This is a genomic window from Fructobacillus cardui, from assembly GCF_963580785.1.
Lineage (GTDB): Bacteria > Bacillota > Bacilli > Lactobacillales > Lactobacillaceae > Fructobacillus > Fructobacillus cardui.
The window spans coordinates 57,672-288,357 of record NZ_CAUZLS010000001.1 but is presented as its reverse complement, the minus strand read 5'-3'; the positions used below and the strand labels follow the sequence as shown (position 1 = coordinate 288,357).

225 protein-coding genes, 2 tRNA genes, 1 other RNA gene, 2 pseudogenes, 1 riboswitch and 2 other annotated features (2 of these 233 only partly in view) are annotated in these 230,686 nt (G+C 43.1%); of the genes and pseudogenes, 193 read left to right on the top strand and 37 right to left on the bottom strand.

Annotation, left to right across the window (positions count from 1 at the left end; translation table 11 throughout):
• The 10 genes from rsmA to AABI20_RS01365 form a co-directional block, all read left to right on the top strand.
• A protein-coding gene (gene rsmA, locus AABI20_RS01410; RefSeq protein WP_338346564.1) for a 16S rRNA (adenine(1518)-N(6)/adenine(1519)-N(6))-dimethyltransferase RsmA crosses the window boundary here: on the top strand, positions 1 to 633 show its 3' portion. The gene continues 258 nt to the left of window position 1, outside the view; 633 of the gene's 891 nt are visible here — the last part of the coding sequence; the start codon falls outside the window, past its left edge; its stop codon occupies positions 631 to 633.
• A 94-nt stretch (positions 634 to 727) separates the two neighbouring features.
• A complete protein-coding gene (locus tag AABI20_RS01405; protein ID WP_047975277.1) occupies positions 728 to 958 on the top strand; it encodes a Veg family protein in 231 nt (76 codons plus the stop codon).
• 69 nt (positions 959 to 1,027) lie between these two features.
• Entirely contained in the window at positions 1,028 to 1,750 is a 723-nt protein-coding gene (locus AABI20_RS01400) for a metal ABC transporter ATP-binding protein (protein WP_248660863.1), read from the top strand.
• A complete protein-coding gene (locus AABI20_RS01395) occupies positions 1,743 to 2,528 on the top strand; it encodes a metal ABC transporter permease (protein ID WP_288845942.1) in 786 nt (261 codons plus the stop codon). Before AABI20_RS01400 ends, AABI20_RS01395 begins: the two co-directional genes overlap by 8 nt.
• A 155-nt stretch (positions 2,529 to 2,683) precedes the next feature.
• Positions 2,684 to 3,517: a pur operon repressor gene (purR, locus tag AABI20_RS01390; RefSeq protein WP_047975274.1), complete on the top strand. Its 834-nt coding sequence runs from the start codon at positions 2,684 to 2,686 to the stop codon at positions 3,515 to 3,517.
• Positions 3,518 to 3,523: 6 nt separating this feature from the next.
• The gene (gene glmU / locus AABI20_RS01385) at positions 3,524 to 4,900 is read left to right on the top strand and encodes a bifunctional UDP-N-acetylglucosamine diphosphorylase/glucosamine-1-phosphate N-acetyltransferase GlmU (RefSeq protein WP_082131925.1); all 1,377 of its coding nucleotides are present in this window, start codon (positions 3,524 to 3,526) and stop codon (positions 4,898 to 4,900) included.
• A 123-nt stretch (positions 4,901 to 5,023) separates the two neighbouring features.
• Positions 5,024 to 5,629 (top strand): YdhK family protein, encoded by a 606-nt coding sequence (locus tag AABI20_RS01380; RefSeq protein ID WP_288845944.1) that lies wholly within the window; start codon positions 5,024 to 5,026, stop codon positions 5,627 to 5,629.
• 27 nt (positions 5,630 to 5,656) lie between these two features.
• On the top strand, positions 5,657 to 7,000 hold the full coding sequence (locus AABI20_RS01375; RefSeq protein WP_288845945.1) for a dihydrolipoyl dehydrogenase family protein: 1,344 nt from the start codon (positions 5,657 to 5,659) through the stop codon (positions 6,998 to 7,000).
• Between the two features lie 76 nt (positions 7,001 to 7,076).
• Positions 7,077 to 7,595 (top strand): hypothetical protein, encoded by a 519-nt coding sequence (locus tag AABI20_RS01370; RefSeq protein WP_338346563.1) that lies wholly within the window; start codon positions 7,077 to 7,079, stop codon positions 7,593 to 7,595.
• The gene (locus AABI20_RS01365) at positions 7,592 to 7,780 is read left to right on the top strand and encodes a hypothetical protein (protein WP_047975271.1); all 189 of its coding nucleotides are present in this window, start codon (positions 7,592 to 7,594) and stop codon (positions 7,778 to 7,780) included. The genes AABI20_RS01370 and AABI20_RS01365 overlap by 4 nt, the downstream gene beginning before the upstream one ends.
• A 28-nt stretch (positions 7,781 to 7,808) precedes the next feature.
• Here the strand turns inward: AABI20_RS01365 and AABI20_RS01360 are convergent, their stop codons facing one another.
• Positions 7,809 to 8,060 (bottom strand): hypothetical protein, encoded by a 252-nt coding sequence (locus AABI20_RS01360; RefSeq protein ID WP_338346562.1) that lies wholly within the window; start codon positions 8,058 to 8,060, stop codon positions 7,809 to 7,811.
• Between the two features lie 375 nt (positions 8,061 to 8,435).
• Between AABI20_RS01360 and xseA the strand changes: the two genes are divergently transcribed.
• From xseA to recN, 5 genes are read left to right on the top strand one after another with little or no spacing between them, the layout of a single operon-like run.
• The gene (xseA, locus tag AABI20_RS01355) at positions 8,436 to 9,704 is read left to right on the top strand and encodes an exodeoxyribonuclease VII large subunit (RefSeq protein WP_338345545.1); all 1,269 of its coding nucleotides are present in this window, start codon (positions 8,436 to 8,438) and stop codon (positions 9,702 to 9,704) included.
• Between the two features lies 1 nt (position 9,705).
• Positions 9,706 to 9,933 (top strand): exodeoxyribonuclease VII small subunit, encoded by a 228-nt coding sequence (locus AABI20_RS01350; RefSeq protein WP_338346561.1) that lies wholly within the window; start codon positions 9,706 to 9,708, stop codon positions 9,931 to 9,933.
• The gene (locus AABI20_RS01345; protein ID WP_338346560.1) at positions 9,926 to 10,804 is read left to right on the top strand and encodes a polyprenyl synthetase family protein; all 879 of its coding nucleotides are present in this window, start codon (positions 9,926 to 9,928) and stop codon (positions 10,802 to 10,804) included. The genes AABI20_RS01350 and AABI20_RS01345 overlap by 8 nt, the downstream gene beginning before the upstream one ends.
• Complete coding sequence (locus AABI20_RS01340; protein ID WP_047975266.1) at positions 10,805 to 11,635, top strand: TlyA family RNA methyltransferase; 831 nt, start codon at positions 10,805 to 10,807, stop codon at positions 11,633 to 11,635. It abuts the gene before it with no gap.
• A 25-nt stretch (positions 11,636 to 11,660) separates the two neighbouring features.
• Positions 11,661 to 13,343 carry a DNA repair protein RecN gene (gene recN, locus AABI20_RS01335; RefSeq protein WP_338346559.1) on the top strand — a complete coding sequence of 561 codons (1,683 nt, stop codon included), beginning with the start codon at positions 11,661 to 11,663 and terminating at the stop codon, positions 13,341 to 13,343.
• A 67-nt stretch (positions 13,344 to 13,410) separates the two neighbouring features.
• Here the strand turns inward: recN and AABI20_RS01330 are convergent, their stop codons facing one another.
• Both AABI20_RS01330 and AABI20_RS01325 read right to left on the bottom strand, forming a co-directional pair.
• Complete coding sequence (locus tag AABI20_RS01330; protein WP_047975264.1) at positions 13,411 to 14,718, bottom strand: NCS2 family permease; 1,308 nt, start codon at positions 14,716 to 14,718, stop codon at positions 13,411 to 13,413.
• 262 nt (positions 14,719 to 14,980) lie between these two features.
• Complete coding sequence (locus AABI20_RS01325) at positions 14,981 to 15,502, bottom strand: HdeD family acid-resistance protein (RefSeq protein WP_288845952.1); 522 nt, start codon at positions 15,500 to 15,502, stop codon at positions 14,981 to 14,983.
• A gap of 272 nt (positions 15,503 to 15,774) precedes the next feature.
• Between AABI20_RS01325 and AABI20_RS01320 the strand changes: the two genes are divergently transcribed.
• The 9 genes from AABI20_RS01320 to holA all read left to right on the top strand — a co-directional run bounded on the left by AABI20_RS01320 (position 15,775) and on the right by holA (position 25,085).
• Positions 15,775 to 17,067 (top strand): collagen binding domain-containing protein, encoded by a 1,293-nt coding sequence (locus AABI20_RS01320; protein ID WP_288845953.1) that lies wholly within the window; start codon positions 15,775 to 15,777, stop codon positions 17,065 to 17,067.
• A gap of 177 nt (positions 17,068 to 17,244) precedes the next feature.
• Entirely contained in the window at positions 17,245 to 18,318 is a 1,074-nt protein-coding gene (pepA, locus tag AABI20_RS01315) for a glutamyl aminopeptidase (RefSeq protein ID WP_248660847.1), read from the top strand.
• Complete coding sequence (locus AABI20_RS01310; RefSeq protein ID WP_047975260.1) at positions 18,318 to 19,502, top strand: FtsW/RodA/SpoVE family cell cycle protein; 1,185 nt, start codon at positions 18,318 to 18,320, stop codon at positions 19,500 to 19,502. The genes pepA and AABI20_RS01310 overlap by 1 nt, the downstream gene beginning before the upstream one ends.
• A 1-nt stretch (position 19,503) precedes the next feature.
• Entirely contained in the window at positions 19,504 to 19,986 is a 483-nt protein-coding gene (locus tag AABI20_RS01305; protein ID WP_082131923.1) for a YlbG family protein, read from the top strand.
• Positions 19,986 to 20,552 carry a 16S rRNA (guanine(966)-N(2))-methyltransferase RsmD gene (gene rsmD / locus AABI20_RS01300; RefSeq protein WP_288845955.1) on the top strand — a complete coding sequence of 189 codons (567 nt, stop codon included), beginning with the start codon at positions 19,986 to 19,988 and terminating at the stop codon, positions 20,550 to 20,552. Before AABI20_RS01305 ends, rsmD begins: the two co-directional genes overlap by 1 nt.
• Positions 20,553 to 20,560: 8 nt before the next feature.
• Positions 20,561 to 21,037 carry a pantetheine-phosphate adenylyltransferase gene (gene coaD / locus AABI20_RS01295; protein WP_338346557.1) on the top strand — a complete coding sequence of 159 codons (477 nt, stop codon included), beginning with the start codon at positions 20,561 to 20,563 and terminating at the stop codon, positions 21,035 to 21,037.
• Between the two features lie 109 nt (positions 21,038 to 21,146).
• Positions 21,147 to 21,863: a helix-hairpin-helix domain-containing protein gene (locus AABI20_RS01290; protein ID WP_288845957.1), complete on the top strand. Its 717-nt coding sequence runs from the start codon at positions 21,147 to 21,149 to the stop codon at positions 21,861 to 21,863.
• Positions 21,863 to 24,118 (top strand): ComEC/Rec2 family competence protein, encoded by a 2,256-nt coding sequence (locus AABI20_RS01285; protein WP_338346556.1) that lies wholly within the window; start codon positions 21,863 to 21,865, stop codon positions 24,116 to 24,118. Before AABI20_RS01290 ends, AABI20_RS01285 begins: the two co-directional genes overlap by 1 nt.
• The gene (gene holA / locus AABI20_RS01280; RefSeq protein WP_047975113.1) at positions 24,087 to 25,085 is read left to right on the top strand and encodes a DNA polymerase III subunit delta; all 999 of its coding nucleotides are present in this window, start codon (positions 24,087 to 24,089) and stop codon (positions 25,083 to 25,085) included. The genes AABI20_RS01285 and holA overlap by 32 nt, the downstream gene beginning before the upstream one ends.
• A gap of 52 nt (positions 25,086 to 25,137) precedes the next feature.
• On the opposite strand, the gene AABI20_RS01275 is transcribed toward holA, so the two are convergent.
• A complete protein-coding gene (locus tag AABI20_RS01275) occupies positions 25,138 to 26,097 on the bottom strand; it encodes a Dyp-type peroxidase (protein ID WP_338346554.1) in 960 nt (319 codons plus the stop codon).
• Between the two features lie 217 nt (positions 26,098 to 26,314).
• Here AABI20_RS01275 and AABI20_RS01270 point away from each other — a divergent pair, with 217 nt between their 5' ends.
• From AABI20_RS01270 to AABI20_RS01120, 31 genes are all read left to right on the top strand, one after another.
• A complete protein-coding gene (locus AABI20_RS01270) occupies positions 26,315 to 27,115 on the top strand; it encodes a RecX family transcriptional regulator (RefSeq protein ID WP_338346553.1) in 801 nt (266 codons plus the stop codon).
• Between the two features lie 247 nt (positions 27,116 to 27,362).
• Positions 27,363 to 27,932, top strand: a complete 570-nt coding sequence (gene ntdP, locus AABI20_RS01265; protein ID WP_047975116.1) for a nucleoside tri-diphosphate phosphatase — start codon at positions 27,363 to 27,365, stop codon at positions 27,930 to 27,932.
• Positions 27,933 to 28,005: 73 nt separating this feature from the next.
• Complete coding sequence (locus AABI20_RS01260; protein WP_338346552.1) at positions 28,006 to 31,593, top strand: PD-(D/E)XK nuclease family protein; 3,588 nt, start codon at positions 28,006 to 28,008, stop codon at positions 31,591 to 31,593.
• The gene (gene addA / locus AABI20_RS01255; protein WP_338346550.1) at positions 31,586 to 35,644 is read left to right on the top strand and encodes a helicase-exonuclease AddAB subunit AddA; all 4,059 of its coding nucleotides are present in this window, start codon (positions 31,586 to 31,588) and stop codon (positions 35,642 to 35,644) included. The genes AABI20_RS01260 and addA overlap by 8 nt, the downstream gene beginning before the upstream one ends.
• A 97-nt stretch (positions 35,645 to 35,741) precedes the next feature.
• Positions 35,742 to 35,987 (top strand): YqgQ family protein, encoded by a 246-nt coding sequence (locus tag AABI20_RS01250; protein WP_047975119.1) that lies wholly within the window; start codon positions 35,742 to 35,744, stop codon positions 35,985 to 35,987.
• Between the two features lie 189 nt (positions 35,988 to 36,176).
• On the top strand, positions 36,177 to 37,157 hold the full coding sequence (locus tag AABI20_RS01245; RefSeq protein WP_047975120.1) for an ROK family glucokinase: 981 nt from the start codon (positions 36,177 to 36,179) through the stop codon (positions 37,155 to 37,157).
• A gap of 140 nt (positions 37,158 to 37,297) precedes the next feature.
• Positions 37,298 to 37,873 (top strand): GTP pyrophosphokinase, encoded by a 576-nt coding sequence (locus tag AABI20_RS01240; RefSeq protein WP_288845966.1) that lies wholly within the window; start codon positions 37,298 to 37,300, stop codon positions 37,871 to 37,873.
• Positions 37,874 to 37,936: 63 nt separating this feature from the next.
• On the top strand, positions 37,937 to 38,746 hold the full coding sequence (locus AABI20_RS01235; RefSeq protein WP_338346549.1) for an NAD kinase: 810 nt from the start codon (positions 37,937 to 37,939) through the stop codon (positions 38,744 to 38,746).
• Between the two features lie 89 nt (positions 38,747 to 38,835).
• Positions 38,836 to 39,741 carry an RluA family pseudouridine synthase gene (locus AABI20_RS01230; RefSeq protein ID WP_288845969.1) on the top strand — a complete coding sequence of 302 codons (906 nt, stop codon included), beginning with the start codon at positions 38,836 to 38,838 and terminating at the stop codon, positions 39,739 to 39,741.
• An 82-nt stretch (positions 39,742 to 39,823) separates the two neighbouring features.
• On the top strand, positions 39,824 to 41,191 hold the full coding sequence (gene mgtE / locus AABI20_RS01225; protein WP_288845970.1) for a magnesium transporter: 1,368 nt from the start codon (positions 39,824 to 39,826) through the stop codon (positions 41,189 to 41,191).
• Positions 41,192 to 41,379: 188 nt separating this feature from the next.
• Complete coding sequence (locus AABI20_RS01220) at positions 41,380 to 41,832, top strand: hypothetical protein (RefSeq protein WP_288845971.1); 453 nt, start codon at positions 41,380 to 41,382, stop codon at positions 41,830 to 41,832.
• Positions 41,833 to 41,847: 15 nt separating this feature from the next.
• Positions 41,848 to 43,437: a GH25 family lysozyme gene (locus tag AABI20_RS01215; RefSeq protein WP_288845973.1), complete on the top strand. Its 1,590-nt coding sequence runs from the start codon at positions 41,848 to 41,850 to the stop codon at positions 43,435 to 43,437.
• A 150-nt stretch (positions 43,438 to 43,587) separates the two neighbouring features.
• Positions 43,588 to 45,030 carry a flippase gene (locus AABI20_RS01210; protein WP_338346548.1) on the top strand — a complete coding sequence of 481 codons (1,443 nt, stop codon included), beginning with the start codon at positions 43,588 to 43,590 and terminating at the stop codon, positions 45,028 to 45,030.
• A 64-nt stretch (positions 45,031 to 45,094) separates the two neighbouring features.
• A complete protein-coding gene (locus AABI20_RS01205) occupies positions 45,095 to 45,727 on the top strand; it encodes a sugar transferase (protein ID WP_288845976.1) in 633 nt (210 codons plus the stop codon).
• Positions 45,728 to 45,757: 30 nt separating this feature from the next.
• Positions 45,758 to 46,384 (top strand): YveK family protein, encoded by a 627-nt coding sequence (locus AABI20_RS01200; RefSeq protein ID WP_288845978.1) that lies wholly within the window; start codon positions 45,758 to 45,760, stop codon positions 46,382 to 46,384.
• A gap of 10 nt (positions 46,385 to 46,394) precedes the next feature.
• Positions 46,395 to 47,774, top strand: coding sequence for an O-antigen ligase family protein (locus AABI20_RS01195; RefSeq protein ID WP_338346547.1), 1,380 nt, complete (start codon positions 46,395 to 46,397; stop codon positions 47,772 to 47,774).
• Positions 47,771 to 48,541: a DUF4422 domain-containing protein gene (locus AABI20_RS01190; RefSeq protein WP_288845980.1), complete on the top strand. Its 771-nt coding sequence runs from the start codon at positions 47,771 to 47,773 to the stop codon at positions 48,539 to 48,541. The genes AABI20_RS01195 and AABI20_RS01190 overlap by 4 nt, the downstream gene beginning before the upstream one ends.
• On the top strand, positions 48,541 to 49,731 hold the full coding sequence (glf, locus tag AABI20_RS01185) for a UDP-galactopyranose mutase (protein WP_288845981.1): 1,191 nt from the start codon (positions 48,541 to 48,543) through the stop codon (positions 49,729 to 49,731). The genes AABI20_RS01190 and glf overlap by 1 nt, the downstream gene beginning before the upstream one ends.
• Positions 49,732 to 49,792: 61 nt before the next feature.
• On the top strand, positions 49,793 to 50,734 hold the full coding sequence (locus AABI20_RS01180) for a glycosyltransferase family 2 protein (RefSeq protein ID WP_421825113.1): 942 nt from the start codon (positions 49,793 to 49,795) through the stop codon (positions 50,732 to 50,734).
• Between the two features lie 17 nt (positions 50,735 to 50,751).
• Entirely contained in the window at positions 50,752 to 52,320 is a 1,569-nt protein-coding gene (locus AABI20_RS01175; RefSeq protein WP_338346545.1) for a glycosyltransferase family protein, read from the top strand.
• 48 nt (positions 52,321 to 52,368) lie between these two features.
• Positions 52,369 to 54,030: a glycosyltransferase family protein gene (locus AABI20_RS01170; RefSeq protein WP_338346544.1), complete on the top strand. Its 1,662-nt coding sequence runs from the start codon at positions 52,369 to 52,371 to the stop codon at positions 54,028 to 54,030.
• 515 nt (positions 54,031 to 54,545) lie between these two features.
• A complete protein-coding gene (locus tag AABI20_RS01165; protein WP_288845986.1) occupies positions 54,546 to 56,648 on the top strand; it encodes a glycosyltransferase family protein in 2,103 nt (700 codons plus the stop codon).
• A gap of 96 nt (positions 56,649 to 56,744) precedes the next feature.
• On the top strand, positions 56,745 to 57,650 hold the full coding sequence (locus tag AABI20_RS01160; RefSeq protein ID WP_288845987.1) for a glycosyltransferase family 2 protein: 906 nt from the start codon (positions 56,745 to 56,747) through the stop codon (positions 57,648 to 57,650).
• A gap of 173 nt (positions 57,651 to 57,823) precedes the next feature.
• Positions 57,824 to 59,890 carry a C39 family peptidase gene (locus tag AABI20_RS01155; protein WP_288845988.1) on the top strand — a complete coding sequence of 689 codons (2,067 nt, stop codon included), beginning with the start codon at positions 57,824 to 57,826 and terminating at the stop codon, positions 59,888 to 59,890.
• 419 nt (positions 59,891 to 60,309) lie between these two features.
• Entirely contained in the window at positions 60,310 to 61,260 is a 951-nt protein-coding gene (locus AABI20_RS01150; RefSeq protein WP_288845989.1) for a glycosyltransferase family 2 protein, read from the top strand.
• Positions 61,261 to 61,282: 22 nt separating this feature from the next.
• Positions 61,283 to 62,488, top strand: a complete 1,206-nt coding sequence (locus AABI20_RS01145; RefSeq protein WP_338346543.1) for a hypothetical protein — start codon at positions 61,283 to 61,285, stop codon at positions 62,486 to 62,488.
• The gene (locus AABI20_RS01140) at positions 62,481 to 62,897 is read left to right on the top strand and encodes a GtrA family protein (RefSeq protein WP_288845991.1); all 417 of its coding nucleotides are present in this window, start codon (positions 62,481 to 62,483) and stop codon (positions 62,895 to 62,897) included. The genes AABI20_RS01145 and AABI20_RS01140 overlap by 8 nt, the downstream gene beginning before the upstream one ends.
• A 283-nt stretch (positions 62,898 to 63,180) precedes the next feature.
• Positions 63,181 to 67,377: a glycosyl hydrolase 53 family protein gene (locus tag AABI20_RS01135; RefSeq protein ID WP_338346542.1), complete on the top strand. Its 4,197-nt coding sequence runs from the start codon at positions 63,181 to 63,183 to the stop codon at positions 67,375 to 67,377.
• A gap of 388 nt (positions 67,378 to 67,765) precedes the next feature.
• A complete protein-coding gene (locus tag AABI20_RS01130) occupies positions 67,766 to 68,710 on the top strand; it encodes an acyltransferase family protein (RefSeq protein ID WP_338346541.1) in 945 nt (314 codons plus the stop codon).
• A gap of 201 nt (positions 68,711 to 68,911) precedes the next feature.
• Positions 68,912 to 69,640 carry a hypothetical protein gene (locus AABI20_RS01125; protein ID WP_288845995.1) on the top strand — a complete coding sequence of 243 codons (729 nt, stop codon included), beginning with the start codon at positions 68,912 to 68,914 and terminating at the stop codon, positions 69,638 to 69,640.
• A gap of 832 nt (positions 69,641 to 70,472) precedes the next feature.
• Positions 70,473 to 71,396 (top strand): aldo/keto reductase, encoded by a 924-nt coding sequence (locus AABI20_RS01120; protein WP_338346540.1) that lies wholly within the window; start codon positions 70,473 to 70,475, stop codon positions 71,394 to 71,396.
• 126 nt (positions 71,397 to 71,522) lie between these two features.
• On the opposite strand, the gene rpsT is transcribed toward AABI20_RS01120, so the two are convergent.
• Entirely contained in the window at positions 71,523 to 71,774 is a 252-nt protein-coding gene (gene rpsT / locus AABI20_RS01115; protein ID WP_047974211.1) for a 30S ribosomal protein S20, read from the bottom strand.
• Between the two features lie 46 nt (positions 71,775 to 71,820).
• Positions 71,821 to 72,090: a 30S ribosomal protein S15 gene (gene rpsO / locus AABI20_RS01110; RefSeq protein WP_047974261.1), complete on the bottom strand. Its 270-nt coding sequence runs from the start codon at positions 72,088 to 72,090 to the stop codon at positions 71,821 to 71,823.
• A 298-nt stretch (positions 72,091 to 72,388) separates the two neighbouring features.
• On the opposite strand from rpsO, the gene gatC reads away from it, so the two are divergent.
• The 23 genes from gatC (at position 72,389) to AABI20_RS00995 (ending at position 101,723) form a co-directional block, all read left to right on the top strand.
• Positions 72,389 to 72,697, top strand: a complete 309-nt coding sequence (gene gatC, locus AABI20_RS01105; protein WP_047974212.1) for an Asp-tRNA(Asn)/Glu-tRNA(Gln) amidotransferase subunit GatC — start codon at positions 72,389 to 72,391, stop codon at positions 72,695 to 72,697.
• Entirely contained in the window at positions 72,697 to 74,160 is a 1,464-nt protein-coding gene (gene gatA, locus AABI20_RS01100; protein ID WP_338346539.1) for an Asp-tRNA(Asn)/Glu-tRNA(Gln) amidotransferase subunit GatA, read from the top strand. Before gatC ends, gatA begins: the two co-directional genes overlap by 1 nt.
• Before the next feature lie 11 nt (positions 74,161 to 74,171).
• Complete coding sequence (gatB, locus tag AABI20_RS01095) at positions 74,172 to 75,623, top strand: Asp-tRNA(Asn)/Glu-tRNA(Gln) amidotransferase subunit GatB (protein ID WP_288846005.1); 1,452 nt, start codon at positions 74,172 to 74,174, stop codon at positions 75,621 to 75,623.
• A 153-nt stretch (positions 75,624 to 75,776) separates the two neighbouring features.
• Entirely contained in the window at positions 75,777 to 76,841 is a 1,065-nt protein-coding gene (locus AABI20_RS01090) for a diacylglycerol kinase family lipid kinase (protein ID WP_288846007.1), read from the top strand.
• 2 nt (positions 76,842 to 76,843) lie between these two features.
• A complete protein-coding gene (rlmD, locus tag AABI20_RS01085; RefSeq protein WP_047974216.1) occupies positions 76,844 to 78,229 on the top strand; it encodes a 23S rRNA (uracil(1939)-C(5))-methyltransferase RlmD in 1,386 nt (461 codons plus the stop codon).
• A 66-nt stretch (positions 78,230 to 78,295) separates the two neighbouring features.
• Entirely contained in the window at positions 78,296 to 78,892 is a 597-nt protein-coding gene (locus tag AABI20_RS01080) for a GNAT family N-acetyltransferase (RefSeq protein WP_338346538.1), read from the top strand.
• A 93-nt stretch (positions 78,893 to 78,985) separates the two neighbouring features.
• On the top strand, positions 78,986 to 81,721 hold the full coding sequence (gene mutS / locus AABI20_RS01075; RefSeq protein ID WP_338346537.1) for a DNA mismatch repair protein MutS: 2,736 nt from the start codon (positions 78,986 to 78,988) through the stop codon (positions 81,719 to 81,721).
• The gene (gene mutL, locus AABI20_RS01070) at positions 81,714 to 83,837 is read left to right on the top strand and encodes a DNA mismatch repair endonuclease MutL (RefSeq protein WP_288846013.1); all 2,124 of its coding nucleotides are present in this window, start codon (positions 81,714 to 81,716) and stop codon (positions 83,835 to 83,837) included. The genes mutS and mutL overlap by 8 nt, the downstream gene beginning before the upstream one ends.
• A gap of 85 nt (positions 83,838 to 83,922) precedes the next feature.
• Positions 83,923 to 84,408, top strand: coding sequence for a YehS family protein (locus AABI20_RS01065; protein ID WP_338345677.1), 486 nt, complete (start codon positions 83,923 to 83,925; stop codon positions 84,406 to 84,408).
• Between the two features lie 127 nt (positions 84,409 to 84,535).
• On the top strand, positions 84,536 to 85,414 hold the full coding sequence (murB, locus tag AABI20_RS01060; RefSeq protein WP_338346657.1) for a UDP-N-acetylmuramate dehydrogenase: 879 nt from the start codon (positions 84,536 to 84,538) through the stop codon (positions 85,412 to 85,414).
• 3 nt (positions 85,415 to 85,417) lie between these two features.
• Complete coding sequence (locus tag AABI20_RS01055; protein ID WP_288846016.1) at positions 85,418 to 87,517, top strand: cation:proton antiporter; 2,100 nt, start codon at positions 85,418 to 85,420, stop codon at positions 87,515 to 87,517.
• Between the two features lie 2 nt (positions 87,518 to 87,519).
• A complete protein-coding gene (cdaA, locus tag AABI20_RS01050) occupies positions 87,520 to 88,344 on the top strand; it encodes a diadenylate cyclase CdaA (protein WP_047974223.1) in 825 nt (274 codons plus the stop codon).
• The gene (locus AABI20_RS01045) at positions 88,341 to 89,363 is read left to right on the top strand and encodes a CdaR family protein (RefSeq protein ID WP_047974224.1); all 1,023 of its coding nucleotides are present in this window, start codon (positions 88,341 to 88,343) and stop codon (positions 89,361 to 89,363) included. Before cdaA ends, AABI20_RS01045 begins: the two co-directional genes overlap by 4 nt.
• 57 nt (positions 89,364 to 89,420) lie before the next feature.
• On the top strand, positions 89,421 to 90,785 hold the full coding sequence (glmM, locus tag AABI20_RS01040; RefSeq protein ID WP_047974225.1) for a phosphoglucosamine mutase: 1,365 nt from the start codon (positions 89,421 to 89,423) through the stop codon (positions 90,783 to 90,785).
• 120 nt (positions 90,786 to 90,905) lie between these two features.
• The gene (gene rnc, locus AABI20_RS01035; RefSeq protein ID WP_203617555.1) at positions 90,906 to 91,607 is read left to right on the top strand and encodes a ribonuclease III; all 702 of its coding nucleotides are present in this window, start codon (positions 90,906 to 90,908) and stop codon (positions 91,605 to 91,607) included.
• Positions 91,608 to 91,631: 24 nt separating this feature from the next.
• Complete coding sequence (gene smc, locus AABI20_RS01030; RefSeq protein WP_338346536.1) at positions 91,632 to 95,189, top strand: chromosome segregation protein SMC; 3,558 nt, start codon at positions 91,632 to 91,634, stop codon at positions 95,187 to 95,189.
• A 19-nt stretch (positions 95,190 to 95,208) separates the two neighbouring features.
• The gene (gene ftsY / locus AABI20_RS01025; protein WP_338345679.1) at positions 95,209 to 96,519 is read left to right on the top strand and encodes a signal recognition particle-docking protein FtsY; all 1,311 of its coding nucleotides are present in this window, start codon (positions 95,209 to 95,211) and stop codon (positions 96,517 to 96,519) included.
• A 3-nt stretch (positions 96,520 to 96,522) separates the two neighbouring features.
• Positions 96,523 to 96,864, top strand: coding sequence for a YlxM family DNA-binding protein (ylxM, locus tag AABI20_RS01020; RefSeq protein ID WP_047974229.1), 342 nt, complete (start codon positions 96,523 to 96,525; stop codon positions 96,862 to 96,864).
• A gap of 39 nt (positions 96,865 to 96,903) precedes the next feature.
• A complete protein-coding gene (gene ffh / locus AABI20_RS01015) occupies positions 96,904 to 98,379 on the top strand; it encodes a signal recognition particle protein (protein WP_338346535.1) in 1,476 nt (491 codons plus the stop codon).
• A 112-nt stretch (positions 98,380 to 98,491) separates the two neighbouring features.
• Positions 98,492 to 99,298 (top strand): HAD-IIB family hydrolase, encoded by an 807-nt coding sequence (locus tag AABI20_RS01010; protein ID WP_338346534.1) that lies wholly within the window; start codon positions 98,492 to 98,494, stop codon positions 99,296 to 99,298.
• A gap of 263 nt (positions 99,299 to 99,561) precedes the next feature.
• Entirely contained in the window at positions 99,562 to 100,323 is a 762-nt protein-coding gene (locus AABI20_RS01005) for a class A sortase (RefSeq protein WP_338346533.1), read from the top strand.
• Positions 100,324 to 100,359: 36 nt separating this feature from the next.
• Positions 100,360 to 100,983 (top strand): Holliday junction branch migration protein RuvA, encoded by a 624-nt coding sequence (ruvA, locus tag AABI20_RS01000; protein WP_047974232.1) that lies wholly within the window; start codon positions 100,360 to 100,362, stop codon positions 100,981 to 100,983.
• Positions 100,984 to 101,090: 107 nt separating this feature from the next.
• The gene (locus tag AABI20_RS00995; protein ID WP_047974233.1) at positions 101,091 to 101,723 is read left to right on the top strand and encodes a deoxynucleoside kinase; all 633 of its coding nucleotides are present in this window, start codon (positions 101,091 to 101,093) and stop codon (positions 101,721 to 101,723) included.
• 49 nt (positions 101,724 to 101,772) lie between these two features.
• On the opposite strand, the gene mscL is transcribed toward AABI20_RS00995, so the two are convergent.
• The 3 genes from mscL to rpmF all read right to left on the bottom strand — a co-directional run bounded on the left by mscL (position 101,773) and on the right by rpmF (position 104,289).
• Positions 101,773 to 102,228, bottom strand: coding sequence for a large conductance mechanosensitive channel protein MscL (gene mscL, locus AABI20_RS00990; protein WP_338346532.1), 456 nt, complete (start codon positions 102,226 to 102,228; stop codon positions 101,773 to 101,775).
• 40 nt (positions 102,229 to 102,268) lie between these two features.
• On the bottom strand, positions 102,269 to 103,981 hold the full coding sequence (locus AABI20_RS00985) for an Rqc2 family fibronectin-binding protein (protein ID WP_338346531.1): 1,713 nt from the start codon (positions 103,979 to 103,981) through the stop codon (positions 102,269 to 102,271).
• Positions 103,982 to 104,115: 134 nt separating this feature from the next.
• On the bottom strand, positions 104,116 to 104,289 hold the full coding sequence (gene rpmF / locus AABI20_RS00980; RefSeq protein ID WP_047974236.1) for a 50S ribosomal protein L32: 174 nt from the start codon (positions 104,287 to 104,289) through the stop codon (positions 104,116 to 104,118).
• Between the two features lie 205 nt (positions 104,290 to 104,494).
• On the opposite strand from rpmF, the gene AABI20_RS00975 reads away from it, so the two are divergent.
• The 7 genes from AABI20_RS00975 to tuf all read left to right on the top strand — a co-directional run bounded on the left by AABI20_RS00975 (position 104,495) and on the right by tuf (position 111,225).
• On the top strand, positions 104,495 to 105,163 hold the full coding sequence (locus AABI20_RS00975; RefSeq protein WP_235271941.1) for a DUF1361 domain-containing protein: 669 nt from the start codon (positions 104,495 to 104,497) through the stop codon (positions 105,161 to 105,163).
• Positions 105,164 to 105,225: 62 nt separating this feature from the next.
• Positions 105,226 to 105,350: a sequence feature (ribosomal protein L20 leader region), on the top strand.
• Between the two features lie 33 nt (positions 105,351 to 105,383).
• Positions 105,384 to 105,902 carry a translation initiation factor IF-3 gene (gene infC / locus AABI20_RS00970; RefSeq protein ID WP_047974237.1) on the top strand — a complete coding sequence of 173 codons (519 nt, stop codon included), beginning with the start codon at positions 105,384 to 105,386 and terminating at the stop codon, positions 105,900 to 105,902.
• A gap of 59 nt (positions 105,903 to 105,961) precedes the next feature.
• A complete protein-coding gene (rpmI, locus tag AABI20_RS00965) occupies positions 105,962 to 106,159 on the top strand; it encodes a 50S ribosomal protein L35 (RefSeq protein WP_047974238.1) in 198 nt (65 codons plus the stop codon).
• Positions 106,160 to 106,202: 43 nt separating this feature from the next.
• Positions 106,203 to 106,622 carry a 50S ribosomal protein L20 gene (gene rplT, locus AABI20_RS00960; RefSeq protein ID WP_047974239.1) on the top strand — a complete coding sequence of 140 codons (420 nt, stop codon included), beginning with the start codon at positions 106,203 to 106,205 and terminating at the stop codon, positions 106,620 to 106,622.
• Between the two features lie 273 nt (positions 106,623 to 106,895).
• Positions 106,896 to 108,797, top strand: coding sequence for a ribonuclease J (locus tag AABI20_RS00955; RefSeq protein WP_338346530.1), 1,902 nt, complete (start codon positions 106,896 to 106,898; stop codon positions 108,795 to 108,797).
• Positions 108,798 to 108,952: 155 nt separating this feature from the next.
• Positions 108,953 to 109,861 carry a type I restriction endonuclease subunit R gene (locus AABI20_RS00950; protein ID WP_338346529.1) on the top strand — a complete coding sequence of 303 codons (909 nt, stop codon included), beginning with the start codon at positions 108,953 to 108,955 and terminating at the stop codon, positions 109,859 to 109,861.
• Positions 109,862 to 110,037: 176 nt separating this feature from the next.
• A complete protein-coding gene (gene tuf, locus AABI20_RS00945; RefSeq protein WP_047974241.1) occupies positions 110,038 to 111,225 on the top strand; it encodes an elongation factor Tu in 1,188 nt (395 codons plus the stop codon).
• A 124-nt stretch (positions 111,226 to 111,349) separates the two neighbouring features.
• Here tuf and AABI20_RS00940 read toward each other — a convergent pair whose 3' ends face one another.
• Entirely contained in the window at positions 111,350 to 111,481 is a 132-nt protein-coding gene (locus tag AABI20_RS00940; protein WP_255360177.1) for a hypothetical protein, read from the bottom strand.
• A gap of 64 nt (positions 111,482 to 111,545) precedes the next feature.
• The gene (locus tag AABI20_RS00935; protein ID WP_053068884.1) at positions 111,546 to 112,070 is read right to left on the bottom strand and encodes a hypothetical protein; all 525 of its coding nucleotides are present in this window, start codon (positions 112,068 to 112,070) and stop codon (positions 111,546 to 111,548) included.
• A 317-nt stretch (positions 112,071 to 112,387) separates the two neighbouring features.
• Between AABI20_RS00935 and leuS the strand changes: the two genes are divergently transcribed.
• The 7 genes from leuS (at position 112,388) to AABI20_RS00900 (ending at position 123,007) form a co-directional block, all read left to right on the top strand.
• Positions 112,388 to 114,820 carry a leucine--tRNA ligase gene (leuS, locus tag AABI20_RS00930; protein ID WP_338346528.1) on the top strand — a complete coding sequence of 811 codons (2,433 nt, stop codon included), beginning with the start codon at positions 112,388 to 112,390 and terminating at the stop codon, positions 114,818 to 114,820.
• A 114-nt stretch (positions 114,821 to 114,934) separates the two neighbouring features.
• Positions 114,935 to 117,094 carry a putative polysaccharide biosynthesis protein gene (locus tag AABI20_RS00925; protein ID WP_338346527.1) on the top strand — a complete coding sequence of 720 codons (2,160 nt, stop codon included), beginning with the start codon at positions 114,935 to 114,937 and terminating at the stop codon, positions 117,092 to 117,094.
• 176 nt (positions 117,095 to 117,270) lie between these two features.
• On the top strand, positions 117,271 to 118,245 hold the full coding sequence (locus tag AABI20_RS00920) for a YitT family protein (RefSeq protein ID WP_047974244.1): 975 nt from the start codon (positions 117,271 to 117,273) through the stop codon (positions 118,243 to 118,245).
• Between the two features lie 76 nt (positions 118,246 to 118,321).
• Positions 118,322 to 118,418, top strand: a riboswitch (purine riboswitch).
• Between the two features lie 88 nt (positions 118,419 to 118,506).
• Positions 118,507 to 119,619 (top strand): IMP dehydrogenase, encoded by a 1,113-nt coding sequence (gene guaB / locus AABI20_RS00915; protein ID WP_152666205.1) that lies wholly within the window; start codon positions 118,507 to 118,509, stop codon positions 119,617 to 119,619.
• 35 nt (positions 119,620 to 119,654) lie between these two features.
• The gene (locus tag AABI20_RS00910) at positions 119,655 to 120,614 is read left to right on the top strand and encodes an IMP dehydrogenase (RefSeq protein ID WP_047974246.1); all 960 of its coding nucleotides are present in this window, start codon (positions 119,655 to 119,657) and stop codon (positions 120,612 to 120,614) included.
• Positions 120,615 to 120,617: 3 nt separating this feature from the next.
• A complete protein-coding gene (gene guaA, locus AABI20_RS00905; RefSeq protein ID WP_288846038.1) occupies positions 120,618 to 122,159 on the top strand; it encodes a glutamine-hydrolyzing GMP synthase in 1,542 nt (513 codons plus the stop codon).
• 569 nt (positions 122,160 to 122,728) lie between these two features.
• Positions 122,729 to 123,007, top strand: a complete 279-nt coding sequence (locus tag AABI20_RS00900) for a helix-turn-helix domain-containing protein (protein WP_338346526.1) — start codon at positions 122,729 to 122,731, stop codon at positions 123,005 to 123,007.
• Positions 123,008 to 123,229: 222 nt separating this feature from the next.
• Here AABI20_RS00900 and AABI20_RS00895 read toward each other — a convergent pair whose 3' ends face one another.
• The 5 genes from AABI20_RS00895 to AABI20_RS00875 form a co-directional block, all read right to left on the bottom strand.
• Complete coding sequence (locus tag AABI20_RS00895; RefSeq protein ID WP_338346525.1) at positions 123,230 to 123,493, bottom strand: hypothetical protein; 264 nt, start codon at positions 123,491 to 123,493, stop codon at positions 123,230 to 123,232.
• An 18-nt stretch (positions 123,494 to 123,511) separates the two neighbouring features.
• Complete coding sequence (locus AABI20_RS00890; RefSeq protein WP_053068886.1) at positions 123,512 to 124,030, bottom strand: hypothetical protein; 519 nt, start codon at positions 124,028 to 124,030, stop codon at positions 123,512 to 123,514.
• 992 nt (positions 124,031 to 125,022) lie between these two features.
• Entirely contained in the window at positions 125,023 to 125,691 is a 669-nt protein-coding gene (locus tag AABI20_RS00885; RefSeq protein WP_338346524.1) for a phosphatase PAP2 family protein, read from the bottom strand.
• Positions 125,692 to 125,979: 288 nt separating this feature from the next.
• Complete coding sequence (locus tag AABI20_RS00880; RefSeq protein ID WP_338346523.1) at positions 125,980 to 127,314, bottom strand: sensor histidine kinase; 1,335 nt, start codon at positions 127,312 to 127,314, stop codon at positions 125,980 to 125,982.
• 184 nt (positions 127,315 to 127,498) lie between these two features.
• Positions 127,499 to 128,200 (bottom strand): response regulator transcription factor, encoded by a 702-nt coding sequence (locus tag AABI20_RS00875; RefSeq protein ID WP_338346522.1) that lies wholly within the window; start codon positions 128,198 to 128,200, stop codon positions 127,499 to 127,501.
• A 223-nt stretch (positions 128,201 to 128,423) separates the two neighbouring features.
• On the opposite strand from AABI20_RS00875, the gene AABI20_RS00870 reads away from it, so the two are divergent.
• Positions 128,424 to 128,774: a hypothetical protein gene (locus tag AABI20_RS00870; protein WP_047974252.1), complete on the top strand. Its 351-nt coding sequence runs from the start codon at positions 128,424 to 128,426 to the stop codon at positions 128,772 to 128,774.
• A gap of 137 nt (positions 128,775 to 128,911) precedes the next feature.
• On the opposite strand, the gene AABI20_RS00865 is transcribed toward AABI20_RS00870, so the two are convergent.
• Positions 128,912 to 129,946 (bottom strand): branched-chain amino acid aminotransferase, encoded by a 1,035-nt coding sequence (locus AABI20_RS00865; protein WP_047974253.1) that lies wholly within the window; start codon positions 129,944 to 129,946, stop codon positions 128,912 to 128,914.
• 146 nt (positions 129,947 to 130,092) lie between these two features.
• On the opposite strand from AABI20_RS00865, the pseudogene recU reads away from it, so the two are divergent.
• The 5 genes and pseudogenes from recU to AABI20_RS00840 form a co-directional block, all read left to right on the top strand.
• Positions 130,093 to 130,701, top strand: a pseudogene (gene recU / locus AABI20_RS00860) (Holliday junction resolvase RecU); the annotation flags it as partial.
• A gap of 191 nt (positions 130,702 to 130,892) precedes the next feature.
• Complete coding sequence (locus AABI20_RS00855) at positions 130,893 to 131,450, top strand: SLOG family protein (protein WP_047974254.1); 558 nt, start codon at positions 130,893 to 130,895, stop codon at positions 131,448 to 131,450.
• Between the two features lie 258 nt (positions 131,451 to 131,708).
• Complete coding sequence (locus AABI20_RS00850) at positions 131,709 to 132,092, top strand: DivIVA domain-containing protein (protein ID WP_248660779.1); 384 nt, start codon at positions 131,709 to 131,711, stop codon at positions 132,090 to 132,092.
• Positions 132,093 to 132,149: 57 nt separating this feature from the next.
• Positions 132,150 to 132,518: RNase P RNA component class B (gene rnpB, locus AABI20_RS00845), an RNA gene on the top strand.
• A 182-nt stretch (positions 132,519 to 132,700) separates the two neighbouring features.
• Positions 132,701 to 134,188: an ABC transporter substrate-binding protein/permease gene (locus tag AABI20_RS00840; protein ID WP_338346521.1), complete on the top strand. Its 1,488-nt coding sequence runs from the start codon at positions 132,701 to 132,703 to the stop codon at positions 134,186 to 134,188.
• A gap of 117 nt (positions 134,189 to 134,305) precedes the next feature.
• Here the strand turns inward: AABI20_RS00840 and AABI20_RS00835 are convergent, their stop codons facing one another.
• A complete protein-coding gene (locus AABI20_RS00835; RefSeq protein WP_047974257.1) occupies positions 134,306 to 135,337 on the bottom strand; it encodes a lactonase family protein in 1,032 nt (343 codons plus the stop codon).
• A gap of 229 nt (positions 135,338 to 135,566) precedes the next feature.
• On the opposite strand from AABI20_RS00835, the gene AABI20_RS00830 reads away from it, so the two are divergent.
• The 3 genes from AABI20_RS00830 (at position 135,567) to AABI20_RS00820 (ending at position 137,394) form a co-directional block, all read left to right on the top strand.
• Positions 135,567 to 136,727 carry an AI-2E family transporter gene (locus AABI20_RS00830; protein ID WP_288846053.1) on the top strand — a complete coding sequence of 387 codons (1,161 nt, stop codon included), beginning with the start codon at positions 135,567 to 135,569 and terminating at the stop codon, positions 136,725 to 136,727.
• Positions 136,724 to 137,236, top strand: a complete 513-nt coding sequence (locus AABI20_RS00825; RefSeq protein ID WP_248660775.1) for a tRNA (cytidine(34)-2'-O)-methyltransferase — start codon at positions 136,724 to 136,726, stop codon at positions 137,234 to 137,236. The genes AABI20_RS00830 and AABI20_RS00825 overlap by 4 nt, the downstream gene beginning before the upstream one ends.
• An 86-nt stretch (positions 137,237 to 137,322) precedes the next feature.
• Positions 137,323 to 137,394 (top strand) — tRNA-Glu (locus AABI20_RS00820).
• 303 nt (positions 137,395 to 137,697) lie between these two features.
• Here the strand turns inward: AABI20_RS00820 and AABI20_RS00815 are convergent.
• Positions 137,698 to 138,279 carry a TetR/AcrR family transcriptional regulator gene (locus tag AABI20_RS00815; protein ID WP_288846055.1) on the bottom strand — a complete coding sequence of 194 codons (582 nt, stop codon included), beginning with the start codon at positions 138,277 to 138,279 and terminating at the stop codon, positions 137,698 to 137,700.
• Between the two features lie 144 nt (positions 138,280 to 138,423).
• On the opposite strand from AABI20_RS00815, the gene AABI20_RS00810 reads away from it, so the two are divergent.
• Together AABI20_RS00810 and AABI20_RS00805 are read left to right on the top strand one after the other, a co-directional pair.
• On the top strand, positions 138,424 to 139,425 hold the full coding sequence (locus AABI20_RS00810) for an NADP-dependent oxidoreductase (protein WP_288846056.1): 1,002 nt from the start codon (positions 138,424 to 138,426) through the stop codon (positions 139,423 to 139,425).
• A gap of 62 nt (positions 139,426 to 139,487) precedes the next feature.
• The gene (locus AABI20_RS00805; protein WP_338346520.1) at positions 139,488 to 140,234 is read left to right on the top strand and encodes an SDR family NAD(P)-dependent oxidoreductase; all 747 of its coding nucleotides are present in this window, start codon (positions 139,488 to 139,490) and stop codon (positions 140,232 to 140,234) included.
• Between the two features lie 150 nt (positions 140,235 to 140,384).
• Here AABI20_RS00805 and AABI20_RS00800 read toward each other — a convergent pair whose 3' ends face one another.
• Positions 140,385 to 141,185 carry a manganese catalase gene (locus AABI20_RS00800; protein WP_047975232.1) on the bottom strand — a complete coding sequence of 267 codons (801 nt, stop codon included), beginning with the start codon at positions 141,183 to 141,185 and terminating at the stop codon, positions 140,385 to 140,387.
• A 356-nt stretch (positions 141,186 to 141,541) separates the two neighbouring features.
• Between AABI20_RS00800 and AABI20_RS00795 the strand changes: the two genes are divergently transcribed.
• Positions 141,542 to 143,920, top strand: a complete 2,379-nt coding sequence (locus AABI20_RS00795; protein ID WP_338346519.1) for an FtsK/SpoIIIE family DNA translocase — start codon at positions 141,542 to 141,544, stop codon at positions 143,918 to 143,920.
• Between the two features lie 158 nt (positions 143,921 to 144,078).
• Here AABI20_RS00795 and AABI20_RS00790 read toward each other — a convergent pair whose 3' ends face one another.
• Positions 144,079 to 144,579, bottom strand: coding sequence for a hypothetical protein (locus AABI20_RS00790; protein ID WP_338346518.1), 501 nt, complete (start codon positions 144,577 to 144,579; stop codon positions 144,079 to 144,081).
• A gap of 10 nt (positions 144,580 to 144,589) precedes the next feature.
• Positions 144,590 to 146,248, bottom strand: coding sequence for an adenine deaminase (gene ade / locus AABI20_RS00785; RefSeq protein ID WP_047975235.1), 1,659 nt, complete (start codon positions 146,246 to 146,248; stop codon positions 144,590 to 144,592).
• Positions 146,249 to 146,485: 237 nt separating this feature from the next.
• Here ade and glmS point away from each other — a divergent pair, with 237 nt between their 5' ends.
• From glmS to AABI20_RS00660, 25 genes and pseudogenes are all read left to right on the top strand, one after another.
• The gene (gene glmS / locus AABI20_RS00780; protein ID WP_338345687.1) at positions 146,486 to 148,291 is read left to right on the top strand and encodes a glutamine--fructose-6-phosphate transaminase (isomerizing); all 1,806 of its coding nucleotides are present in this window, start codon (positions 146,486 to 146,488) and stop codon (positions 148,289 to 148,291) included.
• A gap of 146 nt (positions 148,292 to 148,437) precedes the next feature.
• Positions 148,438 to 149,223: an isoprenyl transferase gene (locus AABI20_RS00775; RefSeq protein WP_338346517.1), complete on the top strand. Its 786-nt coding sequence runs from the start codon at positions 148,438 to 148,440 to the stop codon at positions 149,221 to 149,223.
• Between the two features lie 93 nt (positions 149,224 to 149,316).
• Entirely contained in the window at positions 149,317 to 150,114 is a 798-nt protein-coding gene (locus AABI20_RS00770; protein ID WP_047975237.1) for a phosphatidate cytidylyltransferase, read from the top strand.
• An 81-nt stretch (positions 150,115 to 150,195) separates the two neighbouring features.
• On the top strand, positions 150,196 to 151,449 hold the full coding sequence (gene rseP / locus AABI20_RS00765; protein ID WP_288846066.1) for an RIP metalloprotease RseP: 1,254 nt from the start codon (positions 150,196 to 150,198) through the stop codon (positions 151,447 to 151,449).
• A gap of 78 nt (positions 151,450 to 151,527) precedes the next feature.
• Positions 151,528 to 153,264, top strand: coding sequence for a proline--tRNA ligase (locus AABI20_RS00760; RefSeq protein ID WP_338346516.1), 1,737 nt, complete (start codon positions 151,528 to 151,530; stop codon positions 153,262 to 153,264).
• Positions 153,265 to 153,319: 55 nt separating this feature from the next.
• Positions 153,320 to 157,633 carry a PolC-type DNA polymerase III gene (locus AABI20_RS00755; protein ID WP_338345691.1) on the top strand — a complete coding sequence of 1,438 codons (4,314 nt, stop codon included), beginning with the start codon at positions 153,320 to 153,322 and terminating at the stop codon, positions 157,631 to 157,633.
• A 280-nt stretch (positions 157,634 to 157,913) separates the two neighbouring features.
• Positions 157,914 to 159,365 (top strand): NCS2 family permease, encoded by a 1,452-nt coding sequence (locus tag AABI20_RS00750; RefSeq protein WP_047975241.1) that lies wholly within the window; start codon positions 157,914 to 157,916, stop codon positions 159,363 to 159,365.
• A gap of 121 nt (positions 159,366 to 159,486) precedes the next feature.
• Positions 159,487 to 159,702 (top strand): cold-shock protein, encoded by a 216-nt coding sequence (locus AABI20_RS00745; RefSeq protein WP_288846071.1) that lies wholly within the window; start codon positions 159,487 to 159,489, stop codon positions 159,700 to 159,702.
• Between the two features lie 2 nt (positions 159,703 to 159,704).
• A complete protein-coding gene (locus AABI20_RS00740; protein ID WP_047975242.1) occupies positions 159,705 to 160,280 on the top strand; it encodes an NUDIX hydrolase in 576 nt (191 codons plus the stop codon).
• Positions 160,270 to 160,578, top strand: coding sequence for a hypothetical protein (locus AABI20_RS00735; protein WP_047975243.1), 309 nt, complete (start codon positions 160,270 to 160,272; stop codon positions 160,576 to 160,578). The genes AABI20_RS00740 and AABI20_RS00735 overlap by 11 nt, the downstream gene beginning before the upstream one ends.
• A 21-nt stretch (positions 160,579 to 160,599) precedes the next feature.
• Positions 160,600 to 161,277 (top strand): 5'-methylthioadenosine/adenosylhomocysteine nucleosidase, encoded by a 678-nt coding sequence (locus AABI20_RS00730; protein ID WP_338346515.1) that lies wholly within the window; start codon positions 160,600 to 160,602, stop codon positions 161,275 to 161,277.
• Positions 161,278 to 161,328: 51 nt separating this feature from the next.
• Complete coding sequence (ytpR, locus tag AABI20_RS00725; protein ID WP_338346514.1) at positions 161,329 to 161,985, top strand: YtpR family tRNA-binding protein; 657 nt, start codon at positions 161,329 to 161,331, stop codon at positions 161,983 to 161,985.
• Between the two features lie 14 nt (positions 161,986 to 161,999).
• Complete coding sequence (gene murC, locus AABI20_RS00720) at positions 162,000 to 163,334, top strand: UDP-N-acetylmuramate--L-alanine ligase (RefSeq protein WP_338346512.1); 1,335 nt, start codon at positions 162,000 to 162,002, stop codon at positions 163,332 to 163,334.
• An 82-nt stretch (positions 163,335 to 163,416) separates the two neighbouring features.
• Positions 163,417 to 164,142, top strand: coding sequence for a Bax inhibitor-1/YccA family protein (locus tag AABI20_RS00715; protein ID WP_047975247.1), 726 nt, complete (start codon positions 163,417 to 163,419; stop codon positions 164,140 to 164,142).
• Positions 164,143 to 164,223: 81 nt separating this feature from the next.
• The gene (gene polA / locus AABI20_RS00710; RefSeq protein ID WP_288846077.1) at positions 164,224 to 166,914 is read left to right on the top strand and encodes a DNA polymerase I; all 2,691 of its coding nucleotides are present in this window, start codon (positions 164,224 to 164,226) and stop codon (positions 166,912 to 166,914) included.
• Positions 166,915 to 166,945: 31 nt separating this feature from the next.
• Positions 166,946 to 167,284: a MerR family transcriptional regulator gene (locus AABI20_RS00705; protein WP_047975249.1), complete on the top strand. Its 339-nt coding sequence runs from the start codon at positions 166,946 to 166,948 to the stop codon at positions 167,282 to 167,284.
• Positions 167,285 to 167,430: 146 nt separating this feature from the next.
• Positions 167,431 to 168,783, top strand: a complete 1,353-nt coding sequence (gene glnA / locus AABI20_RS00700) for a type I glutamate--ammonia ligase (protein ID WP_047975250.1) — start codon at positions 167,431 to 167,433, stop codon at positions 168,781 to 168,783.
• Between the two features lie 199 nt (positions 168,784 to 168,982).
• Positions 168,983 to 169,282 (top strand): hypothetical protein, encoded by a 300-nt coding sequence (locus tag AABI20_RS00695; RefSeq protein WP_338346511.1) that lies wholly within the window; start codon positions 168,983 to 168,985, stop codon positions 169,280 to 169,282.
• A gap of 184 nt (positions 169,283 to 169,466) precedes the next feature.
• Positions 169,467 to 170,798, top strand: coding sequence for an SLC45 family MFS transporter (locus tag AABI20_RS00690; protein WP_338346509.1), 1,332 nt, complete (start codon positions 169,467 to 169,469; stop codon positions 170,796 to 170,798).
• 18 nt (positions 170,799 to 170,816) lie between these two features.
• On the top strand, positions 170,817 to 173,009 hold the full coding sequence (locus tag AABI20_RS00685) for a glycoside hydrolase family 65 protein (protein ID WP_288846079.1): 2,193 nt from the start codon (positions 170,817 to 170,819) through the stop codon (positions 173,007 to 173,009).
• A gap of 11 nt (positions 173,010 to 173,020) precedes the next feature.
• Positions 173,021 to 173,695 carry a beta-phosphoglucomutase gene (gene pgmB / locus AABI20_RS00680; protein WP_047975254.1) on the top strand — a complete coding sequence of 225 codons (675 nt, stop codon included), beginning with the start codon at positions 173,021 to 173,023 and terminating at the stop codon, positions 173,693 to 173,695.
• Between the two features lie 534 nt (positions 173,696 to 174,229).
• A pseudogene (locus tag AABI20_RS00675) lies at positions 174,230 to 174,412 on the top strand (mucin-binding protein); the annotation flags it as partial.
• Positions 174,413 to 175,122: 710 nt separating this feature from the next.
• Complete coding sequence (locus tag AABI20_RS00670; protein ID WP_338346508.1) at positions 175,123 to 176,307, top strand: metallophosphoesterase family protein; 1,185 nt, start codon at positions 175,123 to 175,125, stop codon at positions 176,305 to 176,307.
• Positions 176,297 to 178,708 carry an AAA family ATPase gene (locus AABI20_RS00665; protein ID WP_338346507.1) on the top strand — a complete coding sequence of 804 codons (2,412 nt, stop codon included), beginning with the start codon at positions 176,297 to 176,299 and terminating at the stop codon, positions 178,706 to 178,708. The genes AABI20_RS00670 and AABI20_RS00665 overlap by 11 nt, the downstream gene beginning before the upstream one ends.
• Positions 178,701 to 179,741 carry a 3'-5' exoribonuclease YhaM family protein gene (locus tag AABI20_RS00660; protein ID WP_338346506.1) on the top strand — a complete coding sequence of 347 codons (1,041 nt, stop codon included), beginning with the start codon at positions 178,701 to 178,703 and terminating at the stop codon, positions 179,739 to 179,741. The genes AABI20_RS00665 and AABI20_RS00660 overlap by 8 nt, the downstream gene beginning before the upstream one ends.
• Positions 179,742 to 179,931: 190 nt before the next feature.
• On the opposite strand, the gene AABI20_RS00655 is transcribed toward AABI20_RS00660, so the two are convergent.
• The 3 genes from AABI20_RS00655 to AABI20_RS00645 are packed head-to-tail and all read right to left on the bottom strand — an operon-like array spanning position 179,932 to position 181,552.
• Entirely contained in the window at positions 179,932 to 180,831 is a 900-nt protein-coding gene (locus tag AABI20_RS00655; protein ID WP_338345705.1) for a peptidylprolyl isomerase, read from the bottom strand.
• A 49-nt stretch (positions 180,832 to 180,880) separates the two neighbouring features.
• Positions 180,881 to 181,120 (bottom strand): hypothetical protein, encoded by a 240-nt coding sequence (locus tag AABI20_RS00650; RefSeq protein WP_047975225.1) that lies wholly within the window; start codon positions 181,118 to 181,120, stop codon positions 180,881 to 180,883.
• Positions 181,121 to 181,123: 3 nt separating this feature from the next.
• Positions 181,124 to 181,552: an HIT family protein gene (locus AABI20_RS00645; RefSeq protein ID WP_047975224.1), complete on the bottom strand. Its 429-nt coding sequence runs from the start codon at positions 181,550 to 181,552 to the stop codon at positions 181,124 to 181,126.
• 96 nt (positions 181,553 to 181,648) lie between these two features.
• Between AABI20_RS00645 and AABI20_RS00640 the strand changes: the two genes are divergently transcribed.
• Genes AABI20_RS00640 through trmB form a run of 3 tightly spaced genes read left to right on the top strand, consistent with a single transcriptional unit; the run spans position 181,649 to position 184,314 of the window.
• A complete protein-coding gene (locus tag AABI20_RS00640) occupies positions 181,649 to 182,359 on the top strand; it encodes an ABC transporter ATP-binding protein (RefSeq protein ID WP_047975229.1) in 711 nt (236 codons plus the stop codon).
• Positions 182,356 to 183,642, top strand: a complete 1,287-nt coding sequence (locus AABI20_RS00635; protein WP_338346505.1) for an ABC transporter permease — start codon at positions 182,356 to 182,358, stop codon at positions 183,640 to 183,642. The genes AABI20_RS00640 and AABI20_RS00635 overlap by 4 nt, the downstream gene beginning before the upstream one ends.
• Before the next feature lie 12 nt (positions 183,643 to 183,654).
• Positions 183,655 to 184,314 carry a tRNA (guanosine(46)-N7)-methyltransferase TrmB gene (gene trmB / locus AABI20_RS00630; protein WP_047975222.1) on the top strand — a complete coding sequence of 220 codons (660 nt, stop codon included), beginning with the start codon at positions 183,655 to 183,657 and terminating at the stop codon, positions 184,312 to 184,314.
• 371 nt (positions 184,315 to 184,685) lie between these two features.
• Here the strand turns inward: trmB and AABI20_RS00625 are convergent, their stop codons facing one another.
• The 10 genes from AABI20_RS00625 to AABI20_RS00580 all read right to left on the bottom strand — a co-directional run bounded on the left by AABI20_RS00625 (position 184,686) and on the right by AABI20_RS00580 (position 191,864).
• The gene (locus AABI20_RS00625; RefSeq protein ID WP_047975221.1) at positions 184,686 to 184,931 is read right to left on the bottom strand and encodes a hypothetical protein; all 246 of its coding nucleotides are present in this window, start codon (positions 184,929 to 184,931) and stop codon (positions 184,686 to 184,688) included.
• A 293-nt stretch (positions 184,932 to 185,224) separates the two neighbouring features.
• The gene (locus tag AABI20_RS00620; RefSeq protein WP_338346504.1) at positions 185,225 to 186,229 is read right to left on the bottom strand and encodes a trypsin-like serine peptidase; all 1,005 of its coding nucleotides are present in this window, start codon (positions 186,227 to 186,229) and stop codon (positions 185,225 to 185,227) included.
• A 684-nt stretch (positions 186,230 to 186,913) separates the two neighbouring features.
• On the bottom strand, positions 186,914 to 187,987 hold the full coding sequence (locus AABI20_RS00615; RefSeq protein ID WP_338346503.1) for a site-specific integrase: 1,074 nt from the start codon (positions 187,985 to 187,987) through the stop codon (positions 186,914 to 186,916).
• Positions 187,988 to 188,038: 51 nt separating this feature from the next.
• Complete coding sequence (locus AABI20_RS00610; protein ID WP_338346502.1) at positions 188,039 to 188,308, bottom strand: hypothetical protein; 270 nt, start codon at positions 188,306 to 188,308, stop codon at positions 188,039 to 188,041.
• A complete protein-coding gene (locus tag AABI20_RS00605; RefSeq protein WP_338346501.1) occupies positions 188,308 to 189,006 on the bottom strand; it encodes a potassium channel family protein in 699 nt (232 codons plus the stop codon). The genes AABI20_RS00610 and AABI20_RS00605 overlap by 1 nt, the downstream gene beginning before the upstream one ends.
• A gap of 34 nt (positions 189,007 to 189,040) precedes the next feature.
• On the bottom strand, positions 189,041 to 189,604 hold the full coding sequence (locus AABI20_RS00600; protein ID WP_338346500.1) for an Ltp family lipoprotein: 564 nt from the start codon (positions 189,602 to 189,604) through the stop codon (positions 189,041 to 189,043).
• Between the two features lie 68 nt (positions 189,605 to 189,672).
• Entirely contained in the window at positions 189,673 to 190,329 is a 657-nt protein-coding gene (locus tag AABI20_RS00595; RefSeq protein WP_338346499.1) for a hypothetical protein, read from the bottom strand.
• Between the two features lie 254 nt (positions 190,330 to 190,583).
• On the bottom strand, positions 190,584 to 190,973 hold the full coding sequence (locus AABI20_RS00590) for an ImmA/IrrE family metallo-endopeptidase (protein WP_338346498.1): 390 nt from the start codon (positions 190,971 to 190,973) through the stop codon (positions 190,584 to 190,586).
• Entirely contained in the window at positions 190,974 to 191,318 is a 345-nt protein-coding gene (locus tag AABI20_RS00585; RefSeq protein WP_338346496.1) for a helix-turn-helix domain-containing protein, read from the bottom strand.
• 318 nt (positions 191,319 to 191,636) lie between these two features.
• Positions 191,637 to 191,864 (bottom strand): hypothetical protein, encoded by a 228-nt coding sequence (locus tag AABI20_RS00580; RefSeq protein WP_338346495.1) that lies wholly within the window; start codon positions 191,862 to 191,864, stop codon positions 191,637 to 191,639.
• A 77-nt stretch (positions 191,865 to 191,941) separates the two neighbouring features.
• On the opposite strand from AABI20_RS00580, the gene AABI20_RS00575 reads away from it, so the two are divergent.
• Both AABI20_RS00575 and AABI20_RS00570 read left to right on the top strand, forming a co-directional pair.
• A complete protein-coding gene (locus tag AABI20_RS00575) occupies positions 191,942 to 192,118 on the top strand; it encodes a hypothetical protein (protein ID WP_248660731.1) in 177 nt (58 codons plus the stop codon).
• Between the two features lie 12 nt (positions 192,119 to 192,130).
• Positions 192,131 to 192,286 carry a hypothetical protein gene (locus AABI20_RS00570; protein WP_338346494.1) on the top strand — a complete coding sequence of 52 codons (156 nt, stop codon included), beginning with the start codon at positions 192,131 to 192,133 and terminating at the stop codon, positions 192,284 to 192,286.
• Here the strand turns inward: AABI20_RS00570 and AABI20_RS00565 are convergent.
• Entirely contained in the window at positions 192,270 to 193,043 is a 774-nt protein-coding gene (locus AABI20_RS00565) for a DUF4145 domain-containing protein (RefSeq protein ID WP_338346492.1), read from the bottom strand. The two genes, AABI20_RS00570 and AABI20_RS00565, sit on opposite strands and share 17 nt — an antisense overlap.
• Positions 193,044 to 193,139: 96 nt before the next feature.
• Between AABI20_RS00565 and AABI20_RS00560 the strand changes: the two genes are divergently transcribed.
• The 53 genes from AABI20_RS00560 to AABI20_RS00300 all read left to right on the top strand — a co-directional run bounded on the left by AABI20_RS00560 (position 193,140) and on the right by AABI20_RS00300 (position 227,155).
• Positions 193,140 to 193,364, top strand: coding sequence for a helix-turn-helix domain-containing protein (locus AABI20_RS00560; RefSeq protein ID WP_338346491.1), 225 nt, complete (start codon positions 193,140 to 193,142; stop codon positions 193,362 to 193,364).
• A 16-nt stretch (positions 193,365 to 193,380) separates the two neighbouring features.
• Positions 193,381 to 194,091, top strand: coding sequence for a phage antirepressor KilAC domain-containing protein (locus tag AABI20_RS00555; protein WP_338346490.1), 711 nt, complete (start codon positions 193,381 to 193,383; stop codon positions 194,089 to 194,091).
• Between the two features lie 32 nt (positions 194,092 to 194,123).
• Positions 194,124 to 194,330 (top strand): hypothetical protein, encoded by a 207-nt coding sequence (locus AABI20_RS00550; protein ID WP_338346489.1) that lies wholly within the window; start codon positions 194,124 to 194,126, stop codon positions 194,328 to 194,330.
• A 13-nt stretch (positions 194,331 to 194,343) separates the two neighbouring features.
• Entirely contained in the window at positions 194,344 to 194,562 is a 219-nt protein-coding gene (locus AABI20_RS00545; RefSeq protein ID WP_338346487.1) for a hypothetical protein, read from the top strand.
• Between the two features lie 54 nt (positions 194,563 to 194,616).
• Entirely contained in the window at positions 194,617 to 194,814 is a 198-nt protein-coding gene (locus AABI20_RS00540; protein WP_338346486.1) for a helix-turn-helix domain-containing protein, read from the top strand.
• Between the two features lie 2 nt (positions 194,815 to 194,816).
• Positions 194,817 to 194,939 carry a hypothetical protein gene (locus tag AABI20_RS00535; protein WP_338346485.1) on the top strand — a complete coding sequence of 41 codons (123 nt, stop codon included), beginning with the start codon at positions 194,817 to 194,819 and terminating at the stop codon, positions 194,937 to 194,939.
• Positions 194,929 to 195,228 (top strand): PDDEXK family nuclease, encoded by a 300-nt coding sequence (locus AABI20_RS00530; protein ID WP_338346484.1) that lies wholly within the window; start codon positions 194,929 to 194,931, stop codon positions 195,226 to 195,228. Before AABI20_RS00535 ends, AABI20_RS00530 begins: the two co-directional genes overlap by 11 nt.
• A complete protein-coding gene (locus tag AABI20_RS00525; protein ID WP_338346483.1) occupies positions 195,206 to 196,366 on the top strand; it encodes a DEAD/DEAH box helicase in 1,161 nt (386 codons plus the stop codon). Before AABI20_RS00530 ends, AABI20_RS00525 begins: the two co-directional genes overlap by 23 nt.
• 2 nt (positions 196,367 to 196,368) lie before the next feature.
• Positions 196,369 to 196,518 carry a hypothetical protein gene (locus AABI20_RS00520; protein WP_338346482.1) on the top strand — a complete coding sequence of 50 codons (150 nt, stop codon included), beginning with the start codon at positions 196,369 to 196,371 and terminating at the stop codon, positions 196,516 to 196,518.
• Between the two features lie 154 nt (positions 196,519 to 196,672).
• Complete coding sequence (locus tag AABI20_RS00515) at positions 196,673 to 197,410, top strand: PD-(D/E)XK nuclease family protein (protein WP_338346481.1); 738 nt, start codon at positions 196,673 to 196,675, stop codon at positions 197,408 to 197,410.
• Positions 197,403 to 197,588: a hypothetical protein gene (locus AABI20_RS00510; protein ID WP_203617259.1), complete on the top strand. Its 186-nt coding sequence runs from the start codon at positions 197,403 to 197,405 to the stop codon at positions 197,586 to 197,588. Before AABI20_RS00515 ends, AABI20_RS00510 begins: the two co-directional genes overlap by 8 nt.
• A complete protein-coding gene (locus AABI20_RS00505) occupies positions 197,581 to 197,775 on the top strand; it encodes a hypothetical protein (RefSeq protein WP_338346480.1) in 195 nt (64 codons plus the stop codon). The genes AABI20_RS00510 and AABI20_RS00505 overlap by 8 nt, the downstream gene beginning before the upstream one ends.
• Complete coding sequence (locus AABI20_RS00500) at positions 197,775 to 198,422, top strand: AAA family ATPase (RefSeq protein WP_338346479.1); 648 nt, start codon at positions 197,775 to 197,777, stop codon at positions 198,420 to 198,422. Before AABI20_RS00505 ends, AABI20_RS00500 begins: the two co-directional genes overlap by 1 nt.
• A 27-nt stretch (positions 198,423 to 198,449) precedes the next feature.
• Complete coding sequence (locus AABI20_RS00495) at positions 198,450 to 198,944, top strand: hypothetical protein (protein WP_338346478.1); 495 nt, start codon at positions 198,450 to 198,452, stop codon at positions 198,942 to 198,944.
• Entirely contained in the window at positions 198,944 to 199,684 is a 741-nt protein-coding gene (locus tag AABI20_RS00490) for a bifunctional DNA primase/polymerase (protein WP_338346477.1), read from the top strand. The genes AABI20_RS00495 and AABI20_RS00490 overlap by 1 nt, the downstream gene beginning before the upstream one ends.
• On the top strand, positions 199,674 to 200,894 hold the full coding sequence (locus AABI20_RS00485) for a VapE domain-containing protein (protein WP_338346476.1): 1,221 nt from the start codon (positions 199,674 to 199,676) through the stop codon (positions 200,892 to 200,894). Before AABI20_RS00490 ends, AABI20_RS00485 begins: the two co-directional genes overlap by 11 nt.
• A 225-nt stretch (positions 200,895 to 201,119) precedes the next feature.
• The gene (locus AABI20_RS00480; RefSeq protein WP_338346474.1) at positions 201,120 to 201,296 is read left to right on the top strand and encodes a hypothetical protein; all 177 of its coding nucleotides are present in this window, start codon (positions 201,120 to 201,122) and stop codon (positions 201,294 to 201,296) included.
• A gap of 2 nt (positions 201,297 to 201,298) precedes the next feature.
• Positions 201,299 to 201,721: a hypothetical protein gene (locus AABI20_RS00475; protein ID WP_338346473.1), complete on the top strand. Its 423-nt coding sequence runs from the start codon at positions 201,299 to 201,301 to the stop codon at positions 201,719 to 201,721.
• Complete coding sequence (locus tag AABI20_RS00470) at positions 201,721 to 202,053, top strand: hypothetical protein (RefSeq protein ID WP_338346472.1); 333 nt, start codon at positions 201,721 to 201,723, stop codon at positions 202,051 to 202,053. The genes AABI20_RS00475 and AABI20_RS00470 overlap by 1 nt, the downstream gene beginning before the upstream one ends.
• 14 nt (positions 202,054 to 202,067) lie before the next feature.
• Positions 202,068 to 202,454 (top strand): YopX family protein, encoded by a 387-nt coding sequence (locus AABI20_RS00465; protein ID WP_338346471.1) that lies wholly within the window; start codon positions 202,068 to 202,070, stop codon positions 202,452 to 202,454.
• Positions 202,444 to 203,211: a DNA-methyltransferase gene (locus AABI20_RS00460; protein WP_338346470.1), complete on the top strand. Its 768-nt coding sequence runs from the start codon at positions 202,444 to 202,446 to the stop codon at positions 203,209 to 203,211. The genes AABI20_RS00465 and AABI20_RS00460 overlap by 11 nt, the downstream gene beginning before the upstream one ends.
• 12 nt (positions 203,212 to 203,223) lie before the next feature.
• A complete protein-coding gene (pnuC, locus tag AABI20_RS00455) occupies positions 203,224 to 203,916 on the top strand; it encodes a nicotinamide riboside transporter PnuC (RefSeq protein ID WP_338346469.1) in 693 nt (230 codons plus the stop codon).
• Positions 203,916 to 204,209, top strand: a complete 294-nt coding sequence (locus tag AABI20_RS00450; RefSeq protein ID WP_338346468.1) for a DUF3850 domain-containing protein — start codon at positions 203,916 to 203,918, stop codon at positions 204,207 to 204,209. Before pnuC (AABI20_RS00455) ends, AABI20_RS00450 begins: the two co-directional genes overlap by 1 nt.
• 16 nt (positions 204,210 to 204,225) lie before the next feature.
• The gene (locus AABI20_RS00445; RefSeq protein WP_338346467.1) at positions 204,226 to 204,453 is read left to right on the top strand and encodes a DUF3310 domain-containing protein; all 228 of its coding nucleotides are present in this window, start codon (positions 204,226 to 204,228) and stop codon (positions 204,451 to 204,453) included.
• The gene (locus tag AABI20_RS00440) at positions 204,453 to 204,623 is read left to right on the top strand and encodes a hypothetical protein (RefSeq protein ID WP_338346466.1); all 171 of its coding nucleotides are present in this window, start codon (positions 204,453 to 204,455) and stop codon (positions 204,621 to 204,623) included. Before AABI20_RS00445 ends, AABI20_RS00440 begins: the two co-directional genes overlap by 1 nt.
• Positions 204,624 to 205,041: 418 nt before the next feature.
• Entirely contained in the window at positions 205,042 to 205,452 is a 411-nt protein-coding gene (locus AABI20_RS00435) for a hypothetical protein (RefSeq protein ID WP_338346465.1), read from the top strand.
• 613 nt (positions 205,453 to 206,065) lie between these two features.
• On the top strand, positions 206,066 to 206,230 hold the full coding sequence (locus AABI20_RS00430) for a hypothetical protein (protein ID WP_338346464.1): 165 nt from the start codon (positions 206,066 to 206,068) through the stop codon (positions 206,228 to 206,230).
• Positions 206,220 to 206,420 (top strand): hypothetical protein, encoded by a 201-nt coding sequence (locus AABI20_RS00425; RefSeq protein WP_338346463.1) that lies wholly within the window; start codon positions 206,220 to 206,222, stop codon positions 206,418 to 206,420. Before AABI20_RS00430 ends, AABI20_RS00425 begins: the two co-directional genes overlap by 11 nt.
• 312 nt (positions 206,421 to 206,732) lie before the next feature.
• On the top strand, positions 206,733 to 207,128 hold the full coding sequence (locus AABI20_RS00420; RefSeq protein ID WP_338346462.1) for an HNH endonuclease: 396 nt from the start codon (positions 206,733 to 206,735) through the stop codon (positions 207,126 to 207,128).
• Between the two features lie 193 nt (positions 207,129 to 207,321).
• Positions 207,322 to 207,774, top strand: a complete 453-nt coding sequence (locus tag AABI20_RS00415) for a phage terminase small subunit P27 family (protein ID WP_338346461.1) — start codon at positions 207,322 to 207,324, stop codon at positions 207,772 to 207,774.
• On the top strand, positions 207,774 to 209,633 hold the full coding sequence (locus AABI20_RS00410) for a terminase large subunit (protein WP_338346460.1): 1,860 nt from the start codon (positions 207,774 to 207,776) through the stop codon (positions 209,631 to 209,633). Before AABI20_RS00415 ends, AABI20_RS00410 begins: the two co-directional genes overlap by 1 nt.
• A gap of 12 nt (positions 209,634 to 209,645) precedes the next feature.
• Positions 209,646 to 209,840, top strand: a complete 195-nt coding sequence (locus AABI20_RS00405; protein ID WP_047975444.1) for a DUF1056 family protein — start codon at positions 209,646 to 209,648, stop codon at positions 209,838 to 209,840.
• On the top strand, positions 209,840 to 211,009 hold the full coding sequence (locus AABI20_RS00400) for a phage portal protein (protein ID WP_338346459.1): 1,170 nt from the start codon (positions 209,840 to 209,842) through the stop codon (positions 211,007 to 211,009). Before AABI20_RS00405 ends, AABI20_RS00400 begins: the two co-directional genes overlap by 1 nt.
• Positions 211,009 to 211,776 carry a head maturation protease, ClpP-related gene (locus AABI20_RS00395; protein WP_338346458.1) on the top strand — a complete coding sequence of 256 codons (768 nt, stop codon included), beginning with the start codon at positions 211,009 to 211,011 and terminating at the stop codon, positions 211,774 to 211,776. The genes AABI20_RS00400 and AABI20_RS00395 overlap by 1 nt, the downstream gene beginning before the upstream one ends.
• 11 nt (positions 211,777 to 211,787) lie before the next feature.
• A complete protein-coding gene (locus AABI20_RS00390; RefSeq protein ID WP_203617188.1) occupies positions 211,788 to 212,990 on the top strand; it encodes a phage major capsid protein in 1,203 nt (400 codons plus the stop codon).
• Positions 212,991 to 213,056: 66 nt separating this feature from the next.
• The gene (locus AABI20_RS00385) at positions 213,057 to 213,386 is read left to right on the top strand and encodes a head-tail connector protein (protein ID WP_338346457.1); all 330 of its coding nucleotides are present in this window, start codon (positions 213,057 to 213,059) and stop codon (positions 213,384 to 213,386) included.
• A complete protein-coding gene (locus AABI20_RS00380; RefSeq protein ID WP_338346456.1) occupies positions 213,367 to 213,705 on the top strand; it encodes a phage head closure protein in 339 nt (112 codons plus the stop codon). Before AABI20_RS00385 ends, AABI20_RS00380 begins: the two co-directional genes overlap by 20 nt.
• Positions 213,702 to 214,124: an HK97-gp10 family putative phage morphogenesis protein gene (locus AABI20_RS00375; protein ID WP_338346455.1), complete on the top strand. Its 423-nt coding sequence runs from the start codon at positions 213,702 to 213,704 to the stop codon at positions 214,122 to 214,124. Before AABI20_RS00380 ends, AABI20_RS00375 begins: the two co-directional genes overlap by 4 nt.
• A complete protein-coding gene (locus AABI20_RS00370) occupies positions 214,121 to 214,486 on the top strand; it encodes a DUF806 family protein (RefSeq protein ID WP_338346453.1) in 366 nt (121 codons plus the stop codon). The genes AABI20_RS00375 and AABI20_RS00370 overlap by 4 nt, the downstream gene beginning before the upstream one ends.
• Positions 214,487 to 215,146, top strand: a complete 660-nt coding sequence (locus AABI20_RS00365; RefSeq protein ID WP_203617173.1) for a major tail protein — start codon at positions 214,487 to 214,489, stop codon at positions 215,144 to 215,146.
• Between the two features lie 81 nt (positions 215,147 to 215,227).
• Positions 215,228 to 215,629, top strand: a complete 402-nt coding sequence (locus AABI20_RS00360; protein WP_338346452.1) for a phage tail tube assembly chaperone — start codon at positions 215,228 to 215,230, stop codon at positions 215,627 to 215,629.
• Positions 215,630 to 215,691: 62 nt separating this feature from the next.
• On the top strand, positions 215,692 to 215,868 hold the full coding sequence (locus tag AABI20_RS00355; RefSeq protein ID WP_338346450.1) for a hypothetical protein: 177 nt from the start codon (positions 215,692 to 215,694) through the stop codon (positions 215,866 to 215,868).
• Positions 215,869 to 220,659, top strand: a complete 4,791-nt coding sequence (locus AABI20_RS00350; RefSeq protein WP_338346449.1) for a tape measure protein — start codon at positions 215,869 to 215,871, stop codon at positions 220,657 to 220,659. It begins immediately after the preceding gene.
• Positions 220,660 to 220,668: 9 nt separating this feature from the next.
• Positions 220,669 to 221,496, top strand: coding sequence for a phage tail domain-containing protein (locus tag AABI20_RS00345; protein ID WP_338346447.1), 828 nt, complete (start codon positions 220,669 to 220,671; stop codon positions 221,494 to 221,496).
• A gap of 21 nt (positions 221,497 to 221,517) precedes the next feature.
• Positions 221,518 to 222,579: a prophage endopeptidase tail family protein gene (locus AABI20_RS00340; RefSeq protein WP_338346446.1), complete on the top strand. Its 1,062-nt coding sequence runs from the start codon at positions 221,518 to 221,520 to the stop codon at positions 222,577 to 222,579.
• The gene (locus tag AABI20_RS00335) at positions 222,572 to 222,916 is read left to right on the top strand and encodes a hypothetical protein (RefSeq protein WP_338346445.1); all 345 of its coding nucleotides are present in this window, start codon (positions 222,572 to 222,574) and stop codon (positions 222,914 to 222,916) included. Before AABI20_RS00340 ends, AABI20_RS00335 begins: the two co-directional genes overlap by 8 nt.
• Positions 222,913 to 223,305 carry a hypothetical protein gene (locus AABI20_RS00330; RefSeq protein WP_338346444.1) on the top strand — a complete coding sequence of 131 codons (393 nt, stop codon included), beginning with the start codon at positions 222,913 to 222,915 and terminating at the stop codon, positions 223,303 to 223,305. The genes AABI20_RS00335 and AABI20_RS00330 overlap by 4 nt, the downstream gene beginning before the upstream one ends.
• A 9-nt stretch (positions 223,306 to 223,314) precedes the next feature.
• A complete protein-coding gene (locus AABI20_RS00325) occupies positions 223,315 to 224,472 on the top strand; it encodes a BppU family phage baseplate upper protein (RefSeq protein ID WP_338346443.1) in 1,158 nt (385 codons plus the stop codon).
• Positions 224,473 to 224,481: 9 nt separating this feature from the next.
• Entirely contained in the window at positions 224,482 to 224,952 is a 471-nt protein-coding gene (locus tag AABI20_RS00320; protein WP_338346441.1) for a hypothetical protein, read from the top strand.
• A gap of 131 nt (positions 224,953 to 225,083) precedes the next feature.
• Positions 225,084 to 225,341: a hypothetical protein gene (locus AABI20_RS00315; protein ID WP_338346440.1), complete on the top strand. Its 258-nt coding sequence runs from the start codon at positions 225,084 to 225,086 to the stop codon at positions 225,339 to 225,341.
• Positions 225,342 to 225,374: 33 nt separating this feature from the next.
• Positions 225,375 to 225,686: a phage holin, LLH family gene (locus AABI20_RS00310; protein WP_338346437.1), complete on the top strand. Its 312-nt coding sequence runs from the start codon at positions 225,375 to 225,377 to the stop codon at positions 225,684 to 225,686.
• Between the two features lie 11 nt (positions 225,687 to 225,697).
• Positions 225,698 to 226,591, top strand: coding sequence for an N-acetylmuramoyl-L-alanine amidase (locus tag AABI20_RS00305; RefSeq protein ID WP_338346435.1), 894 nt, complete (start codon positions 225,698 to 225,700; stop codon positions 226,589 to 226,591).
• A 12-nt stretch (positions 226,592 to 226,603) separates the two neighbouring features.
• Positions 226,604 to 227,155 carry a DUF1003 domain-containing protein gene (locus AABI20_RS00300; protein ID WP_338346433.1) on the top strand — a complete coding sequence of 184 codons (552 nt, stop codon included), beginning with the start codon at positions 226,604 to 226,606 and terminating at the stop codon, positions 227,153 to 227,155.
• A gap of 135 nt (positions 227,156 to 227,290) precedes the next feature.
• Here the strand turns inward: AABI20_RS00300 and AABI20_RS00295 are convergent.
• Positions 227,291 to 227,364, bottom strand: a tRNA-Arg gene (locus AABI20_RS00295).
• Positions 227,365 to 227,536: 172 nt separating this feature from the next.
• Between AABI20_RS00295 and AABI20_RS00290 the strand changes: the two genes are divergently transcribed.
• The 6 genes from AABI20_RS00290 to AABI20_RS00265 all read left to right on the top strand — a co-directional run.
• A complete protein-coding gene (locus AABI20_RS00290; RefSeq protein ID WP_047975139.1) occupies positions 227,537 to 227,863 on the top strand; it encodes a DMT family transporter in 327 nt (108 codons plus the stop codon).
• Positions 227,864 to 227,905: 42 nt separating this feature from the next.
• On the top strand, positions 227,906 to 228,670 hold the full coding sequence (pnuC, locus tag AABI20_RS00285) for a nicotinamide riboside transporter PnuC (protein WP_047975140.1): 765 nt from the start codon (positions 227,906 to 227,908) through the stop codon (positions 228,668 to 228,670).
• Between the two features lie 171 nt (positions 228,671 to 228,841).
• A complete protein-coding gene (locus AABI20_RS00280) occupies positions 228,842 to 229,414 on the top strand; it encodes a TetR/AcrR family transcriptional regulator (RefSeq protein ID WP_047975141.1) in 573 nt (190 codons plus the stop codon).
• A 140-nt stretch (positions 229,415 to 229,554) separates the two neighbouring features.
• Positions 229,555 to 229,630: a sequence feature (ribosomal protein L21 leader region), on the top strand.
• A 13-nt stretch (positions 229,631 to 229,643) separates the two neighbouring features.
• Positions 229,644 to 229,943, top strand: coding sequence for a 50S ribosomal protein L21 (gene rplU / locus AABI20_RS00275; protein WP_047975142.1), 300 nt, complete (start codon positions 229,644 to 229,646; stop codon positions 229,941 to 229,943).
• Between the two features lie 27 nt (positions 229,944 to 229,970).
• Positions 229,971 to 230,285, top strand: a complete 315-nt coding sequence (gene rpmA / locus AABI20_RS00270) for a 50S ribosomal protein L27 (protein WP_047975143.1) — start codon at positions 229,971 to 229,973, stop codon at positions 230,283 to 230,285.
• Positions 230,286 to 230,465: 180 nt separating this feature from the next.
• Positions 230,466 to 230,686: the start of a M24 family metallopeptidase gene (locus AABI20_RS00265; RefSeq protein ID WP_338346431.1), read on the top strand. 874 nt of this gene lie beyond the right edge of the window; only the first 221 of its 1,095 coding nucleotides appear in the window; its start codon is at positions 230,466 to 230,468; its stop codon lies off the right edge, out of view.

The window sequence follows — 230,686 nt, the reverse complement described above, 5'->3', positions numbered from 1 at the left end:
GTCTTAAGTGAAACCTTGGCGCCGTATGATAATGTTACGGTTCAAACCGATGATGTCTTAGAGGTTAACCTAAAGCAAACGTTAGCTGAACATTTTGGGTCGGAGCGTTCGGTCAAGGTTGTCGCTAATTTGCCATACTACATCACGACACCAATTCTTTTAGGCTTATTGCAGGCACAGATTAACTGGTCCCGCCTAGTGGTGATGATGCAAAAGGAAGTGGCTGACCGGCTAACGGCTGAACCAGGGACGAAGGAATATGGTGTTTTGTCCATTACCCTGTCTTACTACGCTAATGTTCAGACTGCGTTGAAAGTGCCACGAACTGCCTTTAATCCGGCACCAAATGTGGATTCGGCTGTGGTTTCACTCACACCAAGAGAGCCTGACCAACCGGTTGATCACCCTGATCAGCTGTTCTCACTGGTTAAGACAACCTTTGCCCATCGACGGAAGTCACTTTGGAATAACCTCTTGCAACGTTTCGGCAAAGAGGAAGAAATTAAGGAGCGGTTAACAAAAGCTCTAGACCAATCGAATATTCAACCGGGGGTTCGAGCTGAAAAACTAACCCTCAATCAATTAACGGACTTGTATTTAGCCCTGATGGAACAGGGATTCTACGCAGGTTAACTGTTAACGCTGAAAACCGCATTTTTTGCTAATATTGAACTTTTGTTACTAATGTGTTATAATAGTTCTTGTTTAATGAGAAAGGCGGTCGAAAATGTCAACTTTGGAAGATATTAAGTCGCGCTTGGACGCGCACATAGGCGAAACAGTCACTGTAGTTTCTCAGGCAGGTCGTAAGAAGTTTACGGAGCGTTCCGGAATCTTGCGTTCTACTTTCCCATCGCTGTTTGTGGTTGAATTGGATGAAGAAGCTGATTTTGAGCGTGCTTCATACAGTTACACAGACGTCTTAACGAATAACGTGGACATCACGTTTGCCGATTAAGGAAATACATAAAAAGCCCGTCAGGGCTTTTTTTGTTGGCCTGGTTTTAAAATGAAAGAGGAGAATGCCATGAGTGCGCAGATTGTTGTTAAAAACTTTACCGCTGCCTTTGGTGATCGCGTGATTTTAAGGGACGTTTCCTTTAAAATTGAGGAACACCGTTTTACTGTCATTGTTGGTGAAAATGGGACCGGCAAGACAACTTTAATTAAGGCCTTAATCCAAGAGGTCATTGGTCAAAAACATCCTGGCCATGAAAACAAGAAACAGAAGGGGACGATTGAGGTCAACAGTAAGAGCTTAGCCTACGTACCACAGTTTCGTGACCTGGGAGACGATTACCCGCTGACGATTCGGTCCTTTATTGCTTTAGGGTTGAAGTCGGGCTTGCGTCCCTGGCTGAATACCCATGAAAAATCAGCTATCGACCAGGCCTTGAAGCAAGTTGACTTAGCTGATTTAGCCGATTTACGGCTATCGGATGCCTCTGGTGGGCAGAAGCAACGGGCTTATATTGCCCAGGCGCTAGTCCAAGAACCAGATTTGCTGATTTTAGATGAACCAACGGCTGCTTTGGATGCTAATCACGCTTTGGCACTCGTTAAGAGCGTCCGCGCTCTACAACAAAGTCGGCAAATTGGTGTTTTGTGGATTTCGCATGATACTTCTTGGGTTAAAGAGTATGCTGATGGTTACCTTTGGCTACATGATGGGCAGATTCAGGGCGGCCAGGCAGCTGATTTGCCAGACGCGGCTGCTTCACAACACCGCCAGGAGGTAAATCATGTTTGATCAAGTTTTTATGCAAAATGCTTTTATTGCCGGCACAGTGATTTCAATTGTTGCTGGAATAGTGGGAACTTTCGTGGTGGCTCGGTCGTATAACTTCTTGAGCCATTCTTTAAGTGAAATTGCTTTTGCTGGGGCGGCCTTTGGTTTCTTTATTGGCTGGCCACCACTTTTGGGGATGGTTATTTTTACAATCCTTGCTGCGCTATCAATCGGGGGATTGGAGAATGCCAAGGTTCGCCAGGATAACGTGACTTCTGCCGTATCAGCCTTTGCCATTGCCTTAGGAATTCTTTTCTTGGCGCTGGGGCACACTGCCAATTCGGCAGCAACCGGCATTTTATTCGGTTCCGTTCTTGGTATTTCACATACTGATTTGTTAATCTTGGCGGGGATGGCCCTGGGTGTCTTCATCGTGATTTTCTTGTTTTACAAGCCATTACGCTTACTGGCTTTTGATGAGGCGGGACTATTACTTTCACGAGGGAAAAAGACCTGGTTGAAAATCCTTTTCTTGGTGGTGATGGCATTGTCTGTGGCCATTTCATCACAACTAGTTGGCTCCTTGTTAATCTTTGTCTTGGTCACTTTGCCGGCAGCATCTGCCCGCTATTATCAGGGTTCTGTGGGCCGTTTGATGACTCTATCGGTCTTCTTCGCTTTGTTCGGAACTTGGACAGGACTGGTTTTGGCTTATGTCACAAATCTGCCAACCTCTGCCTTTATTGCTGGGATTGAAGTGCTGATTTATCTGCTGTCAATATGGTTATCTAAGGAATAAAGTGCATTAGGTCAGCCATTTTGTAACAAATATTAAAAAACGCCGGAGTTAAAAACGAATGTTCGTTTTTAACTCCGGTTTTATGCTATAATAATCGGGATGGAAATTATTACTTTGAGGAGGAAAGGGCAGTATTTTTGCCCACAAAAATACCTATGAAAACACGTCGAGCTGACCGTTTGGTCGATATGTCGCACTATCTATTGGACCACCCGCGCCAACTGATTTCACTGAACTTTTTTGCTGATCGTTATGAAGCGGCAAAATCGTCAATTTCCGAAGATTTGTCAATTATTCGTCGGACCTATAAAGCCCGTGGTACGGGTGAGGTGAAAACCTATCCAGGTGCAGCCGGTGGGGTTTATTACACGCCATTGATGGCGGCTGGTGAGGCTAAAGACTTTGTGGATGGCATTTGCCAAATTGTGAACGATGAATCCCGCGTTTTGCCTGGCGGCTATGTTTACTTATCTGATTTGTTAGGACAGCCAAATGTCCTACGCCAAACCGGACGGTTGATTACGACTCAGTACGTTGGAGAAGAAATCGATGCCGTGATGACCGCTGCAACCAAGGGGATTCCCTTGGCCCAAGCAGTTGCTGATCAATTAAATGTGCCTTTTGTGATCGTTCGTGATGACGCAAAGGTGACGGAAGGTTCAATGATTTCGGTTAATTACTTAACTGGATCATCAAAGCGCGTTGAAAAGATGGCCTTGTCAAAGCGGTCTTTGAAGGCCGGCGCCCGCGTCTTGATTGTCGATGACTTTATGAAGGCTGGCGGAACCATCCAGGGAATGCAAACGCTGGTTCGTGAATTCGGTGGTACTGTTGTTGGGACTGCCGTCTTTGCTGAAGGTCGGTCAAATGTCCGTTTGTTAGAGGACTATACTTCCTTGTTGCACGTTGAAACAAACTTGGACTCTGGCCAGTCTATTAATGTGCAACCAGGAAACTATTTTGAAGAAATTTATCAAGGTAAGGAATAAGAAACGATGCAAGCCACAAACGTTGTCATTTTGGCGGCCGGGAACGGTTCGCGGATGAAATCAGACCTACCAAAGGTCTTACACCAAGTTGCCGGTCGGGCAATGGTTGATTGGGTGGTTGCCGCCGTGGCACCATTAAAGCCAAATAAAATTTTAACGGTTACCGGTGTTGGAGCTAAGCAGGTTCAAGACCACTTAGCTGGGAAGTCCGACTTCGTTGTTCAGGAACAACAATTAGGAACAGGTCACGCTGTCTTGCAGACCAAGCAGGCATTAGCTGATAGTGAAGGTGCGACGCTGATTTTATCAGGGGATACGCCCCTCTTTACAACGGAAACACTTCAGGCGCTCTTGGATGAGCATGCTCGAACAAAGAATGCTGTCACGGTTTTGACGGCCTTTGCCGAAAACCCAACGGGTTATGGCCGAATTGTCCGTGGTGAGGACGAAATGGTCTTGAAGATTGTTGAGGAAAAGGATGCGTCCGTTACGGAACGCCGGATCCAAGAAATCAATACTGGTGTGTATATTTTTGATAACCAGTTTTTGTTTGAGGCTCTTTCACAGGTCGGTAATGATAACGTGCAAGCTGAATATTACCTGCCTGATACGCTCGATATTTTGCGGGAGATGGGGCAACAGATTGGTGCCTACCAGACGATGGACTTTTCCGAGTCAATGGGGGTTAACGATCGTGTTGCTCTGGCTGCGGCCAACAAGATTATGCGGACGCGGATTAACCGTGGGCACATGCAAAATGGTGTTGAATTAATCGATCCTGATAATACCTATATCGATGCTGGTGTTCAAATTGGCAAAGATACGGTGATTGAAGGCAACGTGACGTTGAAGGGAAAGACGGTGATTGGTCAAGACAACGTTTTGACGGCCGGTACTCGAATTGAGGATTCAACCATTGGGGATGAAAACGTGATCACTTCTTCACACCTTGAAGAAGCGCTGGTTGAGAACCAAACAACAATTGGTCCCTATGCCCATCTGCGGCCACTGGCTGAAATCAAAGATCGAGCACATTTGGGAAACTTTGTGGAAGTCAAAAAGGCAACGGTTGGCCTTGGCTCTAAGGTTGGTCACCTTTCTTATGTTGGTAATGCCACATTAGGAGCAGATGTGAACGTTGGGGCTGGAACGATCTTCGTCAACTATGATGGCGTGAACAAGTTTGATACGACGGTTGGTGACCGGGTCTTTATCGGTTCGAATACGAAGATTGTCGCCCCCGTAACTTTGGCCGATGAAAGCATCACGGCAGCGGGGTCAACGATTACGGATGATGTTGACTTTCATCAAATGGGCATCGCTCGTAGCCGTCAAACAAATAAAGATGATTTTTGGGACAGAATGCCCCATAAAAAAGGATAGGGAAACCTATTCTTTTTTATTTTGACCAAAAAGAGATGGCTTGCCTATCTAATCGACTTTGTTTATAATAAAAATATGGTTATTTAAACTATACCAATATAAAAATAAGAGAAGGAGAAGAAAATGAAGAAGAAAACAATCGGTTGGTTACTGGCCCTTTTACTAGTATTCATCTTGGGTGTGGTACTGGTTTTGGGATTAAAGGATCAGGATAAACACCATTCTAAGAAGATGACCATGTCCAGTAGTCAAATGCAGATGTCTTCGTCCTCATCATCGATGACCATGTCGTCTTCGATGTCTGGCATGGATATGGATGAAAGCTTGCCAACTGATTTACCAAATGCTACTCAACCAAAGTATCCGGTTGGCTCAAAGATTACCTTAGAGGCTGATCATATGACCGGAATGAAGGGCGCCAAGGGAACGGTTGCGGCCGCTTACGACGTCAAACTATATGAGGTCGATTACCAGCCAACTAATGGCGGTAAAAAAGTCAGTGGTCACAAGTGGTTAACCAAAGAAGATTTTTCTGACATGATGGATCACAACGAAGGTGATACAGTTACGCTAACAAGTACTCATATGGCCGGCATGAAAGGCGCAAACGCAATCATTACGAAGGTGGTTAATGGTCCTGCTTATGCGGTTAGCTATCAGCCAACCAATGGTGGTAAGATGGTCATGAATCACAAGTACTTGGTTGAAAGTGAAATCAAGTCTCGATAATGGAGAGAAATGAAAGGATGGAACGCGATGGATTTTTCAGTACTATACATTGGTAGCGGCCAGGCAAGTTGGAACGGGGCGGTCCCACTGGCTAAGTCTGGCGTTAAGGTGGCCGTGATTGAAGAAAGCCAATACGGTGGTGTTTGTTCGAATAAAGGTTGCAATGCCAAAATTATCTTGGATAAGCCTTTGGAATTGATTAACCGAGTCAAAGATCTTCAGGGACGTGGCATTGATGGTGTCCCAACTGTTAACTGGGAAGATTTGATGGCCCACAAGCACGAATTGATTGTTCCACAGGATGCCCACGGTAAGGAACGCTTGGATAATGTTGGCATCACAACAATCACTGGCCATGCTGAGTTCGTCGATACCCATACGGTTGCCGTTGATGGCAAAACCTACACAGCCGATAAGATTGTAATTGCGACCGGCTTACGTCCCCATGTTTTGGACGTTCCAGGTCACGAACTTTTTGAGAATTCGACTGACTTTCTTTCATTGCCACACATGCCCAAGCATGTAACGATTTTGGGTGGTGGCTTCGTGGCTATTGAATTTGCAACGATTGCCAATGCCGTTGGAGCCCAAGTTGATGTGGTTACCCGGTCAAACCGCCTGTTGCGTCAGTTCCCAGCTAAGTATGTGGCAGAGGTCCAGGCTGATTTGAAGGCCCGTGGTGTTCGTTTTATTCCCGATATGAACATCAAGAGTGCTGAAAAGACTGCGGCTGGTCAGATTGCCTTGACCGGCGACCATGAATTCCACTTGACGACAGATTATGTTTTGGATGCGACTGGCCGTGTCCCAAACCATGATCAGTTGAACCTGGAGGCCATCGGGGTCGAAGCCAACCAGCGTGGGATTGTGGTTAATGAATACTTGCAGACGTCCGTTGAAAACATTTATGCAGCCGGTGACGCCATTGACAAACAGGTGCCAAAGTTGACGCCAACCGCAGCCTTTGAATCGCGTTATTTGACAGCCCGTTTTAAAGGTGATAATGATGGACCAATCGTCTATCCAGCCATTTCGGAAGTTGTTTTTACTTCGCCACGGATTGCCCAGGTTGGGGTACACCTTGACCAGGCCTTGGCAGAACCTGACCGTTATGAGGTCACGGAAGCCTCTTATGATGGTGACTGGTATCGTCAGGTTGAAAATGAGCAGGGGGCTAAGCTCTCACTGATTTTTGATAAGAATAGCAAGGCTTTGGTTGGTGCAGCGGAAAAGTCGAATAACGCTGACAATACCATTAATACAATTGTGCCTTACATCCAAATGAAGATGACCAAGGAACAATTGAACGACTTAGTCTATGTTTTCCCATCAATCGAGTACACTTTGCAGCGACGGTTGCCACTCGTCTGATTTTGATAAAAGTGTTTAATGAGTATAGCGGATTATGCTATACTTTTTTTATTAGAAACAAGGGGAGTGACAGACTATGTCAATCAATGGCCAAGCCATTATCGATCAAATTGAAGAGCAAAATTATGCTCAAGAAACCTTAGCGGTCAAGGATGGCCAGAGCATTGATCTTGATGCCCTTTTTTCGGCCTTTTTGCCTTTAGCCCACAAGGAAAACCTAGCATTGACCAAGGCGGATATTGACGGTGGCATCGAAGAAGGGGGCACAACTTTCTCTTTGGAAGTTAACGTGATTAACTTACCGTTGCGCTATGCCAATCAGGAGAAAAAGTTGGTTTATGCCGACCAAGATTATGACCTGCAGGTTTATACAATTGTTGATAACCCAAATGTCTCCAAGTCTTGTTTAAAGATTGCCAAATTGTCTTCGTTAGCAGCGCTGCTAGATGACAGTGATGGGGTCTTTGCTAAGGCTGCCGCTTGGTTCGATGACCAGCTGCAGGTTATCTTGGAAAATCAGCAGCAAGCCGAACAGGAAGCTGCGGAGGCTGACCAAAAAGCTGATGAAGAATCAGCTGAAGGGAAGAAAAAATGACCTTACCAAAACCAGCTAAAGCGGCCATTAATGGTTTAATTTGGGTGATAATTGTGTTGACATTTCAAGTACTGCATTGGACGTCTTTACCAATGCAGATAGTATTGATTGTGATATTGATTGTGGAAATGCAAGCCTTACAGGCACTCTTTACGCATCTGGAAAAGGGTAAAAATCGTCAGTAAAAAAAGCAGCCGAGTATGGCTGCTTTTTTTAGTCGAACCTGATTTTAGCTGACAAGTGATAGGAAGTATGATCCTTTTCTACGGTAGCCCTTAAGACCTTTGGGGTGGCGGTATGGGCTTGAGCGATGAGCTCGCCGAGGTCATAAGCCTCAATGACAGCCTTGACTAGTTCTTTTGTACTTTGCCCCATGTCGGGTAGGGCCAGGTCCTCCCAGTCACGGTCTTTTGCTGGGCCCATTTGGACCAGTTCTTTTGTTTTAATCTGTTCAATGATAATCATGTGCCTATTATACGGTCTGCCACTTTGGCTGTAAAGGTTGGTTTCGTGAGGCATGCTTGCTTTTTACAGGAAAATCTGGCATAATAAAGGTATGCGATGAGTCGAATGCGTTTTTAGAACGCACACGCGGCCTACTGTATTAAATTACCAGCCACGGATTTGGCGTAGGTGGTAATGGTATTGTGGAATTCCATTACCTCACCATGACTATCAGTCTTTGACTGAGGTGACGTAGACTTACTTGAACTTTGTTCAAGTCGCCCGTCAGAGCGTATCTGGCATGCCAAACTAAGCAGCTAACTTCGGTTAGCTGTTTTTTTATTGGCTGATTTCTCTGGTATAATATGTACTAAGAATGCGTTCTAGGAGGCCTTAATGGCAGATTCGTCACAGTACCTGACAGTCGGTGCGTTAACCGGCTATTTGAAAGCAAAATTTGACCGCGATCCATACTTGGCAAAGGTCTATCTAACGGGGGAAATTTCGAACTTAGGTAATCGAAAGGGCCGTCACTTATATTTTTCTTTGAAGGATCCAGATGGTAAATCAGTCATTCGCGCCACGATGTTTTCCTATGCATCACGGCTGAAATTTGAACCCAAGGAAGGAATGAAAGTCCTCGCCATTGGTCGCGTGCAGGTTTATGAACCCTCTGGTTCGTACTCGATTATTTTAGACCAAATGACACCCGATGGTATCGGGGACCTCTTCTTAGCCTTAAATCAGTTAAAGGAAAAGCTGAGCCAAGAGGGACTCTTTGCCCAAGAAAAGAAGGCTCTGCCACTCCTTCCCAAAAAGATTGCCGTGATTACTTCACCAACGGGGGCTGTCGTGGAAGACGTTGCCAAAACGGTTGAGCGGCGCTTGCCAGATGCTCAGGTAATCTTGTTACCGGCCGTTGTTCAGGGTGAGGGCGCAGTACCGTCGTTACTAAAACAGCTGAACCGAATTGATAACCTTGACTTTGATACAGTCATTATTGGCCGAGGTGGTGGGTCGATTGAGGACCTCTGGGCCTTTAACGATGAAGCCCTCGTGCGCAAGGTGGCAGCTTTAAAGACGCCAGTAATTGCTTCCGTTGGTCATGAAACGGACAATACCTTGGTCGACTTGGTGGCTGACCGCCGAGCAGCGACACCAACGGCTGCCGCTGAACTCGCGACGCCAGTTACTCGGCAAAACATCCTTGACCGATTGTTCGAATTGAAGACACGCTTGGTAGTTGCTGGCCGACAAACCGTTGCCCAACGCCAGCAGGTCTTAGATCAAATTATCAATCGACCAATTATGCAACAGCCAGACCGACTATACGCTGCCTACCAGCAGGAAGTTGACCAATTGGCAAGTCGGCTTGGCCGCGGTTTTAGCCGTCAGCTCGAGCAAAAACAATACCGCTTTCAACAGGCCCAAGATAGTCTAGTCAAGGAACAGCAGCAGCTGCTACGACCGTACCAAGAAGCCCTCGCTTTGGCCAGTACGAAGCTGGATTTAGTGTCACCGCTGAAAATCTTATCGGCTGGCTACACGATTGTGAAGGGACCAAGAAATCAGGTCATCAAGCAAAAAGCTGATTTACAAGTTGGGGACCAGGTCCACTTAACCTTTGCGGACGGCGAAGTGCCCGCTCAAATTACAGGAGAATAAAATGGCTGAAAAAGTATCATTTGAAGACAAGTTAAAACAACTCGAAGTCATCGTGTCGGCTTTGGAAAAGGGCGACCGTCCCTTGGAAACGGCCTTAACGGACTTTCAGACGGGGGTCGCATTGGCTAAGGATTTGCAGAAGACCTTGCAGGATACCGAAAAAACCTTGGCTAAGGTCATGGATGACGATGGCAATTTGACGGATTTGGAATTAACCAACAATGACTAAATTTAACGATTTTTCAGAAAAATATCAGCCACAAGTTAACGCGGCTTTAAAAGCTGAGGTGGCTCAGCAAGTCCCTAATCAGTCCTCTAGTGACTGGGGACAGATGCTGACCTATGCACTCTTAACGCCCGGCAAGCGTCTGCGGCCACTGTTAGCCTTGGCCGTTATCGACTCCTTTGGTCAAGAAATCACGGCTGATGCTATTCAAGCAGCGACGGCCCTCGAGTGGGTCCATGCCTATTCTTTGGTCCACGATGACTTGCCAGAAATGGATAACGATGCTTACCGTCGGGGACAGCTTTCCGTTCATGCGCTTTATGGACAAGCGAGTGCCGTTTTGGTTGGGGATGCGTTGCAGGCGGGTGCCTTTTCTCTCTTGGCTGCATTGACGGATGTTAATGCCGAGCAAAAGGTCGCTATGGTCGCGACGCTGGCCGAAAAGGCGGGTGCCAATGGCATGGTTTTAGGTCAGGTCTTAGACATGCAAAATCATGACATCAATGAGGACCAGGTAGCCTTGGCTGCCGTTTTGGACCAGGTTTATCAAAAGAAGACGGCTGATTTGTTGCAAGCGGCCGCTTTGATTGGTGGCCATTACGCCAACCTTGCAAATAAAGATTTAGACCGTTTGGCTGATTTTGCTGGTGCTTTTGGCCTACTCTTCCAAATCCAAGATGACTTGGACGACTATGACCAAGATCAAGAAGAAGGCGTTGTCTCATTGGTTCACTTGGTTGGGCTCGATCAGGCACATGACTTGGTCGTGCAGCTGACAAAGCGGGCAAATCAGGCCCTTGATGATTTGACCCAGGAAAATGAAAACTTTGATTCAGAATTATTAACGAGCCTTTTGGCTAAAATTGGAGCGTAAATCGTGGCAGTAGCAAAAGAACGTGTGGACGTCTTACTCGTCCAACAGGGACTCTTTACCTCTCGAGAACAGGCAAAGCGAGCCATTATGGCCGGGCAAATTCTTGGCGAAAATGAGCAACGCCTGGACAAGGCGGGTGAAAAAATTCCGGTCACAACTGAATTACACTTTAAGGGCGAACCATTGCCCTTTGTTTCGCGTGGTGGCTATAAACTGGTAAAGGCCATCGAGACTTTTGGTTTGGCCCTGGCCGACCAGATTGTCTTGGATATTGGTTCTTCCACGGGTGGCTTTACCGACGTGTCATTACAAAATGGTGCTGCCCATGTCTATGCCTTGGATGTGGGGACCAACCAGTTAGCCTGGAAACTGCGGATTGATGACCGCGTGACGGTGATGGAAAACACTAATTTCCGTTATGCCAAGTTAGCCGACTTTATGGAAGGCCAGCCCACGCGAGCAACCATTGACGTTTCCTTTATTTCGCTATCGTTGATTTTACCAACCTTAAAGGACATTATTGCCCAGGATGGTGAAGTGGCAGCATTGATCAAGCCTCAATTTGAGGCGGGGCGGGAAGCTGTTGGTAAGCACGGCATCATCAAAGACCCGGCTATTCACCGCCAGGTCTTGGCTGCAACTTTGCCAATGATGGTGGAAAATGGCTTTACCGTGGCTGGCTTAACCTACTCACCAATTAAGGGTGGCCAGGGAAATATTGAATTTTTGGCCTGGCTTAAGCGGTCTGATGAGGCCCAAATTGATCCAAGTGTCGCAATTGACGAAGTGGTTGATGCGGCACACGGTCAGTTAGACCAGGCTGGCAACTAAAACTGACTGGTAGAAAGGATGCAGGATGCTTGAACAATTAACCATACAAAATTTTGCGATTATTGACCAAGTGGACTTGTCATTTGACGACCAATTAACTGTTTTAACGGGTGAGACTGGTGCCGGAAAATCAATCATTATTGATGCTTTGGCCATGGTCACCGGTGGACGGGCCAGTACGGAAATGATTCGTAAGGGGGCTGACAAGGCTGTCTTGCAGGCTGTTTTTTCCCTTGTGGGCGACCGAGCTGCCGGCTTGCGGGAACAATTGAGTGCTGCCGGAATTGAGCTTAGTGACGATCAGGTGGTTATTTACCGCGAGTTTAATCATAAAGGTCGGTCAATCGTCCGCATCAATGGGGTGATTGTCCCCCTTAAGGTGCTGTCTGAATTCGGGTCGCAGCTGGTTGAAATTCAGGGCCAGCATGATACCTCCTTGCTGTTAAATCAGGACCATCATTTAGACCTGTTGGACCAGTTTGCTGAGGCTGATTTAAGTCAGGCTAAGGACGAGTATCAGCAGCTTTTTTACCGCTACCGTGATATTACCCGCCAAATTGATCAATTGAAAAATCGGCGACAGGATATTAACCAGCGGTTGGACTTGCTTTCCTTCCAGCAAGAGGAGCTGAAGGAGGCCAGCCTGCAACCAGGAGAAGAAGACCAGCTTTTGGCTGATCGGAGCAAGCTAGCGAACCACAAAAAGATTGCGGATGCTTTGGACCAGGCGCAGCAGGCCTTGAATCCAGGTCTGGATGGTGGTGCGATTGATCTTTTGGCTGCCGCTCATCAGGCGATGACTCAGGCTGCTGCTTATGACTCAGACTTTGAAAACTTGGCTCAATCGTTGTCGGAGGCTTACTACGCCGCCCAGGACGCGGGTCGTGATTTGGATGAAGCGGTTTCTGATTTGACCTTTGATGAGGGGGCCTTAGTTGAAATCGACGACCGCTTGCAGGTAATCCATAATCTGAAGCGGAAGTACGGTGACTCCGTTGATGAAATTTTAGCCTTCCAGCAAAAGGTTGACCGCGAGTTGGCCGACTTGGACGGCGGTTCTTTCGATTTGGAATCACTGACGAAAGAAAAAGAAACCATTAAGGGGAAGATTGTGACTGCTGCCCAAGCGCTGACACAAAGTCGACAAACAGTGGCTAAGAAGTTGGAGAAGGCGGTTAACCGCGAATTGGCGGACTTGTTGATGGAACAGGCCTACTTTGAAGTTCAATTTACGCCCGTGACGGGCTTTTTGCCTAGTGGGGCGGATAAGGTTGCCTTCTTTGTTCAAACCAACCAGGGTGAGGGCACTAAGCCCCTAGAAAAGGCCGCATCTGGTGGGGAGGCCTCCCGATTGATGTTGGCCTTGAAAACAATTTTTATTGCCCAACATGGTCTACCAACGGTTGTCTTTGACGAAATCGATACCGGTGTTTCCGGTCGGGTTGGTTCCGCTATTGCCAAGAAGATGCAAACAATTGCTGAGAAGACGCAGGTCATGGCCATTACCCATTTGCCTCAAGTGGCCGCTGCGGCCACTCACTATTTCTTGATTGAGAAGTTTAATCAAAATGATCGAACGGTGACGCAGGTTAAGGACCTGCCAGAAAATCAGCGTGATGAAGCGATTGCGATGATGCTGTCCGGCAATCAGGTAACCGATGCCGCTTTGGCAAACGCCAAGGATTTGCGGGCAAAGGCACAGGGATAAAAATAAACACTAAAAAAGCGTTGGAATTAATTTCCAACGCTTTTTGTGTAGTAATCATCAAGCTGATTTAGCTATGGGTTGAGTACAAGAACAAGATGAAGATAACGGCTAAGAGGTACATCAACCAGTTCACTTCCTTTGCACGCTTTGTAGCAATCATCGTGATTGGGTAAACGATAAAGCCAAGGGCGATACCGTCAGAAATTGAATAAGTTAATGGCATACCAACAACAACCAAGAAGGCAGGTGCGGCAACAGCCAAATCGTCCCACTGAATCTTTTGCAAGTTCTTGGCCATCATGATTCCAACGATTACCAAGGCAGGAGCGGTCACGGCATCCGTGACCACTGACAACAATGGTGAGAAGATCAAGGCAGCGAAGAAGAGCAAACCAGTCACAACAGAAGTCAAACCAGAACGGCCACCAACGGCGATTCCTGATGATGATTCAACGTAAGCTGAAGTTGGTGAAGTTCCCAAAACGGCTCCGGCAGTCATTCCAACGGCATCGGCCATCAAGGCCTTACCGGCACGAGGCATCTTGTTGTTTTCCATGAAGCCAGCTTGTTCGGCCAAACCAATCAAAGTACCAGCCGTATCGAAGAAAGTGACAATCAAGAAGGTCAAAACAACAACCCACATTTGGAAGGTATCAATATGACCAAGATAGTTGATTGATTCTCCAAAGGTTGGCTTCAAAGAAGGAACGGAACCGATGAGTGAGCTTGGCATCTTAATCAAGCCGAAGATAAAGCCAACGATTGTTGTGCCAATCATCCCAACGAAGATGGCAGCTGGTGTGTTCACGGCCAACAAAACCAAAGTCAAGACGATACCGAAAATAGCTAAGAGCGTGTTGGCGTTTGTCAATGAGCCCATGGCAACCATTGTATCTTTGTTTGCGACAACCAAACCGGCGTTGTGCAAACCAATAAAGGCGATGAAAAGGCCGATTCCAGCAGCGATAGCAATCTTCAAATCAGAAGGAATCGCATCGATGATTTTTTCACGAATCTTAAACATTGTTAAGAGCAAAAAGATAACGGCGGCAACCAAGATACCAGCCATTGCAGTTTGCCACTTGACGCCCATACCGATAACAACGGAATAGGCGAAGAAGGCGTTGACACCCAAACCTGGGGCAATCGCGATTGGGTAACGAGCAACCAGACCCATGAAGATTGTAGCAATTCCAGAGGCTAAGGCAGTGGCTGTAAAGACAGCCCCCTTGTCCATGCCGGCATCACCAAGGACGGTCGGGTTCAAGAACAAGATGTATGACATGGCTACGAAAGTAGTCAAGCCAGCAACCACTTCTTTTCTAAAAGAAGTGCCCAGTTTTTCAAACTGGAAATATGATGAGAGAAAGGACATAAGTGACTCCTTATAATATTTTTCCTACCTGAATATTTTAGCAAGAAATGTTTGCTTTGTCTGAGTGAAATGCACAAAATGGCTTAATAAAGACGAACATTAAATAAAAGTAAAACAAATTGTTCACTTTTTATAATTTTAAATTTTAATGATAATCATTTAAATCTCAGAAAATGTAGCACATCGCTTATATATGGCACTTTCTTTTTTAAAGCGGAATCAAAGCTGATTTTTCATTGCACCTCGTGATGCAGTAAAAGATTTAAAAACGGAAAAACATTAAGAGGCGGTAGACACCAAGAACGATAAGACTAACTCCTAACCACATCCAAAGTAAGGCCCCACCAAAGAGGGGACTAGCCATCAACAAAATGCCGGCAACAATATGCAGGACGGCTGAAAAGGTTAGCCAAGCTTGGTGATCAGTGAGACGGCTAACGACCGAAAGTTGGATAACTCCCTCAAACAACCAGACAATTCCCACCATTAGACCAACAACCATAAAGAGCGAAACTGAGGCAATGTGCATATTAATAAAGATGATTAAACCAGCCAAAATATAAATAAAGCCCAGCAGGCTAGCACCTGTCCTGTTCCAACCAGTTAGTGCGGTGTTTTTGATGGCATGAACAATCTTAAATAAACCAGAAGCAACCATCATGACACCAATGATAGCCGCGGCAATGGCTGCCGTGTCGATGGGTAGAATCACAACTAAAAGACCAAAGACGATGGCTAGAAGACCATCAATCCCCATAAAATAGCGCAATGAATGACTCGACATAATTTTCTCCTTTTTTTGTTTCTTATATGACTATTATAACGTATTGTGTAGTATTTGAAATCAAAAAAAGTTTGTTAGTAAAAAAGCTGGTTCTAGGATAAAAATGATGACAATAGGTATTTAGCATAAAATAGTAAAGTCAATATTTAATTCCGAAAACAAACTTATTTGGATTAAAAGTATCATATTTTGAGGTTCTAGCGTTACAATATTGTTGGTTGTTGTTGCTTATATGACAAATAAGTCGTGAGATAACTGAAATGAGGAGAGCTATGAAAACGAATGATTTTAAAAATCGCCCGTTGCTAGTCTTTTTTGCCAGTTTCTTTTTAATGCTAGGAATTGGAGCTGGGACAGTAATGTCGAAAGTTTCCGCTGGGGATGTTTCTTCGGCCTACATTACCAGTGCTTCTGTTTATAAAACCAGTAATCATCAAACAGATAATTTTAACCCTTATGATGATTTGACGGTTCGATGGAATTTTGCAATTCCTAAGGGGGCTGGCATTGCCGTCGCTCAACCAATTGCGGTAGTGGTTCCTGATGTTTTTCAGGTACCAAATTCGCTTGATTTTCAAATTCATGAGCAAAATGGTGATGTGATTGCTAATGCTCATCTGGATAAAAATACCCGAGAAATTACGGTCCATTTTACCAGTGATAGTGCTGCCACTGATGTTAACCGCGCCTTATCTGGCTATTTTGAAATTAACTCTAACTGGGATTTGTCTAAGATTTCCTTTAATACGAAAAATATGATTAACTGGCAATTGGACCACAGTATCATTCCCGGAGCTAGCACCGATGTTTATATTAATCAGGGAAATGCGCCTGATAAAACTGAAGTTCTATCAAAATTTGGTTGGTTTGATTTGAAAGATCCAACATTGCTACATTGGAAAGTCCGAATTAACTATCGCAAGCAAAACATTCAAAACGCGGTGGTTGTTGATCAGTTGGATGGCAACTCAACCTTTGTTCCGGATAGCTTTGGTTCGACGATTGACTCATCTGATGGCGAGGCGGTGCCCGTTGACTTGTCTAAGTTAACGATAGATTCTGATTCTAAGTTCCACATTGATTTTGGAGATATCAATCAAACCTATGTATTGACGTACGAGAGCCGTGTGAAATCTGGATCTCAGGCCAGTTCGTATGGCAATGCCGTTAATTTGACTGGTGATAATTTATCAACACAATCTAAGACCATGATGGTTGAAAAGATTGATGGTGGTGGTAATGCTTCTGTTGGACCAAGTGCAACACCAAGCACGCCGTCAAAGCCAAGTACGCCAAATACAACGCCAGGCACTGAAACAGTGGCTCCTACTCCAGTAGTCAACATGGCGCAACCGGTAGCAACTGCTCAACCAAGCGAATCGAAAGCAAATACAACTGTACCTGCTTTTGCACCAGCTGAAATTGCGGCGCAACCGGTTGCCAAGGTTGCATTGCCAAAGGCTGCTCGCTTTGAATCCAGTCGCTGGCAAGTTCTCATTTTGACTGCCATTTCTGTTCTTTTGGCCGGTTTTACGCTGATTTTGAAGAATAAGAAACGTTCATAATTTTGTTAGTTGTATTAATCCTCGATAAGGCTCTTATCGGGGATTTTTGATTGTCCTTGAAAAAGTGATCTGCCGAGTAGATGTCAGCTTTTTCAACGAGCCTGAAGACTTTGCCAGTCCCCCTCAACTAGGCTATAATAAAGTAACTTTTATATTAAAAACCTTGAGGAGGGCGTTATGGATCAACATACTTGGAAACAACTCGTCAAATATACGGAATTGCAGGGGACATCTGGGCAGGAAAATCAGGTGCGTCAAGCATTCAAACAGGACTTAACGCCCTTAGTTGACGAAGTTTACCAAAACAACCTTGGTGGTGTTTTTGGTGTGAAAAATCAGCAGTCAAATGGTCCCCGTGTGATGTTTGCAGCTCACATGGATGAAGTTGGCTTCATGGTTTCTGGTATTTTGCCAACGGGGGCCTTACAAGTGGTTGCCTTGGGAGGTTGGAATCCTATGACCGTTTCTGCTCACCGCTTTACACTCTTTACAAAAGATGGACAATATCCGGTTGTATCATCTTCTGTTTCACCACACCTGTTGCGTGGTAAGACCGGTGGTCAAAGCCAGTTGACCATTGATGATATTCTTTTTGACGCTGGCTTTGAATCTGCTGACCAGGCTCAGACTTTTGGTGTTCGTCCAGGTGACTTTATTGTGCCAGCAACCAAGACAGCCCATCTTGCTAACCCTAATCGAGCTGTTTCCAAGGCCTACGACAACCGCTTTGGGGTGGTGACGATTTTGTCTGCTCTAGAAGAATTGCAAGGAGTAGAAACACCAAACACTTTGATTGCTGGGGCAAACGTTCAAGAAGAAGTCGGTCTCCGGGGATCTAAGCCAGCTGTTAACCAATTGAAGCCAGATGTCTTCTTTGCGGTTGATTCTTCGGCAGCAAATGATGTTGATGGCACAGTTGGTCGTCAGGGAGTCATGGACCAGGGAACGTTGATTCGCGTCTTTGATCCAACGGTTGTGACGTCACCACGCTTGAAGGAATTTATTTTGCAGACAGCAGAGGATAATCACATTCCTTATCAATACTTTGTTTCAAAGGGTGGCACTGATGCTGGTGGCGTTCAAGGCCAAGGATTTGGCCTTCCTGCTGTCGCCTTGGGTGTGGCATCCCGCTACATTCATACCCATGAAACGGTTTGGTCAATTCCTGATTTTGAAGCGGCACAGGCCCTTGTAGTAGCGATTGCAAAGTCTTTGGATGAAAGCGTTTATCAAGATATTTTGGAGCGGTAATGTTTAAGAAGCTGGAACGTTTGGATTACTGGATTGCGGTGCCTTATGCCGTGCTATCGGCCATCGGGATTGTGATGGTCTTTTCGGCGACCCAAAATGCTTATTTATCACCCATTATGTCCTTTTCAAAGCAGGCTATTTTCGTGATGGTTGGTTGGACGGTTGCCTTTGTTGCCTTTCGATTGAATCGCTCCATTTTGCGATCACAAAGTGTGCTCAATTTTTTAATGGTTGGGACCACCGGTTTACTGATTGTCGCTCGCTTAGCGCCGGCCATTAACGGGGCTCACGGGTGGATTAACCTGGGGCCGGTGACTTTACAACCGGTTGAACTATCAAAAATCGTGTTGATTTTGTATTTTGCCCACTGGTTCGATAAAAAGCCCTGGTTACCTCGAGCAGGCCTCAGGCGCCAAATTCGTCAATGGACGGCGCCGGGTATGTTGCAAAAACTCTTTTTACCTGCTGTGATGTTGTCGATGAACCTCTTGATGCCCGATTTGGGAAACTTGTTTATTACCTTGGCCGTTCTGTTAATGATGATGATGGCGGCGGGAATGTCATCTCGAGCTTGCGCCTTTTGGTTGCTTTTGTTCTTTATCGTTTTGGTTTTTTTGCCAGATATTATTGGCTTTTTCCATTTAGGAAACTCGTCTTCTTACGCTATCAGACGATTGACGAACTTTGTCAATCCTTGGCATAATGTTGACCAAAGTCGGCAGCTATTGTACTCTTACTACGCCATTTCCCATGGTGGTTTGTTTGGCGTTGGACTGGGAAATTCGTTGCTGAAACCTTACCTGCCAGAATCAAACACTGATTTTATTATGGCTGTTGCAGCGGAAGAATTAGGCGCCTTGGCCATCTGCCTTGTTTTGCTGATGGTGTTGATGTTAATTGGTCGCTTGGTCTACTTAGGAATCAAGCAAAAGGGACAGTACAACCGCCTCTTTTTGTATGGGCTGGCTAGTCTTTTATTGATGCAGTCCTTTGTTAATTTGGGAGGTGTCTTGGGCTTGCTGCCAATTACTGGGGTTGTTTTCCCCTTTATCTCAGGTGGTGGTTCATCATTTGTCTTTTTCTCGGCAGCCATTGGCCTTGCCTTGAACGTTTCAGCCAAAGACAAGGAATTGATCCAACCAAATCCGCAAGATTATGCGGCACGAAGGGAATTAAAACGCTAAGATGTTTACTATAAAAAAACGCCGAGCCGTGTATGTTTTCTTACGCGGTTTGAAGCATGTTGAACAATTAAAGAAATTCGGTGATATTAGCTATATTTCTAAGAGAATGGGCTATGTCGAACTTTATCTGAATGAAGATGATGTTGAAAAAACAGTTAATAAGCTGAACCAGTACCGGTTTGTGAAGACTGTGAAAATATCGCCACGGCCTGACATTGACCCTGATTTGGATGATGTTCATGATGATGTCTTTTTTGAGGCCTACGATCAGGCACAAGAAGATGCTGAAAAGGACCAATCTGACGAAAAATCAGCGGAGCAAACTGGCCAATCAAAAGGACAATCTGAAGCAAAATTAGCGGAACCAACTAATCAGGGTCAAAATCAGCCGACGAAAAAGAATAATCGTCAGGATGATGGACAACAAGACTTGCAAACTGATGATAAGGTCCACGTGCCGGCTGAAAAGGGAGGAAAGTCCTAATGCGTGTGATTGCAGGAAGATTTGGTGGTCTTCGCTTGGATGCCGTCAAGGGACGAGAAACGCGGCCGACAACAGATAAAATTAAGGAAGCTATTTTTTCAATGTTGATGCCCTATATCAATGGTGGCCAGGTTCTCGACCTGTACGCCGGAACTGGTGGCCTTGGAATTGAGGCAGTTTCGCGGGGGATGGATCAGGCGGTCTTAGTCGACCGACAGAGAGCTGCCATTGCAGTCATCGAGAAAAATATCGAAAAGACCCATGCTGAAGATGCCTTTATGGTCTTGAAGGTCCCAGCTAGTGCTGCGCTAACTCGTTTAGCTAGTCAGGGGAAGTCCTTTGATTTGATTTTGCTTGATCCACCGTATGCCAAGGAAAAGCTAAAGGCTGATTTAACGGCAATGGAAGAGGGCGGACTGCTGGCAACGGACGCCATTATCATGATTGAATCCGACCAGGTCGCTGATTTACCGGAACCAGGTCCTAACCTAAATTTATTGAAGCAAAAGGACTACGGTATTACGCGAGTGAGCCTTTATAGGTACGAACCTCAACAGGAAAAGTGAGTGGGAAAATGAAAAAAGCAGTCTTTCCAGGGTCTTTTGACCCGTTGACCAATGGCCACTTGGATATTATTCAACGCGCTTCTGAAATTTTTGATGAAGTTGTCGTGGCTGTGGGAATTAATACGAATAAAAAAGGATTGTTCACACCGGCCGAACGATTGGAGTTGGTGGAAGAAACCGTAGCTGATTTACCAAATGTTCAGGTTGGACAAGTCGGTGGCTTGACCGTTGACTATATGAACGAAATTGGTGCGAAATACTTGGTCCGTGGTCTACGGAATGCCAAGGATTTCGAGTACGAACGCGATATTGCGGAAGTCAATTCTGTCTTGGCTGATGTTGAAACGGTCTTGCTTTTGGCCAAGCCGGAAAATCAGAATGTTTCATCATCGATGGTCAAAGAAATTGCTAAATTTGGTGCCGACAAGCTCGACGCTTTCGTCCCAGCGGTGGTTGTAACCGCCTTACAAAAACATTTTCAATAAAAAATAGCCGACAGCTCGTTGGTACGTATCCAAAAATTAGGATATTTGTACCAAAAAGTGTGTTGGCTTTTTGTTTGCACTTCGTCTGATTTACCAGGAGGTTGAGCAGATGACGTACAAAAAATTATTGACTTGGATGAAGGAACATTTGATTGAATACTGGCGTTATTGGGTTGTGGCCGGCCTAGGTTTGCTGGCGGCAATCATTGTGTTTTGGCGATTAAACCCCTTGGGTACTGAACAGGGAGCGAAACAAGATGCCCCCGTGCCGAGGCTATCCTCTGCCTTAAATGAAAAGCAGGAAAAGGTAGCGGATAAGGGTGTAAAGAGAAAGCCGGGCGCTAGCGGTCGAGTGGTGATTGATCTCAAGGGGGCGGTTAACCACCAAGGAGTGGTCGACTTGCCTATAGGTAGTCGCCTCCAAGACGCTATCCAACAGGCTGGTGGCCTAACAGATCAAGCCGACCGCAACCGTATTAATCTAGCTCAATTATTAGTGGATGGTCAGGCGCTTTATATTGAAAAAGTTGGCGAAGAGGGGCCTAACCAAACGGTTGGCGTTCCTAGTGGTGCTGGTAATGTTGGTGGTGCTCGAGCAGGCGCAACTTCAGGATCTGGACGAAGTGGCGGGGGAGCGCTCGTTAATTTAAATACGGCTAGCGCCAAGGAGTTGGAGGCACTGGATGGCATTGGCCCCAAAAAAGCGGAGCAAATTGTGGCTTTTCGGGAAGAAAAACACCGATTTCAGTCAGTTGAGGACTTGAAAGAAGTCGGCGGGATTGGTCCCAAACGTTTTGAACAATTAAAAAATCAGGTGACGGTTTAATGGGTCTGCAAGCAACATTGAAGGCAGCTTGGCTGGTGGGCGCCTTATCATTGGCGGTTTATCGGCCGAATTCGGTGACTATCTGTTTGGCACTATTTTTTAGTTTGCTTGCCTTTTTAACGACTCGTGGCAGGGACTTGTTTGTCATACTTGCCTTGTCGCTGGCTTTTTTATTGTATTTTTGGATGGGTCAAAAAGCACTAGTCCGTCAGGCCAACCTGCCTGATAAAAAAGGACAGATCTATACAATGCTGGCCTATCCAGACGAACGGACAATTAACACTGATGGCCTCGTTGCTGGCATTGGTCGCTTAAAAAGTTCAGGTGACCGCGTTTATTACTATTACCAGGCAAAGGCTCCGGAAGATTTGGCTCGGTTTCGCTCGTCACCCGGTCCGACCTTGATTAGCGGTCAGGGTGATTTTACGTCAATTATGCCGGCAACTAACTTTTATCAATTTGATTTTAAAAACTTTGCTAAGACAAAGAAAATTACCCATCAAGTTCGGCTTCAGGAGGTAGGACTGAAGCTGGACCGCCCGTTAACATGGCTAGACCGTTTAAATGCTTATTTTCACCAATTGCATGCGTCCTTATCGGACCGTGCCAAGAAACTACCAAATCCGATCAGTAATTATGCCTTAGCACTCTTACTGGGATCAAAGGATCAGACTTTGTATGACGATAATCCTAAAATTCAGGAATTGGGATTGGTTCATCTTTTTTCATTGTCAGGCTTCCACGTTGCCTTTTTACTTGCTGCCGTCCGTAAGTTAGGAAAGTTGGTTGGCCTGTACCAAGAGCTTACGTTGGCAATAATGGCTCTTTGCTTAGTTGGCTTTTATTGGCTTACGGCTTGTCCACCGATTCTCGTCCGTGCTGTAATTGCCGGTGAAGGTCGGATTTTTGCGCAAGCATTTAATCGGCAGTTTTCTTCGATTCAAATTTGGTCATGGTCGCTATTGTTGACGTTGATTGTTCACCCACAGATTTTATTGACCCTGGGTGGGCAGCTGTCATTTTTCTTAACCTTGGCCTTAGCACTTTTACCCGAAGATTGGTCGACTTGGCAAAAGGGCCTCTTTTTATCAGTTTTGACCTTTCCACTAATCGTGGCGCAGCAGTATACCTGGAATATTTGGCAAAGTTTTGCCAATTTGATTGCTATCCCAGTCTTTTCGCTGGTGATTTTACCCGTTGTGTTGGTTGCATTTTTCGGTCAGGTGGTGCCGGGTTTGGCTCCGGTAGCGAATTGGCTGGTAACGATGTTTGACCAATCTGTCTATTGGTTAGGCAACCTGCCGGGACAAATTGTTATTGGCGCACTGCCTTGGCCAATTTTATTAGTACTGGGGTTTGCGCCCTGGTTTTTATTGGGAGCCGAGAAGGCTGGTCGTCGGTGGGTGGTCGGTACGTGGCTGTTCGCCTTGATAATTGGTTTCTTTTTAGTCCATTTTCCAAGAACGGGCGAGTTTACAACCTTTGATATTGGTCAGGGCGATGCCGCCTTACTTCGTGAGCCATACAATAAGACAATCACCTTAATTGATACAGGTGGCAAGATTTCTTTTCAAAAACCATGTTTCTCTGGCCAGGGGTCAGCTGAAAACAATCCACACGGCAAGCAGGGGTGGCCGAAAAATCAAGAGGGTCAGGCCCGTTCAGTGATTGTGCCTTACTTGCACGCGCGTGGTATTAGTAGAATTAATACGTTGTCACTATCTCACCAGGACCAAGACCATATTGGCGATGCTCGAGTAATTTTAACAACGTTTCAAGTGGACCAGGTTTTGCTGCCTGCTGGGATGACTAAGCAAGCAGCTTTTCGGAAAAGAATTCAGCCTTACCTGGGGCGGACAAAGGTGGTTTCTGTGACTGACCGGGTGCAACCAGCTAACTTGCCATTGCGCGTTTTACACCCGTTTCAACCGGGTATTGGGGAGAAAAAAGTTTTGGCTAGGTACCCAAGTTTTCGCCCGGATTTGATTAAGTTTGGCCATCACGGTTCACGAACATCAACGAATAAAGAGGTGTTGGCTAAGTGGCAGCCGACCTATGGGCTAATTTCTGCTGGCCGCAAAAACCGTTACGGCCATCCAAACCAGGAAGTTTTGGCGATTGCTGCTCAGCAAAAGATGATTGTCTACGATACAAGGCGGCAAGGTATGCTAAGATATGTATATGAGAATCACAATAAAGGACATTTTCAGGTAAAAAGCTTCAATGACCTTACAAACAGTAAAACAACAAATTGATCAGAGAGCGTTGCCAAGCCTGTACCTGGTGACCGGTAACGAGCCCGCTTTAGTTCAAAAAGCTCACCGATTATTTGCGTCGATTATTGACCCGGCCGAGCAAGAAATGAACCAGTCCACATATGATTTCGCCGAGGTTGGCCTGGACCCAATCCTTGACGATTATTTGAGTGCTCCATTTTTCGGCGATCACCGCTTAGTTTTGGTTGAAAATCCAACCTTCTTAACGGCCGGATCGAAGTTAACGGCTAATCAGGAAAAGGCTTTGCAAGAAGCATTGGACCATCCAGTGCCAGGAAACCTCTTGATTTTGTTTGCTAATGAGGCTTCTTTGGACAAACGTAAGAAGGTCACCAAGTCTATTTTGAGTCAAGCAGAGCTTCTCGACTTACCGGCATTGGATGAACGCCAGACACGACAGGCCCTGCACCAGTTCTTAGACCAGCGGCGGGTAGAAATAAGCCAAGAAGCAGAGGCTGAGTTACTTCTGAGAACCCAGGCCTCTTACTCGAAAGTCTTGGCTGAATTACCCAAGCTCTTGGCTTATGCTAGTCAAACGAAAACGATTGATTTGACTGGGGTAACCGGTTTGGTTCCAAAGGAATCAACGGCTCAAGCCTTTGATTTGGCCGATTTGGTTTTGAAACAGAAAAAAGCCGAAGCCTTGCACCTGTACTATGACCTCATTAAAAATGGCGAAGCACCGCTGCGCCTGAATGCTCTTTTGCTCGGCCAATTCCGCTTATTATTACAGGTCGCTGGTTCGGCTGGGAGCGACCAGTCTGTTGGAAGTGCTTTGAAAGTTCACCCTTACCGGGTAAAGCTGGCACGACAATCGTTACGTCACTACCGGTTGGGACAGGTGCGGACCGGATTCTTGCAGATTTTACAAATGGAAATTAAGATGAAGTCCGAAACGGTTGACCCACTCTTCTTGTTTGAAAACTTTATGATTAATTTTCGCTAATAAAAAGGCCCGACACCATTGTGGTGTTGGGCCTGATTTACTATTGCTATATTTAGTCAAAGTCGCCATCGGCAATTTGTGCTAATGTATCGCGGGAAGGGATGAAGAAAAGTTGACCGGACAAAAGTTCTGAGAAGGTCAACAGGAAGTCGGATTTATCAACCATGTTTTGCAGCATGCCCTTGGTCACTTCCCAATGACGGGCGTAACCCATGAAGTAGGTTCCGGTGTTTCCAGTAGCAGGGTCAGAGTAAGGAACGTTCATGCGGATAATCTTCTGCTCAACGCCATTTGGCTCATACTTAGAAGCAACGTTATGGGCATTTTCATACTTCTCGTCGTCTTCCAATTCTAAATCAGAAAACTTTTCGCGGCCAACAGCCTTTTCCTGGTGCTCGGTCTTCATTTTGTTCCAGAAGTCCATGTTGTGGCGCCACTTTTGTGCAAAGGCGTATGAACCATTTTCAAAAGCAGCATCCTCATCACCAATCAGAGCATAGTCGGCTGAATCTTCTGGTGCGGGTGCTTCGGTTCCATCAATAAAGCCGATAATTGCGCGACCTTCGAAGTAGCGGAAGCCCTGGGTTGAATCAACGACTTCAGTAAAGTCCTTCAAAAACTTCATGAATTGGGTTTGAGCTTCGACGACAATGGCTTGATTATTAGCACGAATATGGAAAAAAATGTCTCCTTCGGTGGCGGGCATGCTATATTTTGGCCCTTTCATACCGCCAAAGGTTTCAAGTTCCTTTGGCTTAGCAGACTTTGGGAAAAGGAGTTCCCAGGCATGGTTTGAGAAACCGATAGCAACCTTCAATGTTGAGGGAGAACCATCATTTTGTCCGTCGCGGATCCGTAGCGAGCGGATAATGGCTTGTGACCGGTCTGCAAAATCAACGATTGCATCATGCAGGTCGGCTTGTGGCAGGTCCTTAAATTTTAATACGGTAAACTGGACGCTTTGCCCGATGTCCTTCCAGACATCTTGTGCGATTTTCGGATTAATTGGCACTTCACTAATTCCTCATTTCCTAATTTTACTTTTTTCATTGTACCTCTCTTTTTCTCTAAACGCTATAGATAAGATTGATTATAATTTATTTGGAGATTTTCTAATAAAAAAACAGCTAAAAATACTTGGCATTGTGCTGTTATTATTCATATTAAAGTAGATGGCAGTTGTTTTTACACAACTGGCGTTTTTAGCTGAAAATTCGTAAAATAGGCCTATGAAAACAATTACGAAAATTGCGACACAAAAGCGGGATGGCCGCTATAATATCGAATTGGACGGGCACTTTGCCTTTGGGCTGTCCGAAAACGTTTTGGCAAAGTTTGGTCTTTTGAAGGGCCGCCAACTTGATGACGCCATGATTGAAGAACTAAAGCAGGCGGAGAAGGTTGATCAAGGTCTCAAAATTGCGCTGAACTATTTAAGCCCCGCCTTACGCACCGTTCGTCAGGTCAAAGATCGCCTGAAGCAAAAGAAGGTGGAAGAGGGGGTTATTGACCAGGTTATCAGTCATCTACTTCAGCATGGCCTGTTAGATGATGCTGTCTATGCTAAACACTATGTCGCCACGAAACAAGTATTTAATCCCAAGGGACCTAGGGGGATTGCGCAGGACTTGAAGCAGGCCGGTGTCCAAGAAGAAATCATCGAAAATGCTATTTTAGGCTTTGCAGAAGAGGACCAGGTCTTAGTTGCCACAAAAATGGCGGAAAAATTAGCACGGGCTCATCGACGCGATTCAACGGTGATTCGCCAACAAAAGGTTGCGCAGGCCTTGGTGCAAAAGGGCTTTTCCTATGACCTGGCCAGTCAGGTCATCAATGACCTAGATATCGCAAATGATGAAGACGATGAGCAAGAGAATGCTAACAAGCAGGCAGAAAAACTTGCTCGCCATCATCAGCGTCTGGCTGCCAAAGACCGATTTTATAAGGTGAAACAGGGCCTTTATGCAAAAGGTTATCGTGGTGAAGTCATCGACCAGGCTCTGGCAACAATCGACTTTGAAGAGGAATGAAAGGTTAGCTATGGACTTTGCGATTGATTCTGAGGCAAACAAGCTGGGTGCTCTAGCATTGTTTTATAGAGTAAGGTTAGGTCGGCTGCTCGGCTTCGTGCTTCTTAATTGTTTTTCAGTGCAATAATACGCCAGTAGTCCGTCCAAAAACTCCCCCTTTTCTAGAGAAAATTGACCATATTAGCCAACTGATTTTAAAATTATGGTATAATTGAAAAGGAATTTTTGTCAGAAAAGTGGGACGAGCATGATTGTTGATAAGCCAAGTCGCGGACCGCGCGAAGGGGATGTCATCACGATCAAAAGCTATAAGCATGACGGCTCGCTGCATCGAACCTGGCGTGACACGATGGTGTTGAAAACCAGTGAAAATGCCATTATTGGTCTAAACGACCATACTTTGGTAACAGAAGATAACGGTCGGCGCTGGGTGACTCGCGAACCGGCTATCTTGTACTTCCATAAGAAGTACTGGTTTAACATCGTCGCGATGATTCGCGATAATGGGATATCTTACTACTGTAATTTAGCCTCACCATACACTTTGGATAAAGAAGCGCTCAAGTATATCGATTATGATTTGGACGTTAAGGTTTTCCCGGATGGGGAAAAACATCTCTTAGATGCGGATGAGTATGCGGCCCACAGTAAACAATGGCATTACCCTAAAGAAGTTGATCAAATTTTAAAGGCACACGTTAAAATTTTGGTTGACTGGATTAATAACGAAAAAGGACCTTTTTCGCAGGGGTACGTCGATGTTTGGTATTCTCGTTACCAATATTTGATGCAACAGCGGTTAAAAGATCGTCGTTGACTAAGTTAGAAGGACACGGAAACGTGTTCTTTTTTTGTATAATAAACATAACTAAAAAAGACTAGGGGATGACATGGCGGTTACGATTTTATTAACACCGGGTGAAGTAGACAGCCGGCAACAACTGGTTGAACAAATTCACAACCAGCTGGTCCATGAGGACCGGCGTGATATTTATTACGTGGTTCCTAATCACGTGAAGTTTGATGCGGAAGTCGACGTCTTAAAGCGCTTAGCACGGGCCCAAGGCTATTCGGCAGACCAAGTTTTTGCCCAGTCCCAGGTTCAGGTTTATTCGTTGACCCGGTTAGCCTGGCGGTTCTTACAGGCTGAAGGAAAGGTCCAGCCCCCCGTTATGGGGGAAGCTGGACTCTTTGTGCTGGTTTCTCAAATTTTAAAAGAGAATGCGAGTCTCTTGCCGACTTTTGCACGAATGCAAGCCAAGAAGGGCTTTGTTCAAAACTTAGTAAGTCAGTTAGCTGAATTGCGCGGCGCAGAAATCAGCCCCCAGGACTTGTTGGCTATCTTGGACCAGGTTCAGGAAAGTGGGCAAAAAAATCCCCTGCAGACCAAGACTTTAAGTCAGAAGCTCCGGGATTTGGCAGTCGTAGCGGACGCCTTCAATGAGGCCTTGGCGAAACGCTATTTGTTGGCCCAAGAAGCCCTACCTTATTTTGTTGAGCAAAGCGAGAACTTGGACTTAAGTAATACTGTCATCTACCTTGAAGGGTTTACAGGCTTTACGGCTGGTGAATGGTCGGTCGTGAACTTTTTGATTGAAAAAACTGATTTGACCTTGGCTATCTTGGGTGACAAAGACCAGTTGACCACTTTTGAATCGGGGGATGTTTACGCTAAACCATTGACAACGGCCTTAACCATTATCAAACGGGCCCGATACAAGGAAACTGATGTTACTGTTTTGGACGGCCGACAAGATCACCCGTTCGAGACCATTAGTGCGACGGCTGACAAAAATGAGCTTGCTACTGATTTAAAACAACAAAATAAAACCACAAAGGAAATTCTATTACCGGCTTGGGCCAAGTTAGGTTCCTACCAAGAGCCAAAAGGCCAACAGGTAGAACCTGATTTACAAGCCTTTGTGGCGGATAATACCGTGACGGAATTAGAAGAGGTAGCCCGGCGAATTCGTCAAGACTTACAAGACCAACCTGACCTACACCTACGGGACATCTTGGTCCTAGCGCGTGACCTGGGTCCTTATAGTAAGCACCTACCAGCAGTGATGAATCAGTTCGACTTGGCTTACTTCTTGGATAATGACATTAAGATGGGCAACCATCCCTTGGTGGAATTGGTAACGAAGCTGCTTGGTCCTGCTAATCAGGCCTTTTACCCGGAAAATATCCTGACAATTTTGAAAACTGGTTTCTTACGGCCTAGCCAAGACGGTCAGTTAATTAGTGATGATATTTATTTTGAAACCGTGGCCTACCTTGATAATTACTTGGCTGGCCACCGCCCTTCTGCACGGAAATGGCATGATCGGCAAGCGCAGTTTATCCTGTTTGAGGATAACGGTGAACCAGACCGGCCTGGCTTCGACCAAGATCAGCGGGTTAACCGCCGCCTGAACCTTCTGAAGGGTTTTGTGGTGGAAGCCCTTGATGCCATGAACCAGGGGTTAAAGCAGGCGAAAACGTTAAGCGACGGTGCCCGGTTTTTGATGGCTTACCTGGACCAGTTTCAGGTTAAAAAAGCGATTATCAACCACCGAGATGCCCTGGTGGAAGCTGGTGACCTGGTGAAGGCACAACAGGTCATGGAAGTTTGGCAACTCTTTATTAATATTTTGGACCAGGTGGTCCAAGTGGCCGGTGATCAAGACTTTGACCGCCAGGTCTTTTTGGCGGCCCTGCAATCAGGGTTTGCCGGAGGTAAGTTTACGGGTATTCCTAACCAGTTGGACCAGTTGACCATTTCAGAAGCTGGAATCGTGCAAAGTCAAAAGTACCGAGTTTTGTACTTTATCGGGGGAACCCGGTCGGCCTTGCCAGCGCAGGTTAAGAATAAGACCGTTTTGACGGACCAAGACCGCCTGCTCGTGCAGCCGGCATTGGCCGATCAAGAAACGCCACGCTATTTGCGACAAACCGCAGCGGCCCAGATGGCCGAAGAAAACTTGGTCTTTTACGGGGCTTTGCAGGCTGCTTCATCAAAGGTTGTTTTGTCCTATCCACTGTTAAATCAGGAAGGCAAGCAAAACGAGATGTCGCCTTACTACAGTCGTTTGTTGAATTTCTTCTTGGTACCGGTTCAACCGGTGGCAGGACAGGCCAAAAACTTGGCTGATTTAACGGCGCATTACTTGGGAACACCGGCGGCAACGCTATCGCAATTGGCTAAAATGGCCGACTTAGCTGGTCAGGAAACTGATTTTCAAACGGTCCGAGATGCTTTGACGGATGCCGGCTTAGACGGCCAGGTGGACCGAGTGCTGTCGAGCCGCCATTACCAAAACCAGGCCCGGATTTTGGCTCCTGCTTTGGCCAAGGAGTTGTTCCAGCGGCCATTGCGGGTCTCAATTTCACAAATTGAAGCTTTTTATCGAAATCCCTATGAGTACTTCTTGAAGTATGGTTTACGCCTACAGGAACGGCCAAGCGCCGAGCTGGATGCCGCTTCGACGGGAATTATCTATCATGATCTCTTTGAAAAGGCTGTTGGTAACCTGATTAAAAAGAAGGAAACCCTTCGCGACCTCACGCCAGCAGAGATTAAGACCGTTGTTCAAGATGAATTGGCTCGGTTGGTCCAGGAACCACAATTTGCTGAATTAAATGAGGATGGTCAAGGCAAGACGGTGGCCCAGTATTTGGACCAGGTTGCCCAGGAATTGCTCAAACACCTAAGGCAGGCGGCTCAAACGAACCAGTCTGCCCCAGACCGGGTTGAAACGCTCTTTGGTTTTCCTCAGGGCGACCTGATGCCCTTGAGTTTGGGTGAGGGTGACCGGGAAGTCATCGTCCGTGGAAAGATTGATCGGTTAGACCGGCAGGACCCAGCAGGGGTCTTTGCCACTCTGGTCGATTACAAGACATCCGGGAAAACTTTTAGTTATCGCGATGCGGCCAATGGCCTGCAATTGCAGTTGCTGACTTACTGGCAGGCTGTTCAGGAAAACGCCAAGCAATTGGGCATCCAAGGCGTCGGTGGGGCTTTCTTTGCCCCCATCCAGCAGGAGGTGATTCCACTGGCAAAATTCCGTGGTGACGTGGATGAGCTGTTGGCTGGTAAAGCCACTAGTCAGAGTTTCCAGTACCGAGGCTTGGCCCTAGATAATCCCGATTACCTAGATGAGTTGGAACGACTAGCACCAAAGGAAAAGGCGCGCTACTATCAGTTAACGATGTCAAAGGATGGGCAGCCAACGGCAACGTCGGAAACGATTACCGATGCTGATTTTGCCCTATTGGCCAAGAAAAATCAGGAACTACTGCAGGAAGCGGCCGAAAAGATTCAAGCCGGTCAATTCCCAATTCGACCGGTTGAAAGTGCCCTGCAATATTCCGCCTATAAGGACATCATGCGCTTTGACAAGGTCTTGGGCGACCGTTATCAGGTGCCAAAGTATACCGGCCGAAAGAAAGAAGTCATCAAACAGTTACAAGCAGAAGAGGAAGGTGAAAATGGCTAGACAGTATACCGAAAATCAGGAGAAGGCAATTAGCCATAGCGGTCACAATATCCTAGTGGCGGCTTCGGCCGGTTCCGGGAAGACGACGGTCCTGATTGAGCGCTTGGTCCGCAAAATTTTAGCTGGTGCCAGTGTCGATGAATTTCTAATCGTGACCTTTACCAACGCCGCTGCTGCGGAAATGAAGGAACGGCTGGAAGTGGCGATTACGGAGCAGATTGGCCAGGTGACAGATGACAAGCAAAAGCGCTTCTTGCTGGACCAGTTGGCACTCTTACCCGTTGCGAATGTCTCGACCATCGACTCCTTTGCGTTGAAATTAATTGATACGTACTACTATAAAATTGGTCTCGATCCCAGTTACCGGTTGCTAGCCGACCAGGCGGAATTAAACCTATTAAAGAATCGGGTGATTGGGGCGGTCTTTGCTGACTTTTATGATCAAAATCATCCCGACCATGAGGGTTTTCTTGCCTTAGTCAATAACTTTGCTAATCCAAATCAGGATCAGAATCTGAAGGAAAAAGTCTTAAAACTGGCTGATTTTGCCCTAGCCCGGCCTGATGGTCCGGAGTGGCTGGCTTCTTTGGCGGGTGATTTGGCTGAACAAGTGCCAGCCTCGATGACTGATACAGCTCAGGAAACGGTGGCTGCGCCAGCGACTGACACAGACTCGAAAGCGATGGCCACGTCAGCCCTAGTTGACCAGAATCTTTTTCAAAAGTTTTTAGCACCAAAAATTTTGGCGACCTTCAACCAGGCGGACCAGGTTTTTACTGGCATCCTACAAGATATCGAGGGGATTAGTGAGTTAAACAAGACTGCTAACTTTGTTCAGGAAACTTTGGACAAGGTCCATCAAGTTCAGCAGGCGTTAACCGATCACCAATCCTTTGATACATTGCGGGGGCTGATTACCTCCAACTGGGGCAAAATTCCACAAACAAAGACGGCCAAAGTCTTTAAGGAAGACCCGGATTTGGCGGCGCTCTTAGATGCCGCTCGGGCTAGCTTTAGCACCTTCTTTGCCAAGTCTGGTCGGATTGGAGCGGTCGTCAACTTGAATCAAACCATTTTTGCTTTGGCAGAGAACCAGTGGCAGCAGGTTAATGCGGCCGGTAATCAGTTGGTAGGCACGCTGGTAAGGGTAACGCAGGCTTTCTTGGATGCTTTCGCAGCCAAGAAGCGGGAAGAAAATTTGTTGGACTTTTCAGATGCTGAGCAGTTGTCCTTGCTGATTTTGCAGCAGGAGGACGTGTTAAACTTGATACAGAGCCAATTTCAAGAAATTCTGGTCGATGAATATCAGGATATTAACCGCCTCCAGGAAACTTTTTTGAAAAGCCTATCAAACGGCGAAAATATGTACATGGTGGGAGATGTCAAGCAGAGCATTTATGGGTTCCGTCAGGCGGACCCGTCGCTCTTTACCGGCAAGTACTTTGACTTTGCCAGGGAGGACAGCCCTGATGAACGAATTGAATTGGCTGAAAATTTCCGGTCAGAAAATAACGTGACGACGGTGATTAACCAGATTTTTACCCAATTAATGGATGAAGAACTGGGGGATATTCCATACCAGGATTCCGCCAAGTTGATTGCGGCGGCGTCCTATCCGGAGATGGTGCCAGCGGTCTTTCACCTGGATATTATCGAACAGGCAAATCAGGAAAAGGCAGCTTTTTCTACTGGTGAGGACGGTGAAAATCAGGCGGGGTCAGAGGCCGATAATAGCGAAAAGCGGGCCAGCCAGTACCGCTACTTAGCACAAAAAATTCAAGGGCTGATTCAAAGGGGGGAAGTCTATGACCAAAAAGCGGGTTTGATGCGCCCGGTCAAGTTTTCCGATATTGCCATTCTCACCCGATCCAAGACTGGTTATGTCGAATTGCTCCGCACGCTCAATCAGGCCGGCATCCCAGTCCAATCGGACGGGGTCGGAAACTATTACCAGGTCATGGAAGTGTACTTAGTCCTTGACCTCTTGCGAATTGTCGACAATCCCCATCAGGACATACCACTTGCGGCCGTCTTGCGGTCACCGATTTTTGCCTTTGATGAAAATGATTTGGCGGAAATCCGCTTGGCCGACCGCCGTCATGACTTCTATACCGCTGTGGTAGCGGATGCCAAGGACCATGTCCGTAGCCAAAGATTTTTGGAAATGCTTGGTGCTTGGCAATCGTTGGCCCGTCAAAATGATTTGGTTGGCTTGGTCTTGGCAATTTATCAGGATACCGGTTGGCTGGATTATGTTGGCGGCCTACCTGGCGGCAATCAGCGGCAGGCTAATTTGCACGCCCTGTATGAAAAGGCCGATGTCTTCCAGGAGAATGGCCAATCTGGGTTGTATGCTTTCATCCAATACATTGAAGAAATTCAGAAGAATGGTCAGGAAGTGGGTGAAGTGGCTCAGGAATCGGCCGAGGAAAGCGTGGCCTTGATGACCATCCACGCTTCCAAGGGGCTGGAATTTCCAATCGTCATCTTGCCGGAGTTGGAAAAAGATTTGAATGCCCGTGATATGCAGGGCGATTTCTTAGTGCAAAAGGACGCCGGCGTTGGTGTTGATTACTTGGAGCCGAATGCTAAAGTCAAGGTCGCGACAATGGCAAAGTATGCCGTCAAGGAAGCCTTGCAGCGGCAGGCTTGGTCGGAAGAAATGCGCCTTTACTACGTGGCCTTGACCCGGGCCAAGCAGCAACTCTACCTGGTCGGTACCGTTGCCAAGCAAGAGGATGAAAGTGCTCGGCCACGGGCGCTTTATCTTGAGGCGCGGTCAACAACCGGGCAGTTTTTAGGACGCGATTTACGTCTCCGTTCCAAGTCATACTTGGATTGGACGTTGATTACTCTCGCTCGGTTGAAGGTGCCGGCACTGACCGAGTGGTTGGGCGAGGTTCAAACGCCACGGGTGCCATCGACTCAGACGCCACAGACTGGCGTGATTCAAGTCACAGTTATTCCGGAAGAAGAAGTTGGTCCCTTGACGGTGAAATCAGCTGGATCATCTGCTAATGAACCAGTGGCCGGCGCCGTCACGCCAAAGCAGTCAATTGACACCGACCGACTGCGTGCCCGCTTGAATTATCAATATCCAAACTGGCCAGCGACCCAAACCGCCGCCTATCAATCAGTATCCGAAATCAAGAGCCTCTTTGAGGATCCGGACCAAAGTCAATTGGCGAAGTTAACCCTGGACCAGGCTGGCCATCAAATGTCGTGGTCGGGTCATTCTGTTGAAACTGAGGGTAGAGAAGATTCGCACCAGCCTGCTGCTGATAGTAGGCAACAAGCTCAAGACGGTGCTGGCTCGAACAATAACAGCAGTCAGGGCAAGTCATACTCCTCGGCTCACCCAGCAACCAAGGCTAGCGCCAGCCACCGTCCTGACCAGCGTGTCCTGGACCCGACGGCTCATGTGCTCACGACCGATACCTTGCCGGTACCAGCCTTTCAGGAAGACGGTCAAGCCAAGCCGGCACCAACTGCTGTTGGGACGGCGACTCACCTGATTTTACAGTTGATTGACTTTAATCAGCCGTATACGTTGGCTGACCTGGAAGACCTCTTGGCTAGCTTGGTGGCCGATGGAAAGGTTTTGGACCAAGTGGCGACCCTGGTTGACCTGGACCAGATTTTAGATTTCTTACAAACAGACATGGCGCAAACGATTGCCCACCATTCTAAGACATTGCACCGGGAAAATCCGTTTTCAATGCTGGTGCCTGCCAACCAGGTCTATCCTGATTTAACCGAGACGGAGCCAATTTTGATTCACGGAATTATTGACGGTTACTTTATCGATGACCAGCAAAAAACGATTACGCTCTTTGATTACAAGACGGATTATGTGACGAAGACGCCAGGGCCAAAGCAAAATGAGGGGTTGGCCAAAATTCGTCACCAGTATACCGGGCAAATCCGCCTCTACCAAACGGCTTTGCAGCAGGAATATCCGGGCTACCAGGTAAAAAATGGACTTTTGATTCTTTTGGCTGGTCATAGAACGCTTGAAATTTCGGCTAGTCGGCCGGCGGGACTTTCGTAATCGGCTTTGCCAGCGTATAATGGCAGGCAAGTCAGGTGGGTTTCGCCGACTGTTTGTTAGGGTCAAAAATCAGGTCTGCATGAAACGGGGAATTTTGATGAAAAATTTTTACGATATTTTACAGTACTTAAAAACTTATGACGTCTTTATTCATTTAGGGAAGCGCCTTTGGGACATTGAAATGGCCGCCTTGGAAGTCGATAACCTCTACAAGGCCGATGTGATTTCAAAAGAGGACTATAAAAAAATGAAAGTCATCTTGGCCAAGGAGCATGACCAAGAGGCAAAGTTGACCGGTGATTATTCCGGTCCAGACTTTTTAGCCGCAAGTAGCGTGCAATAAGCTTTGGACCGTCTAATTTTTTTTAGTTGGATTGATTGGACAATCAGAATAATATTGTTTAAGAAATAACTTATGCTGTTTTTTTGTAAACGCTTGCATAAAGTAGACAATCTTTGTTAAAATAACTGAGTAATCTAAGACACAGGAGGAATGTTCTGTCAGGCCACTGCGGCAGAGCTACAGTAAATCATGGCAAAAGATAAATTAATCGGGGTTGACCTCGGTGGAACTACTATTAAGTTTGCGATTTTGACTGATGAAGGTGAAGTTCAACAAAAGTGGTCCATTCAGACCAACATTTTGGAAGACGGTAAGCATATCGTCCCTGATATTATTGAATCAATTAACCATCACTTGGACTTGTACCAATTGGACAAGAGTCGCGTGATTGGGATTGGTATGGGAACTCCTGGAACAGTTAACCGTGAAGAAGGAACTGTTAAGGGTGCCTACAACTTGAACTGGGCACAAGAGCAAGCTGTTAAGGACCCAATCCAAGCTGGAACTGGTTTTGACTTAACAATCGATAATGATGCCAACGTTGCTGCCTTAGGTGAAGCCTGGAAGGGTGCTGGTAACAACGATGCCGATGTTTCCTTCATTACTTTGGGAACTGGTGTTGGTGGTGGCTTGGTTGCTAATCATGAATTGATTCATGGGATTGCCGGTGCTGGTGGTGAAGTTGGCCACATCATCGTTGAACCAAATGGTTACTTGTGTACTTGTGGTAACCATGGTTGCTTGGAGCAATATGCTTCTGCAACCGGTGTTGTTCATTTGGCACAGGACTTTGCTGAACAATATGCTGGTGAATCAAAGTTGAACCGCATGATTGACAACGGTGAAGAAGTTACTTCAAAAATTATCTTTGACTTGGCCAAAGAAGGCGACTATTTGGCTAACGAAACGGTTGATAAGTTGGCTTACTACTTGGGCTACGCAGCCGCTACAATTTCAAACATCTTGAACCCATCAGCCATCGTTATCGGTGGTGGTGTCGCTGCTGCAGGTGAATTCTTGCGCGAACGTGTTGAAAAGAACTGGACAAAGTTTGCTTTCCCAACCGTACGGACTTCAACAGTTGTTAAGTTGGCTGAATTAGGTAATGATGCTGGTGTTATTGGCGCTGCTTCATTGGCTAACAAGAACAGACAAGATGTTTTGCTTTAATTAATGATTAAATATCCAACAGAAAACAAACAACTGACCGGTTGTTTGTTTTTTATTATCTCAAGGGTCCGTGAAACTTATGGTAGAATAGGAAGTGATCTTGGCAAGTAAATTGCCAACGTTTCAAGGAGGACCGAGTAGTGGAGTGGGAAAGTTTTTTTGAACCATACACCCAGGCCGTCGCAGAGCTAAAAGTGAAGTTGAATTATCTCAGCGCACAGTACCAAAAGGCCGGGCAGCCAACGCCGGTTGAATATGTTACGGGCCGGGTAAAGTCCCAGGCGTCAATTGAAGAAAAAATTGTGCGTCGGCACTTGCATGAAGACCGTCTGGCCCTTGATTTGCAAGATATTGCTGGTTTGCGGATTATGACCAAATATATTGAAGATATTTATGCGGTTGTGGAACTCTTACGCAAGCGGACTGATTTTACCATTTTGGAAGAACGTGATTATGTAATGAACGCTAAGCCTTCGGGCTACCGATCGTACCATATGGTGATTGAGTACCCCGTTTCCTTATTGGATGGGGAACACAAGGTCTTAGCAGAAATTCAAATCAGGACCTTGGCCATGAACTTCTGGGCAACAATCGAACACGATTTGCGCTATAAGCATGGTGAAATTTCACCGGAGATGGCTGAAGAATTAACGGAAATTTCCAATCAGACCTTTTCACTGGAACAAGAATTTTCAGAGATTAAGGCAAAGGATTAAGAAGTGCCGGCTTAGGCCGGCCTTTTGATTAGCAAGCAGAAAAAAGATCTTAGAGGAGTAGGCATGAAAGTCGCCTTATACAATAATGATCAGGCCCAGTCGCTTGCCATTGTGGCCGACCTGAAGAAAGAATTGAAAGCCCAGGGAATTGCCTTAGACCGGGAAAATCCCGACCTGGTGATTTCTGTCGGTGGGGATGGTACCCTCTTGGGAGCCTTTCATGAATATATCGATGGTAATGATGATTTGCGTTTCGTTGGTTTACATACCGGCCATTTGGGCTTTTATACCGACTGGCTGGGCAGTGAGGTCAAGGAACTGGTGAACAGTTTAGTTCATGACAAAGGTCAGCGCGTTTCGTACCCTTTGCTGAAGATGACGACTGTCACTTCTGATGGCGCTAGGCAGGAGTACTTGGCCTTGAATGAGGGAACGATTAAGCAGCCGGTTGGCACAATGGTCGCCGATATTTGTTTAAGTGGTCGGCGCTTTGAAGGCTTTCGGGGTGATGGTTTGGCGATTGCAACGCCGACTGGATCGACTGCCTATAATAAGGCCAATGGCGGGGCGATCTTACACCCGTCATTAAAGGCAATCCAAATGTCTGAAATTGCGTCGATTAATAACCGGGTCTTTCGAACGTTGGGCTCGCCATTAATTGTTCCAGCCGGGCAGAAGATTACCATTCGGCCAAAAACCAAGGCCTTTTTGTTGACCTGCGACCAGTTAGAGATATTGGCTGAGGGTATTGAGGCCGTTGAATTTGAAGTGGCCGAAAAGGAAGTTCATTTTGCCTCCTTCCGTCATTTAGACTTTTGGAGTCGGGTGAAGCAGGCCTTTATCGCTGACAGCAGCGAAGAAGACGTTGAATAAGTGGCAGGGCGGTGTCTGGTCGAACAAAGGCACCGCTTTTGCATGGAATTGAAAGGAACCGGTCATTCAGCCGGCACAGATAAATCAATATGAAATTTTCTTGGACGTATCAGGGAACAGAAGAACGGAAGGTCCGTTCTTTCTTACAAGGTCACGGTGTTTCACACCGGATGTTCTCACAAATGAAGCATAATGGGGGCGCCATTTTGGTTAATGACCAACAGGTTTACACCTCCGATTATATTAAGGATGGGGATCTCGTGACAATCGTGATGCCGGTTGAAACGGGGAATGACTTGGTTGTTCCTGATTTCACCCCATTGGACGTGATTTATGAAGACGAACACTTTTTGGCCGTTGATAAGCCATACGGGGTCACCACTGTCCCAGGGCATGCCGATCGACTCCATACGCTGGTCAACCAGGTCAAGGGCCATTTGATCGATGAAGGGGCTGAAGACTTGGTGCCCCACGTTGTGACCCGTCTTGACCGGGACACTTCCGGAATCGTCTTGTTGGCCAAGCATCGCTTTGCCCATGCCGTTTTGGACCAGCAATTGCAGAAACATTCGGTGGAAAAATTCTACACGGCCTATGTCTCTGGGCACTTGCCAGAGGATCATGGCATGATTGAGGAGCCAATTGGCCGCTTGCCGGGTGACTTTATCAAGCGCACGGTGACGCCAGATGGCAAACTGTCAAAGACGGAATATTGGGTGGAACACCGGTACACCAATGATAACAATCGGCCGATGACCCGAGTCAAGGTGCAGTTGCATACCGGCCGGACACATCAAATCCGCGTTCATTTTGCCCACATCGGTTTCCCGTTGGTGGGGGATGACCTGTACGGTGGACCATTGTGGTATGGATTGAAGCGACAGGCCTTGCACGCCTACCAGATGACCTTCTATGATCCTTTTATTGAACAAAACCGTCATCTGCAAACGGATTTACCGGCTGATTTGCAGGCGTTAAAGGACATTCAAGGGTAAAAACGTTTGCGACTGAGGTTGAAGACAATCTGATTTTGTAGTATTTTCAAGAATGATAAACGAAGTGGAAAGGAATCCTTTCATGGAATTAGACAATGAGCAGCAAGTCCGACAAGCTGTCCATGCCTTAACGGACTTGCTCGAAAACGGACAAGACGATGATTTTATGACCAAATTTACCAACCTGCACGATTTTGAAAAGGGGCAGGTTTACGCCAGCTTTTCGAAGAATATTCGAGAGGTTGCCTGGCGGGTCATGGATGATGAAACGCTCGCGACAGTTTTTGATAACTTGGAAATCGATGCCGAAGAGGTCGTTGACCTTTTGCAGGAGATGCCACCACAAAAGGGGGCCAACATCCTGGTTGAAATGTTTGCTGATAACGAAGCTGATTTGTTCCAGGCCATGCCAGCCCGGTTAGCTTCAACTTATTTGGCATTGATGCCTCATCGAGAAGCTCAAGAAATCAGAAATTTGATTAAGTACGAGGACCAGACGGCCGGGGCTTTGATGGCCACGGAATACTTGGCAGTAGCTGCAGGCTCAGTAGTGAAGGACGTTCTAGCCCAAGTGAAGAAACAGGCCGAAGAAGCCGAGTCAATCATCTATGTCTATGTGGTTGATGAAAACCATCGTCTGGTGGGAATTGTTTCCTTGCGGGACTTGCTGACCCATCCGGATGAGATGACGATTGAGTCAATTACCAATACTCGGGTTATTTCGGTGAAGGCGGGGGATGACCAAAAAGAAGTCGCCCAAGTCGTTGCCGATTACAATTTTTTTGCCATTCCGGTTACCGATGATGATCAACATTTGTTGGGAATCATTACAGTTGATGATATTGTTGACGTAATTGATGAAGAAGCGGTCGAGGAGTACTCTGGTTTGGCTGCCGTCGATGTTTCTGATACCGATGACAGTCCCTGGCATTCCGCACTGAAGCGGATGCCTTGGTTCTTGGCTCTGCTAGTGTTGGGACTTGTTTCCGTTGCCCTAGTCGCTAGCTTTGAGCATACTATTCGTCAGGCACCGATTTTGGCTGCCTTTATTACGGTTATTGCCGGCGTTGCCGGAAATGCCGGCACACAATCCTTGGCACTGGCCGTCCGTCACTTTGGATCCAGCACGGACCGGTCTTTTTGGAAAAATCTGATTTCTGAGTTGCTGTCTTCCTTTGTACTAGCCATCTTAGCGGGCGTGGTTCTTTTTGTCGTCGTTTCCCTTTGGCAAGATAATGAAGGGCTTGCTTTGGCAGTTGCTTTGTCTGCAATCGTTGCGATTCTGCTTTCATCATTGCTGGCGTACTTAGTGCCGGCAGTATTGAGTAAAGTGAATTTGGATCCAGCATTGATGAATGGGCCGTTGGTGCAGACAGTGGTTGATTGGGCGGCTATCCTGATTTACTTTGGGATTGCCACGGGCATGTTGAATGAATTTATTGGGAAATAGCGTATAAGCGATGTCATTATTTAATGGCATTGCTTTTTCATTTTGAGTCACTTTTGTCTGATGAAATCAAAAGTAACCTTGACTTGGGGCCTGCAAAAGTAGGTCAGATAGTGTAAAATGAACAATGATAGGCTTGACCGAGTTTTGCAGGTCACCTTTGAGAGAGTGATTAATCAAGGAGAATTTTTGTGAAAAAAATTGGGACAATTATCGGGGTCGTTGTGGTGGCAGCGGTTGTTGCCGGCGGTGGTTATGCTATTGGCACTAATCACACCTCAAAAGAGTCGACGACTTCATCCAGTTCGGTTTCAACCTCTTCGGCGGTGTCGTCAACGACTAAAAGTACTAGTGACAGCACTAGTTCAAGTAGTTCGGTGGCATCATCAGCAACATCGTCTGCAACAAGTGCAACGAGTCAAAAGGGTGCTAATCCACAAACATCAGCTAGCTATGACCCTAATAAAACATTGAACGGTCAAACAGTTGATTCATCAATGATTCAACAGGTGACGGCTCAATTGAAGGCTGCTGGTTTGCCTGCTGATCAGTGGGCACCGAGCGATATTAAGCAAATTATCACGCAAGCATCACAACAGGGGGTATCGCCTGTGACTTATGCCAAGCAGAATTTTCACCAGTAAGGATTAAAAGAAACCATGAATATAAAAAATACTTTTCTAACGTTGGCAGCAGCAACCGCTTTTGGTGCCGTTGTAGATGTTAGCCATCACCTAGTTGCTCAGGCTGATAGTATTGCGTCTGTCACTGCCGGTCAAACGGGGTTACCGCGGATGGATGTCGTTGATGTGTCATCTTATCAAGGCTATTTGACGGCCCAAGATTATGTAACGATGCGCAATAATGGTGTTAAGGGCATTATCGTCAAGTTGACTGAAGGAACTACTTATAAAAATCCGTATGCCCAAGCCCAAGTTAATAATGCACGCGCTGCTGGATTGACTGTTTCTGCCTACCACTATTCTGATTTTAATACCCCAGATGGCGGTCGCACGGAGGCGAATTATTTTGCAGATTTTGCAACGCAACTTGGTTTTAAGAGTACTGATTTGTTAGTTGACGACTTGGAAGATAGTAGTACGGTTGGCGGAAACGTTTCGGATAACGCTCGGGCCTTTAATGATCAATTACATGCTCGTGGTTTTACTAATACAACCTTGTATACCTATGTATCGTATAAGAAGACTAACAATCTTGATACTTCAATTTTTGGTGGCGACAGTAAGGTCTGGATTGCACAGTATCCTTATAATCCATCTGGTAGTGATCTTTGGAACACTGGGTTTGGCATGTGGCAATGGTCATCTAATGCTTCTTTTAATGGCATTAGTGGTAAGTTTGACGTTTCCATGGATTATACGGGAATGGCGACTAATCAAACAAATAATTATGAACAACAATACATTGATGGTAAGTGGTATCTGATTGATCCGTTAACAGGTAAAAAGCTATACGGTCGCCAATACTTAGCTAATCAAAAGAAGTGGGTTTTATATGATCGGAAGACGGGGGAAATGCTCTACGGTCAACAATATGACCAAGGAAACTGGTATTACTTTGATTCTCAAACGGGAGCTATGCAGTATGGTCGCCAATATCTTGCCGATCAAAACAAGTGGGTTTTGTATGACCGTAATGATGGAACTATGAAGTATGGTCAACAGTATGATCAAGGACATTGGTATCTATTTGATTCGCAGACTGGTGCTATGCAATATGGATGGCAGCAATTACCACAAGGTAAAGTTTATTATGATACCAATGATGGCACTATTCAGTACGGGCTTAAGTGGATTAATAGTAAGCAGTATATTTTTAATGCTGACACAGGATCTCTTGGAAATGGTGAGGTTTACTTTAGTGGAAATTGGTATCTCGCGGATGCAATCACAGGCATTTTAAAAACGGGGTACCAACAGTTAGGCACTCGCAGAGTGTTTTATGACCAAAATGGTGTGATGGTTCATGGTGAAAAGTATATCGATGGTAAATGGTATTACTTTGACACGGGCGATGGTTCAATGAAATATGGCCGTCAATATATTGCAGCTGCTTCCAAATGGGTACTATATAATCGTTCTACTGGTGAGATACTTTACGGCCCACAATATGATCAAGGCAATTGGTACCTGTTTGACAGCATGACCGGTGCTATGAAGTATGGATGGCAACTGACTTCACAAGGCTGGACTTATTATGACTTAAATACGGGTATCAAGCAGTCATAGTGAGATTGATATTAAAAAATAAATTGTATTTTAAAAAGGCTGATTGCGATAAAATCAGCCTTTTTATTTAAATTCAGTGTCTAGAATAGAAATTTGTAGTACACTGGTATAATTAGTGGGAAGATAAACATTAATTTTACGGGAAAAAATATGCAAGTTGCAAAAAATTATTTATATAACGCGGCCTATCAACTGCTCAACATCATTGCTCCAATTATTACATTGCCGTATTTAGCACGAGTGTTAGGCAAAAATGGTGTGGGGGTTGCCTCCTGGACTAATTCCTTAGTTACTTACTTCCTACTGATCGCCAGTCTGGGAATTGTGACTTATGGATCGAGAGAAATCGCTTATGTCCATAAAAATGAGGCTGCTCGGCAGAAAAAATTTTGGGAAATTCAAACTATTCATTTTATGGCGGGGATTGTCGCGCTGTTGCTCTATGTGATTTTTATTTATGCGGGTGGTGCTTTTAATCATCGCATTCATCAAAATGAATTATTTCTTTGGTATCAAATTTGGGTAATCTTTTCAGGTATTTTTGATATCTCCTGGTACTTTATCGGCTTGGAAGATTTCAAAAAAACTGTTTTACGCAATATGATGATTAAGTTAGCAATGACTGTTTTGATTTTTGTTTTGGTGAAAAAGCCGACTGATATCGGTGCTTATATTCTGTTGTTGGCATTGTCACAAGTTTTTGGTAATCTTTCGATGTGGTTTTATTTGATTGGAAAGTTCCATTGGCCAAAATTGAAAGAACTTGATTTGAAGTCGCATTGGCACCCGGTCTTTATGATGTTTTTGCCAACAATCGCCACACAGATTTATTTGCAGCTAAATAAAACGATGTTGCCATTTATCACTGGTGCAACTTCTTCATCTGGAATTTATGATAACGCCGATAAAATTATTAAGGTCTGCTTAGCCTTAGTTACTTCTGTTGGAATGGTGATGTTACCCCGAATGTCTGCACACTACGCTGCAGGTGAACATGCCAAAATGAAAAAGGCAATTCATGCTTCAATGGACTTTGTATCAGCGATTGCTGTGCCATTGGCTTTTGGAATCGCTGCTGTTGGGCCAACGGCGATGCTTTGGTTTTTGGGAAAATCCTGGGGTGATGTTGGATCTGCCTTGGTTCTATTAACACCAATCATTGTGTTCATCGGTTGGTCTAATGTTATTGGTAACCAGTTCTTAATTCCTACGAAACGCTTGAGCGAGTATACTTGGTCGGTAACCTTTGGCGCTATTTTAAACATCTTCTTGAACTTCTTTTTGATTTTTATTTGGGGTGTTGAAGGGGCAGCATTGGCGACAGCCATTTCGGAATTTGCTGTTATCGCTTATCAGTTATTTGTGACCAGAAATGATATGAAGGTTCAGGCTCATTTTGTCGGTCTTTGGCGTTATTTGTTGGCCGGATTGGCCATGTATTTTGCGGTGCTATACTTTGTTGATAATCACGGCATTGGTATCAAGAGTACATTGGTTGAAACGGTAATAGGTGGTTTTGTCTACTTATTAGTCCTCGTTATTCTTCGAGCACCCATTTTAAAGCGGTTATTGAATTGGCGTTCCTTCCGCTGATAGGGTGATTCTGGTATAATATGTATTGTTGTGCATTAAATTATAAATATTGGAGGATGAGGTTTTGAAACAGTTCCTGTTTTATCGCCTTCCCAAACGAATTTTAGATATTGTTGTTTCCTTTGTGGCTTTGATTGTTTTTTCACCGATTTTTTTGGTGATTGCAATAATTATTAAGTTTAGCAAAGGAACGAGTCATGTTTTTTATGCCCAAGATCGTGTAGGTCAGGGTGGTAAGCATTTTAAAATTTATAAATTCCAGTCCATGGTTGATAATGCTGACCAGATTCTTAAATCAGATGATCGGCTATATCAAAAATTTGTTGATAACGGCTACAAATTGCCGACCAAAGAGGACCCCCGAATTACAAAAATCGGGGCAATCTTACGCAAAACGTCACTCGATGAATTGCCACAATTCTGGAACACTTTAATTGGGAATATGTCGATCATCGGGCCAAGGCCTGTGGTTGAGAGCGAATTGGTTGAATATGGCGATGCAAAACGAATTCAAAAATTTTTGTCTGTAAAGCCTGGTGTTTTCGGTTTATGGCAGGCTTCGGGACGGTCAAATATTGGTTATCCAGAACGTGCGGAAATCGAACTTGATTATGTTGATCGAGCAAATTTAACTTTAGATTTTAAAATCATGTTTCAAACGGTCATCGCTATTTTAAAAGGCGATGGCGCCTTTTAAAATAGCCCTTTTGAAATGAGGAGAAGAAAAATGGAATTTTCATTAACTGATTTGGCAAAACGTTTTTGGCATTTTGCTTGGTTAATTATATTATTAGTTATTGTGTTTGCCGGTGCTGGTTTTGTATATGCCAAGTCCGGAAAAGTAATTACGAATTATTCCGCTAGTCGGACTGTCTTGATTGCTAAGAATAATACAGACGTACGCGACCCCAATGCTCGATTTTTAGCTGATAAGTCATTAGTACCAACTTATGAAACGGTTGCTCAAGATGATGCAATCGTTTCTGCTGTACAAAAGGCATTACCATTTAAAATGAGTAAGAATGATATCAATGAGGCAGTCAAGGTTCAAAATCCAACAGACACACTTGCTTTGTCATTCCAAGCTTCTGGTTCAACAACGTATCGTGCTAAAACGTTAGCGAATATTTATGCTGATACATTTACAGAAATTGGCCCAACATTGTACCCAGATATGGGAAAGCCTGAACCATTGTCGAAGGCAACAGGTTCTGATGTAACTAAATCTGCTTTAAAGAATGCTAAAAAGTTGACAGTATTTGGTGCGGCATTTGGTTTTGTCATTTCAGCTTTTGGCATTATGATTTCTGGAATACACAAAAATTACAAAACTGCTGCCAGTAATAAGGACTAATTTTTGAACTATGGTTAATTTTTTATTACCGTTAACATTCTTTTCAAAAACATATTCTAATTCAATAGCTGAACCGGTTGCATCAATCTCTTTTTGGATTTTTATTATTATTATTATTATCCAGTTGTTTCGCCACCCAATGTGGTATAAAAGGATTATTCCTAGCTGGAAGAGTATTATTTTGGGTATGCTTTTTTGGATTATTCAGTTAGTGGCCATGTTTTTATCTTACAGAATTACTGGCGATACTAAACAAACCTCAGGTATTATTCATTCGGGAATAATACTATTTGGTTGGACGGCTGCTTTTTATGTTGCTTGGGCAGTGATACAAGTTACTGTTGTGAATAAGGATGCTGAGAAAAAATTTTTTAAAGCAGGCATAATTGGGTTATTACTTTATTTATCTTTGGTAATTATTCCACAAATATTAGTTCTTTCAAAAATGCATGGTTTAAGTGGTTATGTTAACCTGATTGCTAGCGCTTTTGAAAAAAGATGGCAGTCATTTGGAAATTATAATTTTAATGCAAACGGTGCATATGTTTTATCTCAAAAGCGAGTTAATGGGTTTGAGCCTGAAGCTTCGTATTTAGCTAACCTTTTGTCGATTACTTATTTGCCGATGCTGATTGGTTTGACTGTATCCGGTGAAAAAATTTGGAATAAAATTAAGTCCCCGAGGCTTCAGCAATTAGCTAATGTTTGCATCACATTCTTTTTGTTTTTTGTATTGATCTTTGCCAAAACGACAACTGGTATTATTACTGGTGCTCTGGGCTTTATTCTTTGGATTCTTTTTTCGAGAAAAGCTCTTAAAAAGTTTTTAATAGTCTGTTTAATTGCTGGTCCAATTGTTTTATATTTCTTATATAGTTTTGTACCCATGGTACATGAAACATTAAATCAATTTTTGTTTGCTAAACAAGGGACTGATAACCGATTGGGCGGAGCAATTGGATTATTTTTGACATTTTTAACCCATCCCATTATTGGTGTGGGGTATGGATTTACGTCGTTTTTTAACATACAAAATGTTCCGATTGGATTGACGCATAATTATGAATTTCAAGAAATTTTCAAAAATCACGGATTTCCAATCTTGTCTGAATTTTTAGGTTGGCTCGCTTCTTACGGATTGATAATTATGATTCCTGCTTTGTATATGATGTTCGGCTTTTTTATGAAAGCTCTTTTGATCTTTAAAAAATCACATAGTGTATGGGGTATGGATAAATGGAATGATTTAATGCGTGTTAGTTTTGTAGTTACTTTCATTCTCTTTTTCTGGTCATCTTTTATTGTCCGACTATATATCTGGCCATGTTTGCTTATGTTCTTTTTTTATCGGAAACATATTATGCGTTTGGAGGAGGAACTGAAGCAATGAAAGTTTATATTGCAACACACAAACCATATGAAATGCCCCAAGATAAGCTTTATCAACCATTGATGGTTGGTTCATCTTTGAGAGATGAAGTTCCAACTGGTTATCAACGCGATGATCAGGGTGAAAATATTTCGACTAAAAATCCCAACTTCAATGAATTAACTGGAATTTATTGGATGTGGAAAAATTCTAAAGAAGATGCGGTGGGTCTGGTTCATTATCGTCGCTATTTGGGACAAAAAGGTGGACACGACTATGCTGAACGGTTAAGTCAACAGGACATTGAGAACTTATTGCGTCAGCATGATGTGATTTTACCCAAAGAGCGAAATTACTACATTGAAAATCAGCGTAATCATTATCTTCATGCCCATGCAAATGAGCCTTATGAGATAATGGAGAAGGTAATTCGAGAGAATTATGCAGACTTCTATCCAGGATTCCAACGAATGGAGCAATCGACGAAAGCCCACCTATTCAACATGTTTATCATGAAAAAAGAAGCTTTTGATGATTATGCGGAATTTGTTTTTGGTGTTTTGGAAAAAGTGCAAGAAAAAGTGGACTTATCCACTTTGCATGGTCAAGATGCTCGCGTTTTTGGTTTCTTGTCAGAACGGTTAATGGATACTTGGCTTAATACTCGGGACTATTCCTTTACGGAAGTTCCCGTGATTAGTCTGGAAAAGACAAATTGGCTTGATAAGGGCACACAGTTTTTGAAACGGAAATTTCTTCCAAATTCTAAGAAAAAGGTACATTTCTAATGGCAAATAAGTTTAATACAAAGAACTATGATTACTTAATCGTTGGTGCTGGTCCCTTCGGGATGACTTTCGCTTACGAAGCAGCAAAGCGTGGCAAGCGTTCTTTAGTTGTCGAAAAGCGTTCATTTATTGGTGGAAACACGCATACACACGTTGAAAACGGCATCACAGTTCATGATTTTGGCGCTCATATCTTCCATACGGATAACAAGGAAGTTTGGGATTACGTTCAAAACTTTGCGGAATTTAACAACTTCCAAAACCAAGTTGTTGCCAACTATAACGGTAAGCTCTTTAACTTGCCATTTAACATGAATACTTTCTACCAGATGTGGGGAACAAAGACACCTGATGAAGCGAAGGCTAAGATTGAAGAACAAAAGTCTGCTGCTTTGAAGGAATTGGGCGATCGTCAACCACGTAACTTGGAAGAACAAGCTATTTCATTGATTGGAACAGACATTTACCAAGCTTTGATTAAGGGTTATACCGAAAAGCAGTGGGGTCGTAAGGCAACCGAATTACCAGCGTTCATTATCAAGCGTTTGCCAGTTCGCTTTATTTACGATAACAACTACTTTAACCACCGTTACCAAGGAATTCCTGTTGGTGGTTATACTCAAATTTTTGAGAACATGGTTGAACGTTCAAACGGCTTGATTGATGTTTTGACTGATACTGATTTCTTCGATCACAAGGATGAATTTATGGCAGAATTCCCACGTGTTCTTTACACGGGAATGATTGATCAGTTCTTCGATTACAAGTTTGGTGAATTGGAATACCGTTCATTGCGCTTTGAAAGCGAAACAATTGACTCTGACAATTATCAAGGAAATGCTGTTATTAACTATACGGATGCTGAAACGCCATATACGCGTCAAATGGAATGGCGCCACTTTGATGGTTTGGCAGATGAAGGCAAGACGATTATTACTCGTGAATACCCACAAGACTGGGATCGCACGAAGGAAGCTTACTACCCAGTTAACGATGATAAGAACACTGAATTGTACAAGCAATACGTGAAGGCTGCTCGTGAAGAAGCACCTGAAGTACTCTTTGGTGGTCGTTTGGGTAAGTATCGTTACTTTGATATGGACCAGGTCTTCAATGATGCCTTTAACACTGTTCGTCAAGAATTCGGTGTGGCAGATGACTTTAACTTTGCGCATGATGATGTGAAGTGAAGATTTTAAGACACCCATCTTGGAGTGTCATACATATTGATTGGATTAGGAGAAGTGTTTGGTGAGTATTAAAGACAAATCGGCAGTTTTATCCTTAATTGTACCAGTTCACAATGAAGAAGCGACTGTGAATATTTTTTATGATACACTGCAAAATATTAAAAAAGAATTGCCTGTTGCCATAAATTTTTATTTTATTGATGATGGTTCGGATGATAAAACCCTGTCAATTGTAAAGTCGCTAAACAAAAAAGATGAGAGCGTTCATTACTTATCTTTTTCTCGAAATTTTGGTAAGGAAGCAGCTTTATATGCTGGGTTGCAGCATGCGGATGGTGATTACGTTGCTGTTATGGATGTTGACTTGCAAGATCCTCCCGAACTATTACCAGAAATGCTAAGTGAAGTAATGACTGGTCCATATGATGCCGTTGGAACTCGACGTGTGGATCGTCGCAAAACAAAAATTATTAGAACGTGGTTTTCGACCCGTTTTTATAAATGGATGAATCGTGTTTCTCAAATGCATCTAGTCGAAGGAGCACGGGATTATCGGGTAATGAAGAGGCAAATGGTTGATGCTATTCTTTCTTTACCCGAAAATCAACGCTTTTCCAAGGGGATTTTTACATGGGTTGGATTCAATACGAAGTATATACCTTTTGAGGACCGTGACCGTGTGGCTGGAAAATCATCGTGGACTTTTTGGAACTTGACTAAATATGGTATTGAAGGTATTGTTTCTTTTTCAACGTTACCTTTAACTATTGTTACGTTCTTGGGTTTATTTTCATTTGGCCTCGCTGTCGTAGCGGGTATTTTCATCGTCGCTAGGGCATTGATTGATAATACCTCGGTGGCAGGTTGGCCATCAATGGCAACAATTATTTTGTTTATTGGTGGAATTCAACTACTTAGTTTAGGAGTTATTGGCAGATATCTTTCTGCTGTTTTTTTAGAAACAAAAAAACGACCTATTTATATTTCCAAAGAGAAAAGATAATTAGGGTGGGCTTATTTTTGAAAGTTTATAAATCAATTAACTTTATAACAAATCTAGTACTAGTATTTTTAGTGGTAACTAGTCTAATTGGTGCCATTGCCATATTAGAGGACAGTTTATTAAAGTCTAACAGTTCATTATTTGTATTTTTTGACATTCTGCTTATTTTTTTTGTTATTACTTTTTTGTTTAAGTTTATATTTTCCAGACAATTTAAAGTTGTTATTAGTTGGTTAAATCAATTTTTTTATAACAAGTTTTTTTTATTTAGCCTTGCTATATTAATAATTATTTGGCAATTGCAAACTGTCGGTTTGCTAACAGGATCTTCTGGGTGGGATTTCACGATAATTTCTACTCAAGTTTTGGTTGATGGAGGAAAGCATGGCTTACTTGGCTGGTCAGATTACTTTTCCTTTTATCCAAATAATTTGATGTTGTTACGGTTAGAAACAATATATTGGCATATTACCGGACAGGTAGACTTGAACACGTTTATTTATTATTTAAACCTTTTAAATGTCGTAATTGTTGACGTGGCAACTATATTGTTAGTAAAAATGGCTAATAGTATTTTAAACAAATTTGGAAAAAATGTGGTTATTCTATTAACAGTCTTTTTATTTACTGTTGTCCCATTTTTTGTAATTCCTTATTCTGATACCATTTCTTTTTTAGTAACAACTATCTTTATCTACGTTTTAAATCTATTCCGCCACCAACAGACGCTTAAGAGGTTAATGATTAATGCACCGATACTTGCCCTGGTACTATGTTTTGGATATTTTATTAAACCATCATTAATAGTTCTTTTGGTGTCTACTTTTATTATGGCACTCCTCTATCTGTTTATTAATAATCATTTGTGGTTAACAAAAAAAAATTTGTTTTTTGTTACGGTTACTTTTGGAGTATTCTTTTTAATACCTGCAGTAATCATAACCTCAAGTTTGAATAATTATGATTATTCTTTTAAAGTTAATAGAAATTTAGCATTTCCTGCTACACATTTTATAGCGATGGGATTGACTAACAAGGGTGGTTTTAATACTGAGGATTCGAAAATGACAGCTCATATTAAAAATCCAAATGAAAGAAACCAAGTTGCTATTGCTAAAATAAAACAGAGATTAGGTGATTATGGTGTGCTGGGCTATGAAAAATTTTTAATTCAAAAGCAAATGAATAACAGTTCTGACGGAACTCTTGGATGGGGACAAGAAGGAAATTTCTTAACAGTATACAATAAAAATAATATTGGTATGAATAAATCATTCCAAAGAAAATATTTTTTAAACAAAAATGGGTTAGCTGATAATCAAAAATTTGAATTTAAAACGATACAGCAACTGATTTGGATACTTACTTTAATTTTAATTCTTTTTTCAACTTTAGAATATTCACAATATTCACTATTTTTAAAAATTAGTGCTATAGGATTTTTTACGTTTTTGTTGATATTTGAAGGAGGCCGAAGTAGATATCTTCTTCAATTTTTACCAGTTTTACTTCTAATAGCTGGTTTTGGTTTTCAACAGTTTGTGCTGATTTTTAAAAAAATTCATATGAACATGTCTAAATTATAAAATATAGTTTGTTTGAAATTGAGTATTTAAACGATAAAGGAGTAATTTATGAATGCAGTTCGTATTCACAAGTTTATGCAAATAATGTTGTTATTGGTACTATCATTGATTTTTATTAGTGCCATGTTAATGAACCCATTAGGGCTTAAAACAGGGTCGACGCCGTATCTTTCACCAATTTTTCGTTTTGGAGGATTAATTGCAATATTTGTTTTTGTATACCAGATTGCTAAAAAGAGAAATAACCGTTCGCTCAAATGGTTAGAAATTGTACTAATTTTTTTAGCTTTAAGTATTCAGGTTGTTTTCTTATTAACATTTTTTAGACCTGTTTATACTGATACTGGTATCATTACTTCAATGATTGGCCGGCTTATTGAAGGAAATCATAATTGGTTTGAATATTATAGTTTGTACCCAAATAATGTTAATATTACAATTTTCTGGTCAATAATTTTGAAACCATTACGGTGGTTTGGTGTCACAAGCTTTCAAAGTTGGATACATTGGATTCAAATGCTTTTACTAGACTTTGGGATTTTTTATCTAGCTCGAGCATTTAAAATTGTTAATCAAAAGTTAGGAACAATATTTTTTTATTTAGCTCTTTTCTATATGCCTTGGTATATGTATTCCATATTCCCATATAATGATCTTTTGGCAATATCAATTTTTATGGTTATTATTGGGACTATTATTAGGTTATTTAGTGTGGCAGAAGATGAAACACGAAAAAGAGTAGCATACACTGTTTTCATTAGTATCTTATTTGCGTTTTCTGTAACTATAAGACAAAATTCAATAATAATTTTGATAGCATTTATTTTAGCAATTTTGTTTAATAAAACGATAGATAGATATTTAAAATCATTTTTATTAGTATTAGTAATTCTTTTAACTGTTGTGATGACTGTTGTGTCTAATCAAATTGCTCGGTCCGATGGGTTTGAAGCAAATGCCGATAGAGCGACACCAGCTGTGCGTTGGATAAATATGTCGTGGAACCCTAATACCTCTGGTGAAATTGACGGTAGAGATTCTTCCGTCTATGATAATCTTTTAAAAAAGGACCGTGCAAAAAAATTAAATGTGGAATTAAGGAAACGTTTGGAAGTATTGGGAATAAAGGGGATTTTGCATCATACAATTAAAAAAATTGCTTTTATGTGTTCTTTTGGTTTTTCCAATCAGGATATGGACGGTTTGCAAATCAATAAACCGATTTTACAAAATTATGGGCAAACTAGTTCCTTTATGAACATGTTAAGTAATCTTTTTCAACCTTTTTATTTACTTTTACTAGCGTTTGCTGGATATAGTTGTTGGAATATTTTGACGAAAAAACTTCAGTTAGCAAAGTCATTGGAATTTTTAGTATTATTCTCGTCGTTTAGTATTGTTGGCATTTGTACTTTTCACATTATTTTATGGGAAGTTCGTGATCGTTATGTATTACCAATTATTCCATTTTTCTTATTTTTATCGGCATTTGGAATATATACTTTTTTTGAAAAAAGAAGGCAAAATGATGTAAAAAAAACGCCATTCAAAACAATTGATTTTTATATGCCATATCTTCAAGCTGCCTCAATATTTCTTTTAATTATAAGTTTTATCCAGGGATTTTCTAAAACAGAAAAAAAGTTTCAAATAATTCAAACACGTATTTTTCAAGTTATATATTTTATAATGAGCACAATAAAGAATTGACGCCTGTTCAACCACATTCCGCGTATATCACTAATGTTTTTAAGTTGAAATCGTTTGCTAATAATTTTAGTATGTTTATTGGTAATCTAAATCAGAAGCAAACTAGTGCTTTGAAAATTTCGATACTTAAGGTTGATGAAAAAAAAGTGTGGGACGTCCCTATTGAATCTCCACAGATAAGTCTGAAAAATAAATTTCCCACAGGCAATTACCGTCTAATTGTTGAAAATAATAGTTCCAATGATATTACGATAACGGCACTAAAACAATTGGAAACTAAAAATATTCAAGGTCCGGTTATTCAAAAGAATGGGAAAATGGTTCCTGGCTTGAATTTAGCTTTTAATTTTAATGAAATTAGAGGTATCGCGCTGATTCCTATGTCAACGTATCTTGTAATATATCTGTTCTTTTTCTTTTTACTCATACTTTCATGGTTTTTGGATAGAAGAAAAAAGTTGAATGTTGTACGTACTTAGAATAATAAGTATTATCTGATGGAAAGACGAGTAGTAATGAAGAAATTAGTAGTTAACCGTTTTTTACTAATATTATCGTTTATGATTTTAACAGTAATCGCAGCAAGTGCTCTCACTATGTCCCCTGTTGACGGATTTGGTCCGTATTTTTCTTTTTCTTATCGGCTTGGAGCAACGGTAGGCCTTTTTCTATTAATTAAGCACTTAATGAGAAGGAAACTAAAATTTAATGGAATTATTTTAACAATACTTGTTTTTATTGCTATTTTAATTCAAGTAATCTTTTTAACGGTGTCTTTTAGGCCTTACTACACGGATACTGGATATGTGATGACAATGGCTGGACGATTAATTCAAGGAAACCATAATTGGCTTGAATATTTTTCATATTATCCAAATAATGTAAATATCACACTCTTTTGGTCATATGCTTTGAAACCATTCAGTTGGCTTGGAATTACTAATTATTCTATTTTTGTTCCATGGATTCAAATGGTATTACTTGATCTTAGTATCTTTTTTTTAAGCTGGTCTTTAAGGTTAATAAATAAGGCCCTCGCTAAAATATTTTTATTAATGTCAATGTATTACATACCTTGGTTCATGTATACATTGATGCCTTACAATGATATAATCGCAATTTCAATAATTATGATTATAATCGCATTGATTCTGCAATTGTTAAAAGCTGATGATTTAAAAAAGAAAGTTTTGGTTGGATGTATTCTTGCAGTATTAATGTTTGTTTCGGTTGCATTGCGACAGAACACGGTAATTATTTTAATTGCGTTTATCGGTTTTGTTATTTTTACACAAAAATTTAAAATTAAATTTAAAACATTTTTGATAAGTATTACTTTATTAGTGACTTTTTTAGGAATGCAAGGAATTCACTATGTTCAACAGCGGGAAGGGTATATTCAGAATACGAGTTTGACAACCCCGGCTATTAGTTGGGTCAATATGTCTTGGAATCCTAAAAACCAAGGACAAATTGATGGTTCTGATTCTTTTGCATACAGCTATTTACCTGCCAAAGAGCGGTCGAATGCATTAAAGCATGAGCTTAAAACCCGTTTAAAGTCACTAGGATTCAGTGGCATAGTTCATCATCTTCAATTGAAAATTGCATATATGTTTTCTATAGGGGATTCTAACCAAGATATAGCTGGAATTCAGGTCAAACGTCCTATATTAAAACGCGAGTCATTGGTTCCGCCCTTAATCAATATTTTAGGTAATTTTTTTCAACCATTCTATTTATTGATTTTATTTATGGCAGTGTATGCTACTTGGCAAATGTTGACTAAATCAGTTCAAATGAATTCTTCAATTTTTGCGATATCAATTTTTTCGAGTTTAAGTATTATTGGTATTTTTACATTTCATATTCTTTTTTGGGAAGTGCGAGATCGATATGCTCTACCAGTTTTACCATTCTTAGTACTTCTTGCTACGCTTGGTATTAATTTGTATAGGGAACAAGAAAAGAAGAAAAATGATAAACCTGTTCAGAATATGTTCACATTTTTGATAGCTAGTATAGCCTTGGTACTGTTGGCTATTAGCTTTGTTTCCGATTGGCAGTATACAAAACAAAATAATATTTCGTATGGTAATGTATATCGCTCTGGTTTTTCTATGTATACTGAAAATAACGTTGAAAAAATTGGTTTAAACTCAAGGACGATGTACAGAACAAATACTTTTGAATTGAATCAAAAAGCCAACATGTTAAGCTTTGAATTGGGAAATATATCACCACAAGACTTAAAAAATATAGTTTTGAAAGTAAAACAATTAAATTCAAATCAAATTTGGAATTTAAGTCCTACAGTTAAAACAACGGACTATATAGGTAATTTCCCTGAGGGACAGTATCAGATATTTGTTGAAAATAAATCTAATCATATTATTCAAACGTCAATTTTACAACAACTTAAAACAAAAACACTCAGTGGTCCTACTATTTATGAAAATGGGAAAGAGATTTCTGGTTTAAATCTTTTGTTTAGTTTTACTGATGCAAACTCAACTAAGAAAATAAATCAAAGGGGAATGATACTAATCTATATCTTTTTCGTTGTGGTGATAGCCTTAGCTGTTAGTATTAAATTAGTAAATAATAAATATAACTAAACCATTATAAGATTTTTTATTGATGAAAAATTATGATATAATTTGATGTTGGAGTATTTCAAAAATAATTTTAAAATATTTAGAGGAAAATTCTTGATGGATAATCAGAAAAAAGTAAGTGCGGTTATTGTTACGTATAATCGATTGGAATTGTTGAAGAAAAGTATTGATGCTTTATTGAATCAGGAATATAAATTGTCTCATATTATTATCGTCGATAATAATAGTGAGGAAGACACAAAAAACTATTTAGAGTCACTTGGAGATCAGATTGATTATTTGCGGCTTCCTGAAAATATTGGTGGAGCTGGTGGCTTTAATCGCGGAATTCGTTATTTTGTTGAAGAAACAGAAGATGATTTTTTGTGGATTATGGATGATGATACGATTGCTCATCCAGATTCATTACAAGCTTTTATGGAATATCAGCAACAACAGCCTAACTTCTCTTTTTTGGCATCTAAAGTCTTATGGAAAGACGGCTCTTTAGCAAAAATGAATTTGATGGGTTATATGAACGGCCGTCGAATACCAGATTCTGAAAATCGTGTCGTGGAAACGCGCAATGCGACGTTCGTTTCGTTACTTTTGGCACGAGATGTGGTTGTTAAAATTGGGTTACCTATTGTTGATTTCTTTATTTGGGGAGATGATATTGAGTATACTGAACGTGCTGCTCGAATTCGTCCAGGATACTTTGTACCAACGTCTCAGGTGACACACGCAACGAAAGCTAATGTAGGTTCATCACTGTTGGAAGATTCCTCAGATAGGACCCCACGTTATTTCTACCATTATCGAAATAAGATGTACTACGCTCGTCAACGTAAAATGTATCGAAAATTGCGTGCGGAAGTACGTCCATGGTTAGATTATATTAGAATTTTGTTTTCGAATACGGAAAACAAGAAAGGAAAGTTAGCCATTATTCGTAAGGGAGTTAAGGCAGGCTTGAAATTTAATCCTAGCGTTGAATACGCACAAGATAAAAAGAATAGATAGTACTTTTATAGGGAATTCATAATGAATTCCCTTTTTTATTTGAATTAAAATTTAAAAACATCGTTTTTTGTATCAGATTTAATTGATACCAGTAGAAATCGAAACTAAAATGAATTATAATTAAAATAAATATGTAATGGATATTCAAATTAGAGAGAAATTAGAGTAAAGGTATGAAAAATAGAAAAAATTATTTATGGGGACCGAAAGCGTTACTCGTAGGATCCTTGTTTTTTGGATTTACGCTTGGTTATGATGCAGTTTCAGCTGATACTGTAAATACAAGTAATCAGCCAACTAGTGGACAAGTGGCGACAAAAAATGATGCTTCTACTTTAAGTAGCAATGAGAAAAGCGTTAATAATCAAGGTACTAGCAACCAAAATACCAGTAGTCAAGGCACTAGCAACCGAAATTCTAGTGGTCAAGATATTAGTAACCAAAACAGTAGTAAGCAGGGTGTTGATGATAATCAAGATTCAGTTCCGACGAATAATTCAAATTTGACGTCTAACACTCAAACATCCGATAGCTCCAATCAAAAAGTGGATAGCACTCAATCATCGGCTAATGGTTGGCAGAAGGATACTAATGGACGGTATTATATTGATGATAATGGACATAAGGTTCAGGGCCTCCAGACAATAAATAGTCAAAAATATTTATTCTCTTCAGATGGTTATCTTGAAACAGGTGAACAGCAAGTTAATGGTTCATGGCATTTATTTGACCAACAGACTGGGCAGATGAAATTTGGAATGCAATTCATTTCATCATCTAATAAGTGGGCCTATTATGATTTAGATTCTGGATCAATGGCTTATGGATTGCAAAATATTAATGGGTCATATTATTTATTTGATCAAAATTCTGGTGAACGGTTATCTGGTCAGCAACTATATCAGGACCATTGGTATTATTTTGATGCGCAAACAGGACAAGCGGTTACTGGTCAATTTTATTTGACTGATGACAAGAAATCTGTTTACTATGATCATCAAAATGGGCAAATGCTGTATGGGGAACAACAGGATCAAGGTAATTGGTACCTGTTCAATATGAATGATGGATCAAGGCAGTATGGTCGTCAATTCATTGCTGGTGGGGATAAATGGGTTCTTTATGACCGCAACAACGGTCAAATGCTTTACGGGCAACAATATGATGAGGGTAATTGGTATCTTTTTGATTCTAGCACTGGGGCGATGCAGTATGGTCGACAATACATTAATGATCAAAATAAATGGGTCCTATATGATCGAAATGATGGAACAATGCGCTATGGTCAACAATATGACCAAAATGATTGGTATTTGTTCAACTCTATGACTGGAGCAATGCAATATGGTCGTCAGTATATTGGTGATCAGAATAAGTGGGTACTGTATAACCGAGTAGATGGAATGATGCAATATGGTGAACAGTACGATGAAGGGAATTGGTACTTTTTCAATATTTCTGATGGGTCAATGGGGTATGGTTTTATAACTATACCTACGACTGGAAAATTAATTTTTGCTAATAGAAATGACGGAACCTATGTTAGCGGATATCATTACTTCGTAGATGGATATAGTATTTATTTTGCTGGTTGGCAAGCAGAAATTTATAAAGGATGGCAAAATATTTATGGCCAGTCGGTTCATTTTTATGATGATGGACGCTTAGATACATCGATTTTGAACATTGATTTCCCTCATCAGAGCATCAATCAGACCTCAGAAGGTGCACCCGAAGGATGTGAAGGTGCCTCGTTGCAAATGGCATTGTCAATAAAAGGAAAGAGAGTCGCTAGTCTACAGGAAATTTATAACCAGATTGGTTATGGTGATGGTGTTTCACCATATGATGGATTTAATGGAAATCCATTTGGTTATGGTCGCTCATACACAACAACTGTTTTGGCGGCACCACTAGCTAGTCATTTAAACAATGCCTTTGGTGTACAAACAAGAGATATGACAGGTGCAGGAATAAATGAAGTATTGATTTCTTTGCTTTCTAACAATCCTGTAATTTCATATATTCCATGGGATTTTCAGGTAGGACCTGGTCGCGATCATTTTCATGTTCAATTAATTTACGGTTATCGAAATGACGGTTTTCTGGTAGCAGACCCCTTACAGTATGCTAGGGGAGCAAACTATTGGATTTCTGTTGGAGAATGGAATTATCTAAATCACAACTTACAGCCTGTTGGTTTTGGAGCACCAGCATCAATGAATGTTGCTGTTATCTAAGTAAGTTTAATTTAATGAAATAAAGATTTTGTACCCTGAAAGTCTATAAACTTTCAGGGTTTTCTTATGTTTAAATCCCCTATTATTAATGCATGCTCCATCATGAGTAATTATAAAATTTCAATCTGACTAGTTCTCTATACAATTTTAAGCAACAAATATAGCTTATAGAGATGTTGAACAAAGAAATTTCGGCGATCAGTAGATAATATCTATAGAATAGTGATCATAAGCAGAGAATCGAATAAAATGTTTCTAATAAATAGTATAAAAGGATCTCAAGTAAATTTAACAAATGATAAAGATTATTTTGTGCTAAATTTATTGAATTAAATAGAAATTTAGCACTATGAATCACTAATTTGTTACAATATAATAGTGTTTATTCTGGAAAATAATAAATCAGGAGGCCTGGTGTTTTGAATAGGTTAGTAATCGTGGTTCCCGCTTATAATGAAGAGGAATCATTGCCAAAATCATTAGGGGTTTTAGGTAATATACTGCAAGGGTTAGTGAAGCAAAAGAAGGTTTCAGATTTAAGTAAAATCGTTGTGGTTAATGATGGATCAAAAGATAAAACTTGGAACATTATTGAAGAATTTTCAAAAAAATATTCTTATATTTCTGGCATTAATTTTAGCCGTAATTTTGGTCATCAAAATGCGGTAATTGGTGGACTGACAGCCTCTCGAAATTATGGTGATGTTTTTATTACGATTGATGCTGATCTGCAAGATGATGTTAATGTTATTCCTAAGATGATTGATGCATTTGACCAGGGGTATGATGTCGTTTATGGTGCACGTAATGAACGTAAAACAGATACCCGCTTTAAAAGATGGACTGCCGAGTTATTTTATAAATTAATGAATAAAATTGGTGTTGAAATGGTTCCAGATGCAGCCGATTTTCGCCTTACATCTGGAAGAGTAGTTGATCAACTATTAAGCTATAAAGAACGTAATTTATTCTTGCGTGGCATTGTTCCTAAAATTGGTTTTCCAAGTAAAGTAATTTACTATGAACGTAAAGAGAGAGAATTAGGGGAATCAAAGTATCCGCTAAAAAAAATGCTTGGTCTAGCTTGGGATGGCATCACATCATTTTCGGTGGCTCCCATGCATTTTGTACTAACTCTTGGGCTGCTAACAACTCTTATTTCTTTTTTGATGCTAATTTACACAGCCTATCAGTATTTTATTGGTCATACTATTCAAGGATGGTCGTCAATCATGGTTTCGATTTGGTTTATTGGCGGTATTCAACTAATCGGTTTGTCAATTATTGGTGAATATCTTGGAAAAGTATTTAACGAAACCAAAGCCCGTCCACGCTTTATCATTCAAGATAATTTATTAGATAAAAAATAGCAGTAGGAGCATATTATAAATAATGATATTGAGTGGCGAAAAAAAAGTAATTGATTACTTAATAAAAAATAAATATGGATTGTTGTTTATTGCAGTCAATTTAGTAGCGGTGTTTATTCGAATTAGTGGCTATCACTTTGTTAGTGGTGATATGAACGTTTATTTAATAAACTGGTATAACCAAATTGATAACCTTGGGGGAGCTAATGCATTAAAGAATCAAGTGGGTGATTACAATATTCTTTATCAAGAATTAATAGCGTTGGCTGTTTTTTTTCGCATTCCCGCTTTGATGACATTCAAAATGCTATCAATCTTTTTTGATTTTTTATTATCTGTTGTCGTTGGATTGGTTGCATCTAGTTTTAATGTTAAAAATAAATTTCGAAATTTTTTATTTGGCTATTCCTTTTCGATACTTTCACCATTAGTCGTTTTAAATTCGTCTTTTTGGGGGCAAGCAGATTCTATTTATGCTTTTTTTGTCTTGTTTTCAATTTTTTTAATAATAAAAGATAAGTTTATGTTGTCTTTTATTATGCTTGGTTTGGCACTAGCTTTTAAATTGCAAACAGTATTTATTTTGCCCTTTTTCTTTTTAATTTATGCATTAAAAAAGAACTTTTCCATTTTGTATTTTGTTTTTTTGCCTCTCATGTTGTACGTTGTGGCGATTCCTAGTTTTTTCTTTGGAAGAGACTTGTTATCACCACTTACAATATATGCAAATCAGACAGAAGGGTACCCGTTGTTGACATTAAATATGCCAAATATCTGGACTTTTTTTGGTGGAAGTCAGTATGACTTACTTCATAAATTTGCCTTTTTTCTTTTTTCGGGTGTTATAATAATTGGCTTTGTTGTCTTATTAGATAAATTTACTGAATTTGATAAAGTTAGTTACGAACAACTGCTTCTAAGTGCATTATGGTTTGTGTGGACGGCAGTGATGTTTTTGCCGGCAATGCATGAGAGATATGGCTTTGTGATAGAAATGTTAATAATTGCTTTGGCTGTTGTGAATATAAGAAAATATTTCTCTATTTGCTTACTTATGTTAATACCAATATTAATTGAGTATTCTAAGTATTTATTTCTTACTAATAATGTTCCGGATTTTGTATTGTCGTTATTATATATAACTGGATATATTATAACAACGTATTTACTTTTTTTGACTAGTAAGCAAAAGAATGCAGTTGAGGGAGATAGTGTAATTGATGTTTAGAAAATTAATCCAAAATGTTAAAAAGTATTTTGAAACGATTTTATATTTATTTTTTGGTGTTGCCACAACTATCGTTTCCATCATTACCTATTTTATATTTTCTAAGGTAATTAATTTTGACTATACGGTATCATATATTTTTTCTTGGTTCTTATCGGTTTTGTTTGCCTATATAACTAATAGAATTTGGGTTTTTCATTCTGAAAATTCAGATTTTAAAGATCTATTCCGTGAAATTTGGCAATTTTATTTTGCTAGAATTGCGACTGGCGTAGTAGGTTGGTTAATAATGGCTTTTGGTGTTTCAGTGCTGCATCAAAATGATTTAATATGGAATTTAATTCAAAATATATTTGTGATAATTTCAAATTATGTATTAAGTAAGCTTTTTATTTTTAGAAAAAAATGACCTAAATGAAAATAAATAATTTTAAAATTTAGTGGTGTACTGATAAGGTTAAGCTTTTGTGATTGTCAAAATTAGTAAATACTGGTTTCAGTTGTTGTACAGTTGATTTTGGTTCAGAATTAGCTGTAAAAAATACTTGTTTAAGAACAATTATACGTATTTCCTTTCTATGTCTTATTGATAAATCCATGAAATTACGATAAAATAGGCGTTGTTTAATCTTCATTTAAACAATGCCTTTTTTGGGAGTTAAATTAGTACAGTAGTCAGGAGAGAATTGATTGTGCGATTTAAAATGTATAAAAATGGTAAGCATTGGGCTATTGGAGCTGCAACGATTGCCGGTATTTTCGGATCAGTAATGTTGCAATCTAATATTGTACGAGCAAGTGCTTCTGATGTTTCTACAGTAAATAATTCACAAACTGTAATTGGAATACAGAAAAGTGACCAAGGATTAGTTGATTATTCTGATACAAATGGAACTAAAGTTGTTAATAACTGGGCTACTCAAGAAAATAAAACCTATTATTTTGGTGCTGATGGTCTTGCTGTAACTGGTCTCCAAACTATTAATCAGCAACAGTATTACTTTAATGCTGATCAAACTTTACTGGTAAACAACTCGGTAACTGTTGATGGACAGGTTTATCAAGCTGATAGTAAAGGCGTACTAACTAAACAAGTAACATCATCGGATGCAACTTCTACCAAATCAGACGTCACAGATGCTAAGTCTACAAACACTAATTTTCAAGCGGCCAACATTACTCAAAGCAATAATTCAGGTTCAACTAGTACCGATGCCAATGCAGTAGCTGATGCTTATAAGAATGGAACAGACACTGGTGCTAGTAAGCTCCCAGCTCAAGTTGGGAAAGTTGATACTGTAACATCAGATACGATTAAAGGTGTTGATTTAACTTCTTATCAGGCTGAAAAATCTGCAGGTGTTACTTATTATGATTTTAATGGTCAAAAAGTCGATGACACTCAGTTAATGAATTTGTTAAAGGCAAATGGCGTTAACTACATTTCTTTAAAAGTTGCTGTGGATCCGTTTGATGCACAGGGACATCCATACGGTGAAGGTGTGCCAAGTCTTCAAAATGCCATGAAGACTGCTGCAATTGCAAAAGCAGCAGGTTTAAAGGTAAATATTACTTTCTTATATTCTGATGCACAGACCTATGATACAACGCAAAAGGCACCTAAAAATTGGCCAACGGATACTGATGCACTCAATAAAAAAGTGCAAGATTACACTACGGATTCTTTGTCTCAGTTAAAGGCTGCTGGTGTAACACCAGATATGGTGACACTGGGTAATCAGATTAATTGGTTATTTATGGATAAGACAGACATGCCAACTATTGCTGGTTTGTTAAAAACAGCAGCGGATGCTGTTAAAAGTCAAGATCCAAGTGCCGAAGTTGCTATCGGCCTTGGAAAGCCAAATCAATGGTGGTCAAGTGTATTATGGCAGCTTGATCAATCAAATGTTAATTATGATGTAATTTCAGCAAATATTAATCCCGCATGGAATAGTTTAGATGATATCAAAGCAGCTAAGGCAGCTGTGTTAGCTGTTCACAAAAAGTTCACTGTTGGTTCAGTGACTTATCCATTTACTGATCAGGATAGTGATGGAAAGGTCAATGATTCCCTTGCTTCCGATATATTGGCAAACAAGACAGGCACTATTAGTCCTCAAGGACAAGCTACTTATTTGCAGCAATTGTTCTCTTTAGTCACATCAGATGGCAATAATAATGGCGTTGGAGTTGCATACGGCGATGCTACCTGGATTGCTGTAAAGCCGGGTAATTCTGCTGGATGGGCAGCTAACAATGCTGCTGCTAATCAATATGGAACTGGCTGGGCTTCAAAATATGCAGCAGGATATATTAGTGGAGCTGATCAATATTGGGGTGGCAACACACAGGATAATCAAGCACTTTTTGATGATCAGGGCAAGCCGCTACAATCACTGACTGTTTTTAAACAAATTTCAGATGATAATAACCAGCAGACAACGCCGACTGTTGATCCTAATGCTGCTAAACAGGACCCTTATGAATTTGGTGGTGACACCGGTTTGAAGGAACAAAATGTTAATATCACCAAAATTGATAGCATGACTAATCAGGCAATTCGTGGTGTTGATATTTCTTCGTACCAGTCATTAAAGGATGCTGGTGTAAAGTTTTATGATTATAATGGCAATGAAGTTAGCTTGCTAAAAATCTTACATGATGAAGGAGTCAACTATATCCGTCTTCGAGTATGGAACGATCCTAAAAATGCTCAAGGACAAGGGTATGGTGGTGGTGATAATGATGCTGACCAAGATTTGAAAATTGCTCAAGAGGCAAGTCAGTATGGCATGAAAGTGTTATTAGATTTCCACTATTCTGATTTTTGGGCAGATCCTGCTCAGCAGATTCTTCCGAAAGCATGGGCTGGCCATTCGCAAGAGCAGTTAGTTCAAGATGTTTATGATTATACTAGTCAAACAATTAAGAAGTTCCAGGATGCTGGTGTAAATGTTGGAATGGTTCAAATTGGAAATGAAATCACAAACGGAATGATGGGCCAAACGACTAATCGTGATGCCGGCGGTTCTTATACTGGCGCTTGGCTTGATCCTGAAAAGAGTCAAAAAATTGTTGCCTATCTAAATTCTGCTTCAAAAGCCGTTCGTGATAGTGATTCAAATGCATTAATCACTATTCAATTGGAAACTCCTGATTTGACAAAATATGATAACATTATGTCAGTTTTGAAGGCTGGTAATGTTGATTACGATGTACTTGGATCATCTTACTATCCATATTGGTCAGTTACTGCCAAGTCAAATACACCTGAAACATTGGCAAGCGTCCAAAAGATGGCGATGGATAAGTATGGCAAACTTTTCGCAGTTATGGAAACTGCCTGGGTTAATTCATTAAAGAATGCTGATTCAACTCCAAATTCGATTGGTGAGGATCAAAGCGATTGGCAAAATACGAATGCCTTCCCAGTTGGCCCACAGGGTCAAGTCGACGAGCTGACTCAGCTTTATCAAACGGTGATGTCACAGGCCAATGGCTTGGGTGCCTTTTATTGGGAACCAGCTTGGATTCCAACTGTTGCTGGTTGGCGTTATGGTGACCAGGATAAAGGGAATGCTGAAAAGTATGGAACTGGTTGGGCTTCCTCCGCTGCTGTTGGATATTTCCCTAATAGCAAGATGTATTGGCAAGGAAAGCCAGCATGGGGGGGATCTTCATGGGATAATCAAGGCCTGTTTGATATCCAAGGTCATCCTCTGCAATCACTGAAGTTCTACAAAGATGCTAAAAATTCAAATCAAGAACAATTGACAAAAATTAATTTTGTAGATTCTGATAATAAGGTTGTTAAAACTATTTATTCTAAAGATTTGGTAGGAAAAAGTATTAATGTTGCATATCCAGATTTGTTAGGTTACACCACTGTTGATGGTAGCTCCGCATACACTGGTACTGCTAGTGTAGACGGAATTAAGACTGTTAATATTCAAGTAGATAGGGCTAATCAGGAAGTCTTTGAAAATGGTCAATGGAATTTAATCAATAAAAAAACAGGACAAAAACAGACTGGTTTCCAGCAATTGTATGATGGCCGTAATGTTTATTATGACCAGAATGGTGATATGCAATACGGGCAACAGTATGTTGATGGTCATTGGTACTTGTTCGATCAGAATACAGGGGCCATGCAGTATGGTCGCCAGTACATTGCTGATGAAAACAAATGGGTATTGTATGACCGTATTAATGGAACCATGCAGTACGGTGAGCAGAATGATCAAGGACACTGGTACTTATTTGATACGATAACTGGAGCTATGCAGTATGGCCGTCAGTATGTTGCAGGTGGTAATAAGTGGGCATTATATGACCGCAACGATGGAACTATGCAGTATGGCGAACAGAATGATCAAGGACACTGGTACCTATTTGATACTGAAACTGGAGCCATGCAGTATGGCCGTCAGTATATCGCAGATGGAAACAAGTGGGTGTTATACGATCGCAATGATGGAACCATGAAGTATGGTGAACAGGAAGATCAGGGACATTGGTACCTCTTTGATACGATAACCGGAGCCATGCAGTATGGTCGTCAATATATCGCAGATGGAAATAAGTGGGTGTTGTATGATCGAAACAGTGGTGCAATGCAATACGGCCAACAATATGATCAAGGACACTGGTACTTATTTGATTCATTGACTGGTGCCATGCAATATGGTCGTCAGTATATTCCAGAAAAAAACAAGTGGGTGCTGTACAACCGCCAGGATGGAACGATGCAGTACGGTGAACAATATGATGAAAATCATTGGTATCTATTTGACACTATTACTGGTGCTATGAAATATGGAGCACAATATTTAGATGATCAGAAAAAATGGGTCAATTATAACCCAGTTACAGGTGTGTTAGACTAATCAATAATATTTGATTAGTTAATTCGGTTTTCAAACCGTAATGCAAAAATTAGGGCTTAAATGGCCAGTTGCTGAAATTTTATCAGTGACTGGCTTTTTAGTTTACATTGACAATAATCGATATTGGTATTAATTTTTATGTATTTAGAGACATGTCAACTATAAAATATAACAAAATTTTTTTTAGAATAACCTATCAGCACAAATTCTTATAGTGAATAAAGTGTTATCCATTGAATTTGAATAATTTATTCTTATGTAAACGCTAATGGTTGATTTGTCGTCTTTTCTTTTTTAAGTGGTTTAAATTTATGGTATAGTTATGAATGGAAAATATTCATTTGGTCGCTTTTAAGCGGCTAATTTTTTTGATTAATGGAGAATAATAATGAATAAACGAATCGAATGGGTGGATGTTGCTAAGGCCATCGGAATCCTGCTAGTGGTTTATGGACACGTCATTTTAGGCGTTCACGATGCAGGTGTCTGGGGCAATACCCTTAGTTATCGTTTGCAGCACAGTGTTATTTATGCAACACACATGCCTCTTTTCTTCTTTTTGAGTGGTATCTTTGCCATTAAGTGGGTACAACGTGTCGCTAAAACAGCGATTTGGCAAAAAGCAAAGACGTTGCTAATTCCTTACTTTGTCTGGGGAATTGTTCAAGCCGTTGTTATGCAAATCTTTTCCAAGAGTACGAATAATGGTCAAGGATTGGGAAATGCTGTTCAGCTGCCATTTATGCCTTATGCTCAGTTCTGGTTCTTATATGACTTGTTTTGGATTTTTATGGTTTATTACTTGTTTTTGCATGTCTTTAAACTGTCTACTAAGTGGTACATCGGCTTTGCAGCTATCATGTTCTTGATATCACCATTTATGGGTGTGTGGGAATTTTGGCGAATCTTTTACTACATGATTTTCTTTGCATTGGGTACATTAGTGTTAAATCATGCTGATTTACTCGATAAAGTAAACATTTGGTTGAATTTGATATTGGTTATCATTTTGTACCTTATCTATTTCTTTGTTTCAATGCCAACTGCTTTGCACAATGCATTTTCATTTTTTGTTGCAATGAGCGGTGTTGTCTTGTTAATCAATTTATCAAAACATATTAAAAGTAGTGTGATTGATTATGTAGGACGAAACTCAATGGCTATTTTTCTTTTGCACATTATCTTCACAGCAGGAACACGAATTGTCTTTACTAAGTTAGGGTTGGATAATTTATATATACAGTTAATTGCTGGGCTGTTTATGGGGATGGCCGCGCCATTAGTTATTTTGGAAATTACAAGGAAAATGAAAATTAATCAGTATCTATTCTGAAAATGGATGAAAAATTTTATTCTAATTTTGTTTAGGATTTTTTAAGCTATCGATTTTTATTTAAAATAAGAATATTCTAATGTGAAAAAAAGTATATTGACGTTACGTAATATTGAATATATAATTGAAATGTCAGATTACGTTAGTGTTGAATTTCTGTGCTAGGGTACGAGGATAATACGAATTTAAGGAGTCTGCAAGATGTTTAGAAAGAAAAAAATCTTGCTAACTATGACGGCGGTGGCTGTCGTTTTAACACTGGGGGCCACTACTTTTATTGTTAATGCAGTTACGAATCCAACTGATCAAGAACAAGGATTTATAACTAAAAAGAAAAGTAGTTTGGCCCAGTCTTCTAGTCAAAAAAGTGTTGCTTCTACTAATCAAAAAGAGCCGTCTGTTACTAGCGGTGGTAGCAATCAAAATGCTGCTACTACTAGTTCTAATACTAATAAACAGGATGCTAATTCTAGCGCAGGTACTAGTTCAAGTACAGGCACGAATTCAACTTCGTCTACCTCGACCCCAATGGTAAGTAATACTCTTACTCAAGATGACTTTCGTTCTAGTGATGATTTAGCTTATCGTATGATTGCCCTCTATGGCTTAGCTCATGGTGACGATCAATGGCAAAAATTGAGTTTGATGCAGTCAAAAGGGATTGTTTTGACAAAGGTTGCCAATCAGTCGAATCCAACTTTTATTGCTAAGGTTGTTGGCGATACTGGTAATGATGGTGCTTATTATAAGTATTTAATGAGTGATACTAGTACGGCAAGTCAAAGCGGGACAAAGCCAATGTCCTTTAGCCAAAATAATACCACTGATTATCGAGCATCAATTACTGATGTTTTGAACTATGCGAACTCAATTGGTGGCCGTTCAGTAGTACAGAAAATGAAGTTTCAATTGGTTGAAACTTCGAACTAAATTTGATTGAACTATTAAACTGGTAATATGAATCATGAACAGCTTAGATACTAGCGCGTTTGACCAAAAATAATTGATTAAGTGCTGTTTTATTTATGCAGAAAGCACGCGACATTTTTGTCGCGTGCTTTTTAGTTTATTTGGGGTGCATCCTCAGTTCTGTGATAATGACTTTGACTAGTAATGCTGTGGGCTACTCTTTGAATTAAAAGTTCTATCGAAAAGCCAGTGGCAACAGTCGGTGATTGATTGTAATGTTAGAAAAAATTTTTTAGGAACTATCTTTAATAAAGACGTAAAATACCATTTAGGTGGCCTTCAGTGCAGTACCGGCCGATATTTAAGAGAAAACGACACCACAAAGGGGAGAGAGAATCATGCTATTACCGATAATGATACTGGTTTTTGCAATTGGGATTTTTATGTATGTAACGCTTGTGGTAGGATACTTCGCATTGACAGTTATTTTCTTAATTTTGAAATTAATCGTGAATGTCATTAGTGATCATCTGTCGATGAGACGGACAAAAGGTAGCCAAAAAAATCGGCAGAGGAGGCCGAATTCGTAAATCTTAACAGCGAGATGGGATACTCGAATTTAATTGAAAAATCAGAATATCTGATTTGAAAATTGGGCCATGTATTGTCAGTAAAAAATCGATGCCCTTGTTGATTTAAAAATTCAATTTTTTCTACAAAAAATCGGCTATTTTTCTGATTTTAAAATAGGTATTTTCAATCTTACCTTTTCAACAACCGGTCTGTTAGTTTACAATACTTATGAACGATTTTTTAAAACAACACACGTAACGGATTCAGGAGGAACAAACGCATGGCAAAAGAAGTAACAATTGGCAAGACTGATGTGAAGACAACCAAGCTTGGTTTGGGGACCAACAAGGTCGGTGGCCACAACCTTTTTCCTGGTTTGAAGGATGAAGACGGCTATGCCTTGGTCAAAGAAGCCTTGGACGCAGGAGTGGTCTTGATTGATACTGCCTATATGTACGGGGAAGGCCGATCTGAGGAAATTATCGGTGATGCCATCCAAGATTATGACCGATCAAAGATTGTGATTGCGACCAAGGGTGCTCAGGATGCCAGTAACGGCAATAAGCCAAACAATAGTCCAGCATTCTTGAAGCAGGCCGTCGAGGACTCCTTGAAGCGTTTGAAGACTGATTATATCGATATTTTCTACATCCACTTCCCAGATGAAGCAACACCAAAGGACGAGGCCGTTGCAGCATTGAACGAATTGAAGGAAGCTGGTAAGATTCGTGCAATTGGGGTGTCAAACTTTAGCCTTGATCAAATCAAAGAAGCGAATAAGAATAACCAGGTTGATATTGTCGAAGACCACTACAGCTTGGTTTACCGTGGCGCTGAAAAGGATGAGTGGACTTACTTGAAGGAAAATCAGATTTCCTTTGTTCCATACTTCCCATTGGCATCGGGCCTTTTGACGGGTAAGTACACGAAGGACGATTACGCTAAGTTTGAAAAGCAATATAGCCAGGACCAATTTAATACCATTTTGTCTGCCTTGGACAAGGTGAAGGCGATTGCTGATAGCCATGGTGTCACTGTTGCCCAAACAATCTTGGCTTGGTACATTGCTAACCCTGCTATTGGCGCCGTGATTCCTGGTGCACGTAATGCTGACCAGGTGGAAGCAAACGTTAAGGCCTTGGATGTTGATTTAACGCAAGACGAATATGAGCAAATTGATCAGGCGTTTGCTGCTTTTAAGTAAGTACGACTAGAAGGTTAGCGGCTGGTCATGAGTGACAGTTGACAACTTGCTAGCAAATAAATAATCTCAATAAAAAATCCCCCAACTCATTCGTGTTGGGGGATTTCGTTTATCAATATTAATTGATTACTTTACGTACTTAGCCAAACGTGACTTTTGACGTGAAGCCTTGTTCTTCTTGATCAATCCCTTTGATTGGGCGTGATCGATAGCTGATGATACTTGCTTGTACATTTCAGCAGTATCAGCAGATCCGGCCTTGGCAGCCTTCAAGAAGCGCTTAACGGCAGTACGGTAAGCTGACTTTTGTGGTTCGTTACGATCGTGCTGCTTAGCACTCAAACGAACTCGTTGAATTGATGATTCAATAATTGGCATATGTCCGTCTCCTTAAATTTGATTCTGGTTATTTGTAAGCAAAAGCTTAACGACGCAAACCTAAGCGCTTGATCAATTCACGGTAACGCGTAACGTCAGTACCACGGAGGTAACGGAGCAAGTTACGACGGCGACCGATCTTCTTCAAAAGACCACGTTGTGAATGAAAATCATGCTTGTGCGTTTCCATGTGACCGTTCAATTCGTTGATGTCAGCAGTCAAAACTGCAACTTGAACTTCCACTGAACCAGTATCGCCTTCATGGCGGGCATATTCCTTCATGATTTCGTTCTTACGTTCTTGTGTAAGGGCCATAATCATTTCCACCTTTCTTAAATGTCTCCAAGTGCTGAGAGAAACGACGGTGAGACGTTAATCTAAGGACTTGGACAGTTGTTTTGACAACATGACTAATTATACGGTTTTTTCAAAAAAAATCAAGGATAGCTTGACATTCAAGGAAAAATCAGCTTCACCCTTTTCTTAATTTGCAAGCATTCTGCCATTTAGCAGGGGCAACTATGGGCTTTTATGGTAGAATAGAACAGTAATTACATCAGAAAGGATAGCCTTGAAAAAGACGAAGAAATCCGCTTTTTCAGGCAGGTGACCCATGGCAACATCAATTTCAAAAGAAGAAGTCGCTCACGTTGCTGACTTGGCCAAGCTGAGCTTTTCCGACCAGGAACTTGAGCACTTCACTGGACAACTCCAGGAAATCGTAGCAATGTGCGAGAAGATGGCAGAGGTAGATACAACCAATGTCGAGCCAACTTTCTCAGTAACACCGAATGTGAACCATTTACGAGAAGATGTTGCGGACAATTGGCATGAAAAGAAGGCCTTGTTGGCCCAAGCACCAGACGAGGCAGCCGACTTAATTAAGGTGCCCGCTATTTTGAACGGGGAGGACGAAGCTTAATGACTTTTAATTATTTTGACAAGACCTTAGCCGACTTGAATGCTGATTTGAAAGCTGGCAAAATCACGGCCGAAGAATTGACCAAGGAAACTTTGGCCAACATTCAGGCAACCGATGAAGACTTGCAAGCTTTCGTCCGGATGCACGAAGACGAAGCCTTAATCAAGGCTCGTGCCGTTGATGAAAAGGGTGACTTTTCAAATCCTTTGGCTGGTATTCCAATGGCCATCAAGGACAATATCGCCACAAATGGTTTGGAAACAACGGGTGCTTCCCATATTTTGTCAGGGTTCAAGCCAGTTTATGATGCAACGGTCACGACCAAGTTGAACGATGCCGGTGCCGTTATCGTTGGAAAGGCCAACATGGATGAATTTGCCATGGGTGGGTCAACCGAAACTTCTTACTACAAGAAGACGAAGAACGCCTGGGATCACACGAAGGTTCCTGGTGGTTCATCTGGTGGATCGGCTGCTGCCGTTGCTGCTGGCCAGGTCCCTTATGCGCTTGGTTCTGATACTGGTGGATCAATCCGTCAGCCAGCCGCCTTCAACGGTTTGGTAGGGATGAAGCCAACTTATGGTCGAGTATCGCGTTTTGGACTCTTTGCCATGGCCTCATCTTTGGACCAAATCGGTCCATTGACCCGGACGGTCAAGGACAACGCCTTAGTTTTGAATGCTATTTCTGGTTTTGACAAGAAGGACTCAACTTCTGTTGAATTGGAAGTCCCTGATTTTGCCGAAAAGATTGGTCAAGACATCAAGGGCATGAAGATTGCCGTACCTGAAGAATACTTCCAAGAAGGAATTTCAGATGAAGTGGCCACACAGGTTAAGGCTGCCATTGTCCAATTAGAAGCCATGGGAGCAACCGTTGATAAGGTCTCATTGCCCCACACCCAATACGGGGTTGCTGCTTACTACATCTTGATGTCATCAGAAGCTTCTTCAAACTTGCAGCGTTACGATGGTATCCGTTACGGTTTCCGTGCACCAGACGCCAAGTCATTGGAAGAAGTTTACAAGAACACTCGAACGGAAGGTTTCGGAGATGAAGTTAAGCGCCGGATTATGTTGGGAACGTTCTCCCTTTCAGCTGGTGCCTACGATGCCTTCTTCAAGAAGGCCGCTCAAATTCGAACATTGATTATTGAGGACTTTAATAAGGTCTTTGCTGACTATGATTTGATTGTTGGCCCAACGACACCAACCCAACCTTACGGTATTGGTGAAGAAATTGGTGATCCAAAGACCATGTACTTGGGCGACGTTTTGACGATTCCAGTGAACTTGGCTGGTTTGCCAGGGTTGTCCATCAATGCTGGCTTCAATGGTGGCATGCCAGTCGGTATGCAGTTGATTGGTAAGCCATTTGATGAAGCAACCCTTTACCAAGTTGCTTATGCCTTTGAACAAGTAAACCACTTCTACGACCAACATCCGGTTGTCGAAGGGAAATAAGGAGGGGACAAATGGCAAACGAAAACTTTGAAACAACCATTGGACTTGAAGTCCACGTTGAAATGCAGACAAATTCTAAGCTGCTGTCACCTTCACCCGTTCACTATGGCGATGCGCCTAACGAAAACACCAACGTGATTGACTGGGGTTACCCAGGGGTCTTGCCGGTTGCCAACAAGGGTGCTATCGAATACGGTATGCGTGTAGCTTTGGCTTTGCATGCCGAAATCTCAGAAGACATTCGTTGGGACCGGAAGAACTATGTTTACCCGGATAACCCAAAGTCATACCAGACAACTCAAATGCGAACACCATTGGGTCGTCATGGTTACTTAGACGTTAACATGCCTGATGGTAGCGTAAAGCGAATTGGGATTGAAGAACTTCACGTCGAAGAAGATGCTGGAAAGAACACTCACGGTACCGATGGTTATTCATACGTTGATTTGAACCGTCAGGGAACACCGTTGGTTGAAATCGTGTCCAAGCCTGATTTGTCTTCACCAGAAGAAGCCTACGCTTACCTGGAACAATTGCGTCGAGTTGTCTTGTTTACGGGTGTTTCGGAAGCCAAGATGCAAGAAGGACAGATGCGAGCTGATGTCAACGTGTCATTGCGTCCACGAGGGTCAAAGACTTATGGAACACGAGTGGAAATGAAGAACATTAACTCCTTCCACTATGTCCAATCTGCTTTGGAATTCGAAGAACGCCGTCAGGCACAGGTGATTCGTTCTGGTGGCAAGGTCCGCCAGGAAACTCGTCGTTACGATGAGCCAACCAAGTCAACGCTCTTGATGCGGGTCAAGGAAGTGGCGGATGATTACCGTTACTTCCCAGAACCTGATTTGTCACCAATCCACATTGATCAAGCCTGGATTGACCGTGTTCAAGCTGAATTGCCAAAGTCAGCTGGGGACCGACAGGTGGCCTATGTACAAGACCTTGGTTTGGAGCAATATGATGCCGAAGTTTTGACACAAACCTTGGCAATGGCGAACTTCTTTGATGCCGCTGTCAATGCTGGAGCCGATTCAAAACCAGCTGCAAAGCGTGTTGCCAACTACTTAATCGGTGACGTGAACGCTTACTTGAACAAGAACCAGGTTGAATTGCAGGATACCGATTTGACTCCTGAAAACTTGGCCGGTATGGTGAAGTTGATTGAAGACGGCACCATCTCAACTAAGCAAGCCAAGAAGGTCTTTGAGGCCATCATGGAAGGTGAAGAGCCAGAAGCCTATGCTAAGGCACAAGGTTTGGTTCAGATTTCTGACCCAGCCGTTTTGACACCAATGATCACCGAAGTCTTGGATGACAACCCACAGTCAATTGAAGACTTTAAGGGTGGTAAGGACCGGGCAACTGGTTTTTTGATTGGCCAATTGATGAAAAAGTCCAAGGGTCAGGCCAACCCTGGTGTCTTGAACAAGCTTTTGTTAGCCGAGTTGAACAAGCGCTAACCAATAATCAAGCAGTAATTGTCGGTTGACCAAAGTAGTTGGCCTTGTTACTGTCATAAAAGCACCGCTTTGCGGGCTTTTGTACATATATTTTAGGAGGAAGTCGAGGCTTTACTGATTGTATGAATGATTGGGAAGCTTTGCAGGTGAGTCATGAAACGAGCACGAATTATCTATAACCCTAGTTCGGGTCGGGAAACAGCGAAACGGGAAATGTTAGACATTATCCGAGTGTATGAAGAAGCAGGGTACGAAACATCGACATATGCCACCACCCCGGAACCTTTTTCAGCACAAAAGGAAGCGACCCGAGCCGCCTTCGAGGGCTTTGATTTAATCGTAGCTGCTGGTGGTGACGGGACAATCAACGAGGTTGTCAACGGGATTGCGCCCTTGAAGCGTCGGCCTAAAATGGCGATTATTCCGGCTGGAACAACTAACGATTACGCCCGAGCTTTGAAGGTCTCTCGTGATGATCCATTGGAAGCTGCCAAGGTGATTTTGAAAGGGCAGACGATTAAGATGGATATCGGTCGTATTTCGACTCGAGGTGGCTTAGTGGAAGCGGAAGGGCAAATTTTGGCCCCTGCCGATGCCCGCTACTTCATGAATATTGCTGCTTTAGGGACGCTTTCCGAAGTGACGTATGCCGTACCGTCTGTGATGAAGTCACTTTATGGTTACTTGGCCTACCTGGTTAAGGGTGCCGAGCTACTAACACGATTGGAACCGGTGAAGGCCAAGGTTGTTTATGACGACGGCGAGTATGATGGCGACATCTCAATGATTTTCTTGGCCCTAACCAATTCGGTTGGTGGCTTTGAATCGATTGTGCCCGATGCCAAATTAGATGACGGTCAGTTCACGCTATTGATTGTTAAGGCCGCTAACTTGTGGCAGATTACGCAGTTGGCCGCCCAGGTTTTGAATGGTTCTCATGTGAATAACCCACAGCTAATTTATAAGAAGACGTCGAAGGTTGAAATCACACCGCTATCAGATGATCATCCAATCAAGGTGAATCTGGATGGTGAGTATGGTGGGGATGCGCCAATGACCTTTGAGAACTTAAAACAACATATTGAATTCGTTGCTAATTTGTCAGCTATTGACGTAGATGCAACGAATGCTAAGATTCAAGAAGAGTTCATGGAACAGGTTGAAGCCCTTGAGGCGACCCAGCACGAACCCAAAGCAGATGAGAAGGAAAAGTACTAAGCATGGCTAAAGCCAACCGCACAATTAAACAGGCCGCTCCGGTCCATAAAAATGAAGTCATCACTGCTTCAGTGACCGATTTAACTTATCAAGGCCTTGGCGTGGCGAAGGTGGATGGTTTTCCGCTCTTTGTAACTGATGCTCTTCCTGGTGAAAAGGCCGAAATTTTGGTGACAAAGGTCCTAAAAAATTACGGCTTTGCCCGTGTAAAACGTTTGTTGGAAAAATCAGCAGACCGAGTTGAATTAACGGACCAGTTGGCCTTAACGACAGGGATTGCGCCGCTAGCAAACTTGGCTTATCCGGCCCAGTTGGCCTGGAAAAAGTCCCAGGTACAGGAATTATTTAAGAAGGCTCGCCTCGACGTTGAGGTGGCCGATACAATTGGGATGACGGACCCAACCCATTACCGAAATAAGGCGCAAGTACCGGCGCGAATGATTAACGGTCGCCTAGAAACTGGCTTTTTCCGGCGTGGATCGCACAAGTTAATTCCGACCGATTCCTTTTACATCCAAGACCAAGCCGTGGATGAAGCAATCCGCGTGACACGGGATGTCTTACAAGAGTTTGGCATTTTGGCCTATGATGAAAAAGAGGACCGTGGTGTTATCCGCCATGTGATGGCTCGAATTGGTAAAGCAACCGGTGAATTAATGGTCGTTTTGGTGACGAAAACCAAGAAGTTACCAGAAGCAGAGGCAATTGCAGCCGAACTAAAGGCGCGCTTACCAAAGCTCGAATCGGTGATTCAAAATGTCAATAAGGCCCAAACAAATGTGATTATGGGTTATCAAAATCAGGTTTTGTGGGGCAAGCCCGCTATTGAGGATATCTTGCTGGGTAAGAAGTACCTGATTGGCCCTAATTCTTTCTACCAGGTCAATCCCGAAACGACTGCTAAGCTTTACCAGTTGGCGAAGGAAAAGGCTGAATTGAAGAAGACCGATATCGTGATTGATGCCTACTGTGGAATCGGAACGATTGCCTTGACTGTGGCGAACGATGTGGCCGAAGTTTATGGGGTCGAATTGGTCGAAGCGGCCATTGACGATGCCGAGGAAAACGCACGCATTAACCAAGTCACCAATAGCCACTTTGTTGCGGCCGATGCGCCAAGTCAGATGCTCAAGTGGGCTGAAGAAGGCCTCAAGGCGGATGTTGTCTTTGTTGATCCGCCTCGAAAGGGCTTAACAGCTGATTTTATTGAAGCCGTTAGTGAAATCAGTCCAAAGCGCCTGGTTTATGTTTCATGTAACCCAGCGACAATGGTGCGTGATATTAAGGATTTGGTGGACCATGGTTACGCCCTTGAGGGTGCTATCCAACCGGTCGACCAGTTCCCACAAACAACCCATGTGGAAGCAGTGGCAGTGCTGACAAAATAAGCCTAGTTGTCAGTTTGACAAGTAGGCTTTTCTTATTTCAAATACTTTTTAGGATGAGGTATCACCATGGCAACAGATCAAATTATTTTCCGTCCAGCAATAGCAGCCGATGCGGCCGAATTATTAGCGATTTATGCGCCCTACATTCGAGAAACGGCCATTACCTTTGAATACGATGTGCCGACGGTTGCTGAGTTTCAAGCACGGATTGAAACAACGTTAAAGACGCATCCTTACATCGTGGCCGTTTTGGATGGCGTGATTTTGGGTTATGCTTACACGAGCCCGATGGGCTCACGCCAAGCCTACGCCTGGTCGGTTGAAACCTCAATTTATATTCGTCAGGACGAGCGTCACCATGGTTTAGGTAAGCGCCTGTACAAAATTATTGAGCAAATTTCTCGTGATCAAAACATTATCAATGTGAATGCCTGCATCGCCGTGCCAAAGGTCGATGATGAACATCTGACATCAAATAGTCGTGATTTTCATGAGCACATGGGCTACCGCTATGTTGGCGCCTTTGACCGGATTGGCTATAAGTTTGATACTTGGTATGATTTGGTCTGGATGCAAAAGGCGGTTTGGGATTATCCAGCAGAGCCAAAGTCGGTGGTGAACTTTGCTGATTTATTAAAAGATGGTTATCAAATTAGTGAATAAAAGAAGTCTTTTGTCAATCTGACTCGTCAAATGGCAGTGAAAGGCAAGAACAACGGTAACATCGCTTAAAAACTGTTAAGAGGAGGGCCATTTATGGCGATAAAAGAACCAACCCCGATGATGGTGCAATACCATCAAATTAAGGATCAATACCCCGATGCCTTCGTGTTTTACCGAATGGGCGATTTTTATGAGCTCTTTGAAGATGATGCAATTAAGGGGGCCAAAATTCTCGAGTTAACCTTAACCGCACGGAATAAAAATTCGGCTGAACCAATTCCAATGGCCGGGATTCCTCACCACGCCGTGTCAGCCTATATCGATATCTTGGTCGATGCTGGTCATAAGGTGGCCATTGTCGAGCAAATGGAAGATCCAGCAACGGCTAAGGGAATGGTTAAACGAGATGTTGTCCAGTTAATTACGCCGGGAACGAAGCTTTCATCAAAGAACGGGGATGGCAAGGATAATAACTTTTTGGCTGCTGTGGTGGCAACAGGATCACGTCCGGGGTATGCCGACCAGGCAGCTTTTGCCTTGTCTTATATTGACCTTTCAACTGGTGAACTGAAGGCAACGGAATTGACAGATGAGAGCGCCGTTTTAGATGAATTAGGCGCTTTGGAGGTGAAGGAAGTCGTCTTAGCAAAAGAGGGCGATTTTTCAACTCCAGCGTTGGCGGATGCCATTGGCGAAAAGGGACTGGTCGTTTCCTATCAGGGACCCGTGCAGCCTTCCGCTACGATTACTTATTTAACGAAAGATTTAAAAAATACTGCCAAGCAGACGGTTACTGGGCTACTCCTTCAGTATCTATTTGATACGCAAAAGCGGTCTTTGGACCACATTATGCCGGTTCAAACGTATGAGCGCCAGGCCTATTTGGTGTTTAACCAGGTGACACGGGTCAACTTGGATTTGGTTGAAAATGCTCGGACCAAGCAAAAGGCTGGCTCTCTTTTTGCGCTCTTAGACCAAACGAAGACGGCCATGGGTGGTCGGCTGTTGAAGCAGTGGCTGATTAAGCCTTTGAAGGATTTAGAGAAAATCCAGGCCCGCCAGGATGCCGTGGCTGCTTTTAAGAATGACTTTTTCACCCGGGGAACGGTCCAGGACCAGTTAAAGTATGTTTATGACTTGGAGCGTTTAGCCGCTAAGGCTGCTTTGGGGACGATTAATGCCCGTGATTTGGTGCAGTTAAAGCGCTCGCTGCAGGCAGTACCGAACATGCAGGCCGCTTTGAAGGCTGACCATGTTAACCCAATCTTGCAGGCTGCCGGGGAAGAAATCGACCCATTGCTGGATTTGGCCAGCCTGATTGACCAAGCCATTGTCCCTGAACCACCAATTTCGGTTCGTGATGGCGATTTAATCAAGCCGGGTTATGATGACTTGGTTGATTCTTACAACCAGGCGTTGGCCGATAACCAAGATTGGTTAGCAGCTTATCAAAAGCAAGAACAAGAAGCGACTGGCATTTCGACTTTAAAGGTCAAGTACAACAAAAACTTTGGTTACTTTATCGAAGTGACCAAGGTAAACCTCGACAAATTAGAAGAGGGACGCTACCATCGCAAGCAGACATTGACGAATGCTGAGCGGTTTACAACGCCTGAATTGAAAGAACATGAGGACCTAATTTTTGCAGCGCAGACAAAGCGTTTTGACCGTGAATATGATTTGTTCTTGGCTATTCGCGCCAAGGTCAAGGAAGAAATCAGTCGCTTGCAGACATTAGCGCAAAAGATTGCCCGTCTTGATGTTTTAGCTGCCCTGGCTGACGTTGCTGAAAACCGTCATTTTACCAAGCCAGCGTTTAAAATAGATGGCGACCGAGCATTAACGATTAAGCAGGGCCGTCATCCGGTGATTGAATCTCTCTTGGGACCCGGTGAATATGTTGCTAATGATGTCTTCTTTGACGAAAAAACCAAAATTCAACTGGTAACCGGACCGAATATGGCTGGTAAGTCAACGTACATGCGTCAGGTTGCCTTAATCGTGGTGTTGGCCCAAATGGGGGCCTTCGTGCCAGCCGATGAGGCGATTTTACCAATCTTTGATCAAATCTTTACCCGAATCGGGGCCAATGATGACCTTGTTAACGGTCGGTCAACCTTTATGGTTGAAATGGCCGAGGCAAACTTAGCTCTGCAAGGTGCAACCTCACAGTCACTGATTTTATTTGATGAATTAGGACGAGGTACGGCCACTTATGATGGAATGGCCTTGGCACAGGCAATTATTGAGTACTTGGATCAAAATCTTCATGCGACAACGATTTTTGCGACTCACTATCATGAATTAACGGCCTTGGCAGCTAGCCATCCAGCCATTCAAAACGTCCATGTTGGGGCGCAGTTAACCGACGATGGTGCCTTACACTTCCTACACCAGGTTCAGCCAGGAGCGGCCGACCGTTCTTATGGAATCCAGGTAGCCGCCTTGGCAGGATTACCTAAGTCGCTCTTAACGAATGCTGAGTCGATTTTAAAGGCTTTGGAGGCGCAGGGAGCGGGGCAAGTAGAAGGTGTTGAAGAGACGTCTTCTGTGAGCTCAAATTCTGCCGTTACTAGTACTGTTAGTCAGCCGGTGACGAGTGTTTCAACTGGGGCAATGCCAATTGGGGATGGCTTGGCACAAGACATCCCGCTCTTTGAGATTGCACCTGCCAAAGAAGTTCCAGCAGCAGTTGAAGTGGAACCAATTAATCCGGCTGACCAGAAAGCCCTTGATGAACTCGATCGGGTGAACCTTAACCAGTTGACTCCGTTGGCAGCCCTGAACTTGATTGCCAAATTACAGGAAATGAGGCAAGAAAATGACTAAAATTCATGAACTGCCTGAATTATTGGCTAACCAAATTGCGGCTGGTGAGGTGATTGAACGTCCCGCTTCCGTAGTAAAGGAATTGGTTGAAAACGCGATTGATGCTAATGCCACTCAAGTGGAAGTTGTGATTGAAAATAGTGGCTTGGATTTAATTAAAGTAATCGACAACGGCCAGGGAATTGACCAGGAAGAAGTACCACTGGCTTTTGTTCGCCACGCGACTTCGAAAATACAAGACCGGCATGATTTGTTTAATATCATGACTTTAGGTTTCCGCGGTGAAGCCTTGCCATCGATTGCGGCGGTTGCTGATGTCACTTTGCAGACTAGGACGCAGACAGCTGAAACCGGTTTTCTTTATCAGGTTAAAGGTGGCCAGGTGGCCCAAGAAGGCCCAACGGCCGGTCGCTTTGGGACTATTGTTGCCGTCCGTTCGCTGTTTTACAATACACCGGCTCGGTTAAAGTATTTGAAAAAGCCGCAAACTGAGATGTCATTGATGGTGGAAACCATCAACCACCTGGCTATGGCTTATCCAAATGTTGCCTTGACGCTGAGTCATAACGGTAAGACTTTAGTGAGAACGTCTGGTAATGGCGATTTGCGGCAGGTTTTAGCAGTTGTTTATGACCGAAAAACAGCTGAAAAAATGGTTGCTTTTGAGGGCGCTTCTGATCACTTTAAGGTGAACGGCTACTTGTCTTTGCCAGAACAGACTCGGTCTTCCCGGTCTTATTTTGCCGTTTTGGTAAATCACCGTTTTGTCAAAAATTTCTCTGTTTCAAATGCGATTAGTACAGGTTATGGTTCAAAATTGATGGTTGGTCGTTTTCCAATTGGTGCTATCAATATTGAGCTGGACCCACTGTTGGTTGATGTCAATGTTCACCCTCAGAAGGCTGAGATTCGTTTGAGTGAAGAGGGGGAGCTGACGGAGTTGATTACGCAGGTCATTGCCGACCGGTTGCGTGGCGAAAACTTGATTCCTGCAGCGCTTGATAACTTGGGTCAAGGGGAAACGGCCGAAAGTCCGGATTCGGCGGCAGCTGAGCTGACCGTTCCCGTGAAGAAGTCGGCCAAAGAGGTCCTTTCTGTTCCGGTTAAGGCTGACCGGGTGGTTGAGATTGACGATGAAAATCAACTGACCGATGTGAAAGTTGCTGATTTTGCCAGCCGTTATGCCAAAGAAGAATACCGGCCGGCTTTTGCGGACGAAGACCAACCTCAGTCGAAGGTCGCTGAACCGTTAGCAGCTTACCAGCAAGACGCCCCTACTGACCAGCCAACTAGCGATGTCAAAGTGAATGGTGGCCTGTATGCTCATGCCGATACTGGCTTGGCTGCATTAGCCAATCAGGCCATGGGTTTGGATCTTGATTCACAGCAAAACGATGGGCTGAGCGGGCAGCAAAATCAGGACCAGCTTAAAGTGGCTTCTAAGCCCGTTAACCAGGATTTGGATTTAAGTGATGAGGCTAGCAAAAAGACAGGTTTTCCTAGTCTGGATTATATTGGCCAGATGCACGGGACCTTTCTCTTTGCTCAAGACCAAGATCATTTGTACTTAGTTGACCAGCATGCTGCTCAAGAGCGTTTGAATTATGAGTATTATCGACGGGTGGTTGGCCAGGTAGGCGAGGACCAGCAGCAATTGCTGGCTCCGATTACTCTGACTTATTCGACCGCAGATATGTTAAAGATTGCTGATTTTCATGAAATTTTTGAGCAGGTTGGTTTGCACCTGGAAGAATTTGGACCCAATACGATTGCTTTGTATGAGCATCCGGCCTGGATTTTAGCTGATCAGGCTGAAAGTACCATTGAAGAAATGATTGACTGGGTTCTTCATGATGGTAAGCTTACTGTAGCAGCCTTTCGCGAAAAGGCTGCGATTATGATGTCTTGTAAGCGGGCGATTAAGGCCAATTGGCATATTTCAGACGAAGAGGCAAAGACGCTCTTACGCGATTTAGCACAAGCTGAAAATCCGTATAATTGCCCCCATGGTCGGCCAGTATTGACCTCGTTTACTCTAAAGGAAATGGAGCGGATGTTTAAGCGTATTCAGGATTCACATGAATCGTGGCAGACGTACGATACTCATCCATTTTAAGCTGGGTTTAGGCAATATTTATGATGAACTTTTTAAGTCGGGCGCATAAGTTCGCCCGACTACCCGTATTTTCAAAGGAAAATTAATGAACTATAACGATACAATAATTCGGTTGCGCTATGCCCTTGATTTATCGAATCAAGATGTCATTCGACTTTTTGCCATGGGTGGCGTTAAAATTGCGCAAAAGGATTTAGACCGAATTTTGACTAAACAAGAAGATGATAGTCAACCAGATCAGGCACTTTCGGCTCATGATTTGGAGGCTTTTTTGAATGGCTTGGTGATTGATAAGCGTGGTGAACGCTTGGACAAAGATGGACATGTGGTTCCACCTACCTTTGATATGACCAAGGCTGATTTGGTCAATAATGTGACCATCAAGAAAATCAAAATTGCCATGGCCTACACATCAGATGATTTGCAACAATTATTGGCATTGGCAGGGGCGAAGGTCTCAAATGGTGAATTATCGGCGATATTGCGTCGCCCTGACCACCGGAATTACCGACCAGCTGGCGATCGTTATTTACGCAAGCTGCTAGCAGGAATGGGCAAGAAGTACCGTTAAGGCGATTTTTTGTCCGAATAGCTGAAACGAATTCAAGAAAGACGGTGCTCTTGCGCCGTCTTTTTTTTTCTATGAAAAGATTAAAGTTTGGTATGATAGAGAAGATAGGATACTAATGGAGAATACTATGCAAATTGCCCAAGGTTTAATACAAAAAGAGCAAGAAATTGCACCCTACGCCTACACCCAAGCCGGTGGCGTAGCGGATTATTTGGCGATTCCGACTTCAATAGCTGAGTTGACCGCCTTGCTGGATTGGGCCAAGCACGAAAGCCTGCCGATTCATGTTTTTGGTCGGCTGTCTAACTTGGTGGTTCGTTCTGGTGGTCTACGAGGTTTGGTGATTTTGACGACCGAACTCAAGGCCGTTCAGCAAGAAAATAATCAACTGTTAGTCCAGGCTGGCTGTGACATTATTTGGTTGGCTGCCTTAGCCCGTGATAAGTCCTTAACTGGATTGGAATGGTCGGCTGGGATTCCCGGTTCCGTTGGTGGGGCGGTCTTCATGAACGCCGGTGCTTATGGTGGACAAGCCGATATGGTCGTTTCCTCTGTATTAGCGGTGATGCCTGATTTAAGCTTAAAGACTTTTACAAAGGATGAATTAGAGTTTGGCTACCGTCATTCTGTTTTTCAGGAAAACGGCGGGGTTATCGTCCAGGCAACCTTTGATCTGGCACCTGGTGACCAACAGGCTATTCAAGAAAAAATGGATCAGGTTAACCTTGCCCGTGCCAACAAGCAACCCTTGTCATGGCCATCGAATGGTTCCGTCTTTAAGCGACCAACTGGCTATTTCGCTGGTAAGTTGATTATGGATGCCGGATTGCAAGGTACACGTGTCGGTGGGGTTGAAATATCGAAGAAGCATGCCGGTTTTATGGTCAACATGGATCAAGGAACGGGCAATGACTACGAAGACTTAATTCACCTTGTTCAAGAAAAAGTTTTTGAGAAGTACCATGTTCGCCTAGAACCTGAAGTTCGTATTTTAGGAGATCGGTAGCCTATGGATATTATTGAGTTAATGATTGTCTTAGTGATTGGTGTCGCCATCTCAAGCATCATCTCTCACTTTGTTCCAGCCATCCCGATTTCACTGTTTCAAATTGTGATTGGCTTTTTATTGGCCACGGTTGGTGGCACCTATATCGAAGTCGATTCCCACTGGTTTATGATGCTTTTTGTGGCTCCGATTCTGTTTAATGATGCCTGGCGCTTTCCGAAAAGGGAATTGTGGAAATTGCGGGTACCAATTTTAATGAATGCCATTTGGCTTGTCTTGGTGACGACCATTTTTGGGGGCTGGCTAATTCACTTTTTGATTCCAGAATTACCGATTGCTGCTTCGCTCGCCTTGGCAGCTGTGTTATCTCCAACGGATCCAATCGCGGTTCAAGCTATTGCAAAACGGGTTAAACTCCCTGAAAACCTTTTACATGTGGTGACAGGAGAGAGCTTGGTCAACGATGCGACCGGTTTGGTTTCGTTTAATACGGCTATCAAAGCAGTAGTAGCCGGGACTTTCTTATTAACGGATGCTTTGTTAAACTTTGCTTGGATGACCATGGCCGGGATTGTGACCGGCGTTATCATTGGGGCGTTGATTATTTGGCTGCGGGATTCCGTCTCACGCTTTGGCTTAGCTGATGTTGTTTTCTATACAGTGATTACAATTTTGCTACCATTTATTATTTATTGGGTAGCTGAGTATCCCATGCATGCTTCTGGTTTGATTGCCGTTGTGACGGGCGGAATCACTGCTAAAATCTTAAATGACCGCCACGTTGGCCTTTTATCGGCCGAAGCAACGATTGTTTCGGTCCATGCTTGGGAGGTCTTAGTTTACGTCTTAAATGGCCTAATCTTTGTCTTACTTGGCGTCACCTTGCCAAATGCCTTGCACAACATCTTAGAAGATACCAATATTTCCAACTTACAGGCACTGGCTTATGGCTTACTAGTCTGGTTTATTATCTTTTCTTTACGCGTTTTGTGGGCTTTGGCCATTCAAATCGGCCAGAGGTTGCGGCATAAGGCGAAGGTGGTTTCTTTTAAATCAGCCATTGTATCGGGTTTGACAGGGGTTCGAGGTGCTGTTACGATGGCCGCAGTTTTGACTATTCCTGTGGTCACCTACAAAGGCGAGTTGTTTATTGGCCGTGATTTAATGATTTTTATTGCGGCGGTAGTGGTCATCTTTTCTTTGGTAGTGGCTTCTGTCATGCTACCAGTTGTGACCAAGCAGACAACGAAGCACGATTTCACTCAACCGGAAGGCGCAACGGAGGTTGATGACGATTTGCCGGAGGAACACCGGGCTGATTTATCAGAAGATCAGGCACGCCTCTGGATTATGCGAGTTGGTATTCAGGCCTTACGGGATGTGCAAAATAATCAAAATCGGCGAATTGTCCATGAACTAATCACTCGGCGGCAAAAAAAAGTCCGCCAATTACGACGGAAGCTTCATGAGGATGAGGACCAACATGATTTTGCCGCCGAGAAGGACTTGGAGTTACAGGAAGTCGCTTTGAAGGCGGAACGTAATCGCCTCCAACAATTGTTAGTTGATGAAGAAATTACGCCCATTACCTATTCTTTGCAAGATCGGCGTCTTGATCAAATTGAGGCTGATTTGGGAACAACTCGTGATTTTTTTGCTAATAAGCGATTAAAGTGGTTGTTGCGTCGTTTGGCCGTTAAGGTGCGAATTTGGCTGGCTGAAGAAGAAAATGATCGGGTGCAAGAAGAGGCCGACCATGCCACTCGTGAACTACTAAAGGCTGCGATTGCGGCTATCTCAGCATATGTGGAGAAACAAGTTGGTGATACCGTGATGCAGCGCGTTTTACGGCAAGAAGCGTATAATTTAATTGTGATCTACCGTTTTCAAATTGAAAAGACCAAGGCGGTCTCGACATTTGATCAACAAGAAGAAGACGATCGCATGCGATTAGAGCTTGAATTAAAGGCACTAAATGCGGAACGAGATTTCACCCAGCAACTCTATGAGCAAAAACGGATTTCACGGCAAACGAGTATCAATTTAAGACAAGTAATAAACTATGCGGAAACCAGAGTTTTGGTTGGCCGCAATGAGGAGTAAAAATGGGAATTTGGGCATACATGACCAGTAGTAACCTGGTTCACCTATTAGATGTATTGATTATCTGGTTCTTGTTGTATAAGGTAATTACCTTTGTTGAAGGAACCCGTGCATTACAAATCCTTTTTGGAGTTGGTGCCATTATCTTAATCAAGGTCGTCGCTTGGTATACCGGCCTGGTGGTCGTTTCTTGGTTAATGGATCAGTTAATCACCTGGGCACCAATCGCTTTGGTTGTTATTTTCCAACAAGAAATCAGACGTGGCCTTGAAAATTTGGGTCGGCGCTTAACGGTTCGTCGCCATCACATTGATAATGAACAGGCGCGCGAATTGATTAAGGGCTTGGATATGGCTTTGGAGTATATGTCAAAGCGCCGAATTGGTGCTTTGATTACGATTAATGGCAAAGATACTCTAGAAGAGTATATTAAGACAGGGATTACCCTCGATGCCAAGGTGACAGGGCAATTATTGATTAATATCTTTATTCCCAATACGCCTTTGCATGATGGGGCGGTGATTATTAATAATGATCGGGTAGCGGTTGCTGCTGCCTACCTGCCACTATCGGAATCAACGAGAATTCCAAAGGAATTGGGAACTAGGCACCGAGCAGCCGTTGGAATTTCAGAAGCAACAGATGCCGTCACGGTGGTTGTTTCAGAAGAAACTGGTGAAATTTCCATTACCCAGCGGGGAGACTTGCTGCGGAATATGGATCGCGACTCCTACTTAAACTTCTTTGGAAAGCAGTGGATTGAGCCAGTTGGTAAGAAGAGCAAGAAATCCTTGCTGGGGCAATTGTTCCGGGGGAAGAAATCATGAATAAGTGGACTTCATCAAAAATCGTGAACGTGGCTTTTTCATTTTTGTTGGCACTCTTAATTACCGCTTATGTTTTGTCAACAAAGCCGAGCTACTCAGGATCGAATAATAATCAATATACATCGCTGTTGCCCGAAAAAAAGGCAACGATTACGTCACCTTTGACGGTACAATTCAATTCTTCAGATTATGTCATTGTTGGGGCGCCAAGTTCTGTTGGTGTGACCCTTCAGGGTTCATCAGCCTTAGTAACGGCGGCTCAAAGTCATAATGAAATTCAAGCTATGGCTGATTTGCGTGGCTTAGGGGTTGGACAACATACTGTTAACGTTGCTTTGACTGGTGTTAGCTCATCGTTGACAGCGACTGCCAGTCCTCAGACTGTAACAGTCACTTTGGCAGAAAAGGATTCCGCTAAGAAGGATGTTCAAGTTCAGTATGACGATTCAAAGATTGCTTCTGGCTACCAGGTGACCAACACAACTGTTGATCCAAAAACAGTGACAATCACTGGACCAAAGGAAAACGTGGATGCTGTTGATCATGTTGGCGCCGATGTGTCCTTAAACAAAAGCACTAAATCTAACGTGACACAATCGACTAAATTAACGGCTTACGATAAGAATGGCGATGCTGTTCAGGTAACCTTATCGCAGCAAACGGCCCAAGTGTCGATGACGATTTCTAGTTCTGGATCGAGTTCAAGCTCAAGCTCCAGTTCCAGTAGTAGCAGTTCACAATCAAGTACGAGCGCGTCGTCGTCAACTACTAAGAAAGTGAGCTTAGTAGGCCAGGCGAGTGCCGGTTCAACGGACAATTTTAACATTAGTTTCAGCCCGAGTTCCGTGACAATTGCTGGCTCAAGTGATACACTAAGTAGCATTGATTCTTTGCCTGTTAGTCTGGACCTGTCCAATATTACTAGCAAAGTAACCAAGACCGTGAGCCTGACGAAACCGAGTGGCGTTGATAGCCTGTCGGATCAAAGCGTTCAGGTGACGATTAGTCCAAAGTCATAAGGTCTGATTTGTTTGCGCTAAAATTATTGGCCAACCATAAGTGGAGATAAATAAAAAATGACAGAATCGCAGTTAAAATACTTTGGAACAGATGGGGTCCGAGGCATTGCTAATGAAGGCTTAAAGCCTGAATTAGCATTGAAACTCGGTCGTGCTGGTGGGGCAATTTTGACTCGCCACAACGATAATCCTGATCGACGCCCAGTTGTAATCGTTGGTCAAGATACTCGAATTTCTTCTGAAATGTTGCAAGAGGCTTTGATTGCCGGCTTACTTTCTGTGGGCGTTGACGTGTTGAATTTGGGCGTCATTACTACGCCAGCCGTTGCTTACTTGGTTGAAGCTTTGGAAGCGGATGCCGGCATTCAAATTACGGCATCCCATAATCCAGCCGCCGATAACGGTATTAAGTTCTTTGGTCAAGACGGTTTTAAGCTTTCAGATGAGCTTGAGAGCGAAATTGAAGCACTCTTAGACGGCGATGGCTATGAAGACTTACCGCGACCAAGCGCTAAGGGGTTGGGTGTTGTTTCTCATTACCAAGAGGGTGCTCAGAAATACTTGGCCTTCTTACAGAAGACTATCCCTGGTGACTTATCTGGCTTTAAGTTAGCCTTAGATGGAGCCAATGGGGCGACTTTTGACCTTCTGCCACGTCTTTTTGCAGATTTGGGAGTTGATTTTAAAACAATGGGGACAGAACCAGACGGCTTGAATATCAACGACCAGGTTGGTTCGACTCATCCAGAGGCTTTGATTGATATGGTCAAAGAAGGGGAGTTCTCAGCTGGTTTGGCCTTTGATGGGGACGGTGACCGTTTAATCGCTGTTGATGAAAACGGTGATATTGTGGATGGTGATAAGATTATGTATATCATTGCCCGCTTTATGAACAACCAAGGTCGTTTGAAACACCAAACTGTGGTCTCAACTGTGATGTCTAACATTGGTTTCTATAAAGCGTTGGAAGCTCAAGGAATCAAATCTGTCCAGACCCAGGTCGGTGACCGCTACGTCATGGAAAAGATGGTTGAAGATGATGACAACCTTGGTGGTGAACAGTCCGGTCATATTATTTTCCGTGACTGGGCCAAGACTGGGGATGGCTTGTTGACGGCCTTGCAACTGCTCTTTGTGATGAAGGAAACTGGGCAGTCACTGTCAGAATTGGCAGCCGATGTCACGTTATATCCACAAAAATTAGTGAACGTGAAGGTGCCGGATAAGCAAGCAATGATGCAAAATCCAGCCCTGTTGGCTAAGATTGACCAGGTTGAAAAGCAAATGGCCGGTGATGGTCGAGTCCTGGTTCGTCCTTCCGGGACGGAATCAATTGTTCGAGTAATGGCGGAAGCCAAAACCGAAGGGTTGGTTAGCACCTATGTTGATTCAATTGTTCAAGTTGTTGAAGCTGAAAAATAAAAGTTAAAAACCAAGGAAAGCCAAAGTGCTGATCCTTGGTTTTTTTTCCCTGTTTTGCAACAAAAGCTGACCTAAAAATCTGTTATAATAAAAACAACTGAATTTTGAAAGGAAAACACCTTGTCACCATCTGACTTTAGTAACTTTTTAAGAGAAAAGTTTCAAATTAGTTTTAATAACTTAAACCTTTTGCAAGAGGCTTTGACCCAACGCAATTACTTGAATGAGCACCCTAAGGAACAGGGCCGGGATTACCAACGGCTCGAGTTTTTGGGTGATGCTATCATGCAGGCAACGGTGACGGAATACCTCTTTAAGCGCTATCCTGATTGGGATGAAGGCCAATTGACTGAAATGCGAATCACCATGGTTCAAACAAAGTCCTTTGCTCACTTCGCCCAAGTCATCCACCTGAACGAAGCCATTCGTTTGGGGAAGGGTGAGGAAATGAACGGTGCCCGGTCTCGTCCTTCACTTTTGGAGGATATCTGGGAAGCTTTTATCGGGGCCTTGTTCTTAGATCAGGGCCAGGCTGCCGTGGTTTCATTGTTGAACCAAACGGTCTTTGCGGCCATCGATGAAAACTTCTTTGACCAATTTATTGACTTCAAGTCCCGCTTGCAAGAAAAGTTGCAGGCTCAGGGATCTGTTGATATTACTTATCAAATTGAGAATGAAATTCGTAACGAAGACAACAGTCAGATCTTTGAAGTCTTCGTTGCGGTTGATGGCAAGACTTTGGCCCATGGGTCAGGTCAGTCCATCAAAGATGCGGAAAAGGCGGCCGCACAAAAGGCCTATCAAGATTTAACTGCCAAATAACACACAAGAGTACACAAAACGCCCATGAAATTAAAGACACTGGAAATTATTGGCTTTAAGTCTTTTGCCAATAAAACCGTGATTGACTTCCAGCGGGGAATGACTGGGATTGTTGGTCCAAATGGTTCTGGAAAATCAAATATTATTGAAGCCATCCGCTGGGTGATGGGGGAACAGTCGGCTAAAGATTTGCGAGGCAATAAAATGGCCGACGTTATTTTTGGTGGCACAAAAAACCGGAAGCCCTTAAACCGGGCGGAAGTTTCGATTACCTTTAACAATGCTGACCATTATATTGCTTCTGATTTTACCGAAATTCGGATTACGAGACGTCTGTATCGGACGGGGGAATCTTCGTACCAACTAAACGGAACGGAGTGCCGGCTCAAGGATATCCATGAACTCTTTATGGATACTGGTCTTGGTCGGGATGGTTTTTCAATCATTTCCCAGGGGCAGGTCGAAAAGATTTTTTCGGCGAAGCCAGAAGAACGACGGGGCATCATTGAAGAAGTTGCCGGTGTCTACAAGTACAAGCAAAACAAGGACAGGGCCGAAAAGGACTTGGCCGCCACGGAAGATAACTTGGACCGTGTCGACGATATTATTGCCGAAGTGGAAGGCCGATTGACTCCCTTGGCTGACCAGGCTTTAAAGGCCAAGGACTATTTAGCTAAACGCGAAGGCTTTGAAAAATTAGACCAGGTACGATTGACCCGGTCGATTTTGTCGTTGCAGGGACAAGTTGCTGATCAAAGCCAGGAGGCCGGCAAAACCAAGGAGGCTGTTGAAAAGCAGCAAGCCCAGGTAAGTTCAATTCAGGACAACCTTGGTCAAACTCGTGGTCAATTAGAGGCAATCCAACACGACCGTGACACCTTACAGGCAGAGATTGTTGCCAAGGCCCAGGAAAAAGAACGGCTGATTGGCAATCAGAAGCTAGCTTCCCAGGAGCAGGCCACTTTGGTCCGTGATTTAGCTCATTTAGCTGAACAACAAAAAGACGACCAGAATCAAGTCGAAGAAACCCAGGCTGATTTAACACAGGTGCAGGGTCAATTGACGGCTTTAGTCGACCAAGAACGGTCATTAAAACAAACAATCAAGCAAATCGACCAGGACCACGGGGCGACGAAGGTCGACGCGGTTCAAAACGAATTGGCCGAAAATCGCAATGCCTATGTGGCCACGATGCAGGAAATTGCTTCCTTACATAATAAGCTGACTTATCAAGAAAAGGCCCTAGCCCAAACTGAAGCGCAATTAGCCTTGAAAAAGACGGCGATGACGAAGGCGCAGGCCGACTTGGATGCTGCAGAAAGCGCTTTGGCAGCCTATCAAAAAGAACATCCGGACCAAACGACTGGCGAAAATCCTTTCGAGGCCCAGGTGGCGCAAGCAGAGGATGCCTTAGCAGATGCCAAGGTGACGTCTCAGGACCAACAAAGAAGTTGGCAAGAGGCGGCCTATGCCCTAGACCAGCAGCGGTCACGTTATCAGGCGGAAGCTTCTCTAGATGATTATGCTGGCTTTTATCAGGGCGTTAAGAACCTGATGGTACCGGCTGTGCGACGAAACTTTCCAGGTATTAAGGGCGTCGTTGCCGAATTGTTAACGGTGCCAAAATCCTATACTAAGGCAATTGAAACCGTTTTGGGTGGGGCCTTACAGCAAATTGTAGTGGACTCAACTCAAACAGCTAAGTCAATTGTTGCTTACCTGACTAAGAACAAAAAGGGTCGGGTAACCCTTTTGCCAATTGATACGATTCGGCCTCGTCAGGCACGCGATGTTGCTGCCGCTAGCCGTGAAAATGGCTATATTGGTTTAGCTGCCGACTTAGTTTCCGTTCCAGCTGGGATGGAAAATATTCTGTCTTCGCTATTGGGAACAACGCTGGTTGTTGAGAATTTGGATGCAGCAACTCGAGTCGCTCGGGCTTGTCAAAATCGTTTGCGGGTCGTTTCATTAGACGGTCAGTTGGTCAATGCCGGTGGTTCGATTACTGGTGGTGCCAACTTCCGTCAGGGTCCATCTGTTCTGTCACGGCAGGCTGATTTGAAGGAAAAAGAAGCAGCGCTGGTTAAGCAACAGGCACTGGTTGACGACCTAGCTGAAAAGCGCAATCAAAGCCAAAATCAGGTCAACACCTGGCAGGAAAAATTGGCGGACTTGATGCAAAAAAGTCGCGATTTTGTTGCTCAGGGCCAGCAGATTGATTATGAATTAGCCGGCTTAAAAGATACCGTCGACCGCCATCAAACCAGTGTTCAAACGCTATCCTTGGACCTAGTAGATTTGCAGGTTGCCAGAGAGGACGCTGAGCAGGAACAGACGGCGGCCCAAGCGGCATTGACTGAAAACGAGGATAAGAAGGGGCAAATCGAGGGACAAACTGCTGATTTGACCGCCGAGTTGGATCAGTTAACTAAGGACCAACAGGCTTATCAGGACCAAAAAGCCGAATTCCAAGCAGAACTTGCCAAGGTTTCGGCCCAGCGTGCTGCTCAGGAAGAAAATCAGAATCGTTTGACCGAAGCCTTGACAAAGGTGCAAGAGCATTTGTTGTCATTGCAGGAGCAGGCGGGGCAGATGCAAGAAAGCCTCGACCAGGCGAAAAGCGCTGAAGAACTGAGCCAGACTGTGACGGATTTGTCGACCGCCTTAACAGAGGCTCAGGAAAAGGCTGATTTGTTAGCTGAGCAGTGGACTAAGTTATCAACGACGATTAAGGAAGAGGAAGAAAAACTCGCCTTGGCCCAAGAAGAGTTGAATAACGAGGTTGTTGATCAATCAGCCGCTAACCATCGTTTGCAAAGTAGCCAAGAACGCTTGGCCAAGCAAATTGCAACGTTGCGGCAGACTTATGGCTTGACTGTAGAATCAGAGGATGATGTAGTTGCTTCTGATTTGTCTGACCAAGAAATTGACCAAACTTTGGCCGAAACAAAGAAGGCCATCGATGCGTTGGGGCCCGTGAACATCGCGGCCATCCAGGAGTACGATGAAATTAAAGACCGCCACGACTTCTTGACGAACCAAGCAGAAGACCTGAAAGCGGCCAAGCAGACCTTGCAGGATACCATCGATGAGATGGACCAAGAGGTTCAGATTCGCTTTAAGGAAACCTTTGTTGCCATTGCGGCTAATTTCTCAGATGTCTTTACAAAGATGTTTGCGGGTGGCCAGGCTCAAATCGAGTTGACCGACCCGGAGCACTTGTTAACGACTGGAATTGACATTAAGGCGCAGCCGCCTGGCAAGAAATTCCAGCAAATGTCGTTGTTATCCGGTGGCGAAAAGGCTTTGACCGCCATTTCGTTGCTGTTCGCGATTTTGCAGGTTCGCCCGGTACCATTTGCCGTTTTGGATGAAGCCGAAGCAGCCTTGGATGAGGCGAATGTCGACCGCTTTGCGGCCTATTTGAAAAACTTTGCCGGCGATACCCAATTCATCACCATCACGCACCGAAAAGGAACGATGGTTGCCGCTAAAATTCTGTATGGTGTTACAATGCAAGAAGCAGGGGTGTCAAAGATGGTTGCGGTTAACCTGGAAGAGGCGCACCAACAACTCGCTTAATCACATAGGAGAGTAGACTATGGGACTTTTTGATATTTTTAAGAAAAAAAAGGTTGATCAGGAAAATCAGTCAGCCGAAGTTGAACAGCAGACAACGCCTGAGTCAGCACTAAGTGAATCAGAGAAACAGGTAACTGATGCTGACCAAAATCAGCCGGCTGAGAAGAGTGCAAACGTGGCAGCAACGGACCAACAAAACCAGCCTGTTGCGAAAGATGCAGCTGACACCCATGTATCGGCAACCGCTGATCATGACGAAGCCAAGCACGAACCAGCTGAAGTGGTTGCAGAAAATAGCAAGGACGAGCATGACGGCGACCAATCTGTTGCTACTGACCACAATCAGAACCAGGGTCAAAAGCAAGACCAGCACGAAGACCAACACCAAGATAAGCAATCCAACCAGGACGCCTATGACCGTGGCTTGAAGCAGTCACGGAACGGCTTTGCTGAACGGTTTAACCGCTTTTTGGCTAACTTCCGTTCGGTTGATGAAAACTTCTTTGAAGAATTAGAGGATACCTTAATTGGGGCTGATTTAGGCTTCGATTTGGCCATCCAAATTTCTAACCAAGTTCGTGAGGCTGTTAAGGTTCAAAACATCAAAGATAAGGACCAAATCCGTTCTTTAATTATTGAACAAATGGTGTCACAGTATGAGGCTCAAGGTCAAAACGAAGACCAAACGATGCATTTTGCGCCAGCCGGTCAACCAACTGTGATTCTCTTTGTTGGGGTGAACGGTGTCGGTAAGACAACGACCGTTGGAAAATTAGCTTCAACCTATAAGAAGGAGGGCAAAAAGGTTCTTCTGGCGGCAGCGGATACCTTTCGTGCCGGTGCTGTGAAGCAACTCCAGGAATGGGGTAACCGGGCTAATGTGCCAGTTGTGGCTGGTCCCGAAAAGGCTGACCCAGCATCTGTTGTTTATACGGCGGTTGAACGTGCCAAAGAAGAACACTATGACGTCTTGTTCGTTGATACGGCCGGTCGTTTACAAAACAACGTTAACCTGATGCAGGAGCTATCAAAGATTAATCGGGTGGTGAAGAAGGTCTTGCCAGATGCACCACAAGAAGTTTTGCTGGTTTTGGATGCGACGACTGGGCAAAATGCTTTGCAGCAAGCGAAGTTGTTCCAGGACTCTTCTGATGTGACTGGCATCGTCCTAACCAAGATGGACGGGACTGCCAAGGGTGGCATAGTCTTTGCCATCCGTGACAGCCTTCATTTGCCAGTCAAATGGATTGGCTTTGGTGAAAAGGCCACTGATTTACGCGTCTTTTCGGCCGAAGACTTTGTTTATGGCATGTTTAAGGACTTGGTCTAAGAGATGGATTTAGACAAAAAAAATCAGGTGAACGCACTATTACCGTTTTACGGACCGTTGCTGACGGTTAAGCAACAAAACTACTTGCGGGCTTACTTTGAGGATGATTATTCCATCATTGAAATTGCCGAGGCCGAAGTTGTTAGCCGGCAAGCCGTTTCGGATAACTTGAAGCGTGGCGTTGACTCTTTGGAACATTACGAGGCTGTTTTGGGCCTCTACAAAGATTCAGTCCACCGTCAAGTGCAGGAACAGGATTTGTTGGACTATGTTGCCGAGCACTACCAAAACGATCAACACCTAAAGCAAATTTTAGACCAACTGGTCAACCAAGAAATTAATTAAGGGGGAAGCCGGTGCCCAAAGTGGCCCGGCCAAGCAATCATGGCTTTTGAAAACTTGACGCAGCGTCTCTCCAAGACGTTGAAAAACCTAACTGGTCAGGGCAAGATTAGAGAAGAAGACCTGCAGGCCTCTCTTCGTGAAATCCGCTTAGCCTTACTGGAGGCGGATGTTTCTTACTCAACAGTGAAGAAGTTCATCGACCAAATTCGCCAAAAGGCGAAGGGTCAAGAAATTCTGGAAGGTTTGAACGGAGCCCAACAGGTCATCAAGATTGTTAATGATGAATTAACGGCCTTGATGGGAGACGAAGCAGTTCCGCTCAACAAATCAGAAAAGATTCCGACAATCATTATGATGGCCGGTTTGCAAGGGGCTGGTAAGACAACCACCATTGCCAAATTAGCTTATAAGTTAAAGCGCGAAAATAATGCTCGTCCACTTTTGATTGCGGCCGATGTTTATCGTCCAGCCGCCATTGATCAGTTGGAAATCTTGGGAAGAGATTTGGATGTTCCGGTCTTTTCACAGGGGACAGACGTTGACCCACGTGAAATCGTGAAGGCTGGTTTGGCTCAGGCCAAGGAAAATAAGAACGATTATGTCTTGATCGATACGGCGGGTCGTTTGCAAATCGATGCCGAATTGATGGCTGAATTGAAGGACATCGAAACGATTGCTCAGCCGGATGAAGTTCTCTTGACGGTCGATGCGATGACCGGACAGAACGCTACGGAAACAGCGCAAGGCTTTGCCAACGAGTTGAACTTGACTGGTGTCGTTTTGACCAAGTTAGATGGTGACACCCGTGGTGGAGCCGCCTTATCAATCCGTGACGTCACGGGGAAGCCAATCAAGTTCGTTGGTCAAGGTGAAAAGCCGACTGATTTGGACGTTTTCTATCCAGATCGAATGGCTTCAAGAATCTTGGGCATGGGCGATATGCTGACCTTTATCGAAAAGGCTCAGCAAGAAGTTGACGAAAAGAAGCAGGCAGAGCAGCTTGAAAAGATGCGCCTGAACACTTTTGATTTCAACGACTTTATCGACCAACTGCACCAGGTCCAAAACATGGGACCAATGGAAGATTTGTTGAAGATGATTCCTGGAATGGCCGGTAATCCCGCTTTAGCGAACCTGCAAATTGATGACAAGCAGTTTGCCCATATGGAAGCGATTATCTCATCGATGACGAAGGCTGAACGAGAGGATCCCGATTTGTTGAACCCATCTCGCCGCCGTCGTTTGGCAGCCGGTGCTGGGCGACCAATTGTGGAAGTTAACAAGATGATTAAGCAATTCGATCAGATGCGCAAGATGATGAACCAAGCCTCAAAAGGAAACTTCTCCGGTATGGAATCCATGATGGGACAAACCGGGATGGACATGTCTCAAATGATGGGTGGCATGGGCGGTGGTATGCCAAGTGGCAACTTTGGCCAAAAGGTTCAAAATTTTGCTATGAAGCAAGCAGCCCGGAAGATGAAGAAGTTAAAGAAGAAGCGTGGCAAAAAATAATTATTGCCTGTTGTTAGTGAAACGATAGCAGGTGACCGGCGGCAGTCATTGCCTATGGTAGAAAAGGGGCGACATATCCCAGTTTTTGAACGTAGCTACAGATAGGAAAATGATGACGATTAAACTAATTGCAACTGATTTAGACGCCACCTTTTTACGAGCGGACAAAAGTTTTGACCGCCAGGCTTACCAGGTAATGGTCGATTTAGCCAAGAAACAGAATGTAACCTTTGTGGTTGCGACTGGTAATCATCCAGATAAGGTGGCCAAATACTTTGCCGGGGCCAACCAAGACTTTACGTTGATTGCTAACAACGGTGCTGAAGTCGTTGAACAGGGTGAAATCATGAAGACTTACCCAATTGAGACGGCCGCTTTTCAGCCGATTGTGGAAACTGTGTTAGCTAATCGCGACAGAGTCTCAATGGGCCTAGTTTTCACTGGGGTCACTCAAGCATTTATGCTGAAAGAGATGGCCGCATTGGGGTATGGTGATCGCAAGGCGCAACAATATTTCAAGGATTTGAGAATTGTTGACAGTTTAAGCGAGATTAACGAACCGATTTTGAAGATGACGGTCGATCTACCAGACTTTGAGCGTCCCTTCATGGAAGCGGTCAATAACCGTCAACTACCAATCCACGTCACAACTTCGGGTTATGGTGCCGTTGACTTGGTCAACCCAGCTGTTAACAAGGGTGTCGCCTTAAAGGGTTTAGGTGATCAGCTAGGTATCCTGCCAGAGGAGATGGCTGCCTTTGGTGACGGCCTGAATGATTTGGAGATGCTGCAATTGGTTGGTCATCCCTTCGTGATGCCGAATGCCGATCCTGAACTCTTTACCTATGGGTTTGAGGAAGCAGTTGCTGATTCCAACAATGACGGGGTCTTGAAGACGATTTTGGCTGACCTCCTGTAAGCAGAGAAAAAATCAGTTATCGAGTCTAGCTGAGCTATTGGTGTAAAACCTGTTACCATGTATTGATAAACATTTAAAAGCAATCGAATGATTGCTTTTTTAGTGCTAAAAACCATGTTTGTTAGGTCAAACGGGGGCGACTAGACCAATCTGTTTTTAATGCTATAATAGTAGCATTAAGTCAAACATTTTAATGCTGATTTATCCTACAGAAAAAATTAGCATCATGAGACAATGAAAAACTGTCAGGAGGAGAAAGCCAAATGACTGACCGTATGAGGAAGTGGGTTCGACGCCTGCTTTGGTTAATAATTATTGGTATTATCGCTTTTTTGAGTTACAGCTGGGCTGAATCACAGCCTGCATTAAGTCCAGTAAAAACGGTTCCAAAGCAATTGTTTGGTCAAACAAAGATTTATAGCCAAAATGATCGACAACAGATTGCCAGCAAAATTAGTGCTCAAGATCAAAGTGCTAAAGGATTAACAAAGCAAGGCTTTGTGGCTATTCCAAAATTGTCAATCTTACTACCGATTTACGATAATGCCTATTCAGTCGTTGCCTTGAATGTTGGGGCTAATACGGCGCAAAAAGGTACGCCTGTACCAACAATGGGACAGGGAAACTATACGCTGGCTGCTCATAATTGGGATAATGGTTATACGGCTTTTTCCGCTCTGCAACAGAAGCTTAATCAGAATGGACCGTATTACGAAAATGGTCAAGCGGGGAGCTCAAGCTGGTTAAATGGTCAATCAATCTATCTGGCTAATGGTGATGGGGTCTTTACTTATCAGATTACCGGTCAGGTTGGTGTTGATGAAAACGATGGATCCGTTTTGAATCCGGATGACCGTGATGACGATAAGGCAAAAATTACGATTATTACCTGTCTCTTTCCTGATACTACGAAGCGCATCATCACGAATGCCAAGTTCATGAAGTTTGAATCTTGGGCGGATGCTAGCAATGACGAAATTGGCTATTTCGATACGAAAAAGCAAAAAATTAACTTAGTTCCGTAATCTGCTTTACGGTAAAATAGATATCCAGGAGTTATTATGTATGAATACTTGCGGGGTGTGATTACCCAGGTCTGGCCAGGCTATATCGTCTTAGAAAGTAAGGATGGGATTGGCTACAAGATTTTTCCGGCCAATCCCTATCACTACACCGTTGACCAGGAAGCCCAAGTTTTCGTGGAACAAATTGTTCGCGAAACGGAGTTAACCCTTTATGGTTTTGCTTCGATGACTGAAAAGGGACTGTTCAACAAGTTATTAAATGTTTCAGGCATTGGGCCCAAATCAGCCTTGGCTATCCTGGCTGGTGCAGACCCAGCTTCCTTGGTGGCGGCCATTGATCAGGATGAAGTTGGTTATTTGACTCAGTTTCCAGGAGTGGGAAAGAAGACAGCTCAGCAGATTATTCTGGATTTGAAGGGGAAGATGGCGGACTTTGCGAACTTAGCTCAAGGACAAGAGCTTAGCTTAGGTTTAGACTTGTCTGATTCTAATCGCTTGGTTGCCGGCGATAGCCAGAACCTGGCCGATGCCATGGCGGCTTTGGAAGCCTTGGGTTATGCGCCAAAGGATATTAAAAAGGTGAAGAAGGCCTTGGCCGGTGAAAAGGGAAAGACAGAGGAGCTGATTTCAAAAGCTCTGGCCCTGCTAGTTTCAGCATAAAGAACTGGTTAAATGCGGTGTAAGCAACCGTTTGTCACAAGAGCGCAAGCTGAGGGATTCTTTCCAGTGAAAAAGGAAGGCCTTGGCCACAAAACAGAGGAGCATGTATGGTGATTATTACAGCAGGAATGATTGGTGTTGGGAAAACAACGTTGACTGGGTTGATTGCAGACCATTTTGAAACGCAGGCCTTTTTTGAACCGGTGGGGGATAATCCGGTTTTGCCACTGTACTACAAGGATCCAAAGCAATATGGCTTCTTGCTCCAAATTTTCTTCTTGAACCGTCGTTTTGAGATGATTAAAAAGGCCTTGGCTGACGATAACAATGTTTTGGATCGGTCAATTTATGAAGATGAACTCTTTACAGAGGAAAACCATAAGGATGGTAATATTTCCGATATGGAAATGGATGTCTATCATAACTTGTTGACGCGGATGATGGACGAATTGCACGCCTTGCCAAAAAAGGCGCCTGATTTGATGGTCTATGCCGATGCTGATTTTGATACGATTTTGGCCCGCATTAAGAAGCGTGGTCGGGATTATGAACAGTTTGATGGCAATGATGAGTTAAAGGCTTATTACCGCAAGATGTGGGAAGCCTACCAGGGATGGTTCGATTCATATGACCAATCACCAAAGATTAAAGTGGATTTGCAAAAGTACGATTTGGAAGATCCAAATAATCAAGCAATTATCCTGGATCAAATTGATGATGCCTTAAAGGCGATTCGTTAATTGGCCATATAAAAAGCCTGTCTTTAAAAAACAGGCTTTTTATATGACTTTATTTATCACTGGCAGACTGGGATTGTGAGTCAGTTGCATCTGCTGCTGTTGTAGTTTGAGTGCTGGTTGTTTTCTGTTGGTCAGCCAAAATCTTTTTGATGTCTTGTAGCACGAGCAATTCATCACTCGGAGCCGGTGCGGCTTTTTGCTTTGGCTTAATAATGTACGTACTAATGATTTTAATCAGAAGAAAGACAACAAAAGCTGTAATCAAGAAATTGATGACATCATTCAAGAAGGCACCATATCTGAATGTCAGGTGCTTGTAAGGGACCCACTTCAAACTGTCTAAGTCGTTACCGCCACCGGTGAAAAAGCCAACCAAGGGGTTAATCAGGTTTGTTGTCAATGATTTAACTAAACCAGAGAAAGCACCACCAATGATAACCCCAATTGCTAGGTCAATCATGTTGCCACGATTGATGAAATCCTTAAATTCTTTGACGAAATGCATATTACTTACTCCTCACATGATTCAGAATAAGTCTATTCTATCACGAATGTTTCAACTTTTGTACTAAAAGTGGGTCGGGTGTGACGTAAGTGGTCGATTGTCCTTCAAAAATAACGTAACCAGGCTTGGCACCATTTGGCTTCCGCAGTTTTCCTGCTGGTAAGTAATCAACGGGCACATTGGCCGAATCGCGGGCTTTCGAGAAGTAGGCAGCTAATTTGGCCGCTTCTTCGATGGTTTCCTGTGAGGGATTGTCGGAATGGACAATGACGTGGGAACCAGGTAATTTTTGGACGTGCATCCAGATGTTCTGGCGGTTAGCTTTTTTTAGGGATAATTTGTCGTTTTGGAGATTGTTTTTGCCAATTTCAATCAACGTGCCATCACTAGCCGTAAATTGGTCGGGAGCAGACAGAACATGTTTTGGCTTTTTTGTTTGCTTCCCCTTGGTCTTGATTTTGACTTTTTCGCGGAGGTAGCCCTGTTCAATCAATTCGACCTTGATGTCAGCAACGTCCTTGGGCGAAGCCACTGCCAATTGGTTAGCGATTTGATTAAAGTAGTCAATTTCCGTATCGGTGGTTTTCAGCTGTTCTAAGACGTAGTCCTTGGCTGACCGGAGTTTACGGTACTTACGGAAGTAGCGATTGGCATTTTGTAAACCGTCAAAGCGTGGGTCGAGGTCGATAGTCAACAACTGGTTATTGTCATAGTAATTTTCGATTTGAACCGAATGCATGCCCTTATGAACAAGGTGTGGATAGGTAATGAGTAGGTCGCCCTTGACCTTATAGGTCTCGGCATTTTGCGAGTCCGTGAGGGTTTGTTGGAGCTTTTTTTCTTTGGTTTGATTTTTCTTCAATTCATTTTTAACAAGACGAACCAAGGTTCCAGCCTGTTGATTAACACGGTCAGCTTCGGCCTGGCCCTGGAAGTAGGCATCCAATAAATCACCGAGTGTGTCATAAGGCTGGCCTGCTTGTTCAGAATCCCAATTAAAAGCGGCAAAGGTAAACTTTTTGTCTATTTGATAAAGGGTCGGCTGTGGCGAGTCGAAATGAGCCAACCAGTCCTTAGCTGTCTGCATGGCATCTGCCCCAGTTTCCAAATGCTTTGCCAAATTCTTGGCTGAAAGGCTGGCAAATCCCTGGTAGGTCTGCTGAATGGCTTTTGGCCAATCAGCCTTATCCATGTCCAATAAAATTTTAGCCAAAGCCGTCAAATCGTGGCCAAATGGATTGGTCATATTTTGAGCAGGGGGCAACGTATAGACTGCACCGGGGATCAATGACCGAACACGGTTTTGATCGGCAGGGACGTGTTTGATGAGTTCTAAGATGCGCTGATCTTTTTCTCGGACTAAGAAGAGGTTTGAATGCCGTCCCATCATCTCAAGCGTTAAAATCAGTGTTTGATCATCACCTAGTTCATCGTGGGTACTAATCGAAAAGTGAAGGATTCGGTCATTTTCAACTTGTGAAACCGAGCTTAAACGAGCGCCTTCCAGGTTACGACGCAAGAACATCGCAAAATTAGGCGGCGTGGCGGGATTCTGGTAGGGAATTCGAGTCACTTGGGCTCTGGCATAGGCTGGGTTAGCCGAAAGCAGGACCGGATAGTTCTGACTATTATTGCGAACGACCATCACGATTTCGTTCGGGTAGGGTTGGTGAATTTTCGTGATACGACCACCAGCGAGTTGTTCATTTAATTCTTTGGCCAACGAATGGACAAAGAGGCCATCAAGGGGCATTGTCTTTCCTCCTTCAAAGGGGTATCAATTCTATTATAACGGAAATCAGCATTGAAAAAGTGATGAAAGCGGGTGATTGGGTGCTGATTTGGTCACAAAAAAACCTCACTACACAGAGTGAGGTTTTTTAAAACTTACTTATTTTCGGTCACTTGCTTACCGTTGTACATCCCTGATGGAGAGACGCGATGAGCAACGCGGTATTCACCAGTAGTCTTGTCCAAAACAATGTTTGGCACATTCAAACCGATGTGTCCGCGGCGGTTACGCTTGTGAGACTTAGAATTCTTGTTTGATGGGGTAGCCATGCTGGCACCTCCTTTCGGTTCAATTTATCAACCTGTTAAGTTTATCGAATTTATGAGGGAATGTCAACCGGTGGAATCTTTTTCCTTGTAAAATCTTTGAAATAAACGGCTAAAAAGGCTTAACGAACGGGCTTAGTTCTGTTAAAATAGATGATATTAAATTATCTCTTCTCTTTGAGTTAAAAGGGGGAGCTAAACGAATGTAATGGGGTACAAAAACGCGATGACGAAACGAAATGTAATGAATATGCTAGTTGTCCACCTGGTCGTTTTGGTCTTTATTTTGTTCGTCTTAGTGACACCGACCCATTTTGACTTTTTAATGTGGAACGTCTTTTTGGCTTTGTTGCCATTGGACTTTGCCTTGTTGGTGCTGATTTTTAAATCGAAGCTGCTACAAGCATTTTTTTCCCTCCTCTGGTTGCTGTTTTTCCCAAATACCATGTACATGATTACGGATTTTATCCATCTGCAATATATTAGTGACTCTTTGGACGTTCGTTATCAGTACTTTAATTATTCTGTTCTGTCGGCAGGCATTTTTATTGGTGTTTATCTAGGTATTCTTTCATTGGAGTTACTGATTCAAAAGTTCTTTATTAAAAGAGGCGGGATAACTGTCCTGGTGCTTTTGGCCATTGTCTCGCTGGTTTCGTCAATTGGTATTTATTTGGGCCGGTTCTTGCGGTTAAACTCTTGGGATGTCTTCACAAACTTTAAGTTTGTGTTGGCTAATACGCAGGATGCTGTCTCGGCACACATGGTCGCCTTTGTCCTGCTATTTGCTGGTGCTCAATTTGCTATTTTAGTTGTTTATCACTTTGGTGGTCGGTTATTGGCTAATTTGGCAGTAGAGGATAGCCAACGCAATTGATCTTTAAATAAAAATCAGAAAAGTCTTGACTTCAAGACGAAAAGTGCGTATAGTATTGGGTGTTGAACAAGTAGGAGCACCCGCTTCTCGCCTCGTGACGATTGCTGTTGCTAGGCAGATACACGTTGTACTTTTTGTACAGTCAGGTAAAGTGGGTGAACTTCGGTTTGCCCATTTTTTTCTTCGTTGTTCACAACAAAATTTTTGGAGGTACCTAGCCATAGCACGTCAACCACGACAAGTTGATTTAGTCAACGATAATATCCGAGCAAGTCGGGTTCTATTAATTCATGACGGTAAGCAAGAAGAAATGTCAACGCGTGATGCGCAAAACATCGCCGATGACTTGGGACAAGATTTGGTGCTTGTACAGGCCAACGCTGTACCACCTGTTGCCAAAATCATGGATTGGGGAAAGGCCAAGTTCGAGGCGCAAAAGCGTCAAAAGGAACAACGCAAAAACCAAAAGGTTGTCCAGGTGAAGGAAGTCCGGATGTCACCAGTCATTGATTCTGGTGATTTCGAAACGCGGAAGAAGGCTGCCATCAAGTTCCTTGAAAAGGGAAACAAGGTAAAGTTGAACTTGCGTTTCCGTGGCCGGATGATCACTCACCAAGATATTGGACGCGAAGTCTTAGAACGAATGGCCAACGAATTGGACGATATTGCCAAGGTTGAACAACGTGCTAAGATGGACGGTCGCCAAATGTTTTTGGTCTTAGCTCCTAAGAAGGGTTAAGCACGATTCATTTTGACCGGTCGCTAGATACTTGAAAAACGATAGGAGAATATGGACTCATGCCCAAGATGAAGACTCACCGCGCTTCAGCAAAGCGTTTCAAGAAGACAGCTAAGGGTGGCTTTAAGTCAGCCTCAGCTTACACATCACACCGTTTCCACGGTAAGACAAAGAAGCAACGTCGTCAATTACGTGGTACTCGGATGATGAACAAGACAACCATCAAGAAGTACGCTAAGTTGTTGTCTACCCTCTAATTTAAAGGGTCGTTTAATTAATACTATTTAGGAGGAATTACCCATGCGAGTTAAGGGTGGTACAGTTTCACGCGCACGTCGCAAAAAGTTTATCAAGTTGGCTAAGGGTTACCGTGGCCAACGTCGCATCAATTATAAGGTTGCTAAGCAACAAGTTTACAAGTCATACTTGTACGCTTACCGCGATCGTAAGAACCGCAAGCGCGACTTCCGTAAGTTGTGGATTGCTCGGATCAACGCAGCAGCCCGGATGAATGGTTTGTCATACTCAAAGTTGATGCACGGTTTGAACATGGCTGGTATCGAATTGAACCGTAAGATGTTGGCTGATTTGGCCGTATCTGACTTCGATACTTTTGCTAAGTTGGCTGACCAAGCAAAGCAAGCCTTGGAACAAGGTTCTGTCTTGGTTCAGGAACGTACAGCAGCAACAACCGAAACAACTGTTAAGGTTGAACGTTAATTTTAATTAACATCTAAAAAATCAGACTTAGAATAATCTAAGTCTGATTTTTATTTGAAGGCCAAGCCACTCAGGGCTTTGGCTTTTTCTTTTTGATGTGCATTTTCTAATTTTTTGCCAATTTTTGAGCTGAATCGAGTGCCTTTTGCCCAAGCTAGTGGATTTTATGTTAAACTAGATATAATTGAAATCGAGACAAGAAGGGGCTAATAATCCAATATGCCTTTTCAAGATGATTCGCTTTAAAAAGTAGTAACGACAAAAGGATAGAACATGACAGATTTAAGAATAATTCCCTTTGGGGGAGTGCGTGAAAACGGCAAAAACATGTATGCCGTTTCGGTCAACGATGAAATTTTCATCTTAGATGCCGGACTCAAGTACCCCGAAACGGAACAACTCGGGATTGACGTTGTCATCCCTGATTTTGAGTACCTCGTTAATAACCAAGAAAAAATTGCTGGAATCTTTTTAACACACGGCCATGCAGATTCTATTGGTGCTTTGCCATACTTGTTGCAACAGCTTCAAGTGCCAATTTTTGGTTCTGAATTGACCATTGCCTTGGCCAAATTAGCCATCCAAGGCGAAGCCGACTTAAAGGCTTTTGATGATTTTCACCTGGTTAATGAAAATACTGAAATTGATTTTGGGGCCGTTAAGGTGTCATTCTTCAATACCACACATACAATTCCTGAATCTTTAGGGGTTGTTTTGGGAACGGATGAGGGTCAGATTGTTTATACTGGTCACTTTAAGTTTGACCAAACGGCGGAAGCTTCTTACCAAACAAATTACGCTCGTTTGGCTGAAATTGGTGCCAAGCCAGTTTTGGCATTGCTAGCTGATGCGGCTGGAACCGAAGACATCGGTAAGCCGATGGTCAGCGAGAAGAAGATTCACCAGTATGTTGAAGACAGCTTTGTAGCCGCCAAGGGCAAGCGGATTATTGTGGCTGTTGTCGCTTCTAATATTCAGCGTGTTCAGCAGGTGATTGATGCGACGGCAAAGACCCACCGACGCCTGATTTTCTCTGGGCAAGATGTGGAACAAATCGTTCATGCCGCTTTGAATTTGGGTAAGTTGAACTTGCCAATGCCAAAGGAAGAACTGTTTGCTGATTTGAAAGACTTAGAGACGTTGCCGGCTGGTCAAATTGTTGTTTTGGAAACCGGCAAGATGGGGGAACCCGTTAAGAATTTGCACAAGATGGCGAAGGGTGAAAATCCCAATATCAGCTTGGGCGATTCTGATTTGGTCTTTATTGCAACAACACCGTCCTTTGCTGTTGAATCTTATGTGGCACAAACACGAAACTTGCTCTTCCAACAAGGTGCTGATGTCAAGCAGATTTCAACTGATTTACGGTCATCTGGCCACGGATCAGCTGAAGACGTGCAGATGATGATTAATTTCATGAAGCCGGAATTCTTCTTCCCTGTTTCTGGTGAATTTCGTGTGATGGTAACGGCAAAGGCTGCTGCCGAGGAAGTTAATATTCCAGTTAAAAAGATTATTATGGCTAAACGTGGCGACCAGTACGTTTATGATGGCCAAACCTTTGAAAAGAAGGGTGGCTTTACGATTGGCGAAACCATGATTGATGGTGATTCTTTGAATGATATCGGCAATGTGGTCCTTCGCGACCGCCGAATTTTGTCTGAAGATGGTGTCTTTGTGACGGTGGTGACGATTGATCGCAAAAAGCGCAAGGTCGTGTCAAAGCCAAAGATGACGTCTCGTGGTTTTGTCTATGTGAAGGCGAACCGTGACTTGATGAAGGAAGCTGGCAAGCTGACGATTGATGCAATTGAAGACTATTTGAAAAATGCCAAGGCCTTTGACTGGAACGAGTTGAAGAATGGCGTTCGCGAATCATTGTCTCGTTTCTTGTTTAATGAGACTCGTCGCCGGCCAATGGTAATGCCTGTGGTAATGGAAGTTAACCAAAACCGCCGACCACACCACACCAAGGGTCAGGAAACGGCCGGTCAAAAGGGCAAGAAGGCAAACGGAAATAAAGACCAAAAGAAGGGTCAAAAGAATCCGGGCCAAAATAACAACCAAAAGAAGCAAAATAGTCAAGCAAAGCAAAATAAGCCCAAGAGCCAGGGCAACAAGGCTAAAGGTCAAAAGAATCAAAACCAAGCCAAGCAACAAGCAGCAAACCAATAATTAAAACTGAAAGTGGCTCAACGGGTTCGATTCCTGTCATCGGCATTTTTAGTCACTTGCAGTTATAAATCATTTTGAGAAAAGACCCGTCAGGGCCTTTTTTCTTTGTTAGAATAGAGGCGCAAGTTGCCTTATTAGAGTAAAAGGAGTTTCACTTGGAAAAGACATTGATTGAAATCAAAGATCAGGCTGAGGCCGAGTTTAACCAGGAACATTACCACCAGGCAGCTGATTTATTTGTGACAGTTTACCAAGAAGAGCAAAGTTTGGCTGTTAATCGCCAATTGGTGCTGGCTTTAAAAGAGGACCAGCAATACCAACTGGCAAAAGATTACGCCACTGATTTTTTGTCGGATTATGCCCAACATGAAAATCTGTTCTTACTGTATTTTGACCTGCTTTTGCAAATACAAAACTTCGTGTCCGCCCAACAATGGACCTTGCAGAGTCCAAACCAAGCTCTGATAGAAGATTTGTTAGCACAGATTCGGGGCAGCGAAAGGAAGGCCGAAGACCAACAAGGACAGACGCTCAAGACGATTGCTCAGCATTTTTACCATCTGAGCGATGAATCAATGGTTGCCCAGCAGGAACGCTACCAACAAGCCTTTCACTTGCCCGTAGCTACTTTTGTGACGGGGGCGAAATTCTTACTGGTTGATCCCTTTGCAAGTCCATTGATGCGCAGCACGCTTTTGAGTGACTTGCAGGAGCTCGGGGAAACCGGGGGAGTCACTTATCAGTGGCTTGACCAACAGCGCTACCAAATCGATTTGCAGGCAATCTTGCCACTGTTCTCAAATCAGTCCTTTCAAAAACTGGTTGCAGCTTTAGATGACCAGGTTGGCCAAGAAGACCCAATTGCCTACCAGGCTTTGCTTGATCAGCTACGCTTAGAGGCCATGTTATTGTTCCCACGGCTAGAAGAAAGTATCTTGGATGCCACGGCCTGGGTGGATGCTGATTTGTCAGCCTTTTATCAGGAACAAGCACCGGAAGAAGAGGCCAAACAAAAGCAGGCACACGACTTGGTTTTGCAGGCATTGAGTGAACTGGCAGGGTAGTAAACCCCTTAGGAAATGGGTGTTTACAAAGATTCGAGAACTTAGTATAATAAGTGTCGGCTTAAGTGCCAGAAAAACGCAGTTTAATGGTTGCCTTTATGGCCCAGGCGTTGTAAAATATAAACATACGATTTTCTCGGGACAAAAACTGAGAGATAAAATTGGAGGAAACTACATTGGCTAAGGAAACTTACGTTCGCAATAAGCCCCACGTTAACATCGGTACGATCGGACACGTCGATCACGGAAAGACTACTTTGACTGCTGCTATCTCAAAGGTATTGGCAGAAAAAGATGGTGGAACTGCTACTGATTTCGCTGAAATCGATAACGCTCCTGAAGAAAAGGAACGTGGTATCACGATCAACACGTCTCACATCGAATATGAGACTGATACTCGTCACTACGCCCACATTGATGCCCCTGGTCACGCGGATTACGTTAAGAACATGATCACTGGTGCTGCACAAATGGATGGTGCCATCTTAGTTGTTGCCGCAACTGATGGTCCTATGCCACAAACTCGTGAGCACATCTTGTTGGCTCGCCAGGTTGGTGTTGAACATTTGGTTGTCTTCTTGAACAAGACTGACTTGGTTGACGATGAAGAATTGATCGACTTGGTTGAAATGGAAGTTCGTGAATTGCTTTCAGAATATGATTTCCCAGGCGATGACATTCCTGTTATCAAGGGTTCAGCTTTGAAGGCTTTGGAAGGTGATGAAGAACAAGCTAAGGTCATCTTGGAATTGATGGACGCTGTTGATTCATACATCCCAACTCCAGCACGTGAAGATGACAAGCCATTCTTGATGCCTGTCGAAGACGTATTTACGATTACTGGTCGTGGTACTGTTGCTTCTGGTCGTGTTGACCGTGGTGTTTTGACTACTGGTACTGAAGTTGAAATCGTTGGTTTGAAGGATGAAATCCAAAAGACTACGGTTACTGGAATCGAAATGTTCCGTAAGACTTTGGAAGAAGCTCAAGCTGGTGACAACATTGGTGCTTTGCTCCGTGGTGTTGACCGTGACCAGATCGAACGTGGTCAAGTTTTGGCTGCTCCTGGTTCAATCAAGACTCACAAGAAGTTCATGGCCGAAGTTTATGTTTTGACTAAGGACGAAGGTGGTCGTCATACACCATTCTTCACTAACTACCGTCCACAATTCTACTTCCACACCACTGATGTTACTGGTGTTGTTGAATTGCCAGCCGGTGTTGAAATGGTTATGCCTGGTGACCAAGTAACGTTCGACGTTGAATTGATCGCACCAGTTGCCATTGAAAAGGGATTGAAGTTTACTGTTCGTGAAGGTGGCCACACTGTTGGTGCCGGAACTGTTACTGAAATCGAAGAATAATTTATTATCTCTTCAAAAAAGTCCACTTTAGTGGGCTTTTTCTTTTTGCTTAAAATTGCTAGATTTAAACTAAAAACCCGCAACTGTCAGTAATTACTGAACAGCCAGCGGGCTTTTGTAAGTTTTATTTGTCTTTTTTAATACCCAAAGCCTTATCGCGAGCTTCCTTATCTTGCTTCGTATCAAGAATGGGTAGGTCGATGAGGTCTTCTAAGGGTGTATTAATGTGCTCTTCTTGGTTGACAATTCGTCCCATGAATTTTGCCTCCGTTTTTGTTGATTGGCGCTATTATACCATTTTACGAATTGATATGCTGGGACTAATCGTCTTTGCGTTCAATCAAATAGGTTAAGTCAGAATGAGTTTGGTAGCTAGCCTTATCCGTATCGTTTGTAATGGAGACGTCGAAGTTGACTGCCTGTTGGTTACGAGTTAAGTTGACAATCAAGAGACCGTCATCTTTAAGGTGGTCCCAAAGAAGGGTGATTTGTTCGTTAAGCGTTTCTCGGTTAGGAAGGGAAGTGCCAGTGTCAGAGCCATAGTCAAGAATGGCGAGGTCAAGCTTTGAAACTTTACCAATTTGTGCTTGCAGCTTGTCTTGTGTCAAAACACCGTTAATCACGTCAACGCGGTCTTGTAAACCTGCCATAAAAAGAGAAGAAGCGATTTGATTCGCATTTTCTTTCTCTTCGCTAAAGGTCAAAACTTGGCCTTGTGAGCCCACACGGCTCGATAGAAAGCGTGTGTTTAAGCCGATACCAGCAGCACCATCCACAACGAGGTTACCAGGTTCGACCGTTTCTTCAAGTGTACTTTGAATAAAATGTCGATTTGAAATTTGCATCGCGAGCTCCTTTTTCTTTTCTAATCTATAGTATACGAATTTTTACTGATTTATGCTATAATAAAGGTAGTTTTCAACAATAGTAGTGATTGCGGAGCATCAGAAAGTAAGCGGGGCTGGAAGCTTACCAACCAAAATCATGAACTCGGTTGAAACCCCTACCGGTGAAGTGGAGTAGTCGGTACGTCTTGCTGCGTTAAGGCAACTTCGAGGTTCAAGAAATTGAACAAAACGTAGGTGGTACCGCGATGACAATCGCCCTATGTTAGGCCCAAGTGGCTTAACATGGGGCGTTTTTTAGTAGATGGAGGAATAAAATGGGATACGATCACAAAGCAATTGAGAAGAAGTGGCAAAATTTTTGGGATGAGGATCAAACCTTTGTAGCACCAGATAAATCAGATAAGGAAAAGTTTTATGCTTTAGACATGTTTCCGTATCCATCTGGTCAAGGATTACATGTTGGTCACCCAGAAGGGTATACGGCCACGGATATCGTATCGCGTTTTAAGCGTGCTCGTGGCTTTAATGTTTTGCATCCAATGGGTTGGGATGCTTTTGGTTTGCCAGCCGAACAGTATGCTTTGAAGACGGGTCACAACCCCGCAACCTTTACAGACGAAAATATTCAAACCTTTAAGAACCAAGTGAAGTCATTAGGCTTCTCTTATGACTGGAACCGTGAAATTAAGACAACTGACCCTAGCTATTACAAGTGGACGCAATGGATCTTTGAAAAGCTCTATGAAATGGGCTTGGCTTATGAAGATGAAATCATGGTCAACTGGGCTCCTGATTTTCCAGGTGGTGGCTTGGTTGTTGCTAACGAAGAAGTGATTAATGGCAAGACGGAGCGTGGGGGCTACCCTGTTTACCGCAAGCCGATGAAGCAATGGGTTCTGCGGATTACGGCCTATGCGGACCGCTTGATTGATGACTTGGATGATTTGGATTGGCCTGAAGCGATTAAGGAGCAACAGCGTCATTGGATTGGCCGCTCAATCGGTTCTTCCATTCGCTTTGCGGTTGATGGACATGATGGTAAGCAGATTGAAGTCTTCTCAACTCGTCCAGATACGTTGTTTGGTGCTTCTTACCTGGTTTTGTCACCAGAACACGATTTGGTTGATCAAATCACCACTGCTGATCAAAAGGCAGCTGTAGCGACTTATCAAGAAGAAATTGCCACTAAGTCTGACTTGGAGCGAACTGATTTGAATAAAGATAAGTCAGGGGTCTTCACTGGGGCTTATGCAAAGAATCCAGTTAACGGTGAATTGTTGCCAATCTGGATTGCCGACTATGTCTTGGCTTCTTATGGAACCGGAGCCGTGATGGGTGTGCCAGCCCACGATCAGCGTGATTACGACTTTGCTAAGAAATTTGACTTGCGCATTACGCCAGTTATCGAAGGTGGCGACATTGACAAGGAAGCTTATAGTGGCGAGGGCGTTCACATTAACTCAGGCTTCGTAGATGGCTTGGGCAAGCAAGAGGCCATCGACAAGATGATTGCTTGGTTGGAAGAAAATGGTGCCGGTGAAAAGAAGGTCAACTACCGCTTGCGTGATTGGATTTTCTCTCGCCAGCGTTACTGGGGTGAACCAATCCCTGTTATTCACTGGGAAGATGGCACACAGACATTGGTCCCAGAGGATGAGTTGCCACTACGTTTGCCAGAAATGACAGAAGAGCAATTGAAGCCTTCTGGTACTGGTGAATCACCATTGGCCAATGCCAAGGACTGGCTGGAAGTCACTCGTGAAGATGGCATGAAGGGTCGTCGCGAAACCAACACCATGCCACAATGGGCTGGATCATCATGGTATTTCTTACGCTATATCGATGCAAAGAATGGCGAGGCTTTGGCCGACCCTGAAAAATTAGCTTACTGGAAGAACGTCGACTTGTACGTCGGTGGAGCAGAACACGCGGTTTTGCATCTCTTGTATGCCCGTTTCTGGAACAAGGTCTTGTATGATCTTGGCGTGGTGAAGGACAAGGAACCATTCCAAAAGTTGGTTAACCAAGGAATGATTTTGGGTGCTAACCATGAAAAGATGTCAAAGTCGAAGGGCAACGTGGTAAACCCAGATGATATCGTGAACGAATATGGGGCTGACACGCTTCGAATTTATGAAATGTTTATGGGCCCATTGACTCAGAACAAGCCATGGTCTGAAGAAGGGGTGACAGGATCTCGTCGTTGGTTAGACCGTGTTTGGCGCTTGCTCATCAATGAAGATGGTTCCATAACGGACAAGTTGACGGATAAGGCCGATGACACGCTCAAGAAGGAATACAACTTGACGGTCAAGAAGGTCACGGAAGACTTGGAAAACATGCATTTCAACACTGCCATCTCAACGTTGATGGTCTTTGTCAATGATGCTTACAAGGAAGACAAGCTTCCAGCCGCTTACATGGAAGGCTTTGTGCAAATGTTAGCACCGTTTGCACCACACTTGGCCGAAGAATTGTGGCAAAAGTTGACGGGTTCAAAGGAATCCATCACTTATGTTGCCTGGCCAACTTATGATGAAGAAGCCTTGGTCGATGATACAAAGGAAATCATCTTCCAGGTGAACGGCAAGGTCCGTTCAAAGCAGGTCTTACCAGCTGATGCCAGTCAGGACGACTTGATTGCAGCAGCAAAGGCTGATGAAATGGTTCAAAAGAACTTGGATGGCTTGGAAATCAAAAAAATTATTGCCATTCCAGGTAAGTTCGTTAATATTGTTGCGAAGTAAGAGCGAACGTGTTATCTTGGTGTTTAGCTGATTTAATCGAAACAATCCAAGAATGGCCCGTTAGGAAGACGGTTTTTTCTTCCTAATGGGATACATATTAAAGGTGATACAGGTATGACCCAGGATTTTTATAACGAACAAGAGGGTGGTCAAGAAAAAAAAGACCGGGCGCCACTTGATGACCAACATCTAACGGCTGACGAGTTGCTCGCCAAGTTAGAGCGAAATCTTCGCCCTAAAACCAAGCAAGAAAAAATTGTCGCTTTTTGGCCAAAACGGTCGCATCGACGAAAACAGAATTTGAATAATGGCGATTCGAAAGATGATTCAAAACCATTGTCTGAATCCGAAATCGAAGTAGAAGTAGAACAACCAGCAGTAACAACCAAAAAATCAGCCTGCTTTCAGCGCCGGTCAAAGCAGTCGGCCAACCAAAAAGATGGCGATGATGGTCAGCCAGTTGATGACGTAACAGCCTTGGCAGACCAAACAGTGGCTTCGTTGGGCCGGTCTGCTAGTGATGAGCAGGCTCTTGACCAAAGTCAGGGTGGCGGAAATAGTGCCTTGGTCCGCGGGTCCTTTTGGTTATCCATGGGGAACATTGTTTCTCGCCTCTTAGGAGCAGTTTATATCCTGCCATGGTTGGCCATGCTTGGTAAGGCAGCCAACCAGGGGAATGCCCTTTTTTCGCAAGGGTATAATATCTATGCGATTTTACTTTCAATTGCTACCTTTGGTTTTCCATCAGCCATTTCCAAGGTAATGGCCCAACTGATTGCTAAAAAAGATCAGAATGGTTTATGGGCCCTTACCAAACGATCACTACAAATCGGGGTAGTGCTTGGGATTATCTTTTCGACCTTGTTGTATGTTGCAGCGCCGCTCCTATCGAACGGCAATGCCCAGGTCGTCCCAGTTCTGCATTCTTTGGCACCGGCTGTCTTGGTCTTTCCAGTGATGTCGATGGTTCGTGGAATCTTCCAGGGACACCAATTGATGCACATTTCAGCCTTGTCTGATATTTGGGAACAGGTTGGTCGTGTGATTTATTTGTTGTTGGCTACTTGGATTGTCTTAAGTCATGATAGTAGCAACTGGACTGGGGCCGTTGTTCAATCAACCTTTGCCGCCTTTATCGGGGCGCTCTTCTCATTGGCCGTTTTGGGCTATGGCTGGGTGCGCTATGCGCGGTTGATTCACCCAGTTGCCGGCGTGCCGGACGAGCAAGCCGCTTTGGCACAAATGAGTGCTGCCAACCAGCAAGCAGTCGCTGAAAATCAAACAGCTGCTGACCAAACTTTGCACCGTCGTCATCAAAAAGATGATAACCAAGATCAAAAGGATCAACCAACTGGGTCAAAAGCACTATCGATGGTCATCAATATTTTGAAGGAGTCATGGCCCTTTGTCGTTATTGGTTCGTCAACGAATTTGTTCTTGTTCGTTGACCAATACAGCTTTTTCCCATTGATGAAGGCGTTTTTCCATACGAGCCTTAGTCAATTACAGATTGACTTTGCCTTGTTCTCGGCCAATCCAAATAAATTGGTGATGATTGTCATTTCTTTCGCCACAAGTATTGCGGCAACGGCCTTACCAATCTTGGCAGCCAAGAAGGCGGCTAAGCAAATTGGGGCCTTGAAGGAACAGTTAATTGCCGTCTTGCGATTGACCTCTCTAGTCTTGGTGCCATCTGCGCTTGGTATGTACGCCGTTTCAGATCCTTTGTACCGATTCTTTTACCCAATTGATCAAACGGTCCAAGCCGGGATTTACTTGCTCCAATTCTCAGCTGTTTTGACGATTATTATGTCCTTCTTTATGTTGTTGGCCTTTGTCTTACAGGCCTTGTCACACGGTAAAGAAGTGATGCGGGCCTTTGGTTATGGCTTGTTAATTAAGATTGTGATTCAGGCACCATTGATTTACCTCTTCCAGGGGATGGGGGCTTTGATTGCTACCGCGCTTGGTTTAGGTTGGTCGCTATACCTGATGATGAAGTATCTGAAGGAGAATTACCAAGTTTCGATGAGAACCATCCAGGATACCTTGCTAAAGACTTATCTATCAGCGGCCGTAATGGCCATCGTTGCTTTTTTGTTAACTTGGGTCTCAAAGACTTTCTTGCTGACGACGACAACAAAGGCTGGTGCAGGCTTAGCAACTGCTTTAGGGGTGATTGGTGGACTTGCCGTTTTGCTGGTCTTATATCGCCGTTTTGGCCTGTTAAATCAGGTCCTAGACCGTGGCCACGAGCCAGAAAAAGCCAAATAATGATTGAATTTTTAGCCAGACATTTGTCTGGCTTTTTTGTATCAAGAATCAATCTATCGTGGTCTTTGTTTTCTTTTCTTTTGTTTAGGAAATGTTGGCTACCAGGCTGAAGATACAGGCTTTCTATGATATTATGAGAGACAGTGATAAATTCTTTTTTGAAAGAGAGGCTCGCCATGCAAGCTTTAACAAAATCTTGGCGTAAGGCTGCGCTGACAAGCGCTGTTTTCGTAATCTCCGTTGGACTACAGGTTTTTGGATTGAATTATTTCTTAATCCCCAATAGTATTTTTTCTGTTGGAATTAATGGAATTTCGCAATTGCTTTCCCTGTTGGTCTTTGATGCTTGGCATTTACGGATTCCAACCGGACTGTTCTTTCTGATTTTCAATATTCCAATTGGAATTATGGGTTGGAAATTAATTGGTGGTAAGTTTACCATTCTATCCTTTATCAACGCGATGGTGGTAGCATTGGCTTTGATTTTCGTGCCAGTCCATCCTTTCACGACTCAGCCATTGCTGGCCTCACTCTTTGGTGGCCTGCTGGTTGGTTCCTCTGTTGGAATTGCTCTGCGCTATGGTTTTTCAACGGGTGGTTTTGATATTATTTCGATGGTTGTGCAAAAGCGAACTGGAAAATCAATTGGTGCCTTTAATAACGCAGTTAACTTTGTGATTGTGTTGATTGCTGGTTCCTTTATTGGTTGGCAAAATGCTTTGTACACTTTGATTGGGATTTACGCAACCGGACGGGTAATCGATGCGATTTATACTGGTTACCAAAAGCTCACGGCTTTGATTGTCACGAGTCGGGGACCGGAAGTCATCGATGCTTTGCACCGTGACTTGATTCGTGGCATTACCATTTTGCCATCAGAAGGGGCTTATACGAAGCGGGAGTCAACAACGCTGATGATGGTGCTCTCCCGTTTTGAACTGTTTGAAATGCAGGAAACTGTTCGCCAGGTCGACCCAAAGGCCTTTATTAACTTCTTGTCAACGGTTTCCGTTGCGGGTGAGTTTTGGGATGCCGACCGGCAATTACAAATGAAGAAGTCAATGGGACCAAAAGCGGTCACGATTGACGCCCAATTGGAGGCTGAACAACAGTTAGCCGATCAGTTGGATCAACTAAAAGATGAGGACTAAATTCTCATCTTTTTATAATTTAATGTTCGGGAATTTTTATTGCTAAATGAGAAAAAACCGAGTACAATTATCAATAATAATTTAAGAGAAATTTACAGATATATCGCTGGAAAATGGCCAGCAGTCTCTACCGCGCCCCAAAAGTCGTGACTATCCGTGAATGCGAATCAAGGTTTTTTTGAGGGAGCATTTTGCGGAGCTGTGGTAGCTGCAAAGTGCTCTTTTTTGGTCTATATTGTAAGCAGGATGGTGAGGAGAATCATGGCAGAATTTAAGATTAAAAATAAGTTCGTCCCAATGGGTTTGACCTTTGACGATATGAAAATGGTCGCCCCAAAACAAGACGAAATTTCAGTTGATGCCGTTTCTTTGGAAACGGAATTGACGCCTACGCTCAAGCTGAAGATTCCTTTGCTATCAGCCGCAATGGATACTGTCACAGAAGCGAATTTTGCCATTACCCTGGCACAGTTTGGTGGATTGGGCGTTGTTCATAAAAATATGACGATTGCTGACCAAGCAGGTGAAATCAAGAAGGTGAAGGAACACCAAGTTGATTTGAATCAATTCCCTAACGCAGCTTTGGATGCCAAGGGTCACTTGATTGTTGCCGGTGCCGTTGGGGTAACCAATGATACGGTCGACCGTGCTGGTGCAATGGTTGATGCTGGTGCCGATGCCATTATCTTGGATTCTGCTCACGGCCAATCAGAAGGTGTTTTGCGTAAGGTGCGCGAAGTCAAGGATGCCTTCCCTGACGTTAACATCATTGCTGGTAATATTGCCACTGAAGGTGCTGCTTCTGATTTATACGATGCCGGTGCTGATGTCGTGAAAGTTGGAATCGGACCTGGATCAATCTGTACAACACGTGTTGTTGCGGGAATTGGTGTGCCACAGTTGTCTGCCATTCGTGATGCTGCTAAGGAAGCTAAGCGTCGTGGTAAGGCAATCATTGCCGATGGCGGTGCTAAGACACCCGATGACATCATGAAGGCGATTGCCATGGGTGGTAACGCTGTGATGCTCGGATCAATGTTCTCAGGCACAAAGGAAACTCCTGGGGAAGTCTTCGAAGACAACGGCCAGAAGTTTAAGTTCTATCGTGGCATGGGCTCCATTGCTGCCATGGAAAATGGTTCAAAGGACCGCTACTTCCAGGGAGAAGTGAACGAAGCCAAGAAGATGGTGCCAGAAGGAATTGAAGCACGAGTTGCCTACAAGGGCACTTTGGCTGATATTTTGATGCCAATCTTGGACCACTTGCGCAAGGAAATGGCCGAAAGGGGCGTGCACAATGTGCCAGAAGCCATTGACCAAGCCGAAAACGTTGAGAAGACCACTGACGTCTTTGACTACCAGGCTTCTTTGTAATTTTTACGAACACAAACTTTTGATCGGGAGAAATTATGACTGACATGAATACACGACACGGCTTGGGTTACGACGAAACCCTTTTGGTCCCAGCAGCTTCAAATGTTTTGCCACACTTGGTCGACTTGAAGACGCATTTGGGCGCATTGGCTATGAAAAACCCGTTGGCAGCTGCAGCAATTAATCCAGCTGCTGATCAACAAGAAGTCGTTTTGGCTGTGGCTCAATCTGGTGGATTGGGCTTGGTTGCTGCTAGTGAAGCTGTTGCAGACCAGGTGGCTGCCGTTGAAGCTGTGCGTGCCGCAACTGTTGATTTGGACAAGAACCCACAGACTTTGGTAACTGAAGATGGTCACGTGGCCGTTGGTGCTGAAATCTGGTTGGCCGCTGACGTGAAGGAACGTGCATTAGCATTGGTTGGCGCTGGTGTTTCTGCTTTGTTCCTCTACTTAAATGATGATTTGACGGCTGATATTGCCGCTGAAATTAAGGACTTGAAGGCGGCCTTGAGCCACGTTACTTTGGCTGTTGGAACCATTGAAGATCCTGCAGTTGCTAAGGAACTCTTCGACTTGGGTGTCGATGCCGTGATTGCTGGCCGTTCAGTTCATTCTGACTGGCCTGATGACATTCACTACCCATTCTTGACGACTGTGATGGGCATTGCTGAAGTGGCAGACCCAATGGATAAGACGGTTATCGCTCAGGGCGGTATTCATTATTCAGGTGATGTTGTTAAGGCCTTGGCTGGTGGTGCTGATTTGGTCATGGTCTCTGATTACCTTGCCAAAGAAGACGTCGCTGAAGACGCGGTTTTCCAAATTGATGGTGGTTTACGGGCCGGAATGGGGTATACTGGTTCACATACGGTTGCTGATTTAAAAGAGTCCGCACAATTCGTTCAAATCACGGATAACGGCTTGAAGGAATCACATCCTCATGATGTGGAAATCACCAAAAAAGCGCCAAATTACGTTGAACAGGAAAGAGACTAAGCCATGACCACAGGTAATGACAAAATCTTAGTATTGGACTACGGGTCCCAATACAACCAATTGATTACGCGACGCGTTCGAGAACTCGGCGTTTTCTCTGAATTGAAGTCATCAAAGATGACGATTGATGAAATTAAGGAATACAACCCTAAGGCAATTATCCTTTCGGGTGGTCCAAAATCAGTTTATGATGACGATGCTTATCCAATTGACCCTGAAGTATTCAAGTTGGGGATTCCCGTCTTGGGTGTTTGTTACGGGATGCAATTGATGGCCCAACATTTGGGTGGTAAAGTCGAAGCCAACCCAGGTAATGGGGAATTTGGTCAGACTGTTATCAAGCAGACTGCTCCTTCAAAGCTCTTTGCTGGTACGCCAGAAGAGCAAGTTGTCTTGATGTCACACTCAGACAACGTCACAAAGTTGCCTGACAACTTTGTTGTGGCTGCTGGTTCTGAAAAGACGCCAATTGCAGCGATTGCTAATGATGATGACTGTCTGTACGGTGTTCAATTCCACTCCGAAACAACGTTGTCTGAACACGGTAAGGAAATCATTAAAAACTTTGTCATCAACATTGCTGGAGCAGACGCTTCTTGGACAATGGCTGGTTTCATTGATGAACAAATTGAGAAGATTCGCGCCGAAGTTGGTGACAAGAAGGTCTTGCTTGGTTTGTCAGGTGGGGTTGACTCATCTGTTGTTGGTGTCTTGTTACAAAAGGCCATTGGCGACCAATTGACTTGTATCTTTGTTGACCATGGCTTGTTGCGTAAGAACGAAGCACAACAAGTGATGGACATGTTGGGTGGCAAGTTTGGCTTGAACATCATCAAGGTTGATGCACAGGATCGTTTCTTGTCAAAGCTTGCTGGTGTTACTGACCCAGAACAAAAGCGTAAGATTATCGGTAACGAATTTATCGAAGTCTTCAACGATGAAGCGATTAAGTTGAAGGACGTTGACTTCTTGGCCCAGGGAACGTTGTACACGGATGTGATTGAATCTGGCACGGATACAGCCCAAACAATTAAGTCACACCACAACGTTGGTGGTTTGCCTGAAGAAATGAACTTTACTTTGATCGAACCTTTGAACAAGTTGTTCAAGGATGAAGTTCGTGCCTTAGGTGAAGAGCTGCAAATGGACCACGAGTTGGTCTGGCGTCAACCATTCCCAGGACCAGGTCTTGGTATCCGAATCATGGGTGAAATCACTGAGGACCGGTTGGAAACTGTCCGTGAATCCGACTTTATCTTGCGCGATGAAATCGCCAAGGCCGGTTTGGAAGGTGACGTTTGGCAGTACTTCACTGTCTTGACAAACAACAAGTCTGTTGGTGTCATGGGTGATTACCGTACGTACGAATACACGATTGCCGTCCGTGCCATTACTTCTGTTGATGGTATGACAGCGGACTTTGCCCGCTTGCCATGGGATGTGTTGCAAAAGGTTTCTTCACGAATCGTCAACGAAGTGGATCACATCAATCGCGTCGTGTATGACATTACCGCTAAGCCACCTGCAACGGTTGAATGGGAATAAATTACAAGTTATCGCTTAAGGTGAAAAGTTTGAGTTAATGGCATTTTAGGCAAAGCGAAATAAATAAAGTTTACTTGTTTTGTTGCCAATATTCTGTTAAATTTTAAGGCCAGCTCAGAGAAATCTGAACTGGCTTTTGTAGTTGATATAAAAAATATGTTGATAGGGAGCTGAAAGAAATTGGCTATCTAAGAAACAAATAAACAGTATAAGAAATTGTTAATTCAGGAACAGTAAAGGCAAGAGAGGGAACGCAATCAAAAATAGTGTCACCATGTAAAATCAGTTATTAATAATCCGAAGTCTTGTTTATTTCGTGCCCTAGATATTTTGATAGCATATATTGATATTTAAGTTTGTTGATTGTACACTAAAATTTCAGATGGTATCTTTGAGCTACGGACGACAGGATCCAATATTCAGCGTGGTTTGTACTTTCTGCTGATGGTTCGCATTATGTGATTACGCACGGATCTACGAAGAAGACCCAGAAGACACCTGTGCGCCTGATCTTAATCATGCGAAAGAGCTTAGGAAAGAATACTATGATAATTTGGGAAATAAATAACATGGCAAAGAACATTTCTTTTGACGATTATCTCGCCGAACAACTTAAAGACCCTGAATTCAAGGCAGGCTTTGATGCTGAATCTGCCAAACTTGAGAGCGCAGTAGCGTTGATGAACGAACGTGAACGGGCTGGCTTGACTCAACGGGAACTGGCAGAGCGTGCAGATGTACCGCAATCAACGATTGCAAGAATTGAACACGGCCAGAATACTAGCTTTGATACTATGAGCAAAATTGCTTCTGTGCTTGGTAAGAAACTTAAAGTGGAATTTATGTAAGTTTATTCATGATATGAACAGCAAATGTCAGTGCTGACTTTGATTTGCATTTTTGAAAATTTTGACATGTTATTTTAGAGCTGATGATTTTCAGTATTTTCTTATCTGCCCTGCCATGTCCCGTCAACTAAAAACAAAAAGACGAACCATGCTTCACAATCGGTCATGCTGACCAGGTTAGTGTTGACGGGTTCGTCTTTTTTATTAGGGAAATGGCTATTATTAGGACGGCTTCATATTGAGCCATTCAAAGAAGTAAATCAGTGATACGTTCTTATTTTGTAACTGGTTAATCGTTATTGGAAAAGGTGCCAGAGTGTAGTTATTGGTTTGAACTAAATCAATTAACTGGGGAACTAGTCCCTGATTTTGAATGACAATCTGGTAAGAGCCTGCGGGAAGGGGTTGCTTCAGGATAAATTCATCCGCTTTTCCTGTTAAGGTCCAAACATGGGCACTTTGAAGGCTTTGGAGTGTGATAGTCATGGTTTGTTTGGCTTGAATTTAAACCGAGAAAGTATTAGCGGGTTTGGGCAAATTAACTTGCTGTTCAAGCGTTGTACCGGGACTAGTGGTTGTTGCTTGGGCGTGGTATTGGACCGAAAGTTGGCTCCGTTGGGCGGCCACAGCAATGGTGGACAGTGAGTAGGACTGCAGGAAGATAGCATAGATGGTAATGGTTGCCGAAATGAGAAAGGTGACACGAGGCCAGCGCTTTTGTCTTTTAACATCGGTAACCTTTTGTCGACGGGTGACAGGGGCTGGTAAAGCGGCTAGAAGGAGGAAAAGAGCCGGTAGGATAATTTGCCCATAACGTGATTCAGCTTCCCAAAAGATAACATGGAAGGCCAGATAGCCCAAGGCGGTTAAAACAGCTAGCAGAGCTAGTTGGTCTTTTTGACGATGAAAGCGTGGTCGCCAGCATAGCAGAGGGAGGCTAACCGTGAAAAAGAGAATGATCGAAGCGACAACGTAGCCGATTTTAATGGCTTTTTGATAAAGGCAATGTGGTCTTGATACCATTTTGGAGCCGATTCAAAGCCACCGTTATATCAGTCTTGGACGGCGCTGACGTCTAATAAAATCGTTAATTTTTTCAACCAGAGTTCACTGAGACCCAGTGGTCCGAGCGTTTGGATTCGATGAACAATTTGTTGGCTATCATATTGCCGACGGGCAGTGGTGTTAGCTAGGCTGATATCCTTTTCGACGTCTTAGTCATTGTACATGCCATCTTCACTCTTATCGAGCCCCATTAAGACCCAATGGCTAGCACACTATGTGGCTGATAGGAGCTGGCATGGTCAATTAAGAGGGTGGCTGGCATCGCTAGGGCCATCCCCAAGCTGAGAAAAAGAATGAAGCATAACAGTTGTTTTTTTGTCCGTTCTTTCTTGATGGCTAAAATCTCTTGATGGCTAAAATCAGTAGTGTTAAGAATCCAGCAGGTAACAGGACAATCATATTCGGCTTCATCAGCATGCCCAGCAGTGCTGTGGCAGTGAGTCCCAGGCTGATTTTAACTTTGGCCCTGGTAGTGCTAGCTTTTGGCCAGCGCCATAAAAATCTGAAAATAACCAGGACGGCCAACATGGCTGACAAATCAGAATCAGCACCTGGCCGACAACCATTAACGTGAGGGCTAGGTAGGTGATAGTTCTGATTTGGCGGATGCTCAAGCGGTTGGAAAAAGGTCGCAGGTAGTAGCTTGCTATCAGGAACAAGATGGTGGTGTTGACAATGGCGAGCGATGTTTGTGAACTAAAACTACCGGTACTACCAATAATGAGGCAGAGGGCAAGTAGGACAGCCAAAAGGGAATAGGGCCTGTGGCCTTTGGATGTGATTAACATGGTGCTGGCGATACCTTTCGTGTTGACTAAATTGAGATCGATTAGTTATTTGTTTATGTATGGGCAGCGTCTCGCTTGCATCATAAAAAAATGCGAAGGACGCTGACAGAGTTACTGTGGTTCACCGATAAAAAATCAGGAAGTGTACTGTTTGCGTTTAGACTAATTTTTACTTGGTAAAGCGCGCGCTTGTCGTCGGGTTAAAAAGGCAGTCGCAGCTTGGTGGAGGCGGTCGCGATAACCTTCTAGGCACAACCAAAAGCCAGTCGCTAAGAGTAAGCTAGCGACAACGTCTGATGGGTAGTGGTCACGCAGGTAAAAACGTGAAAAGGCAACTATAATAATCCAAGTGCAGGCAGGAATAATCATGTAGTAGCGGTTATCCACTGGAATCTTTGGCAAAACGACCATCAGCAGGCAAATGACAAAAATTGTCGTACAAAATGTGTGGCCACTGGGGAAGCTAAATCCGGTATCGGCAATGATTTGATGGCTGGGCCTAGGCCTAGCGACAGTCATCTTGATGATTTCAGTCAGTGCGGAACCGCCGAACTGGAGTAAAATAATCCAACAAGCTAGGAAGTGGTCTTTTTTGTAGAAAACGTAGCCAGCCAGTAGGACGGTCAGTGTAATCACCACGAGTGGGCTGCCCAGGTCGGCTACGACGGTAAAAAAAGCGGTATTCGTGGGTGTCATTAATTTGGCCGTGCTTTGGCTAATCGTTGAATCGAAATTCGTGATGGCCGTTGAGTCGGTCAAAACTCCGAGCACCAGAATGGCAAAGGCTAGAATAAGGGCGAAACTGAAGAGTGTTTTTTGTTTATTTTTCATCGTATTTCCTCCAAAGCGTATATCAAATAGTTTAGTTGGCATATGCATCTTGAACTACTTATGAAAAATAAGGCCAAGCTTAATTTTTTTCAGAATGGGACAGGCGAGCTGGTCGGTAAACAGTCTGTGAAATGGGGCGATAACTGGTTTAATGGTGACAGTAAGAGATCGTAACATGACGTGAAATCGATTAAATTCCAAATTAGGTCAAGAAAAATCAACCTTTTATTGGACTAAAAAAGCCACCCAAAGGGGTGGCAAAGGAATGATACCAATGTGAATCAATGATTACGAATGGTCGCTTTGGCCGGTAGTATCAATAGCACTCGGCAATAGAAGGGTGAAGATTGTTCCACCAGTCGGATTATCGGCTACGGACAAATGCCCGTGAATCAGGTCAACGAACTGCTTGGTAATGGCCAGGCCAAGGCCGGTTCCGGGGATGGAGCCACGGACATCGTCACTGCGATAAAAATGCTCAAAAATATGTGCCTTATCGGCCTCTGGAATACCCAAGCCCTGGTCCATCACCGTGAGGGACACGGAAGCATTTTCCTTATTCGCAAGCGTAACGACAATTGGGTCTGAGGGTTTTGAATACTTGCTAGCATTTTGAATCAAATTGTGCAGAATCTGCTCGAGGGCCTCCAAGTTGGTCTGCGCCATCAAGTTGGGTTCTAGCTGTAAAATCAGTTTTTGAGGAATTGGTTTTTCTAACGGTTGCATGATTTCGCTGACAGCCGTAGTGACATTCATCCTCGTTAATGCCAATGACAGCGTTTCAACGCGCAGAATGGCCAGTAGGTCTTCGATAATTTGTTGCATTGCTCGTGATTCTTTAGTGATGTAGGTCACTGATTTTTCAATAATTTCTGGATGGTCAGCACCGTGACGGTCGATTAATTGTGCATGACTCTTGATGGTAGCAATCGGCGTGCGCAGTTCATGGGCAGCATTCATGACAAAGAGCTTCTGTTGGTCTTGCCGCTGGTTGAGAAGGGCAAGCAAGTGGTTGAAGTCTTGGGCAAGCTCCGTCACTTCGGTGGGTTGGCTAGGAACAGGAAGTTGAATCAGCCCAGATTGTTCTGCTTGGTGAATCACTTGGGTGCTAGTTGACAGGTCGGTGAGCGGGTCCGTTAATCTGGCGGTTAACCGACGAATGTAGATGGGGGCGAGAACCAGAGTGACGGCGAGCAAAATGGCTGAGACTTCAATTACACGCATTAAGATGGAGAGTTGTGGACCGATATTTTGCCATAGGGTGTAGTAAATGCCATTGGAAGAAACAAAGCGTCGGTAGAGAAAGCCAAAGCCTGGCCGATAATACAAGTTATTGATAAAGGGCACTTTAATCATCTTCTTTTGCAAGAGGTCATCGGCTCGCGGTGAGAAGTAATATCTGGCTTCAGCATCTTGGCGCAGGTTATGGACGTAAATATAACTATGGTTAATGTCCACGGTACTGTTTTTTCGCCAATCATCCCAATCATGGTCGCTATCAATCTCATTTTTCTTCAGACTGGCGGTAATCTGCCAGGTCGAGAGTTTGACATCGTTTAGGAGCTTATGGCCTACGCCAAAAATCATCATCATGCTAAAAGAGATGGTGATGACGATAATCATTTTGATTTGGCTGCGGAGCATGATGCTGGCGCTGGATTGTTTATTTTTCTTTGGTCTTTTAGTTTTGAGCAATGGTGGGATACCTTCCTTGACTTTGTATCTTGGAAAATCAGTTATTGGGAGCCGCGGTTATGGGTAAGCCAAATCAGTTGTCCGCAGCATCGGCTATTGCTGTACCAATTAATCAGCTATTAGAAACGTTGGCCGAAAGCATATAGCCCGTACCACGAATGGTATGGATCAGCTTTGGCTGGTCTTCATTCTGGTCGAGTTTATTGCGGAGATTTTTTATGTAGACATCGAGGATGTTTGGTTGGCCTTCGAAGTCAACCCCCCAGACGGTGTCTAAGAGGTAATCGCGGGTGCAGGGCTCATTTTCATGATTCATCAGCACAACCAAAAGGTCGAACTCCCTTTGAGTGAGGGGGATGATAATGCCGTTTTCCGAGACTCTTTTTTTCTTGATATTGACAATTAAATCAGCAACCCGCAATTCCTGATTTTCCTCAAGAAGTCGTTGGCCGTGGCGCTTGGCGATTTCAATTCGTGCCAGGAGTTCTTCTGTTTCAAAGGGTTTAGTGATATAGTCATCGGCACCGTTGGTCAGGCCGGCCAACTTATCACCAATGTAGTCTCTGGCCGTGAGCATAATAATCTGGACATCGCTTTCCTTGCGGATTTTGCGTAAAACGCTAAAGCCATCTAGGCGTGGAAGCATCCAATCTAAGATGATTACGTCAAATTGATCTGGTTGGTTATTAAAAATTTTCAGGGCTTCCAGGCCATCGTGAGCTTGGGTCACTTGGATGCCTTCTAGCTGAAATTCGGTGGAGAGGGAATCGGCCAAGCCTTCCTCATCTTCGACAAGTAGTAATCTGGTCTCCATTTGTCTCTTTCCTTCATAAAATGGGTTTTGATTTTAGTTCTAGGATACCGCGACTTGGTTCTTTTCGATACTAATCTTAACTAATTGCTTTCTGAAATTTTTTCAGAAAAGAAATGCTGGTTATGAACTAAAATCGGCCAAAAGGCCTACAGGAGTGTGGTAAGATGAACGTAACAGATGAGAAAGGGTTAACTAATTCTGATTTGGCCCTAAGGAGAGTTGGATGAAGCAATTTTTACTTGTTTTGAAAAAAAGGCAAGGAGTTGTCACGGTCGTGGTTGGACTATTAGCAGTCTTGCTGGCTGGACTGGCCTACCAAAAGATTAGGTACCAACAAGCCCACCTATCGGGGAGTTATCGGGATATGAGTGCGCAGGTGACGATGACCTTTAAGGGTGATCAAACAACGATTTATTCAGACGGTCAAAAGACGATGACGGTTAAGTACCGGCTGAAGGGTAATAAATTAACCCTTGAAGGAAACGATGGGGAAACATCGAAAGCCACGGTTACTAAGAACCACCGGATTTTTATTAGCGACGTGACGGGCGCAACCTATCAAAAGCAAAGTTAAATTAATGCCAGCCATTAGGCTGGGATTTTTATTTTTACACATAAAAAATCAGAACCAGCCTCGCGGCTCGTTCTGATTTATCCGACATTAAATGTTTTATTTGGGTAACCTGATTTTATAAGTTGAATAAGCAGGTATTAGACCAAAGGTACGTCTTGCACCCAACCTTCAGGACCTTCTTGGTCGCCATATTGGATACCAATCAAGCGGTCATAGAGAGCCTGGGTCTTTGGGCCAACTTCAGTTTCTGAGAAGAAGACATGCTTCTTGCCTTCGTGGGTAATGGAACCAACGGGCGAAATCACGGCCGCTGTTCCCATGGCTCCGGCTTCAGCAAATTGATCCAAATCATGAATTGAAATGGCTTCTTCAACCGGGTTCATGCCCATTTCTTCGGCCAAGGCCAAGAGTGAGTATTTTGTAACAGAAGGGAGAATTGATGGTGACTTTGGTGTCTTGAACTGGCCATCCTTGGTAATTCCAAAGAAGTTGGCAGAACCGAGCTCCTCGATATACTCGTGTTCGCGTGGGTCCAAGTAAACAACATCGGAATAACCGGCCTTGTGGGCGTTGTCACCAGGCAACATGGAAGCGGCATAGTTACCACCAACCTTGGCTTGTCCTGTTCCACCGTGAGCAGCACGGTCAAATTCAGAAGTCACAAAGGCCGTTGGAGCCAAACCACCAGGATAGTAAGCACCAACTGGCATGGCAAATATGGTGAACAAAAAGTCGTGGCCGGGGTGGACACCGATTTCAGGTGAAGTTGAAATCAACAATGGTCGCAAGTACAAAGAACCACCAGATTCATAAGGAGGGATGAAGTCTTGGTTGGCCTTAACAACTTCCTTCACCGCTTCAACAAACTTATCTTCTGGATAAGGAGCCATCAACAAGCGTTCTGCTGAATTATGCATTCGATGGGCGTTACGGTCGGGGCGGAAGATGTTCACGCCACCATCCTTACGACGGTAGGCCTTCAAACCTTCGAAGACTTCTTGTCCATAATGCAAGGCAACGGCTGACTCGCTCAAATGGATGGTTGAATCAGTCGTCAATTCGCCTGGCTGCCACTGACCATCGTGGTATTCTGCCTTATAGCGGTAGGGCAAGTCATGATAACCAAAACCCAAGTTATTAAAATCGAGGTCGCTTACTTTTGCTTTCGTCATAATAATTCTCCTTCTGTTATTCAATGATTAACCTTATATTAGAATAAAATGAGAAAAAGTCAAGGGATTTTATCAGATTTTCATCAATCCGCCTTATTTATGTAATATGTTAAAATAAGTGTAACTTAGAAATTCGAGGAAACACGATGGTGAATTATCCCAAGGGTGTCCATGGCGATGGGCAGCAAGTGAAAAATCAAATTCAACGCGGCAAGAAGACGCAAAAAGGTCTCCTCTTCGGGCGACGGGGGATGGCTCTTGAAAGCCTGATTAACGATGCCAACGAATACTATTTGGCCAACCATCTTGCGGTTATTTATAAGAAACCAACACCTGTAACGATTGTTAATGTTGATTATCCGGCACGATCAGCAGCTAAAATCACGGAAGCTTATTTTCAACAACCATCAACGACCGATTATAACGGTGTTTATCAGGGGCGTTATGTTGATTTTGATGCTAAGGAAACCAAGAACAAAACCTCGTTTCCAATGAAAAACTTTCATGAACACCAAGTGCGCCACTTATCCGAGGTGGTGGCCCAAGGAGGCATTGGTTTTGTTTTAATCAAATTTACGCTTTTAGATGAAACTTACCTCTATCCAGCACCTGATTTGGTCCGCAATTGGCAGGCCCTTGATGGCCACCGGTCATTGCCGTATACCGATGTTGTGGCAGCAGGCTATTTGGTCAAGCCAAGTCTGATGCCCAATCTGGATTATTTGCAGGCGCTCGACGATTACCTGGCAGATTTGTTAGTTGGCAAACGGGCTGGTCAGCCGGTGGCTGATCAAAGAGCACAGCGGCATCAAAAAAAAATAGCTGGGGATCAGGTAGAACAAATGCCAGCTAAAAATCCACGCGAGGCAACTCAGCCAAACCAGGCCAAATCAGCAGATGGCGATTGTCTATCCGACCAATCTCAATTTGATGGGGGGCACCAGCCATGAGCCGGATTTGGATGACCGGTTATCGAACATATGAATTGGGCGTCTTTAAGGAAAAGGACCCCAAAGTTCAGGTTCTGAAGTATGCTATCAAGAAAACGATGATAGAACAGTTGGACCTAGGTCTGGAATGGGTAATTACGGGCGGTCAACTCGGAGTGGAGACCTGGGTGATTGAAGTAGCGTTGGATTTAAAAGCAGAATATCCGGATTTGCGGGTCGCGATGCTCTTGCCCTTTGGTCATTTTGGTTCGCAGTGGCAGGAGGCGAGCCAGAGGCGGTTAGCGGATTTAAAACAGCAGGTTGATTTCTATGCCGATGTCCATAAGGAGGACTATCAGGGGCCGTATCAATTGCGCCAGTATCAGGACTTTGTCCTAAACCATACGGATGGTGCGGTGCTCCTGTATGATGCCGAATTTCCGGGGAAAGCCCAGTACGATTATCAAGCGATTTTAGATTTTCAGGCACAGTCTCCATACCCACTGGAAACGATTAGTATGGATGACTTACAGGAATTTGCCAACGATTACCAGGAAAATCAGCATGACCAATGAGGAAGTGAAAATCCTTAAAATAAGGGGTGGCTCTAACTGATTGACTGGCTTGAAGGCAGCTTTATCTCAGTGCCGGGCGTTTCTTTTGCCTTGATAAATAAATAATCGACAAAAAGTTGGATAAAATTTAAAAAATTAACGTTTGTTTAATCTGAAACAATTACAGTAGTGTTACTAGCATGACTGTAAAACTTGCTACTGCCAGGTTTTCCTGGTATTATTAGCCTAGTTCAATTAGAATTTAAAGGAGTGTTTCTTGTGGCTCAAGTAAAGTATACTCAAAAAGATATTTACAACCGTGTTTTTAAGGAAAAGCGCGTTGGTGTCGGTTATGACCCCAATGATGTTGATGGTTTCTTGGATGACATCATTTCTGATTACGGCGTTTTCACCAAGCGCATTGAAGAATTGCAGACGCAAGTCGGTCAATTGCAGACCGCTTTGAAGCAGACTCAAGAAGAATTGACTGCTGAAGATCACGTTCGCGAAGCCCAACCGGTTGCACCCGCACCGGTCATTGAAGAGGTGTCAGCACCTGCTCCAGTTGAGACACCAAGCGCAACACCAACTAACTTGGATCTGATTAAGCGTGTTGCTAATTTGGAACGAGCCGTATTCGGTTCAGAAAATGGTGCAAACTAAGTTAAAAAGTGGTAAACTTTTTAGTGCGATTAACGATGGTTTAATTGTTTAATGGCAGGTACTGAGTAATTGCGCATGATATTTCTCATGTGAGGAAGGTCCATGCTCGCACACTCTGCGATGGGTGTAGTGTTTGTGCTGGGATAAAGAATAAACCCAGGCGTGGTGCAAACCACGACGGCGACTGAAATGGCTAAGGCTGTGCTATGTCAAAATAGGTCTGAAAGTGCCATAGAAACGGATTCCTAGGTGAAAGTCTAGGACTTGAGACGAGGTAAACCCCACAAGCGGGCAACCCAAACTTTGGTAGGGGCGGCTGACCTAGTGAAATGAAACGATGGTCGGTATGGCGGCAACGCTTAGATAGATGATTACTGAAGGTGCTTAATCCCTGTTAAGTACTGGAACAAAACATGGCCTACAGGTACCTGTTTCAGGGAGTCCACACTTTGCGTGGGCTTTTTTTTATGGCTCATTATTGGTAGAATAGGTAAGTGCGAAAAGAGCTGGTTACTTTGCGAGCTCTTTTTTGATGTCAGACATTGCAAAATGAATGGTCAGATAACAAAAAATAAAATGTTGGTCTGTGACTGACAAAAGGATTGAATATGTTCAAAAAAATTAGCAAAAAAATGCTGACCTGGATGACCTTGGCCATCTTGGTTTTGCCTCTTGTATTAGCATCTGCGGCAGCCTTCACGACCAAGGCTAGTGCAGATGAAACAGATCCAACTTTGGAGCGGATTCAAAAGAAGGGGACATTGGTCGTTGGCTTGTCAGCCGACTATGCACCTTACGAATTTCATAGCCAAATCGATGGTAAGGATCAAATCGTTGGTTTCGATGTCTCCTTAGCAAAGGCGATTGCTAAGAAATTGGGCGTTAAAATTCAAATTGAAGACATGGGCTTTGATGCCCTTTTGGGGGCTTTGAAAACTGGGAAGATTGATATGATCGCTTCTGGTTTCTCAGCAACACCGGAGCGAGAGACACAAGTTGATTTTTCCCATGTTTACCTGAAGTCACCCCAGACAATGATTGTGTTGAAGACAAATAAGGCCAAGTATGAAAGTGGCGAATTGTCAGCCTTCTCTGGTCAAAAGATTGGGGCACAAACCCAAACCATCCAGGAAGATGCTGCTAAGACGATTCCTGGGGCGACGGTTGTTTCATTGCAAAAGTATCCCAATCTGATTTCTCAGTTGTCACAAGGGGTTGTAGCCGGGGTTGTGGCTGAAAAGACGATTGCCCAAGCTTATGCGGATCAGAATCCGAAGTTTGCGGTGGTTGAGCCAAAGTTCTCAGCGGATTCAACCGGACAGACATCGATTGCTGTTCCTAAGAATTCACCAGCCTTGGTGGCCCAAGTCAACCAGGTCATTGATAAGGTAACGACCAATGGTCAGTTCAATAACTGGAAGAAGCAGGCACAAAAGCAGATGTTTTCCTCAAAGGACAAGTCTTACTGGCAAAAGTACGGTCACTACTTCGTTGAAGGAACTGGCATTACGTTGGCCTTAGCTGTTGTTGGTGTCTTGATTGGAACCACTTTAGGAACTTTCTTTGCCCTCTTGAAGCTTTCATCCGTCTTTATCCTCAAGGCGATTGGAAACATTTACGTTGAATATGTCCGGGGAACGCCTTTGCTGGTTCAGGCCTTTATGGTCTTCTTCGGAACACAGGCGATTGGCTTGCACTTGTCGGCTTTCGTAGCTGGTTCGCTGGCGATGGGCTTGAATTCCGCTGCCTACGTTGCTGAAATCATCCGTTCTGGAATTGAATCGGTTGATAAGGGACAAACGGAAGCTGCTCGGTCTTTGGGACTTTCCCATGCCAGGACGATGCGTTTGGTGATTTTGCCACAGGCTGTCCGCACGATTTTGCCAGCCTTGGGAAATGAGTTTGTTTCGGTTATCAAGGAAGGCTCCGTTATCTCGGTTATCGGTGTCGGCGAGTTGATGTATGAAACTGGCGTTGTTCAGGGAGCTTCGTTTGAACCATTTATGCCACTGGTGATTGCCTCGCTGATTTACTTCGTGTTGACCTTTACCATTTCACGGGTGTTGGGCTATGCCGAGCGGCGCATGGCTCGCTAATTTAACTTTTTTTCTTAAAGGCTCTTGCTCATTGCAAGAGTCTTTTTTGATTACTTTGATGAAAAAGGACGTAAAAAAAGAGCTGCTTGAGCAACTCTTTGAAAAATCAGTTTGGCTTTAGCCTTCGAACTTTACCCGGACACCCTCAGGGATGGCAAAGTCTTTTTGAACCAGTGTTAATTCACCAGTTTCGTGGTCGCGGGAGAAGACGGAAACGTTGTCCGTTTTCTGGTTAGCAACAACCAAGAACTTTTCGGCTGGATCGAAGTTCATGTCGCGAGGGAATGAGCCTTCAGTCGAAATCGTTTGAATCAATTCGATTTCTGCTCCCATGTTGGATGTTTGGAAGACAGAAACGGAATCGTGACCGCGGTTTGACGTATAGATGAAGCGACCGTCTTCTGTCAAGCGGATGGCGGCAGCACCATTGTGTTCGTCCCAGTCAGAAGGGATGGTTGAAATCGTCATCACATGGGCAAATGAACCGTCTTCTGCGTCGTACTTCAAAACGGAAAGTAATGATGACAATTCACCCAAGACGTAAGCGTATTGGCCGTCAGGGGAGAAGCGCAAATGACGTGGTCCAAAACCGTCGTCCGCCTTATAGCGAGCAACATCGGTCAAGAGGCCGTCAGGGTTGACATCTAAGGTAATGACTTCATCGGTTCCCAAATCAACAACAGCCAAACGGTTGTCAGGCGTCAAGTTGACATAGTGAACGTGGGAGCTGTCTTGTTCTGGACGAGGACCAGAACCGCTGTTGTGCCATGTGTCCTTTAAGACCAGGGAACCACCGGGCTGAATAGCGTAAACTTCAACCGTACCACGGTGGTAGTAGCCGGTAAAGACCAATTGACGGTCTTCATCAACGGCGATGTAAGCGGGGGCAGAACCCTCGGTTACATTCAAACCGATTTCAGACATGGGACGGGTGGCATTATCAAGCGAAACAACACCAGCTTCATCGCCACGCTTTTCAACGGCGTAGACGACGTTTTCCTTGGAAATCGCCAAGTAGGTCGGATTCGTGCCAGCAAACACTAAGCGTGCATCGGACAATTGACCGGTTGCTTCGTCAAAATCAGCTTCGTAAATGCCCTTTGAACTTTGGCGGGTATAAGTACCAAATAGTACGTGATGAACAGTCATGTTCAGTGTCACTCCTTTTTTAATATTCTAATCAGAAATATTGTAGCACATTTTTGTCATGGTCTCGACTGAGTAGCTAAAAAAGTAACAACATGTTGGTTTCTGATTTTTAAGGAGAGCGGCTCATTTGCCGCCGAATTGTCACGGGGAAAGCGTTGGTCAAGGCCCTTTTTCCGTTAGTGCTATGGTAAAATATTTAGTAATAGAAGTGTCATGAAAAGGAGCGACTATGCCGAGAGAAAACGGAAAAAAAACGACGGGGTTGACATCGGTTAAGGGACTTAAAACTTTAACTGCGGTGGTCTTAGTCCTGTTAATCATTTGGTTAGCCTATCAAGTACGCTTTATTTTTGGACCGATTGAGTCCTTTGTCGCTGCGGTTGGGGCACCAATTTTGATTGCAGGGGTCTTTTACTACTTATTGAATCCTTTAGTCACAAAGTTGGAAACGAAGTCAGGCTGGAAACGAAATCGAATTGTATTGGTTGTCCTTGTTCTTTTTATCCTCATCTTGGTAGCGGCGATTGCCTTTCTGGCTCGGGTAGTGACGGTCCAAGTAACCGATTTGTTAACCCATTGGCCAAGTTACTTACGTGAGGGCCAGGATTGGATTAAGGAAACATTTGAAGGGAAGCAGTATGATCAGTTGCGGAACATTTTGGTCACGTCGAACGACCAAATTAACCATACGGCGATCGCCTGGGTACAATCTCATCTGGGTGCTAGTATTTCTGGTGTTGGCCACTTTGCGGCCCGCTTAAGTGAAGTCGGTGTTGTTTTGGTTTCAACGCCCTTTATTCTGTATTATTTATTAGTTGACGGTGCTCATTTGCCAGAATTTATTATCGACAAGTTGCCGCCCAAGGCGCGACCATCAACGAAAAATCTTTTGGCAGAATTATCAGGACAGATTTCAAAGTACATTCGGGGTCAATTGGGAGTCGCGATGTCAGTGACGATTATGTTTGCCCTTGGTTATACGATTATCGGCTTGCCTTCTGGAATCCTGTTGGCTATCTTGGCTGGTGTTCTGAACCTGATTCCTTACTTAGGTTCCTTCTTGGCCCAGGTGCCGGTCTTTGCGGTTGCTTTTGTGACTGGGGGAGTGAAGATGGCGGTTTTGGCAGCGATTGTTTTGATTATTGAGCAGCCATTGGAAGGCCATGTGATTACACCGAAAATTTTGGGAGATGCTTTGGATATTCACCCAGTGACGGTGATTGTTGTTTTGTTGGCCTCTGGTCAAATTTTTGGTCTGCTAGGCTTTATCCTAGCAGTCCCTGGTTATGCCGTCTTAAAGGTTTTGGTAGTTCACCTTTATACCTGGTGGCGGACAAACTCAAAGTTATTTAAAGAAGAATTAGACAAAGAATTAGGAGAAACAAAATGACGAATCACGTTGTTTTATTTGAACCGGTTATGCCGGCGAACACGGGTAACATTGCTCGAACAACTGCCGGTACGAATGCCGTCTTGCATTTAATCGAGCCTTTAGGTTTTGATATTTCAGATAAAGCGGTGAAGCGGGCTGGTTTGGACTACTGGGACCATGTTGATTTGGTCAAGCACGACTCTTTGCCTGATTTTTTGGCTACCTTAAAGCCAACGGATCACCTATACCTGGTTTCAAAATTTGCTAACCAGGACTATACGGATCCGGATTATACATTGGATGATGGCGACCATTACTTCCTTTTTGGAAAGGAAACAACCGGTTTGCCTGAAGTCTTTATGCGTCAGAATCCTGAAAAGGCTATTCGGATTCCACAAAACGACGAACATATTCGTTCTTTGAATTTGTCGAACACGGTGGCAATCGTGATCTATGAGGCTCTACGTCAGCAGGATTTTGCTAACTTGGATAAGATTCATACCTACGAACAAGATAAATTAAAATAAATTTCCAAAAAAGGGTTGCAATTTAGAGATATGGTTGATATACTAATATAGTTGTTTGATAGAGATATCAAGCAACAACTGACCATGGCTCGTTGGTCAAGTGGCTAAGACGCTGCCCTTTCACGGCGGAATCGAGAGTTCGATTCTCTCACGAGCTACTATTAAAGTCGCAACTTCGGTTGCGGCTTTTTTGTTATCATTAAAAAAGGCTCTATATCAAAGATATAGGGCCTTTTGGTTTGTATGGGGGTTTTTGGAACTTGCTGAAAAGTTGCGGTAAATGTGTATTTTGGACTATTTTTTGCTGAATTTGCAGAAAATGTGTCGTAAAAAGTATTTTAATCTATTTTTATATGATTCCTAGAATTTTGTTTTAATTCTGGGGCTATATCAGATTAAGTCGTTTTAGTTTTACTCTAAGAATATGGTGGGCAATTGACAAAAAAATGAAGTAGTAGTGATTACTCGTTTGTCGACATTGCTTCAATTCCTGGACAAACCAATTGCCACATACTTTCGAATCGATCATAAAAATCAGGATTGTTCCATGTTTCCCTAAATGTAGGGAGGGTGAAAACACTAAAGGCTGATAGAATCAATTCAGCATTAGCGAAAGAATTATCAGGCCAGTCCATAATAGTATTAATTTTTTGATAGACGCTTTTTAAAATTTCTTGCAGTGCGACTGGATTATTTTCGATATATTCGGTGTTCAGGATGAACATTGCTTCGTCCTGGTTATATGCATTTTTTTTAGCACTGACAAAAGACCAAAGTAATTTGTGCAGTCTTTTGGTTTTAATTTCATCAGCAGTGCCAACGTTAATTTGTTTAACTACGACTTCTTGAAACCATTTTTTGCTAACCGCTTCCCAGAGTTCCTTTTTGTTTTTAAAGTGTTTGTAAATAGTTGCGTGTGTAACACCTAGCTCACTGGCAATTTGATTGAGTGTGATATCGGAACGATGATATTTTGAAATAAGTAATTCTGCAGTTTGAATTATTTTTTGACGGTTAATTTTTTCTTTTTCATTTTTTATCATATTTTTTACCTTGATGTGTAATGGATAGCTTCTATAATCCTAACATAAATTATTTGGTTACAAAAGTTGACAAAAGTAACTTAAGCGATTTTGATTTCTTTTGGTTACAAAATAATATAAAAGTTACCAAAAAGGAGTCATCATATGAAAGCAGCACAACTTGATAAGTATGAAAAAGAATTCAAACTAATTGTGCGGGATATTCCTATTCCCGAAATAAAGGAAGATGAAGTTCTAGTAAAAGTCAAAGCTGCTGCGGTAAACCCTCTTGAAAAATTAGTAGGTACCGGCAGTGTGAAGTTGATTCAAGATTATAATTTGCCGATGACAATGGGTAATGAACTATCAGGGATCATCGAAAAAATCGGTAACAAGGTTACAACGTTTAAAAAGAATGATGCGATTTACACACGATTACCTTTAAACAATATTGGAGCTTTTGCTGAATATGTTGCTGTTCCAGCATCGGCTATTAGTAAGATGCCAGTGAACCTTGATTTTAAATCAGCGGCTGCAGCACCTTTAACTGGATTGACTGCTTACCAGGGGTTGTTCGAAGAACTAAATGGACAAGCTGGGGAAACGGTGTTAATTACTGGTGGATCGGGATCTTTTGGTGAATTAGCAATTCCTGTTGCTAAAAATGCCGGTATGAGAGTCATTGTTAGTGGTAGCGCGAGATTGAAGGAAAAAACGCTGCGGCTTGGTGCCGATCAATATATTTCGTATGAAACTGAAAACTATTGGGAGAGTGTGCGTGATGTTGATTACGTAATCGACACATTAGGGGCCTCTGAATTTGATAGAGAATTATCGGTTATTAAGCCTGGTGGTCGGTTATTGTCTTTACGTACCGGCCCAAATAAACGTTTTGCACGTACGCATCAATTTGGAATGGCAAAAAGAATGCTCTTTTCAATGGTTGGTTCGAAATTTGATCGAAAAGCTTCAAAGAAAAATGTTCAATACCGTTTTATTTTTGTAAGAAGCAACGGTTTTCAGCTATATGAATTATCAAAAATTATTAAAAAAAACAATATTGTTCCAGCGGTGAACAATACAATTTTTAATATTGATGATATTAATGACGCTTTGGATTTAGTATTCAACGGTCATCCAAATGGTAAAGTAGTGATTACATTTTAAAAATAATAACGGTAAATGAGCTGAAGTGCTCTTAAAAATTTAAACAAAGGGAGAAATAAACAATGACTAATCGATTAAAAAATAAAGTTGCAATTGTAACAGGTGGTATTTCCGGAATTGGTAGAGCCATCGCTGAAGATTTTCTGGCAGAAGGGGCTCAAGTAGTTATTACAGGTCGTCGTGAATCTTTAGGTGTTCAGGTAGCTTCTGAACTTGGGAAACAAAATCAAATTATTTATTTGTATCAAGATATTAGTAATGAAGATGATTGGAATACAGTTGTTGAAAAAACTTTGTCTCATTTTGGTCACTGGGATATTTTAGTGAACAATGCAGGGATTGGTGGTGCAGGTAAGCTAATTGTTGATACAAGTCTAGATGAGTGGCAAAAAATAATTGATGTCAATTTGACGGGAACTTTTTTAGGTAACAAGATTGCATTACAAAAGATGGATAGTGGTAGTATTGTCAATGTTTCGTCTGTTTTGGGAATTGCGACACCGATGCCTGGGGTGGGAGCTTATGCTGCCTCGAAGTGCGGTACCAGAGCGCTGACTAAGTCGGCGGCTGTAGAGGCGATTAAAATGGGCAAAAATATTCGAGTTAATTCTATTCATCCTTCTTTAGTTGATACGGATCTTGTTCCTGATAGCTATCGAGAAGGGATTAAAAGTTCAAAAGAACCAATTCCACTTATGGGTAAACCAATCGATATTGCTAAAGCTGTGACCTATGTATCTTCTGATGAAGCTAGTTATACAACTGGTGCTGAATTGGTAATCGATGGTGGTGTTTTGGCCGGCCGTTAAACGATTTGTTGCGTTAACAGCATACTTATTAGATACTGATTTTTATTCAAATAAAAAGTAAAAAGCTGCCTACTTCTTCTCAAATCGAAGAGGTAAGCAGCTTCTTTCATATATAAATATAAGGGAGAGGGCCCAATTGGTGGGCGAAAATTAGCCTTGATTGTTCTTCAGGCGCTTGTCCGCGGGCTTCACCTCAGGAACGCCGCCCATGGCTTCAGGGTGTTCTTGGTAAGTGAACTTGTGTCCGTCCTTGGCTACCTGGCCTTCAAAGGCCTTTGAGCCAGCGCCGTCAGAGAAGCTCATGATGGTGTGGGCGAATTCTGAATGCTCGATATCGCCCATGTCGCCAGGAACGATGACGCCGTACTTTTCTTCGAGTTCTTCTTGGGCCTTCATAAATTGAAGTTGGTGTTGCGTTTCGCGAGCCAACAAGAACTTCAACATATCGCGGATTCCCTTGTCCTCTGTCATGTTGTAGAGACGAGAAACTTGGAGGCGGGCCTGTGATTCACGAACAACGTTAAAACGCATGTCGGCCACCAGGTTACCAGATGAAGTTACATAGCCGGCGTTCCAAGCTGCACCATTTGGGTTTGTTAGACCGGCGTTCAAACCATGAACCAGTGCGTGTTCAGGGTCCATACCGGACAATGTGGCTGCCTTAAGTGGATCGCCGGCAACGTCAGCATCAGAGATTGGCGCACCTTCAAGCAAATAGCCAATCATTGTTGAAATCATTTCCACGTGACCGATTTCTTCGGTTCCAGTGTCTAAAAGTAAGTCTTTGTATTTTTCATCGCCAGTTGATGACCAACCCTGTGAAAGGTATGACATCATGCCGGTTGTTTCACCCCATTGGCCACCCAATGCTTCTTGCAGACGACGGGCCATCAATGGGTCCGGACGATCAGGCTTGGCGTTGTATTGTAACTTCCGAGTGTGCGTGAACATAATTTCCTACTTTCTGTGCTCTTCGTGAGAATATTTGTTAAAAAATAAACAGTACCAATTTATAATTATTTATAAAATAATAACTATTAAACGCCTATTCTCTAGTAATTAACATTAAAATTAGTCGGTATATATCAACCTTTCCAATTTTAATATTTTGCGTTGAAATTAGTTTATCATGGACAATAGGAGCAGGTAAAGGGAAAATCAGGAAAATGGTCTAGACGACCGTCGCTAAAGCTAGTGTTTTCAGTCCTGAAAACACTAGGAGCAAAAGAGGCGACTGTGCTAAGATAGAAGGAGTGAACTAGACATTTTTAGACTATTTAGTTGGTCTTTTGCAAAGGAGAACCCTCATGGCTAAGCAGACGAAACGTCGCAGTCAAAAGAAAAAGAAAGTTAGTCGGGCAGGAGCTGCTGGACAAATTGTTGGCCTACTGGCGATTATCTTATTATCAATTTTTGCGATTTTTCAATTAGGACTTTTTGGTATTTATCTAGCCGATATGGTGCGTTTTTTCTTTGGAAATCTTTACCAAATTACTTTGTTGCCACTGATTGCTTGGGCAACGATTTATTTGGTGATGGATAAAAGTTATCCAATTCCAGGTCGCATCTATGTCGGAGTGGGGATGATCTACTTAGCAACGGTTTTGCTGTCATCGATGCTGTTCTTCACACAGAACGAATTGCCAGGTGGTGGTTATGCTTCCCAGGTAATTCGATTGATTGGCCAGGATATGACCAATCAATCCGCTGGAACACCGGTTGGAGCTGGTATGCTAGGGGCTCTTTTATACCAATTAACCTTCACCCTCTTATCAAACGTTGGTGTAGCGATTATTGTCGTTGTTTTGTATATTGCGGGTGTAATTGTCACTTTTCGTTTGCCCGCTCGTGACTTGGCACAAAAGGGTGTTGTCAAGGCCCATGAAAACTTTACGGAGTTCCAAAAGCAACAAAGTCAAAAGCGCGATCAGCGTCAATTGCTGGCTGAGAAGAAACAACAGGATTTGACAGAATTTGGTGACCACCCATTAGGCTTGAGTAAAACGGAGCCAAGGGCGGATGAACCGGCAGCAGCCCCATTCTTCCCCGACCCTGCCAAAGATATTAACGGTGATGGTGCTGATTTGCCAGTAGAAGAAGGATTGAATTTAGGTGCCGACCCGGTTGAACCAACTATTAACTGGCAGGCGCCGACAACGCCAAGCCCAGCAGCTGCACCAGCCCAACCCGTTACTCCGCAGGGAAATGAGGACGTACACCTTAATGCTAGTGCTGTGGATGACGATGATTACCAGTTGCCACAAACCTCACTCTTAACAAAGACTCAGCCGACTGACCAGACTAAGGAGGCGCAAAGTTTGAATGCGAAGTCTCGTCTGGTCCATGACACGCTACAATCCTTTGGCGTGGACGCGACCGTGTCCTCGGTTTCCTTGGGACCAACGGTTACTCAGTATGAGCTCAAGCCGGGTCAGGGTGTGAAGGTCAACCGGATTGCGAATTTGGCGGATGACTTGGCTTTGGCCTTAGCGGCGAAATCAATTCGAATTGAAGCGCCAATCCCTGGAAAGCCCTACGTCGGCATCGAAGTGCCAAACGATACGCAGGCGGTCGTTGGTTTTCGCTCGATGATTGAGCAGTCCAACACTTTAGACCAGGGCTTGCTAACGGTTCCATTGGGCCGTGATGTGACTGGCAATATCGTGTTAGTGGACTTATCAGCCATGCCGCACTTGCTGATTGCTGGATCCACGGGTTCTGGAAAATCAGTTGGGTTGAACGGCATCATTATTTCCTTGCTCTTAAAGGCCAAGCCTTCCGAAGTAAAGCTGATGATGGTCGATCCTAAGGTGGTCGAGTTATCGATTTACAATGGTATTCCGCACCTGTTGACGCCCGTTGTTTCCGATCCACGTAAGGCAGCCAAGTCGCTGCAAAAGTTAGTAGATGAAATGGAAAACCGCTATGATCTGCTGGCTCAATTTGGCAAGCGCAATATCGGTGAGTATAATGCGGCCGTTGACGACAACAATGCTCATGCCAAGGAAACCGGCAACGCCATCATGACGAAATTGCCCTACATCGTGGCGGTTGTCGATGAATTTGCTGATTTGATGGCAACGGTTGGCTCTGAAATTGAAGTTTCGATTGCCCGCTTGGGAGCCAAGGCGCGAGCTGCCGGAATCCATATGATTCTGGCGACCCAGCGTCCCGACGTGAAGGTGATTAATGGAACGATTAAGTCGAATATTCCCGGTCGAATCGCCTTTCGAACGGCATCGGGAATCGATTCGCGGACAATTTTGGATACGAACGGGGCCGAAAAGTTGCTTGGCCGCGGAGACATGATTTTTGCCCCACCTGGCAAGGCTCATAAGCGACTGCAGGGCGCCTTTATTTCAAATCAGGATGTGACCGCCATTGTTGATTTCGTCAAGGGCGAACAAGATGCCGTTTATGATGAGAAGATGACGGTGACCGATGAGGAAGTCGCCCAGGATGAAAACGGTGGTGGCGGCAATTCGGATGATGAATTGTTCGAGGAAGCACTAGAATTTGTGATTGACCAGCAGAAGGCCTCAACTTCATTGCTCCAACGTCGCTTCCGGATTGGTTATAACCGGGCAGCCCGCCTGGTTGACGACCTCGAAAATGCTGGTTACATTGGACCGGCTGACGGGGCCCGTCCACGTCATGTCAATGTTAGCAAGAAAACCGATGAATAAATAAAGCTAAGAAAAAGCGAAACTGCCGAAGTGAATGGTGGTTTCGCTTTTTAAGTGCTTATTTTTTGAGCATTTGACGGGGGATTTGGCAGGCAGTGTCTAAATTTCCATCAAAAAAGCGCCTTCCCAAATGGGTTGGCGCAAAATTGCTTGATAAATTATTCTTTGAAAAAGGGCACGATTTGTTTAGCGAACGAACCGTCGGGATCGTTGACAAAGGTCTTGTAGGCCGCCCAGTAGGCGTCTTCGATGAGGAGTGGCTCGGCGATGTTCTTTGGAATCGCCGTTCGTGGAATGCCACCACGGTCATCGCGAGGACCTTCGTATTCCTTTGTAAAGTCGTCGAAACGCTTTTCAATCACAATGGCTTCGGGGCCAAACCAGTTATGGGGCTCCTTGGTTAAGAAGCTTTCTTCAATCTGGTAGGGTGTCCAATCGGGTAAGTTGACCGCGATTTTCATGGGGTGGACCAAAGTTTGTAACTGGACTTGGCCGAGTGCGATATCGGCGACGGCACCCGCCATGGCTGACGGCAGGTGGAGGTCCTGATTTTCCTTAGCAACTAGGAGGAACTGGCCGGTCATCTTTTCGTCAGCTGTAACTTCTTGGCCGGCGAGGACGTTAAGTAATTCGGTTGGAGTAATATTAATAGCTTGCATGAGAAATAGTTTAATCCTGAATTTGAATAAAGGCAAATTGTGCGAAGTCAAAGAGTCCTTGGTCGGTAATTTTCAATGAAGGAATCACGGGCAGGGCCATGAAAGAAAGGGTCAAGAACGGATCGAAGGTTAGCGGTGAAATTTTGGCAAAGGCTTCGTTTAGGGTCTGCTGCTTTTGAATTAATCCTTCGTAAGGCAAATCAGACATCAAACCGCCGATAGGTAATGGTAAGGTCGTCACCTGACCGTTTTTGACAACCACTTGGCCACCACCGATTTTCTTGAGGGTTTCAACGGCCAAGACCATATCGTCGTCATTGACACCAGCAACGATCAAGTTGTGGGAATCGTGAGCAATGGTTGAGGCGATAGCGCCATCTTTTAGAGAAAGGCCCTTGATGATACCCAGACCGTGGCCGAGGTCGTGGTAGCGTTCAATCACGGCCACCTTGGCAAAGGTTTCGTTTGGTGCGAATTGACCGTCTGCATCAACTGGCACCATTTCGACCTGGTGCTTCGTGGTGATGTGGTGGGGCTCAATTTCAATCACGTGGGCTGGCTTACTGGCATCTAATGGCAAGGCCAAATCGGCTTTGCTAAAGGTCAAATTGATTTGCTGACCGGGAAGGCGCAAGACGTCTTCTTGCTCATTTTGAAAGAATTGGCCACCGACCATGACCTGGTCAATGGTAACTTGCTTTGGATCAGTCAGTATGACCAAATCGGCCTCGAAACCAGGAGCTAAGGCACCGACATTTTGCAGGTGGTGGGCGGTTGCACCGTTATAAGAAGCCAGGGTGTAGGCCAATTCGGGTGTGAGACCATTCTCGATGGCCAAGGCGATGTTGAAGTTGATGGAGCCTTCTTTTTGGATGTCCGCGGCTGATTTATCATCGGTAGCAAAGGCGAAGTGACCTTCGTTGGCCTTTGTTACGGCCGGTAGGAGGGCGAGCTCGTCGCGTTCAACGGTTCCTTCGCGCAAGAAGACGGCCATGCCGGCGTTAACACGGTCGAGGGCTTCTTTTTTGCTGGTGGCCTCGTGGTCGGTGTCGATACCATAGGCGCGGTAGATGGCTAGTTCAGCCGGACCTAGCCCAGCCCCGTGGCCATCAACGTGACGGTGGGCCTCCTTTGCATCTGCAATCTTTTGCAACATATCGTCCTGGGCGTTAGCGACTGCTGGAAAGTCCATTACTTCGGCTAAACCGGCAATTTCTGGATGTTGGTAGAAGGGACGCAGGGCGTCCGCATCTAAGATGGCACCAGCGTGCTCAAAGGGCGTGGCTGGCACGGAAGATGGCAACATATAGTGGATGTGCAATGGTGTCTTCTTGGCAGAATCGAGCATGTACTGGATACCCGAAATACCGGCCACGGAAGCAATTTCGTGTGGGTCGGCGAAGATTCGGGTAACGCCGTTTTCAAGAGAAAGACGGCCGAATTCAGAAGGGGTTAGCAAAGATGATTCGATGTGAAGGTGCGCATCGATAAAGCCGGGCACGAGCCAGCGATCGTGGCAATCGATAGTGGTCTTGGCCTCCAAGTCCTGGTTATCACCGACAAAGATAATCTTTTTGTCTTTAATCCAGACATCCTTTTCCTCAAATTCCTGATTAAAGACGTTTAAGACTTGACCGCCGGTAAGACGGTAATCGACTTGCTGTACCATTGTGCACTCCTTTTTTCGTTTTGAATTTTATCTAGTTTAGCACATGTCAGCCGGGCTTTGGAACTGATTTAAACGCCTGGAAAATCAGCTGTGTGAAGAAAGTTGACTACTGTTGGTCATTTAGTCTATACCAATTATTAATTTTGGGATTGACTAAGCCATGAATACTGATAGAATAGCAGTTGTTAACTTAAAAAGTATTACCAAACCAATTTTTTTGAAAGCGAGAAATTTTGTATGTGTGGAATTGTTGGAGTAACCGGTGTTGAACAGGCTTTGCCATGTCTTTTGCATGGTTTGCAAAAGTTGGAATACCGTGGTTACGATTCTGCCGGTGTTTATCTGATGGATAATGCAGGCAATGATGCCTATATTCGTGAGAAGGGCCGGGTTGCCAAATTAGCTGAAAAGGCGAAGGCCAACGGCTTTATTGGTACTTCTGGTATTGCGCATACTCGTTGGGCAACCCACGGGAACGTGACGATTGAAAACGCCCACCCACAAAAGTCAGCCGATGACCGTTTTTACTTGGTTCACAACGGTGTCATCGAAAACTACCAAGAGTTGAAGGCTGAATACTTGCCAGGTGTTCACTTTGTTTCTGAAACGGATACGGAAGTTGCTGTTCAATTGGTTGACAAGTTTGCTACTGAAGATGGTTTGTCAAACGTTGAAGCCTTCCGGAAGATGATTTCTTTGTTGGGTGACAACTCAGCTTATGGCTTCTTGTTGATTGATACGAAGGAACCTGGTACTTTGTTTGCCGCTAAGAAGAAGTCACCACTTTTGGTTGGTGTCTCTGACCATGGGAACGTGGTGACGTCTGATGCCGCTGCCATGATTGACGTGACCAAGGAATTTATCGAATTGCGTGATGGAGATATCGCCATTATCAAGCCAGGTTCAGTGGCCGTCTATGACGCTAATGAAGAACCAGTTGACCGTGAACACTTTACATTGGAAATTGACCCAGAAGACACTGATAAGGGTGCTTATCCTTACTACATGTTGAAGGAAATTGATGAACAAGCGGTCGTTGCTCGCAACATTGCTGCTCATTACTTCGATGAAGAGGGACAGTTGCAAGGAATCGGTTGTGCCATCACCGACAAGATGAAGGAAGCGGACCGCCTGTACATTGTGGCAGCTGGAACTTCGTACCACGCCGGTTTGGTTGGAAAGCGTTACTTCGAACAATGGGCGCAGATTCCAACGGAAGTGCACATTGCTTCGGAATTTGCTTATGACCAACCAATGTTGTCAGCTAAGCCATTCTTTATCTTCTTGTCTCAGTCTGGTGAAACGGCTGATTCTCGTGAAGTGTTGGATAACGTCAAGAAGCAGGGCTTCCCAGCCTTGACGTTGGCCAACGTGATGAATTCAACGTTGACCCGCGAAGCTGATTTTGCCTTGCCAGTCTTGGCCGGCCCAGAAATCGCCGTGGCCTCAACCAAGGCCTATACAGCCCAAGTTTTGGTTCAAGCCATCTTAGCTTCAGCCTTGGGGAACCCTGGCTTTGATTTGAAGGCCGAATTGGCTAAGGTTGCTGTTGAAATTTCAGCTATCACGGACGAAAAGGAAACCTTTAAGAAGATTGCCGAAACGGCCTTAAAGGACCAAAAGTCAGCCTTTTATATCGGTCGTGGCTTGGATGCTGCGGTTGCTTTGGAAGCGGCTTTGAAGTTGAAAGAAATCTCTTACGTGCAGACAGAAGGATTTGCAGCCGGGGAATTGAAGCACGGTACGATTTCTTTGATTGAGGATGGCACACCGGTCTTCGCATTGTTGACGCAGAAGAAAACGGCCGGATTACTCCGTGGTGAAGTGGCTCAGGTTGCTGCCCGTGGTGCTAATACGGTTGTGATCGCTTCAAAGAGCTTGACTAAGGATGGCGATGCTTTTGTTTTGCCTGAAGTGGAAGAATTGTTAATGCCAATCTTGGCTGTTATCCCAGCCCAATTGATTGCTTATTATGCAACATTGGACCGCCATTTGGATGTTGATCGTCCTCGTAACCTGGCAAAATCAGTCACGGTTCAATAAAGTGTTTGGCTGCCCAATTATCAAAAAACAACACTAGTAACCAAAATGTCGGCGAATTTTAGCCGGCATTTTTTTGTTTGCCCGCTTTTTTCTGGTAAAATAGTGAGGAATGAATTAAATGACGAAAGTCGGACGGAGACAAAACGATGAGCCTGTTGGCAAAGGTATTTTCACATAAAAAGAAACATTTAGTCGGTCATCACTTGGTCTTAAATGAATTAAAGATTCCAAAGCACTTAGCCATTATTATGGATGGAAATGGTCGTTGGGCCAAAAAACGGCATATGCCCCGGGTTGCGGGTCATAAGCAAGGGATGGAGACGGTCAAGACGGTTACTAAATTAGCCTCTTCTGCTGGTGTCTCGGTTTTGACACTCTATGCCTTTTCAACGGAAAATTGGTCCCGACCCAAGGATGAGGTTTCCTTTTTAATGAAGCTACCGGTCACTTTCTTTGATACCTTTGTGCCAGAGCTAATTGAACAAAACGTTCGGGTGGAAACCATTGGTGATATTAATGCCTTGCCCGAAGCAACCAAAAAGGCGGTTTACGACGCTAAGGAACAAACCAGTCAAAATACTGGGATGGTTTTGAACTTTGCCTTGAACTATGGTGGCCAAAAAGAAATTGTTGATGCCGCAGCTGTACTGGCTAAAAAGGTGCAGGAAGGCGAAATGGCGGCTGAAGACATTAACCCAGCGGCCTTTGCTGCTGAATTAACGACAGGCTTCTTAGGTGACTTGGCCGATCCTGATTTGATTATTCGGACCTCTGGTGAAGAACGACTCTCGAACTTCTTACCTTATCAGGCCGCCTATTCGGAGTTTTACTTTACGCCGGTTCTTTGGCCTGATTTTGACCAAGAACAGTTGGAATTGGCACTGGAGAGTTTTACCAAGCGTGATCGTCGCTTTGGTAAGGTCAGCTCATAAAATCAGTAATCACGACATCTAGTCACTACCCGGATGCAAAAGAGGGTGGCATAAACGAAAAAAAGATTTAAATTTTGAAAGTGAGAAATTCCGATGAAAACGCGGATTATTACGGCCGTTTTGGCCTTGATTGTTTTTATTCCCTTAATTATTATTGGGGACTTACCATTGCTAGTTTTGACCATTGCTTTGGGAATTGTGGCGATGAGTGAAGTTTTGAAGATGACCCACACGCTATTGGTTTCTTTTGAAGCCCTGATTTCTTATATCGGAGTTGTCGCTATCATCCTGCCGAAAGATTTTTGGCAAAGTGGCTTTTGGCCGGCAACGGTTAATAGCCAATCCGTGATTTACGGTCTGGCCTTTTTGTTCCTTGCTCGAACGGTTTTTGCTAAGAAGAGCTTTAATTTCCAGGATGCTGGTACGCTATTTTTGGCCATGGTTTATATTGGAACAGGATTCCACTATTTCTACTTGGCTGATTTCCGTGGTTTATCCGTCTTATTCTTCGGAATGCTTTTGGTTTGGTTGACAGATTCATTTGCTTACTTTGTCGGCAAAGCCTTTGGTAAACACAAGCTGTCACCGAACCTCTCACCTAACAAGACCTGGGAAGGTTCTGTTGGTGGGACAGTGATTGCGGTGGTTGTTGTGGTTACCTTGTATGCTTTGACCAATGCTTTGCCATATGCCGTCTGGGATTTGGTCATCATGGCTGTTTTGCTGTCAATCGCTGGTCAAATCGGCGATTTGATTGAATCTGCTTTGAAGCGTCACTTTGGCGTTAAGGATTCTGGCCGGATTTTGCCAGGCCACGGTGGTATCTTAGACCGCTTTGACTCGATGTTGGTCGTGATGCCCTTGATGGCTGTCTTGGGGATGCTTCAGTAACATCCAAAACCTGTTGTCTGGCTGCTTTTTTTCAGCTAAATTAGAACAAGAACTTTGTAGCTATTTTTAAGGATGAAATAAATGAACATCACTGCGATTATCGCTTTTTTGATTGTTTTTGGCCTGTTGGTCGGTTTCCATGAATTTGGACACTTTATTGTCGCCAAAAAATCAGGTGTCTTGGTTCGTGAATTTGCTATTGGCATGGGCCCAAAAATTTTATCATGGTATAAGAATCAAACGGCTTATACGATTCGTCTTTTACCCGTGGGTGGCTATGTGCGCATGGCGAGCGAGATGGAAAAGGATGAGCTCGAAGCTGGGCAGCGTTTTCGACTGGTCTTAAATCAGGCCGGCGAAGTTGAAAGCATGGATGAGCGGGTTGACCAGGATGGCCCCGGCTTCTTTTTCCAAGTCGATTCAGCTGATTTGGTCCATGACATGACCATGACCGGTTACCGTCAGGATGAAGAAAACTTGCAAACGTTGACGGTTGCCCAAACGGCGATTAAGACCGACCAAGAGGGGATTACTACGCGTATTGCTCCCGCAAGCACGTGGGTTGAATCAGCGCCTGTTTGGAAACGGTTGTTGATTAACTTTGCGGGGCCGGCGATGAACTTTATTTTGGCTATTTTAGCTGCCGGAATCTTAAGTTTTGCCTTGCCTTCAGTTCACTTTAATGAACCAATTATTGGCCAGGTGGTCAAGAGTGAACCAGCCGCTCAGGCTGGTATCCAGCCTGGCGATAAGATTTTGGCAGTCAACGGTCAAAGCGTTCAGAGCTTTACTGATTTTGCTAATGAGGTGACGAAGAAGGCCGACCAATCACTGCAATTGAAAATCAGTCGGTCAGGCAAGACATTGAATAAAACTGTAACGCCTGAATTGATCGAGGTTTCAGGACAAAAACAAATTCGAATCGGGGTTGGGGTGAAAAGTTACCGCGATCCGCTGTCAAGAATTAAGTTTTCTCTCCTCAATACGGGTACATGGTTTACCCAAGTAGGTAACGGAATCAAGGATCTTTTTGTGGGTGGCTTTTCAATCAACAAACTGGGTGGCCCCGTGATGTTAGCCAAGACAACTGCCCAGGCATCGCACCAAGGATTTGTTACGGTGCTAGCCTTGCTGGGACTGCTATCGGTTAACCTGGGCTTAATCAATCTTTTACCAATTCCGCCATTAGATGGTGGTAAAATCTTTTTAGACCTTATTGAAGGAATCTTCAGGCGACCTGCGCCTGCCTGGTTAGCAACAACATTGACTGGTGCTGGAACAGCCTTGCTGGTTGTCTTGATGATCCTAGTGACCATTAAGGACTTGGGTCAATAATGATTTACAAATAATGTTATTCGCTTTTTCATGACAGGCCATTGCCTATTAATTAAAATTAGTCGAAAGAAGGACTTTATGAAACAATCACAGCTTTTCATGCCAACCTTGCGGGAGATTCCCGCTGACGCCGAAGTAAAATCACATCAGTTGCTCTTGAAGGCCGGTTACATTCGACCCGTTACAGCTGGAATGTTTGCTTACTTACCATTGGCAAAGCGTGTGTTGAACAAAATTGAAGCCATCATCCGTGAAGAAATGGATGCGGTGGATGCCAACGAAATGTTGGTGCCTGAAGTTTTGCCAGCTGAATTGTGGGAGCGGTCAGGCCGTTATGCGACTTACGGTCAGGATTTATATAAGTTTAAGAACCGTCAGGACCGTGATTTTATCTTGGGTCCAACGCACGAAGAGACTTTTACGGAACTTTTTGCTAACGATGTGAAGTCTTACAAGAAGTTGCCATTATTGGTTTATCAAATTCAAGCCAAGTTCCGTGATGAAGGTCGTCCACGTTTTGGCCTTTTGCGGACGCGTGAATTTATTATGAAGGATGCCTATTCATTCTCAGCTGATCAAGCTGGTTTGGATGCTGCCTTTACGAAGATGGAAGTAGCTTACGTGAAAATCTTTGATCGAATTGGCATTGATTACCGGGTAATCGTTGGTGATGCTGGTGCCATGGGTGGTTCTGATTCAAAGGAATTCTCAGCACCCGCAGCTGCTGGGGAAGACACGATTGTTTATTCTGATCAAAGCGAATATGCAGCTAACTTGGAAATGGCCAAGGATGCTTATGTTCGCCAGGAAAATCCACAAGAGGGTCAAGAATTAGCTGAATTACAAAAGATTGATACGCCAAATGCAAAAACGATTGCAGAATTGGCAGAACTTTTGGATGAGGATCCAGCTCAGCTAGTGAAGACAATCATGGTTATCACTCCTGACCAAGACTTGGTTGCTGTTGTGACAACTGGTGACTTTGAAGTGAACTTGGTTAAGGTCCAAAATCATTTGGGTTATCCAGAAGTTGAATTGGCCGATGAAGGATTGGTTAAGGAAACTGTTGGGGCATCATTTGGCTCATTAGGACCAGTTGGTTTGCCAGAAAACGTTCAATTACTGGTTGACGAGCGTGCCGCTGATTTGCTCAACTTTGCCGCAGGAGCCAATGAAGATGGCAAGCACCTCTTGAACGTGAACTGGGGTCGCGATGTTGAATTGGCGGATGACCGGGTTGCTGATTTTCGGACGGCAAAGGAAGGTGACCTTTCCGTTGACGGTAAGGGAAAGCTACAATTCACCAAGGGAATCGAAATTGGCCACATTTTCAAACTAGGAACAAAGTATTCAAAGGCCTTGGGTGCCCAAGTACTTGATGAAAATGGCCGGAATACTGACATGATTATGGGTTCTTATGGCATTGGCGTTTCTCGTTTGTTGGCTGCGATTGCAGAACAAAAGAGTGACGACAAGGGATTGGTTTGGCCAGCAAGCGTTGCGCCATTCGATGTTCACCTTGTGCCCATCAACTTGAAGGATGATGACCAGGCCAAGGTCACGGCTGAATTGGAAGCTTCATTGACTGCCCAAGGATTAGAAGTCTTGGTTGATGACCGTAAGGAACGTCCAGGTGTCAAGTTCGCCGATGCTGATTTGATTGGTTTGCCAATTCGCATTACGATTGGTAAGAAGGCTGGTGAAGGGATTGTGGAAGTCACTGTCCGTGGTACCCAATCTGAATTTGAAATGCGTATTTCAGAAGTAAATGAATCGATTGCCGTCTTATTAGATGGGCAAGAAGATGCACAGTAAGTTTGACAAAAAGCCGATGTAGATCGGCTTTTTGCTGTCATAGAAAGGTTTTTGTATGCCGCTGAGCCCAAAAGAACAATTAGAACAATTACTCACCCAAACGAAGCAAGGGGAAGAGAACCGGGCGTATTTTCAAGGTGGGTACTTAAAGGCGGTTGAGGTTAATCCGGTTGAAAAGTCTTGGCGCTTTGTCTTGGCAGTAAATCAGGTTTTGCCATTCCAGGTTTATCTGAGTTTTTCCCAAGGTCTAAAAGGAAACTTCCAACACGTTTCCTCAGTTGATTTGGCCATTGAAGCGGCTGATATAACAGTTAGCGACGAAGTGATTCGCGACTATTTTCACCTCGCCTTGACCAAAACCAGTCTGCCTTTTGCCGTTGGGCAACAGTTAGCGGCTTCTTCTCAAATCAATTTGGCGAAAGACCGTCAGGTATTGATTGCCACGGCAATGCCTAATTTGGCTGCTGCCATGACGAAAAACATTTTGGCTGAATTACAGAGTGTCTATCAAAGTTTTGGCTTGCCTGATTTGGCCTTTGCCATCCAAATCGACGAAAAGATGCAGGAAAAGTTGTCGCAAGATTACCAGTCTCACCATCAGGCTGTTCAAGAAAGTATCAATCAGGCCATTGAAAAGGCCAATGCGGCCAAGCCAAAGAAGTCTGCATCTGGGGTTGCACTGCGCCTTGGCCGCGCTATTAACGCGGATATCCCGGTCACTCGCTTAGAGGAAATTGATGGTGAGGAGTCGCGGGTCGTCGTTGAAGGCTTTGTCTTTGCCGATGAAGTTCGCGAACTGCGGTCTGGTCGTAAATTAATGACCTTAAAGATTACGGACTACTCTTCATCAATTACGGCGAAGAAGTTTTCAAATAATGAGCAGGACGAGGCTGTCTTCGATCAATTAAAGGCGGGTCAGTGGGTGAAGGTCCGAGGAAACGTGCAAGAAGATACCTACGCTCGCGAATTAGCCTTAAACATCTATGACCTTCAAGTCGTTGACCACGAAAAGCGATCCGAACCCTATGAGGGCGAGGAAAAGCGCATCGAACTGCATGCTCACACCAATATGTCTGGGATGGATGCGGTCACTGATTTTAACGGTTTGGCTGGCCTTGCTGAAAATTGGGGCCAGACGACGCTGACGGTCATGGACAACGGCAACGTTCAAGGGTATCCAACGGCGATTGCTGCGGCCAAAAAGCATAATTTGAAAATGATTTATGGTATGGAAGCCAACGTCGTTGAGGATGGTGATCCGATTGCCTATAACACCAAAGACTTAGACCTTTTGGCTAAGGACCAAACCTATGTCGCCTTCGATTTGGAAACGACGGGGTTGTCGGCCGTTTCGGACCGAATTATTGAATTATCGGCCGTGAAGATGGAACTGGGGAACGTGGTTGACAAGTTCTCAGAATATATCAATCCTGGTTTCCCACTGTCCGAATTTACGACGAACCTAACGTCGATTACCGATGCCATGGTGGCTAACGCCAAACCCGAAAAGGATGTGATTAATGCCTTTCGGGAATGGGCCGCTGGGACAATTTTGATTGGCCATAACGTGACTTTTGATGTGGATTTCTTGAATGCTACCTATGACCGATATAATGAAGAAGCGATTTCAAATCCTGTGATCGATACTTTGACCCTAACGCGTTGGCTGTATCCTGACTATAAGTCTTACCGTTTGGGTACTTTAGCCAAGAAATTTAGTATCGAGTTGGAGCAGGCCCACCGAGCCATTTACGATGCCGAAACGACCGGCCACTTGGCTTGGAAGTTACTAAAAGAGGCTAAGGAACGCTTTGACCTATCAAACCTGAATCAGTTAAACGATCATATGCTCGATGGTGGGGCTTGGCGTCATGGCCGGCCATTTCACCTGTCTGTCTTGGTGCAAAACGAGACTGGCCTAAAAAATCTGTATCGCCTGGTTTCGGAATCAAACGTCCTCTACTTTAACAAGGTGCCACGAATTCCGCGGTCAGTTCTGGTTAAATATCGGGAAGGACTGTTGATTGGAACCGGCGATACTGATGGTGATGTGATTGTCACGCTGATTGAAAAGGGTTACCAAGCGGCTAAGAAAAAAGCTGCTTTTTACGATTACTTGGAAATTCAGCCATTGGCGAATTATCAGCCAATGTTGGATAGCCAACTGATTGCCAATAAAAGTAAGCTGGAAAAGCTGATCAAGGAAATGATTCAGCTTGGTCAGGAATTGAATAAGCCGGTTGTGGTAACGGGCGACGTCAAGTATACGAACCCCGAAGACAAAATTTATCGAAGCATTCTGATTGGATCACAACCAGGAAATCCGTTGAACCGAACAAACTTGCCGGATTTGCACTTCCGCACAACCCAAGATTTGCTTGACCAGTTTGATTTCTTGGGTGAGGATGAGGCCAAGCAAGTCGTCATCGCGAACACGCACGCCATTGCAAATCAGGTGGAGGATATTTCACCGTTGAAGGAGGGATCATTTCCACCTAAGATTCCAGAAGCCGGTGATGAATTACGCGAAAAGACCTTTGCTGCTGCCAAGGAAGCTTACGGTGATCCACTGCCCGAGTTGATTCAAGAACGAATCGACCGGGAGTTGAAGTCAATTATCGGTAATGGCTTTGCGCCGCACTACATGATTGCCCAACGTCTGGTGGCTAAGTCCAATAAGGACGGCTACCTGGTTGGTTCTCGTGGATCGGTTGGATCATCCTTCGTGGCCACGATGTCTGGAATTACCGAAGTTAATCCCTTGCCACCACATTATCGGTCGGCTCATGGCGATTACTTTGAGTTAGCCGATGAAAAGAAGTATGGTTCGGGCTATGATTTGCCTGATAAGGAAGACCCAAACCATCCTGGTGAAATGCTGATTGGTGACGGGCAAAATATTCCTTTCGAAACCTTCATGGGCTTCACCGGAAATAAGGTCCCTGATATCGATTTGAACTTCTCGGGTGACTACCAGCCGATTGCCCATAACTATATGAAGGTGATGTTCGGGGAAAAGAAGGTTTACCGTGCCGGCACGATTGCGACCGTGGCTGAAAAGACGGCCTTTGGTTATGTGAAGGCCTACGAACGTGACCATGATAAGCATTACCGTGGTGCCGAAGTAGAACGGTTGGCTTCCGGGATTACCGGGGTCAAGCGAACGACGGGGCAGCACCCCGGTGGTATTCTAATTGTTCCAGCCGACTATGATATTTATGATTTCACGCCGGTGCAATATCCAGCCGATGACCAAACGGCCTTGTGGCAAACGACCCACATGGATTATCATTCCATTCACGATAATCTTTTGAAGATGGATATTCTGGGACATGATGATCCCACGATGGTCCGGACGCTGAAGGATTTGTCCGGGATTGACCCACAGTCAATTCCAGCTAATGACCCCGGCGTTTTGAGCCTCTTTACCTCAACCGAGGCCTTAGGGGTAACACCTGAGCAAATTAATTCGAAGACCGGGACCCTTGGGTTGCCGGAATTTGGAACGAACTTTGTGCGGGGCATGCTGGAAGATACACAACCACACACCTATTCGGAATTGTTACAGATTTCTGGTCTGTCTCACGGAACGGATGTGTGGTTGGGGAATGCTCACGACTTAGTTGAAAACGGAACAGCCACAATCGCGACGGTGATTGGAACCCGTGATAAAATTATGACTGATTTGATTGGTTATGGACTGCCTTCAGAAGATGCCTTTAACATTATGGAAAAGGTTCGAAAGGGTAAGGGCATTACTGATGAGTACCAGGCACTGATGCGCAAGCATGAGGTGCCGGAGTGGTATATCGAATCTTGTTTGAAGATTAAGTATATGTTCCCTCGGGCCCACGCGGCGGCCTACGTGTTGATGGCGCTGCGGATTGCCTACTTTAAGGTTTACTTCCCAGCGGTCTATTACGCGACTTATTTTTCAGTCCGGGCTTCGGCCTTTGATGTAGTTGCCATGGCTCGTGGTAAGGAAGCGGTTAAATCAGCCATCGCCAAGATTCGTGACCTCGGTAATGATGCCACCAAGGGTGACCAAGATTTGCAGACCGTATTAGAGATGGCCAATGAGGCCTTAGAACGGGGAATTTCCTTTAAGATGGTCGATCTTTACCAATCAGAAGCGACGGATTGGGTCATTGATGGTAATGAATTAATCCCACCGTTTTCAACGATTCCTGGTTTGGGTGACAACGTGGCCAAGCAAATTGTGGCAGCCCGTGCCGAAAAGAAGTTTATCAGTAAGGAAGACTTGAAAAAGCGGGGGAAGGTCTCCCAGACCATCATCGAGTTCTTAACGTTGCACTCGGTCATCTCGGACTTGCCGGATGAAAATCAGTTGTCTTTGTTTGACTTTTAGGTCAGGCTATCAGATGGTTCGTGTTTACTTTTTAGATAGGGCTGTCGGGTGGTTGATACTTGATTTTCAAGTAGGGCAGTCAGACAGGTTACGTTTTTTTCTAGGCAAGACCACCAGATAGTCAACGTCTGCTTTTGAAGTAAGACTGTCAGAACGCTAATGTTTGATTTTTCAGCAGGACCGTGAGATAGTTAAGACAAAAGTGCACCACTGCTGTGGCGGATATCAGCAGTTATCAAAAAAATAAGAAAAGGAGCCGGCGCTTTGCCAGCCGGATATCATGCAATCATTTTTTAAACTCAAGGAAAATAACACCACGGTGCGCCGTGAAGTGGTTGCCGGGATTACGACTTTCGTGTCCATGGCTTACATTTTCTTCTTGAACCCACAAATTTTAGGACAAACGGGGATGCCGGCTTTGGCTGTCTTCGTGGCAGCCATTATCGTTGCTGTTTTTGGAACCTTGGCGATGGGCTTGTATGCCAACGTTCCCTTTGCCCTAGCTCCCGGAATCGGGATGCAGGCCTACTTCACTTATACCATTGTCTTTGGCTTTGGCTTTAAATGGCAACAGGCTTTGGCCATCGTCTTCTTGGTTGGAATTTTGGATGTCATTATTACGCTAACCCATGGTCGTCAAGCAATTGTGAAAGCCATTCCAACTGAGTTAAAGGCCGCAATCGGTGGTGGGTTAGGTGTCTTTGTAACCTATATTGGTTTGAAGAATGCCGGCTTCATCAACTTTGTGATTGACGGCAACAACTTGATTACCGTTAACGATAAGGCCTACAATGGTGGGTCAGTTCACGGACCATTGACTTCATTGTTGGCCTCTGGTGGGGTAACGCCAGAATTAACGAAGTTTACGCAATCACCAGCACTTTTGGCCTTGATTGGCTTGCTTTTGTTGACCTTTATGTTGATTAAAAAGGTCCCAGGTGCATTTTTGATTACGTTGGTTGCAACGACTTTGATTGGTATCCCAATGGGTGTGACAGACGTGCATATGTCAGCAGCCACCTCTTTACCACACGCTTTTTCTGAATTTTCATCAACCTTTGGTGCTGCCTTTGGGCCACACGGCATGCAGTCACTCTTTGGTACTTGGCAAAAGACCATTTTGGCGGTCGTTACGATTTTCGCCATGGGCTTGACTGGCTTGTTTGATGCCATTGGAACTTTGATTGGAATTGGTAACCAGACGGGTATCTTCTCCAAGGAAGATCAAGAAGCCTTTGTTGCTGATAACTCCTTCAATTCTAAGATGGATAAGGCTTTGGTCGTTGATACCTTTACGACGACCTTGGCTGGGGCTGTTGGAACTTCGAATACAACAACTTTTATTGAATCAGCGACCGGGGTCGCCGCGGGTGGTCGAACTGGTTTGGCCAACGTAGTGACTTCAGTTGGCTTCCTGTTGATGCTCTTTTTGGCACCATTGGTCTCAATTGTGCCAACGGCCGCCATTGCACCGCTTTTGATTGTAGTTGGAATCATGATGATGGCTGAATTTAAGAAGATTGATTGGGCGGATTTGGCGGTTGCCTTGCCAGCCTTCTTTACGTCAATTTTCATGGCCTTCTCTTATTCAATTTCTTATGGAATTGCCGCCGGCTTTATTTTCTATATTGTGGTTAAGATTGCTCAAAAGCAATTTAAGACGTTGTCACCAATCTTGTTGGTGATTACCGCCTTCTTCTTAATTAATTTTATCCTGATTGCCATTATTTAAAACAAATCAGGATTGAAAGATGACTTTGGTCGTCTTTTTTTGTTGGCAAATTTTGGTCCTGATTTTACAGAAAGAAGACTTTTACCAAGCGATTCAGGCCGTTTTTTGCTATAATAGAGCTATGAAATATGGAACAGTAAAAATTTGGCAAGCCGAACGCGGCTATGGCTATATCACACCCGATCAAAAGGGACCGGACGTTTACGTCCACTTTAACGGCATTGCTGGAGATGGTTTTAAATCTCTCCACCAGGGGCAACGAGTAGCTTATGTCCTGGTTCAAGGCAAGGACGCTTTTCAAGCTGCTCAAGTCCGGGTTATCGACGGAAAGGACTAAGCATGGCGGAAAAAGAACGGTTTTTATCAAAGCAGGACGTTTACCAGGGTAAGATTTTCTCTGTTGAGAAGCGCCAGGTGGAACTTGCTGACGGTAGTCAGGCGCAACGCGATATCGTGCACCATGCCTTGGCCGTTGGTATCTTGCCATTAGTAGATGCCGATCACGCTATTTTAGTTCGTCAATGGCGCGCTGCAGCTGATGACTTTGTCCTAGAAATTCCGGCTGGAAAAGTAGACAATCGCGACCATGGTAACGAAGAGGAATCTGCACGACAGGCAGCTATCCGGGAATTGAACGAAGAGATTCGTTTTCATCCTCGTTCTTTGACTAAGTTTGCGACCGTTTATGAAGCCATTGGCTTTACGGATGCAAGAATTGTCCTTTACCTGGCAACCGATATGACGGCTCTAGCAAATGATGATCAACTGCCACAGGACCACGGGGAATCTTTAGACCTATTGACGGTTTCCCATGATGAAATGACCGTACTGTATCAACGAGGTGAACTCAATGATCAAAAGACATTGACGGCTTATTTCTATTGGACAAATTGGAGATTAACAAATGGCAAATAATCATTTTTTCACCCGGTCACGGCAAAGCCGTGAAGATAAGAAGCGGGCAAAGATGCGTCGACAGGTTGAACGCGAATATGAAAAGGCTCATCCGGATGAAATCACAGTGGTAGAACCAGAAAATCGAGCCGAGATGCGCTTGACGAAAAAAGGCCGCTTTGAACTCGGATCAAATGGTGAATTAACGGAAAAGGGTAAGACGGACCGCCTAGCATACCGCTATAACCGTGGCATGATTTTTGTGGCGGCTTTGATTGTCTTGACTTATCTCTTCTTTTTCTTTGTCAACTTTAATTAAAAATCAGTGAGGACACCTACTTTGAAAGTTGGAATTATTACCCCAATGCCGGAAGAAAAAAAGGCATTGACGAATGCTATTAAAAACCCCGTCGAAAAAAGCTTTGCTGATTTAACAGTTTTGGTCGGTGAATATGCCGGTCAAGAAATCTTTTTAGCGGAATCAGGGATTGGTAAGGTTGCTGCCGCAACGGCAACGACGATTTTGACCCAGGTCTTCCATGTGGACGTGGTCATCAACACCGGTTCTGCCGGTGCATTGCAGCCGAAATTGGCTATTGGTGACTTGGTCATCGGTACGAAGTTGACATACTTTGATGCCGACGTCACAGTCTTCGGCTATGATTTTGGTCAGTTGCCAGCCCAACCAGCCTACTTCGAGGCTGATGCGGATTTGGTTAAAGCATTTGAGGCCTTGACGGATAGCCAGGCTGGTTTGATTGTGTCTGGTGATAGCTTTGTTCAGCAGGACAAAAAAGAAGAAATTAAACAACAATTCCCCAAGGTCCTCTTGGCCGAAATGGAAGGGGCAGCCGTTGCGCAGGTCGCAACGCGCTTTGACGTGCCGTTTATTGTTTTGCGGGGCGTTTCTGATTTGGCCAATGGTGAATCATCTGTGACCTTTGACGAGTTTGTTGTCGAGGCCGGCCAAAAATCAGCCCAGTTATTACTGGCTTACCTGGATTCATTGTCTGCCTAAAGAGCGGACAGCCAGCGATCGAAAATATTTGAAAACAGAGGATAAAAAATCATGATTGCAGTTTATAATCAAGCAGCAGTTGGCGATATTTTGATGTTAACCTTTGCCCCAGCAACGGGGAAGGTTGCCCAAGAAACCAAGGGGCAGGTGACCAAGGTTGTCGATGCCGAAAGTAAGCAAACATTGGGCATCAACATTGAAGGTGTCGGTGCAACTTTGGCATTGACCGACCAAGCTGGTCAAGTCTTTTTGACGGAAAGCCAAGTGGCACAAGTTAACCAGATTTTGCAGGATGCTGGTTTTGACGATGCTATTGCCGTTGAACAATCAAACTTGGTTGTGGGCGAAGTTATTTCAATGACTGCTCACCCTGATTCTGATCACCTGCACGTGACACAGGCAAACGTTGGCAATGGTGAAAGCCTCCAAATCGTTTCTGGTTCCCCGAATATGCAAGAAGGAATCCGTGTCGTGGTTGCTAAACCTGGTTCGATGATGCCTTCAGGTGCCATTATTTGGGATGGTGCTTTGCGCGGTGTACCGTCAGCCGGCATGATTGTTTCTGGCCGCGAATTGAAGTTGCCAGGGGCACCTGATAAGCCAGGAGCCTTGGTTTTGCCAGCTGACTTTGGCCAAATTGGTCAGGCTTTTGATTTTGCTGCTGCCCAAAGTTTGTATGCGGACGGCTTGATTGATACAAACTATTAAGAGGGGCGACTGTCATGTCAGAGAAGTATTATTTTATCGGGATTAAGGGGACTGGGATGGGACCTCTTGCCCAAATTTTACATGACCAAGGCAACGAGGTCTTAGGGTCAGATATTGACCAGTTCACTTATACGCAAGCGCCATTGGAGCAAGCGGGCATTAAGATTTTACCTTTTGACGCAAACAACGTCTTGGATAATCTGGATGCAATTTTTATCCGAGGTAATGCCTTTGAGGATGACCAGGTGGAAGTCCAGGCAGCATTGCAGGCTGGGGTCAAGATGATTTCTTATCCAGAGGCCGTTGCCAAGCAAATTGATCAGGCCACAACCATTGCGGTTGCTGGGGCCCACGGTAAAACTTCAACCACCGGTCTTTTATCACATGTCTTTAAGAATGTTGCGAAGACATCTTACTTGATTGGAGATGGAACCGGTCACGGTGTGGCGGATTCTGATTTCTTTGTTTTGGAAGCCGATGAATACCGGCGCCACTTTGCGCCATACCACCCAGACTATGCCATTTTGACCAACATTGACTTTGACCATCCGGACTATTACCACGATTTGACAGATGTTCGCTCGGCCTTTGTTGATTTTGCTAAGGGCGTTAAAAAGGGCATTGTGGCTTGGGGCGACGATTCGAGCTTGCAAAATTTGGGTGTTGACGTGCCCGTTTATTACTACGGTGATCAGGCCGGTCGTGATGACTTCTTGATTAGTAATGTCAAGAAGACGACCTCTGGTTCAACTTTTTCAGTGAACTTTAAGGGGCAGGACTTGGGCGAGTTCGCGATTCCAATTTTTGGTCAGCATAACGTCTATAATGCGACAGCGGTGATTGCCGTTGCTTACCTGGAGGGGTTGGACTTGGCGATTGTCCGCGCACACTTGTTGACTTATCCTGGGGTGAAACGCCGCTTCTCCGAAAAGAAGGTCCAAGATATTGTTATTATCGATGACTACGCCCACCACCCAACAGAAATTCAGGCAACGATTGATGCCGCCCGGCAGAAGTATCCAACGAAGGAAATTGTGGCGGTTTTCCAGCCGCACACCTTTACCCGGGTAATCGCTTATAAGGACGAATTTGCGCAAGCTTTGCAGGCGGCCGATACTGTTTACTTGACGCCAATCTTTGGTTCTGCCAGAGAAAGCAAGGGGACGGTTTCCGCCCAAGACATCGCCGATGCTTTGCCAAATGGCGCTGTTGTCTTGAAGGAAGACGATGTTTCACCATTGTTGAAGCACCATGATGCTGTCTTGGTCTTCATGGGGGCCGGTGATATTCAAAAGTACGAGTACGCTTATGAAAAATTGCTTGGCCAAACTTTGCCTGATTTGAATTAAGGGCCATCCTTTAATCTAAGATTAAGATTTTTTTGTTATCATATAGATAGAAAAAATTAACAATACCAATGGGAGGTATCTGATGGATAATTTTGATATGAACGCTCGCCGCGATGTGACGGGCGCTGATGAAGGCATGAAGTCCTTCTTCCAGCGTGTTTATGGCTATATGGCAATTGCCTTGGCTGTAACGGCCGTTGCAGGCTACGTCGTTCAACATTTCTTTTTGCAACAAGTTGCCCAACTCTTTTTGGGTAGCTGGATTGGGATGGCGGCGGTTGTTGTCGTTGAATTGGTCATTGTGGCCATGATTCGTAGCGCTTCATTCGCGAATAATCCCTCAAAGGCCTTCGGTCTTTTGATGGCCTTCTCGGCCGTCCAAGGCTTAACGCTTGGTTTGATTTTGGCCGTTTATACGGCCGCTTCAGTTGGCGCTGCCTTTATCTCAACTGCGGCATTGTTTGCCGGAATGGCTGCCTATGGCTACTTCTCAAAGAAGTCGATGGCTTCAATGGGTCCAATCCTTTTTGGTTCATTGATTGGGATTATCGTGGCATCAGTGATTAACATTTTCATCGGTTCTTCAACCATGCATTTGTTGATTTCAGTGGCAACTGTTATCGTGTTCGCTTTGTACACAGCTTACGACAACAATACATTGCGTCAAGTTTATGTTCAATTGTCAGCTAATGGTGCTAGTGAAGCTCAGACAACCGGCTTGGCCGTGTCAGGGGCTCTGATGCTCTATCTTGATTTCATGAACATTTTCTATGCTTTAATCCAACTTTTCGGCGATAACCGAAATTGACACGTCAGAAAAACTAACATTGCTCGCTTCGGCGAGCTTTTTTTGTGCTAAACTACAAACAAGTTAAATAAGGACTAACCAATGACTAAAAAACTACTCTTAATTGATGGGAATTCGCTGGCGTTTCGGGCTTTCTACGCGATGTACCAACAGCTAGACCGAATGGTAACACCGGAAGGATTACACACCAATGCCCTCGTGGCTTTTAATAACTTTTTAGAATCAATCGTCTTACCAATGCAACCTGACTTCGCTCTTGTTGCTTGGGATGCCAAATCAGGTAAGGAAACCTTTCGCGGTGACCTCTATGCCGACTATAAAAGTGGTCGGGATAAGACGCCGGTTGAATTTAAGGAACAATTTCCTTACCTTCGTGAAATGGTCTTGGCCCATGGCCTTCACAATTACGAGCAAAATGGGTTGGAAGCAGACGATATCATTGGAACACTGTCACGGGAAGGAGAAAAAGCGGGTGATGATGTCATCATCATTACTGGAGACCAAGATTTGACGCAGTTGGCCACCGATAAGGTGACTGTAAAAATTACAAAAAAAGGTGTTACTCAGATTGAAGAATACACACCCGCTTATATCCAAGAAAAGTTCGGACTGACACCGGCACAGATTATCGATAAAAAAGCCTTGACTGGTGATACTTCTGATAATTATCCAGGCGTAACAAAGGTTGGTGAAAAGACAGCCTTGAAGTTATTAACTGAATACCATGACTTGGATAACTTATACGCCCACGTTGACGACATGAAGAAATCCAAGATGAAGGAAAACTTGATTGCGGATAAGGAAGTTGCTTACCGGGCGCAGAAGTTGGCCACGATCATTACGGATGCTGATTTATCAATTTCCTTGGATGACCTGGCCTACAATGGTCCAAAAACCAAGGGCTTGGTTGAACTGTTTGAAAGTTTACATTTCAAATCAGCACTGGCCAAGCTGAAGGCGCACCAATTGGTCGGTCAAGATGATGCTTCCGTTGAGGAGGCTGAGTCACAAAGCGCCAACTTCCACCCAGTGAAGGAGTTGGACGAAGCGGCCCTAGCTAATCTTGCCAAGGCAGATACTTTAGCCATCCAAATTGATACAGATGCAGATAATTATCATACGGCCGACATGCTCGCTTTTGCTATTGGTAATGATGATTTGGGGTATTTTGCTAGTCGTGACTTTACCTGGTTTGAAAATCTAACACTACGTGACCTGATTGAAAATCCAGAACAGAAGTTACGTCTCTTCAATGCCAAGGAAGTTTGGGTATTGATGCACCGCTTGGACCTGACGCTTGCTGGGGTCGATTTTGACTTTATGCTCGTCGCCTATCTGCTCGATACGGTTGGCAATGACAACGTCTTATCAACGTTGGCCGCCCGCTTTGGTTTGTATCTACCAGCCGATGAAGATTTTTATGGCAAGGGTGCTAAGTTCTCTGTACCAACCGATGATCAAGAAGTCTTTGATCACCTCGGCCATAAAGCAGAAGCGCTTTATGGCTTACGTGACAAGGCCTTTGAGGAATTGGCTGAGCACAAGCAGACGGATCTCTACCATGATATCGAGTTGCCACTGTCATTCGTTTTGGCCAAGATGGAAGCCCAGGGATTTGCCGTCAAAGAAGACCGTCTGGAAAAGATGGGCCAGGAACTCGACGAAAAAATCAGCCAACTCAAAGAAGGAATTTACCAAATTGCCGGGGAAGAATTTAACATTAATTCAACCAAGCAGTTAGGAACGTTGCTCTTTGAAAAGATGAACTTGCCAGTGATTAAAAAGACAAAAACCGGTTATTCAACCGCCGTTGAAGTCTTGGAGGAACTGGCACCGCAGGCGCCAATCGTTAGCCATATTCTTGAGTACCGGCAACTGGCAAAGATTAAGTCAACTTATGTTGATGGCCTCATGGCCGTTGTTGATCAAGCCGACCAGAAAATCCACACCCGGTTTTTACAGACGTTGACTCAGACCGGCCGACTGTCATCAGTTGATCCGAACCTGCAAAACATTCCGATGCGGACGGAGGAGGGGCGTAAAATTCGCCACGCCTTTGTTCCCAGTCATCCCGATTGGTTGATTTTCGGAGCCGATTACTCGCAGATTGAATTACGAGTTTTGGCCGCCATCACCGGTGATCCAAACATGAAGAAGGCCTTCATGGAGGATGACGATATTCATGCCGAGACGGCTCGCGCCGTCTTTGGTCTGAAGGCAGATGAGCCGGTTGATGCCAACCATCGAAGGACAGCCAAGGCTGTCAACTTCGGAATCGTCTATGGTATTTCTGATTTTGGCTTATCAAAGAACCTTGGCATTTCACGCAAGGATGCCAAGTCCTTTATCGAAACCTATTTCAAAGAGTTTCCTAAGATTCATGGTTGGATGGAACAAATTAAGGAGCAGGCTCATCAAGATGGTTTTGTTGAAACAATTGAACATCGCCGTCGTTACCTGCCCGAGATTAATGCTAAGAACTTCAACCGCCGGTCATTTGCTGAACGAACAGCGATGAATTCGCCAATCCAAGGTTCGGCGGCTGATATTATCAAAATTGCCATGATTAAGGTTGACCAGGCCTTAACCAAGGAGGGCTTGCAAGCTAAAATGCTTTTGCAGGTTCACGATGAACTGGTCTTTGAATGTCCGAAAGAGGAGTTAAAGCAAGTACGAAAGTTAGTAACCTCCGTGATGGATTCCGCCGTTTCTTTGTCCGTACCATTGAAAGTTGAGGACCATGCCGGTCCAACCTGGTACGAAGCCAAGTAAGGTGGTCATCACCAGCTGAAAGGAGTTTTTCATGTCCAGTTCTGAATTGCAACGTAACCGAGCCGTTTTACCGATGTCAACCGTCCGCGAGTTGACCCTGCTAACCGACCGCCAGATTCGTTACTACGAACAGCACGAATTAATCACTCCGAAACGGGGTAAGGGTGGTCAACGCCGTTTTTCTTTAAACGATATTGATCGGCTCCTGCAAATTAAGGACTACCTCGATGCTGGTGACTCTACCGCGGATATTAAAGAACTTTTTGCCAAGGCCGAACGGAAAAATCAGCAACAGGTCAGCGTTGATAGTAGCCTGCGCCGCTCGTTGCAAGATGAATTTGCTCAAATCGCCCGCTTTAATACTCACTGATTGTTCAGTTGATTACCCCAATAAAATATATTTTGAATTAAAATTGTTAATTAAAAAATGATGCCCAGCTGGTCAGCTTGGTTGGAGAAAGCCTTCAGCCAAGAAAAAAATGTACCCACTATAGCAGCCAAGTAAAGGAGTTTCTAATGGCAAAACCTTCTTACACCAAAGCAGACATTAAGCAAATCGTTCAAGACGAACAAGTTGAATTCATTCGCGTGACATTCACTGACGTTTTGGGCGCTATCAAGAACGTTGAAGTGCCAGTTTCACAATTGGACAAGGTCTTAGACAATGACCTGATGTTCGACGGTTCTTCAATTGAAGGATTCGTTCGGATTAACGAATCTGATATGTACCTCTATCCTGATTTGTCAACGTTCATGATTTTCCCATGGGCGACTGACGAACATGGTGGAAAAGTTGCCCGTTTGATTGCGGACGTGTACTCAAAGGATCGGACACCATTTAAGGGTGATCCACGAATTGCCTTGAAGGATGCCGTTGCTCGTGCCGAAGCCGAAGGCTTTACTGCCTTCAACGTTGGTACGGAACCTGAATTTTTCTTGTTCAAATTGGATGAAAAGGGCGAACCAACCATGGAATTAAACGACCATGGAAACTACTTCGACTTGGCCCCATTGGACCGCGGTGAAAACGTTCGTCGTGAAATCGTCTTGACGCTTGAAAAGATGGGCTTTGAAGTTGAAGCAGCCCACCACGAAGTTGCTGCTGGTCAGCACGAAGTTGACTTCAAGTACTCAGATGCCGTTGACATGGCCGACAAGATTCAGACTTTCAAGTTGGTTGTAAAGACAATCGCTCGTAAGAACGGCTACTATGCAACATTCATGCCAAAGCCTGTCTCAGGTATTAACGGTTCAGGAATGCACACGAACATGTCTCTGTTTGACAAGGATGGTAACGTCTTTGATGGCCACGATGCTGACAAGAACTTGGGCTTGTCTGACACAGCCATGCACTTCTTGGGCGGTGTCTTGAAGCACGCTCCTGCCTTGACTGCCTTGGCGAACCCAACGGTTAACTCATACAAGCGTTTGACTCCTGGCTTTGAAGCCCCTGTTTATGTTGCTTGGTCAGCATCAAACCGGTCACCAATGGTTCGAGTGCCAGCCTCACGTGGATTAGCAACTCGTTTGGAATTGCGTTCAGTTGACCCAACAACAAACCCTTACACGGTTTTGGCTGCAATCTTGTCAGCTGGCTTGGATGGTATCGACAACAAGTTGGAGCCATCAGCTGCTGTTGATAAGAATATTTACTTGATGGATGAAAATGAACGTAAGAAGGCTGGTATCGTGAACTTGCCTGATACGTTGTTGGCTGCCCTTGATGAATTGAGTAACGATGATGTTGTGATTGATGCTATCGGTACCCATATTACTGATAAGTTTATCGAAGCAAAGCGCATTGAATATACTTCATACCGCCAATTCGTTTCACAGTGGGAATTGGACAACTACTTTATGAACTACTAAGCAATACTTTTAAACCGGCATTAGCCGGTTTTTTTGATTGTTTTTTTAATAAATCAGTTCTTGGCCTTTCTCATTTTAGGGTTGTGTTTCAAAAAGAGGCTGTCCTGTAAAGAAAAAATAATAGAATCAACGGCTAGGATGCTATTCTCGATCGAAGGTGGCGGCACAGTCCTTAGTCCGTGAACCGAGCAGTGACAATTTGTTAGCAACGGTAATGCTTGTTTGGGGAGAAAAAAGCAAAGAAGGCTTTTTAACATATTTTTTGTTGGTTCCTAGCTGGTTCCTCCTTTGTGAACCTCATTGTGGCTTTTTCCGGTGTGATTTTAAATCACACCGGTTTTTTGATGTCCGAATTGAGTTGGGGTGGAATAACATGCTAAAATTCAAACCCCATTGTCAGTGGGAAAAGCAGGTCCTTGTCACCGATGGTAATTGGCTGGGTACTGCCTGGTTTTTAATCAAAGCCATCAATAGAATTAAGGAATTGATTACACCATAATCATCAGCCAATTAAAAAAGTGGTGCACAGTATTTGTCAGCAAGGGCTAATATAAGAAATTCTTTTGATTTTTGTTTTGAATTTTATTATTTTGATTTAGTATGGTTTTTTTTATTTTATTGAAAATGGAAGCGCTTCCAAAAAGGTGGTATAATGAAGCTACAAAATTTAAGAAGGAGTTATTATGGAAAAAACTAAGTACGAAATCCCTCTTTTAGGCAAAAGGCAAATCTTTAATCTTACATTTGGATATTTTGGGTTGAATATGGCCTTTTTTTTACAGACATCACAAATGAGTAGAATTTTTCAAACGATTGGGACGGATCCCACTAAGTTAGGTTGGTTCTTTATTTTACCGCCACTGGCAGGAATGATTGTCCAACCAATTGTTGGAAGAATGTCGGACAATACTTGGAACAGATTCGGCAGAAGGTTGCCTTATTTAATATTTGGGGCCATTATTTCAGCATTGGTTTTAATCCTCTTACCAAATTCCGGTTCGTTAGGTTTTGGTTATGGGTCTTTAACTGCATTAATATTTGGGGCAGTCATTATCATGATGCTCGATGTCTCTTCGAATATGTGCCAGCAACCATTTAAAATGTTAATTGGCGATATGGTTAATGAAAGCCAAGTGGATCGGGTTTGGTCGTTGCAAAATATTTATTCGAATGCAGGGGGGATGCTAGCCGCAATTTTACCATCCCTAATCACTATAATTGGTTTTTCTAATATAGCACCTAGAGGGGAGGTTCCGGTCAGCGTTAAAATCTCTTTTTACCTAGGTGCAATCATTATCTGTGTAACAACATTGTATACAATCATGAATGTGAAAGAATACAACCCCCAAGACTACCAGCAGTATCATGGATTGAAAAAAAATGATATTGAAAAATCTCCCAGTTTCACTTCATTGTTAAAAAATGCCCCATCAATTTTTTGGGAACTTTTTACGGTGATGCTGTTTAGTTTCATTTCCGTTCAATTTGTTTGGACTTATAGTACGGGTGCATTAGCAGAAAACGTATGGCACACTACGGATCCAGCTAGTGCTGGCTTTCAATCAGCGGGCAATTGGAATGGTATTTTAACTTTTGTACAGTCACTGACCGGGGTGCTTTGGGGTACTTTGGTTTTGGCACATTTGAAGCCTTCTAGACGAAGGATAGTGCTATTTTTTGCTCTGATTTTAGGTGGGATTGGATTGATTATGATGTCTTTTATCTCTAGTAAAATACTAACAATAGTCCCTTTTTCTTTGTTTGGAATTATGTATATAACTATTGGAACAGAGGCTTTTGCAATGATTACTAGTGTAATTAAGGGAGCAAATGAAGGGGCGTACTTAGGTTTGTTTAATTGGCAAATTTGTATTCCTCAAATTGTCGCTTCTGTTGCGAGTTTTGCTATTTTCCCAATGGTGCACAAGTCAATGAGCGCCATGATGTTGATTGCTGGAATTTCTGCTTTAATGGCTGCAGTAATGATGAAATTTGTCAAAAAAGTAGAGAATTAATTGAGGAGCAGAATAATTATGCATAATAGAAAGTTGATTTTAAGCTTAAAGGACATTAATTCCAATAAAAAGGGCAATATTGCTGCCATATTTTCTTTGTCAAACGGGTATATGGGCATACAGGCTAGTGATCCAATTACTGGAGCAAATGACGTCGGAACCCTCGTCAATGGATTCTTTGAGTATAGTCCAATCACATATGGTGAACCAGCAGCGTTTTATCCTAAAAATAACCAAACCATTGTTTCTTTGCCAAGCCTTAGAAAAATAAGGCTACTAGACGAAAATAACCATAGTTTTAATTTTTCCGAATTAAAAAATATTTCACTCGATTTAAGTAATGGACAATTAACGGAGGTCTATGAAGTCAGTAACCAAGGTGGTGAAAAAATTGAAATGACGGTTGCTTCAGCTATTGATCAAAAAAAATTAGCGTTTTATGGAATCAAATTTTCTTTTAAGCCTATATCTTATCAAGGAAAATTAGTAGTTGATAAACATTACAAAATCGAAAGGAAAAATAATGATGGTGTAGGCGAGGTTGAAGATCCAAGAAAAACACGGTTAGTAAAAAGTATTTCTAAGCATATCATTAGTAGTGATGACTTTCGAGAGGTTATCAAAATTGAAACTAAAGAATCTCAGCAATCAGTCACAATTGAAGGTTATTCAACTTCTGAAAAAATGTTAACTAAACGCGCTTTAAAAACTGGCTTTGACATTACTTACATCTATAAGGTTAGTGAAGGGGTTAAAAATAAGGGTGTTTCGATAGAACAAAATAGTTTTGACAAAATAAAAGAGCATAGCCATAAGTTCTGGGAAGATGTTTGGAACCAAAGCGAGGTAACTGTTTCAGGCAATGATGAAATAAACTTAGCTCTCCACTTTAATATTTTTCAATTAAATCAAGCGACAGGAAGAGATGGCAAAACTAATATTGCAGCAAAAGGATTAACAGGTTCTGGCTATGAAGGACATACTTTTTGGGATACTGAAATGTATATGCTGCCTTACTTTATTTATACAAATCCAGAATTTGCTAGGAATCTCTTGATTTATCGCTATCATACTTTAACTTTTGCAAGAAAACGTGCGAAGGAATTAGGCATCAAACATGGTGCGTTGTTTGCTTGGCGGTCAATTAACGGTGAAGAAACATCAGCATACTATCCAGCAAGTACGGCAGCATACCATATTAATGGAGATATAGCTTACGCGATTGGAAAATACTATGAAGCCACGGATGATGATGATTTTATGGAAAAATATGGTTTCGAAATCTTATTAGAAACCGCGCGTTTTTGGAGAGAGTTCGGTTCTTGGACTGAAAAGGGTGGAAAAAAGCAATTTGAATTTTTAACAGTTACTGGTCCAGATGAATACACGGCAATGGTCGATAATAACTACTTTACTAATCGAATGGCTGAAAATAATTTGAAATTAGCTTACACGGTTGGTCTAAGACTAGCCAAGTCAAATCAAAAAGTGTTCGACCGATTAAATTCCTCTGAAAGTGAGCTGCGTGAATTCCATCATATTGCTGATAACATCTATTTCCCAATGAACGCTCAATACCAGATTAACGCACAGGATGATAGCTTCTTTAGTAAGCCGGTTTGGCCCTTTAACAAAACTCCAAAAACTAAATATCCTTTACTCCTTCACTACCATCCACTTAATATTTACCGGTACCAGGTGAATAAGCAAGCAGATACCATTCTTGCTGACTTCTTATTTCCTGAAACAATCACTGACTCACAGCTGAGGAGAGAATTTGAGTATTATGAAACAATCACGACACATGATTCCTCTTTGTCCCGGTCCATATTTAGTGCTGTAGCTGCAAGGATGGGTAAAGTTAATCATGCATACCGTTATTTTACTGACACTGTTCGGCTGGATTTAACTGACCTTCAAGGAAATACAGAAGATGGCTTACATTTAGCAAATTTGGGTGGCAGTTGGCTTGATGTCGTTCAAGGGTTTGCAGGCATGCAAGTAAGTTCCCAGGGTTTACTTAAAATTATTCCACACTTACCAGCAGAATGGGATTCTTTTCAAATTAGGTTAGCGTTTAAAAAAAGGCTACTAGATATTGTCATTGATAAGAGTCAAACACAAATTGTATTGTTAAGCGGTGACCCAATGGAAATCGTTATTAATCAAAGCCAGCAAACGTTAACAAAAATAATCAAAATTAATAATTAAGGAGATTAAAAGTGGAGTTTGAGAATATTAAAGGAGTTATTTTTGACCTAGATGGTGTGATTTCTAACACATCGAGACTGCATAGTGATGCTTGGCACCAGGTGGCAGATAAAGTGGGAACAGAATGGACTGAGAGCCTTTCAAATAAATTAAAGGGGGTTAGTCGGATGGAGTCCCTCGAATTAATTTTACAAGCGAGTTCTCTTGAAAGTCATTATAACGACCAGCAAAAGCAAGAATTAGCACATGACAAGAATAAAGATTATTTAAGGCGGGTTGAAAATATGACTAAAAATGATATTTTACCCGGAATTGAATCTTTTTTAGAAAGTTTAAAACAAAATCATTATGGTCTCGCTTTGGCGTCGGCGTCCAAAAATTCTGCAAGGGTATTAGAAAAAATCGGACTAAGCCATTATTTTTCTGAAATTGTTGACCCAACAAAATTGTCTAAAGGAAAACCAGATCCAGAAATTTTTGCTACAGCAGCAAAATTATTAAGACTGGCACCAGAAAAATGTCTGGGCATTGAAGATGCCGTAATGGGTATCCGGTCAATTAATGCTGCTAATATTTTCTCAATAGGTATTGGAGATAAAAATATTTTAAATGAAGCCGGAATCGTTTTTGAAAACACGGAATTGTTAACGCTGAGCAATATTCGAAGCCATTTTGATAAAAAATAAAATATGGCAATAAATTAAACTAGCCTATTTGATGCAGAAACTGTCGATGGATTGTTATGGCCGATTAAAACCCAATAATGTCCCCAATGACCTTAACAAAAAAACGATTGGAAGCGACAATCCAGTGATCGGAAATTTACGCTAAAATCTGATTTTCGTTTTTTGAGTAGTAAATCAATCCTTTCACGTTGGATTTGCTTGAATGAAGCAATGAAGAAAAGGCATTTTCAAAATATCTATCTATACAATATTAAAAAACGAGTAGGAATTAAGATGGATAATATTCATTTTTTGTTATATTACAATTAAAATGAATTTATTTATTTATTTAAATTTTATAAAAAATAACTTTGATATACAGCGGTATAAATATAAAAAAATAAAATAAATATGGGAAAAAAGACATTTTTGTATTTTATATATTGTAAATACAAAAACCTCTGACTATAGTTTACTTGTAACATAAATAATAGAATAAAAGAGGAATGTTTTATGGGACATAAATTAGAACATTAAACGGTCACAACTGATACGAAGACAGTGAACGAGACCGTTCATTACCAATACGCTGATGGAACCAAGGCAGCTGATGACTATGTAGCAACGCCAATTACCTTTACTCGTAGCGTGTCAACGGATGCAGTAACGGGTGAAAAGACCTATGGTGACTGGACAGCAGATCAGAGCTTTGCAGCAGTAACGAGTCCAACGTTGTAGGGTTACACCGCTAACCAAACCAGCATTGCGGCACAAAAGGTAACGCTAGAATCAAGTGACTTGACTTACATTGTTAAGTACACGAAGAATGTACCAACTGTCACGACCACTACAACTAAAATATATGCTGGCAGTCCGGTTACTGCAAATCAAATTGATTAAGTTCTTAAGTCGCAGGCCGAAAGCAACCACGGTTTGCCAAATACTGGATTGAGGTCCGAACGAAACAAGACTAATTTAAGTCTTTGGTCTGTTTTAGTTATTAGTTTTGTGGGACTTGACATTTTCTCCAACCGTAAAAAGAATAAGTAATGGTTGTTAGACAAAGTAGAAGGCTAGAATTGTAAAAGCAATTCTAGTTTTTTTCGTTGGTTTGAAAAATAAAGGCAAGGAAACCTTATAATATTCTTGCAACAGGAGTTGTTATCATGAAAAAAATATTGACTGCCCACTCCCCACCAGGACACTATAACTTAGGTACTGGGTGCTTTTCATTCCTAATGTTTTCAGCTAACGATTCTCATAAAAAATGAACGTTTTAGGAAGTGACTTTAACCCAGGTGAAATTCTGTGAAGCCAGTGTTTTTTTGGATAAAAATGTGAAATTACCCGCGGATAGTGGCAAAAGGAGGGGTGCATTTTGTATAATAGAGGATACGAACGCCTGTTCTCTTTGGGCGATTTGATACAAGGAAAGTAGAAGGAAGACCATGCTTAGTTTTATTCATGCCGGGGATGTTCACCTGGGCAACCCCTTTACCGGGTTGAACCAAAATTTGAGCCCGGACTTTCAAGGAAATGTTCAATTAGCGACCTTTACGGCACTAGACCGCTTGGTTGAATTCGCGGTTGATCAGGAGGTCGATTTGGTCTTATTTCCAGGTGACCTGTACCATGGTTCTGATAATTCACCACTTATTCAAGAGCGCTTGACAAAGGCTTTGACCCAATTAGACCAGGCAGGAATTTGGTCAGCAATATCTTTTGGAAACCACGATTTCCAGCAGGGGCAGCAAGTCCATCCAGCTTGGCCAGACCGGGTTTTGGTCTTTGGTCCTGCGGTCGAAACGAAGACGATTACGACGGCATCCGGTCTGAAGGTGGCCATTTCGGGCTTTTCTTATGCAGACCGTCAGCACCGTCAGTCAGCCTTGCCGGATTTTCCAGTCAAGCAGGCAGGGGTTGATTACCACTTGGGAATGTATCACGGTGTAGTGGGGCAAGACGGCGAGAAGTATGCGGCCTTTTCTTTACCGGATATGGTGGCAAAGGGCTACGATTACTGGGCCCTTGGCCACATTCACGTCCGCCAAATTCTGCACCGAAACCCTGTAGTTGCTTATTCTGGTAACCTCCAAGGCCTTAACCGCAATGAGGATGGTGAAAAGGGTTTTTTCTTGGTTTCCGACCAGGACGGTCAGGGCCTATTGCCGGAATTTTACCCCGTTGCCCCCGTTTTGTGGCAGCGAATTCAAATGCGAAATTGCCCTGATTTGGCAACTTTGCAGGGTCAGTTAAATGCTTACCACTGGGAACAGCCAACCCTAGTGATATTAGAATTAACGGGGCAGGTTGGTCCTGATATCGAGGCGGTTGCACGCTTTGGGACCTTAGAGGAAAGTTTACAGGCAAGTCGCAAAAGCCAGAGTGATTACTGGCCAGTGAAAGCCCAGATAACCCCGAAGGCTCTTAGTCAAGAACGACCAGCACTGCCCGCTGATGTTGACTTGCAGGCGGCCATTAACCAGGTAGTCCAGCCAGCCAGCGTTGGTCAATGGCTTTCTGACCAGGCACCGACGTTTATCAGAGATTATTTTTATTCAAAAGAGGGTCAGGCCGACCTAGCTGGCCGTATCTACCAGGACCTAGTGGCAGGAGGACAGGATGAGGATTAGAACTATTCATATTTCTGGCTTCGGTCGTTGGTCGAATTTAACCCTGGCTGATTTGGCCGACTTCCAGGCTTTCTTCGGACAAAATGAAGCTGGAAAATCGACCCTCAAGGCCTTCATATTAGGCGTTTTATTTGGTTATAAAGGGCGGTCTAGTCAAAAATACGAACCCCGGTCGGGTGCAGCCTATGGTGGCTACCTCGATATTGAAATCAGCCAGGGTACCTATCGCATTCAACGAATGAACCGAACCCAGTCAGAATTAACGGTGGTCAACTTGGCCGATGGTCAGGCCCTGACCGATGGCGCGGGCTTTTTAAACCAATTATTTGGGCCGCTTGAACGAGTGGACTATGAGCAAATTTTTGCTTTCGATGCCAAAGACCTGCAGCTTGTCAACCAGTTAACGGGGCCTGATTTGGAAAAGCACCTGCTGACCTACACAAAGCCACGGGCGTCGAAGTGGCTAGTTTGGGCGGCAGACCAGCAGAAGGAGGGGAGCCAACTCTTTGCTAAACAAAAAACGGGGAAGCGCCCGCTGAACCTCGCTAGTCAAGCCTACCAGCACCAGCAGGAAAGCCGCTTTAACCAGGCGCAGTCTTTGAACCAGTATCTTGAAAAAGGTAATCAGGTGGAAGCTCTGCAAAATAAGGTTGCGGACCAAGACCAGCAATTGACAGCAATTAAGGAGGAGCTAACAGTCGCTCAGGACCTATTATCCTATTGGGACCTTTACCAAGAGACACTGGTTTTGGCAGCCACGGGGGCCGATGGTGGGCAGCTGGTCAACCATCCCTCACAAAAAATTAGTGTTGAAGACCAAGACAAGTTACAGCAATTGGCCCTGCAACTTGACTGGTTTAACCAGCAGCTTGCGGAAGCAAATGACCGCCGAGCTAAACTCAAAGATGGTCAGTTGGCCAACCTTAATCAAGCCGAAATTATGGACGTTTTACAGGAACTAGCTGAAACAAGTCAGGCCCTCAAGGGTCTGCTTGTACAAATCCAAAGTGCTGACCATCAGGTCACTCAGTTTAACCAACAATTCCGGGGACGGGAACCAAAACCACTTGATACCACTGATTTTCGCCTCCTACAGGAACGAAACTACTGGTTGGTTGGGGCAGTGGTCAGTGGCGCATTAATGGTTGGGGCCTTTTCCCTTAACTTAGGCGTCTCGGTTGAAGGCATTGTTGCCGTTACCACAGCTGTTACAGGTTATTTGGCTAAACGTCACCATGACCGTGTCGCCGCAGTGATGGCACCCTTTGCCCCATGGGATAAGGAAACAATTATAGCCGGCCAGTACGAGGCTCTTTTGGCCCAGGATGCAAAAAAGCGGTCCAGTGACCTAGGCTACCAGGCTCAGACCTTGGCTGGCCATATCAGTCGACGCTTGAACCAAGTTGACTCTAAGCGCTTTGCCCGCTTTCAAGGCCAAGAATCAATGGAGGATAATTATCAAGACCTCCTAGCCGCAGTGGACCAAGCTAGTCAGTTGTATGGTTTGAATCCGGCTGCCGGGTTAAAGCGGCGGGTGGAAAAGGACCATGCGGCAGACCTCGAACACCAGCTCTATCAGGACCGGGACCAGGTCCAGGCCCAGTTGCAAAAAATTCTGCAACAAAACGGTTTAGTTTCGCTTGACCAGCTGTCAGCTGCTTTGGCTAGGCAAAATGACCAAACTAAAAACGAACAGCGGCTGGCAGATTTATACCAGCAGATTGGTACAGAACGTCGAAAACGATTGGTCAAATATCGGAGCCGACCTGCCCTAGAGAAGGCAGTTGCTGCTTTGGTGGCAGAGCAAAAGAGCCTTGAATTTGCTAAGGAACAGGCCATCAAGCAGGTCCAAGCCCTGCAAGTTGACCAGGCCGCCCTGGTTTCCGAAAGCCAGTTCCAGGATTTGACCCAGGAAGTGGCCAACCAGGAGGCACGCTTGACTGAGGACTTTGGTCGATACCTAGAGAAGTCGCTCTTGCCGGCCTTGATTCAAAACATTTTTAATGGGCAGGACCAGGATTTGAGTACTAGTGTCCAAGACCAGGCGGGAACTTACCTTCACCGCTTGACACTAGGTCACTACCAAAAAATGCAAATTACGGAGAAACAGGTGCAGGTCTTTGACCGAGACAACGAATCCTTCACTTTGGCTGAATTGTCGACCGGGGCGGCGGACCAGGCCTATTTGGCCGTTCGCTTGGCCTTGATTACAAGCTTGCAGTTAACAGAAGATCTGCCCATCCTAGTCGATGACGCTTTTGTGAATTTTGATGAGAACCGTCAGGCTGAAGTGCTATCCTTATTACAGGACCTGGCAGGGGAACGGCAAGTCCTTTTCTGGACTTTTACCAATCAGGTAGCAGCAGACCAGGAGATTAATTTAGGAGAAATAAATGGCTAAGTTATTACTGCAGTACCATGAAAATGATGCGGTGGACGCCTTTGCCTTGTTGAAGAAGGCCGACGTTCGCCAAACCAAGACCGGCAAGGATTATCTGGCTTTGACCTTTTCGGATAGGTCGGGTGATATTCCTGGAAACCTTTGGGATGTGACGAAAGAGGGGATTGACCAGTTCCAGGCTGGTCGAGTCGTTAAGGTTACCGGTACCAGGTCAGCCTTTAAGGGCAACCCACAAATTCAAATCAGTCAGCTCCGCTTGACTGAAGATGGTGAGCCTAGTTTAGCGGCAGATTTTATCAAAAGTGCCCCCGTTAAGAAGGCTGATTTGGAAGCGGAATTAACGGATACAATCTTTAAGATTACCCAACCAACATGGAACCGCTTGGTTCGCCAGTTGTTTAAGAAGTTCCACGATGACTTCATGAAATTTCCGGCGGCCAAGACGAACCACCATGCTTTTGCCCGTGGGTTGGCTTTCCATAGCTTGTCAATTGCTCGTTTGGCAAATGCTGTCAGTGACCTATATCCTCAGTTGAACAAGGACTTGTTGCTAGCCGGAGCACTCCTTCACGACTTGGGTAAGGTGATTGAACTTTCGGGTCCAGCCTCAACGGAATATACCCGAGCCGGTAAGTTGATTGGTCATATCACTTTGATTGACGAGCAGCTAGTGTTGGCAGCTAATGAGCTCAAAATGGATTTGAACCAGGAAGATCTTCTGATTTTACGGCACGTTGTGCTGGCTCATCACGGGCTTCTGGAGTATGGGTCACCCGTTCGCCCTCAGATGATGGAAGCCGAAATTCTTCATCAGCTGGATGAGATGGACGCCTCAATTCAAATGATGACGGGCGCCATGGAACAAACCGAACCTGGCGAGTTCTCAAAGCGAATTTTCGCCATGGATAATCGGGCCTTTTACCGTCCGGAGAGTGTTCAAAGGGCAGCCGGTCCAACGGACAATGACCTGCCACCATTGCCGCCGGAAAACCCGGAAGCAGGTTCGCCAATCGACCCAACGGCACTGTTTTAAGCCTAAAAAGGTGGCGCGCGGTCTTAAGTAAAACGCAACAAAATGGGGGCTAAACCAAGTCTCGATAAAAGGGCTTGATTCGTGACTGCGAATACTTGGGCTAACCCAAAGCCCATCCACAATTCCAATGCACCAAAAAAGAGGATTCCAACTGGAATCCTCTTTTCTTTTTTTAATTGTTACTGTTTGATTAAACGCCAGCGGTTAAGTAACCTGACAAAGAGTTCTTCAAATCAGAATCTTTGATGCTAACATCATCCTTACGGAGAATCTTACCAACAATCTTTTGAATCTCAGTTGCATTGTTTGAATCGCTCAAGAAGTCGCTAGTTAACCTATCCTTCAACTTCTGCTCAACCTTGCTTTCGGCTGGCTTACTTGCCATCTTGTCAGTGCGGACAACATAGTAGTTTGAACCAGATGAAGGCTTAACAGGTGATGATGAGTAAGAACCTGCATCCTGGTTAAAGGCGGCCTTACGGATTTCAGAATCAACAGTGGTATTTGTTGAATCGAAGGCAGGCAACTGACCGGACTTGTTAACTTGTGTATTCTTTGATGAATACTGCTTGTAAACGTCATCCCATGAAGTACCGTTGTTCAAGGCATCGATGGCCTGTTGAGCGGTATCTTGGTCCTTGGCCGTAATCAAAGAAATCGTCGTCTCAGGGACGTAGTTGTTATAGGCGTCGTTCAACTTATCCTTTGAAATCTTGTAGTTAGCCTTAACTGCTGCATTCATCACAAGCTTTTCGCGCAGTGATTCTTTGTACTGAGTGTCCGTCAACCCTGACTGAGTCAACATAGTAGCAAATGAATCGCCATATTGAGCCTTGGCTGTTGTGTAGGCGTTGGTTACGTCTGATTTTGAAACCTGCGAACCGTAGTGCTTTTCCAAGACCTTATCAATCACCATTTGGGCGAAGACTTGCTTACCAGCAGACGAGGACTTCACCTTGTCGTAGTATTCTTCTTGGGTGATTTTACCGGCATCGGTCGTGGCCAGTGTCTTTGAAGTGGACAAACCGAGGTAGGCAACGCCAGCAACAAAGACGATGACGATGAATCCCCAGATAACTTTGCGGTGCATAAAATTAGTTTCCTTCCGAGTTGAAATAATTGATACAAAGACTATTTTATCACAGTTTTGAATCGTTCGACTGCGTTGCCTTCATTTTTTCTTGAACTTCCTTGATTCGATCGAGGTGAACTTGGTTTTCATATTGGGTGCGCTTGGCTGCCCGCTGTAATTTTGCCAAATCAGCTTGGTTTGCCTCGAGCGCTTTCGTTAAGACGGTGACTTGCTTTTTTGCCCGCTGACTGAGGCGCAAAATCGTCTTGAATTCCGTGATGGTTGCTTTTACTCGTGCAAATGCCATGGCCTACTCCAATTCTTTTTTAATATTTTGAGCGATTTCCTCGTAGCGGCTTTCGTCGTACTGGTCAGAATTGTCAATCGTTGGTGCTAGGGCATCATTGAGACAGTCACCATCGCGACGAGGAATCAGGTGCCAGTGAGAATGAATGACGGTTTGACCAGCTGAGGGACCATTGTTGGATGAGATATTGATACCGGTAATGGTTTTGTCGGCAGTCTTGATGGCGCGAGCCAAGACCGGCAACTTTAACAAAACCTTTTGAGCGATGTCATCATCGTAGGCGAAGATGTCATCGACGTGCTTTTTGGGAATTAAGAGCGTGTGACCAGGGGTAACCTGGGAAATATCCAAAAAGGCGAGTAAGTCGTCGTCTTCATAGACTTTATAAGAAGGAATTTCTCCTGCGATGATTTTGTCAAAGATATCTGCCATAATGGCCTCCTTTTTCCTGTATTGCTTTATTCTCTATTATAGCAAAATTCAGGCAAAACAACCGTTCTCAGACTAGAACCTGGTATAATAATGGCTATGGGACTATCAATTACAAAATTATATGGTGGCTATGCTGGCCAGGATGTCTTAAAAGACTTTTCTATCACGGTACCTGATGGGCAAATTGTCGCGTTAATCGGCTTAAATGGCGCCGGAAAGTCGACCACCTTCAAACATATTATTGGGGAACGCCCAATTCGAGCAGGGAAGGTTGTTTTGAACGAGGTGGACCTCGTCCAGAATCCAACCGCCTTTAAGGAGCAGTTGGCCTATATTCCAGAACAGCCAATCCTTTATGACGAGTTGACCCTAGCGGAACATATTCATCTAATGTTGGCCAGTCATGGTCTGGACGACCAGGCACATTGGCATCAGGCGATGACCTTGTTGGCAACATTCCGTTTGGATGATAAGTTGCACTGGTTGCCTAAGCACTTTTCAAAGGGCATGCAGCAAAAGGTGATGTTAGTGGCGGCTTTCAGTCTCGAAGCGCCATTAATGGTCATCGATGAGCCGTTCCTCGGTTTGGATGTTTTGGCCCAAAAGGCTTTGGTCCAACTAATGGAAGACCGAACCAAGGCGGGTGGTGCAATCCTTTTGACGACACATTTGCTGTCCTCGGCGGCAGCCTTTGTTGATCAATTTGTCTGGCTGGACCAAGGTGAGGTCCGTGAGCAGGCCAGTCCCGAAGAAATGGCAGCCAAGCACCAACTAACTCTTGCTGAAATGGATGAACTCTTTTCATGACGGCTGAAACTGAAAAACTGAACTTGAACCGGCTTTACAAGGACCGGTCAGTGGCTATTAACCGGCAAAATCGGCATTACCTTCGCCTGTTATTTAATGATCATTTTGTCGTCTTTCTCCTTATTGTAGTTGGTGCTGCCATTCTGGCCTTTCAATCATTAGCCAAGAAGTCCCTGGAAACGCCAATTGCTTTTTTACCATCCTATTGGCAGCTGGGCTTGATTGCCTGGCTGGTTCTGGGGCAGCAATTTGGGTCTTTTGTGACTTACCTTAAACCGGCGGACCGAGTCTTTCTAGCAGCTAGTGACGACTTTTTGACGAAAACCTATTTGAACCAAGCCTGGTGCAGGTCCTTTATCTTGGCTACCGGTTGGCAGGTTGCTTTTTTGGGTTTGGCCTGGCCAGTGATGAACCTCATTGGCCTTGGTCATCCGCTTGATTGGTCACTGTCCTTGCTCACCTTAGTGGCTAGTAAGGCCTTTATGCTCGTTCAGGCCCTTGACCGCCATGAGCGGGGAAACACCTGGACTGGATTTGACCAAACGAGAGCAGGCTGGTTAATTCGCCTTGCCATGCCATTTGTTTTGGCCTTGGCAATCGTTTTGCTACCTGATCCATGGCGACTTTGGATCTTGTCTGGACTGACGGTGATTTTAGTAGCGGTTGCTGTGGCTTGGTTCGTGCAACACCAAAAGGCGCAGCGGGCGATTGATTGGCATGTTGCTTTGACAACTAGTCAGCGGCACAGTCAGGCGGTCTGGCAGTTTTACGGTCTCTTTGCTCAGGTACCCAATCAGGGTGCGGTGGTCAAACGACGGGCCTACCTGGACAATTTGCTTGGCCGGTTCTCCTTTCAAAAGGAGCCGATGCGTCGGTTGTTCTGGATTAAGCTCCTGCGCGGTGGGGACGAGCTCGTCTTAGTTCTTCGCCTGGTTGTGGTTGGGCTGATTTTACTAGTGGTCTTGCCCAAGGATAGTTATTACCTGCAGGCGGCGGGGATGGCAGTGTTGATCTACTTGATTAACTTCCAGCTGCTGCCGGTCTTTGAAAAGACGCGGGTGGTGCTGTGGTCACGGTTAGCCTTCGCGGATAAAAATCAGCAAGAAAAAACCTTCTTGGTTGTCCTGGCCGAAATCACTAGTACCTTGACTGGCCTGACATTCTTGATGATGTTGCTGATAGCGGGTCCTGCGGCTGCTTTAGCTGTTTTGGCAGGCGGTCTGCTCTTAGCCTTAGTTCTTTATGGGCTTTGGCTTCCAAAAACTTTACACAAAAAGAATTAAAAGGAAATACTTATGCATTTACGTTCAAAACCATGGGCCAAACCTTGGCTTGAAGCTCACACTGATTTGGTCATTGACCAGGAACACGCACAAAAGTTACGTGGTCACTGGCAAGAAATTTTTGACCAAGACCAACCAATTCACGTTGAAATCGGTTCCGGAAAGGGTCAATTCATTATGGAAATGGCCAAGAAGAACCCGCATATCAACTATATTGGGATGGAAATTCAAGAAACGGCTGTGGCGATTGCTGCCCGCAAGTCTTTTGAAGCTGTTGGTATTTTGCCAAACCTGCGTTACCTTTATGGTAATGGTTCAGGAGTGGAAACTTATTTTGAGAAGGGTGAAATCCAAAAGATTTACCTGAACTTCTCTGATCCATGGCCAAAGTCACGACACGAAAGCCGTCGTTTGACTTATAAGACCTTCTTGTCTTCTTACCGAGCAATTTTGCCAGAGGGTGGGGAAGTCGAATTTAAGACTGATAACCGCCATCTCTTCGAGTATTCTTTGGTTTCCTTCATGGACTTTGGAATGCGCTGGACGCCAGAAGACTTTACCTTGGACTTGCATGCTGATGTTGACAAGGTTGAAGGCAACGTTGAAACGGAGTATGAACAGAAGTTCATGGCCTTGGGTCAACCAATCTATAAGGTGAAGGCTCACTTTTAAAAAGTAGTAAAAACGACCGTAAGGTCTTTTTTTGTAGGTTGCAAATATTTTCGAAAATTTCAATAATTAAGCTGCTTTGAATAATTAAGACCAACAACTTACCAATCTGATAGGACAGTGCTTGGTTGCCAAGAGAATTTGGTATATTTAGGGATTACCTGGTTGCTGCATAAAGCGTTACTTAGTATAGAAATTTCGTTCAAAGTTTAGCTGTCTTGGGAGAAATATTGGTACTAGTATGAAAAAATTTGCTTTCAACTTAACTTAATGAGGTGAAATAAAAAAATCCTCTGACTAGCTTCGACCGAAGACCATGGTGGTCGACCGATTAGTTGGCTAGTAAGAGGATTTTTATGTGGGGCTGTGCTTTTTTAAAGGAAGTTCCTGGTGTTACGGAAACCATCAATCGCAAGTTTTGCTGACAACTGGTCAGGAAAGCGCTGAACGTGCAAGTTGACAATGCTTGAGTTCGCAAAAAGTTCTACGCGCTGAACAAGATAATGAGGGGTATTGACGCCAGTTGAAAGTGAAATGATGTCACCTCGTTGGGGCGTGATTGGTAATTGAACATCAGTCTCTACACGGGCTGAGGCAAGAATGAAATTGTACTGAACCATTAGTTTTTCCTTTCGTAGCTTTGATTGATGACCTGTTATTATGAACGAATTGGCTACAATCATTGTATTTGTTTTTTGATTGAATGTAAAATATTTCCAGTAACAAAAGTTATTTTTAACATTTATCTGTCGATTTTAAAAAAATAATTGACACGTCTTGTTGTTGGTAGCTTTGCACTAAATTGGACAGGATTATTGTTCAAGATTTAAAAAGCTGGTCAGAAAATATCTGACCAGCTTTTTGATTTAACATTTAGAAAATGAATGTCCGGTGTTTCTGCTGAATTTCAACCTTACAGGTCCGAATGATTTGATCGACCTGGAAGGGATAAGTCTAAGACCCCTAAGTTGTCCTTGTTTTCTTCACCAACGATAGCTGCTGCTTCACCATTTTGATCAAAATAAACACGCTGATTGCCCAATTGACGCCAACGTCCGCGTGAATTTTCAGGTGCTAAATCTTGGTTATGTTCATGCATTCGTTCTTGAATCCAGCAATTTAAGCCAGAGTCAATTCGGGTAGCAAAATTACCGTAAGCATTTGATGAACTGACAATGCCAACGACTTGGTTGAACGAATTAAGCATTGGGCCGCCACTATTACCGTTGGTCCAATTCACGTTAGTGGTTAATAATTGCCGACCGGTGATTGCCGCAACGGTGCCATAATCAACGTACATTCGATTTTCTCGATTTTCTGGTTCAGCAGTCCTTCCAGGACCAAGTGTCGCTGGGAAACCAATGACTGAGACAATTTCACGATTTACATCTTGAGGGCGAAATTCGGCTAAAGGTAGTGTTGGAGCCCCTTGTACTGGTTGGTTTAAGTGAATAAGTGCAATGTCATTATCGCCTGCATCGCCACCGGGGCGTAGTGCTGCTTCAAAGTATTCGCCCGGAATGGAAACAGTTTGACCATGATAATACCAACCAAATGGGTATCGTTCTGATGTAGCACCGGACTCACCACCATAGGCTGGCCGAATAGACAGTGAACTCGGATTAATTAACTGTCGTGGCCAATCAGCATTATTATCACTTTCACGTAAAACGACATGGGCGGCAGTTAAAACCGTATCGGGGGCAATAAGCACGCCACTGGCGGAATCGCCTGTTTCACCATCAACAATAAATACAATTGAAGAAAAGGGCGCTTGTCTTGTATCGGGAACCTTTCCTTTTTGAAACTTCGCGGCGTCAAAAACATAGGCATCCGCATAATTGCTTGTCATCTGCACGCCTAGTAACATGGTTAAGGTTAGTGCACCTAATCGTCCCCACTTTTTCAAATTATTCATCATTTCTCCTTTATTAAATAATCGTGCAACAAGGTTTGCTTGATAGAGGCTACCGGTGAAGAGGGAGCCACCCGAAAGATATTTGCTGGGATAGGCGAACAGGCTGTGTTTTTCTTTTAGTGAAATGGGGTGAATTCAATTTATGTTTTTTTGATTTTTGCATCCTATCACCTCCTTATCTGCCTTCAATATAGCACGTCCTAAAAAGACGCGTGATGACTGGTATGAAGGGGTTTTTGACTAATTGGCGCCTTGGAAATAGGATATAGCATTAGATCAAATTCGGTCAATATTATTCTATTTTTGAATAAATTTGATAGGTGAATAAGAGTGGCCTTCAGAGGGCGGTTAACTTTGCTATCTTGACTAGAGCAATAATGCTCTAGACATTATAAAAAATAAAAAACACCTCGATTCAGAAATGAACCGGGGTGTTTTTGCTGAGTACCGCAAAAGTATTGCGCAATCGTTATCAATGCTGATATATTAACACATCCAATGCACTGAGGGAACGTATTTGATATTTTGCTACAAATGCCTATCTAAAGGCATTGTGTTTACAAACGTTGATTTAAAGGCGTTTGTAAGGTCTTTTTTAAAACAGGTTCAAACGTGTTGAACGTATGTTAAACTATTATTTTTGCTCGAAAGTCGTGCAAAAGTCGTGCAATGTTAATGCGACGATTAAAGAATGTTTAACTTGTCCAATGCCTTTAAATTTTCTTCGTTTCGTTTGTCTTCGAGAAGGTGAGCATAAATGCCGAGAGTGATATTTGTGTTAGCATGACCCAACCGTTCACTAACGTACTGAACAGAAATATCGTTAGCTAGTAGGTAACTAGCATGTGTGTGACGCAATCCGTGGAATGTGATTTGTTTTGAATTATCTTTTTCCAGGTAATTTTTTAAAGTGTGATTGCAGGAGGCGCTTGTAGCAGGATAACCATTTATCCCTTGAAAAACGAACTTATCGCCGAACTCCCATTTATTGAATAAGTCTACTAAATCGTCAGGCATCGATATTGTTCGTACTGATGATTTGGTTTTAGTCGGCTTAAACTCGTGACTAACTTGGTCCCATGTCTCCACAATGTTAATTGTTTTGTTGTTTAAATCAACGTTTTCTGGCCTTAATCCAGCTATTTCAGCGTATCTCATGCCAGTTAAGCAGGCGGTGATTATCATATGCGCAGAAACCGAATTACTTTGTTTAGCACGCTGTATCAGCTTTTGAAATTCATCGTTTTCAAGGAATTTCATATCAGCCGTTTTGCTTTCGACTTTTCCAGTGTTGTAAACATTTCGAGTAAAATCACGAGTTGTATAGCCTTCGTCAAAGGCATACCGACCGAATTCAGATATAATGTTATTCACTCGCTTGGTGGAAACTTTAACATGTGTCTGACCATACTTATTTAACAACTGTTGGAAATCTGACGAACGAATATCTGACACCAATTTATCAGGCCACTCTTTTTCAACCAACTTTAGTACGGTATTGAACCATAATTTTGTCGCACGGGCGATTTTTGGTTCTTTGAAGATTGTGTACCACTTTTTCATCTCGGTAATGAACAGCTTGTTTGACTTGCTGAAATTACCTATTGATTTTTCGTACTCAACTTTTGCAACCCATTCGTTTGCTTCTGATTTTGTCGCAAAACCGTTTTTCTGTTTTGTTTTACGTTGTCCATCGACGTTTAACAGAACGGAAGCGGTCCAAGTCTTCGCTCCTTTTCGTTTAAAAATACTCGCCATAATGTTTCCTTTCCAAAAATAGGTACAAATAAAAAGGCCAGGGGCCTTAAATTACTTATGGTCAGAATCAGATACTTCTGATTGGTCTGTTATATCAACGCGTCCATTAGACTTTTGTTCTTTGATTTTCTTTATTGCTAAATAGAAACAGCAACCAGATAGCGCAAATGAGGCAAACATAATAAACACCCAGCTAAAGATGAAAGAAAGAATGGATACTATGACCCAAATGATAATCAACCATGGCAAGAATACCGTTAAAGATTTCCACGTAAACCAGATACTGATGATGAATAGTGCGATTAAACCAATTAATATCATTATTTGTCTCCTAACTTTCTTTCTAACCTATCTAACTGTTCAGTGATTTCATTCAACTTCTGATTTAGTTCATCTTTTGATTTATCAGCTTGTTCTTGTGTAAAAAACGAAGTCACTGTACTGGTAATTGTACCAATTAATCCAATGCCGACGAACATTAGTACAATAGCTATACCACGTCCTATTGCAGAAGTGGGGGATATATCACCATACCCAACTGTCGTAGCTGTTACAATCGACCACCACAGTGCGTTGCCGTAGCTAATGTTTTCGGCTAACGAATACACTCCAGCAGATATTAATATCAAAACAATGGCAAAAGTCATTAAATAAATGAAACCATTCGTATTGATGAACTTCACTAGGTTGCGTTTAAAACGCCCAGCAAATCCAACGATTCTTACAAAGCGTAATAGTTTCAGCAATCGAACGGTTCGAGCTATTCGGAACATCGAGAAGACGGAATCAAAGGGAATGATTGCCAATAAATCGAATAGATTTGATTTAAAAAACTGCCACTTGTTATCAGCTTTAGTAAATCGAGTGATGTAGTCTATCCAAAAGAACATAAGGATAAACTTATCAATTAGAAAGTAAGGTGCTTTGTTAATCGATATCAATCCACCTATATCCAAACAAGCCAAAGCAACAGAAACAACGGCGAACGTGAAGACTGCGGCGTAATATAGTTTTTTCATTGTTTTCCTTTATGTACGCCCGAAAGGGCGTGGGTTACTTACTTAGATGGTCGATAGCATATTGAGCTTGGTCTTCAGTAAACTTATCACCATCTTGCGAAGTGAGTTGGTCTTTGATATCGTCAACAGACATGTGTTGGTCTTTTTGATATGATTCAGCGGCCTCAAGAGCGTTCTTGTTGTAGTCTGCCTTTAAGTTATCAACTGCATATTGAGCGTCAGAAGCAGAGAATTTATCTCCATCAGGAGATGTCAATTGATCATAAATATCTTGCTTTGACATGTGCATTGAGTCACTGTAAGTCTTGGCACTTTCAAGTGCAGCAGTTTGCTGTGCGGTAGCTTTACTACTTTTTGAACTAGAACTGCTGCTTGAATCAGTAGAAGTTTTAGATGATTGTGATGAAGACTTAGCAGAACTAGATGAACTTGTTTTACTACTTGAACTGCTAGAACTGCTAGAAGAATCACTATCATCTGATGAACCGGCCATTGTACCACCGATAATAACAATGAGAACAACAAGCCAAAACCAAAACTTTTTGTAAAATGGCTTCTTAATTTCATTACCGTTCTCATCGAAAACTTTCTTACTCATATATAACTCCTCTAAGCTTTTAACGTGGTTCCTTCCTGCACGTAATATGTACACCCGAAGGGCGTGGGTTACTTAACTTTATTAATTGATGTAATCCAGATGGTAGGGTACTTATCCGTGTCACCGTCAAAAGTAACCATTGATTTTTTCATGCCCTGAAGAGTGGCCTTAATATCGACAACGTCATCAACTTGGAAATTGTAGGAAGCCAAATTAACGGCTTGTACATGTGTTGTTTTTTCATTATTTTCATCATTAATCGTTTCAATCCAAAGCCCACCGGCTTTTTTATCAATTCGTGTAATCTTTGCATTGGTTAAGTGAACACTCTTACCAATATTTGCTTCATTTCGATAGTCTTCATCAGTAAAGTTAGAACCGTTAGTGTTTCCATCGGCTTCATTATATGTCTTTGTATCATTAGTCTGTTTAGTCGACTTCTTAGCTTGACTAGATGATGAACTAGATTCTGTCTTTTTACTTGAACTGCTTGAAGATGAACTAGATTCTGTCTTTTTACTTGAACTGCTTGAAGATGAACTAGATTCTTGCTTATCTTCTTGTTTGCTTGAATGTTTAGAAAATGGTCCATTAGCTAAACCAACCATGATCGCAAAGAAAACAATAAATCCTACCCATCCTTTGAATACCTTACGTTGATAGAGCTTTAAACTTTCTGGTTCGGGCTTAATGGTTTTGCCGTCTTCCTCGGTTTCGATTGTCATTCCGAATATCGTAAGAGCGCCAAAAATAATAATAATAGAAATAATCCAGTGGTCGATTACGAAATCAAGAATACTCAAAACAAAAACTGCTAATAATAACCAGGGTAACCAACTAACAATTTTTGATGATGCTTTTAGTGCAAATACATAAGCAATAACTAACAAAAATACAATATAAAAAATAAACATACTTCCCCTTAACCTTCTGACTAAACTTATCAGCTTTAAACGTGGTTCAGCCTTGCACGTACTTTTTAAATATGCTGGATATATTCCGCTTCTACATATTCAGACAGCCACGATGGAATCTTATAAAATTCCATGAACGCTTGAACGCTTGACGGCCGTTTAATTTCCATCAGCATATCAATAGCGTGTTTGTGCATCTCATATTCTTCGCCACGTTGGAAGTAGGGGCTAAATTGATACACGGCGTCTGGTAAATTATTGCCGTACATAATATGGCTTAATTCATGAGCCAATCGAAAGGCATAACTAGACTTTTTATAGGCAGGATTCATTAGTACCAATTTATTATTACTCATGGAAGAATCTGGCGTGTCTTTTTCAAGACTATCAACATCAAAAATAGTAATTTCATTTTGTCTAGCTATATTTTCAAGTTCTTCTAAAATTTCTTCCACTTATTTTTCCTTTTTCTGACTCATAATGTAGCGTGCGTAATCGAGTAGCTTTTCACGTTCTTCATCAGGTATGGGTTTACCATCAAATGCCATGATCAACGTATCATCAGCAATATCAGTTGTTTTATCTGATGAATCATAACTATTCATTTGATTAGTACGACCTAATAGGTAGTCGGTAGATACGCCTAAAACCGTGGCTGTTTTATCTAAGACAGATGGTTTTGGTTCGTGCTTATCCCATTGATAAATGCCAGATTTTGCAATTCCTATCTCTTTAGCAAGCATTTCAATAGTCAATCCTCGTTTTTTTGTCATTTCTTTAGTTCGAGATAATAGCGTCATATCAGCATTCCTTAGTGTCGAACAAGAAATAAGTCTAAAAAATTAGATTAAACCCTTTACAAGTCTAACTAATTAGATTATACTTCTTCTTGTAAGTTAATTACGCAAACAAAAAACAGTTAAAACTAAAGTGTCTTGGCGGGCTACTAAAGGTTATAACAGGTCTTTTGTTATGCATTTACTATGTCATTGTAGTCTAATTATTTAGACTTGTAAAGTAAAACTTACAAACATTTGTTACTGAAAGGAGGAATAAGAAAATGTCAGAAGTGAATAAAAAAAAGCAACTTCAAAAAGAAGTTGCTTCTAGCGAAACGATTAAGCCTTTGAGTCCTGATCGTCTTCATCGACAAAAAGTTCTTTTAGAACAGAGTATACGAGCTGTTCGGCATACCGACGAGAAACAGTAACTGGTAATTGAGTTTCTGGTGCAGTTTGTCCATTGAGATCATCCATAATTTTTTGATATACCTCTGGTCTGTCAAAACTATCATTGGCTTTATCTCGTCCAGCGTAAAACTTTTCTTCAAATGCTTTTTTATCCATTGTAATTCTCCTTTCAATTTACTAGACAAATGAGTCGGTAGTTAAAGGATAGCAAAAATACAGAAGGGAGGTATTAGATGCAACTATCAAAAGTCTTATACCTATTGTTCAAATATCAAAAGAATGTACAAGTGTTTGAGAAACGAAAAAAGTATATGCCTGGTTATGATATCGACATTACCCACGTTTATGCCGAAACAAAAAGGCATCCGAAGATGCCTGATGACTACGTAGTCGTAATTATTCCAAAATGAAAAGGAGAAAAAATGAGTAATAACCCCGTTAAAAAAGTTGAGTTTGTTACGTGCGTGAAAGTTAGTGTTGAAGTTTTAAATACCGATGTATCTCCTCATCGGCGAGAAGCGTGGATTGAATATTTTGATGGTGAGGGAAATTTAATTGGAATCATTCGTCCAGATTAACATCCGGTTTTAATTTATGTGCGTCTTCCATGATTGTTTTAATGGCCATTTCGTCATCATGAGGCTCAACGAACCACTTCTTTATAAGAAATTCAATAATTGTTATGGCATGTTGAGCTTCTTCTGAAGATACTTCTATTTTGTTAATTTCAAATTCAGAATTTTCTTTTTCTGGATGCGCTCCCGTATTTCCAAGGTGTCGCAAAGAATTTAATGCTCGATATTCAGATTGGCTGACTCTTGTTTTAAGCTGTTTGATTTCAGAAAACAAATTTCCTTGCTTAACATCTGGAAATTTATGACGAATCAATCCCTGGGCGCAACGTCTAGACAAAGTCAAAGAGGCACGAGGAGATAGTTCCGCTATTGCAACAGATTCTGAATAATCTTGAACTTGTTCAGCTGGAACATAATCTGGATAGCCTTTTGCTTCTGAAATGGGTTGCATCGAAAACTTTTTTGAATCTGTTTCGCTAGATACAAGATAAGAAAAAATAGTTGTATTGAAACAGGTAGCACACTTTACAAAATGAATTTCAATATAGGGATAAAGACTATTTTGATTGTGAATAATAAGTTGCTTGAATCTATCAAAATCAGTCTGTGCACTAAATCGATTCATAAAATATTTTTTATGACCAGAATTATTGGATAAAGGAATTGTCACACCGCAATATTTGCATAAAATTGTTGTTTTATTAAATCGTTCTTTATCAATTTGATCAAATAATTCATCTATATCTTGATTGCTACTCATATGTCTTACCAACTTTCTAAGTATATATGGAATAAGTATATCAAATGTTTTAATTCAAAAATTACATCTCTACTAAATACAGAAAGGAGGTCTCACATGTCAGTAAAGGAAGCTAAGCGAGTTCTTGAAGAAGAACGTTTTAAGTTTCAATTTCATCTAAAGATGAAGGGGATTAAGCAGGCCCAGTTGGCAAAAGTCGTTGATTCGTCACCATCTTACGTTCGCCAATTATTGAATGGATTAGCAAGCGGTCCGGCGGCTCATGACAACTTGCAAAAGTTGTTCGACTTCACTGGATACGAAGGCGAAAACTGGTTTTAAGAAAGGAATTTAATAAATGAATCAAATCATCAAAATTAAAACAAACGAACAGGGCGAGGTAAGTGTCAGCGCTCGTGAGTTGTATCAGGCACTGGAAGTAAAGAAGCGGTTTAGTGCTTGGTTTGACGCAAATTCCAAGCAATTGATTGAAAATGAAGATTTTACAGGTGTACCTGGAGGTACACCCGTTAATGGCGGTAACGGCAATATTCAATACCTTCAAGACTACTCACTAACAGTTGACGCCGCTAAGCAAATTGCAATGATGTCCGGAACTGACAAGGGTCGTGAAATTCGCCTGTACTTCATTGAAGTTGAAAAGCAATGGAACAGCCCAGAATTAATGTTGTCGCGGTCATTACAGTACGCCAATTCAAAATTGATTAATTATGAATCGCAGATTGCAGAATTGACACCTAAGGCAGAACTAAACGACGTCTTTATCGAAACGGGTGAGGCCATTGGTGTTCGTGAAGCGGCTAAAGAAATTAACGTTAAGCAAAACGAGTTCATCGACAACTTACTGAATAACAAGTATCTCTACCGTTCAGCGGGAAGCCGCGGAAGGTTGCAACCATACAAGAAGTATGTACCTAAGTTCTTCGTGCTGAAGAGCGGTTCTGTAAATGGTGTTGAATTTACGCCACAAGTTTTGATCACGCCATACGGGCGTCAGTTCTTCTATAAGAAGTTTTACGCTCCAGACCAAATGGAAATGTCGGTATAAAAATTACAGAAGACTAAAAAGGAGGCAAGGATATGTATGAACGATTTAAGCCAGATAGGGAATACACACAGCAACAGATAAAGGACGAACTTGAAATTAAGTCAAACGATACTTTCCGGAAAAATTACAAGAAAAAGAAAGGGTTTCCGAAGCCAATACACGGTGGAAAGACCCATCCTGTCTGGGATGGATTATCACTTCGTAATTACTTCTTCAAGTTATCAAACCGTTACGCATAAGAAAGGACAAGTCATGACACTAATGCAGTTTAACGATTTATTGATGATAGTGATTGGAACGAGCGTGACAGCACTGTCAATCATGGCATACAAATACTACAAGCGAGCACCGTTGTTCGATGCCTATGACATTGAGAACGATATTACCAATGACATTGTTCACCAGGGCAAGCGACTTGCCAAACGAGATTTAAAGCGCGCAAAAAAAGCCCGCTTAGCAGAGCGAGCTTAGGCATAAATTTATCCAGAAAAATAATTTATGCCTCTATTGTACCACGGAGGACGTATGAGTAAAAACAGATTGAAAGAACTCCGAAAAGAAAAAGGCTATACCTTAAACGATATAGCCCAAGCTATCGGAATTAAACGCGGTACTTTTAATAATTACGAAAACGGTAAGACTGAGCCAAAACTAGAAACATGGGAAAAGTTAGCTAAGTTCTACGGAGTCACACCAGCATATCTAGTTGGATGGGAGGACTAAATATGACAACAACAGGAAACAGGGTCGCAGACGGATTAGAGCAACATCTAGCTGACGAAGCGAAATGGGAACGCGAACAAGAACGTGAACAAGAACGTGAAGAGGTGGAAGACGATGAAGCCTGAACAACGTTTACAATCACAAATCACGACCTATCTGCGCCAAAATGACCACTTCATTATCAAGACGCAAGCAGGTCCCGGAACTGATATTGGAACGCCAGATATTATTACGATTGATAAGCACGGCAAGTTCTTAGGATTGGAAATCAAACGACCAGACGGACAAGGTACGGTATCAGCCGAACAGAAAGCAGTCGGTGCTCAAATCAAGCGAAACGGTGGTTTATGGTACGTGATTGATAGCTTTACAAATTTCTTGGAGGTTATCGATGACGTCGAACAGCTCTTTTAGCTTATACGAAGCACAACAAGCACAGGTAGATAAGTCAAAGCCTAACTACTATTACGTGATGAAAATGGGAACAGGAAAGACCGTTGTTGGTTTGTCTCATGTTATGAAACACTTCCCATCGTCTGACGTGATTGTAGTGGCCCCACGTCAAGTTGTGAAAGCAAAGTCGTGGGAAAAGGATGCTGAACTAGTTGGGTTTAAAAACGAAATGCAGGTCATCACGACTGATGGCGTTAAGAAGTTAAACAACATTGACGTGCAAGATAAGGTGCTGATCGTTGATGAAGCCCACAAATTTAAAAATGGTTCTGGTCGTTCTGAAAAGTTACGAATACTGACTAAGTGTTGTGCAGGTTTTGTCTTCCTATCGGGTACACCAACAAACGGAAAGCTTGACGATTTGGAAATGTACGCCCTGTACTTTGGACACGTCCCGACTAAGAAACAGTTCAAGGACTTATACAAAGTCGCTGAACATCCGGGTTGGTCTAAGTTCCCAATTTGGAAAGTTGGGAAGAACACAGAAAACCTGACGAAGTGGTTCAAGTCCATCAGGTCGGACGTTGTCACGCTTGATGACATTACGGAACTACCAGATGTGACAGAACATGTTATCAGTTTCAAACCGGACCGTGAGTACAAAAAGACCAAGATGTCTTACAAAAAGGACGATAAAGTTATCTTTGCCAATCCAACTGCACGTCGTATCTATCAACGTCAAAATCAAAATAACAAAGCAAAACTTGATTGGTTAGAAAGCGTTAAAGAGTCATACGGTGATGAGAAGACACTTATTTTCTACACCTATGATAACGAATTGCAACTGTTAGACGAGGCGTTGAAAGATTTCAATGTTGGTCACGTCAATGGCCATGAGTACGACAGTCAGGGTGACTTCATCTTGATCCAAACAACGGCTGGTTCGGGGATGACGTTGAATGAATACAAGCACGCAATCTGGTGGTCGTTGCCTGATAGCTTTATCGATTTTGACCAGTCGAAGTATCGAAATTACCGTATCGGTCAAGACAGCAAAATTACGCGAGATTACCTAGTCGTTCACGGGACGATTGACGACGCTTTGTGGAACTCATTAGAGATGAAGGAAAGCTTTAACGCAGAAATGTTCGAGGATTAGATATGAGAATGAGCGAATTACAAAAATGGTTGATTGATGTAGGCGACAAGGTTGTTCGACTTGCGTTCACATCAAAAGGCCGCAAACAACCAGAATCAGAACACATCATTATTAATGGTGGAATCTACAAAATCACGATTGAAAAATTATAAGAAACAAAGAGGAAACAAATGCTGAATGATATTTTCTGTTCGCTTTGTTTTGCTCACGACGCACCGGAACTTGTTGTTAAACATAAAAACAATCAAACAATTATTGAAAAGCGTTGCCGTTGGTGTAACCACAAGATAGACGAAAGGGTCGTACATGGAAAAGATTCATATGAGCCCAACAAGGGCTTTCAAATTTAGCAAAAACCCACTTCGTGCTTACCACGATTACATTGGAGAGCATCCATGGTGGGAAGGTAATAAAGATGCACTGTTGTTTGGGACAATCGTTCACAACGTTGCTGAAGGTCGTGACAAGACACAAGATATATCGGACGAAGACAAAGACCTGCTGATTAGTAAAGCAGGCAAAACGAAAGGGCAGTTTAAAAAAGCCTACACAGACGCCGAAGTAATTGGTAGTCGTGTTCATGAATACGTTGAACGATTTGGCAAAGCTGAGTTTGAAGTTGAAATCAATGAAGAAGCCGAAACTAGCCAAGGTGTGAAGTTTACTGCTACTGGTCGAGCTGACATGCTAACCAAAAACGCAGTGTTTGATTTCAAGACAGTAGCTCCTATGGAATTTGACGGTTTCGTTGAATATGGATCGTTCCGTGACGATCGGCAAGAAGAGTACAAAAAGCAAATCGCTTACTATGCCTTCATGTTTGACAGAAACGAAGCCCACATTATTTACATCAAGAAAGACCCAGACAAGCCATTTATCTACGATTTCAAAATGGACCACGATGAGATTTTACGATATGCCAACGAGATGGCAAATGTGATTGAACAGGCAGTGCATTATGTTGACTGTCCAGATAATCTCGAAGCAATCAACGATGGAAGCCAATGGGCTTATGAACAGTTTGGGGGTGTGATTAATGCTTAAGCAAGCTAGAGCAGTAAGTTTTGAAGAAACAACAAGAGATGTTCCTTATTCTTCATACTCAACTAACAGAAAAGGGAACATCGATAAGTATCTAGATGAAGGATATATTGTCGTTTCATCTCATGTTGTCGGGAAATGGATCGAATACATCGTTCAAAAGGAGATAGAAGATGACTGATTACATTTATTTAACTCGTGAACAAAAGCTAATGGCTGAACAGGCAGTATCACTTGATGATTTACACATGAAGCTGTTTCGGCTAGGTCACAATCCGGAAATTGAACCAGAATTATTTAACAAGATGAAGAAGGCTTATCAATTTAGAAGTTTGATTCGAGTGAAACTGCAAAAAGGGGAATATTGATGATTAAGGTATCAAAGTTTCAAGAAATTAAGTTACAAAAGCCAGACCCAAAAGCCATCGCTGTTTATGGTGAACCAATGGCCGGAAAGACGACGTTTGCTGGTAAGGCTAACAAGCCCCTCTTTCTATCATTTGATGGCAACGCCGACAACGCTGGTTATAATGCTGTTCGCCCTAAGTCTTATCAAGATGTGATGGACGTGATTGAACAAGCACCAGAAGCAGGATACAAGACATTAGTAATTGATACGGCAGAAGACATGGCAAACATGTTGGAATTGGAAGTGCTGGAAAAGCACAATGCCAGTTCGCTCAAAGAAGCGGGTGACTATGGTGCCGGGTTCGGCGAATTTAACAAAGCGTTTAGTAATATCATCAACGCCCTCACTACTTCGGATATGACTGTTTACTACTTATTGCGGGCCAACATGGACGATGAAGAAGGCTTGGTTATCGTGCTAAAGCCAAAACTGTTCAACGTTATTGGTGGTTACTCTGACGCACTTATCGAAATCAATAACAAGCACGAGGCAAAGTGGAAGAAGCGTCGCTACGAATGGGATGACAGTAAGTTGCCAGCACCACTTAACACAGTCGTTGATAAGAACAAGAAATCAGCACAAGCCCTTGAATCAATGGGACTTTAATTAGGAAGAAAATAGGAGAAAAATAATATGGCTTTAGATATGGAAAACTGGTTCGACAACATGGATGAAAACACGGCGCAACCATCTGCGTTCGGGTTTGAAGACGGCACAACAGACGCTGTATTGACCGAAGTGTCTTTATTCCAATCAAAGAGTTCTAGCTGGTCAGCTGTACAGTTTACCTTCGAAGACAGCGAAGGGACATCAGATAACGGTTATCGCGTGTCAGTTTCACAGAAGAAGACAGACGGGTCTAAGTTGTCAGCAAAGGCTTGGCAGTCAAATGTCTTCCAACTTATGCGTCCATTGATTTTGTTCAACAAGGAAATGAAGAAGGTTGTTGATCTGGACACCATCCGCCAAGGTAATCAGGCAGTTGTCGAAGCATTGCAACCGGTTGCAGACAAGAAGACGTTGAAGGTTAAGATTTTGAAAGAAACACCTGAAGCTAAGGAAGGCGAAACGGCGTTCTCAAAATACACGTTCCTTGACCCAATCGACGTACCCTTTGACATGGAATAATGGCAACTAAGACAGAGGCCATTAGATGGTTAAACGAAGGGTATGACATTACCCCAATTCAAGTTAGTTATGACGAAACCGGCCACGCTACTAAGAAACCAATCCTTGCATACGCCACTGATAAATTAGACAAGTTATGGGTATTGTCCAACTGGAAACGTCATTATGCCATTGGGTTCGTCATGTCTGGATCGGATTATGTCTGTTTCGATTTTGATGATATGCACGAGTACACTTCGTTCCAAGTCCGCTTTCCTACGATTGAAGATGGTGTGATTGAAGAGTCTGTGTCTGGTCGTGGCATCCATGTGTTCTTTAAAAACAACCACAATCTGACCCAAGTTATCGGCATTGAAAAAGGTCTCGATATTAAGGCCAGTAAGAACAACTATGCCGTTGTTGACCCAGATACCGACCTGTCTGAATGTGTTGATTTGCCTGATGAGTTGCTCGAGTTTTACAACGAAAACAAGGCAAAGGGCCAAAAGGTCAACAATTCGTATGAAGGACAGAGTAGTCTGACAATTCCAGAATTAGCCATGATAACCGAAGGATTTGGCGCAGAAGGTACACGAAATCGGAACATGTCGGTACTCGTATGGACACTGATGACAATGGGCTTTCCAAAACAGGCTATTTACTCTGTTATTGACTTAGCTAATCAACAATCGGGATTAACACAGTCAGAAATCGAAAAGACGATTGAGGGAAGTTGGAGGAAATGGACGAATGGCAATTAAAACAACGGTCATGGCCGAAACACTTCTGGATAACTTTGATATTCAATATGACGAGTTCATCGGACAAATTGTACTGAAGAAAGACGTACAAGGTCAGGAAGTGTTAGTTGAAGCCGGTCAAATGACGGACAACAAAGCACGGCTTATCCAAGCATTCTTGGAGCGTAAATACGATAGTCCTTACCCTATGAGTAAATTATTCGAGGCGATTGAGTCGGCAGCTAGTCAGCATGTATTCTCATCTGTCTATGACTGGATTGAGTCAAAAAAGTGGGATAAGAAAACACGCTTGTGGACGATTGGCGAAGAGTTGTTCGGAGTTGAAAACTCTGACATCAACAAGGCAATCGGCATTTGGATAGTCAATTTAGTAGGTGGCGCGTATGGTGTCGATACCGGTAAATTTCAATACACATTGGACATCATTGGGAATCAAGGAACAGGTAAAACGTCATTCTTAAAGCGATTAGGTGGTCAGTATTATACCGACCAATTCATGTCTTTTACCAAAAAAGACGATTTTGAAATCATGATGAAAAACCTAATCGTGAACGATGACGAAATGCAAGTGACGGCGATCAACAGTGACAAGGTGTTTAAAAAGTTTGTCTCAACGAACGAGTTCACTTATCGACCTGCTTATGCACGCAACAGCGAAACGAAAAAACGTCACTTCGTCATCTCAAGAACGACAAACGATAGTTCCTATCTAACTGACTTGGGTGGTAATCGTCGAATTATCCCGGTCATTGTGAACGATTATAAAATCAAGCAAAATGCTTTCAAGTTGCCAGATAGCTGGTATGAAAATGTATTGGCAGAGGCTCGTGATTATTATTCTGATGTGATTGTACAACCAGATAAGACGATTGACGATATCAACAAACAGATGGAGTCGATTAGTTTTGAAAATATGACGGAAAACTTGAATGTATTTGCTGAAATTGACGACGTTATTATGAATGTTTTGAAATCAGAACACGAGTTTGACGAGTCGATTCGAGTGAGTGAGTTGAACGCGTCAATTGAACAAGAGCTGTACAGTCAGATGATTGATTATCAGCAAAAAGAACTTCGTAATCAGATTCAAATGGTTATGCAGCGTGAAGGATTTGAGAAAAAACCTAAGAAAATCAACGGAAAAACAGTTCGTTGTTTTGTTAAAAAAACGGTTACTCAAGAGTCAAAAAAGGTTACTTCAAAGGGGTAAAAAGGTTACTTCTAAAAAAACGATAGTTAAAAAAATCACAGATTTTTTGACAAAGTTACGTAACTTTTTAAAAAATAGGTAACCGCTGAAAACGTTGCTAGAGTAAGGTTGACAATCGTTAGGTTACCGGTTACTTATACTTTACTAATATTTATATATGTATATGTATATAGGAGTTTGAGCCCCCCTTTTGTGACCACTTTTTTGTAACCAGAAAGGAAAAAGATGATTAACGCAATTATAGTATTAGCTGGATTTACAGGAGAAGCGATTGCCTGTTTCATTTGGTACAATATCGGATTAAAAAAAGGGAAGAAGGCCGGATTTAAAAGCGGTCAAAATGACATGCTAACTAGAGTTGAACGAATTTTCGAAGAAACTAAAAAAGAGAAGGACGTTTGATTATGACTAAAAAATTTACTGAAGAACAATATCGAGCAATTGCAAAGGCTGGGGATAAGGCGGCAAACGAAGTTTATGGACTTATTGACAGTCGTGTTGATTATGAAGAATTATTAAGAATGGAAGCGCCAAATCAGGATAACGATTTTTATTCAGAATTCACTTTATACAATCAACAAATTATGGCCATTGCCAATCCACTAACCCGTGATTGGGCACATGAACAATTTGTCGAGAAAGAGAGAAAGTATATCTGGCAACTGAAGCCTCTTTTCGACGATGATGACGAAATTTATTTGAAGGAATATGAAAACGGAATAATTAGCTACACAATTAATTCCAATCACGCTTCTCCATTGACGGAATCCAAAGTACGTGAATGGGGATATAACCCCGACATGTTCAACCGAGAAAGGGTGGAGTGATGAGGCTATCTGATCATATTGGAAATAATGAATGGTGCCAATCTTGCTTCAGACGTAGAGTTAACAAAGGTTATAGTCAATGTCTTTTCTGCCAACGAAAAATAACAAAAGAATCTATTGACTACTACAAAGTAGGATACGGAGATGGATATGCAGCGGAACAAATCGAAATGCTTACATTAGGAACAAACAGGGCTGATTTTATAGAAAACCAACAGCTACTTAAAGTTCCAAAAATATCAAAAAGTGACTACATTTTGGGATTCGAAGAGGGTAAGAATAATTATCAAGATGATTACAGTATGGATGCAGCGTTTGGATTTGATTTATAAAGGAGCGAATGGTTATGAGAAATATTAAGTTTAGGGCGTGGCACAACGAAGAAGAACGATATGAATATTTGTCAAAATCTTATTATATGGGCGGACAAGTAGGAATGATGGACATCACTATTGGTAGTGATAAAGCAATTTGGGAACAGTTCACTGGCCTACATGACAAGAACGGAAAAGAAATCTATGAGGGTGACATCGTAAAGTTGCACGTTGTTATTTTGTCCCCTGATGACAAAGTTGGCTTCATCGAATACATTCCAAAGTTTGGCTACTGCATTAATTTTGGCAAAGCTATTGCACGTCAGGAGTATTGGGCAGCTAACGATAAGCACGACATTGAGGTCATAGGCAACATTCACGAGAACATAGAACTGTTGGAGGTAGTTAATGACAATTAAAAATATTAAATATGAATTGTTCAATGATCACTTTCAAAACTATAAGCAATATGGAATACCAAAAGCGCAATTAGTTATTGCAGATATTCCATATAACTTAGGTAACAACGCCTACGCTTCTAGTACAGAATGGTATGTTGACGGAGACAATAGCAAAGGCGAGTCGGATAAAGCCAATAAAACATTTTTCAATACAGATGTTGATTTTAAAATTGCAGAGTTCATGCACTTTTGCTCAAAAATGTTAATCAAGGAACCGAAAGACAAAGGAAAAGCACCAGCTATGATTGTCTTCTGCTCATTTCAACAAATCCAAGAATTGATAGACCAAGCTCGAAAGTATGGGTTTAATCACTATTACCCACTGGTGTTTATCAAGAACACTTCGCCGCAAGTTTTGAAAGCTAACATGAAAATTGTTGGTGCTACGGAATATGCTTTGGTGTTCTACCGAGATAAATTGCCAAAGTTCAACAATGACGGACGTATGGTACTGAACTGGTTTAACTGGGTACAAGATGGCCGATACCCCAAAATACACCCAACGCAAAAGCCTGTGCCTGTATTGAAAGAACTAATCAATATCTTTACCGATTATGGTGATGTAGTTATTGATCCAGTAGCGGGAAGTGGCTCAACGTTACGAGCTGCTATTGAATTAGAACGTAGCGCATACGGGTTTGAGATACAGCGAGATGTTGTTAAAGAGGCAAAGGAAAAGATGTTACACAATATGGCAACAACTTTGTTGTTGTGAGAAAGGCTATAAATGAAAAATTACGTTAAATGGTTAGGACAAGAAATTAAGTCATTGAACACAGTAGGAGCGGTAATGTTGGCGTTCATGGTTGGCGTGCAGTTGGCACTGTTCTTGGTGGCACCTATTACTGGACTATCAATTATCACGCTAGTAGCAACGTTGGTTGGGTCAGCATGTACGGTATACATGATGATTGGAAAGCCTATCAACGGGCTACTTGGTTTGATTAGCGCACTAGGATTTATCTACGTCAATTGGACGGCTGGACACTATGCCAGTGTGTTAGATCAGTTAGTGTTCGTGGCATTGATTGATATTCCACTGATTGTGACTTGGAAGAGTTGGGGTCACCGTATTAAAAATGGTGTGAAACATTTGAGTTTCGGGAACTGGATGTCAACAGTGGCATTGATGTTCATTATCTGGATTCCACTTATCGTTGTCTACACTTGGTTAGGCGACACTAACCCAGCATGGGACTCATTGACATTGGTAATCGGTGCGTTTGCATCAATCTATGTATTTCTAGGATATGGTGACAGTTATACATTGTGGTTGATGGCTGATGTGGTCAATATTGCGCTTTGGTTTACTGCTTTGTCTGCTGGATATTCCGCAAGTTCATTGCCAATGTTGTTGACGATGGCGTTCTATCTGATGACAGCATTGTATGGACGTTTCGTATCAGTTTGGAGTAAGTGATGAAAGTACATGAATTGAAATTAGACGAAAAATATTTTGATTTAATTAATAATGGCTTGAAAACATTTGAAATTCGGAAGAATGATAGAGACTATCATGTTGGCGATTTGTTGGCCCTTTCTAGATATAACAGCGAGTTGAATTGTTATAAGCAAACAGACAGTGCTTGGGCATCACAACCTTATAAAGCTAGTTCAGTTCATGAAGCCGATACGATTTTAAGAAAAATCATTTATATGACGGATTACGAGCAGAAAGATGGTTACGTTGTTTTGGGTATTGGGAAATATTAAACGGGTGATGTAGAAAATGAAGAAGATTGAAAAAGTATGGAAAGAGTTTAAAGAGCTAGAAAACCCTAGTCGGTATGTTGGTAAGTCTGGTATGCAAGTGTTTGATGTGATTAATGAGTTTGGACTTGATTTCTACGAAGGAAGCGTACTTAAATATCTCATCAGATACAAAAAGAATAACGGAATTGAAGACTTGAAAAAGTGTCGTGAATATATCGATTACATGATTGCGGGGTATGAGTAATGGACAAATATCAAGACGAAGACGGCAATCAATACTATGTGTATGAGTACAAATCAATTCTTGGCGTTTGGCGGATTGAGAAGATTGGCGAACAAGGATTTCAAGAGACTGACAAGCATGGGGCTGACAGTTTCATTGCTGAAAACCAGCTAACGGTAGTGGAGGAATAATTATTGAGGGACTGCATTGTTGAATTTGATTTAAATGTTCTCAAACAATTCACTCTCAATAAGTACATTCAGGCTGAACGTAAGAATCGTTACATTGGCTCAAAGATGAAGAAGCAGGCAACAAATTACTGCCAGCTAGTAGTACAGCAGGCAATGGTAGACGGTGTGCGATTCGAGTGGCCATGCATGCTTGAGTTCCGTTGGTATGTGCCAGATAAGCGAACTGATTCAGACAATTGGGCGTTTATCAAGAAATTCATTCTGGATGGAATGCAGAAGGCAAATGTACGGGGTGAAGTGTTCTTGCCGAATGACAGTCTGAAATATGTGACTGGATTTCATGAGTCGTTTGAAGTGGATAAGGAACGGCCACGGGTCGAGATAAGAGAAGCAAATAACGTTGTTAGGGGAGAGTGTAGTGGCTGACAAGATTGACAAGTTATTTACAGAATATTTTTCAGGCGAACTTGAGAAAGAGATTTCGTTTAGAAAGTTCGAGTTAAGAACTGCTCATTCGACTGATGAAAACATTGGTGGCGGACGAGCTGAGAATATCAACAACGAAAAGTCAAAAGTTGAAGGCGTTCTTATAAAAGAGTATGAGGATCAGGAACTTAATTTGCTTCAAGCAAGATACAACGCTGTTCACGATTTCATTGTTGATAACGATTTGGAATTGGTTAATATGCTTGATTATTACTACGACAAGCGCAAGAAATATGTTTGGAAAAAGGTGTCTGGGTTGGTTTTCAAGTCAGAACGTCAATGCAAGTATGACCGAGATAGAGCTAAGTACAGATTTTTGTTAAAAAACACGTGGATTGGCTAAATGTTGCACTTTTTCAGTTGGAAAAGGCGGTAAAATTGTAGTATAGAAACATTAGATATTTAGTGTTTCGACAGCGACCCAGTTGCTCCAATTACCTTTTTCTTTTTACGTTCTGGGTTCGCTGTTACTTTTAGCTCGCCGTGATCCAAGATTAGATACCTTGGTAGCGAGTAGTAGTCATCTCCTGGCGGAAGGTGGCTACGGTACATATTTCCGGTTGTCAATACGCAAGGGTATACATTAGCTTGAGAGCTGTGTATTTGAATATGTAAGTCGTATTGATTAAAAACGATGTTGCATGCACATCTAATCCGTTTGTTTCGGTTTGAGACGGTTGGCAGGGTCGCTACCTGCATTACATACTTGCCTCGTGGCGGGCATTGTACACCACTGTATGCTCTGACAGTAGTACCATACTGTTACTTGCCGGCCAATGGGCATTGTACGTTGGAGGCTGTACCGGCTGTTACATCTACAGTCACACAAAGTCTGGAACTCGTGAAACATTTGCAATATTACTGATTTGCTTTGTGTACATAACGAACTGTTGCAATTTTTGCAATGGTTCTTTTTATTTGGAGGAAATGCCATGTACGAAGATAAAGAGACCAGAATGCGACGTCATAAAGAACAGGCAACGGCTGTTAATAAACAGTTCGCTACTGTGACTGATGAACGGCCAGACAAACACGATTATCGGCATGCAAATATGCGGGCAGGATTTCGGAACGGTGCGATTAATTACTATAAGCATATGAGGTGGCTAAATGGAGAATAAGATAACTGTTGTGAATGTTTCTTATGAAGGAATGGCTGTACAGGTAAATTTTAAAAATTCTGATGGAACTTTGGTTCAGGGAGTTACTGATTTCAATAAGAAAGGTAACGCTCTTGTATTAAATACAGAAAAAAGAGTGTTTGCATACAATCTTAAGCTTGTTCATTCGATTGCCTTTTTAGAAAAGTGAATGATAACCGAGACAGCTTAGGCTGTCTTTTTTAGTACATAAATCAAAACGAAAGGAACGGATAAGTGATATTAATTTTAATTATGATTGTTCTAGCTTTATTTATAATCGAACTGCTATTTGATGCCGTTGTATTGACGTTGGTTATTGTCTGGTTGCTCTTTGGATTAAAGGCAGCGCTGATTGTGTTAGCAGTGATGTTGATAGTAGGGTGGTTGTGTCATGCCAAAAGTTAAGCGATGTCGAGCAAATGGTTGTCATGCAATGGTGGCGTTTGATTCACGCTATTGCAAGCGACACCAAGATTTAGCAATGGACGAACCCAAACCTAAGCGTAACAACTACCACTACAATCATCATGTGCGTAACCGTGACGAGAATAAGATTGATCAGTACAAATTCTATCGAACAAAGAATTGGGTACAGTTACGACAGTTGACACTCGAGTCACAACATTATCTGTGCCAGTATTGTTTGGCGAACGACATTGTGACGACTGCCAAGACAGCGGACCACATTGTGCCAGTAGAGTTTGACAGTAACTTGAAGGATAGCATCGACAACCTAGCGGTTATCTGTCCATCTTGTCACACCAAGAAGACCAAATGGGAACAAAGATGGTATGGAACAGGTCAAGGCAACACGCTAAGGTCTGTGCGTCCAATCAATGACATTAAAACAATCAATAAAATGATGAATGACGTTTAACGTGCCTGACAGGCGTTTTAAGCGTTTTTTTATTATGCCGGTATAATTACACTAAAATAGATTTTAAATTTAAAATACCCCCCCTAACGTTCGAATAACAATAGAGCGCTCACATATCGTCATCTTATAAAAAAATCGAATTTTTAAACTTTTTAACCCAGGGGGGTCAAGCAAAAACGAAAGGAGGGCGGGAATGCCTAAAAAATCGAATAAAAACGTCAACAGTGGGCGCTTGCGCAAAGACCCGCCTGACTATTTCGGAAGACAAGCGGGGGTAACGTGGCGCAAGGTAGTCGATTTTTTAAACGACTATCCAGAAGTGATTCGAGTTGATGCTAACTTGGTTGAATTGTATTGCACCCAGTACGAAATCTATCGAAATGCTTACAAGCATATCCAGGAGAATGGCGAAGTTCAACCTATTTATGTTTCAGTTCAAAACGCAGCTGGAGATGTCATTGAAAAAGATTTCAAAGGCTATAAGCGCAACCCGATGACACAGATCTATAACGATGCAGTTAAGAATTTGAACAGCATTGGTTCGGAGTTGGGCCTATCACCCAAGAGTCGCCGTGCTTTGTTTGGTGAATTGTCCAAGGGTGATGATGACACTGCCGAAATTATGAAATTGTTTGGTGGTAGCTGATGAAAAAAATCGACTTAACCGTTTCGCATAAAGTTGACGAAGCGTTCGAACAATTGAATACAGACGAGATTAGAAGTAAGTATACTGACAAAGGCACGCGCTATGCTTTCAAGGTTTTGAAAGGCGAAGTAACTGCTGGTTATATGATGAAGTTGGCAGCATTCCGCCACATTCGAGACTTGCAACGACAAGGGGATGCTGACTTTCCGTTTACTTATTCGATGAAAAAGGCGGAACAGATTCTGCTATTCGCGTCCATGTGTCCAAACGTTGACACTGGTGAGCCAACAGAACTGATGGATTGGCAAGAGTTTATCCTTACTCAGTTGATAGCATGGCGAAACGAAGACAAAGGTAAACGTTTCAGTCGTGCCATTGTTTCAGTTTCCCGTGGACAGGGCAAGACTTACCTGATGGCGATTGTCATGTCTTATTCTTACTTCATTGAATCAATCGGTTTGGAAAACCAGGACTTTTTAGTGTCATCTATTAACTGGAAGCAGACAACTAAGTTGTTCGGCTACATTAAGACCATGATGAAATCACTCGCTCATGAATCAGTGTTTAAGAAGATTGCTGACGAAAGCGAGTTGGCAATCCAAAACGACCAAATCATTATGAAGAAACATAACAATGTTATTCGTGCTATCAGTCATGAGTCTGGCCAGTATGATTCATACCATTTCACAACAGCGATTGTTGATGAGATTGGTGAAATCAAAAGTCGTGAACGGATTTCCAAGATTGTATCTGGTCAGGTTAAAGTTAAAAACCGCCAATTCATTCAAATATCAACGGCCTATCCAGACCCGTCCGTTCCTTTTCATGACGATCAAAAGATGATTCAACAGGCAATGGAACAAGATTATAAGCGTGATGCTGATACTTATTTGGGGCTGATATGGTCCCAAGATGGACTTGATGAAACGTTTCAACCCGAAACGTGGATGAAATCGAATCCATTATTGGGATTGCCTAGCCAAAGAGATAATCTACTAAGTGGACTTGCAGACAAGCGGGATTCTGACGCTTTATCTGGAACGATTTCAGACTTTCAAAATAAGAATTTGAACATGTGGCTGCAAGAATCGACTAATTCGTTCTTGAAATTGGCAGACATTGAGAAATCGGTTGTTCCAAGCTTCGATATTGATGGTCGCCAAGTCTACATGGGCTTTGATTACTCAATGTTCTCGGATAACACGGCCATTGGTTTTGTCTTTCCTTACGAAGAAAATGGTGAACGCAAGTGGCATGTTTACCAGCATAGTTTTATCCCGTGGGAAAAAGCTGGTTCGATTGAGGCCAAAGAAAAGCAAGATGGTCTTGATTATCGACACCTTGCAGAACTGGGATATTGTACGATTACGAGTCATCCACAAGGGCTGATTAATTCTGACCAAGTTTATCAATGGATGCGTGAGTTTGTTGAAGACCATCGATTGGACGTTGTGTTCTTTGGTTATGATGCCTGGGGCGCAACGCCAGCTATCAAACAGTTAGAGTCCAATAGCTCGTGGCCACTGTTGGCTGTTCGTCAACGAACTAGTGAGTTGAAAGACCCGACTAAGTTCCTGCAGTCGTCCATGGTGGAAGGTTCACTGACACGATTTGACGACAAAATCATGGAAAAGGCACTGATAAATGCCAAAATTGTTGAAGACAAGATTGGTATTCAAGTCGATAAGGCTAAGGCAACGCTAAAAATTGATGTGGTCGATGCCATTATTGATGCCATGTATCAAGCAATGTACCATTTTGAGAGTTTTTCAACGGTCAATGACCCGAACCAACAGTATGAACGAATGACGGACGAACAAAAGTTAGAGTTCTTACTCAATGAATCAGGAATGATTTAGGAGATATACAACATGATTAAACAACTATTAGCGCCTATATGGCGCTTTTTTGATGTCATTTTTTTCACGATTTCGATGATATTTATCAATATTTTCGCGTTTTCTTTTGGAAATCGATGGGGATTTCTAAGTATTGCGATCACTTCGTTTTTGGTCGCGCTGGCAAGTGAATTGCTGGCGTACCAAATGAAAGGAGGAAATGAATAATGCCACTTTTTAAGCCGAACTTTCAAAATGGATTGGCGGTTCCTGGTGGTGTTGAAATTGGATTTACAGACGGTGATGTCATCAATTATCTGAACGTTGATAACAATGACAATAAGTATGTCTCGGCTGAAAAAGCATTGGAGAATTCTGATGTGTACTCGGTTATCTATCAATTGAGTTCAGATTTAGCAACGTCGAAGTTGAATGCTAACAAAAAGCAGTCGCAGGCGATGATTGATAATCCAACGAACAATTGGTCAAACAGTCACGCGTTTTGGCAGTCAGTATTCGCGCAATTGTTGTTAGGTGGCGAAGCATTTATCTATCGATGGCGCAACGTCAACGGTAATGATATGCGTTGGGAGTATTTGCGACCAAGCCAAGTGACAATTTACGCGTTAGAAGACTTTTCGGGCGTTTATTACAACGCTTCATTCGACAGTCCGTTGGTTGGATACAAGGAAGCAATTCCAGCTAACGACATGATTCATTTTAGAATGATGAGTCAGAACGGTGGGGCTACTGGTATAAGTCCACTTAGTGCTTTGTCCAACGAATTTAAAATTAAGGACAATTCTAACAAGCTGACATTGAATGCGTTAACTCAGTCGGTGCTGTCGCCTGGAATCTTGAAGATGGATATGGGTCTGCTAAACGATAAAACCCGTGCTGCTGCTTCACGAAAGTTCATGCAACAGATTAACGACTCGAACGGCGGACCAATTGTACTGGACAACTTGTCTGATTATTCGCCATTGGAAGTTAAGAACGATGTGTCAAAGCTATTGGCGCAAACGGATTGGACGGGAACACAGATTGCCAAGGTATATGGCGTTCCTGATTCTGTTTTGAACGGACAAGGTGATCAACAATCGTCTCTTAATATGATTGGCGGTGAATACGCCAAGGCATTGATGCGATTCGCCAACTCAATCACGTCTGAACTATCTAATAAGTTGGGCGCGAAGGTATCGATTGATTTGAAGCCTGCACTCGACCCACTGAACAACGACTTCGCCTCTAATATCCAATTACTCTCACAGTATGGAACACTCTCACCAGAACAAGCACAGTGGTTGCTGAAGAACTCGGGATATTTGCCAGAAGACATGCCTGAGTATGTTGCGCCAGCAGAACCACCAAGTGCTGGTGGAAAGGAGGAAAGCTAATGACAACTATTGATGTGAAGGGTCCAGTTGTAGATAACGATACAGCGATGATGTACGACTACTTCGGCATGAATTCAATCTCACCTAATACAGTTAGTGCTGCAATTGATGAGGCGAATGACAATGACGATGTAACCGTCAACATTGCGTCAAACGGTGGCGATGTATTTGCCGCTTCCGAAATTTACACGATGTTGCGTTCTGCACCGAATAATATTGTTGTTAATATTCAAGGATTGGCTGCGTCAGCCGCTTCGGTTATCGCAATGGCTGGCGATACAGTCAACATTAGTCCGACAGCCCAAATCATGATTCATCAGGCTTCAACGGTTGCCCAAGGCAATAAGGACGACTTAGGGAAGCAAATCAACGCATTGTCAGGAATTGACCAGTCGATTGCTTCAGCATATGAACAAAAGACAGGCATTGACCAAGGGCAGTTGTTGAACATGATGTCGAACGAGACATGGATTGGGGCAAAGGATGCCGTTGACAAAGGATTTGCAGACAACATTATGTTCGCTGAAGAGCCAACGTTGCAGGTTGCCAACGCTGTGACTGATATTATTCCGAAATCAGCAGTAGCCAAATTCATGAATTTGAAAGCGAAGGCCGATTTGGAAGAACAACACGAGCAGGTTGAAGAACCAGTGGTCGAACAAGACCCGTCAGAAAAGACGGAAAAATCAACAACTGAAGAAACAAGTGATAGTCGCTTATCTGATTTACGAAATCAGAAGGCGGCTATTTTGTTAGGACAAATTTAAGGAGAAAGTGTATGAACATTAATGAATTGAACAAGGTATTTACTGATGCCGGGCAAAAGGTTTCAGACTTGCAGGCCAAGGCGCAAGCAATGGCTATCAACGACGAGGTCACAGCAGAAGAAGTTGCTGAAGTGAAGAACCAAATCGACAATGCAATTGCTAAGCGTGACTTGGCCAAGCAAAACTTGGAACAAGCTCAAGATGCACAAGCATTGGAAGTGATGAACACGAAGGCAGAGCCATTGACTAAGAAGGAAGAAGATGTAAAGGGTTCATTCGTTCAAGATTTCAAGGACATGGTTACTGGAAACCCACGTTTTTTGAACTCGATTAACTCAAGAACTGACGATTCAGGAAGTAATGCAGGATTGACAATTCCGCAAGACATCCAGACTCAAATTCATCTTTTGGTTCGTCAATACGAATCATTGCAGGAGTTGGTCAAGGTCGAAACAGTCGGCACGTTGTCAGGTTCTCGTGTGTATGAAAAGTGGACTGACATTACGCCATTGCAAAACTTGGATGCAGATGATGCGTTAATTAGCGAAATCGATTCACCACATTTGACAGTTGTCAAGTACCTTATCAAGCGATATGGAGGTATGCAAACAGTCACTAACTCGTTGTTGAAGGACACTGCCGAAAACATCATGGGGTGGTTGACTACTTGGGTATCACGTAAGGTGGTTGTTACTCGTAATCAAGCCATCATCAGCCAATTGAACCAAGCTCCCAAGAAGGCAACGGTTGCTAAGTTTGATGACATTAAGGATTTGATGGGACAACTCGACCCTGCCATCCACATGTTGTCATCATTTGTGACGAACCAAGCTGGTTGGGTGGCTTTGAGCAAAGTTAAGACCGCTACTGGTAAGTATTTGTTGGAACAAGACCCAACTCAACCAGACCAATACACTATCTTGGGACACCAGTTGAAGGTAGTGTCAGACCGTTGGTTGCCTGACATTTCAGGAAATCACCCATTGTACTTCGGTGCATTGGACCAAGCAATTACATTGTTTGATCGCGAAGACATGACGATTCAGACAACTAATGTCGGCGCTGGTTCATTTGAAACTGACACTACCAAATTGAAGGTCATCGACCGTTTCGATGTACAACCAACTGATTCAGATGCCTATGTAGTTGCTTCATTTGCTGCATTGGCAGACCAACAATTTAACGGTACAGCAGCCGCTGCAACAGGTAAGTAATCAATTTCAGTCGCCGGATAAATAAACAGTACCCAATCAGAATGGGGCGGCTAATAGGAGGACACAATGCTAGTATCAATTGATAAGTTGAAGCTGTCCTTAAGGATTGATAGCAGTGCTGACGATGCGTTGCTAACTGGTTATTCAACTGCTGCCGAGTCTTATATTAAGAATGCTATTGGATATGATTATGATGATTTCTACACCGAAGAAAGGGTAGCACCACTATTCGAGACGGCAGTAATTGCCCTTGCAAGTAGTTATTACACGTTTAGAACGTCGTTATCATTGGTCCAGTCTTATCCAGTAGACGTTGCGGTTGAGTCGATTATTGGCCAATTACGTGGCGAATATTTGTTGTTCGAGGAGGCTAATAATGCAGATAAATCCAAATGAGTTTACTGACCGGTGCGAATTTGGTTATGTCGATTCTGTCCCGAATGAGACGAACGGCAACCCGGAAGATAAGTTCACTTATTCGTTTTCCCGTTGGTTTGGCTGGCGTAATCAGACGTTCAATCAACAATATCAATTGTTGGGTGTAACTAAAACTGATACGAGGCAGATTGTCGTACGACACGACCCCGAAATTAAGCCGAACATGCAGGTACGAATTGATGGAATTGCCTATCGGTTCGTCATTTTTAGTCCGGATAACCGTTCGTTGCGTGATACCTTTGATTTGCTGACATTGAAGGAGGTGGATAAGCCATGAGTGGTTTTGAAAATCAAATGAATGGTATGTTGAACCAATTAGGCGGTTTAGTTAATTTGACTGTTGAAGAACGAGAAGAAGTCACGAAAAGTGGCGCTGACGTTCTGAAGGAAAACATGCCATCGGTTACGCCATACAACGGCAGACGTAAACATGGACGAATTGACCATTTGAAAGATAGTTTCGAGATCGGACCAATTCAGGGTGAACCGGAAGATGGTCATACTGGTTTTGGTTTTGCCAAAAAAGGCAAAGATGGTGTTAACCATGCTCGAATCGCCCGTTTTGTTAATGATGGAACGGTCAAGAAAGCACCTACTCATTTTATTGACAAAGGTTTTGTCGAGTTCCAGGGAGCGGCGAACGAAGCAATGGCCAAGAAGCTGTCTGATATTCAATTGAGAAAGGCCAAAAAATGACTGTATTAAGTAATTTATACAAGATGTTAAACGGGCGTTTCGGTTGGGCAGACAGGGTATACGTCAAATCTATTCCATCGAGCGCACCATCGGACAGCACGTTTATCTTTATTACGGATAGTACGCAACAAATTAAAGATTTCGGGTCAAACGCATTCCAAAACATGCAGTATGACTTAGAAATTCAAATTTTTTATAGCACAAAAAGCACATTGGATTATGACTCGGTTGAGTTAGATTTGATGCGCTTTTTAATTTCAAACGGATATGTAATTTCAAATGTTCGAGGTCGTATTCAAGACCCCGACACATTCCAAGATTATCAAACAATTATTGTCTCAAAGACAGAAAGAGGTATTTAAATGGCTACATTAGGAATTGGGCGGGCATGGGTTGCCCGTATTGGTGACGACGGCAAGGTAATCACTGGTGTCAACGGTATCAATGGTGATGCGTCAGACACGAGCGGTGTATTCATGATTGACCAGTCATCATCTATGGGTATTGCATCAGCCAATATGACGAACTTGCAAGGTGCTTTGTCAGATATTTATGGTTCAAACAAGCTGGTTTACAAGTCAGCCGCTAAGGGTAATGCTCAAACTGTATTGACGGTTAACCATGTTCCAGCAGAAGTTAAGCAACGGATGTTGGGCGCTGCGCCAGATAGTCGAGGTGGCTTTACTATCAATGGTAAGGCAAACTCTAACAACCGAATTGCTTTGCTGGTTGAGTCAGCAGACGCGTTTGGCGACCAAGAAGCAGTCTACTTTGGATTCTTCCAAGGTATTGTCACAGAAGCATCAGAAAACGTCGCAACGAACGATACTGCTGAAAAGCGGACACAAGACGTTTTGACGTTCGGACATTTGGAACGTGGCGATGATGGATTTGGTAAGCGCTACTTCTCATGGCTTCCAAACTTCGACAAGCAAAAGATGTTCAACGACATTTTCCCATCAGCTACTGGAACGGCGGTATCAGCACCATCAACACCAGCACCAACTTCATCATCTAATTAATTTTTTATAAGTCGTCTTCGGACGGCTTTTTATTATGCCCAAAAGGGCGCCACTAACTATACAAAACAAGGAGATACAAAAATGGCAGTAAAAATTGATGTTAAGGAATTATTGGGACAAACAAAGAAGGTGGAAGTTAAGACCACTACCAAGAATTTCAAGAAGGCGGTTTCTTTCATGCGTTCGTTAAATAAAATTCAACTTGATCAAATGCACATTGAAAAACAAGGTGATGATCTTGAAGACTTTAATAGCGTGGAAGGGTTGGAATTAAGCGACAAAGGAATGGGTAGCATGATTGAAATGGCAGATACAGCCACCCAGTATATCGCTGAAACATTGAAGCTTAGCAACAAACAAGCTGAAAAATTGGAAGAAGAAAAGGACATGGACGAAGTAATGGCGTTTGCCATTAAACTTGCTGAAGAGGTCACGGGTACCAAGGCTGAAAAGGCTGGTGAAAAGGAAAATTTAAAAGCTTAAGCGAGCGCTATGACTACTTAGATAATGCGCTCAAGGACTTGGCTTACAACGAACAACAAGCCATGATTAACCTGCACGTCATGCCAGAAGAGTATGAAGAGCAAGACTACTTCCTGATGATGGAAGTTATGAACGCCAAGTCAAAAGAAGACCGTCCATTGTCTCGAAATGCGTTCTTGAAAGAGATTGGTATTGATCCAGACAATCTGACGGAAGACCAGCAAGGAAAGGAGGTATAAATGGCTAAAATCACAAACGAGATGGCGACCAAGCTGTCTCTTGATACAACTTCAGCTTCCAAGACGTTGAAAGAGTTCACTGATGACGTTAAGAAGTCAACGAACGAGTGGAAGGTTCAAGAAGCGCAAATGAGGTCCGCTGGCGACCAGTTAGGCGCTTCAAAAGCCAAGTATGAAGGCTTGACAACCGCTGTTGAAAAGCAATCAGCTAAGGTTGAATCGTTGAAACAGGCGTTGGAAAATACCAACACGTCAACGGAAAAAGGCCAAAAGTTGCAAGGCATGTTGACGGCTGAATTGGCGAAAGCTGAACGGCAGTTAAACAGTTACAATGGCCAATTGGATAGGGCGGAACAGTCATATAAATACCAATCGTCTGGTATGGCTAAGCTTAACGATGACATTAAGCACAACACCGAATTAACCGAAGCCAACGTGAAGCAGTTGAAGGCTGAAGGTAAGGAGCACGAAGCTAATAAGGTAAAGCTGGAAGGGTTAGCCAAGAATCGTGAGAGTCTGAATGGTATCTTGAAGATACAACAGGCTGAACTGGATAAATTAGCTTCGTCTGGCGATAAAAACTCGGAAGCTTACAAGAAACAAGAACTTCGTGTTGCTCAAATGAAGGCCAAGATTGCCGAGGCTAATTCAGAGATTCGGACCATGAATAGCCATGGTATTAAAATCAACACGTCTAGTCTTGATAAAGTCAACGAGCGATTAGCTAAAATGAATGAGCGTGTGAACAAGAGCGGTCATTTATTTGGTAAAGTTTTCGGAGCTAACATTGTTTCCGCTGCGTTTATTAATGGATTGGCTTCATCGAAAGCTCATTTGGTTGACGCGTTAAAAGCTGGTACTGATTTCAACAAAGAGCAACAGGTCATGGGTGCCACTTGGAATACATTGACCGGTTCTGCCGAAAAAGGACAGGATATGGTTAACTCCATTAACTCCATGTCTAAGGCGTTTGGCCAATCAAACGATGTCGTAAATGAATTGCAACAACAGTTCTATCATGTTTTCAACCAGAAAGAGCCAACAGAAAAGCTAACTGGTTCCATGTTGACACTGGCTGATACGTTGGGAATGAATAACGAAGAAGTTGAACGATTGGGTCTCAACTTCACTCATATGATGTCGTCTTCGAGGTTGCAGTTGGGCGACTTCAACATGATTTCTGACCAGTTGCCAATGTATGGCGAAAAACTGTTGGAATATGAAAAGGAAGTTCAGCATAATTCTAATTTAACGATGGAACAATTGCGGAAACAAATGTCTGATGGCAAGATTTCCGCTCAAGATGCCACTAACGTTATTAATGAATTAGGCGATAAATACAAAGACGCCAGTGAAAACATGATGTCTACGTTTACTGGTATGCAACGCCGAATCAAGGCACAAAGCCATGTGTTGGCAGGGTCAATTACAAGACCATTGCTGGAGACGAAAAACCCGCTGTTTAAAGCTGTGTCTGATTGGGTGGCTGATGACCGAACGGTTAAGCTGTTTGACAATTTTGGTCAGCAATTAAGTAAGACGTTCAATACCATTACGTCAGCATTTGGTAAATCATTTAAGAGCAAAGATTTTGACGAATTTGCCAATAACACTATGGTGAAATTGACTAATGGTGTCCAACGTTTTGGCGACTATGTAGCTAAACATTCTGACGACATTATTAACTTCTTTAAGGGAGTTAAGTCGGTTGGAGGAGCAGGTTTTAGCACATTAGGTGTGACGCTTAAAATCGCCATGCCTCTTCTCGAAATGATTGGTAAATTTGCAAGTGATCATCCTAAGGCTTTCAAGGCATTAGCAGTTAGTGTGATTGGATTTAATGTAGCTTTGAAAGGCACCATCGGTATGTTGATGGGCGTTTCAAAAGCCAAAGAAGCACTAATTTTTGGAAAAGGATTATTTATTAAGCCAAAAGTTGATGGGTCGTCTGCTAAACGAGAACTTGGAATTATCAGTAAATCTGTTGTTGGAATTGGGAAAGGAATAAAATGGGTTGCTAAATTAGCATGGAAAGGCGTTAAAAAAGCATTTGGTGCAATCAAGTTTTTGGCTAAAGGAATTGGAAATGCAGTTAAATGGACTGGAAAATTAGCTTGGAAAGGAGTCAAGTTAGCGCTTGGATCTATCAAATTCCTGGCAAAAGGTGTCGGTAAAGCCGTGTCTTGGACGGCTAAACTAGCATGGACTGGTGTTAAACAAGCATTTAAAGGTATTGTAGCGCTCGCAAAAAATCCTGATAAGTACATTAAGTATGTTGCAAAAATGGCATGGAATGGAGTTAAATTAGCTTTCCGAGGAATAATTGCGACCGCTAAAGCAATTCCAAGACTATTAAAGTGGACAGCAAAGATGGCTTGGACTGGTGTTAAAAAAACTTTCAAGCTAATTGTCGCTTCTGCTAAAGGTGTTGGTCGTGCTATGAAGTGGACAGCAAAGATGGCTTGGACTGGTGTTAAAAAAGCTTTCAAGCTAATTGTCGCTTCTGCTAAAGGTGTTGGTCGTGCTATGAAGTGGACAGCAAAGATGGCTTGGACTGGTGTTAAAAAAGCTTTCAAGCTAATTATCGCTTCTGCTAAAGGTGTTGGTCGTGCTATGAAGTGGACAGCAAAAGTAGCGACAGGCGGAGCAAAAAAAGCTTTATCTGGATTACTGACTGCTGCCAAAGTGACAGGTACTGGAATGAAGGCCGCTTTCAGTTGGGCAAAAGCTAATCCTTTGTTTTTAATTATTACGGGAATTACACTTGCTGTCACAGCCTTCGTTGAACTTTACAAGCACAACAAAAAGTTTAAAAAATTTGTTGATGGCATCGTCAAGGGTGCCAAGAAACTATTTGATGGCGTAATCAAGTGGTTCAAAAAGTTACCAAAAGAAATCGGTAAATTGTTCAAGGGGGTTATCAATTTCTTCAAGAAAGACTGGAAAGAAATTGCACTGTTTATTGTTAATCCAATTGGTGGTGCGATTGCTTTACTTTATAAACATTTCAAGCCGTTCCGTCAGTTTGTAAATGGTATTGGAAAGTTCTTTAAGAACATTTTCAAATCAATGGCGGATGGCGTTAAATCGGCTATGAACAACATTGGTAAGTTTATCAACTCGGCCGTCAAACTTTGGCAGAAGATTTTTAAAGCCGAGTTGAATATTATTTCATCAGTGTTTAAGTTCATTTTTGACGGGATTAAGGTAATTATCCAGAACGTCATGAAGACGATCCATAATATTATTTCAAGCGTACTAGGGACAATCTCAAACGTATGGAACAGTGTATGGAATGGAGTTAGCTCGTTCTTTGGCAATATCTGGAAGGGGATGTCAAAGTTCATCTCTAACATGATTAACGGCATTCATAACACTATTAAAAACGTACTTGATAAGATTGGTAGCACTTGGAATGGAATGTGGAAAGGTTTGTCTGACTTCTTTGGCAGTATCTGGAAAGATATTAAAGGATTTGCCCAAGATGGTATTAATGGCGTTCTATCCATCATTAACGGTGGTATTGACGCTATTGATTCTGTCTGGAAATTCTTCACTGGTCACGAAACAAGCATTCATCATTTAAAACCAGTTAAGTTTGAACGTGGTGGTGTTGTTGAAACCCGTATGTCAATGATTAACGATGGCAAGGGCGAGAACTGGAAGGAACTTATCCAACTTCCAGATGGTCAACTTAAGATGTCAAATAAGCGTGACCATGTATTACCATTGCCGGTTGGTACTCGTGTCTATAACGGTGACCAAACCAAGCAAATCATGAAAGCGGCTGGAGTTGAAAAATACGCCAATGGTGGAATAATCGGTGGTGTTGTTAGCGCTGCCAAAGGTGCTACTGATTGGACGGTCAAGACTGCTAAGGGTGTAGGCGAATGGGCTGGTGACAAGTATGAGATGGTCACTAAGTTCTTGAAGGACCCACTTAAGAATGTCACTGATTTAATCGTTAAAGGTACCAAGGGAATGTATGATGGTTTGCACAGCTTCGGTGACATGGCTCACGGTGTCTTTGATAATCTGTACAATCCAATTGCTGACTGGTTCAAGAAGGGACTCGAAGCGATTAAGTCTAGTCTCGGACGTAACGCACCGAGTGGCTCTGGTGTTGAACGTTGGCGTGACCAAGTAAAAGACGCGTTGAAAGAAAACGGTATGAGTACCGAGTCTTGGGCGGTCAATAAAATCTTGAAGCAAATCAGTACCGAATCAAGCGGTAATGAAAAGGCTGTTCAAGGTGGCTACACGGACATCAACACGAAGACTGGTGACTTGGCAAAAGGTCTTATGCAGACGATTAGCGCAACGTTTAATCGTTATGCTTTCCCTGGTCACAAGAACATTTTCAATGGTTATGACAACTTGTTGGCTGCTATTGCCTATATCAAGAACCGTTATGGCATGAACATGTCAGGAATTGGCGAAGGACACGGCTATGCAAATGGAGGTCTAGTATCACGTCATCAAATTGCACAGATTGCTGAAGGAAATAAACCGGAAATGATTATTCCGCTTGATTCCATGAAGTCATCTCGTGGTTTTGAGTTGCTTGGCAAGACAGCAGTAGCGATGGCCGCTCGTGATGGACAGTCTAACCAGAATACAACCGATAATTCGGAAGTTGTCGGTAAGATGGACCAAATGATTACATTGCTTAGCATGATTCTAGGTGTTAATAAAGAACAGTTAAGTTCTGGATCACAAAATAATGGCTTAAAAGCTATCTACGAACAAATGGCCCGTGATAATACCATGCGTAAGTATCAATCAATCTAGGAGGATTAGATGTCAGATTTCTTTGTAATGCGCAAAGGGCATGATGAACTAAATTTGTCAGACAAATTGCCTTCTGTGCGTTTTTTAGAATTAAATGTCGGGGCACCCCAGTTGACACCGACTTATAACTCGATTCAGGGAAGTGATGGCCAGCTATTACAGACAGTGTCTTTCAATAGTTCAACGGCCGTCGCTTCCTTTTTTATTGAAGGTCGTAACCGTTCAGAATTCAACTTGGCAAAGTCGGCACTACAACGTGAATTGTATGCCAGAGTGCCAATCAGAATCAGGTCAAGCGATGATCCAGGGAAAGCCATGTGGGTTCTGGCTAACCCAACGGATATCAACCCATTAGCTAACAGTGATGATGCTAAGGTTGACTTAGCTTTCACGATTGTGAGCGGGACAAAGCTGACACCCTTTAATAGTGACGAGCTGGGCAACAATCAGGACAAGTTGTCATTTGGTATGAACCTCGATTTGGATAGTTTACCCAATTATCACTTTAATAGTAATAATTTCAACGTTTTCAACCCAAGTGACCTGGAAATTGACCCATACATCCAACACCATCAACTGGTTTGGACAATTAAGGGAGTAGGACAAAGCGTAACGATTACCAATGCCACGAACGGTACTAGTTTCACTGCTAACACTATTCTAGGAAGTTCAGACACGTTGGTTATGAATGGCATTACACTAGCTAAGAACGGCACACAGGGCGGAATTGATACGGACTTTGGCCATATCATTCTAGCCCGTGGCGATAACAACATAACGGTATCTGGTCTATCGAACGTTGACGTCACGGTGTCGTTCCCGTTTCTGTATTTTTAATTGAAGAGTCAAGACAAATTGGTGGTGCGATCAAGAGACCAGACAACGACCGTTCCAGTACCATCGCTTGATTTTTCAACGCTACAAACCACGTGGGAGAAGAATAACAGCTATCAGATTGCGTTCACGGCATACGATGATGAGAGCCTTGCTTTTAGTCTATTAACAGTTGAAAACAGCGTATTTTGGGCAGGACAAGAGTATATCATCAAACAGTCAACAGATGGCTATTCTGGCGGTGTACACACCGTTCAAATCACGGCTACTCATGTCTTTTATCAGTTGAATAATCGTCGGCAGAACGCTGTGCAAAAAGGGGATGTGTCCTATACGATTCAATCTGCCTTACAGTTTTTGACTGGCGATATACAGGGGTATTCGTTCAATGTGGTTGGCAATCTTAATAGTTCTCACACGATTACTGATTTTGGCAACTGTTCCATCACGGACGGTCTAAGTACGATTGCTTCAACATTCAATGTGTATGCCATTGTTCCGGATAACTACACTGTTAATTTATACAGCGAGGCCAATTGGACCAACGATGTCGGCAAACAGTTCTTCTACCGCAATAATACCAGCGATGTGCAATTACAGTACGATTCGTCTGGTATTGTTAACCGAATTCAGATTGTATCGACCAACGAAACACCACAATTTGAGCCGTTTTATATCACAGACGATGACTCAATCAAACAGTGGGGTATTCGTGATGGCGAACGAGTAGAGAATGACCAAGACAACAACACAGGTCCTAATATTGCCAGTGCCAAAGCCAAAATGGTCACGGTGCCAAATCTGTCGCTTACGATTAGCGTGCAAGAGAATGATGTACACATGGGCGATATTTGGACTCTGGTTATTCCAGAAAATGGTATCGCCACGAAACTTCAAGTCGTGTCAATTGTTGATACACCGTTTTTAAAGAACAACGTGCAAGTGACGTTGAATAACACGATGCAAAATTTCTTGGATTCGTTTAATGCTAATTCCAAAAAATTGGCTAACATCCAATTGAACAATAAAAACAAAGGCTTTTCATTTAACATGTGGACGGTCGGAAAGGTAAGCGAAAATGGCTGATACACCCATTGTCCAATATCCTGACGCCAACGGTAACCGGGCGTATGCCAAGACCCACGTTCAAGCAGTCGATGGTTTAGACGATAAATTGGCTGTTTTTGCTAAAACAACTGACTTAACCACGGCTATCAGTCAAATTCCAAAAGTCGATTTGTCTGGGTATGCTAAAACGTCAGACCTGAGCAACTATGCCACTAAGGACGATTTGCAAAAGGTTGATAACGAGATAACCACGCTCAAGAGTCCAGACGGTTCGGTGTGGTTTTTGTCCGTCGATAACAATGGTCGCCTTTCAACTTCGAAATTGATACAAATTCAGGAAGGAGGGCAATCATGAATTTTTTGAATGTCATCAATCAATTCAAACAGTTAAAAGAGTCTTATGACGAGCTGTTGAAAGGGTTGATTGGTATTGGTTTAATTGAAGAATTTCCAGAGATTTCATTCAATGATAGTTATTCTCGCTATGATGTGAACGACTATCGACAGATTTATAATGATTTGAATTTGGCACGCAGTTGTGTGAATTGGTTGATAACGCTAACCAACAAGAACGGCTTTGCTGACAATGATGGAAACGATTTACAACCAGTTGATTTTACGATTATTGATTTAATTGACGGTCAAGAGCTGTCAGGATATTACACCAGTAAATTAAAAGAAATGCAGACGCTGTTAGATCAACTAAAAGCGATTTTGGTTGAAAACAACGTTCTTGCAAAATAAGGAGGAAATATGGCACGAACATATGCCGAGTTAAACACTAACTTAAACACCAATCAATCCACCTTAATCGACCAGTTGAACGGTCGACAAGGAGATGCGAATCGTGAGGTGTTTTTTCAAATCAAAGATGGTACTACACCATATAATCTTGAAGGAAAAACCATTGCTCTTTTTGCAAAGGATGCTCAAGGCGTGATTAAGGCAACATCAACGATTAACGACCAGACAGGAATTTCTGTTGGTCGTTTTTCTATGATTATTCCAAAAGAATTTTATCAAGCGAGTGGTGCAGTAGAAGACGCTTATATCCAAATTTCTTATTCGGACAAGGTCATTTCAACGATTCCAGTCTCGTTCCAAGTTATCGCTAACACGATGTTGGTTACACAGACCCAATCACAAATCTTTATTGACAGTGTGCAGAACTTAATTGACGATACGAATCAACGACTGTCGACTACAACCACTAGCCTGACTGCTGTTGAAAACGCTGTCGAAGCGCTCAAAGTCACGATTGGTAATTTGAATGACCAATATAATGCTGATTTGTTTGCCAAAAAGGCGAATGATAACGAGTTTAAAGGTGTCAATACATTTGACCAAAAGATTATTGCCCCTAACGGCCTAGAAGGTAAGGCTGACTCAGCAACACAAGCAGACACGTTGAATCAGTCTATTGACCAAACGGTACAATCAATTACAGCTAAGAACTGGTCAACATTCCAGTCGGGTTTAGAATCATTCAGCGGTTTCAAATCACACGGTTGGGCTAATTTAGATTATGCAGCAATTGCTGGAAACATTGATGCTGATGGAGATGTTAATGTTAAAGGTAAAATAAAATCAAGCAGTTTTACTAAATATATTGAAATAGGAAAATTAAATGCAACCATTAGTCGATTTGGAAATGTCGTGTTTATAAGTATTGATACTCAAAAATGGCCTTACGATGGCGCAACAGCGTGGACAGTGGCATACGACATGGTTATTCCAGCTGGTTATCGTCCAGTTGGGACGGCTTCAATGACTATAATTAACAATTATAAGATGTCGTCGCTTAAGGTTAACAGCAACGGTGCTATCTTCTTTACTGACACAGATGTCAGCAGTAGCACAAATTTCGAAGCCTATGGAACTTGGATTACAAATGATGATTGGGCTAATTAAGGAGGAATTATGGTAAACGAAACACAAACGGTAACACCCACTAATCCGCAACCAACAGTCGATTACAGTAAGTGGTATTTCAAATATGACCCAGCCACCTATGCTTTGATTCCTGGTGCGGTGCATGAACAGGTAGACAACTCAACAGAAATCGAGCCAACAGGTCTGATTAATCCAGTATGGAATCCATCAACTAATTCATGGACAGGCCAGTCAATGGCAGATTATTTGGCGGAGCAAAAGAAAAACGCTCAGCAAAATGTAGATCCACAACAACAGCAGTTGGCTAATTTATTGCAAATGATTGTTCAATTGAAGGCTGATTCTGTAATGAACAAAGCACAAATCGCCTCATTGACTGCTCAACTAGCTAAGAAATCGACGGTAGTGCAACAGTCTAGTCAGTCTGCATCACAGTCAACTAGTCAATCGACATCACAAACGACAACAGCGGTGACGGGAGGTACTACTAATGTTTGATATGTTAAAAGGATTGTACCCACAATACGTGGATAAGGCGTTTGTTCATTCTTGCGTGAAATATGAATATATCACTACTGATGAATACAAGGAACTAACCAACGAGGATTATGCAGAATAAAGGGGGCTAAATGCAAAATTGGGGAATTGATCAATGGGCGAGCCTAGTAGGAATTATTGCTTCATCAATTACGGCGCTATCTTGCGGTCTGAAATACGTGGTTATTAAGCCACTGACATACTCAATGGAACGACTAAATGAGAGTTTTGCCGGGCTAAATGCAACGTTGAAATTGATGCAATCAGACGTTGACCGAATTGATGAACGAGTGGATGATCACGAGACACGAATTACCGTTCTAGAAAAAACATCACACCAAGAAGACTAGCAATAGTCTTCTTTTTTATTTGGAGGGAATTTTATGAATTTTACAGACGCACAATCACTGCTTACTTTCGGCTTGATGATGATTATTGTATTTGCAACACCTATTTACAAATTCAATAACTATATCAAGGCACACACGCGCAACGAACACGTTAAAACAGCTACTGAATGGGCGAACCAAGCGGTAGCGGCATTGGTCAATTCAGACTTGAACACGTTGCCAAACCGAAAGAAGGCGGTAGATGATTTAACATCACGAATTGCTAATAATAAATTGGCTGGAAAGTTCACCCAAGACGAAATTGAGAGCTATGTTGAAAAAGCAATTGCAGAGTTGAACAAATAAGGAGGAAGAATATGACAGTATCAGGATTAGCAACACAATACGGATTTCAGTCGTTCCCTAATTTCACCCAGGGACGGCAGGGTAACTCGGTTAATAAGATTGTAATTCACCATATGGCCACGACTGATTATGATTCAGTTCCTGGCATTTGGAACCGTCGCCAAGCTTCGGCTCACTATGGTATTGGTCCAAATGGCGAGATTCGCTCCTATGTAGACGAAGACAACACAGCATGGCACGCGGGTGATTGGAATGCCAATTTGACTTCAATTGGTATTGAACATTGCAATATCAACGGTGCGCCAACTTACGACATTGCACAGGCCACTGTTGAATCGAGTGCTAAGTTGGTAGCTGACATTGCTAAGCGTTACGGATTCGGCCAAGTTGTACCATACAAGAACTTGTTCCCACATTCCCAGTTCATTAGCACAGCTTGCCCAGGTCAATTAGTTGGCAAGTTGCAAGAAATTGCTGACCGAGCTAATGCCATTAACAATGGCGGCGGTTATGTGCCAACTCAAACAGCCACTTCAGCACCACAACCAGTGGCACAAACCGCAATTCAAAAGTTCCAAGCCGGTGGCGACCGCTTCGTTCTGCGTGGGGCATTCACTTGCAACACTTGCCAACGAGTGAACGGAATTTACCAAGTGATGGACGATGACTTGTGCGCTGACCCATTCTCATGGACAGACAATGGTATTCCAACTGATTTGTTGAATGATTTGTCTGACCCAAACGGCCGTACGTTTGAAGACGGCGTTCAAGTTCAGTTCAAGCCACAATACCAATCTGGTACGATTGACCGCTATTCAGAGAACGCTAACGCCGTTGGAATCGACTTCTTAGATGGTAATGGTATTATCTGGTTCGATGCCGACAAGTTCTGGAATCATGCTTGATAGGAGAGTGATGTGAATAAAGATAAACTTGATAAGATTATTAAAGAAGACCACAAGCACACCAATCGTTTAGACAAGCGAATGGGAAAAATGATGAACGACCACAGCTATGATATTGTTGATGTTGATAAGCAAGTTCAGCAATCGATGACCTTAGGTCAAAAGGTAGCTGATAGAGTGGCTAAATTTGGCGGTAGTTGGACGTTCCTGATTGGTTTTATCGTCGTGCTGGTTAGTTGGATTACAATCAACTCATTACACCTATTTGGGGCTAATTTTGACCCGTTTCCATTCATTCTACTTAACCTCTTCTTATCTATGGTGTCTGCACTCCAGGCGCCATTGATTATGATGAGCCAGAATCGTGCCAGTGACTATGACCGGATGAACTCGAAGAATGATTATCACATCAACTTGAAATCAGAAGAAGAAATCAGGATTCTTCACTCAAAGTTGGACCATATTATTCACGAAGACCAACCCAACAATCTTGAAATCCAAAAGATGCAAATGAAGTTGTTGGACGAGATTAGTAAGCAATTATCGTCCTTGCAAGCTAAATAAAAAAAGCCCTTCGGGGCGTACATAAAATAATAAAAAACACCCTAGTCTCGCGATTGAGATTGGGGTGTTTTTTATGCCTTGTCGTGTAAAAGTCGTGCAGATGACCTGCAAACGTTGATATATCAACGTATTTCATGCACTGAGGGGGAGTCGAACCCTCGACCTGCCGGGTAGAAACCGGCTGCTCTATCCAGCTGAGCTACCAGTGCAAATAACAAAAATCTAACACTATTAAGAATAGCAAAAAAGAGGCAAAATTACTATTAGAATTTTGCTAGGCGGAAAAAGAGAAAGTTCGTTCGCTGATTGTTACAGGGAAATCCTTGTTATCTAGAGGCTCATCACTGATAATTGTGGGTACAGACATAAAAGGAGATAGAAATGTTAACTTATTTTTATTTGGCCGTGGCCATTATAGCCGAAACGACTGGTACGACTTTGATTGGCAGTACGGCTGGTTTTACAAAATTGTTACCGACAATTTTGACTCTTAGCTGCTATGCCCTATCTTTCTACCTTTTGGCGCTTGTCGCCAAATCGATGCCCGTTTACCTCGCTTATGCAATCTGGTCTGCAAGTGGTATACTAGTTGTCACGTGCTTAAGTGTTGTCTTGTTCAACGTACATTTGAACTGGCAAACAATCGTTGGCCTGACCTTTTTGGTCCTAGGGGTGGTTTTGGTTAACATCTTTGGCAACGTACATTAAAATGTTCGGGGAAGACTTTCCCTGAGCCGTTGGAGGAGTTTTATGAGTAACGAACAATCGACGTCTGGTTATACATGGCAGGACGTAAAGACGAACATGAAACAGATTTTCACCTGGTCTTATTATAAAGAGGGGTTTTCTGGTTGGGATAAGCAATCTTACATCTGGTTGGCAATTGGTCTAGTAGTCATTTTGGCTACCGGTTTCCCACATGGTTTGGAAACTTTATCGATTTTGTCTATGATTGGTGGAGCAATCGGTTTCGCTTGTACTTTGGCTATTACGGCCAACAAGCGAATTAACGGCTTGCTTGGTTTTATCTCAGCAATTCTGATTTCTATTGTCGCTTTTCACTCAAAAAACTACTCTGATATCGTGATGCAGATGGTTTATGTGGTGTCATTGGATTTGAATTTCATGTTCTTCGGTAATGCTTGGCAAAACCGGAAAATTAAGGCGATGAATACGAACGGCTGGCTGTTGGCCTTGGTAACGTTCGTAGTGGCGTTCTTCTTGCTTTTCATGATGGATACACACTTGCTGATTTCTCCACGGCCATGGCTTGATGCCTTCTCTGCTGCGATTGGTGTAACAGGGGCTGGATTAACGATTGCCAAGTTCCACTCACAGTATTGGATGTGGACGTTGCAAGGCTTAATGTCAGTGACTCTTTGGGGCGTAACGGCATTGCAGGGGGACGCTAACTGGGTCTTGTTTGCAACTTATATCCTTTATTTAGGAAACGATGTGATTGGCCTGTTCTTCTCGCCATGGTCACGAGCTACTAAGGCAGCTGATGCTAAATAAGGCTTGGTAGCTGTCATATTTTTACCAACACAAAAGGCCGATAATTGTCGTTTAGGACAATTATTCGACCTTTTGTGTTAATTTACTTGATATTTAAGTCAATTTAATTCTTTGTTGTTATAATCAAGACAAGTTGAATCGCTTTATCCTTTTAAAGATTGGAGAAGTTACATGACTAAGAAGTTAACGGATGCTCGTGTCTTACGTTCAAGGCAGGTTCTTCGTTCAGCAGCGATTGAATTATTATCAAGAACAGATCGTTTCTCAATTGCCGAATTACTGTTGAAGGGTCGCGTGACTCGTGGAACCTTTTACCGACACTATAATAATAAGGCGGACTTGATCAATGATGTCAATCGGGAACTTATTCGTCAGTTTACGGAAAAGACTGAAGGAAAGTTTCGTGTACGTGAAGTGTTGGAAGTTATTTCGGAGCAAGGAATATTCTATAATGCCGTTTTGAATAACGGTCAGGATAAGTCTTTAATGGTTGATTTAATGGCTGCGCTACGCGAACAACGTGATCGGGCCTTGGCTGATGTAAGTGATGAAAGATTAAAGAAACACTTGATTTATCAATGGGAAATCATTGTCGCTGGTTTTTGGGCTTGTGTGTCTTTGTGGCTACAAGATTCGATGGCGCTGACCTATGATGAAATTCTCGAAGAATTTCGTGAAATTTGGCGGGTAACGATGACGAGGACGAAAAAGACGGGATTATTACTTTTTGATTTTGACGTTTAGTTGCTAATGACGCAAAATTAAATAAATCTAAATTAGTGGAAGCACATTGGAATTATTGCTTCGATTATGCGTCAAAACGGCTAAAAATAAAGATTTCCTTGATAAAACCAGGGAACTTTGATAAACTTAATTAGTTGTTAGCGCAGCTACAACCACACATCTCAGGTTCAAGAAGCTAGCGATAGCCGCCTCGAGATGGTGAGTCTAAGTATAAAAGGAGAATTCAATAATGGCCTACGCAATTATTGTTACTGGCGGCAAGCAATACAAAGTCGCTGAAGGCGATACCATCTTTGTTGAAAAGTTGGACGCACAAGAAGGGGACAAGGTTGTTTTCGACCAAGTCGTCTTGACTGACTCAAAGATCGGTACCCCATTTGTTGATGGTGCTAAGGTTTCTGGAACTGTTGAAAAGCAAGGGAAGGAAAAGAAGGTTGTTACTTTCAAGTACCGTCCTAAGAAGCATTCCCACACAAAGCAGGGACACCGCCAACCATATACACGCGTGAAGATTGATTCCATCGCGTAATCATCACTGTTAAAGGAGAATAGACTTATGTTGATGAATCAAGATAACTTGCAACTCTTTGCCCACCACAAGGGGGGTGGATCATCTGCCAACGGTCGTGACTCAGCTGGTCGTCGTTTAGGTACGAAGGTTGCTGATGGACAAGCCTTGACTGCTGGTTCAATCATTTACCGCCAACGTGGAACGCACATCTACCCAGGTCAAAACGTTAAAAAGGGTGGCGATGACACACTTTTTGCTTTGACTGACGGTGTTGTTAAGTTCGAACGCAAGGGTCGCGACAAGCGCCAAGTTTCCGTTTATACTCGGGAAGAATACAATCAGTTACTTGCTAACGCCTAACTAATTGGGAAAAACAGCTTTGGCTGTTTTTTTTTGCCCAAATTTTTGCATTATTCGGTTTTTTGAAACATTGGACGAGCATTTTGTATTTCTTAAAATAAAATGAGAACTTTATTTTAGAGAGCTTCAAACTTATGGTACAATAACCGCAAGATATATTAAAATTTGGAGGGTCATACCGTGGGATTTTATGAAGAACGTTTGAACAAGTTTCAAAAGCTGTTGAAGAAGTTGGACTTGCAGGGAATGATTATTTCTAATGCCTCGAACTTGAACTACCTGATTGGTTTTGGTGGGGTTCCTGGTGATGGTGTCTTGGTTGTATCATTGGCTGATGCCGCTTTCATCACGGATGCTCGTTACGAAAACGAGTATGTTGGTACGTTACCACAGGGTGTTTC

Bases quoted from the DNA above. Each gene is read 5' to 3' on its own strand.
- AABI20_RS01405 (WP_047975277.1), top strand. From the start codon at position 728: ATGTCAACTTTGGAAGATATTAAGTCGCGCTTGGACGCGCACATAGGC.
- AABI20_RS01400 (WP_248660863.1), top strand. From the start codon at position 1,028: ATGAGTGCGCAGATTGTTGTTAAAAACTTTACCGCTGCCTTTGGTGAT.
- AABI20_RS01395 (WP_288845942.1), top strand. From the start codon at position 1,743: ATGTTTGATCAAGTTTTTATGCAAAATGCTTTTATTGCCGGCACAGTG.
- purR (WP_047975274.1), top strand. From the start codon at position 2,684: ATGAAAACACGTCGAGCTGACCGTTTGGTCGATATGTCGCACTATCTA.
- glmU (WP_082131925.1), top strand. From the start codon at position 3,524: ATGCAAGCCACAAACGTTGTCATTTTGGCGGCCGGGAACGGTTCGCGG.
- AABI20_RS01380 (WP_288845944.1), top strand. From the start codon at position 5,024: ATGAAGAAGAAAACAATCGGTTGGTTACTGGCCCTTTTACTAGTATTC.
- AABI20_RS01375 (WP_288845945.1), top strand. From the start codon at position 5,657: ATGGATTTTTCAGTACTATACATTGGTAGCGGCCAGGCAAGTTGGAAC.
- AABI20_RS01370 (WP_338346563.1), top strand. From the start codon at position 7,077: ATGTCAATCAATGGCCAAGCCATTATCGATCAAATTGAAGAGCAAAAT.
- AABI20_RS01365 (WP_047975271.1), top strand. From the start codon at position 7,592: ATGACCTTACCAAAACCAGCTAAAGCGGCCATTAATGGTTTAATTTGG.
- AABI20_RS01360 (WP_338346562.1), bottom strand. From the start codon at position 8,060: ATGATTATCATTGAACAGATTAAAACAAAAGAACTGGTCCAAATGGGC.
- xseA (WP_338345545.1), top strand. From the start codon at position 8,436: ATGGCAGATTCGTCACAGTACCTGACAGTCGGTGCGTTAACCGGCTAT.
- AABI20_RS01350 (WP_338346561.1), top strand. From the start codon at position 9,706: ATGGCTGAAAAAGTATCATTTGAAGACAAGTTAAAACAACTCGAAGTC.
- AABI20_RS01345 (WP_338346560.1), top strand. From the start codon at position 9,926: ATGACTAAATTTAACGATTTTTCAGAAAAATATCAGCCACAAGTTAAC.
- recN (WP_338346559.1), top strand. From the start codon at position 11,661: ATGCTTGAACAATTAACCATACAAAATTTTGCGATTATTGACCAAGTG.
- AABI20_RS01330 (WP_047975264.1), bottom strand. From the start codon at position 14,718: ATGTCCTTTCTCTCATCATATTTCCAGTTTGAAAAACTGGGCACTTCT.
- AABI20_RS01325 (WP_288845952.1), bottom strand. From the start codon at position 15,502: ATGTCGAGTCATTCATTGCGCTATTTTATGGGGATTGATGGTCTTCTA.
- AABI20_RS01320 (WP_288845953.1), top strand. From the start codon at position 15,775: ATGAAAACGAATGATTTTAAAAATCGCCCGTTGCTAGTCTTTTTTGCC.
- pepA (WP_248660847.1), top strand. From the start codon at position 17,245: ATGGATCAACATACTTGGAAACAACTCGTCAAATATACGGAATTGCAG.
- AABI20_RS01310 (WP_047975260.1), top strand. From the start codon at position 18,318: ATGTTTAAGAAGCTGGAACGTTTGGATTACTGGATTGCGGTGCCTTAT.
- AABI20_RS01305 (WP_082131923.1), top strand. From the start codon at position 19,504: ATGTTTACTATAAAAAAACGCCGAGCCGTGTATGTTTTCTTACGCGGT.
- rsmD (WP_288845955.1), top strand. From the start codon at position 19,986: ATGCGTGTGATTGCAGGAAGATTTGGTGGTCTTCGCTTGGATGCCGTC.
- coaD (WP_338346557.1), top strand. From the start codon at position 20,561: ATGAAAAAAGCAGTCTTTCCAGGGTCTTTTGACCCGTTGACCAATGGC.
- AABI20_RS01290 (WP_288845957.1), top strand. From the start codon at position 21,147: ATGACGTACAAAAAATTATTGACTTGGATGAAGGAACATTTGATTGAA.
- AABI20_RS01285 (WP_338346556.1), top strand. From the start codon at position 21,863: ATGGGTCTGCAAGCAACATTGAAGGCAGCTTGGCTGGTGGGCGCCTTA.
- holA (WP_047975113.1), top strand. From the start codon at position 24,087: ATGACCTTACAAACAGTAAAACAACAAATTGATCAGAGAGCGTTGCCA.
- AABI20_RS01270 (WP_338346553.1), top strand. From the start codon at position 26,315: ATGAAAACAATTACGAAAATTGCGACACAAAAGCGGGATGGCCGCTAT.
- ntdP (WP_047975116.1), top strand. From the start codon at position 27,363: ATGATTGTTGATAAGCCAAGTCGCGGACCGCGCGAAGGGGATGTCATC.
- AABI20_RS01260 (WP_338346552.1), top strand. From the start codon at position 28,006: ATGGCGGTTACGATTTTATTAACACCGGGTGAAGTAGACAGCCGGCAA.
- addA (WP_338346550.1), top strand. From the start codon at position 31,586: ATGGCTAGACAGTATACCGAAAATCAGGAGAAGGCAATTAGCCATAGC.
- AABI20_RS01250 (WP_047975119.1), top strand. From the start codon at position 35,742: ATGAAAAATTTTTACGATATTTTACAGTACTTAAAAACTTATGACGTC.
- AABI20_RS01245 (WP_047975120.1), top strand. From the start codon at position 36,177: ATGGCAAAAGATAAATTAATCGGGGTTGACCTCGGTGGAACTACTATT.
- AABI20_RS01235 (WP_338346549.1), top strand. From the start codon at position 37,937: ATGAAAGTCGCCTTATACAATAATGATCAGGCCCAGTCGCTTGCCATT.
- AABI20_RS01230 (WP_288845969.1), top strand. From the start codon at position 38,836: ATGAAATTTTCTTGGACGTATCAGGGAACAGAAGAACGGAAGGTCCGT.
- mgtE (WP_288845970.1), top strand. From the start codon at position 39,824: ATGGAATTAGACAATGAGCAGCAAGTCCGACAAGCTGTCCATGCCTTA.
- AABI20_RS01215 (WP_288845973.1), top strand. From the start codon at position 41,848: ATGAATATAAAAAATACTTTTCTAACGTTGGCAGCAGCAACCGCTTTT.
- AABI20_RS01210 (WP_338346548.1), top strand. From the start codon at position 43,588: ATGCAAGTTGCAAAAAATTATTTATATAACGCGGCCTATCAACTGCTC.
- AABI20_RS01200 (WP_288845978.1), top strand. From the start codon at position 45,758: ATGGAATTTTCATTAACTGATTTGGCAAAACGTTTTTGGCATTTTGCT.
- AABI20_RS01195 (WP_338346547.1), top strand. From the start codon at position 46,395: ATGGTTAATTTTTTATTACCGTTAACATTCTTTTCAAAAACATATTCT.
- AABI20_RS01190 (WP_288845980.1), top strand. From the start codon at position 47,771: ATGAAAGTTTATATTGCAACACACAAACCATATGAAATGCCCCAAGAT.
- glf (WP_288845981.1), top strand. From the start codon at position 48,541: ATGGCAAATAAGTTTAATACAAAGAACTATGATTACTTAATCGTTGGT.
- AABI20_RS01170 (WP_338346544.1), top strand. From the start codon at position 52,369: ATGAATGCAGTTCGTATTCACAAGTTTATGCAAATAATGTTGTTATTG.
- AABI20_RS01165 (WP_288845986.1), top strand. From the start codon at position 54,546: ATGAAGAAATTAGTAGTTAACCGTTTTTTACTAATATTATCGTTTATG.
- AABI20_RS01160 (WP_288845987.1), top strand. From the start codon at position 56,745: ATGGATAATCAGAAAAAAGTAAGTGCGGTTATTGTTACGTATAATCGA.
- AABI20_RS01155 (WP_288845988.1), top strand. From the start codon at position 57,824: ATGAAAAATAGAAAAAATTATTTATGGGGACCGAAAGCGTTACTCGTA.
- AABI20_RS01145 (WP_338346543.1), top strand. From the start codon at position 61,283: ATGATATTGAGTGGCGAAAAAAAAGTAATTGATTACTTAATAAAAAAT.
- AABI20_RS01140 (WP_288845991.1), top strand. From the start codon at position 62,481: ATGTTTAGAAAATTAATCCAAAATGTTAAAAAGTATTTTGAAACGATT.
- AABI20_RS01130 (WP_338346541.1), top strand. From the start codon at position 67,766: ATGAATAAACGAATCGAATGGGTGGATGTTGCTAAGGCCATCGGAATC.
- AABI20_RS01125 (WP_288845995.1), top strand. From the start codon at position 68,912: ATGTTTAGAAAGAAAAAAATCTTGCTAACTATGACGGCGGTGGCTGTC.
- AABI20_RS01120 (WP_338346540.1), top strand. From the start codon at position 70,473: ATGGCAAAAGAAGTAACAATTGGCAAGACTGATGTGAAGACAACCAAG.
- rpsT (WP_047974211.1), bottom strand. From the start codon at position 71,774: ATGCCAATTATTGAATCATCAATTCAACGAGTTCGTTTGAGTGCTAAG.
- rpsO (WP_047974261.1), bottom strand. From the start codon at position 72,090: ATGGCCCTTACACAAGAACGTAAGAACGAAATCATGAAGGAATATGCC.
- gatC (WP_047974212.1), top strand. From the start codon at position 72,389: ATGGCAACATCAATTTCAAAAGAAGAAGTCGCTCACGTTGCTGACTTG.
- gatA (WP_338346539.1), top strand. From the start codon at position 72,697: ATGACTTTTAATTATTTTGACAAGACCTTAGCCGACTTGAATGCTGAT.
- gatB (WP_288846005.1), top strand. From the start codon at position 74,172: ATGGCAAACGAAAACTTTGAAACAACCATTGGACTTGAAGTCCACGTT.
- AABI20_RS01090 (WP_288846007.1), top strand. From the start codon at position 75,777: ATGAAACGAGCACGAATTATCTATAACCCTAGTTCGGGTCGGGAAACA.
- rlmD (WP_047974216.1), top strand. From the start codon at position 76,844: ATGGCTAAAGCCAACCGCACAATTAAACAGGCCGCTCCGGTCCATAAA.
- AABI20_RS01080 (WP_338346538.1), top strand. From the start codon at position 78,296: ATGGCAACAGATCAAATTATTTTCCGTCCAGCAATAGCAGCCGATGCG.
- mutS (WP_338346537.1), top strand. From the start codon at position 78,986: ATGGCGATAAAAGAACCAACCCCGATGATGGTGCAATACCATCAAATT.
- mutL (WP_288846013.1), top strand. From the start codon at position 81,714: ATGACTAAAATTCATGAACTGCCTGAATTATTGGCTAACCAAATTGCG.
- AABI20_RS01065 (WP_338345677.1), top strand. From the start codon at position 83,923: ATGAACTATAACGATACAATAATTCGGTTGCGCTATGCCCTTGATTTA.
- murB (WP_338346657.1), top strand. From the start codon at position 84,536: ATGCAAATTGCCCAAGGTTTAATACAAAAAGAGCAAGAAATTGCACCC.
- AABI20_RS01055 (WP_288846016.1), top strand. From the start codon at position 85,418: ATGGATATTATTGAGTTAATGATTGTCTTAGTGATTGGTGTCGCCATC.
- cdaA (WP_047974223.1), top strand. From the start codon at position 87,520: ATGGGAATTTGGGCATACATGACCAGTAGTAACCTGGTTCACCTATTA.
- AABI20_RS01045 (WP_047974224.1), top strand. From the start codon at position 88,341: ATGAATAAGTGGACTTCATCAAAAATCGTGAACGTGGCTTTTTCATTT.
- glmM (WP_047974225.1), top strand. From the start codon at position 89,421: ATGACAGAATCGCAGTTAAAATACTTTGGAACAGATGGGGTCCGAGGC.
- smc (WP_338346536.1), top strand. From the start codon at position 91,632: ATGAAATTAAAGACACTGGAAATTATTGGCTTTAAGTCTTTTGCCAAT.
- ftsY (WP_338345679.1), top strand. From the start codon at position 95,209: ATGGGACTTTTTGATATTTTTAAGAAAAAAAAGGTTGATCAGGAAAAT.
- ylxM (WP_047974229.1), top strand. From the start codon at position 96,523: ATGGATTTAGACAAAAAAAATCAGGTGAACGCACTATTACCGTTTTAC.
- ffh (WP_338346535.1), top strand. From the start codon at position 96,904: ATGGCTTTTGAAAACTTGACGCAGCGTCTCTCCAAGACGTTGAAAAAC.
- AABI20_RS01010 (WP_338346534.1), top strand. From the start codon at position 98,492: ATGACGATTAAACTAATTGCAACTGATTTAGACGCCACCTTTTTACGA.
- AABI20_RS01005 (WP_338346533.1), top strand. From the start codon at position 99,562: ATGACTGACCGTATGAGGAAGTGGGTTCGACGCCTGCTTTGGTTAATA.
- ruvA (WP_047974232.1), top strand. From the start codon at position 100,360: ATGTATGAATACTTGCGGGGTGTGATTACCCAGGTCTGGCCAGGCTAT.
- AABI20_RS00995 (WP_047974233.1), top strand. From the start codon at position 101,091: ATGGTGATTATTACAGCAGGAATGATTGGTGTTGGGAAAACAACGTTG.
- mscL (WP_338346532.1), bottom strand. From the start codon at position 102,228: ATGCATTTCGTCAAAGAATTTAAGGATTTCATCAATCGTGGCAACATG.
- AABI20_RS00985 (WP_338346531.1), bottom strand. From the start codon at position 103,981: ATGCCCCTTGATGGCCTCTTTGTCCATTCGTTGGCCAAAGAATTAAAT.
- rpmF (WP_047974236.1), bottom strand. From the start codon at position 104,289: ATGGCTACCCCATCAAACAAGAATTCTAAGTCTCACAAGCGTAACCGC.
- AABI20_RS00975 (WP_235271941.1), top strand. From the start codon at position 104,495: ATGGGGTACAAAAACGCGATGACGAAACGAAATGTAATGAATATGCTA.
- rpmI (WP_047974238.1), top strand. From the start codon at position 105,962: ATGCCCAAGATGAAGACTCACCGCGCTTCAGCAAAGCGTTTCAAGAAG.
- rplT (WP_047974239.1), top strand. From the start codon at position 106,203: ATGCGAGTTAAGGGTGGTACAGTTTCACGCGCACGTCGCAAAAAGTTT.
- AABI20_RS00955 (WP_338346530.1), top strand. From the start codon at position 106,896: ATGACAGATTTAAGAATAATTCCCTTTGGGGGAGTGCGTGAAAACGGC.
- AABI20_RS00940 (WP_255360177.1), bottom strand. From the start codon at position 111,481: ATGGGACGAATTGTCAACCAAGAAGAGCACATTAATACACCCTTAGAA.
- AABI20_RS00935 (WP_053068884.1), bottom strand. From the start codon at position 112,070: ATGCAAATTTCAAATCGACATTTTATTCAAAGTACACTTGAAGAAACG.
- leuS (WP_338346528.1), top strand. From the start codon at position 112,388: ATGGGATACGATCACAAAGCAATTGAGAAGAAGTGGCAAAATTTTTGG.
- AABI20_RS00925 (WP_338346527.1), top strand. From the start codon at position 114,935: ATGACCCAGGATTTTTATAACGAACAAGAGGGTGGTCAAGAAAAAAAA.
- AABI20_RS00920 (WP_047974244.1), top strand. From the start codon at position 117,271: ATGCAAGCTTTAACAAAATCTTGGCGTAAGGCTGCGCTGACAAGCGCT.
- guaB (WP_152666205.1), top strand. From the start codon at position 118,507: ATGGCAGAATTTAAGATTAAAAATAAGTTCGTCCCAATGGGTTTGACC.
- AABI20_RS00910 (WP_047974246.1), top strand. From the start codon at position 119,655: ATGACTGACATGAATACACGACACGGCTTGGGTTACGACGAAACCCTT.
- guaA (WP_288846038.1), top strand. From the start codon at position 120,618: ATGACCACAGGTAATGACAAAATCTTAGTATTGGACTACGGGTCCCAA.
- AABI20_RS00900 (WP_338346526.1), top strand. From the start codon at position 122,729: ATGGCAAAGAACATTTCTTTTGACGATTATCTCGCCGAACAACTTAAA.
- AABI20_RS00895 (WP_338346525.1), bottom strand. From the start codon at position 123,493: ATGACTATCACACTCCAAAGCCTTCAAAGTGCCCATGTTTGGACCTTA.
- AABI20_RS00890 (WP_053068886.1), bottom strand. From the start codon at position 124,030: ATGGTATCAAGACCACATTGCCTTTATCAAAAAGCCATTAAAATCGGC.
- AABI20_RS00885 (WP_338346524.1), bottom strand. From the start codon at position 125,691: ATGAAAAATAAACAAAAAACACTCTTCAGTTTCGCCCTTATTCTAGCC.
- AABI20_RS00880 (WP_338346523.1), bottom strand. From the start codon at position 127,314: ATGATTATCGTCATCACCATCTCTTTTAGCATGATGATGATTTTTGGC.
- AABI20_RS00875 (WP_338346522.1), bottom strand. From the start codon at position 128,200: ATGGAGACCAGATTACTACTTGTCGAAGATGAGGAAGGCTTGGCCGAT.
- AABI20_RS00870 (WP_047974252.1), top strand. From the start codon at position 128,424: ATGAAGCAATTTTTACTTGTTTTGAAAAAAAGGCAAGGAGTTGTCACG.
- AABI20_RS00865 (WP_047974253.1), bottom strand. From the start codon at position 129,946: ATGACGAAAGCAAAAGTAAGCGACCTCGATTTTAATAACTTGGGTTTT.
- AABI20_RS00855 (WP_047974254.1), top strand. From the start codon at position 130,893: ATGAGCCGGATTTGGATGACCGGTTATCGAACATATGAATTGGGCGTC.
- AABI20_RS00840 (WP_338346521.1), top strand. From the start codon at position 132,701: ATGTTCAAAAAAATTAGCAAAAAAATGCTGACCTGGATGACCTTGGCC.
- AABI20_RS00835 (WP_047974257.1), bottom strand. From the start codon at position 135,337: ATGACTGTTCATCACGTACTATTTGGTACTTATACCCGCCAAAGTTCA.
- AABI20_RS00830 (WP_288846053.1), top strand. From the start codon at position 135,567: ATGCCGAGAGAAAACGGAAAAAAAACGACGGGGTTGACATCGGTTAAG.
- AABI20_RS00825 (WP_248660775.1), top strand. From the start codon at position 136,724: ATGACGAATCACGTTGTTTTATTTGAACCGGTTATGCCGGCGAACACG.
- AABI20_RS00815 (WP_288846055.1), bottom strand. From the start codon at position 138,279: ATGATAAAAAATGAAAAAGAAAAAATTAACCGTCAAAAAATAATTCAA.
- AABI20_RS00810 (WP_288846056.1), top strand. From the start codon at position 138,424: ATGAAAGCAGCACAACTTGATAAGTATGAAAAAGAATTCAAACTAATT.
- AABI20_RS00805 (WP_338346520.1), top strand. From the start codon at position 139,488: ATGACTAATCGATTAAAAAATAAAGTTGCAATTGTAACAGGTGGTATT.
- AABI20_RS00800 (WP_047975232.1), bottom strand. From the start codon at position 141,185: ATGTTCACGCACACTCGGAAGTTACAATACAACGCCAAGCCTGATCGT.
- AABI20_RS00795 (WP_338346519.1), top strand. From the start codon at position 141,542: ATGGCTAAGCAGACGAAACGTCGCAGTCAAAAGAAAAAGAAAGTTAGT.
- AABI20_RS00790 (WP_338346518.1), bottom strand. From the start codon at position 144,579: ATGCAAGCTATTAATATTACTCCAACCGAATTACTTAACGTCCTCGCC.
- ade (WP_047975235.1), bottom strand. From the start codon at position 146,248: ATGGTACAGCAAGTCGATTACCGTCTTACCGGCGGTCAAGTCTTAAAC.
- glmS (WP_338345687.1), top strand. From the start codon at position 146,486: ATGTGTGGAATTGTTGGAGTAACCGGTGTTGAACAGGCTTTGCCATGT.
- AABI20_RS00775 (WP_338346517.1), top strand. From the start codon at position 148,438: ATGAGCCTGTTGGCAAAGGTATTTTCACATAAAAAGAAACATTTAGTC.
- AABI20_RS00770 (WP_047975237.1), top strand. From the start codon at position 149,317: ATGAAAACGCGGATTATTACGGCCGTTTTGGCCTTGATTGTTTTTATT.
- rseP (WP_288846066.1), top strand. From the start codon at position 150,196: ATGAACATCACTGCGATTATCGCTTTTTTGATTGTTTTTGGCCTGTTG.
- AABI20_RS00760 (WP_338346516.1), top strand. From the start codon at position 151,528: ATGAAACAATCACAGCTTTTCATGCCAACCTTGCGGGAGATTCCCGCT.
- AABI20_RS00755 (WP_338345691.1), top strand. From the start codon at position 153,320: ATGCCGCTGAGCCCAAAAGAACAATTAGAACAATTACTCACCCAAACG.
- AABI20_RS00750 (WP_047975241.1), top strand. From the start codon at position 157,914: ATGCAATCATTTTTTAAACTCAAGGAAAATAACACCACGGTGCGCCGT.
- AABI20_RS00745 (WP_288846071.1), top strand. From the start codon at position 159,487: ATGAAATATGGAACAGTAAAAATTTGGCAAGCCGAACGCGGCTATGGC.
- AABI20_RS00740 (WP_047975242.1), top strand. From the start codon at position 159,705: ATGGCGGAAAAAGAACGGTTTTTATCAAAGCAGGACGTTTACCAGGGT.
- AABI20_RS00735 (WP_047975243.1), top strand. From the start codon at position 160,270: ATGGCAAATAATCATTTTTTCACCCGGTCACGGCAAAGCCGTGAAGAT.
- ytpR (WP_338346514.1), top strand. From the start codon at position 161,329: ATGATTGCAGTTTATAATCAAGCAGCAGTTGGCGATATTTTGATGTTA.
- murC (WP_338346512.1), top strand. From the start codon at position 162,000: ATGTCAGAGAAGTATTATTTTATCGGGATTAAGGGGACTGGGATGGGA.
- AABI20_RS00715 (WP_047975247.1), top strand. From the start codon at position 163,417: ATGGATAATTTTGATATGAACGCTCGCCGCGATGTGACGGGCGCTGAT.
- polA (WP_288846077.1), top strand. From the start codon at position 164,224: ATGACTAAAAAACTACTCTTAATTGATGGGAATTCGCTGGCGTTTCGG.
- AABI20_RS00705 (WP_047975249.1), top strand. From the start codon at position 166,946: ATGTCCAGTTCTGAATTGCAACGTAACCGAGCCGTTTTACCGATGTCA.
- glnA (WP_047975250.1), top strand. From the start codon at position 167,431: ATGGCAAAACCTTCTTACACCAAAGCAGACATTAAGCAAATCGTTCAA.
- AABI20_RS00690 (WP_338346509.1), top strand. From the start codon at position 169,467: ATGGAAAAAACTAAGTACGAAATCCCTCTTTTAGGCAAAAGGCAAATC.
- AABI20_RS00685 (WP_288846079.1), top strand. From the start codon at position 170,817: ATGCATAATAGAAAGTTGATTTTAAGCTTAAAGGACATTAATTCCAAT.
- AABI20_RS00670 (WP_338346508.1), top strand. From the start codon at position 175,123: ATGCTTAGTTTTATTCATGCCGGGGATGTTCACCTGGGCAACCCCTTT.
- AABI20_RS00665 (WP_338346507.1), top strand. From the start codon at position 176,297: ATGAGGATTAGAACTATTCATATTTCTGGCTTCGGTCGTTGGTCGAAT.
- AABI20_RS00660 (WP_338346506.1), top strand. From the start codon at position 178,701: ATGGCTAAGTTATTACTGCAGTACCATGAAAATGATGCGGTGGACGCC.
- AABI20_RS00655 (WP_338345705.1), bottom strand. From the start codon at position 180,831: ATGCACCGCAAAGTTATCTGGGGATTCATCGTCATCGTCTTTGTTGCT.
- AABI20_RS00650 (WP_047975225.1), bottom strand. From the start codon at position 181,120: ATGGCATTTGCACGAGTAAAAGCAACCATCACGGAATTCAAGACGATT.
- AABI20_RS00645 (WP_047975224.1), bottom strand. From the start codon at position 181,552: ATGGCAGATATCTTTGACAAAATCATCGCAGGAGAAATTCCTTCTTAT.
- AABI20_RS00640 (WP_047975229.1), top strand. From the start codon at position 181,649: ATGGGACTATCAATTACAAAATTATATGGTGGCTATGCTGGCCAGGAT.
- AABI20_RS00635 (WP_338346505.1), top strand. From the start codon at position 182,356: ATGACGGCTGAAACTGAAAAACTGAACTTGAACCGGCTTTACAAGGAC.
- trmB (WP_047975222.1), top strand. From the start codon at position 183,655: ATGCATTTACGTTCAAAACCATGGGCCAAACCTTGGCTTGAAGCTCAC.
- AABI20_RS00625 (WP_047975221.1), bottom strand. From the start codon at position 184,931: ATGGTTCAGTACAATTTCATTCTTGCCTCAGCCCGTGTAGAGACTGAT.
- AABI20_RS00620 (WP_338346504.1), bottom strand. From the start codon at position 186,229: ATGAATAATTTGAAAAAGTGGGGACGATTAGGTGCACTAACCTTAACC.
- AABI20_RS00615 (WP_338346503.1), bottom strand. From the start codon at position 187,987: ATGGCGAGTATTTTTAAACGAAAAGGAGCGAAGACTTGGACCGCTTCC.
- AABI20_RS00610 (WP_338346502.1), bottom strand. From the start codon at position 188,308: ATGATATTAATTGGTTTAATCGCACTATTCATCATCAGTATCTGGTTT.
- AABI20_RS00605 (WP_338346501.1), bottom strand. From the start codon at position 189,006: ATGAAAAAACTATATTACGCCGCAGTCTTCACGTTCGCCGTTGTTTCT.
- AABI20_RS00600 (WP_338346500.1), bottom strand. From the start codon at position 189,604: ATGAGTAAGAAAGTTTTCGATGAGAACGGTAATGAAATTAAGAAGCCA.
- AABI20_RS00595 (WP_338346499.1), bottom strand. From the start codon at position 190,329: ATGACAATCGAAACCGAGGAAGACGGCAAAACCATTAAGCCCGAACCA.
- AABI20_RS00585 (WP_338346496.1), bottom strand. From the start codon at position 191,318: ATGACGCTATTATCTCGAACTAAAGAAATGACAAAAAAACGAGGATTG.
- AABI20_RS00580 (WP_338346495.1), bottom strand. From the start codon at position 191,864: ATGGATAAAAAAGCATTTGAAGAAAAGTTTTACGCTGGACGAGATAAA.
- AABI20_RS00575 (WP_248660731.1), top strand. From the start codon at position 191,942: ATGCAACTATCAAAAGTCTTATACCTATTGTTCAAATATCAAAAGAAT.
- AABI20_RS00570 (WP_338346494.1), top strand. From the start codon at position 192,131: ATGAGTAATAACCCCGTTAAAAAAGTTGAGTTTGTTACGTGCGTGAAA.
- AABI20_RS00565 (WP_338346492.1), bottom strand. From the start codon at position 193,043: ATGAGTAGCAATCAAGATATAGATGAATTATTTGATCAAATTGATAAA.
- AABI20_RS00560 (WP_338346491.1), top strand. From the start codon at position 193,140: ATGTCAGTAAAGGAAGCTAAGCGAGTTCTTGAAGAAGAACGTTTTAAG.
- AABI20_RS00555 (WP_338346490.1), top strand. From the start codon at position 193,381: ATGAATCAAATCATCAAAATTAAAACAAACGAACAGGGCGAGGTAAGT.
- AABI20_RS00550 (WP_338346489.1), top strand. From the start codon at position 194,124: ATGTATGAACGATTTAAGCCAGATAGGGAATACACACAGCAACAGATA.
- AABI20_RS00545 (WP_338346487.1), top strand. From the start codon at position 194,344: ATGACACTAATGCAGTTTAACGATTTATTGATGATAGTGATTGGAACG.
- AABI20_RS00540 (WP_338346486.1), top strand. From the start codon at position 194,617: ATGAGTAAAAACAGATTGAAAGAACTCCGAAAAGAAAAAGGCTATACC.
- AABI20_RS00535 (WP_338346485.1), top strand. From the start codon at position 194,817: ATGACAACAACAGGAAACAGGGTCGCAGACGGATTAGAGCAACATCTA.
- AABI20_RS00530 (WP_338346484.1), top strand. From the start codon at position 194,929: ATGAAGCCTGAACAACGTTTACAATCACAAATCACGACCTATCTGCGC.
- AABI20_RS00525 (WP_338346483.1), top strand. From the start codon at position 195,206: ATGACGTCGAACAGCTCTTTTAGCTTATACGAAGCACAACAAGCACAG.
- AABI20_RS00520 (WP_338346482.1), top strand. From the start codon at position 196,369: ATGAGAATGAGCGAATTACAAAAATGGTTGATTGATGTAGGCGACAAG.
- AABI20_RS00515 (WP_338346481.1), top strand. From the start codon at position 196,673: ATGGAAAAGATTCATATGAGCCCAACAAGGGCTTTCAAATTTAGCAAA.
- AABI20_RS00510 (WP_203617259.1), top strand. From the start codon at position 197,403: ATGCTTAAGCAAGCTAGAGCAGTAAGTTTTGAAGAAACAACAAGAGAT.
- AABI20_RS00505 (WP_338346480.1), top strand. From the start codon at position 197,581: ATGACTGATTACATTTATTTAACTCGTGAACAAAAGCTAATGGCTGAA.
- AABI20_RS00500 (WP_338346479.1), top strand. From the start codon at position 197,775: ATGATTAAGGTATCAAAGTTTCAAGAAATTAAGTTACAAAAGCCAGAC.
- AABI20_RS00495 (WP_338346478.1), top strand. From the start codon at position 198,450: ATGGCTTTAGATATGGAAAACTGGTTCGACAACATGGATGAAAACACG.
- AABI20_RS00490 (WP_338346477.1), top strand. From the start codon at position 198,944: ATGGCAACTAAGACAGAGGCCATTAGATGGTTAAACGAAGGGTATGAC.
- AABI20_RS00485 (WP_338346476.1), top strand. From the start codon at position 199,674: ATGGCAATTAAAACAACGGTCATGGCCGAAACACTTCTGGATAACTTT.
- AABI20_RS00480 (WP_338346474.1), top strand. From the start codon at position 201,120: ATGATTAACGCAATTATAGTATTAGCTGGATTTACAGGAGAAGCGATT.
- AABI20_RS00475 (WP_338346473.1), top strand. From the start codon at position 201,299: ATGACTAAAAAATTTACTGAAGAACAATATCGAGCAATTGCAAAGGCT.
- AABI20_RS00470 (WP_338346472.1), top strand. From the start codon at position 201,721: ATGAGGCTATCTGATCATATTGGAAATAATGAATGGTGCCAATCTTGC.
- AABI20_RS00465 (WP_338346471.1), top strand. From the start codon at position 202,068: ATGAGAAATATTAAGTTTAGGGCGTGGCACAACGAAGAAGAACGATAT.
- AABI20_RS00460 (WP_338346470.1), top strand. From the start codon at position 202,444: ATGACAATTAAAAATATTAAATATGAATTGTTCAATGATCACTTTCAA.
- pnuC (WP_338346469.1), top strand. From the start codon at position 203,224: ATGAAAAATTACGTTAAATGGTTAGGACAAGAAATTAAGTCATTGAAC.
- AABI20_RS00450 (WP_338346468.1), top strand. From the start codon at position 203,916: ATGAAAGTACATGAATTGAAATTAGACGAAAAATATTTTGATTTAATT.
- AABI20_RS00445 (WP_338346467.1), top strand. From the start codon at position 204,226: ATGAAGAAGATTGAAAAAGTATGGAAAGAGTTTAAAGAGCTAGAAAAC.
- AABI20_RS00440 (WP_338346466.1), top strand. From the start codon at position 204,453: ATGGACAAATATCAAGACGAAGACGGCAATCAATACTATGTGTATGAG.
- AABI20_RS00430 (WP_338346464.1), top strand. From the start codon at position 206,066: ATGCGACGTCATAAAGAACAGGCAACGGCTGTTAATAAACAGTTCGCT.
- AABI20_RS00425 (WP_338346463.1), top strand. From the start codon at position 206,220: ATGGAGAATAAGATAACTGTTGTGAATGTTTCTTATGAAGGAATGGCT.
- AABI20_RS00420 (WP_338346462.1), top strand. From the start codon at position 206,733: ATGGACGAACCCAAACCTAAGCGTAACAACTACCACTACAATCATCAT.
- AABI20_RS00415 (WP_338346461.1), top strand. From the start codon at position 207,322: ATGCCTAAAAAATCGAATAAAAACGTCAACAGTGGGCGCTTGCGCAAA.
- AABI20_RS00410 (WP_338346460.1), top strand. From the start codon at position 207,774: ATGAAAAAAATCGACTTAACCGTTTCGCATAAAGTTGACGAAGCGTTC.
- AABI20_RS00405 (WP_047975444.1), top strand. From the start codon at position 209,646: ATGATTAAACAACTATTAGCGCCTATATGGCGCTTTTTTGATGTCATT.
- AABI20_RS00400 (WP_338346459.1), top strand. From the start codon at position 209,840: ATGCCACTTTTTAAGCCGAACTTTCAAAATGGATTGGCGGTTCCTGGT.
- AABI20_RS00395 (WP_338346458.1), top strand. From the start codon at position 211,009: ATGACAACTATTGATGTGAAGGGTCCAGTTGTAGATAACGATACAGCG.
- AABI20_RS00390 (WP_203617188.1), top strand. From the start codon at position 211,788: ATGAACATTAATGAATTGAACAAGGTATTTACTGATGCCGGGCAAAAG.
- AABI20_RS00385 (WP_338346457.1), top strand. From the start codon at position 213,057: ATGCTAGTATCAATTGATAAGTTGAAGCTGTCCTTAAGGATTGATAGC.
- AABI20_RS00380 (WP_338346456.1), top strand. From the start codon at position 213,367: ATGCAGATAAATCCAAATGAGTTTACTGACCGGTGCGAATTTGGTTAT.
- AABI20_RS00375 (WP_338346455.1), top strand. From the start codon at position 213,702: ATGAGTGGTTTTGAAAATCAAATGAATGGTATGTTGAACCAATTAGGC.
- AABI20_RS00370 (WP_338346453.1), top strand. From the start codon at position 214,121: ATGACTGTATTAAGTAATTTATACAAGATGTTAAACGGGCGTTTCGGT.
- AABI20_RS00365 (WP_203617173.1), top strand. From the start codon at position 214,487: ATGGCTACATTAGGAATTGGGCGGGCATGGGTTGCCCGTATTGGTGAC.
- AABI20_RS00360 (WP_338346452.1), top strand. From the start codon at position 215,228: ATGGCAGTAAAAATTGATGTTAAGGAATTATTGGGACAAACAAAGAAG.
- AABI20_RS00355 (WP_338346450.1), top strand. From the start codon at position 215,692: ATGATTAACCTGCACGTCATGCCAGAAGAGTATGAAGAGCAAGACTAC.
- AABI20_RS00350 (WP_338346449.1), top strand. From the start codon at position 215,869: ATGGCTAAAATCACAAACGAGATGGCGACCAAGCTGTCTCTTGATACA.
- AABI20_RS00345 (WP_338346447.1), top strand. From the start codon at position 220,669: ATGTCAGATTTCTTTGTAATGCGCAAAGGGCATGATGAACTAAATTTG.
- AABI20_RS00335 (WP_338346445.1), top strand. From the start codon at position 222,572: ATGGCTGATACACCCATTGTCCAATATCCTGACGCCAACGGTAACCGG.
- AABI20_RS00330 (WP_338346444.1), top strand. From the start codon at position 222,913: ATGAATTTTTTGAATGTCATCAATCAATTCAAACAGTTAAAAGAGTCT.
- AABI20_RS00325 (WP_338346443.1), top strand. From the start codon at position 223,315: ATGGCACGAACATATGCCGAGTTAAACACTAACTTAAACACCAATCAA.
- AABI20_RS00320 (WP_338346441.1), top strand. From the start codon at position 224,482: ATGGTAAACGAAACACAAACGGTAACACCCACTAATCCGCAACCAACA.
- AABI20_RS00315 (WP_338346440.1), top strand. From the start codon at position 225,084: ATGCAAAATTGGGGAATTGATCAATGGGCGAGCCTAGTAGGAATTATT.
- AABI20_RS00310 (WP_338346437.1), top strand. From the start codon at position 225,375: ATGAATTTTACAGACGCACAATCACTGCTTACTTTCGGCTTGATGATG.
- AABI20_RS00305 (WP_338346435.1), top strand. From the start codon at position 225,698: ATGACAGTATCAGGATTAGCAACACAATACGGATTTCAGTCGTTCCCT.
- AABI20_RS00290 (WP_047975139.1), top strand. From the start codon at position 227,537: ATGTTAACTTATTTTTATTTGGCCGTGGCCATTATAGCCGAAACGACT.
- pnuC (WP_047975140.1), top strand. From the start codon at position 227,906: ATGAGTAACGAACAATCGACGTCTGGTTATACATGGCAGGACGTAAAG.
- AABI20_RS00280 (WP_047975141.1), top strand. From the start codon at position 228,842: ATGACTAAGAAGTTAACGGATGCTCGTGTCTTACGTTCAAGGCAGGTT.
- rplU (WP_047975142.1), top strand. From the start codon at position 229,644: ATGGCCTACGCAATTATTGTTACTGGCGGCAAGCAATACAAAGTCGCT.
- rpmA (WP_047975143.1), top strand. From the start codon at position 229,971: ATGTTGATGAATCAAGATAACTTGCAACTCTTTGCCCACCACAAGGGG.